The organism is Cronobacter malonaticus LMG 23826, from assembly GCF_001277215.2.
In the GTDB taxonomy this organism is placed as follows: domain Bacteria; phylum Pseudomonadota; class Gammaproteobacteria; order Enterobacterales; family Enterobacteriaceae; genus Cronobacter; species Cronobacter malonaticus.
The window spans coordinates 1935106-2164222 of the sequence record NZ_CP013940.1; the positions used below are offsets into that span (position 1 = coordinate 1935106).

Consider the following 229117-nt stretch of genomic DNA (forward strand, 5'->3'; position numbering starts at 1 on the left):
TTGTCTCCGGCGTCGTGACCACAATGGGCAATATCTCCAGCAGCTCGAAGAAAATCTCTGAAATCACGGCGGTGATTAACAGCATCGCCTTCCAGACCAACATTCTCGCGCTCAACGCTGCGGTAGAAGCGGCGCGTGCGGGCGAGCAGGGCCGTGGCTTCGCGGTCGTGGCCAGCGAAGTGCGCACGCTGGCGAGCCGCAGCGCCCAGGCGGCGAAAGAGATTGAAGGGCTTATCAGCGAATCGGTGGCGCTCATCGATCGCGGCTCCAGCGAAGTGGTTAACGCAGGCGATACCATGAAAGGCATCGTCGAGGCGGTGAAACGTCTCACCGACATCATGCTGGAAATCGCGGCGGCGTCGGATGAACAGCGCCAGGGCATTGAGCAGGTGGCGCAGGCCATCGCTGAAATGGACAACGTCACGCAGCAGAACGCCTCGCTGGTGGAAGAGGCGTCGGCCGCGGCGGTATCGCTCGAAGAACAGGCCGGACGCCTTACCCAGGCCGTGGGCGCGTTCCGCTTAAGTGGCGCTTCAGCCGCGCGTAAAAACGAGCCGCAACCGCCTGCCGCACAGCCGCTGGCGCCGGTTGTACCGCGCGCGGCGCTCGCCCAAAGCGAGCACTGGGAAACCTTCTGATCCATCAAGGGCGGCGCAGTCCGCCCGTCTTATACTCTTAGCCTGACCTTTGCCGCTCCCGTGAGCGGCTTTTTTTTGCGCATCGTTTTCGGATTATGCTGTATCACTTTTCGCGTTTGCCGCCTGGCTTATTTCCGCATTCCTTGTCCATGCTTAAAGGGCTTTACTTTTGACAACCCTTATGGAAGCAAGAGATGCAGATCAAAACCGCTCAGGATCTTTTTGTACATTTACTTTCAGACACCTATAGCGCCGAGAAACAGCTGACCCGCGCTCTGCCGAAGCTTGCACGCGCGGCTTCCGATGAAAAGCTGGCCGCGGCATTCCGCGCTCACCTCGAGGAAACCCGGGGCCAGATTGAACGCATCGATCAGGTGGTGGAAAGTGTGCCTGAGCTTAAACTGCGCCGCATCAAATGCGTGGCGATGGAAGGGCTGATTGAAGAAGGCCAGGAAGTAATCGACGAGATCGAACAAGGCCCGGTACGCGACGCTGGCCTTATCGCCGCCGCGCAGAAAGTGGAGCACTATGAAATCGCCGCCTACGGCACGCTCTGCACCCTGGCAGAACAGTTAGGCTACAAAGACGCCAAGAAACTGCTGGCAGCCACGCTTGAGGAGGAGAAATCCACCGATGGCAAGCTGACCACCATCGCGGAAACGGCGATTAACGCGAAAGCGTCCAAAGCAGCGTAATTTCGCTCACCTGCGCTTTACCCTCAAAGCGCGACGCGCCCAACCCCCGGCTTACCGGGGGTTTTTTTATGCCGGTACGAAAAGAAAAAGGGCGCCGTAGCGCCCTGAAGAAGTGGTTTGTTTTTTACTGCGCGCTGTCATCGAGGAACGGATAGTCGGTATAGCCCGTCGCGCCTTCGGCATAGATGGTCGCGTCGTTAAGCGGGTTGTAAGGCCCGTTTCTGCGAAACCGCTCCACCAGATCGGGGTTCGCGATATAGAGCTTGCCGAACGCCGCCGCGTCCGCTTCGCCGCTCGCAATCACTGCCTCAGCGCTCTCTTTGGTTAACCCCTCGTTGGCAATCCACGCGCCGGTGAATTTATGGCGGATCTGCGGACCGACGCGGTTGGGCGTATCCAGCGCCTCGCGCGAGAAGATAAACGCCAGGCGGCGCGCATTCAGTTGCTCCAGCACGTAGCCGAACATCGCCACCGGGTTGGAATCGTGCATTGAATAGGAGTTAGACATCAGGTTGAGATGCACCCCGACGCGGTCGGCGGGCCATTCAGTCAGCAGCGCGTCCACCGCTTCCAGTAGGAAGCGCGCGCGGTTTTCAATGCTGCCGCCGTATTGATCGGTGCGCTGGTTGGAGCCGTCATGCAGGAACTGGTCGAACAGATAGCCGTTCGCCGCATGAATTTCCACGCCGTCAAAGCCCGCGCGTTTGGCGTTGATCGCCGCCCGGCGGAAATCTTCCACGATGCCCGGAATTTCATGGGTTTCCAGCGCGCGCGGGGTTTCGTAAGGGCGTTTCGGGCGTACCGTCGTCACGTGGCCTTCCGGGGCGATAGCGCTCGGCGCGACAGGTTTTTCACCGTTCAGAAAGACCGGGTCGGAGACGCGGCCCACGTGCCAGAGTTGCAGCACCATTTTCCCGCCCGCCTGATGCACGGCATCAACGATTTCGCGCCACGCGCTGACCTGTTTTTCCGACCAGATCCCCGGCGTGTTCGGGTAGCCGACGCCCTGCGGCGTCACGGAGGTGGCTTCAGTGAAGATAAGCCCGGCGCTGGCGCGCTGTGTGTAATACGTTTTGACGATTTCGCCCGGCGTGCGGTCATTCACTGCGCGCATGCGCGTCAGCGGCGCCATCACGACGCGGTTTTTTAACTCCAGCGCGCCGATGTTTACCGGTTCTAACAGCGTTGACATAACAGAACTCCCGTCAGGATAAAGGCGTGTCTGTCATTTAAACGATATCGCGCGCCGGATGGCAAGCCTCGGGACTTATTACTTTTCACGCTAACGTATTCCCCGGGGCGTATTCAGCGTCAGTTGAGCATCGATTTGCGAATCGAGGAGAGCAGCGCCCGCGCGCCCTGGGAGAGCGGGGCGTCGACGCGGGTCAGAATGCCGATAGGCTCGCCGGGGCCAGGGATGGCGATGGGCAGCGCCGTCAGCGTTCCCTGGCGTAAATCCTCCTTGACCGCGCCTGAGGGCACAAACCAGACATAGTTGTAATCAACAGTAAGCTGACGCGAGAGCGACGCCGAGAGCGTTTCGATACAGGTGGAGGGAAGCTGGCAGCCCTGGCTTGCCAGCAGCGTTTCCGCGTTATCGCGCGGCACGGTGCCTTTCGGCGAGACCACCACCGGCCACTCCATCACGCGGCTCAGTGTAACGGTATCCTGTAACAGCGGATGTCCGGGACGTACTACGAGCTTCAGGGATTCCATAAACAGCAGTTCGTAATTCAGCCCGTTCATCAGTTCCGGATCGGACATCCGGCCCACGCCGATATCCAGCTCGCCCGATTTCAGGCCCGCCAGCAGCATGGTGTTATTCATAATCGCCACCTGCAGCGTGATATCGCTCTGCTGCTTGTGAAACGGGCCAATCACCGCGGGCAGCACGCCGAGCGCGGCGGTCGGCAGCGCGCCGACGCGCACCACGTCGCAGCCTTCGTCCGGCTTGCGGTTGAGCGCCTGGCCGGCGTGATTAAGGGCATCGAGGATTTTCAGCGCGTGCGTCAGAAACTGCTCGCCAGGCAGCGTGAGTTGCGCGCCGAGGCGACCACGCTCAAACAGCCGCGCGCCGGTGAGTTGCTCCAGCTCGTTGAGCGTTTTGGATAGCGCTGGCTGGCTAAGATTAAGGGTTTCTGCCGCACGCCCCAGGGTTCCCTGCTGAGCGACGGCGACGAAGGTGTGCAAGTGGCGCAAGCGAATGCGCTGGGAGAACAAACCGTTTTTTTCCATAGCTGATGTTAAAAACAGAGCGGGAGCCGTGACAAGGTAAGTTGTTTAATTTTGATAACTTGATAGCAAAATAATATTAACAAAACAGATAAATATGCAACATCATCATCCGGTGAAACGCCAAAACCGCAACGTGCGGATCGCCAGAGGATTTTCGTATGACGGCCGCTAAACCAGACGGCGCGAGGCGGTCGGGTTAAAACCGCTGTTCCCGTTTGTTTTGCCGCGCGTTTTACCTTCTGTGCAGTGCCGGATGTCTTGTTACGTTTTGGATCACAAATTGTGAATTCTTCACCGCTGAAACTGCCGCGATTCTCTACAATCTCAGCAATATTCACTGGAGGCACGACACCATGGCGAACAGCATCACGGCAGATGAGATTCGGGAACATTTTTCGCAGGCCATGTCGGCCATGTACCAGGAAGAGGTGCCGCAGTACGGCACGCTGCTGGAACTGGTGGCCGACGTGAATCTGGCGGTACTGGAAAGCCACCCGCAGCTGCATGAGCAGCTCGCCAACGCCGATGAGCTGGCGCGGCTGAACGTCGAGCGCCACGGGGCGATTCGCGTCGGCACTGCTGCGGAGCTGGCGACACTTCGACGCATTTTCGCCATTATGGGAATGTACCCGGTCAGTTATTACGATCTCTCGCAGGCGGGCGTGCCGGTGCACTCCACGGCGTTTCGCCCGGTGGATGATTTCTCGCTCGCGCGAAATCCGTTTCGTATTTTTACCTCACTGCTGCGCCTTGAGCTTATCGAAGACGAAAAGCTGCGCAAGCGCGCCGCCGCCGTGCTCGCCCGGCGCGATATCTTTACCCGCCGCTGCTATGAGCTGCTGAACATTTACGACGAACAGGGCGCGTTTAACGCCGACCAGGCGCAGGAGTTTGTGCGCGAGGCGCTGGAAACTTTTCGCTGGCACAGCCATGCGACGGTGGACGCCGCCACCTATCAGGCGCTCCACGATGAACACCGGCTGATTGCCGATGTGGTGTGCTTTCGCGGCTGCCACATTAACCACCTGACGCCGCGCACGCTGGATATCGACCGCGTGCAGGCGCTGATGCCGGAGTATGGCATTGAGCCAAAAGCCGTGATTGAAGGGCCGCCGCGCCGCGAGTTTCCCATTCTGCTGCGCCAGACCAGCTTTAAAGCGCTGGAGGAGCCGATTCGCTTTGGCGGCGACAGCCCCGGCACGCACACCGCGCGTTTTGGTGAAATCGAACAGCGTGGTATGGCATTGACGCCCAAAGGCCGCGCGCTCTATGACGAACTGCTGGCGGCGGCGGGCAGCGGTAAGGATAACCTTACGCATCAGTTACATTTGCAGGAGGCGTTCAGCCGCTTCCCGGACAGCGACACGTTGCTGCGCCGCCAGGGGCTGGCCTATTTCCGCTACCGCCTGACGCCGGTGGGTGAAACGCACCGCCAGGCTATCCGCCCCGGCGACGATCCGCAGACGCTTATCGAGCGCGGCTGGCTGGTGGCGCAGCCGATCATCTACGAAGATTTTCTGCCGGTCAGCGCGGCGGGGATTTTCCAGTCCAATCTCGGCGAGGATGCGCGGGCGCGCCGCCACGGCAACGCCAGCCGCGATACCTTCGAGGCGGCGCTCGGTTGCCCGGTGCTCGATGAGTTCGCGCTCTATCAGGAGGCGGAAGATCGCAGCAAACGACGTTGCGGTCTGCTCTGAAACGGCTACGCTCCCAGGATTGCCGTTTAAAAAAGGAAGAGGTATGTGCAACCTGGAATCGCCGACTGTCACCACCACGCACGGCGACGTGCGTGGGCTTACTGAAAATGATATCGCCGTGTGGCGGGGCATCCCGTATGCCGCGCCACCGGTGGGAGAGCGCCGCTGGCGCGCGCCGCAGCCGCTAACCGCCTGGCAGGGCGTGCGCGACGCGACCGCGTTTTCCGCCGCCAGCTGGCAGAACGCCGGGTTTTGCCGCGAGCTTGCCGGAGGCGATCCGGGCGCGTTCAGCGAAGATTGTCTTTATCTCAACGTCTGGGCGCCTGCGACGCGCGAGACGCCGCTGCCGGTGATGGTCTGGCTGCACGGCGGCGGGTTTACGCTCGGCGCGGGTAGCCTGCCGCCCTATGACGGCCAGGCGCTGGCGCGTCGCGGCGTGGTGCTGGTAACCATTAATTACCGGCTGGGTCATCTTGGGTTTTTTGCCCATCCGGCGCTGGAAGGTGAAGATCCTGCCGGGCCGGTTTATAATTTTGCGCTGCTCGATCAAATCGCTGCGCTGCGCTGGGTGCAGGACAATATCGCTGCTTTTGGCGGCGACCGTGACAACGTCACGTTATTCGGTGAATCCGCCGGCGCGCGCAGCGTGTTGTCGCTGATGGCCTCACCGCTCGCGAAAGGGCTGTTCCATAAAGCGATCGTCCAGAGCGGCTATACGCTGCCGGATATCCCGCGCCGTAAAGCGTTGCTTAATGGCGCGGCGCTTACCCGCCATCTCGGGCTTGATAACCCTACAGCCGCCGATTTGCGCGCGCTGCCCGCCGACACCTTCTGGCCGCTCACCGCGCCGTATGTCACCGGCCCTGCGCCGATTGCGGGCGATATCGTGCTGCCGGAGCCGATGCTGGAGACCTTCTTCGCGGCGCGCCAGCATCCGATGCCGGTGATGGTCGGCAGCAACAGCGATGAAGCCAGCGTGCTGGCCTATTTTGGCGTTAACCTGGAAGAGCAGATCCGCAAGCTGCGCCGCGAGCGGCGTTTCGGGCTGGGGCTTATCCGGATGCTGTACCCCGGCGTGCGCGGTGACCGCGAACTGGGGCGTCAGGTCTGCCGCGATATGGCGTTTACCACGCTCGGCTTTGTGGTAATGCAGGCGCAAAGCCGACGCGGGGTGCCGTGCTGGCGCTACTGGTTTGATTACGTGGCCGAAGGCGAGCGGGAGACGTTCGCCAACGGCGCGTGGCACGGCAATGAAGTGCCCTACGTGTTTGATAACCTGGATCAGGTAGAGCCGCTAAAAAACTACGCCACGGCGGCGGATCGCGCTTTCGCCGGGCAGGTGGCGGATTACTGGGTTAACTTCGCCAGACACGCCAGCGCGCAAAGCCAGGCGCTCGACGGCCCGGTGCGCTGGCTTGCCTGCGTACGCGGACGCGACCGGCTGCTGCGTATCGGGCTTCATAAAAAGGCGGGGTGGCGGCTGGAAAACCGCTTTATGCGCGCGCGTCTCGCGCTCTTTAAGCGGGTGATGCGCTACCACGTGACGCTGGATTAAGGGCTTAAAAAACAAAACCCCGCGCGGGGCGTGGGGTCATGGCGGTGTTTCCCGAAAGAGAACCCGGCGAAGCCGGGCCACCGTGAGCTATCATCATTAAAATTATGGTGTTGACCGACGGTTTTGTATCGTGCTGGTGTCGGCCCCTCCCACAGGGAGGAATATTATAGGCATATACAGGGGCCTGAACGGCGCGACGCCGCCAGTCTCTGCGTGGCAGAAACTATCCTGTCCCGGTGCGGCTGGCAAGATGGCGGGTCATCGTTTTTTGTGATGGTTCCCGCGAATCCCTCCGAAACCCGCCGCGCCGCGTGGCTTTAGCGGGTGCGCATAAAGTAACCCGTTGATTTTACGACCACCCGCACCGTCGCGCCTGACATAAATTTACCCAAATTTAGTCATCTATTAACTTGAAAAATAAGAAATTATTTAATTTTTCAGCGGCCTGTTGGCTTCATCCTGAATTTTGTCTAGAGTGAGCGGTCATATTGCTTGTAACATTTGCCGCCGCCAGGCTTCGGCCTCGCGAAATACCTCGACAAAAAAGGACGGTTTTCAGGCATGAACCGCAGACGTTTTATCAAGGCCTCGTTGGCCCTCGCCGCGGCATGCGGCACTCCAGGTCTCGCCACGCTTTTCTCCCGCAACGCCTGGGCGCAGGAGTCCGATATCGCGGACGGCCAGACGCGCGCCTTTGATTTCAGCGTGTTACAGGCTATGGCCTCTGAGCTTGCGCAAAAACCGTGGGGCGGCGCGCCGCGACCGCTGCCCGATACGCTCGCAAAGCTCACCCCACAGGCCTATAACAGTATTCAGTATGACGCCGGGCATTCGCTGTGGAATAACATCGACGGCCGCCAGCTCGACGTGCAGTTCTTCCACGTCGGCATGGGCTTTCGCCGCCGGGTGCGGATGTTCTCGCTCGATCCGGCGACCCGCCAGGCCCGCGAAGTGCATTTCCGTCCTGAACTCTTTAACTACCACGACGCGGGCGTCGATACCCGCCAGCTGGAAGGGCAAACCGACCTCGGCTTCGCCGGTTTTCGTGCGTTTAAAGCGCCGGAGCTGGCGCGTCGCGATATCGTCTCCTTCCTTGGCGCAAGCTATTTCCGCGCGGTAGACAGCACCTTCCAGTACGGGCTGTCGGCACGCGGGCTGGCGGTCGATACCTTTACCGACACGCCGGAAGAGTTCCCGGATTTCACCGCCTTCTGGTTTGAAACGCCGAAAGCGCAGGACACCACGTTTGTCGCTTACGCGCTGCTGGACAGCCCGAGCGTGACCGGCGCGTATAAGTTCATCATCCACTGCGAATCGAGCCAGGTGATTATGGAAGTGGAAAACTTCCTGTTCGCGCGCAAAGACATCAAACAGCTCGGTATCGCGCCGATGACCAGTATGTTCAGCTGCGGCACTAACGAACGCCGCATGTGCGACACCATTCACCCGCAAATCCACGACTCCGACCGCCTGGCGATGTGGCGCGGCAACGGCGAGTGGGTGTGCCGCCCGCTCAATAACCCGCAGCGCCTGCAATTCAACGCCTTCTCGGATGAAAACCCGAAAGGGTTTGGCCTGTTGCAGACCGACCATAAATTCGAGAGCTACCAGGATGTGATGGGCTGGTATAACAAGCGCCCGAGCCTGTGGGTGGAGCCGCGCAACCGCTGGGGCAAAGGCACCGTTGCGCTGATGGAGATCCCGACCACCGGCGAAACGCTCGATAATATTGTGTGCTTCTGGCAGCCGGAAAAACCGATCCGCGCCGGGGACAAGCTTAACTTCCAGTATCGCCTCTACTGGAGCGGCGACGCGCCGGTACGTACGCCGCTGGCGCGCGTTTACGCCACCCGCACCGGGATGGGCAGCTTCCCGGAAGGCTGGGCGCCGGGCGAGAATTTCCCGGCACAGTGGTCTCGCCGCGTCGCCGTAGATTTCGTGGGCGGCGATCTCAAAAGTGCCGCGCCGCGTGGCATTGAGCCTGTGATTACGCTCTCCAGCGGCGAGGCGAAACAGGTAGAGATCCTTTACGTCGAACCGTTCGATGGCTACCGCATCCAGTTCGACTGGTATCCGACGTCCGACTCCGTCGATCCGGTGGAAATGCGCATGTTCCTGCGCTGCCAGGGCGAGGCCATCAGCGAAACCTGGCTGTGGCAATATTTCCCGCCCGCGCCGGATAAACGCAAATATGTCGATGACCGACAGATGCGCTAAGCTACTTCCCATAAGCCCCGTTTCGACGGGGCTTTTTTTTGCGCTCTGCTACTGAAAACCACGGCAAATCGGTTAAGCCCGCCGATTCGGGCAGTGTTTTTACGCCGCGCGCTATGATAACTGTAGAGGTTCACTCATCAGAAGGAGACTCCCTTGCCAAACGCCACCTCTCAGGACGAGATACTTACCGTTAACGAACATCTTGCGCTGCATGCCGTTCATGAACGGTTCGCAGAGCCGCTGTTCTCCCTGGTGCAGCGCAATAAAGCCTGGCTGCAAAAAGCGATGAACTGGCCGCAGTACGTCACTAAAATCGAAGACACGCGCCAGACCATTCAGAGCAACATGATGCTGCACCAGCGCGGCTACGCGAAAATGTTTATGATTTTGCTGGATGGCGAGATGGTGGGCGTGCTGTCGTTTAACCAGATAGAGCCGACCAACAAAACGGCCTATATCGGCTACTGGCTGGATGAGCAGCATCAGGGGCAGGGGATTATCTCTGGCGCGCTGCAAACGATAATGGCGCATTACGCGCAGCGCGGCGAGGTGCGGCGGTTTGTTATTAAGTGCATCGTCACCAACGCGGCGAGCAACCGCGTGGCGCAGCGCAATGGCTTTACGCTGGAAGGCCGTTTAAAAGAGGCTGAATACCTGAACGGCGAGTTTCACGATCAGCATATCTACGCGCGTATTATCGAAACGGACGCTTAAACGAGCCCCGGCAGCGGCGTGCGCTGAATATGTTCGTCGCCGCCCAGCGTTTTAAAGCCGCACAGCCGGATGGTCTCGCCTGGCGGCGCGTCAATGACGACATCATCGCTTACCGTCACGCTGTCTTCGAGGATAACGTCGCCGCGGATACGCGCGCGTCCGGTGATGGTCACATGATTATCGAGCCGTACCGGGCCGCCGGTAATCACCGCGTGCTCACCCACGCGCACGTGATGCCCCAGCAGGCTGTTGCCTTCAATCACCGCGTGGCCGGAGACGTCCGAGCTGTAACGCACCGTTGGCGAGGCGTTCTCCTCCGTGCCCGCCACCAACCGGGCGTTGCCGTGGATTTTCGCGCAGTCGCAGACCCAGACGTCGTTCTCGTCGTTGCCTTCGAGAATCGCGTTTTCAAACACCTGCGCGCGATGCTCAATAAACGCGTGCGTCACCAGCGCGTGGCCGTAAATCTGGGCCTGATGCACCACCCGCGAGGCGCTGACCGTGGCGTTGCCGTAAATATGCAGCGCGCTGTCGCTGTCCGCCGTTAAGCCTTTCGCGCCGACCACCAGGCTGTTTTGCATCACCCGCGCATCACCGAAAATATGACACTCGCCGCGCACCACCGAGCACTGCACCATCGCGCGGCCGCTGACGTGCGCGCCGTCGCTGATTTCGGCGGCGTCAATCCAGGCATCGTCGCCAATGACCGCGTCATGATGAACCACGCAGGTCTGGCTTAAGCGCGCATTGCCGCGAATTTTCGCGCCCGCAAACACCGCGCTGTTGTGGTCATAGACCCAGCAGGTGCCCTGCTGGCTGAGGTTCTCCTCGCTTTCCACCCAGCCGCCGGGCGTTCCCGCGCTGACATCGGCGAAATCACGCAGCGCGATAAGCTGGCGCAGCGTCACGGTGCAGGGCTCGCCGTGGCGGGTATAGCGAAAGACGCGCGTGGCTTCGCTGAGCTGATATTTATTCATCAGAATTTCCTTGCGAGAGACGATAAATTAACCGTAGCAAATTTTTACGCGCCGGGAAGGCGATAGCGTTCGTGAGGGAAGTTTTATAAAATGCATGCAGAATATATCTTTGCCGTTTCGCCGGCAGAACGCTTTTAAGGAACCCTCATGACCGTTCGTGATGAAAACTATTTCACTGAAAAATATGGCCTGACGGCCACGCACTCTGATGTAGTAAACGCCGTGAATCATGTCGAACCGGGCCGCGCGCTGGATCTCGGCTGCGGCAACGGGCGCAACAGCCTTTTTCTCGCCGCCCGTGGGTTTGACGTCACCGCGTGGGATAAAAACCCGGCTAGCATCGCCAACCTTGAGCGTATCGCGGCGGCGGAAGGGCTTAATAACCTGCATATCGCGGTGAAAGATTTAAATGCGCTGCGTTTTGACGGGGAGTATGACTTTATTCTCTCCACCGTGGTGATGATGTTTCTTGAGCGCGACACCATTCCCGGGCTTATCGATAATATGCAGCGCTGCACCGCGCCGGGCGGGTATAACCTGATTGTCGCGGCGATGGATACTGACGATTATCCGTGTACCGTCGGCTTTCCATTCGCGTTCCGCGAAGGGGAACTGCGCCGTTATTACGAAGGCTGGGAGTTAATTAAATACAATGAAGATGTCGGTCAGCTTCATAAAACCGATGCCAGCGGCAACCGCATTCGCTTACGTTTTGCGACAATGCTCGCGAAAAAACGTTAATGTGATTGTCTTTTATGGAGCCGCCGTCAGCGCGGCTCTGAATTAATGCTATTAAATTTTTTATATATTTTCATAACTAGCATCAACTTTATTTATTGTTCTAATCCGATTTTATACCCCCGATCGCTTTTTTCTCTTATCCCGTCGTTTTTATTACTCTTTTCTCACCGCCGTTTGCTATAAATTCAGTGCTCACCCACTCACAGGTAACGTTCTATGCACAGCACATCGGTATTTAAAGCTTCCGGCGTGGCGGCGCTATTGCTGCTTGCCGGTTGTTCCTCCAGCACCACCAAACCCGAGCAATACTCCGGCTTCCTGAAAGACTATTCGGGCCTTGAAAAAACCACGTCATCGACCGGCAAACCGGTGATGCGCTGGGTCGCGCCGGGCTTTAACCTGAATAATTACGACTCTATCGTTTACAACCCGGTGGTCTATTACCCGGCCCCAAAACCGACCGGACAGATCTCTCAGAAAGTACTCGACGGTTTGTTGAATTACACCAACGACAAACTGAAAACCGCGGCGGCGAGCCGTAAGCCGCTGGTGGCGACGCCAGGGCCGCGCAGCGTGATTTTCCGCGGCGCGATTACCGCCGTCGACAGCAGCAAAGAAGGGCTGCAATTCTATGAAGTGTTGCCGATTGCGCTTGTCGTGGCCGGAACCCAGGTCGCGACGGGCCATCGCACCATGGACACCAGCCTGTTTTTTGAAGGCGAGCTGATTGACGCGGCGACGCAGAAAACGGTCGTGAAAGTGGTGCGTAAAGGCGAGGGGAAAGATCTCAGCAACGAGAAGACCCCGCTGACGGTCGATAACCTCAAGCAGGTGATCGACGATATGGCGACCGATGCGCGCATGTTCGATCCCGCGCCGAAATAATCCGTACAGAGGGAGCCTGGCTCCCTCTTTTTTATCCCGCCCGGCGCGCCAGCAGCGCGTAGCTTATCCCGCCAGCCATTAACCCCCAGAATGCCGACCCGACGCCGAGCAGCGTGACGCCGGATGCCGTCACCAGAAACGTTATCAGCGCCGCGTCGCGGGCGCGCTCATTCGCCAGCGCCTGGTGCAGGCTGCCGCCAATGGTGCCGAGCAGCGCCAGCCCGGCGAGGGTTTGCAGCCACGGCAGCGGCAGGGCGGTCATCAGCGCGCCGACGGAGCCGCCGCATACGCCCGCCAGCAGATAAAACACGCCCGCCATCGCCGCCGCTATCCAGCGTTTTTCGCGCTCCGGGTGCGCCTCCGGACTCTGGCAGATGGCGGCGGTAATGGCGGCAATGCAGATGGAAAAGACGCCAAATGGCGCAAGGAGTAGCGCCAGCAGGCCGGTCGAGACCATCAGCGGCGAGACCGGCACCCGGTAGCCGGACGCTTGCAATGTGGCGACGCCCGGCGCGTTCTGTGAGGCCATCGTCACCAGAAAGAAGGGCAGGCCGACGCCGAGCAGCGAGGAGAGGCTGAAGGCGGGGGAGACAAACTCCGGCGGCGCGAGGCGAAAATGCAGCGCCGCCGTATTCACCTCGCCCTGCAACAGACAGACCGCGACACCCGCCAGCAGCGCGGCCACCACGGCGTAGCGCGGCGCGAAGACTTTACAGAGCAGCCACGCCCCCGTCATGGCGGCACACAGTATAAAATGCCCTTCCAGCGTGCCGAACGCCTGTAGCCCGAAGCGCAGCAGAATGCCCGCCAGCATCGCGGCGGCAAGGCCCGGCGGGATGATATTCATCAGGCGGGCGAACAGACCCGTCGCGCCGCAAATCACAATTAGCGCCGAGGCGAAAATAAAAATGCCGACCGCTTCATGCAGATTGCTGCCCGCAAGACCCGTCGCCAGCAGCGCCGCGCCGGGCGTTGACCAGGCGGTCAGTACCGGCGCGCGATACCACAGGCTTAGTGCGAGCGTGCTGACGCCCATGCCGATGCCGAGCATGGTCATCCAGCCCGCCGTTTGCGCAGGCGTAGCGCCTGCCGCTGCGGCGGCCTGCCAGATAATAGCGGCAGAGCTGGCGTAGCCCACCAGCACCGCCACAAACCCTGCAATGACGGCAGATGCCGGGGGAAGAGAAAAGCGCATATTTGCTCCGCTGTGCGTTATAACGTCCATTGACTCTATCATCGTGCGCTATAACGCACAAGGCGCTATACTGGCCACGATTAAAGGAGATCGTATGGACATTACCGCCCATCTCGCGCAGACGCTGAAAGCGCTGCGCCAGCAGAAAAACTGGAGCCTGACCCAGGCGGCGCAGGAAACCGGCGTGTCGAAAGCGATGCTCGGCCAGATAGAGCGCAACGAATCGAGCCCTACGGTCGCCACGCTGTGGAAAATCGCCACCGGCTTTAACGTGCCGTTTTCGGCGTTTATCACACCGCCTGCGCCGGGCGCGCGCACGGTGTTTGATGCCCAGCAGACGATGCTGGTGGAACCGGTGTTTCCGTGGGATGAACAGCTGCGCTTCGATATGCTCGCCGTTACGCTCGCCCCCGGCGCGCAGAGCGACTCCACGCCGCATGAAAACGGCGTGACGGAGCATGTGGTGGTGATTGAGGGCGAGCTGGAGCTACAGACAGACGGCGTCTGGCGGCGGCTCGGCCCTGGCGAAGGGCTGAAGTTTGCCGGCGACCGGCCGCACGCCTACCGCAACGCGACGTCGCTGCCGGTGCGCTTTCATTCGCTTATTCACTACCCGGCGCCATAAAAAAAACCGCAAGCAAGCTTGCGGCCAACGACAATCTACAACGACACGATGAAACTGAGGTGATAAGTCAGGAATACCGCCCCAGCGTATCCCCTGCAGCGCGCCGCGTGAAATAAACCTTTGTGCAATACTTTGCCGTAAAATGGCAAACCCGCGGCAGCGCCGTGAAAGAGTTTCCGAACGCCCGGAATGTGACTACAATAGCCGCCTTTCAAATAACGGATAACGACGAATTATGCGCCTGCAATCGCATCACCTTGAACTGCTCAGTCCCGCCCGCGATACCGCCATCGCCCGCGAAGCCATTCTGCACGGCGCAGATGCAGTCTATATCGGCGGCCCCGGTTTCGGTGCCCGCCACAACGCCAGCAACAGCCTCCAGGACATCGCAGACCTGGTGCCGTTCGCCCATCGCTTCGGCGCGAAGGTGTTTATCACCCTTAACACCATTCTGCATGACGACGAGCTGGAGCCGGCCCGTAAACTTATCGGCCAGCTTTATGACGCGGGCGTCGACGCCCTGATCGTGCAGGACATGGGCATTATGGAGCTGGATATTCCGCCCATCGAGCTGCACGCCAGCACCCAGTGTGATATCCGCAGCGTCGAGAAAGCGAAATTCCTCTCCGACGCCGGTTTCTCGCAAATCGTGCTGGCGCGCGAGCTGAACCTCAACCAGATCCGCGCCATTCATGAGAACACCGACGCCACCATCGAATTCTTTATTCACGGCGCGCTGTGCGTGGCCTATTCAGGCCAGTGCAATATCTCCCATGCCCAGACCGGGCGCAGCGCCAACCGCGGCGACTGCTCGCAGGCCTGCCGCCTGCCGTATACCCTGAAAGACGATCAGGGCCGCGTGGTGGCGTATGAGAAACACCTGCTGTCGATGAAAGACAACGATCAAACCGCCAACCTGGCGGCGCTGATTGACGCAGGCGTGCGCTCCTTCAAGATTGAAGGGCGCTATAAAGATATGAGCTACGTGAAAAACATCACGGCGCATTACCGTCAGATGCTCGACGCGATTATTGAAGATCGCGGCGATCTGGCGCGTTCCTCCGCCGGTAATACGGCGCACTATTTCGTGCCGTCCACCGAGAAAACCTTCCACCGCGGCAGCACCGACTACTTCGTTAACGCCCGTAAGATAGATATTGGCGCGTTCGACACCCCGACGTTCGTCGGCCTGCCGGTCGGCGAAGTGCTGAGCGTCGGCAAAGAGCATCTGGATGTGGAAGTCACCGAGCCGCTCGCGAACGGCGACGGGCTGAACGTCATGATCAAACGCGAAGTGGTGGGCTTTCGCGTCAATGTGGCGGAAAAAACCGGTGAAAACCGCTACCGCGTCTTCCCGAACGAGATGCCAGCGGCGCTGAAAACGCTGCGCCCGCACCACAAGCTTAACCGCAACCTCGATCACAACTGGCAGCAGGCGCTGCTGAAAACCTCCAGCGAGCGCCGCATCGGTGTGGATATCGAACTCGGCGGCTGGCAGGAACAGCTGATTCTGACACTAACCAGCGAAGATGGCGTCAGCGTGACGCATACGCTTGACGGGCAGTTCGATGAAGCCAACAACCCGGAAAAAGCGCTGACCAGCCTGAAAGAGGGCCTGGCGAAACTGGGGCAGACTATCTATTTCGCCCGCGACGTGCAGATTACGCTGCCGGGCGCGCTGTTTGTGCCTAACAGCCAGCTCAACGCGTTCCGCCGTGAAGCTATCGAGGCGCTGGACGCCGCGCGTCTGGCGAATTACCAGCGCGGCGTGCGCAAGCCGGTTTCCGTGCCGCCACCGGTCTACCCGGAAACGCACCTGAGCTTCCTCGCGAATGTCTACAACCATAAGGCGCGTGAATTTTACCATCGCTATGGCGTGCAGCTTATTGACGCCGCGTATGAAGCGCACGAGGAAAAAGGCGACGTCCCGGTGATGATCACCAAACACTGCCTGCGCTTTGCCTTTAACCTCTGCCCGAAACAGGCGAAGGGCAACATCAAGAGCTGGAAGGCGACGCCGATGCAGCTGGTGCACGGCGACGAAGTGTTAACCCTGCGTTTTGACTGCAAACCCTGCGAAATGCACGTGGTCGGCAAAATCAAAAATCATATCCTGAAAATGCCGCAGCCGGGCAGCGTGGTCGCCTCCATCAGCCCGGAAGACCTGTTGAAAACCCTGCCAAAACGCAAAAACGCCTGATTATCCTTCCCCGAAAAGCCAGAGCCTGCGCTCTGGCTTTTTTTTTGTCTGCACGCCATACCGCTCAACAAACCCGCACAAACTGGCCGTTCTCCAGGCAATTGCGCCGCTTCGCTTAAAAATAGGGTTGTCAGAATAGTACAAATCAAACTACTGTATATAAACACAGTAAATAACAACATAATGAATGGATGGAGTACGCCATGTTAATGATGCGACTCTTGCCACAGCCTGATGCCGAGGGGTTGCCGCTGTTCCTTGAGACAGTGGCCTGCGGATTTCCGTCGCCCGCTCAGGATTACGTCGAAAAGCGTGTAAGCCTTGACGCGCACTGCATTGTGCATCCGAACGCCACCTATTTTTTGCGGGCGGCCGGGGAGTCGATGAACGGCGCCGGGATCGAGGATGGCGATCTGCTGGTGGTGGACAGCGCCCTGAAGCCGCAGGAGGGCGACATTGTCGTGGCCGCGCTGGAAGGGGAGTTCACCGTGAAAACCCTGCGTCTGCACCCGGTGGCGCAACTGGTGCCGATGAACCCGGATTTCGCGCCGATCCCGCTTGGCGGTGACGCCGAGGTGGTGATTTTCGGCGTGGTCACTTGGGTGCTGAAGAAGAGGCGCTGAAATGTACGCGCTGGTGGATGTGAACAGCTTTTACGCCTCCTGCGAGATGGTGTTTCGCCCGGATCTGCGGGATAAACCGGTCGTGGTATTGAGCAACAACGACGGTTGCGTCATTGCCCGCAGCCGCCAGGCAAAGGCGCTTGGCATCACTATGGCGGAACCCTATTTCAAACAGCGCGCGCTCTTTGAGCGTCATCGCGTGGCGGTCTTCAGCTCCAACTACGCGTTTTACGCCGACATGAGCAAGCGCGTGATGGATATTCTCGAAGAGATGGCGCCGCAGGTGGAGATCTACTCGATCGACGAGGCGTTTGTCGATCTGCGTGGCGTCAGTAACGTCATGTCGCTGACCACGTTTACTCATGAGATCCGCGACCGCCTCTGGCGCGAAACCCATCTGCCGGTCGGCGTGGGTATCGCGCCGACTAAAACGCTCGCCAAGCTCGCCAATCTCGCCACTAAAAAATGGCCGAAGTCGGGCGGGGTGGTCGATCTCTCCGATCCCGCCCGGCTGCGCAGGGCGCTGGCGCATTTTAACGTGGATGAAGTGTGGGGCGTCGGGCGCAGGCTCAGCAAAAAGCTGGCGGCGATGGGCATTGAGACCGCGTTTGATCTCGCCAACAGCCCGGCGTGGGTGATCCGCAAAAATTTTAACGTGGTGCTGGAGCGCACCGTGCGCGAGCTGCGCGGCGAGCCGTGTCTGGCGATGGATGAATTTGTCGCGCCGAAACAGCAGATCGTGTGCAGCCGTTCGTTTGGCTACCGGGTCACGGCTTACCAGGATATGCGTCAGGCGGTCTGCGCCTGGGCGGAGCGCGCCGCGGAGAAACTGCGTCAGGAGCATCAGTTCTGCCGCCAGGTGGCGGTGTTTATCCGCACCAGCCCGCATGACGAGCCGGACAACCGCTACAGCAATCAGGCGCTCTGCCAGGCGCTGACGCCCACCAACGACACCCGCGAAATCGTGCGGCTGGCGGTAAGCGCGCTGGACGCCATCTGGCGCGAAGGCTATCGCTATATCAAAGCGGGCGTCATGCTGGGGGATTTTTTCAGCCAGGGCGTGGCGCAGCTTAATCTCTTCGACGAACACCCGCCGCAGGCCAACAGCGCGCCACTAATGCATCTGCTGGATGAATATAATCGCTCAGGCAGGGGAAAGCTCTGGTTCGCAGGCCAGGGGATCGTAAAACCCTGGGCGATGAAGCGCGAATTCCTTTCGCCCGGTTACACCACCCGTTTCAGTGAATTACCGCGCGCGAGTTTGTGGTGAGGCGGGCGAAAACCTTTACGGCGTCTTTACGCCTTCGCCGCGCTGCCGGTTAAACCAGGCCATAAAGCGCTGCGCGCCGACAATAAAAGTCCGCCAGATAAGGCGTTTCTGATCTTGTCATAATCCCTCAACACCGCTCCACCAGGTCAAACTCTTCAAACATCAGCGGCATGTCGGGAGAGAAACAGCCGGCGCGGGTGAAAAACGCTTCATGCTCCTTGCGCCAGTAAGCGAGGCTTAAATCGCCTTCGCCTTCCAGCGCGGCGAGTTGTTCAGTGACGTCACAGAATTTCACCAGCCGCAGCGTGTGGGTGCGAATAACGCACAGCGGCTCGCCCGCGCCGTTGAGGATAATATGATAATCCCCCGGCAGTACCGGTTCGCCGTCCTGCCGCCAGGCGTGATAATCGCTGCAGCTGGCGCGTTTGGTGCCGTACGCCACCAGCGCGCCCAGTTCATCCGCCATGTGCGGTGAATCGCCAAAGCCCCAGGCCGGCGCGCCGGGATATTTCTGTTGCAGTTCGTCTACGGTCATTCTGATACTTCCTTGTTAAATTAATGTAAGGAAATAGCATATCGTGAAAAAAGAAAGCCAGCTAATGATTATTTACTCGCCTGGCATGATTAATTAATCGGGCCGTTAAAATAAGCCGCTGTTTTTACCCCAATAAAAAGTAAAACCTGCCGTAAAGTAGTGTAAATGGGTTGAGAAAAGTCTAACAGCATGGTTTAATTCAGGCGTGTTTGACTACCGAGGCCAATTTTGATCCGCAACGACGAGAAGCAAGACCGCGGATAAATTGAAAGATTATGGACAACCTGTTCAATTGTTTTATCTCCCTGTTTTACGTTTCTTCCACTCCTTTTCCTGCCACCTTTCTTTGCGGTGAACAGCACTGGCACACGGCGCTTTAGTCCGTCTCTCTCCTGAGTTTTTTCAGGCCGTCACTGTACGCCTGTCACTGTTTTAATCGTTTTTAATGACGCGTGTTTACGCGCCATCTGATATGCCTGTGTATTTTTTCAGGCAGGAGAGAGATTATGATTTACTGGATTTTATTAGCATTAGCGATTGTGTCGGAAATTACCGGGACGCTGGCATTAAAATGGGCAAGCGTTGGCGGTGGCCATGCCGGATTTATTTTAATGCTGGTGATGATTTCCCTTTCTTATATTTTTCTTTCTTTTTCTGTTAAGCGTATTGCGCTGGGTGTGGCTTATGCCCTGTGGGAAGGTGTCGGGATCGTTTTAATTACGCTCTTTAGCGTGTTGCTGTTTAACGAAACCCTGACGGTGCAAAAAGCGCTGGGCCTGCTGGTATTAATTGCCGGGATTTTACTGATCAAAACCGGCACCCGTACCGTGAGCCGTAAAGCGGAGGTGCGTCATGTCGCAGGTTGAGTTACAGCATATTCTCTGGCTGCTGCTGGCGATCGGCCTCGAAATTATCGCCAATATCTGGCTGAAATTCTCCGACGGCTTTCGCCGCCCGGTGTATGGCGTGGCGTCGCTCGCCGCCGTTCTCGCCGCCTTCAGCGCGCTGGGACAGGCGGTGGAAGGTATCGATCTGGCGGTGGCGTACGCGCTGTGGGGCGGTTTCGGGATCGCCGCGACGGTGGCGGCAGGCTGGATTATGTTCGGCCAGCGGCTTAACCGCAAAGGCTGGGCCGGGCTTGGGCTGCTGCTGGTGGGCATGGTGATTATCAAGCTGGCGTAAGCCGCAACGCAAAGAGAGAGGGGCGCTGAGCGCCCCTTTTTTTATTCGCTCGCCAGCGCTTCGAGGCGCTCGCGAAAACCGGTTACGGAAATCGCGCGGTTATCGGCGCGCCAGCGGTCTTTGGCGGCAGGCGCCGAACTCTGCACGCCAATCAACTGCCAGCCAGCGTCGGTACGCAGCATCAGCGGCGAGCCGCTGTCGCCCGGCAGCGTGTCGCACTGGTGCGCCAGCACGTTACGCTGCGCCCAGCCGGTAATCAGGCAATCCTGATGGCTGTAGAGCGCGTCGAGATGATCTTCCGGGTAACCGGACTGCGTCACGTGCCGCCCCGTGGCTTTCAGCGCGCGGTTCAGGGCCGCGCGATCGCCTTCAAACAGCGGCAGCGGCGTCAGGCCCGACGGCGGGTTACGCAGAATAATCAGCCCGAAATCTTCCGGCGCAGCGGACGACGGCACAATCCAGCCTTCGCCGTCGGCTTTCAGCTTATGCCCGAGCGACGGCGACACGCGCCCTTCGATGCTGTGAATTTCATAGCGCCACTTGCCCTTTTGCGACACAAAACGCAGCGCCACCGGGCGGTCTGGCGTGCCGTCCGGCGGAGAAAGCAAACAATGCCCGGCGGTCAGCGCCAGGTGCGGGGAGATAAGCGTGGCGGTGCACAGGTTGCCGCTCTCGGTTTCGAGCTGGCCGATAGCATCCCAGGGAGACGCGGCCGGGTCCGGTACGGGCGTGCGGTCATCATGATTGAAAAAGAGGGTCTGGACGTCGCTTGCGGTCTCCGACGCGTCATCGCCCTCGTCAGCGTGCGTAATAAAAACGGGTAATAGTAGCGATCCCAGTAACAAGAAAACGGTTTTGCGCATATCACTCTCTGGTGGGGCAATTATGATTATTAAAGTAACCCTGTGAGGTAACTATAGACGTGACGCGAGCAAAGTGAGAATAAAATCAGCGTGCTAGCGACGTTTACCAGTAAAAAAAGATCGACAGCGCGCCGCATAACAGCAGCAGCGTCAGGATTATCTCAAACTGATAGCGGCGGATCATGTCGGGCCTCCGGAAACGCAGCCCGCGCGTCCGGCGCAAACGGCGACGCGCGTGCCTGAGCGCGCAGGCCTGACAAAAGCGGCGAAGAAAAACGGCGGGGCGTAAAGAGACTATAACGGCGCGGCGGGGCGGGCGTCCGTAGGTGATTAGTATCGGCGTGTAACGGAATGTACACACCGGGCGCGCGGCCCGGCGTATACGACGGCGCTACAGATAGCGCGCCGTCAGGTGCTCGCGGAAATAGCGCGGGTTGAGATCGTCGCCGGTGGCGTTAATCATCAGCTGCGAGGTGGTAAAGCGGCTGCCGTGCTGCCACACCGACTGGCGCAGCCAGTCAAACAGCGCGCGCAGATCGCCTGCGGCAATTGAGGCGTCCAGGTTCGGCAGCGCCTGGCGCGCGGCCTGGAAAAGCTGGGCGGCATACATCGCGCCAAGCGTATATGACGGGAAGTAACCAAAGCCGCCATCCGTCCAGTGAATATCCTGCATACAGCCGTCGCGGTAGTTGCCGGTGGTGAAAATCCCGAGCCACTGCTGCATTTTCTCATCCCACAGGGCCGGAATGTCGTCCACTTCAATATCGCCGTCAATCAGCGCCCGCTCAATCTCGTAGCGCAGCACTACGTGGGCCGGGTAGCTCACTTCATCGGCATCGACGCGGATAAAACCTGGCTTCACGCGCTGGTTCCAGGCCAGATAGTTCTCCTCCTCAAACGCCGGTTGCTTGCCGAAACGCGAGACGACCTGCGGGAGCAGCAGCTTCAGGAACGGGCGGCTGCGCCCAAGCTGCATTTCGAAGAACAGGCTCTGGGATTCATGGATAGCGGTGGAGCGCGCCAGCGACACCGGCTGGCCCGGCCATTCGCGCGGCAGGTTTTGCTCATAACGGGCATGGCCGGTTTCGTGGATCACGCCAAACAGCGCGCTGAAGAGTTCGTTTTCGTCATAGCGCGTGGTGATGCGCACATCTTCCGGCACGCCGCCGCAGAACGGGTGCGCGCTGACGTCCAGCCTGCCGCCGTCGAAATCGAAGCCGAGCAGGCGCATGGCTTCAAGACCCAGCTCGCGCTGCTGCGCCACCGGGAACGGCCCCTGCGGCGTAATCAGCACGGTGCGCTCCTGTTTCTCTACCGCGCGGGCGAGGAGATCCGGCAGCCAGCTGCGCAGATCGCCAAACAGCGTATCGAGACGCGCGCTGGTCATATCCGGCTCGAAAATATCGAGCAGCGCATCGTAGCGCGAACAGCCTTTGGCTTCGGCGCGAATGGCGGCCTCTTCGCGGCTCAGCTTCACCACCTCTTTGAGATTTTCCGAGAAACCGTCCCAGTCGTTGGCCGGGCGCTGGCTACGCCAGGCGTGTTCGCAGCGGCTGCCCGCGAGCGATTTGGCCTCGACCAGCGCTTCCGGCAGCAGCGCCGCCTGCTGGTAATGGCGCTGCATTTCGCGCAGGTTCGCCTGTTCGAGATCGTTTAAATCTTCCTGTTCCGCGCCGCGCAGCCATTCGGCCATTTTTTTATCGGTCAGGATCTGATGCTGCAGCACGCTCAGCTCCGCCAGGGCTTCGCCGCGCGCACGGCTGCCGCCCGGCGGCATCATGGCGAACATATCCCAGCTGGCGATAGCCGAGAGATGAGAGAAGCGGGAAAGCCGCAGGAAGGTGCGGCTAAGCTGTTGATAGTTTTTGTTTTCCATAAGGCCTCGTGACGTTGTCTGCAAGCAGAAAAGGTAGCACTAACCCTGACGAAACACGAGGCCTGGCGGGCGATTAACGGACGCGGCGGTGCAGCCCGCCGCCGACCAGCAGCGCCAGCACCAGCAGCAGCGCGATAAACCCGCCGACGCCGTTCCAGCCGTAGCGGTGCCAGAACAGTCCACCGAGCGTGCCCGCGAAGCTTGAGCCCAGGTAATAGCTGAACAGATAGAGCGAAGAGGCCTGGCCTTTGGCGCGCCGCGCCCGCGGGCCTATCCAGCTACTCGCAACGGAGTGCGCCGCGAAGAACCCGGCGGAGAAGAGCAGCATGCCCGCGAAGATCAGCCACAGCGACGAAAACAGCGTGAGCAGGAGGCCGCACAGCATCACGGCGGTAAAGCCGAGCATCACCGGGCCGCGGCCGAAACGCGCGGTCATCGCGCCCGCTTTCGGCGAGCTCCAGGTGCCGGTGAGATACGCGACCGACAGCAGGCCCACCGCCGCCTGGCTTAAGTGCCAGGGCGACAGCATCAGCCGGTATCCAATGTAGTTAAACAGCGTCACAAACGCGCCCATTAGCAGAAAGCCTTCGGCGAACAGCAGCGGCAGGCCGTCGTCGCGCCAGTGCAGACGAAAGTTAATCAGCAGCGTGCGCGGGCGCAGCGACGAGGCGCGAAAATGGCGCGAAGCCGGAAGGATTTTCCAGAACATTAAGGCCGCCGCGAGCGCAAAGCAGCCGATACAGGCCATCGCCACGCGCCAGCTAAAGAAATCGGTAATAACCCCGGTGAGCAGACGGCCGCTCATCCCGCCAATCGAGTTACCGCTGATGTAGAGCCCCATCGAGAACGCCACCATGCTGGGGTGGATCTCCTCGGACAGATAGGTCATGCCGACGGCCGCCACGCCGCTCAGCGACAGCCCAATCAGCGCGCGCATCAGCAGAATGCCGTGCCAGCTGTGCATCATGGTGGCGAGCAGGGTGCAGATGGAGGCAAGCAGCAGGGCCGTGACCATCACGTTTTTGCGCCCGATAGCGTCGGACAGCGGCCCGGTGAACAGCAGCCCCACGGCCAGCATCCCCGTGGCGACCGAGAGCGAAATACTGCTGGCGGCGGGCGTGACGCCAAATTCCTGTGACAGCACCGGCAGAATGGGCTGTACGCAGTAAAGCAGGGCGAAGGTGGCGAGGCCCGCGGAGAAGAGCGCGAGCGTGACGCGCATAAAGGCGGGCGTGCCGCGTTTGATATAGGTTGCCGGCGCGGCAGTAACGGCATCGTCAGCGGCTTGCGCCGGTGGCGCGCTGACGGTAGTGGTACGACTCACAGCATATCCTTACGTAATATCCCCGCGATTGCTGGCTGCGGGTGAGGCACACACACGAAGAGTAGAAAGCGGCGAATCATCTGTCTAATATATTAATAATCTCAAATAATATTTATTAAATATGAATATCGAACTGCGTCATCTTCGCTATTTTGTGGCGGTGGCGGAAGAGCTGCATTTTGGCCGCGCCGCCGCCCGCCTGAACATTTCCCAGCCGCCGTTAAGCCAGCAGATCCAGGCGCTGGAAGCGCAGACCGGCGCGCGGCTGCTGGCCCGCACCAACCGCAGCGTCACGCTCACGGCGGCGGGCAGGCAGTTTCTCGCCGACAGCCGACAGATTTTAAGCGAGGTGGAAGCCGCGGCGGTGCGCGCCGCGCGCCTGCATAACGGCGAGACCGGCGAGCTGCGCATCGGGTTTACCTCATCAGCGCCGTTTATCCGCGCCATTTCCGACACGCTTTCCGTCTTTCGCCGTCGCTACCCGGATGTCCATTTGCAGACGCTTGAGATTAACACCCGCTCGCAGATAGCGCCGCTGACGGAAGGGCGGCTGGATGTCGGGCTGATGCGTAACACCCCGCTGCCGGAGACGCTTGCCTGGCAACTGGTGTTGCGCGAACCGCTGCTGGCGCTGATCCCCTGCGATCATCCGCTCGCCGTGCGCGAGGCGGTGTCGCTCAGTGAACTGGCGGGCGAGCCGTTCGTCTTTTTTGACCCGCACGTCGGCACCGGGCTGTATGACGATATTCTCGGGCTGTTGCATCGTTACGGCGTGCAGCCGCGCATTACGCAGGAGGTGGGCGAGGCGATGACGATTATCGGGCTGGTGGCGGCCGGGCTTGGCGTGTCGATACTTCCGGCGTCGTTTCAGCGCGTGCGGCTGGAGGAAATGCGCTGGGTAAAGCTGCGCGAGCCGGATGCAATTTCAGAAATGTGGCTGGTCTGGGCGCGGCATAGGGAGCAAAGCGCCGCGGCACAACGTTTCATTTCTCTGCTTAACGGGGCTGCGCAATGGCCGGAAATGGCCGCCGATCTGCATAAAAATGTGCGGTAAATCACAAGGCTAAGTAAAAATTTGACGCGCCCTGGCGAAGTGATTCACCATAGCTGAATGTTTATTTCGAAGCGCGAAAATAAGGGAGTGGGACGTGGTTGCTGACAGTCAACCGGGCCATATCGATCAGATAAAACAGACCAATGCGGGCGCTGTCTATCGCCTGATTGATCAGCTTGGCCCGGTATCACGTATCGATCTTTCCAGACTGGCGCAACTCGCCCCCGCCAGCATTACTAAAATCGTGCGCGAAATGCTGGAAGCGCATCTGGTTCAGGAGACGGAAATCCAGGAGCCAGGCAGCCGTGGCCGCCCGGCGGTGGGACTCGCGGTGGAAACCGACGCCTGGCACTATCTTTCCGTGCGCATCAACCGCGGCGAAATCAACCTCGCGCTGCGCGATCTCAGCAGCAAACTGGTGGTGGAAGAGCAGCTCGATCTCCCGTTGCAGGACGCCCGCCCCTTGCTCGATCGCATTATCGACCATATCGATCGCTTTTTTATCCGCCATCAGCGCCAGCTGGAGCGCCTCACCGCCATCGCCATAACGCTGCCTGGCGTGATTGATACCGAACACGGGCTGGTGCGCCAGATGCCGTTTTATGATGTCGTTGATATGCCGCTTGGCGCGGCGCTGGAGGCGCATACTGGCGTACCGGTGTTTGTGCAGCACGACATCAGCGCCTGGACGATGGCCGAAGGGCTGTTCGGCGCGTCACGCGGCGCGCGCGACGTGATTCAGGTGGTTATCGATCATAACGTCGGCGCGGGCGTCATTACCGATGGCCGCCTGCTGCACGCGGGCAGCAGCAGCCTGGTGGAGATTGGCCACACGCAGGTCGATCCTTACGGCAAGCGCTGCTACTGCGGCAACCACGGCTGCCTTGAGACTATCGCCAGCATCGACAGCGTGCTGGAGCTGGCCCAGCAGCGGATGAATCAGTCGATGGGCTCCATGCTGCACGGCCAGCCGCTCAGCGTGGAATCGCTGTGCGATGCGGCGCTGGCGGGCGATCTGCTGGCACGCGATATTATTCTCGGCGTTGGCGTTAACGTCGGGCGCATTCTCGCGATTATGGTCAATCTGTTTAACCCACAAAAAATTCTGATTGGTTCGCCGCTTAACCGGGCGTCCGATATTCTCTTTCCGGCGATCGCTGACGCGGTTCGCCAGCAGTCGCTGCCCGCCTACAGCCGGAACATCAGCGTGGAAAGCACCCAGTTCTCTAACCGCGGCACGATGGCGGGCGCAGCGCTGGTGAAAGACGCGATGTATAACGGTTCGTTGTTGATTCGCCTGTTGCAGGGGTGACAACTTTTCCCTGATCCACTAAAAATTGCGCTATCTCAAGCTGACCCTGAAAGTCTTCTTTTAGACTTTTGCCACTGGATCATTCTTTTTAACACAATGGCAGATGGAGTCAGCGATGCTTAAGCGCGTCTTTATTACCGGTACAGATACCGCCGTCGGGAAAACGGTGGTGTCCCGCGCCCTGTTACAGGCGCTGGCCGCCACCGGCAAACGCGTGGTGGGCTATAAGCCGGTGGCGAAAGGCAGCAAAATGATGCCGGAGGGGCTGCGCAACAAAGATGCCCTGGTGCTGCAAAGCGTGTCCTCCCTGACGCTGCCGTATGAGGCCATCAATCCCATCGCATTTAGCGAAGAAGAGAGCAGCGTGGCGCACAGCTGCGCCATTAACTATTCGCTGCTATCAAACGGCCTCGCGCAGCTGTGTGAACAGGCGGATCACGTCGTGGTGGAAGGCACAGGCGGGTGGCGCAGCCTGATGAACGATTTACGCCCGCTTTCTGACTGGGTAGTGCAGGAGCAGTTGCCGGTGCTGATGGTGGTCGGCATTCAGGAAGGGTGCCTGAACCATGCGCTGTTGACCGCGCAGGCCATAGCGAGCGACGGCCTGCCGCTGGTGGGCTGGGTGGCGAACCGTATCAATCCGGGGCTGGCGCATTACGCCGAAATCATTGAGGTGTTGAGCCAGAAGCTGCCTGCGCCGCTGATAGGCGAATTACCGTACCTGCCGCGCGCCTCGCGACGCTTCACAAACCCCAGCGGCTTCTCGTTCTCATCCACAACCGTCACGGAACGCATATCGTTGTCGTCCATCAGCGCGAACGCCTCTGCAAGCGGCGTCGAACTGCGCACCGTAATCGTCGGCTGTTTGTCCGTTACATCGCCCGCCTGGATCAGCAGCAGGCGTTTGAGCGTGCGATCCTGGCCCACGAAAGAGCCGACAAACTCGTTGGCCGGTTTCGCGAGCAGCTCGTCAGGGCTGGCGCACTGAATGATTTTCCCCTGGCGGAACACCGCGATGCGATCGCCAAGCTTCAGCGCTTCGTCGATATCGTGGCTCACCAGCATCACCGTTTTCTTCAGCTGGCGCTGCATCTCCAGGAACTGATTCTGGATAACCTCACGGTTAATTGGGTCGACCGCGCCGAACGGTTCATCCATCAGCAGCACCGGCGGATCCGCCGCCAGCGCGCGAATAACGCCGATACGCTGCTGCTGCCCTCCGGACATCTCTTTCGGGTAGCGGCTCAGGAAGCGTTTCGGATCCAGCGCCACCATCGCCATCAGCTCGGTCGCGCGTTCCTTGCAGCGCGCTTTATCCCAGCCCAGCATCCGCGGCACCACAGTGATGTTCTCTTCAATCGTCATATTCGGGAACAGACCAATCTGCTGAATGACATAACCGATATTGCGCCGCAGCGTGACGGTATCGAGATCGGTTGTGTCTTCGCGGTTAATAAAAATCTTGCCCCCGGATGGCGCTATCAGCCGGTTAATCATCTTCAGCGTGGTGGTCTTGCCGCAGCCCGACGGGCCGAGCAGCACGCACATTTCGCCTTCCGGCACGTTCAGGTTAACGTTATCGACAGCGTTAAACGTCTGGCCGTTCTTCTGCACAAACTGTTTGGTGAGGTTTTCAAGTTTAATCATTAGCGGATCCCCTTCGGCGTCAGCACAACCTGCAGGCGGTGCAGTAACCAGTCCAAAATAATGGCCAGTAAACAGATCATCAGCGCACCGGCGATAAGCATACGAATGTCGCTCCCGCCGATGCCGTTAAGCAGCAGTAACCCCAGACCGCCCGCGCCGATAACGGCGGCGATCGCCATCACGCCGATATTCATCACCACCGCAGTGCGGATGCCGCCGAAAATCACCGGCAGCGCCATGGGGATTTCCACCCAGCGCAGACGCTGCCAGAACGTCATGCCGATACCACGACCGGCTTCGCGAAGCCCCGGCGGCAGGCTGTCGAGCGCGGTGTGCGTGTTACGAACAATCGGCAGCAGCGAGTAAAGAAACACGGCGGTGATGGCGGGCAGGGCGCCGATACCCTGGCCTATCAGCGAAAAGAGCGGGATCATCAGCCCGAACAGGGCGATGGACGGAATGGTGAGCACCAGCGTCGCCAGCCCCAGCACCGGCGTGGCGAGCCATTTATGGCGCACAATCAGAATGCCGAGCGGCACGCCGATAACAATCGCGAAGCCCACCGCCAGCAGCACCAGCCACAGGTGCTGGATCGTGAGGCTCGCCAGAAAACCGGCGTTATCGATCATATAGTGAATGGTATCCATCATCTCTCCTTAAAGCAGACCTTTGTCGCGCAGGAAGTCGCGGGCGACCTGCTGCGGCGTCTGGTGATCGATATCCACCTTCGCGTTAAGCGTGGTGATGGTCTCGTTGTCCATCAGGCCGGAGATCGTATTCAGCGCCTCCTCAAGCCCCGGATTCGCCGCCAGCGTATCCTTACGCACGACCGGCGTAACGGCGTAACTCGGGAAAAAGCCTTTATCATCCTCCAGCACTTTTAAATCGAACCCTTTCACGCGCCCGTCGGTGGCGTAAACCAGGCCTGCGTCCACAAAGCCGTCGCGGATGGCGTTATAGACCAGCCCCGGGTCCATCTGGCGGATCTGCGGACGGTCGAGCGGCATGTTGTACGCCTGTTGCAGCGGCTTCATGCCATCGCTGCGCCCGTAAAACTCCAGATCGAGCGCCAGCATCCAGTTGTTATCCGGATCGGTTTTGCGCACCTGTTCGATTTTCTCCGCCAGCTGCGACATCGTCGAAATATGCTCCTCTTCGGCGCGTTTGCGCTGCATCGCGAACGCATAGGTGTTGTTCATGCTGGCGGGTTTCAGCCACACCAGCCCGAGCTTCGCGTCGAGCTTTTTCACCGTGTTATAGGTTTCCTCGGGCGTCATTCGCTTGTTGATATGGTTGAAGATAATCAGCGATGTGCCGGTGTACTCCCAGGTCATATCCACCTGTTTGTTGATCATGGCGTTGCGCGAAATCACCGTCGCGATATTGGTGCGCGGCTCCACCTGAAAGCCTTTCTTTTGCAGGTACAGCACCGTCATGGCGGAGAGAATATGTTGCTCGGTAAAGCTCTTGGTGGTCAGCACCAGCGGTGCTGCGCGAGCAGCGGTTGTGGCCAGCAGCAGACCTGCGGCTGCAATGGTCAGCCAGCGATTCAGCAAGGTCATCGGAAGCTCCTTATCATCAGGCGGTATGCGGGCTGAGCACGCGGCCAAGTGCTGCGAGCGCCATATCCAGAATCAGCGCGAACAACGCCGTGGCGGCGGCGCCAAGAATGAGCGTCGGGAAGTCGTTCAGGTAGATGCCCGGGAAAATCAGCTCGCCGAAGCTGCTCGCGCCGATAAGAAAGGCCAGCGGCGCGGTGCCGACGTTAATGGCGGTGGCGATGCGAATGCCGGAGAGCATCACCGGCCAGGCGTTCGGCAGCTCCACCTGCCACAGCCGCTGGCCTTTGGTCATGCCGATGCCGTTGGCAGCTTCAATTAGCGAGCCTGGCACCGAGCAGAGCCCGGCATAGGTGTTACGCACAATCGGCAACAGAGAGGCGAGGAACAGCGCCACGATAGCGGGTTTATCGCCAATGCCGACCACCACCATCGCGAGTGCCAGAACCGCCAGCGGCGGCAGGGTATTGCCGACATTAAAAATCTGCATTGCGTATTCCGCAAAGCGGCGCGCGGCCGGGCGGCTTAACAGAATGCCGCTCGGGATACCGACGGCGAGCGCCAGCGCCATAGAGCTGAACACCAGAATCAGGTGCTGTTTACCCAGATAAAGCAGATCTTCGCGGCGAGCGGCGAGGGTGTCAGGGCCGATGCCCCAGACCAGCAATCCGATGACGACCGCGAGCCCGGCCAGCGCCCCGATGGCGCGTAAAGTCAGTGAGGCTTTCTGCATGAGGCGTTGTCTCCCTGGTGCACGTTTTATGGCGATGAGGATCGCCTGTTGTTATGCCGTGTGTCGGCAGGGTGTATTGACCTATAGCAACCGGGAGGGAAGGATTCCACATTGCGTTACCTTTAACCGGCGAATGATTTACCCCGGCAATTAACGATTTTCCCTTACCCCGCCTCGTTTAATGGGGGTGACAGAGAATTATCTTAAAAGGGGCGGGCACTAAGTGACACCGTAACAATTAGCCGGGCTGCGACGAAAAAATCCCGGTATGGCGCGCAGTTATGATAGGGTCGGAAAAAACCGAAACCTGAAGACGGAACGTAAAACGATGGGGCTGTTGATAAAAGCGCTGCTCGGCGCGGCGGTCGTGGTGCTGATAGGGATGCTGTCGAAAACGAAAAACTATTACATCGCGGGGCTTATCCCGCTCTTCCCGACGTTTGCGCTGATCGCCCACTATATCGTCGTCACCGGGCGCGGCGTGGAGGCGCTGCGCACCACGGTGATTTTCGGTATGTGGGCCATTATTCCTTACTTTGTCTATCTGGCCTCGCTGTGGGTGCTAAGCGGCATGGTTAAAGTGCCGCTGGCGCTCGGCGGCGCGGTGGCCTGCTGGTGCCTGAGCGCCTGGCTGCTGATTGCGCTCTGGAGCCGCTTTCACTAACGGTAGAGCGGCTTTTGGGCCACGGGCATGAGAAGCCCGCTGCGCCAGTGGGCAAACGTCGCGCGGGTCAGCTCGCCCAGCGCCTCGTAAAACGGATGTTGCGCCTGCGCACAGAACACCTCCAGAAAGCGCGGCGCGAACGGCAGTAGATGCCAGGCCAGCAGTTCGTCCAGCTCGCGAGTTTTTCCCTGTTCCGCAAGCCAGGCGGCCAGCAGCAACAGCAGACCAATATGATCCGCGGGTTCATTTAGCGGCGTTTCAAAAGCGATGGCGTTGTCACGCAGCCAGCTCTGTAACGCAAGCGTGGAGTCGCCAAACAGCACCGACTCGCGATCGAGCCAGACCGATCCCCACGGCGGCGCGGGCAGCGCGTGCGGGCCGATAAAGAGCCGCTGCCACGCCTGCGCCAGCGTTTCATCCCCGCTGTTCAGCGTGACAAAGCCTGCCATACGCGTGGTATCAAGCGCGCAGGGCCATTCGCGTTCCCAGCCCGGTGTGCGCAGCGCGTCGATGATAGCGCGCGCTTCGGACGCATCGGGCGAGTAATAAAAGAGCGCGCCCAGAATGCGGGCGCAACAGGCGATATCCGTTAATTCTTGTTTCACTGCGTCACTGTCCTGAAAAAGCCGGGCGGCGTCGCCGCCCGGAGATTATCCCGCAACGGCCATACCGACCGTCATATGCAGCCCATAAAAGAGGCCGCGACCGATAAGCTCAGCCACCAGCACCAGCGCAAACCCCGCCGCCAGCCCCCATGGGCGCGGCGGAACGCGACGCGCCAGCGGGCAGAGCCAGCAGCCGATGCCAGGCGCCAGCAGCGCCATGCGCCACGCCTGCCAGAAGCCGTAATCCGGCAGCAGGGCGCTCGCCTGTTGGACGGAGCTGTGAATACCCGCAAGGCCCGCGCTCTGCATCAGCGCCGCCGCGGCGCTTATCACCAGTGCGAATACGCTCACTATCGCGAAGGCCCGCGGGCCAGTAACGCCCGCGACGGCGAGCAGGAGCGCGCCGAGCAGTGGCCCGCCAAGGAACGCCGTCAGGAAAAAGCCGAGCGTGGTATAGCCGTTATGCCAGGTCGGCACGGTGTTTATTTGATAAACGCGGGTCATCGCGAAGATAAACAGCACGCCGAGCGCCATCGCCACGATGAGCCAGATTTTGCCGAGCGTGTCTGGCATTTTCCCGAGCACCGCCACCAGCCACCACAGCCCGCCAACCGCGAAAAAGAGCGATCCGCTGGCGATTTCATTACTGAGCGGCGAGTGCCCGAGTCGGTTCAGTGAATTGAACGCGCGCAGCGGCGAGCCGAGATGCATCACCGAGGCGATAAACGCGATGCCCATTAATACCCAGAGAAAAAACATGGCGCGCACAATGCGCGGACGTTCATTCTCTGTGCCTGTCAACCACACCAGCCCGGTGATGATAAGCCCGCCCGCTACGCACTGGCCGAGTACGGTGAATAACACCAGCGGCCATTCATGCCATCCGCTTCCCATTTCAGACCTCCTTCGGATTCGCCAGTTTGCCGGTGGTATCACCGGTCGGGCGGCTGTTTGCGTTGGGTTTAATCACAATATTCGAGCGGGTGAAGTGCGCGGCGGGCAGCGGCGCGACCTGCGCCAGCGCGCCGTACTTTTTACGCAGTTCGTCAATCGGTGCCATATCCAGCGCGCGCAGCGGGCAGGATTCAACGCAAATCGGTTTTTTGCCCTCGGCGATGCGTTCATAGCAGCCGTCGCATTTAGTCATATGCCCTTTGGCGGCGTTGTACTGCGGCGCGCCGTACGGACAGGCCATATGGCAATAGCGACAGCCAATGCAGACATCTTCATTCACCACCACAAAGCCGTCCTCGCGCTTGTGCATTGCGCCGCTCGGGCACACTTTGGTGCAGGCGGGATCTTCACAGTGATTACAGGCTATGGAGAGGTAGTAAGCGAAGACGTTTTGCTGCCAGACGCCGTTATCTTCCTGCCAGTCGCCGCCCGCGTATTCATAGATGCGGCGAAAGCTGACGTCGGGGGTGAGATCTTTGTAATCCTTGCACGCCAGCTCGCAGGTTTTACACCCGGTGCAGCGGCTGGAATCGATATAGAAGCCATATTGTGTGGTCATCGGAACTCCTTACACCCTGGCAAGCTGGACTAAATTGCTGTGCGACGGATTGCCTTTCGCCAGCGGCGACGGCCGTTGCGTGGTCAGCACATTGATAGACCCGGCGTGATCGACGCCCTCGGCGTCAGGCTGGTACCACGCGCCTTCGCCCAGCGCCACGACGCCTGGCATGATGCGCGGCGTCACTTTCGCCTCGATGCGCGCTTCGCCCCGCGCGTTCCAGACCCTTACCAGGTCACCGTCGTTAATGCCGCGCGTCTGCGCATCCTGCGGGTTGATCCAGATCTGCTGGCGACACGCGGCCTGTAGCACATCCACGTTGCCGTAAGTCGAGTGGGTGCGGGATTTGTAGTGAAAACCGGTGAGCTGGAGCGGGTACTGCGCGCGCAGCGGGTCGCTTACTTGTTCAAAACCGGGGCTGTAGACCGGCAGCGGATGAATGACATCGCCTTCCGGCAGTTGCCAGTTAGCTGCGATATCGGCAAGCGCTGAAGAGTAGATCTCGATTTTGCCGGAGGGCGTGTCGAGCGGGTTCGCGGCCGGGTTTTCCCGGAAAGCCTGATAGGCAACGTGATGGCCCTGCGGATCGCGAAGCTTAAAAATGCCCTGTTTGCGGAAGGTGTCGAAATCCGGCAGTTCCGGGATAGCGCGTTGCGACTGCGCGTAAAGGTGGCGCAGCCAGCCTTCCTGCGTGCGGCCTTCGGTAAATTGCTCGCCGACGCCCATGCGCGCCGCGAGGGCGCTGGTGATGTCATAGATAGTGCGGCATTCAAAGCGCGGCGCAATCGCCTGGTCGGCGAAAATCACGTAGGCCATGTTCCCGCAGGAGGCGTCAAGCGCGAAATCCATCTGCTCAGACGCGGTGCAGTCCGGCAGCAGGATATCGGCGTAGCGCGCCGAGGCGGTCATATGGCAGTCGATCACCACAATCAGCTCGCACTTTTTGTCATCCTGCAAAATCTCATGGGTGCGGTTGATCTGCGAGTGCTGGTTGATAAGACAGTTACCGGCGTAGTTCCAGATCATCTTAATCGGCACGTCGAGCTTCTCTTTGCCGCGCACGCCGTCGGCGGTGGCGGTCATCGACGGGCCGCGCTCGATGGCGTCGGTCCAGGTGAACATCGAGATGCTGGTCTCAACCGGGTTTTGAAGCGTCGGCATCCGCTCGAAGGGGAGTGAGAATGAACCTTCGCGCGCGCCGCTGTTGCCGCCGTGAATGCCTACGTTCCCCGTGAGGATGGGGAGCATCGCTATCGCGCGGCAGGCCAGCTCGCCGTTGGAATGGCGCTGCGGCCCCCAGCCCTGCGCGATAAACGCCGGTTTCGCCTCACCGATTTCGCGGGCGAGTTTGATAATACGCGCCTCGGGAATGCCGGTGATGGGCGCGGCCCATGCAGGCGTTTTGGCGGTGCCATCCGGCCCGTCGCCGAGAATATACGCCTTATAGTGACCGTTCGCAGGCGCGCCGGGCGGCAGGGTTTTCTCGTCATAGCCGACGCAGTAGTTGTCCAGGAACGGTTGATCGACATAGTTTTCAGCGATCAACACCCAGGCGATCGCGGCGGCCAGCGCGGCGTCGGTGCCGGGGCGGATCGGGATCCACTCATCTTCGCGCCCGGCGGCAGTATCGGTATAGCGCGGATCGATGACTATCATCCGCGCCTGCGATTTCGCGCGCGCCTGCTCAAGGTAATACGTTACGCCGCCGCCGCTCATACGGGTTTCGCCGGGGTTATTGCCAAACAGCACCACCAGCTTGCTGTTTTCAATATCAGACGGGCTGTTGCCGTCGGCCCAGCCTCCATAGGTGTAACTAAGGCCGGCTGCGATCTGCGCGCTGGAGTAATCGCCGTAATGGTTAAGATAGCCGCCGCAGCAGTTCATCAGCCGGGCAAGCAGCGTTTTCCCCGGCGGCCAGGAGCGGGTCATGGTGCCGCCGAGCGTGCCGGTGCCGTAGTTCAGGTAAATCGCCTCGTTACCGTAGTCGCTGATGATGCGCTTCATGCCCCGGGCGATGGTGTCCAGCGCCTCATCCCAGCTGATGCGCACAAATTTGCCTTCGCCGCGTTTGCCGACGCGCTTCATCGGGTATTTCAGGCGGTCCGGGTTGTAGACGCGCCGCCGCATAGAGCGCCCGCGCAGGCAGGCGCGCACCTGGTGCAGCCCGTCGTAGTCATCGCCGCCCGTGTTATCCGTTTCGACATAGCGGATTTCGCCATTCACTACATGCATACGCAGCGGGCAGCGGCTGCCGCAGTTAACGGTACAGGCGCTCCAGACGACGCGCTCGTCCGGCGGGCTGATGGCGTGCTCGACGGCGGCGGCCACCTGTCTGACCCCGAAGGGCAGGGAGATGCCGCCTGCCGCGAGCGCCAGACCGCCAAGCGCGGTGGATTTCACCAGCGTGCGACGGCTGATCCCGACCGGATTATCGGTATTTGACATTACTCACTCCTTGTCTCCTGAGCGGAGACTCAATGTGTTTTCTGATTGTGATTTTGTAGTTATGGTCGGCCTGCTGGCGCGCGTTTCTGGCGACGCCAGAAGGGCGAGAGGCAGGTGGCGACAGGTGCGACGATGAAACCGGATTGCAGAAAAGTAGATGGCTAATGATTAGCGCAGGGAAGAGTTTTACTCATTACGGAGTAGAAAACGTTAACGAGGGTCAAACGAGGGTCAATAGATGTGGCATATGGAAGGCGGGAAATAAAAAAGGGGCCGAAGCCCCGTATGCGATTATTGCGGTTCGCTGGCTGCGCCCTGTGACGTTCCGCCGCCTGTGGCGTTGCCACTCTGGGTGCGGGTATAGAGAATTTTTTGCGTATCGTTCGCGCAATGCCCGACCACCTGCGCATCCGGCTGGTCAGCCTGGTCGTGAGGAACGATAGTTAACGTAAACCCGTTTTCCGGTACGCCGTTATTAATGATGCGCTGTTCAATATCGGCTTTAACCCGTTCACAGGAGTTTTGCGCGGCGCTGACCGGTAATGTCGCAGCCAGCAGGAGGGCACCTGCCCAGTAACGTTTTTTCATTAACGGCTCCTTATTGACGTAAAACAGATGTAGTAAGCATAGCAGTTGTTATATATATCACTGACTTTTCAGATATCATGCCGCTTTTGGCGAGGCCGCAGAAGGATAATAAAGACGTGAAAAACTACGTGACGGTAATGATGGTAACGCTTGTGCTGACCGGCTGCGATAAGCCGGACGCGCTCGCGCCGTTCAGCCCGGAGATGGCAAGTTTCTCAAGCGAGTTTAATTTCGATCCGCTACGCGGCCCGGTAAAAAACTTCACCCAGAAGCTGATTAACGACAGCGGCGAGGTGGAGACGGAAGTGAACGGTACGCTCTCGCAAGAGGGGTGCTTCGAGACGCTGAACTATTCCGACAAGCCGAGCAACAGCCATCTGGCGCTGGTGCTGGATGCCAATTATTACCTCGACGCGCTAAGCCGCGAAAAGCGTATCCGTCTACAGGGCAAATGCCAGCTGGCCGAACTGCCTTCTGTGGGTATGGTCTATGAAACCAACGATCGCGAATTTGTGGTGAAAGGGCACACGCCGGACGTATCAACCATCTACCGCTACGATGATGAAGGTTATCCGCTCGGCAAAACCAGCAAAGCGAAAGACGCCGAGCTTGCCACCGTCGCGACGCCGAGCGATAAGCGTAAAAAGCATGATTACACGTCGGTGACGACGCTTAACGATAAGGTTATCGATACGGCGAAGCAGAGCTGCGAATATGACCGCCATCTCAACCCGTCAAGCTGCGTACTGGAAATCACTGACGCCAGCGCGACGCCGCCCGTGGTGCATAAATTCACGATTCAGAACGAAATCAATTACTACTGACGGGCCGTTAACACGAGTACGAGAAAAGCGCAGGCAATCCTGCGCTTAAATATTATTGCGCGGTGGGTTTCAGCAGCGTCGTCCCGGCGGGTTTGAGGTTCGTCAGGTACTGATGCTGGAAAATACACATGCGAATGGTGTTGCGGTACTCGCCATTAATAAAGAATTCATGGATCAGCTCGCCTTCCACCATAAAGCCGAGCTTGCGGTAAATATGAATCGCTTTAGCGTTCTCTTTATCGACTATCAGATAGAGCTTATAAAGATTCAGCACCGTAAAGCCGTAATCCATCGCCAGTTTCGCGGCGCGGCTGGCGAGGCCTTTGCCCTGATGCTCCGGTGAAATAATTATCTGAAATTCGGCGCGGCGGTGGACGTGGTTAATTTCCACCAGCTCCACCAGGCCTGCTTTATCGCCGTCGCACTCCACCACAAAGCGGCGTTCGCTCTGGTCGTGGATATGTTTATCGTAGAGATCGGAGAGTTCGACGAACGCTTCATAAGGCTCTTCGAACCAGTAGCGCATGACGCTGGCGTTATTGTCGAGCTGGTGGACGAAACGCAAATCTTCACGTTCCAGCGGGCGCAGTTTGACATCAACGTAGTCTGACATCGTTCATCCTTTTATGCGCGGGAAATACCGGCCCCCGCTGTGCGGGAGCCGTGATACAAAGAGGGTTTACGGATTAATGACGCGGCCGGTGCGGCGGTCAAGGCAACGCAGGGTGTTAGGCTCCCAGTAGGCGTTGAGATTCGCGCTTTTCTCGCAGTTGTCTTTGGCGTCGAACGCGACATCTGCTTTATCCCACTCTTTCTCGGTGCGCTTGTTCACTTTCTGGCGTAAAGAACGGGTGTCATTCCATTGCTCTTTATCCATCGCGGCATCCTGGCGGGTCCGCGCGTTATCGCCGGACTCAATAATCAGTTTATCGGTTTGCGCGTGGGCGACGCCTGACAGCGCGCCGGTCAGCAACGCCAGCAGCAGTGAGTGGCGAAGGAATTTGTTCATAGCGATATCCTTAAGAAGCTGTTCTTGTCGTGAGGCCGACACGCTTTACTATATCATTGTGCGCGATTTACGCACAGCGGCAGCGGTTGCCGATATTATTCACACTGAGTCTCCCTATGATTAAAACCACTTTGCTGTTTTTCGCCACCGCGCTTGCGGAAATTATTGGCTGTTTTCTGCCGTGGCTGTGGCTGCGCAAGGGGGCGAGCGTGCTGTTACTGCTGCCGGCGGCGCTGTCGCTGATGCTGTTCGTCTGGTTGCTCACGCTGCACCCGGCGGCGAGCGGGCGGGTGTATGCCGCTTACGGCGGCGTCTATGTGATGACCGCGCTTATCTGGCTGCGCGTTGTCGACGGCGTGCGCCTGAGTCTTTATGACTGGGCAGGGGCGGCAGTCGCGCTATGCGGCATGTTGATTATCGTCGCAGGCTGGGGCCGCGCCTGAATTTCTTCTGAACTGACTTCAGCTTTCTCTGAGACATCGCTTCACGCTTTGTGAAGCGTCGCGCATTTTTCCGCTAAATCAACTTGTATGGTAGTTAAGTTAGTTGAGCGTAATGTGTACAAATTACGCATCGTAGTTACACAAAAGGAAAGATGCATGAAGATCAGTAAAGCGGAAGTGTTTGTCACCTGCCCGGGGCGCAACTTCGTGACGCTAAAAATCACCACCGACGACGGACTGACGGGGCTTGGCGACGCCACGCTGAACGGGCGCGAGCTATCCGTCGCCAGTTACCTGCGCGATCACCTCTGTCCGCAGCTGGTAGGGCGCGACGCGCAGCGCATCGAGGATATCTGGCAGTTTTTCTACAAAGGCGCGTACTGGCGGCGCGGCCCGGTAACGATGTCGGCGATTTCCGCCATCGACACGGCGCTATGGGATATCAAAGCCAAAGCCGCCGGAATGCCGCTGTATCAGTTGCTTGGCGGCGCGTCGCGCGACGGCGTGATGGTTTACTGCCACACCACCGGCCACACCATCGATGAGGTGCTGGAAGACTACGCCCGGCACAAAGAAATGGGCTTTAAGGCGATTCGCGTGCAGTGCGGCGTACCAGGCATGGAAACCACCTACGGCATGGCGAAGGGCAAAGGACTCGCGTATGAACCCGCCACCAAAGGCCACTGGCCGGAAGAGCAGCTCTGGTCCACCGAAAAGTATCTCGATTTCACGCCAAAACTTTTCGAGGCAGTGCGCGAGAAATTTGGCTTTCACGAACATCTGCTCCACGACATGCATCACCGCCTGACGCCCATCGAGGCGGCGCGTTTCGGTAAAAGCATTGAGGATTACCGTCTCTTCTGGATGGAAGATCCGACACCTGCCGAAAACCAGGCCTGCTTCCGGCTTATCCGCCAGCATACCGTGACGCCGGTTGCGGTAGGCGAAGTCTTTAACAGCATCTGGGACTGCAAACAGCTTATCGAAGAACAGCTTATCGATTACATCCGCACCACGGTAACCCACGCGGGGGGAATTACCGGCATGCGCCGCATCGCCGATTTCGCAGCACTTTATCAGGTGCGTACCGGTTCGCACGGACCGTCGGATCTCTCGCCCATTTGCCATGCCGCCGCGCTGCATTTCGATCTCTGGGTGCCGAATTTCGGCGTGCAGGAATATATGGGCTATTCAGATCAGATGCTGGAGGTCTTCCCGCACAGTTGGTCATTCGACAATGGCTATATGCATCCGGGCGAGAAGCCGGGGCTCGGCATTGAATTTGATGAAAAGCTGGCGGCGAAATACCCCTACGACCCGGCGTACCTGCCGGTAGCCCGCCTGGAAGACGGCACGCTGTGGAACTGGTAACCCTGCATCACCGCGGCGTACCGCGGTGACAATAATAAAAAACCTCCGGACCCTACCCATGAAAATTAAACACTTACGCTGGTATATGATAGGCCTGGTGTCACTGGGCACGATTATCAACGCGCTGGCGCGCAGTTCGCTCAGCGTCTCGGCCCCTACGCTTTTCACCGAACTGCATATCAATGAGCAACAATACGCCTGGATTTTAAGCGCCTTTCAGGTCGCCTATACGCTTGCGCAACCGCTCTGCGGATTCTTTATCGACGTCGTGGGCTTAAAGCTCGGCTTTTTCATTATGATCATCGCCTGGTCTGTGACCAATATGGCTCATGCCGCCTGCAATTCGTGGGGCGGGCTGGCTTTCCTGCGCGGGCTGATGGGGCTTAGCGAAGCCTCGGCGATCCCGGCGGGCGTGAAGTGCAACTCCGAATGGTTTCCGGCGAAAGAGCGCGGCATCGCAGGCGGTGTGGCGAATATCGGCACGTCGATTGGCGCGATGCTGGCGCCGCCGCTCGTGGTGTGGGCCATTATGGCCTACAACTGGGAAATGGCGTTTGTCATCACCGGCGCGCTCGGGCTTGTCTTTGCGGTAATCTGGTGGTTTGGCTATGAATCGCCCGCGCGCCATCGGGCGCTCAGCACGGAAGAGGCGCGGCTCATCGAAGCGGGGCAGGAGAAGCATCTGGAGGCTGACGGCAGCAAACCGTCGGTGATGCAGATCCTGCGCCAGCGCAACTTCTGGGGCATCGCGCTGCCGCGTTTTCTGGCTGACCCTGCCTGGGGCACGATTAACTTCTGGCTGCCGGTCTACCTGATGACGGTGCGGCATATGCCGCTTAAAGATATCGCGCTGTTTGCCTGGCTGCCGTTTCTGGCGGCGGATTTCGGCGGCATGGCGGGCGGCTTTCTGAATAACTTCATGATGAAGCGCTGGAATATCTCGACCATTAACGCGCGGCGTATCGGGTTCAGTACCGGCGCAGTGCTGATGCTGCCGCTCTCGCTGGTGGGGTTTGTGGAGAGCGCCTATGTGGCGATAGCGCTGGTTTCCGTCTGCGCCTTCGCCCATCAGATGCTCTCCACCCAGGTGATTACGATGGCAACCGATCTCTTCCGGCGCAATGAAACCTCTACCGTCAGCGGTTTCGCCGGTACCGCGGGCTGGACGGGCATTTTTATCTGCACGCTCATCATGGGCGGGCTGGTCAACACCGTCGGCTACAACCCGTTCTTTATCATTCTGAGCCTGATGGATATCGTCGGCGCGATTATCCTTTGGACGTTCGTCAAAGCGCGCGTGGCGGATAACCTGGCCGCGAAGCCTGTTACCGTCTGATCGATCCCCTGATTTTCTCCGGCAAAAGTAAAGCGTGATAAAAATCACGCTTTACTACCATTCTAGTTAATGTAGTCACCAAAAGCTGTCGTAAATCATAAAGCGTACCGGTGTGAAGCGTAAGCTTTATACAAATTTCTTTATTTATCAAATGAGTCACGACCATGGAAAATACGCTGCTTCACGCCCACGCCATTCTCCCTGCCTATCACCGCGACGCGCTGGTTGCCCGCATTGTGCATCTTGGTTTTGGCGCGTTTCACCGCGCGCACCAGGGCGTTTACGCCGATATTCTTGCCGCCGAGCACGGCAGCGACTGGGGCTACTGTGAAATTAACCTGATTGGCGGCGAGCAGCAGATCGCCGATATCCGCCGTCAGGATAATCTCTATACCGTGGCGGAGATGTCCGCCGACGCCTGGCGCGCCCGCGTGGTGGGCGTAGTGAAAAACGCGCTCCATGCGCAGGTGGATGGCCTGGAGGCGGTCTTCGCCGCGCTGTGTGAGCCGCAGGTGGCGATTGTCTCGCTCACCATTACTGAAAAAGGCTACTGCCATTCCCCCGCGACGGGCGAGCTGATGTTAGATCATCCGCTTATCGCCGCCGATCTCGCGCACCCTAAAGCGCCGTCATCCGCCGTTGGGGTGATTGTGGAGGCTCTGGCGCGCCGTAAAGCTGCCGGGCTTGCGGGTTTCAGCGTGATGTCCTGCGATAACATGCCGGAAAACGGGCATGTGACCCGCAACGTCGTGATGGCGTTCGCCTGCGCCGTAAATACCGAACTGGCGGCATGGATCGAGGAGAACGTGACGTTCCCGTCCACGATGGTGGACCGGATTGTGCCAGCGGTGACGCCGGAAACGCTCGATAAAATCGAACAGCTGACCGGCGTGCGCGACCCGGCGGGTGTGGCCTGCGAGCCGTTTCGCCAGTGGGTGATTGAGGATAATTTTGTGGCGGGCCGCCCGGCGTGGGAAAAGGCGGGCGCAGAGCTGGTATGCGATGTGGTGCCGTTTGAGGAGATGAAGCTGCGTATGCTGAATGGCAGCCACTCGTTTCTGGCGTATCTTGGCTATCTGGCGGGGTATCAGCACATAAACGATTGCATGGAAGATACGAATTATCGCCGTGCCGCGCAGGCGTTGATGCTAAACGAACAGGCACCGACGCTCCGCGTGCAGGGTGTGGACCTGGCGCGTTACGCGGATCGGCTGATTGAGCGCTACAGCAACCCGGCGCTGCGTCATCGCACCTGGCAAATCGCGATGGACGGCAGCCAGAAACTGCCGCAGCGCTGGCTCGATTCGTTACGCTGGCATCAGGCGCACGACAGCGCAGCGCCGCTGCTGACGCTCGGCGTGGCGGGCTGGATGCGCTACGTGAGCGGCGTGGATGAGCAGGGCAATGCGATTGAGGTGTGCGATCCGCTGTTAAACGTGATTCAGGAGGCAGTGCGCACCAGCGAAGAGGGTGACGCGCGGGTAAAAGCGCTGCTTAGCATTCGTGAAATTTTTGGCGACGATCTTCCGGCGCGTCCGGAGTTTGTGGCGCAGGTGACGGAGGCGTATAAGCTTCTTCTCGATAACGGTGCCAGAGCGACCGTGGCGCAGTATGTGAAAGCGGTGTGTTGATGGGGTATTAAAGGTGGTGGGTATTGGTGGGTGCGCTTCGCTTACCCACCCTACGAAAACCCATCGCGTTTGTTATTTGTAGGGCGGGTAAGCGGAGCGCACCCGCCGTTCACCAGCATCGGCACCCGCCGTCCAACAATACCCGCCCGACAACTATTAATGCAGGCCCAAACGAATCAACTCGACCGGCTCGAATTTCCCTTCGCAACCTTCCACTTCGACGGTACGGCCACGGCGAATTTGTTCCGGCGTCATGCCGTCGCCGTGAATCGCTTTAATCACGCCGGTCTGCCCGGTGGTGCTGATCATGACACGGCTGCCGGTGGTAATCGCGTTACGGTTGCGATCGTAGGTCATCATGGTGATATCTCCTCTGAATAGTTGGGAATGATCCAGACGAGCCCCATTTTAAAAATCACGACCTGAAAAACGTTAATCTCGATCAAAAACAGGGCATTTGTGTGATGAATGTCACTGTCCGTAACTATTCGCCCGCGGGCGCGTTACGTACGATCTTCCCGCTCGCGATATCAATATCGATATTCGCCACCACCGGTGCGACTTCAGGGTCGGCCGCGCCGCGACAACCCTCGCGGGTATGATCTTCACGCACCAGCAAACGGTAAATACCGCCGTCCTGCGCGTTCTCATAGAAAATACACTGGCCGTTGGGGTTGAGCTGCAACGAGACGGTGCGGGTCACGCGGGCAAGCGCGCTGGCGCTGATATCCTCGCGCCATGTCTCGCCCGCGTCGGTGGCGTGCAGGGCCGCCGATTCTAGCCAGCCTTTCACAATTCGCCCGTCCTTGCCGTACCATGTCGCCTCGCTGAACCCGCGCAGCGTGCGGTTCACGCTCACCGTATCGCCCGCCACCAGAAACACCTGCTGGCTGCGGCACTGCGCGTCGGGAGCGGTGTAAAAGAAATGTCGTCCGCTGCCGGTGACTTCGTAGCGGTTCGCGGTCTCCGGGGTATCCTGTACACCGTCCAGTTCCCGCAGGCGAGCGGCGCAGACGCCTTCCGGCTTAAGGATTTCCTGCTGCGCGTTAAGCGCCGCGGTTTCCATCCAGCCGGTCGCCACGCGGCCTTTGCTGTCGCGATAACTCACCCAGGCGAACGGGCGCGTTTTATCATCCGCGTTCTGGCTGTCGCTTTGGGAAAGACGAAACACCTGCACGGCGTCGCCCGGCAACAGAAACGCGTCAAGGCGGCATTCCGGCGAGGGCGCGGAATAAAAATGCGCGCGCGGCGTGGCGGTGACGGTACTCGCCGACCACGTAAAATCCGCGGCGGCCGTGGCGTTCGCCTCGCTCTGGAGACAATCGGCCAGCAGCGGTGAAGAGAAAAGGGTGCAGCCCATAAGCAGTAATGCGCGCATTACATATCCATCCCTGAGTCGGTTAACAACGCCGCGCGGTTACTCTTCGGTGAACCAGTCGCGGTTTTCCTGACGGATCAGCAATACCGATTCGCTGATCTCCTGCAAGTGCAGGCGCATGGCGTCGTCGGCGGCTTGCGGGTCGCGGCGCTCCAGCGCGTGAAAGATATCGTTATGCTGGCGCAGCAGCATTTCCGGCGGGGAGACGTGATCGAGGCTCATATAGCGCACCCGGTCGATGGTCGCTTTGATGTTTTCCACGGTGTCCCAGGCGAGCTGGCAGTCGGCGACCTGCGTCAGGCGGTGGTGAAATTCGTCGTCAAGCTGAAAAAAATCGCTTAGCTGCTTGCGGTCGATGGCCGTGCGCTGCTGATTAAGGTTTTGCTCAAGCTGATAGAGATCCGCGTCGGTCACCATGCCCGCCGCCCGTTGCACCACGGCCCGCTCAATGGCCTGGCGCACAAAGCAGCCGTTGCGCACCTGGCGCAGCGAAATCTTATTCACAAAACTGCCGCGCTGCGGGCGGATCTGAATCAACCCGTTTTCGGCAAGCTTGATAAACGCCTCACGCACCGGCTGGCGCGACACGTCAAAGCGCACCGAGACTTCCTTTTCAGAAAGCGGCGTGCCCGGCGGGATCAAACAGTGCACGATATCGCGGCGCAGGATGCGGTAAATCTGTTGGCTCACCGGCTGGGTCGGGTTGAGCGGAGTTTCAGCGGCCATTCTTTTGTCTTTATTTGCGGGTAACTGCGGCAATTTAACATTAATTGCCCACCCCGCCCAGCGTGGACGGGGTACGGGCAGAGGAGCATTACTGGCGATGCACGCTAAGCCCGGCGAAGCTCTGGCTGACCGGCATCATCTCGACGGTGTTGATATTGACATGCGGCGGGAGCGTCGCCACCCACCAGACCGCTTCGGTCACATCGTCCGGCGTCAGTGCGGTGGTATTTTCGTAGGTTTTGCCCGCTTTATCGTCGTCGCCTTTAAAACGCACGTTCGAGAATTCGGTGCCGCCCACGAGGCCCGGCTCGATATCCGTCACGCGCACGGCGGTGCCGTGTAGATCGGTGCGCAGGTTAAGGCTGAACTGGCGCACAAACGCTTTGGTCGCGCCATAGACGTTGCCGCCCGCGTAAGGCCAGCTGCCTGCCGTGGAGCCGATGTTAATGACGTGACCGCGGTTACGCTCAACCATGCCGGGCAGCACTGCGCGGGTCATATAGACCAGGCCTTTATTGTTGGTGTCTATCATGTTTTCCCAGTCTTCGACGCTCGCTTTATGCGCAGGCTCCAGCCCCAGCGCCAGCCCGGCGTTGTTGACCAGCACGTCGATATCGCGCCACTCCAGCGGCAGGCTGCTGATGGCCTCTTCGATCGCCGCGCGATTGCGCACGTCCAGTTGCAGCGTCAGGACGCTTTCGCCAAGTTCATCCTTCAGCGCGTCGAGGCGCGCCTGGCGGCGGCCTGTCGCGATGACTTTATGACCGTTCTTCACAAACCGGCGGGTAATGGCTTCGCCAAACCCGGCCGTCGCACCGGTAACCAGAATAATCATCTCGCTGTTCCTCAAGGCTTTTTCAGAGCAGTTACCTTAGCACGCCCGGCGCGCCCTGTGGAATATCACTTCCTGATGGGTTGCGGCGCGAAACCATTGCCGTTTGCGGCGAGGCTGCATAAGCTGTGATTTTACCATCACGCTTTTGCGGAGATCCTCATGCCGGTAACGACCCCTTTTTCATCAGCCAGTACGCTGCCTTACGAGGCGCCGCCGTTCGACGCGATAACCGATAACGACTACCGCCCGGCCTTTGACGAGGCGGTGCGCCAGAAGCGCGCCGAGGTGGAGGCGATCGCCTCCGACCCCGCCGCGCCGGCGTTTGAAAACACGTATCTGGCGCTTGAGCGCAGCGGTGCGATGCTCGCGCGCGTCACCAGCGTCTTTTTCGCGATGACCTCCGCGCACACCAATGATTATCTGCAGACGCTGGATGAAGAATTCTCCACGGAGCTTGCGGCGCTGTCCGATGATATTCACTTTAATGAAACCCTATTCGCGCGGCTCAACACCGTTTATGAGCAGCGCGACGCGCTGGGGCTGGATGAGGAATCGCGCCGTCTGGTGGAGGTCGTCTGGCAGCAGTTTATGCTTGCGGGCGCGACGCTTGGCGCGGAGCAAAAAGCACAGCTTAAAGCGCTTAACCGCGAGGCCGCGCAGCTCACAAGCCAGTTTAACCAGCGTCTGCTGGCGGCGGATAAAGCGGGCGGACTGCTGGTGTCATCCCGCGAGGCGCTGGCAGGGCTGAGTGAAGCCGAGGTTGCCGCCGCCGCGCAGGCCGCGCGTGAAAAAGGGCAGGAAGGACGCTGGCTTATCGCGCTGCTGAACACCACGCAGCAGCCCGCGTTACAGTCGCTGGAGTGTCGCGAGACACGCGAGGCCCTTTTTAAAGCGGGCTGGCACCGCACCGAAAAAGGCGACGCCAACGACACCCGCGCGCTGGTGTTGCGTCTGGCGCAACTGCGCGCGCAGCAGGCGGCGCTGCTCGGCTTTAAGGATTTCGCCTCCTGGACTATCGCCGATCAAATGGCCAAAACGCCGGAGGCGGCGCTGCGCTTTATGCGCGATATCGTGCCGGCGGCGACGGCGCGCGCCAATCGGGAGCTTGCCGATATTCAGCAGGTGATTGACCGCGAGAACGGCGGTTTTCAGGCCGAAGCCTGGGACTGGGCGTTTTATGCCGAACAGGTGCGGCGCGAGAAATACGCGCTCGACGACGCGCAGATCAAACCGTATTTCGAGCTGGATAATGTGCTTATTCACGGCGTCTTTTACGCCGCCAGCACGCTGTTCGGGCTTCGTTTCCAGGAACGTACCGACATTCCGGTTTATCACCCGGATGTCCGCGTCTGGGAAATTTTCGATAAAGACGGCAGCGGGCTTGCGCTGTTTTACGGCGATTTCTTCGCCCGCGACAGCAAGAGCGGCGGCGCATGGATGGGCAATTTCGTCGATCAGTCCACGCTCACCGGCCACAGGCCGGTTATCTACAATGTCTGTAACTACCTGAAGCCCGCCGCCGGGCAGCCTGCGCTCATCTCCTGGGATGACGTTATCACGCTGTTCCATGAGTTTGGCCATACGCTGCACGGTCTTTTCGCCAGCCAGCGCTACGCGACACTCTCCGGCACCAACACGCCGCGTGATTTCGTGGAGTTCCCGTCGCAAATCAACGAACACTGGGCGAGCCACCCGGACGTTTTCGCGAACTTTGCGCGCCATTACCAGACCGGCGAGCCGATGCCGGACGCGCTTCGCGAAAAACTCTTCCGCGCGGCGCGCTTTAACAAAGGCTACGACATGACCGAGCTGTTAGCCGCGGCGTTGCTCGATCAGCACTGGCACAGCCTGACGCCGCAATCCACCCCCGAGGATGTGACCGCGTTTGAAGCAGCGGCGCTTTCGCAGGAGCACATCGCGCTGCGTGCCGTCCCGCCGCGCTACCGGAGCAGCTATTTCGCCCACATCTTTGGCGGCGGCTACGCAGCGGGCTACTACGCCTATCTCTGGACACAAATGCTCGCGGACGACGGCTATCAGTGGTTTGTGGAGCAGGGCGGCTTGAGTGCGCAAAACGGCGCGCGCTTTCGCGACGCCATTCTTTCGCGCGGCAACAGTCGCGATCTCGAAGCGTTATGGCTCGCCTGGCGCGGCCACGCCCCACGCATCGAGCCGATGCTGGAAAACCGTGGCTTAACGGAATAAACCCACGTTTAGGTGACGTTGAACCTGCGCATGGCATGATGCAGAAATAAGCGTGATGTTGAGCGCAGGACAAAAACAATCCATGCAAGCCTTACCGTCAGTTCACGCTGGCGGTATTTTTTTGCCTTTCGTTCAGTCATCCCATTTATTGCTGCAATACGCGGCAAGAAACCCCACCAGCAAGACAATTCCCGGCATACAGATAAAGAGATCCGCAGCTCCCGGCATCACGACTCCCGCCTTTAGTCACACCCTTCTTTAACAAAGCCCTTAACGTATGACGTAAAGACGACAGCGGGATAATAGTTTGGCGACAGACGCGCTTAGCGGGCGTTTTCGCAGAGCGGCTCGTCGGGAAGGTTGGCGGCGTCAGGTAGCTCAGGCGGCGTTGCGAAACCGGGTCCGGCGCTGAACAGCGGCATACCGTCAAGCTGCCACTGCTGCCAGAGCGTGAGCTGGGCGGGTGTGAGCGGCACATCGCTGTAAATCAGATAGTGATCGGCGGCGAACTGCGTGAGATCGGGCAGCGATACGGGCTGTTGCATCACATCGATACGAAACCCTTCACCGGAAAAGCGGATCGCTTCCAGCCAGACGTTCAGCGGATCGTGGCTGTTCATCGCTATCACCACCAGCCCGGACGCCGGACGCTTGCGCAACGACTGCATCAGAAAGGTGGCGTATTCGATAATCAGCGTGTCGAAGCGCGCGCGGCGCGTTAACTGCGCGCTGGCGTGACCGTGGCTCAGCCACAGGCGCAGGGGCAGCACGACCTTATCCAGCAGCATCGCAGCGGGCAGTTCGCGGCCCATTTTGAGCAGGAACGCACGGCCCTTTTCGAGGCAGGGTTTCTCAAGCGTGGCGAGCAGTTGCTCCTGCCACACTTCCCACTGGCTGATCTGGGTCGTCTGTTCACCCTTCAGAATGCGGGCGACTTCATCCAGCGGCAGGCCGCGGTCGAGCCATTTCAGGATGGCGTGAATGCGCATCAGATGACTGTAGTCAAAATAGCGTCTGCCGCTGTCGTCGCGTACGGGCTGCAATAATCCTGACCGCTGCCACGCGCGTAAATTAGGCATGCTGACTCCGCACTGATCGGAGAGCATTTCGATCGTGAAATGAGACATGGCGATTCCTTAATGCCAGGCTGCAATACAAAACAGGAGAGGAATGGCCCTTTCATGAGAAACGAAAAGGAAGAAGAGAACAGGGTTTACGCTAACACACTTCGTCCACCCTGCTAATCATTAATGGTGCATTATTCAATATTCATTCTGAATATGAATATGCATTAGGTAAGCTGATAATGCCGGTTCGGCAATAATTTAGCCGGTTTTTGCGGCTCGTCGTTCATTTCACGTAAGTCTATTTCAATATTATTGCAAAGCGCGTCCAGCGGCAGATCGTTATCTTCGGTGCCGAACGGATCTTCCAGCTCCTCCGCCAGCGTATCAAGCGCAATAAAGGTGTATGAAATAAATACGGACACAAACGGCGTCATAAAGTGCAGGTCAGTCACCAGCGCGAACGGCAGCATAATACAGAAGCAATAAACCGTGCGGTGCAGCATTAGCGAATAGGCGAACGGCGGCGGCGTATTGGCGATGCGCTCGCAGCCCGCCAGAACTGCCGTAAGCTGATTAATATGCTGATCGAGCGTCTGAAAGAGAATATCGGACAGCCCGTTGCGCCGTGCGGCGAGCCACTCACCCATAATAAGTAAAATCGTATTACAGGGTGAATTGCTGTTCATTACGCGCGCCATTTCACTGCGGGTGAGATACCGGTCGAGCACATTGTCGAGCTTTCTGCGCCGTAGTGTCAGGCGCAGGCAGTGGCAAAACGCCACTTCCAGATTCACCAGATGATGCAACTCCTGCGTGTTATCCGGCAGCAATGTGCGGGCGGTGCGCAGCAGTGAGCGACAGTGGATAACCAGCTGTCCCCAAATCAGGCGCGCCTCATTAAACCGGGCGAAACAAGTGCTATTGCGAAAGCCGAGGAAAATCGCAATCGCCACGCCGAGAATACTGAACGGGGCGGTGGTCAGCTTAATTCCAAGCTCCTCGTACCACGGTAAAAAGAAAATAACCGTCACGGAGAGAAGGAAATTAAGGAGTAGTCGGGTGGAAATTTTGGCTAATACGGAACCATGCCAGACAAAAAGTCGGGCGAACCAGTGCTGAGGGGGACGAACAATCATGATACTCACAAGGGGTTAACAAAAGCGCTACTTATTAAACGAGATAGCGCTTTTGTCTGCAACCTGAAAACGCAGCGTCTTACCCTAAGGGAATGAAATTGGCCTTTTCACGAGCCAGCCAGTCGCGGGACTTTCTCAGCGAACCGCCTTTGCGGAACAGCAGAAACACGTCTTGTCCCATAATCAGCACCATAAAACGGTCTTTTAACTTCATGGAGGGGCAGCAGTACCATTTCTGTTTCATTAATCACTCCTCGGCGGAAATTAAATCAACGAACGACACTTCGCAGATAAATAATAGACCTGACAGCGACCCGGAAATAATTAACGCTTTCTTTTAAGAGTTTTCTTATTAAGCGAAAGCGCAAGACGATAAAACCCTTTGGTTTTCAGGAGATAAACACACCCTGTAAAATATATTGGTACAAGCGCAGCGTTAAAATAGTTGATTGCGGCTAATGTGACTTGCGAAACGGGGATCCCTGCCTATAGTTACTTCTGCGTTCGCACTGTGGGGACGCGGTTTAAATTATCTCTGCTTATCCGAGGAGAATATTATGGGTCAACATCGTGGTGGTTCAGGTAATTTTGCTGAAGATCGTGAACGCGCTTCTGAGGCCGGTCGAAAAGGCGGGCAGAATAGCGGCGGGAATTTTAAAAATGACCGCGAGCGTGCAGCGGAAGCGGGCCGCAAAGGCGGCAAAAGCAGCAGCCGTTCCTCTTCCTGACGGACCGGCGGGCCGCATGCGCCCGGTATAACGTCCCTCCGGTATGGGTTAATGCTCATACCGGAGGTCGTTTAGCGCATGACGTAAATACCTCTTATTTATTTAATGACCTCATGAAATTACAACGCGCAGTAAAAATAACGTTGCTTCCGCTTCTTTCCTTCGCTTTTTTTGCGCAGGCAGAAAACGCCACACCGCCGGGTGCCGATAAAAGCACGACGACCCATTTACTGGAAACCGGTGCGGCCGTATTGCAAAGTAACGCTCCGTTAAAAGGATTTGATATTTATCTGGTGGGCTTTCATCCGATGAAAGAGATCCCCGAAAAACAGATGGAAGCGCACCATTATTGCCATCAGGTGAATCAGGATTTCGCCCAGTGCGTCTTATTTGACGGTAATACTGAAGACGCCAGAATGAACGGCGTGGAATATATCATCTCCGAAAAACTCTTTAATCAACTACCAGCGCAGGAAAAACACTATTGGCATCCGCACAACGGTGAAATTCTTAGCGGCCAGCTTATCGCGCCGGGGATCCCGGCTCCTGCGGAGCATCGTCTGATGCAGGAAAAAATGAACAGCTACGGCAAAACCTGGCATGTCTGGCACACCGGCGGGCCGGGCGATAAAGGCGACGCGCTGCCGCTTGGGCCGCCGATGCTCGCCTGGTCCTTCAACCGCGACGGCGAGGCGAAGCCTGAGTTGGTCAGTGAGCGCGACAAAAAGCTTGGCGTGAATACTGACGAGATCCGCCGCTCTCGCGCAGACCTTGAAAAATTCGCGAAGCCGCAAAGCGGCGTCGATGCCCTGAAAGGGCAGTTTAAAGGCGATATCAAAGATATTCCCGGCGTCGTGGACAGCAGCGCCGCGTCTGAGAAAAAATAACCCCTGTTTGTGCCTTTCGTTTTCCCCACTTCGGTGGGGATTCTTTTATTTGCTACATGAATATTTTTCAACACCCATGAAATTTCCTCGTTTGCCTGACGCGCAGTGAAATGCCATTCTCTGGACATATAGACATCCAGACGGCTAAACATTCAATTATTGAACTATCACCTGACGTGACCATCGCGGCAGGCTACGAGGAGAACACCATGCAGCGTCAACACGCCCCGTTTCGCGCCGATATCGTCGGCAGCTTTTTACGCCCGGATGCCATCAAGCAGGCCCGCCAGCAGTTTGCGGCAGGGGAGATAGACGCCGCGCACCTGCGTAAAATCGAAGATGACGCCATTCGCCACGCGGTCGAGCAGCAGTGCGCCTGCGGGCTGCATGTGGTAACTGACGGCGAATTCCGCCGCGCCTGGTGGCATCTCGATTTCTTCGGCGCGCTGCAGGGCGTTGAACTGGTGGAAGTGAATCAGGGCATTCAGTTCAACGGCATCCAGACCAAAGCCCAGAGCGTGCGTGTGACCGGTAAAGTGGCGTTTGGCGACCACCCGATGCTGGAGGATTTCCGCTTCCTGAAAAGCGTCAGCGGCAATGCCGAGCCGAAAATGACCATTCCAAGCCCGAGCGTACTGCATTTCCGCGGCGGCGCGGCGGCCATTGACCGTAACGTCTACCCGGATCTGAAAGACTACTTCGACGATCTCGCCACCACCTGGCGCGACGCCATCCGCGCCTTTTACGACGCGGGCTGCCGCTACCTGCAACTGGATGACACCGTCTGGGCGTATCTGTGCTCTGATGAGCAGCGTCGTCAAATCCGCGAGCGCGGCGACGATCCGGACGAACTGGCGCGCATTTATGCCCGCGTGCTGAACCAGGCGCTGGAGGGCAAACCAGAGGATTTAACCATCGGGCTGCACGTCTGCCGTGGGAATTTCCGCTCAAGCTGGATTGCCGAAGGCGGCTATGAGCCGGTGGCCGAAGTGCTGTTTGGTACTGTGAATATCGATGCGTTTTTCCTGGAGTATGACAACGACCGCTCTGGCGATTTCGCGCCGCTGCGCTTTATCCGTCCGGGTAAACAGCAGGTGGTGCTGGGGCTTATCACCACCAAAAACGGCGAGCTGGAGAACCCGGAGCTGATTAAAGCGCGTCTGGAAGAGGCGGCGAAATATGTCGATATCAGCCAGATTTGCTTAAGCCCGCAGTGCGGTTTCGCCTCGACGGAAGAGGGCAACAGCATCACGCCCGCCGAGCAGTGGGAAAAAGTGCGACTGGTGACGAGTGTCGCCAGCGAAGTGTGGTAAGGCGGGCATGTAGAACGGCGGGTGCGCGATGCTTACCCGCCCTACAGAAACTCTACCCTCATCGTAGGGTGGATAAGCGCAGCGCACCCACCTTGCGATTGGCGCAGTGTAATTTGTAGGGTGGGTAAGCGTAGCGCACCCACCTTTGTTTTTTTACCCTCAGCCGGGGGAGGCGATATGCAAGACCTGTGAACAGGTTCCGTTCGCCAGAACGCCGCCTTTATAGGAGAACCTTCCTCACGCGAACGTGCAAAGGGGGCTCGCCGCCGCCCCCTTTGCAATCCCGGCTCCCGGCGGAAATCGGCCCTCAGGGGCCGATTTTTTTTAGCCGGAGTAAAACCAACCTCTTTACCCTCGGTTTATTTTGAAAGGCGGGTGCGCTTTGCTTACCCGCCCTACAAAACGCCACCTTTATCGCATGGTGGGTGCGCTTTACTTACCCGTGCTACAAAAGCCATCCTTATCGTAGGGTGGGTAAGCGCAGCGCACCCACCATTTATATTGATAGCCACCGGCACACAATCTCCCTGACCATCGCAAAAATTTATTCCTGCCCCTGTTAACCATCATCTTTATTTATTTTTTCAATGCATTGCACATTTATGTCGCATCGCTGCACCACAACGAGCCTGCTTATTACCGAAATTGGGAATTATTGAATGTAATTCACAGGGTGTTTTTGAATTTTATTTTTAATATGTTGAAATGTATGAATTTTTAAAATCTGGCACTCTCTTTGCTAAATAACTTCCATCTTGTATACCAGATGGGATGCCAGTTATGTCACAGAGTTCACCACTGTTTACCCCTCTGACGCTTGCTGAGTGGCGCAGGGAATATCAGGACGATCCAACGCGCATTACGGAAATTTATTCCGCGGCTTTTACCGATGAAGAGAATAACGATCCGGCATGGATCACCCGCGCCAGCTCGTCGTATCTGGAAGCCCAAATTGCGCCATTGCTGGCGGCCATCAAAGAAGGCAAAAGCCTCGCGGATTTTCCGCTCTTCGGCGTGCCGTTCGCGGTGAAAGACAATATCGATGTCGCCGGTTTGCCCACCACCGCCGCCTGTCCGGCGTTTGCGTACACGCCGCAGGAGGACGCCACCGTTGTGGCGAAACTCAAAGCCGCCGGGGCCATCGTGCTTGGCAAAACCAATCTGGATCAGTTCGCGACAGGCCTGGTCGGCACCCGCTCGCCCTACGGCGCGGTGCCGAACACCTTTAACCCAGCTTATGTCAGCGGCGGCTCCAGCGCCGGCTCGGCGTCCACGGTGGCGCGCGGGCTGGTCGCTTTCGCGCTCGGCACCGACACCGCAGGCTCCGGGCGCGTCCCGGCCGGGTTTAATAACATTGTCGGCCTCAAACCCACCAAAGGCTGGCTGTCAAACCGCGGCGTGGTGCCCGCGTGCCGCCTGAACGACTGCGTTTCCGTTTTCGCGTTAAGCGCCGCCGATGCCTTTCAGGTGGCGAGCCTCGCAGGCGGTTATGACGCCGCTGACGCGTACTCGCGTGCCAACCCGCGCACCGCGCCCGCCCGCCTGCCCGCACAACCTCGCTTTGCGGTGCCTGACGCCCCCGAATTTTATGGCGATACCCACAGCGAGGCGGCATACCGCCAGAGCCTGACGCGCCTCGAAGCGCTCGGCGCGACGCTGGTGCCGGTCGATTTCACGCCGTTTCGCACGCTTGCGGAGCAACTCTATCAGGGCGCCTGGGTCGCCGAGCGCACCGTCGCGGTGGGCGAGATGCTCAATGAGCCGCCGGAGGTGATGGACCCGACCGTACGCGGCATCGTGGAAGGCGGCCTGAAATACACGGCCTGCGACGCCTGGCAGGCGGAATATACCCGCGCCGCGCTCGCGCGCCAGATTGCGCAGGTGCTGGAGACCGTGGATGCGCTGGTTGTGCCTACATCGCCCACCATTCATACGCTTGATGAAATGAAAGCAGAGCCGGTGCGCTACAACTCGCACTTCGGCTACTACACCAATTTCACTAACCTCGCGGATCTCTGCGCCCTGGCGCTGCCGGGTGACTTCCGCAACGATGGCCTGCCGGCTGGCATTACGCTTATCGCGCCCGCGTGGCATGACGCGGCGCTGGCGCAATTCGGCGCGCTCTGGCAGCAGGCGGTGCCACTGCCGCTCGGCGCAACGGATAAAGCGCTGCCTGCGGCAGAACCGTTCGCGCCATCGCCGCACCACGTGCGCCTTGCGGTCGTCGGCGCGCACCTGCGCGGCATGCCGCTCAACCACCAGCTCACCACCCGCGACGCGGTGTTTATCGAAGAGACCACCACGGCGGCGGACTATCGCCTTTATGCGCTCGCCAACACCACGCCGCCGAAGCCCGGGCTTGCGCGTGCAGACAGCGGGCAGCCCATCGCGGTGGAGCTGTGGGATATCCCGCTCGCGCGCTTCGGGGAGTTTGTCGCGGAGATCCCGTCGCCGCTCGGTATCGGCACGCTGACGCTCGCCGATGGCCGCGCGGTAAAAGGCTTTATCTGCGAACCGCAGGCGCTCGTGAGCGCCACCGACATCACGGAATGGGGCGGCTGGAAAGCCTGGCTTGCCCGCCACCAGAGCGCCTGAGGAGAAAATCATGTTCAGTAAAGTGCTTATCGCCAACCGCGGCGAGATCGCCTGTCGCGCCATTCGTACCCTGAAGAAAATGGGCATCGCGAGCGTCGCGGTCTACTCAACGCCGGATCGTAACGCGCAGCATGTGCGCGATGCCGATATCGCCATCGCGCTCGACGGCGACGCGGCGCGCGACACCTACCTTAACGTCGATAAAATTCTCGCAGCGGCGAAAGCGAGCGGGGCGCAGGCGATTTTCCCCGGCTACGGCTTTCTTTCCGAGCGCGCCGAATTCGCGGCGGCGTGCGAAGCCGCGGGGCTGGTATTTATCGGCCCGACGCCGCAGCAGATTGGCGATTTTGGCCTGAAACACCGCGCCCGCGCGCTGGCGGCACAGGCGGGTGTGCCGATGACGCCGGGCAGCGGGCTGCTGCGCTCGCTTGAGGAGGCAACCCAGGCGGCCGAAGACATTGGCTACCCGGTGATGCTGAAAACCACGGCGGGCGGCGGCGGCATTGGGCTAACGCGCTGTGACGACGCACCTTCGCTGGCGCAAGCCTGGGAGAGCGTCAGACGCCAGGGCCTGCAGTTTTTCAGCGATGACGGCGTGTTTATTGAGAAATTCATCAGCCGCGCGCGTCACCTGGAAGTGCAGATCCTGGGCGATGGCAAAGGCTACGTGGCGGCGCTTGGCGAGCGTGACTGTTCGCTCCAGCGCCGCAACCAGAAAGTGGTGGAAGAGACGCCCGCGCCGGGTCTGCCGCAGGCGACCCGCGAGGCCCTGCATGCCGCCGCGGTGGCGCTTGGCGAATCGGTCAATTATCGCAGCGCAGGCACCGTAGAGTTTATCTACGACGCCGGGAGCGATCGCTTCTGGTTTCTGGAGGTCAACACCCGCCTTCAGGTGGAGCACCCGGTAACCGAGGCCGTGACGGGGCTCGATCTTATCGAGTGCATGATCAATGTGGCGGCGGGCGAGCCGCTGGACAGGGCGCGTCTCGCAAAAGCTCCCCAGGGCGCGTCAATAGAAGTGCGTCTCTATGCTGAAGATCCGCTGAAAAACTTCCAGCCGTCGCCGGGGCAGCTTACCGACGTGCACTTCCCTGACAGCGTGCGCGTCGATGGCTGGGTCAGCACCGGCGCGGAGGTCAGCGCGTTTTACGATCCGATGATCGCCAAAATCATCGTTCACGGCGACGACCGCCCGCAGGCGCTTTCGAAACTTCGTCAGGCACTTGACGCCACGCGTCTGCACGGTATCGCCACCAATCTTGATTATCTGCGCCAGATTATTCGTCTGGAGGCGTTTGAAAACGCCACCATGTGGACGCGCCTGCTGGATGAGGTGAGCTACCACGCGCACGCCATCGAAGTGCTGGAGCCGGGCACCTGGAGCAGCGTGCAGGATTATCCGGGGCGTCTGGGCTACTGGGATATCGGCGTACCGCCGTCCGGGCCGATGGACGATTACGCCTTCCGGCTGGCCAACCGTATCGTCGGTAACGCGCCGGAGGCCGCCGGACTTGAATTCACGCTTCAGGGGCCGACGCTGCGCTTTCACAGCGACGCCATCTTCGCGCTCACCGGCGCGGACTGCGACGCAAAGCTCGATGGCGAGCCGGTCACCTGCTGGCAGCCGGTCACGGCGCGCGCCGGACAGACGCTGACGCTGGGCCGCGCCCGTACAGGCTGTCGCGGTTATCTGGCGGTGCGTAACGGCATCGACGTGCCGCAGTATCTCGGCAGCCGGTCCACCTTCGCGCTCGGGCAGTTCGGCGGCCATGCCGGACGCACGCTGCGCCCCGGCGACGTGCTGGCGATATCGCGCCCGGCGCTCGCCGCCTGCACCACACCTGCGCCCATTTCGCCGCCCCAGATGCCGGAGCCGGGGGTTATCCCGCGTTATGGCGAGGTCTGGAATATCGGCGTGCTCTACGGGCCGCACGGCGCGCCCGATTTCTTCACGCCCGCGTCGATGGACGCCTTCTTCGCCGCCGAATGGCAGGTGCATTACAACTCCAACCGTCTCGGCGTGCGGCTGGTCGGCCCGAAGCCGGAATGGAGCCGCGCCGACGGCGGCGAGGCAGGCCTGCATCCGTCAAACGTTCACGACTGCGAATACGCTATCGGGGCGATTAACTTTACCGGCGACTTCCCGGTGATCCTCACCCGCGACGGCCCAAGCCTCGGCGGTTTTGTCTGCCCGGTCACCATTGCCCGCGCGGAGCTGTGGAAAGTCGGTCAGGTGAAGCCTGGCGACCGTATTCGTTTTCACCCGATTAGCATCGAACATGCGCAGTCGCTGGAGCTGGCGCAGGAAGTGGCCTGCAACCATCTGCGCGCGGTGACGGCCCGCCCGGATGAGACGCCAACGCTGCTGCCCGGCACGACCGGGAGTGCGGCGATTTTAGCCGAAGTGCCTGCGCAAAATGGGCTGCCCGCCGTGGTCTGGCGGCAGGCGGGCGACAGCTACATTCTCATCGAATATGGCGACAACGTGCTGGATCTGGCGCTGCGCCTGCGCGTGCATCTGCTGATGAAAGCGATTCGTTCGAGCGGCGTTGAGGGCGTGGAGGAGCTTTCGCCCGGCGTGCGCTCGTTGCAGGTGCGTTACGACAGCCAGCGTCTGGGGCAGCGCGCCTTGCTGACGTTGCTGATGAGCCTTGAAAAACAGCTTGGCGATGTGGAGTCGCTGACGCTCCCCTCGCGAATCGTCTGGCTGCCGATGGCGTTTGAAGACAGCGCGACGCTTGGCGCGGTCGAGCGATACCAGCAGACCGTGCGCGCCCAGGCACCGTGGCTGCCGAATAACGTCGATTTTATCTGCCGCGCAAACGGGCTGTCGCACCGCGACGATGTGAAAAAGGTAGTGTTTGACGCGAGTTATCTGATCCTTGGGCTTGGAGATGTCTACCTCGGCGCGCCGTGCGCGGTGCCGGTCGATCCGCGCCATCGCCTGCTCAGTTCGAAATATAACCCGGCACGCACGTGGACGGCCGAGGGCACTGTCGGCATCGGCGGGATGTATATGTGCATCTACGGTATGGATTCGCCCGGCGGCTACCAGCTGGTGGGGCGCACGCTGCCCATCTGGAACAAATTCCTCAAAAACCCGCAGTTCGGCGAGGAGCCGTGGCTGCTGAAGTTCTTCGATCAGGTGCGCTTCTACCCGGTGAGCGAAGCCGAGCTGAACGATTTCCGTGACGCCTTCCGCGAGGGCCGCGCGTCTGTCCGTATTGAAGAGAGCGAGTTTGATTTTGCGGCATACCGCGCCTTTTTAGCGGCCAACGAGCAGGATATCGCCGCGTTCCGCGAGCGTCAGCAGGCCGCGTTCAGCGCCGAGGTGGCGCACTGGCACACCCAGGAGCCGGAGGCCGATACGCAGGTGTTGAAGGCCGAAGACGAGGCCGAAAGCGAAGGGCAACTGGTGAGCGCCGATCTCAACGGCAACGTCTGGAAGATTCTGGTCGAGCCGGGCCAGCGGGTGAAGCAGGGCGAGCCGCTGATTGTAGTGGAAGCCATGAAGATGGAGCTGATGGTGCATGCGCCGGCGGATGGCGTGGTGGCGCGTATCCGTTGCCAGCAGGGGCTGCCTGTGGCACCGGGCGATGCCCTCCTGTGGCTGAGTTGACCTGGCTTACGTGTCGTGCGAGGTGGCGGGTGCGCTGACGCTTACCCGCCCTACAACGCAAGCCGCCCCCGTAGGGCGGGTAAGCGAAGCGCATCCGCCGCGTAAAACAAATAGCACGTAGGGCGTGTAAGCAACGCGCACCCGCCATATCAAACCAGACGCCAACAGGAGGCGCTATGCCACTCACTGCCCGACAACGCGCGGCGCCGGAGGCGCAGGGCGATCGCATCTACCGGCTGATGAAGCAGGCGATCTTCGATTTCCGGCTGCTGCCCGGCGATCGCTTCAGCGAAAACGACGTCGCCGCGCGCATGGGGGCGAGCCGCACGCCGGTGCGCCAGGCGCTGCACCGGCTTGAACAGGAAGGCTATCTCGACGTCCAGCCGCGCAGCGGCTGGCAGGTGCGGCCGATCGATTTCGACCATCTGGAGGCGCTCTACGATCTGCGCATTGTGCTGGAGACAGAAGCCGTCGCGCGCCTCTGCGCCCTGCCGGCGCACGTCACGCCGCTGCCGCTGCGTGAGCTGCGCGAATTCTGGATTGACGCACCGCCGCTCGCGGACGGCAGCGATGTCGCGCCGCACGATGAGGCCTTCCACATGACGCTCGTCGGCACCGCAGGCAACCCGGAAATGGCGCGCGTGCATCGCGAGGTCACGGAAAAAATCCGCATTGTGCGCCGCATGGATTTCACCCAGGCGTCGCGCGTCAGCGCGACCTACGCCGAGCACGGCCAGATCCTGCTCGCCATATTTGAACGCAACCTGAAGGAGGCCCGGACCCGACTGCACGACCATATCGCCCAAAGCCAGAAAGAGGTTCGCAAGATTACGCTGCACGCCCTGCAACAGGCGCGGCGTGGCGCGTCAGATTAACCGTACACACAGCATCCATTATCAGGAGTGACCTTTATGCATCGTCGTACTCTGTTAAAAGCTTTCGCCCTTTCCGCCTCGGTCATCAGCATGGGGTTCGCCTTCAGCGCCCAGGCCGCCGACACCATTAAAGTGGGCATCATGCACTCGCTCTCCGGCACGATGGCGATTTCTGAAACGCCGCTGAAAGATGTGGCGCTGATGACTATCGATGAGATCAACGCCAAAGGCGGCGTTCTCGGTAAAAAGCTGGAGCCGGTAGTGGTTGACCCGGCCTCCAACTGGCCGCTGTTCGCCGAGAAAGCCCGTCAGCTGCTGAGCAAGGATAAGGTCGCTGCCGTGTTCGGCTGCTGGACATCGGTGTCGCGTAAATCGGTGCTGCCGGTCTTTGAAGAACTCAACGGGCTGCTGTTCTACCCGGTGCAGTATGAGGGCGAAGAGATGTCGCCGAACGTCTTCTATACAGGTGCCGCGCCTAACCAGCAGGCGATCCCGGCGGTGGAGTACCTGATGAGCGAGGATGGCGGCGGCGCGAAGCGCTTCTTCCTGCTCGGCACCGATTACGTCTATCCACGCACCACCAATAAAATCCTGCGCGCGTTCCTGCACTCTAAAGGCGTGCAGGACAAAGACATTGAAGAGGTCTACACGCCGTTTGGCTACAGCGACTACCAGACGATTGTCGCCAACATCAAGAAATTCTCCGCGGGCGGTAAAACGGCGGTCGTTTCCACCATTAACGGCGATTCCAACGTGCCGTTCTATAAAGAGCTGGCGAACCAGGGGCTGAAGGCGACCGACGTGCCGGTGGTGGCGTTCTCGGTGGGCGAAGAAGAACTGCGCGGGATTGACGCCAAACCGCTGGTGGGCAATCTGGCCGCGTGGAACTACTTCGAGTCGGTGGATAACCCGGAAAACAAGAAATTTGTCGCCGATTACCGCGCTTACGCCAAAGCGCACAAGCTGCCGAACGCCGATACCGTGGTGACCAACGATCCGATGGAGGCGACGTATGTCGGCATTCATATGTGGGCGCAGGCGGTAGAGAAGGCGGGCACGACGGATGTCGACAAAGTGCGCGCGGCGATGGCGGGGCAATCGTTCAAGGCACCGTCCGGCTTTACGCTGACGATGGATAACACCAATCACCATCTGCATAAACCGGTGATGATTGGCGAGATCGAGGGCAACGGCCAGTTCAACGTGGTGTGGCAGACCGAAGCACCCGTGCGTGCGCAGCCGTGGAGCCCGTATATCGCCGGGAACGATAAGAAAGCCGATACGCCGGTGAAAACCGCCAGCAATTAAGGGGCGGTCACGGGCCAGGCAATTGTTCCGGTTAATGTGGCGGGTGCGCAAGCTTACCCGCCCTACACGGAATAAACGTGTTTTGTAGGGCGGGTAAGCTTGCGCACCCGCCATAAAAAACCTGTAACTGCCCACCCGCCATAACGGTTGCAAAGGAGATACCCATGACATTATTCCGCTGGCTGATGGTCGCCGCCTTGCTGGTGCCGTGGCTCGCCCGCGCCGGTGACGCCGATGATTTCGCGGCTGCGAGCCGAAGCACACAGGCTGCGCTGCTGCAAACCTGGGCGACCGCCCCGGACGCCGCGCGTCTGCCGCTGCTGGTCGCGCTTGGCCAGGAGAATCTGGTCGTTGATACGCAAAAGCATCCGTTCGCGCAGCGCCCGGAAGGGCTGACCGCGCTCGGGAACGCCGCCACGCCGGTGGGCGCGGTAAAACCGCTTCGGCTTACTAACCGCCTGCGCAATCTCGCCGCCGCAGCGCTGGCCACGCACCATCTGGTAAGTGACAACGTCACGCAGCGTCTTGATGCCGCCCGCACGCTTCAGCGCGACGGCGACACGCAAATGGCTCCCTTACTGACGCAGCGCCTGGCCGTCGAAAAAGACGACACCGTGCGTGAGGCGCTCGCCAGCGCGCTCGCCAGCCTGCAACTGGCAAGCCCGGATGCAACTGTGCGCCTGAATGCCGTCACGCGGCTTGGCGAATCCGGCGATCCGCAAACCCGCGCGCGGCTCCAGCCCTTTACCGACGCGGCCAGCGAGCCTGACGCCCGCGTGCGCGAAGCCGCGGCGGCAAGCGTTCGCGCGATTGACCATCGCCTGATGGTCGGCGATCTGCTCGGCCAGGCGTTTATGGGGCTGTCGCTCGGCTCGATTCTGCTGCTGGCCGCGCTTGGTCTTGCCATCACCTACGGCCTGCTCGGCGTTATCAATATGGCCCACGGTGAAATGCTGATGCTCGGCGCTTACACCACCTGGTGCGTGCAAAACGCGCTGGCGGAATTTGCGCCGCAGTGGCTGGCGTTCTATCCGCTGCTGGCGCTGCCGGTGGCGTTTCTGGTAACGGCCTGCGCGGGAATGGCGCTTGAGCGCACCATTATTCGCCACCTGTATGGCCGCCCGCTGGAGACGCTGCTCGCCACCTGGGGCATCAGCCTGATGCTTATTCAGCTGGTGCGCATGGCGTTTGGCGCGCAAAACGTCGAGGTGGCGAACCCGGCCTGGCTCTCCGGCGGCATTCAGGTGCTGCCGAACCTGATCCTGCCGTGGAACCGGCTGATGGTGATGGGTTTTGTGCTGCTGGTGCTGTTTTTCACCTGGCTTGTGCTGAATAAAACGCGGCTTGGCATGAACGTGCGGGCGGTAACGCAAAACCGCGCAATGGCCGCCTGCTGCGGCGTGCCGACCGGACGCGTCGATATGCTGGCCTTCGGGCTTGGCTCCGGTATCGCGGGCCTTGGCGGCGTGGCGCTCTCCCAGCTGGGCAATGTCGGGCCGGAACTCGGCCAGGGCTACATCATCGATTCCTTTTTAGTGGTGGTGCTGGGCGGCGTTGGCCAGCTGGCGGGCAGCGTGGCGGCGGCGTTCGGTCTAGGTATTTTCAATAAAATCCTCGAACCGCAGGTCGGCGCGGTGCTCGGCAAAATCGCCATCCTGGTGATGGTTATCCTGTTTATCCAGAAACGCCCGCAGGGGCTGTTCGCACTCAAAGGGAGGGCCGTGGAATGACGCAGCCGATTACCTTAACGCTGGTCCGAAAAGCGCCGCGCCTGAGCCTTATCGCAGGCGGGCTGGCGCTGGCGGCGCTCTTCGCGCTGCCGTTTCTCACGCTCTTACCCGCAAGCCATCCGCTCGCGGTCTCGACCTGGACGCTGACATTAATGGGCAAAATCCTCTGCTACGCGACTGTCGCCGTGGCGCTGGATCTGGTCTGGGGCTACGCCGGGCTTTTATCGCTCGGCCATGGGATTTTCTTCGCGCTCGGCGGCTACGCGATGGGCATGTACCTGATGCGCCAGGCGGCCGGCGACGGGCTGCCCGCGTTTATGTCGTTTCTCTCCTGGAGCGAGCTGCCGTGGTACTGGTGGGGCACGTCGAATTTTCTCTGGGCGCTGCTGCTGGTGGTGCTGGTGCCGGGGCTGCTGGCGCTGGTTTTCGGCTTTTTTGCCTTCCGTTCGAAAATCAAGGGCGTCTATTTTTCCATCATTACCCAGGCGCTGACGTTCGCCGGGATGCTGCTCTTTTTTCGCAATGAAACCGGCTTTGGCGGCAACAACGGCTTTACCGGCTTTACCACGCTGCTCGGGTTTTCGCTCACCGCGACCGGCACGCGCATCGCGCTTTTTATCGCTACGCTCGCTTTGCTGCTGGCCTGTCTTGCCGTCGGGCTGTGGCTCGCGCGCAGCAAATTTGGCCGGGTGCTGACGGCGGTGCGCGACGCTGAAAGCCGCCTGATGTTCTGCGGCTACGATCCGCGCGGCTTCAAGCTGCTGGTCTGGACGATTTCGGCCGTAATGTGCGGCCTTGCAGGCGCGCTCTATGTGCCGCAGGTGGGCATTATTAACCCTGGCGAAATGTCGCCGACCAACTCCATTGAAGCCGCGATCTGGGTGGCGCTCGGCGGGCGCGGCACGCTGGTAGGGCCGGTGTTCGGCGCGCTGCTGGTGAACGGAGCCAAAAGCCTCTTTACCGTGGTGATGCCGGAGTACTGGCAGCTCTTTTTAGGACTGATATTTATCCTGATCACCCTGTTTTTGCCGCGCGGCGTGGCGGGGCTTCTGCGCAGAGGAGAGAAATAATGCACCCCACGGATACGCTCTACACCCGGCAGTATGAGACCGACCGCTTTCGCGCCCAGACCGATCCGGTGCTGCAACTGGAGAAAATCAACGTCAGTTTTGACGGCTTCCAGGCGCTCACCGATCTGACGCTCTCCACCGGCGTCGGCGAACTGCGCTGCATTATCGGCCCCAACGGGGCGGGCAAAACCACGCTGATGGATGTGATCACCGGTAAAACCCGGCCTCAGAGCGGGCGTGCGATTTACGATCAGCGAACCGATCTGACGCGCCTTGAACCGGTGGAAATCGCCCGGCGCGGCATCGGGCGCAAGTTCCAGAAGCCGACAGTGTTTGAGGCGCTGACGGTGTTTGAAAATCTGGAACTAGCGCAAAAGGGCGATAAAACGGTGCGCGGGACGCTGCGCGCGCGGCTGAATGCCGAGCAGACCGACCGTATCGACGCGATGCTGGCGACGCTGCGGTTAGGGGCAGAGCGCCAGCGCCAGGCCGGCGCGCTCTCGCACGGCCAGAAGCAGTTTCTGGAGATCGGCATGCTGCTGATGCAGGAGCCGCACCTGTTGCTGCTCGACGAGCCCGCGGCGGGCATGACCGACGCGGAAACCGACTACGCCGCCGAGCTGTTTCGCGCGCTGGCGGGGAAACACTCCCTGATGGTGGTGGAGCACGATATGGGCTTCGTGGAGACCATCGCCGACAAAGTGACGGTGCTGCATCAGGGGCAGGTGCTGGCGGAAGGCTCGCTTGCAGAGGTACAGGCCAACGAACAGGTCATTGAGGTCTATCTCGGGCGTTAAGGAGCCGCGATGTTAAAAGTGGATGAACTGCATCAATACTATGGCGGCAGCCATATTCTTCGCGGCGTATCGCTTGAGGCGCGCCCCGGCGAAGTGACCTGTCTGCTCGGGCGCAACGGTGTGGGCAAAAGCACGCTGCTGAAATGCCTGATGGGGCTGATCCCGGCGAAAACCGGTTCCGTAACCTGGCAGGGCGACGTCATCACCCGTTATAAACCGCACCAGCGGGTGGCGGCAGGTATCGCGTATGTACCGCAGGGGCGCGAGATTTTCCCGCGGCTCACGGTGGAGGAAAACCTGCTGATGGGGCTGTCGCGCTTTCGCGGTGCCGACGCCCGCAGCGTGCCTGAGGAGATTTATACGCTCTTTCCGGTGCTGAAATCGATGCGCCAGCGGCGCGGCGGCGATCTCTCCGGCGGGCAACAGCAGCAGCTTGCCATCGGCCGGGCGCTCGCCAGCCGCCCGCAGTTACTGATCCTCGACGAGCCGACCGAGGGCATTCAGCCATCGGTCATCAAAGAGATTGGCGAGGTGATCCGGGCGCTGGCCGCCCGTGGCGATATGGCCATTTTGCTGGTAGAGCAGTTTTACGATTTCGCCGCCGGGCTTGCGGATAACTATCTGGTGATGTCCCGCGGCGCTATCGTACAGCGCGGCTCTGGCGCTGCGATGGAAGTCGACGGCGTGCGGGGGCTGGTGGCGATTTGATAGCGGTAAAAAGGCTGGCAGGAGGCTGGCTTTTTATTATCGACTTGATGAATTCTTATTTAACAGCGCTAAACGAGCGCGGGTTATCTGGCGGGCGGAAAGTTTATCTTTATCGTGATATTATCGCATGCGTATTATCAAAGGGATTTAACTGATGACCGCAACGGATAATGTTTAATGCAAAATATTGAGAAAGAAATCATCGAATTCATAGACCGGGATTATAACCCCAGAAAGTATTTTCTCTTTGGCCCCAAACGTCCCGTAACGCTCAACACCAGTATCAGAGACGACCTGAAACTTGTCTTCGAGGATAATGAAGAACTACTGCAAGCCTATTTTAGCCGCTGGCGTGTTGATCCGGGTAACTTTGAAATGCTCGATTATTTTCATCCCGGCTATTTAGGAAGCAAAGAGCCTGACCCGCATAAACCTCTCACCGTCGCAATGCTGGTGGAGAGCGCAAAGGCGGGGCGCTGGTTATATGAATAAATCTCGTTAAGCTTCTGATGAGTTTACTACATTTATCAACGAAACGGACTGAACGCATTCTGGCAGAAAAGGATAAAAGAGCATGGATAATGACTTCAGGCGTTTCTTTTGTGAGATAATTTTCCGGCCCTTAATGGTGCTCGTCTCCATGTCCTGCATATTCATATTACACGATGCGCTCTATTATTTTGTGTGGCGGGTATTTTATGGCGCTTATAGCGTTCGGGTGACAGTCTCGCTTAATTTAGCCTTGTGGTATGGCATATTTCCAGCATTCATCATGATGGCGTTATTACCGCTTCGCTTAATGAAAGAGCATTTGTTGCTGATACTTTTAATAACGGCGCTGCTCTTTGGCTTCGGTGGCTCAACACATCTCATACTCTGTATATTGTTAAGCTTTTACTGGCTACTCGGTTGTGGGCTGATGCTTTTTATGAAATATGTGGTCTATCGGCAGGTCGCCGTTTTACTAAAAATTTCTCCGCTATAAAACGTGCGGGCCAGGCGTTTACCGGCCCGCACTTGGCTCAGCCCGGCTGCATCACACCGACGACCTTCACGCGCATGCCTTTCACCATCATCAGATACGCCATAGCGGCGAAGACCATCAGTGACGCGAACAGCGACCATGACGGCAGCGTGGTCAGCACAAAGCCGCTGTACATCGGGTTAAACGCCGCGCCCAGCCAGCCGAGCGACTGGACTGAGAAATAACCGGCTTTCAGGCCCGGCGGGGCGATATTGTCGATCAGCATATATTCGCCCGGCGCGTAGATGATTTCACCAAGCGTAAAGACCGCGGCGGCCGCGCCCCACATCCAGAGGTTGGTGCCCGATATCAGGAAACCGCCGAGGCCGAGAATAAAGCAGACGGTGCCGAAGAGCATCAGGCGGCTTAAGTTCTCGGCGCGCAGTTTTCTGCCCACCAGATATTGCAGCGAAACCACAAGAACGGCGTTGACCGGCAGCACCACCGCGACAACCTGTTGCGCCAGCGCGCTGTCGGAAAAGGTTAAGACGTATTGCGAAATACAGACGGCAAAGGAGCCGGCCACCAGCGAGCCGAGAAACGCCGAGCCGGTAAACCACAGCAGACGCTGGTCGCGCCACAGCAGTGAGAGCGGCGGCGGGCCTGCGGGCGTATCCGCCTGCTCATGCGCCGGTGCCAGGCGCTCGACAAAAACGCTAATCACCATAAAGGTCATGCCGGACGTCACCGCCGAGAGCCAGAACGGCATATTGAGGCCATAGACCATCAGCAGCGTGCCGATGGGCGGGCCGACAGTCCAGCCGATATTCAGGAACGTATAGTTGAGCGAGAAAATACGCGCTTTGGCCGCCGCGCCCAGCGTGTCGGCGAAATAACTTTTCAGGACAGTAGAAAACACGGAGTACGCGCAGTTAATGATGGCGAAAAAGAGGATCACCAGCAGGGCGTTATGCATCAGCGGGATCGCCACAAAGCCCGCCACAAAGATGGCGATAGCGATGAGCATATAGCGCTTTTTATCGAAGCGGTCGGCGAATACGCTGAACGCCAGGCTGAAAAAAACGCCTGCGGTCATCGCGCTGGTTAGCGCGACGCCGATTTCATCAACCGACATCGCGAAGCGCTTCGCGAGATAAATCGCCATAAACGGCAGCGTGGCGCCGCGGCCGATGGTCAGCATTAACGATGAACCTAACAGCGCGACGGTGGAACGCGTTTTCTTTGATAACATTTTCTTATCTTTTTTATCAGGTGAGCGGGAGTGAGCGCCGGATTCAGGCCTCTTTTAAAGCAATAACATGCCATCCGGGCACTGTACACCCTGTGGGGTGTTCAGAAGTGCTTTACATTCCCCCCATAAATTAGTGATCTGTCTCTCACCGGAAGATTCCGGTATGGTGAAGTATTAACATAATTTTAATAAATAACAGGGGCAGGGGATGACGCGTAAAGACGGGCTGCTGGCGCTGCTGGTAGTGCTGGCCTGGGGGTTGAATTTCGTCGTAATCAAAGTCGGTTTACACGCCATGCCGCCGCTGCTGCTGGCGGGGCTGCGGTTTTTGCTGGTCGCCTTTCCCGCGCTGCTGTTTGTCGCCCGCCCGAAAGTGCCGTTTCGGCTGCTGCTTGGCTACGGGCTGACTATAAGCTTCGGGCAGTTCGCGTTTCTCTTTAGTGCCATTAAGTTCGGCATGCCCGCGGGGCTCGCCTCGCTGGTGCTCCAGGCACAGGCGTTTTTCACTATCGTGCTCGGCGTGTTTGCCTTTCGCGAACGTTTGCAGGCCAAACAGCTCACCGGCATCGCGCTCGCCGTCGGCGGGATGCTGGTACTGATTGAGGGCAGCCTTAACGGCCAGCATGTGGCGCTGACCGGTTTTATGCTGACGCTCGCCGCGGCGCTGAGCTGGGCGTGCGGCAATATTTTTAACAAAAAAATCATGCAGCTTCCGACGCCGCCCGCGGTGATGTCGCTGGTGGTGTGGAGCGCGCTGATCCCGGTGCTGCCGTTTTTTGCGGCGAGCCTGGTGTTCGATGGCGCTCAAGCGGTGGTGCAGAGCCTGGTAAATATCGACAGCGTGACGGTGCTGTCGCTGGTCTATCTGGCGTTTATCGCGACCATTCTCGGTTATGGGATCTGGGGGACGCTGCTCGGGCGTTATGAGACCTGGCGCGTGGCGCCGCTGTCGCTTCTGGTGCCGGTGGTGGGGCTTGCCAGCGCCGCGCTGCTGCTGGATGAGCGGCTCTCGGTGTTGCAGATTATCGGCGCGCTGCTGGTGATGGCGGGGCTTTACATCAACGTTTTTGGCTGGCGGGTACGGCGGGCGGTGCGCAGCGCATAAAAAACCGGGCCTGAGCCCGGTTTTTCTTAACGCGACTGGTTGTAGTACGGCACGCCCAGCTCGTCTGATTTATCGCTGCCTGCGCTGCGATGGCTGAGATCCAGCGATTCGTGATGCTCAATCGGCACCATCATTGTGCTGGTGTCTGTGGCGCACGCGTCGGTTTTGGGGCTGCCTGCCAGCGCATAGCCGGAGGTCAGCGCCAGCAACAGCGCCGCGGCGCACGTGACGGATTTCATAATATCCTCGGTTATCTCCCACAGGAGAAGTGTAACGGCGGGATGCCGCCGTCGGCGTTCTTTGACTACTCAGTGATTCAGCGGGTGGAGGTATTTACCTTCGCCCGGCATCCGCGTCACGCGATACTTATGCGGCGGCACGGAGAAATAGTTCTTAAACGTGCGGGTCAGCGTCTGCTGGGATTCAAACCCATAGCGCTCGGCCAGATAAAGAATCGGTTCATCACTCTCTTTAAGTTTGAGGGCAATCTCAGTCAGCTTCCGGTTGCGGATATACTGGCCCAGCGAGTGACCGGTCTCTTTTTTGAACATACGTTGCAGGTGCCATTTCGAGTAACCCGAACGCGCCGACACTTTCTCAAGGGAAAGGGGGGATTCCAGGTTATCTTCAATCCAGTCCAAAATGCTATGAATAGTAATGGCATCATTGTTGCGTCTGGACATCGTCTTACCTCTTTGCTGTTACGGCAGCACCCTTTTAAGCAGGTATTCGAGGGTCGCCACTTCGTCTGCCGTCAGGTTTTTTGTTAATTCTTGATGCAGGTTTTGTCCTACCAGCTGGTGGCACTGCTCGCACAGCGCCGCGCCTTCTTCCGTGAGCTCAACCAGTACGCCCCGTTTATCGTTCGGGTTAGGCAGCCGCGCCACCCAGCCCTTGCATACCAGACGATCCAGCATGCGCGTCAGAGCGCCTAAATCTACTGAGAGCACTTTTTTCAGCTCCCCCGGCGTGATGCGGCCAGGACAGCGAATGGAACAGAGCACCTTAAACTGCGCTGCCGTGATATCGAGCGGCGCGAGGTACTCATTGAGCAGGCGATCCTTTTTCTGATTCACCAGGTGAATCAGTCGTCCTAAAGGAATAATCTCGTTAAACAGATCGCTGTTATTTTCCAACATAGTTGCCCAGGCAAGTAGATTAGTCACGCGAGATATTATTGCCCAGGCAAACATAAGTCAACCGAATGATTTTTTCGATCACACGATCTGCTAAAAAACGTTAAAAACCCTTCAGAATCAAAGGAAAGACAAAGGCTATCAGTGCGATAGCCGCCGCCTTTTAAGGGCACGATGGCGTAACGCGAAGCGGGGAAAACAGAGAAAAAAGATAAAAAAACGCCGCCTGAAGCGGCGGCGTTGAGGTTAACCGTGGTGCGGTTGTTCCTCAGGAAGCTGAACCGGCCAGCGGCGGAAAATCACAATCGCCCAGACAAACGCGGCCAGCGCCGGGATAGCGCCCATATACCCGATGGACGACATCGAAAGTTGCAGGCTCACCTGATTGCCCACCAGCGCGCCCGCGCCGATACCGATATTAAAGATGCCGGAGAAGAGCGACATCGCCACATCGGTGGCATCCGGGGCCAGCGCCAGCACTTTCACCTGCATCCCGAGGCCAATCAGCATAATCGCGATGCCCCAGAACGCACCAAGGATGGTCAGGTTAACGGCGCTGTGTGAAGCAGGCAGCAACAGCAGCAGGCAGATAACCAGTACGCCGATGGCGCTGCTGATAAGCCCGGACGCGTGCAGGTTGCCGAGCTTGCCGAAAATCACGCTACCGATAATCCCCGCGGTGCCGAGCACCAGCAGCAGGAAGGTGGCGAAGTTTTCGCTCAGGCCCGCGACGTTCTGCACGAACGGCTCAATATAGCTGTAGGCGGTGAAGTGCGCGGTCACCACAACCGCGGTCAGCACGTAGATGCACAGCAACGCCGGGCGGCGGAACAGCGCCGGCAGGCTCGCGAGAGAGCCGGAGTGCTCGCTCGGGATTTTCGGCAGCAGTTTCACCAGGCAGGCGAGCGTAATCAGCGCGCCGATGCCGATGGCAAAAAAGGTGGTGCGCCAGCCGAAATATTGCCCGACGATGCGCCCGATAGGCAGGCCGAGTACCGACGCCAGCGCGGTGCCGGTCGCAATCAGGCTCAGCGCCTGGGCGCGTTTGCCCGGCGGGGCCAGGCGAATTGCCAGCGACGCGGTAATCGACCAGAAAATCGCATGGGCGAAGGCGATGCCGATGCGGCTAATCACCAGCACCTCGAAGCTCCAGGCCATAAACGACAGCATATGGCTCGCGACGAAGACCACAAACAGCGCAATCAGCAACTTGCGGCGCTCCACCTGGCTTGTCAGCAGCATAAACGGCAGCGACATCAGCGCCACCACCCAGGCGTAGATGGTGAGCATAATGCCCGCCTGCGCGGATTCCATATGGAAGCTCGCGGCGATATCGGAGAGCAGGCCCACCGGCACAAACTCGGTGGTATTAAAGATAAATGCCGCGACCGCAAGCGTAACCACCCGCAGCCACGCGGTTTTGCGAGAGACTGTATTCATCGTCATAAGAAAGATTCGCGCTGGTCAGAAGTGAATAAGAAGCAAGCGATCTTAAAACTTTCGCCCGTCGGGATACAACCATTTTGTGACGTAAATCTCACTTTTATACCCGGCGTGTAACAAACGAAGCGGCAGAAACGTAATTGTCGTCACGGATTGCAGACCGCGTGATAGTGTGTAAAAACAGCAACGACAAAAAACAGGGCGGGGGTAACAATGCAATCAATTGATTTCTATATGGTGGACGCGTTCGCCGATAAAACCTTCAGCGGCAATGCGGCGGCGGTCTGTCCGTTAAGCGAATGGCTGCCGGATGAAACGCTGCTCCTGATGGCGCAGCAGCATAACCAGTCAGAAACCGCGTTTTTTGTGCGCACCGACGACGGCTTCGAGCTGCGCTGGTTCACCACGCGCTATGAAATCAACCTCTGCGGCCACGCCACGATTGCCGCCGCGCACGTGATTTTCGAGCATCTCGATTACCCGCACAGTGAAATCCGCTTCTCGACGCGCTTTGTCGGCGAGGTGACCGTCACGCGCCGCGGTGACTGGCTGACGCTGAACTTTCCGGCGTGGCAGGCGCAGCCGGTGGAGGCGCCCGCGCTGCTGTTGAGCGCGCTGGGGATTGACGGCGCGGTGTCGGTGGCGGCTTATCGCGACTATCTGGTGGAGCTGCCAATCCAGGCGCAGGTAGAGGCGCTGACCCCGGATATTGACGCGCTGATACCGCTCGGCAAACAGGTCTGCGTGACGGCTCCCGGCACGCCCGGCGGCCCGTACGATTTCGTCAGCCGCTTTTTCTGCCCGGGAGAAGGCGTGCCGGAAGATCCGGTGACCGGCTCGGCGCACAGTATGCTGATCCCGTTCTGGGGCGAAAAGCTTGGCAAAACGTCGATGCTGGCGCGTCAGGTCTCGGCGCGGGGCGGGGATTTACGCTGTGAATGGCAGGGCGATCGCGTGCTGATTGGCGGCCAGGCGGTGACCTATCTTATCGGCCAGGTATTGCTGCGCTAATGTTCGGCGCCCGCAGCGGGCGCCGTTTTCATTTTCAGGGCAGGCGGGCGATATTCTCTTTGATAACCGCCACCGAATGCTGAAACTTCGCCCGCTCCTCGCCTTCCAGCTGCAGTTCGATAATCTGCTGCACGCCGTTCTGGGCCAGTACCGCCGGGACGCCGATCGCCACGTTGTCCACGCCATATTCGCCGTCAAGAATGCACGACACCGCCAGCGCCCGGTGGCTGCCGGTAAAGATATTGCGGCAGATCTCCGCAATAGTGCCCGCAATGCCATATTCCGTACAGCCTTTGCGGGCGTAAATCTCAAAGCCCAGCCTGCGCACGCGCTCGGCGAGCGCTGCGGTATCGAGCGGCGTACCCGTTTTACGCTCATACACCTGCGCGACCGGCGAGCCATACACGGAAGAATGCGACCAGACCGGGAACTGGGTGTCGCCATGTTCGCCCAGAATAAAGGCGTCGATGCTTTGCGGGCCGATTTCCAGGGCTTCGGCGAGCGAGCGGCGCAGGCGGGTGGTGTCGAGCCAGACGCCGGTGCCAATCACCTGGTTGCGCGGCAGGCCGGAGAGCTTCCACACCTGCCAGGTGATGATATCGCAGGGGTTGGTCGCCACGAGGAAAATCCCGTTAAAGCCGCCCGCCATCATCTGCGGCACAATCTGGCCGACGATGCGCGCGGTGTTGGTCAGCTCGTCAAGACGCGTCTGGCCGGGCTTCAGCGCGCCGCCGGAAACGGTGATGACCGCGATATCGACATCCGCGCACTCCTGTGCCTGGCGGGTGGAGATTTTAATCATCCCTGGCATATAGGCGGCGGCGTCGCGCAAATCCTGGCAGTGCCCCTCAACGCGCGCGGCGTCGAGATCCACCAGAATCAGCTCCTCGCCGATATTCTGGTTCAGTAAGGCCCAGGCGGCGGCGGTGCCCACGTTGCCCGCACCGATAATCATCACTTTTCGTGCTCTGTTATTCATGGCGTCATTCCTTGTTAACCCATTTCGCCGCACAGAGTACCTGTACAACCCGCTGCCGGGAAATCCCCTTTGCGTATTAAAACGCGCATCATAAGACAATCATCTGACCGGCGGGTTGTCGGCGGCGCGCGCAACCGGTAAAGCTAATAAAAACAAACAAGGAGCCGCTATGTACCCGATAACCGCCGAAGCGCCAGGCAGCGCAGACAGCCGGGCGCTGATTGCCGCCCTGGACGCGTACCAGAGCACGCTGTACCCGGCAGAGAGTAACCATCTGGTGGATCTCGCCGACATCCCGGAAGAGGAGATGATTTTTATGGTGATCCGCCATCACGGCGAGGCGGTGGGCTGCGGCGCGGTGATGCTGAATGCTGACGGCACTGGTGAAATCAAGCGGGTGTATATCGATGCGCGCCACCGCGGGCAGCGGCTCGGTGAGAAACTGATGGCGGCGCTGGAAGCCGCCGCACACGCACGCGGCTGCCACACGCTGCAACTGGAAACCGGCATTCACCAGCACGCGGCGGTGAAACTCTACGAGCGCTGCGGCTATACGCACACCACGGCGTTTGCGCCGTACCAGCCCGATCCGCTGAGCCTCTTTATGCGAAAGCGGGTGTCAGACACGGCAGCAGTTCTGTAAAGGCGTCGAGCTGGCGGGTTTTCGCCCCGCGCCGCCAGATAAGCCAGGTATTGATATAGCGCCATTTATCGGCCAGCGGCCACGCCTGCACCTGATGGCTGCCTGGCATACTCTCCAGCATACTGCGCGGGATCATCGCCACACCGGCACCCGCTACCACGCACGCCAGCATGCCGTGGTAAGACTCCATTTCGTGGATTTTGCCCGGCATCGCCTGATCTTCTTTAAACCAGCTCTCAAAATGCCGCCGGTAGGAGCAGTTCGCGCGAAAGGCGTAAATGCTCGCGCCGTTAATCTCCTGCGCGCGCGTAACCGGCGGGTGATTCGCATGCGCCACCAGCATCATCTCTTCCTGATAGACCGGCATACCTTCGAGATTCGGATGCAGAACCGGGCCGTCGACAAACGCCGCGCTCAGTTCGCCCGCCAGCACGCCGTCAATCATGGTGCCGGAAGGGCCGGTCGCCAGATCGAACTGAATTTTAGGATAGCGCTGGTTAAAGGCGGCCAGTACAGCGGGAATCCGCACCGCCGCGGTGCTCTCAAGCGATCCGAGCGAGAAGATCCCCTGCGGCTCGTCGCCGGAGACGACCTCGCGCGCCTCCTGCACCAGCGCCAGAATGCGTTTACTGTAGTCAAGAAAGCTGTGCCCGGCGGGGGCGAGCTTCAGGCGCTGGTTCTCGCGGATAAACAGATCCACGCCCAGATCTTCTTCAAGCTGGCGGATACGTGTGGTCAGGTTAGACGGCACCCGGTGAACGCGCTGGGCGGCGGCCGTGATGCTGCCGGTTTCGGCCACGGCGTTAAACATCTCAAGCTGGGTTAAATCCATTGCATTCTCTCTGGGTGAATGGAATCGTCAATATTATTCACTTTTCAGAAATACCAGAGCAGGCCAGGCTATGCCAGAAGTTTTGACGTGTTTTGTGTAAAAAAGCGTCACGGATAACAACACATAAGAGAGAGGCCATTGATGAGCATTTCCCCTGCCACCCACGCGATTTCCGTAAACCCGGCCACTGGCGAAACCCTGGCGGCGTACCCGCTGGCGAGCACCGAACAGGTTGAACTGGCTATTACCCGCGTAAGCGAAGGCTTTCGTCGCTGGCGCGCCAGCCGCATTGATGAGCGCGCGCAGACGCTGCGTCATATCGGCAACGCGCTGCGCGCACGCAGCGAAGAGCTGGCGCAGATGATCACCGCCGAGATGGGCAAACCGATCCTTCAGGCACGCGGCGAAGTGGCGAAATCCGCCGCGCTCTGCGACTGGTATGCCGAACACGGCCCGGCGATGCTCGCGACAGCGCCGACGCTGGTGGAAAACCAGCAGGCGGTGATTGAATACCGCCCGCTCGGGCCGATCCTCGCCGTGATGCCGTGGAACTTCCCCCTGTGGCAGGTCATGCGCGGCGCGGTGCCGATCCTGCTGGCGGGCAACACTTATCTGCTTAAGCATGCGCCGAACGTGATGGGCTGCGCGCTGCTGATTAATGAGATTTTTGAAGACGCGGGCGTGCCGGCCGGCGTGTTCGAAGTGATTAACGCTACCAACGACGGTGTGAGCCAGGCAATTAACGATCCGCGTATCGCCGCCGTTACCGTGACCGGCAGCGTGCGTGCGGGGGCCGCTATCGGCGCGCAGGCGGGCGCGGCGCTGAAAAAATGCGTGCTGGAGCTGGGCGGTTCCGATCCGTTTATCGTGCTGGCGGACGCCGATCTCGACGAGGCCGTAAAAGCGGCGGTGGCGGGGCGTTACCAGAACACCGGGCAGGTGTGCGCCGCCTCCAAGCGTTTTATCGTCGAAGCCAGCATCGCCGATGCCTTTACCGAAAAATTCGTGGCCGCCGCGCAGCAGCTTAAAATGGGCGCGCCGACCGACGAAACCACGTTCTTAGGCCCGATGGCGCGTTTTGATCTGCGTGACGAGTTGCATGCGCAGGTGACGGCGACGCTCAGCGAAGGCGCGACGCTGCTGCTCGGCGGCGAGAAGGTAGCCGGTGCGGCGAATTTCTACGCGCCGACGGTGCTGGGCAACGTGACGCGCGAGATGACGGCGTTTCGTCAGGAGCTGTTCGGGCCGGTGGCAGCCATTAGCGTGGCGCGCGACGCCGAACAGGCGCTGGAGCTGGCGAACGAGAGCGAATTTGGCCTGTGCGCGACCATCTGGACCGCCGATGACGCCCGCGCGGAGGATTTCGCGGCGCGTCTGGAGTGCGGCGGCGTCTTTATTAACGGCTACTGCGCGAGCGACGCCCGCGTGGCGTTCGGCGGCGTGAAAAAGAGCGGGTTTGGCCGCGAGCTGTCGCACTTTGGCCTGCATGAGTTCTGCAATATCCAGACCGTGTGGAAAAACCGCCGTTAAACGGTGCGGTGAATAAAAGCGTTATCCCGCCGGGCCGCGCACAGTTGTTTGGTTTTATCGGCGGGTGCGCTTCACTTACCCGCTCTGGGAGTAAGGGCCGCTAATGCGGCCCTTTGTCATATGCGTGACATGGTTCTGTCATTTTTGCTTTGTAGACTCGCGGAGGTTTTCGCTGTTTAACGAAGAAAAACATGAACCTAACTAAAATTTCCCGCGCCATCCGGCGCGTCGTGCCGCGCACTCGCTTCGGGCTGATGGCCGGCATTCTGTGTGTTATTACGCTTTTCTCCGCACTGCAAATTCTCTCGACACTCATGCTCTCATCACTGCTTGGCGACACGCAGCAGCAGGTCCAGCACCGCGAGGCGCAGCGCCAGCAGCAGGCGGCGATGGATGACGCCCGCGTCACGCTCCTGATGGCAAGCGATTTGCTGAACCGCGCAGGCATTTACTTTATGCAGGATAAAGAAACCGGCTCGGTGGGGAGCTGGAACAGCCTGATGGATGAGGCGCAGGCAGCGCTGAAACGTTCCTATGCGGCGTTTGAGCGCTACGGCAAACTCAACCCGGCGAAAGACGATCCGCTCAAGGCGAGTTACCAGAACTTCTACGGCGCGCTGAAAGAGCAGGCGGACGGCCTGGTCAGCACCAACAGCATTGACGCATTTTTCGCGGTGCCGGTGCAGGCGTTCCAGGCGGACTTCAACGACAATTTCGCCCGCTATCAGAGCGCGAATGCGCAGCGTGCGGACCGCGACAGCCGGGAACTGCTGGGCGGGCTTGAGCAGGCGCAGCGGATGTTTATCGTGGCGCTCGGCGTGCTGCTCGCCATCGCGCTGCTGGTGTGGCGCAGTATGGCGGTGTGGGTTATCCGCCCGCTGAGACGGCTTATCGATCATATCAACCAGCTGGCGGCAGGCGATCTGTGCGCGCCGCTGCCGGCAGGCAAGCTGGTTAACCGGGAAGTGGCCGAACTGAGCCAGAGCATCGGCCAGATGCAGGGCGGGCTACAGCAACTGGTCAACGATGTGCGCGAGGCGACGTCCGCGATTGTCGCCAATATCGGCGAACTGGCGGCGGGCAATGAGCAGCTTTTCAGCCACTCGGCACTGCAGGCGGAAGAGTTGCGTAAAGTCACCGCGCATATCGAAACGCTGGAAGCGCATGTGGAAGAGAACAGCGAATACGCCCGCGTGGCGAATGCCCGCGCCGATGAAGCCCGTGGTGTGGCCGCCGGTGGGGACGAAATGATGCAGACGGTGAACCACTCGATGCAGGACATCGTCTCGCGCTCCTCTGAGATGCGCGGGATCGTGGCGATGATCGACAGCGTCGCGTTCCAGACCAATATTCTCGCGCTTAATGCCGCCATTGAAGCCGCGCACGCCGGGAATCACGGCCGCGGTTTCGCCGTGGTGGCGAAAGAGGTCGGGCTGCTGGCGCGTAAGAGCAGCCATTCGACGCAGACCATCCAGGAGCTTATCCATCACTCGTTGCAGGGCATCGAGAAAGGCTCAGAGGCGGTGTCGAAGCTTGAAGAGAATCTCGGGCGGGTGATGGCACTGGTCAGCCATCTGACGGGGTTACTTGGCGAAATCGCCGTGGCGACGGTCAACCAGGGCGACAGCATTCACCAGGTAACACAGCGCATCGGCGCGCTCAACCAGGTGGCGGGTGAAACCGGAACGCTGGTGCAGCACACCACGCAGGCGTCGCTGCGTCTGCGCGATGAGTCGCGCAGGCTCACGGATGCCGTCTCGCGCTTTCGTCTTCCTGCCTGAGGTTGCTATACTCCCGGCCCGAACGATCTTCCTTCGCGCCGGGAGTCTCTGGTGATCCACACGCTTAATAACGATTTACTGGCTTCAATTCTCGAACAGGTGCGCCCGCTCGCCGCACAGGGCAAGGTGGCGGACTATATTCCGGCGCTGGCGGATGTACCCGCCGACCGGCTTGGCATCGCCGTCTGTACGGTCGGCGGCGAATGTTTTGCCGCAGGCGACGCCGATGAGCGCTTCTCCATTCAGTCCATTTCAAAAGTGCTGAGCCTGGTGCTGGCAATGGGGCGCTACGACGACGACGAGATCTGGCAGCGCGTCGGGAAAGATCCCTCCGGCCAGCCGTTCAACTCGCTGGTGCAGCTGGAGCTGGAGCAGGGCAAACCGCGTAACCCGTTTATCAACGCGGGCGCGCTGGTGGTCTGCGATATGCTGCAAAGCCGCCTGAGCGCCCCGAAACAGCGGATGCTGGAAGTGGTGCGTAATCTCTGCGGCGCGCCGGATATCATCTATGACACCGCCGTGGCGCGCTCTGAGTTTGAACACTCGGCCCGCAACGCCGCCATCGCGTATCTGATGAAATCCTTCGGCAATTTCCATAACGACGTCATCACCGTGTTGCAGAACTATTTCCATTACTGCGCGCTGAAGATGAGCTGCGCGGAGCTGGCGCGCGCCTTTCTGTTTCTGGCGAATCAGGGAAGGGCGCCGCATCTGGATACACCGGTAATCAGCCCGGTGCAGGCGCGTCAGGTTAACGCACTGATGGCGACAAGCGGCATGTATGAAAGCTCCGGCGAATTCGCCTGGCGCGTGGGGATGCCGGGGAAATCGGGCGTCGGCGGCGGTATAATCGCCGTAGTGCCGCATGAGATGTCTATCGCGGTCTGGAGCCCGGTGCTCGATCACGCCGGTAACTCGCTCGCCGGTATCGCGGCGCTGGAAATTCTCGCCCGTGAAATTGGCCGTTCCATTTTCTGAGGAGGCGTTATGGATGCGCTGTTCGCGCGCCTGAACCGTTCCGCCTTTCGACGCCGTTTTCATCTCGGCGCGAAAGAGCGGCAGTATTGCATGGATAAAGGCCCGGAGGTGATTGACCAGCACGCCGCGGACTTTATCGCCAGGCGGCTGGCACCCGCTGAGCCCGCCAATGACGGCAAGCAGACGCCGATGCGCGGGCACCCGGTGTTTATCGCTCAGCACGCCACCGCCACCTGTTGTCGCGGGTGTCTGGCGAAGTGGCATAACATTCCGGCGGGCGTAGCGCTCAGTGCCGCACAGCAGGCCTATGTCGTCACTGTCATCCACCGGTGGCTGGTGCAGGAGATGAACCGCTAAACGGCAGCGCGATTTTACGCTGACACGTGTAAACACCGGCAGATTTGTGTTTAAAACGTGTTAAGCTTATTGCCATTCCGTTATCCCGGCGCCGTCTCCCTGCCGCCGCCCGCAGCCGTAAGCGATACACTATGTTTAACCAGGCGAAGCTGACTGGTTTTCGTGAAGAAAAAACGTTGCTCAACGCAACCCTTCTTTTTCTTCTGACCACCCTGTTTTATTTCCTGGGCGCCATGATGCGTCTGGTGGAACCGTTGTCGCTGTTCTGGCCGCTGAATGCGGTCATGGCGGCGGTATTTGCGCGCTATCCGTTTCTCAATCGCCCTGGTTACTACGCTATCTGTTATGTGGCGATGCTCGCTTATGACGCGATGACCACCACGTGGGGCGCGGCCTCGCTGCTGATTAACTTTTCCAATATGGTGTTTATCGTGACCGTGGCGCTGCTGCTGGTGCGCGATAAACGTCGCGGGCCCGCGCTCGCACGCCCGGTTAATGCGCTGCGGCTCTTTAATTACTGTCTGATAGCGGCGCTGCTGTGCGCTTTTTTCGGCGCGACGGGCAGCCTCGGCATCAACGCGCAGGGTTTTCTGCCGCTCCTGTGCGACTGGTTCAGCGAGCAGTTTTCGACGGGCGTCCTTCTGATGCCGTGGATCCTAACGCTCACGCGCCCGTCCTGGCCTTCACGCGTGAAGCCGGAGGCGTTGTGGCCGTTTCTGGCGCTGGTGGCCTCGCTTGCGGCCTCGGTGGTGATTGGCGGCGCGGGCTGTCTGGCATTTCCCGTCGCGGCGCTGATCTGGTGTGCGGTGCGCTACCCGCTGAACGTGACCTGTTTCTTAACGCTCTGCACCGGCGTGCTGCAAATTATTCTGGTAAGCGCCGGGATCATTGAAATCAGCTCCGCGAAGCTCTCTGTTGGCAGCCAGATGTTTTCCACGCGCCTTGGTGTCGCGACAATCGCCATCTGCCCGGCGATTGTGGCGGTGAGCGTCAGCGCCATTAACTCGCTGCTGGCGCAGATCTCCCGGCGCGCCAATTACGACCACCTGACCGGCGTGTATTCACGCTCCGGGCTTTTCGAGGCGCTGGCGCGCGACGATAACAATCCGGCGCTCGCCGGGCGGCCGCTGTGCGTAATGCTGATGGATCTCGATCATTTCAAGAGCATTAACGATAACCACGGCCACGAGTGCGGCGATACGGTACTGGCGGTTTTCGGCGAGAAGCTTCGTACGCTTACGGGCGACGCCGGGCGCGTGGCGCGTATGGGGGGCGAAGAGTTTGTGGTCGTCTGCCCGAACGTCACACTTGATAGCGCGTGTCGCCTGGCCGAATCGATTCGCCAGCAGGTAGCCGGTGAACCGGTGATGTGTGAAGGGAAGGCCATCGCTTTCAGCGTCAGTATCGGGCTTGGCTATGACGCCGCGCCGCAGGAGCGGGTGAGTGATACATTCACCCGGCTGATGCGCGAAGCGGACAGCCTGCTGTATCAGTCCAAGCGGCAGGGGCGCAACCGGACATCGGTACACGATGAACATCAGCCAACGCTTCGCCTGGCGCAGCAGCTCTCGTAACGTTACGTTAATCTTTTCGTGACAACGTCACGTGAATAACTCACTGAACTGTCGTTTTTTTTCAGAATGTGAGCGATTGTTTCTGTCTACGCTTTAAAGTACTTGCCGCCAGGATCCGGGGTTACTAAGATGGCTGGGTTTCGTCACCGGATACTGGTATGAAGAGCGCATCTGAGCAGCTAAACCGTCATCAGCATTCCTCCGCGCTCAGGTTCGTCAGGCGCATGTTCTTTATGCGCCAGCTGGGTACTATCCTCTGCTTTATCCCGCTGTTGGTCTTATTACTTGAACTTCACCGCCCGTGGTGGGCGCAGGTGTTGCTGGCGGCAAACGCTTTTGTCTGGCCTTTTGCCGCGCAATACCGCGCGCGTCGCAGCCTTCATCCAGCCCGCGCCGAACTGCAAAACCTGCTGGCGGACGCGGCGGCGGGCGGCTTCTGGATAGCGCAGACGGCACTCTCGCCGCTAACCTCCGTCGTCATCGCCACCATTTTGCTCGCCGACCGGCTCGCCGCGGGCGGTTTTGCGCTGATGCGGCAGGCCGCGGGCATGATGGTGCTGGTGTTCGGCGCGACCTGGCTTGCGCTTGGATTACCTGTCACGCTTTCGGTCTCTTCCCGCACCCTCTACGCCACGTTGCCGCTCATCTCCGTCTATGTGCTGGTGCTCAGTATGGTAAGCCATGCGCTTTCAACGCGCCTGCGGGAGAAAACCCGCGAGCTTGAGCGTTACGCCAATACCGATCCGCTGCTCAATATCGCGAACCGGCGCAGGCTGGAGCATGATATTGAGGCGGCGCTGCAGCGCTTTCATCAAAGCGCACAGCCCGCGGCGTTAATGTTTATCGACATTGATGATTTTAAAGCCGCGAACGATCGCTACGGCCACGAGGCGGGAGACAGGCTGCTGGTTACGTTCTCTGAAATTTTGCGCGGGGCGACGCACGCGGGTGACACAGTAGCGCGCTTTGGCGGCGACGAGTTTGTGGTATTGCTGCCTGACACGTCGTTCGGGCGCGCCTGCGCGGTGGCCGATCGTATTATGGCGCAGACCGCGAAGATGGACGTTTTCCCGGACAGCGCGCTGCGCTGCACGCTCAGTATTGGTATCGCCCGCGCCACGACGGAGATGCGCGGTGCGGCGCAGTGGCTGAAAGCAGCGGACGACGCGCTTTACAGCGCCATGCGCGAAGGTAAAAATCGTATTTACGCGCTTTGACGGCGGCGGTCTCTTTGCCTGATGCCGGATACGCTATGCTTCAATTAAACAGTGCTTACAGGTTGCGCAATGAAAACACCCGATATCCCGGTTAATGAGCAGGCGCGTCTTCAGTCCCTGCATGATTCTGGCCTGCTTGATGCGGCGCCGACAGAGCGTTTTGACCGTCTTACCCGGCTTGCGAAGCGCCTTTTTAACGCGCCGGTGGCGTTGATAAGCCTCGTCGATCAGGAGCTGCTCCTGTTCGCCTCCTGCGATGGCGCCGAGCCTGTACCGATTCCGCGCCGCGTGTCGTTCTGCGGACATACGATTTTAAGCAATACGCCGCTGGTTATCTCCGATGCGTTAAGCGACGAACGCTTTCGCGATAATCCGCTGGTCAACGGCCCGCCGCATATTCGTTTCTATGCCGGTTGCCCGGTGCGGCTGCCCGATGGCGCAACCGCAGGCTCACTGTGCATTATCGATACGGAACCGCGTCAGTTCAGCGATACCGACGCGCAGGTTTTACGGGATCTGGCGGCGATCGTTGAAGATGAGTTTATGGTGCTGAGCGTGGCGACCAGCGACGAACTGACCGGGCTTTTGAACCGACGCGGCTTTACCTCGCTTGCCGGCTACGCCTTTTCCACCCACAAGCGTCGCAGCGAGCCGATGTCGCTCGGATTTATCGATCTTGACGATTTCAAAGAGATTAATGACACCTGGGGGCATGCCGCCGGGGACGAGGCGTTAAACGCCATGGCAATGGTGATGAAAAACGCGTTTCGCGACAGCGATCTGCTGGGGCGACTCGGCGGCGATGAGTTCGTCGTGCTCTTTAACGATACCGACGAAAAGGGTGCCTGGATTGCCCTGCAGTATCTGGTCGAGCAGACCGACGCCTTTAACCGTGACAGCGGTAAACCGTGGCGGCTTGGCTTCTCGTGGGGCGTCGTGCAGTTTGATGATAATAAACATCAGGATCTCGCCGGGCTGCTGAAAGCCGCCGATAACGAGATGTATCAGATGAAAACTACCCACAAGCGCGCCGCAGGATAAGATTTTCCTCTGACCCACTGCGGCGTTTCTCCGCCATGATAGCGTTTATCCTCTATTCCTTTGATAAATGCTCATGGCGGAGTGTCAATGTCCCGTTCTTATACCGTTCGTCGTCTCAGCGCGGCGGAAATCCCGACGTATCTTGATTCCCTGTGCGATGTGCTCACCGACTGCGTGGAAGGCGGCGCGTCGGTGAGTTTTATGCTGCCGTTCAGCGCGGAGAAAGCACGCGCCTTCTGGCTGGATGTGGCCCAAAGCGCGGCCCGTGACGAACGCGTCGTGCTCGCGGCGTTTGATGAGCAGGGGAAGGCCGTCGGCACCGCACAGCTTATTGTCAGCCAGCCGGAAAACCAGCCGCACCGCGCGGATGTCGCGAAACTGCTGGTGCACCGCCGCGCTCGCCGCGCCGGAATAGCTCAGGCGCTGATGCAGCAGCTTGAAAGCGAGGCCCGTAAAGCCGGTAAAACGGTGCTGGTGCTGGATACGTCCACCGGCAGCGATGCCGAACGCTTTTATTCACGCCATCAATGGGAAAGGGTCGGCGTGATCCCCCATTACGCCCTGATGCCAGACGGCAGTTCCTGTGGCACCACGCTTTTTTTTAAGCAGCTATAAAATTTTTTAATAAAACCGCTCAGTTTGATCGAAACGGGGTTTCATTAATGGTGGTTCTGATAGCGTTGACGTCAGTATCCGTCAGCGGTCTGCTGTTAATCCATCAAGGAACCCATTGTGAAAACATTGAATCGTCGTGATTTTCCCGGCGCGCTCTGGCCGGAGCGCATCATCCAGTTCGGTGAAGGGAACTTCCTGCGCGCTTTTATCGACTGGCAGGTTGATCTTCTCAATGAACATACCGATCTCAACGCCGGGGTGGTCGTGGTGCGTCCCATCGCCAGCGATTTCCCGCCGTCGCTCAGCACGCAGGACGGGCTGTATACCACGATTATTCGCGGTCTGAATGAGAAGGGCGAGGCGGTGAGCGAGTCACGACTCATTCGTTCCGTGAATCGTGAAATCAGTGTTTATGCGCAGTACGACGAATTCCTTAGGCTTGCGCATAATCCGGATATTCGCTTTGTGTTTTCTAATACGACCGAAGCGGGTATCAGCTATCACACCGGCGATAAATTCGATGACGCGCCAGCGGTGAGCTACCCGGCGAAACTCACGCGCCTGCTCTTTGAACGATTCAGCCATTTTAACGGCGCGCAGGTTAAAGGCTGGGTGATTATTCCGTGCGAGCTGATCGACTATAACGGCGAGGCGCTGCGCGAACTGGTGCTGCGCTATGCCCATGAGTGGGCGCTGCCGGCGGCCTTTACCGCCTGGCTTGAGAGTGCGAATACTTTTTGTTCGACGCTGGTTGATCGTATCGTCACGGGCTATCCGCGCGATGAAGTGGCGCAGCTTGAAGCGAGCCTTGGCTATCACGATGCGTTTCTGGATACCGCCGAACACTTTTATCTGTTCGTTATCCAGGGGCCGCAGTGGCTCGCAGAAGAGTTACGCCTCGATAAGCTGCCGCTCAATGTGCTGATTGTCGATGACATCAAGCCGTATAAGGCGCGCAAAGTGGCGATTCTGAACGGTGCGCATACCGCGCTGGTGCCGGTTGCTTTCCTGGCCGGGCTGGATACGGTGGGCGAGGCGATGGATGACGCGCAGATTTCTGCTTTCGTTGAGAAGGCCATCCATGAGGAAATCATCCCGGTGCTGGCTCTCCCGCGCGAAGAGCTGGAATCTTTCGCCGCGGCGGTGGTGAGCCGTTTTCGCAACCCGTATATCAAACATCAGCTCCTTTCCATCGCCCTTAACGGCATGACCAAATTCCGCACACGTATTCTGCCGCAGCTGCTGGCGGGGCAGGCGCAGACGGGCGTGCTGCCGCCACGGCTGACCTTCGCGCTGGCCGCACTCATTGCGTTTTATCGCGGCGAGCGAAACGGAGAGGGCTATCCGCTTCAGGATGACGCGCACTGGCTGGCACGTTTTGAGCAGCTCTGGACGAAACTTGGCGATAACACCATTACGGTGCGTGAGCTGGTGGACGCGGTATTGGCCGATGGCGAGCACTGGGAGCAGGATCTGACCGCGGTGCCGGGGCTCGCGGAGCAGGTGACGCGCGATCTCGACGCCATCCTTAATCAGGGTATGCGTCACGCCGTCGCGCCGCTGTGCTGACAGGCGTATACGATTCAAAGCGAACCCGGCGGCTGCCGGGTTTTTCATAAAGACCTGATTTTAGTTACAACATACTTTGAATCAAGCTTAAAAACACTCACTTAAACGGCAGCATTGTCTGCTTTCTGGCAGTGAACATCAGGCAAACCGTCACATTTCTCGCGCAGACTCTCAATTCCAGGCGTTAACCGGGTGCGCTTGCAGAAACGCTCTACACTCTATAACGCATGGCTTTCTTTCGATTTTTACCTCTGAAACGCAGGAGCGCGTATGTCTTTTTCACTCTCTGGCCTTTCCCTGCGGGTAGGGCTGGCGCTGGGCTTAGCTTGTGGCGTTGCCGCGCCCGCGGCCGCCTGGGATAACCTCTATGTCTTTGGCGACAGCCTGAGCGATACCGGCAACAATGGCCGTTACACGTTCGACAGCAACCGCTATCCGCTGTATGACGAAATCCTCGCGCAAAAATATGGCCTGACGCTTGCGCCCTCTGATAAAGGCGGTAATAACTACGCCGCAGGCGGCGGCATAGCGGTGCCCGCGCTGGGTTCTGACAACACTCAGGATCAGGTACAGCGTTATCTGAGCCAGACGAATGGCCGGGCAGACCGCGACGGGCTGTATATCCACTATGTGGGCGGCAACGATCTGGGTGCCGCGGTGCTGCAACCGCTACAGGCGCAATCCATTGTTACCGGCAGCGCCACGGCGGCGGCCTCGCAGGTGCGCACGCTTTTAAACGCGGGCTCAGGGACGGTGATTGTGCCGACGGTGCCGGATGTCTCCGCGACGCCAACGTTAATAGAAACCGTTATACAACTGGGAACGGCCGGTAACAGCGCCGCGCTACAGGCCGCGTTCACGTCCCTTGGCAATGCGCAAACCCCGACGCTTGCCGCGCGCCAGGAGGCGATTCGCAACGCTTTCTACGCGGCGGCGGGCGAAGTCAGCCCGATTCCGGCGTTGCAACAGGCGCTTGGCGATGCGCTTTATTCCGCGTATGAAACAGCCGCCGGGCAGGTTTCGGCGTTAAGTCAGCTCTATAACGCGACCGAAGAGCAGGCGCTGGTCGCAAACGGCGGCGGCAATATCGTGCGTGCCGATATCAACGCCATTTTCAACGAAATCCTCGCGAATCCGGCGCAGTTCGGCATTACCAATACCGCTGGCATGGCGTGCCCGCCGGGGCTTTCCGCGGCAGACTGTACGTCGTCGAGCGCCGGGTTTAATGCAAACCAGGCGTGGCTCTTTGCCGATCATCTGCATCCCAGTCCGCAGGTGCACCGCCTGATGGCGGATTATATCCAGTCGATTCTCGCTGCACCGGCACAGGTGGCGCTGCTGAATAAAGCGACGGCGGCGCAGGTGCAGAACAGCCGCGCCACGCTCGACAGCCGTTATCAGCAACGCCGTACCGAGCAGGCGGAACAGGGCAGCGCAGGTGTGTTCGGCGGCTACAGCGGCGAATATGCGCGCTACACGAAAAACGAGACCGGCGACGGCAGCGCCAACACGAATAATCTGACGATCGGTGCGGATTACCGGGTGACGGAAAACTGGCTGGTCGGCGCGCTGATTGCCGGGTCGCTCGATGACCAGCGCCCGACCGATAACCTGAGCTATGACGCGCGCGGTTATCAGGCGGCGCTCTTTACCGCGGTTGATTTCGGGCCGGGCTGGGTCAACGCCGATGTCCACTGGCTGAAAGGCGAGTACCGCAATATCCAGCGCCGCGTGGTGTTAGGGCCGCTGACGCGCGTCGAGACAGGCGAAACCGATGCCAAACTCTGGGGGGCGCGTCTGACCGCCGGGCTGGATCTGCCGGTGACCCGCGCGCTCACGACCGGACCGGTGGTGCAGTACGCGTGGGATTACAGCCACGTGGATGGTTACAGTGAAGCGGGCGACGACAGCACCGCGATGCGCTTTCGCGATCAGAATTTCCATTCGCAAATCGGCAGCATCGGCTGGCGTCTTGATGCCGATATCGGCCCGGTAAAACCGTATGCGCAGGTCGATTATAAGCATCAGTTTGGCGATTCGGTCTGGCGCGGTCAGGGCGGGTTGAAATCAACGTCGCTCACCTTCAGCCGCGACGGGGCGCAGGATGACAAAAACTGGATGGATATCACCGCCGGTGCCAGCGTCGCGCTGAGCAGCAATGTGTCGGCGTTCGCGGCGCTGTCGCAAACCGCAGGGCTTAGCAGCGGCGAGCAGACGCGCTATAACGTCGGCCTCAGCGCCTCGTTCTGAGTCAATTCACGCCATAAAAAAGGGCAGCCATCGGGCTGCCCTCTGTTTTTGCGATAAACCAGTTACGGCTCGCCATACAGCGCAATCAGACGGCGCGTGACGCCGTTGGTCCAGCCGAAGCCGTCCTGCAACGGGTATTCACCCCCACCACCAGGACGCGGCGAATAGTCGGCGATATGGTACTTCTCAATGAGCTTATGGTTCTCATTGTAGAATCGTTTCACCGTACGCAACCAGTTATTGGCAATGATGTCTGCCAGCGCGTCGTCGCCATAGTTTTTCAGGCCCTGAATAGCCATCCACTGAAGCGGTGCCCAGCCGTTCGGTTTATCCCACTGCTGTTCCGTTTCCACTTCGGTGGTCAGGATACCGCCAGGGCAGAGCAGACGTTCACGCAGATTCGTCGCGATGCGATCCGCTTGTGCGTAGCTCGCAAGCCCGACATACAGCGGCACCACGCAGGCGGCGGAGAACGACGCGAGCTGGCCGCGACGCCAGTCGTAATCGCGAAATGCGCCCATATCGTTATCCCACAGGTAGCGGTTAATCGCCTCGCGGCGATCGATCGCCTTTTTGCGGAACACCGTCGCGGTGGCCGGAATACCTTTTAACTGCGCAATGTTGGCGATAGCGGTTTCCAGCTTGTAGAGAAACGCGTTGAGATCCACCGGCAAAAAGTGCGTGGTACGGATGCTCGCCAGACGGTCAGGATCGCGCAGCCAGCGGGAGGAGTAGTCCCAGCCGGAGGCCGCGCCCGCGCGCAGATCGCGATAGACCTCGCTCGCCGGACGACCGGAGAGCTTCGCGGTTTCCACATCCTCGCGCCAGGATTCGTCACGCGGCGTATCGCGGTCGTCCCAGTAACGGTTAAGCACCGTCCCGTCGGCCATTTTCACCACATGGCGAAAGGCCTGGCCTGGCTCCAGCGTGTCGGCACCGTCCATCCAGAAAGCGTATTCCATCAGCAGATGATCCAGATAGCGCCGCGCGCCGCGCACGCCATCTTCTTCGAACAGCTCGACCATCAGCGCAAACACCGGCGGCTGCGAGCGGCTCAGATAATACGTGCGGTTGCCGTTCGGGATATGCCCGTAGTTTTCAATCATCCAGGCGAAGTTATCCGCCATGCAGCGCAGCATATCGTGACGGCCGCTTTCGGCAAGGCCAAGCATGGTGAAATAGGAGTCCCAGTAATAGGTCTCCGTAAAGCGCCCGCCTGGCACGATATACGCCTGCGGCAGCGGCAGCAGCGAGGAGTTTTCCAGATGCTCATGCGGCTGGCGCGTCAGTATCGGCCATAAATTGTCGATGTGCTCGGTCAGCGTCCGGTTCGGGTCCGAGACATACGGATTGGTGTTGATCACCGGAAAGTAAAAGTGTTCTTCGACAAAACGGCGCAGGTCGAAGTTCGGCAGGCGTTTGGCCTGACGATAGTTCATCAGAATAGTCAGCGGCGACACTTTCGGCGCGCAGTCCGGGAACGTCTTACTGTCCGCAAAAATACGGGAGGCCTGAACATGCTCAAACAGCTCTAAATAGCGGTCTGCCGGCGTCAGCGCGTCGGGGGATGGCATGCCTTCGATCGATTCAGGCTGCGGCTCGACGTCGCGGGTATCCGGAATAATTTCACCCGATTCAGGGTCCATACGCGCCTTCTCAGCTAATTCCTCTGTGAAAGGTAAGCGTGTTGTCTGTTGAAACATGCTAATACGTACCTCCAGAGCGGCTTTCGTTTCAGATTCTGTAAGTTTAGCAAATCGTTATCGCTCTTTAACCGGGCGGCAAAGAGTTTAAGAAGAGACTGAACGCCGCGGGGCGTTCAGTTATCCGTACAGTGTGCTTAACGCCTCAGGGTGCGACGGTGGTCTCATAGAAGTTACGACCAACCGTTTTGCCTTGCGCATCAAGGATTTCATACTCGATGCGCAGCGCGCCTGGGGCTGCGGGAGTGAACGTCAACTGCGCCACCTGGCGGCCAGAGTCAGGCGGGAGGGTCATCGGTTTGCTCTCTTGCTGCCCGGCAATGCCGGGCGTTTTCACGCGCCAGCGCAGTGTACACCCGTCGCAGGGCGAAAAACTATCGTTTATCGCCCATAATTTGACCACTCCGGGCGTACCGGCGCGCCAGTTAAGCGTGACCGGCTCGATGGATGGCAACAGCGGCTGATACGCGCGTTGCAGCGCGTAATAACCGGCTTTCGGCTGACGCAGATAATCCACCACGCCCCAGTTAATCGACGGCCAGGTTTCGACAAACATAAAGTGGAAAAGGGCGGTTACGGGTTGATACCGCTGGCGTCGGTAGCTCTCTGCCGCCATGCCTACTAAATCAGCCTGGTATTTCTGCGTGTTATGGATAAATTCGTCCATATTTTTACCGCGCGGGATTTTGGCGAAGCCAAACGTCTGGAACGGCTGGAAGTTATGGTATTTCCAGATTTCCCAGTCGGGATCGTCCGCTTTTGTCGAGGCGGGCCAGCGTTTGTCGGCAGGGATAATCGTTTTCAGCGTCGAGAGTTTCGGCAGCGCCTGTGCGCCAAATTCCGTAATAATGCCGGTTTTCGCCGGTTGCAGCACATCCGTCATCACGCCGAAATACCAGCCCTGCCAGTAGTGCTCTTCCACCGCCGAGAAACGGTGCACAATGCGGCTGTCGTCTTTAGCGAGGGCGTCTGCGACGCGTTCCGTCAGAACGCGGTTAAGATCCTTATGCCAGTCCGGGAAGCGCTTTTCCATCCACGGCGAATTCCACGGCGGCTCGTTGTGGCCGCCCCAGGCGATAATGGCCGGTGAGTTACCGATCTGTTCGGTCATCTCCAGACTTTGCCGCGCGGCGTTATCGGCAAATTCAGGCGTGTCCTTATAGCCCCACTGGAGCGGCACGTCCTGCCAGATCATCAGCCCCATCTCGTCGGCCATGCGATAAAGCGGACGGCCCGCCACGTGGCCGTGGACGCGAATGGCGTTGGCGTTCATTTTCAGCGCGAGAGAGATATCGCGACGATATTTTTTCTCATCCATCTCGCTGAGCCACGGCGAGCCGATATAGTTGCTGCCCTTAATGAAAATGCGTTTACCGTTCAGCACCCAGCCTTTGTTATCCGGCTGTTCGACAATCTGGCGCAGGCCAGTGCGGCTCGTAATGCGCTCCATTTCACCTTTGTCGTCGCTGAAGGTCGCGCTAACGCGGTAGAGGTGCGGAAAGCCATAGCCTTTCGGCCACCAGAGCTGCGCGCGCTCCATGGGTAGCGTCAATGTCAGACGCTGCGGCGTGGTGCCGGTCGCCTCGAGACGTACTTTCTGTTTTTGCGTGAAGTGGTCGCCGTTAAAATTTGCCGGCCGGGCGCGCAGGGTCAGTTCCACCTCGCGCGCCTGCGTGGCGCGATAAACTACTTCGACGCGAAGCTGCGGTTTATCAAGCCCGTGCTGGAAATCGGGGCGCAGGATCAGGTTATCGACCGTCACGCCGCGGCTCAGATGCAGCCGCACCGGCGCCCAAATGCCGCCCGAGTTGGCGTCCTGGCCGCGCGGCGACCAGGCACCGCCGGGGCGGGTATCATGCTGATTCAAGACGCCTTTTACCATCGTTTTATGCAGTGGCCAGATGGTTTTGGGGTCTTCAAAGGGGCTGTCGACACGCACCGCCAGCTTGTTGTGACGTTGTAACTTTTCGGTGATGTCATATGCGAAACGCTGGAAATAGCCCTCGTGCCTGCCGAGCGGCTGTTGGTTCAGCCAGGCGTCGGCGTAGTAATCCACACCGTCAAACACCAGCGTCGCCATCGTATCTTCCGGTAACGGCGGCAGGGTAAACTCATGGCGATACCAGAGCACGCCCTGATGATCCCAGCCCGCCGTGTACCAGTTCGCGGGCACCCGCAATGTGCGCCAGTCGCGCACCGGGCCTTGCTGGCCCATAAACGCCGCGTCATTGCCGTCGTGGGCGCGCCAGTCGCCCGCGAGCGACCAGCTGGCGGGCACCGGCACCGATGGCGCTTCTCTGGCGGCAACTGCGCCGCTTGTGAGCACGAATAACGCACAGGCCAGACGTTTCATCATCCCTCCAGCAGTTGAATCAGGAATTCACGCACGCGACGCTGCTGCGTCCCGAGCGCCTGACGCCATGCCTCGCGCTGCGCCGATGGCGCGCCAGGCTCCTGGCTTTCTATCTCCTGCAGCAGCGCGGTCAGCCCGTCAAAGCCGAACGTCGCCGCTTCGCCGCGAAGCTTATGCGCCAGCCGGTGCGCCTGCTCGCCGTCGCCTGCGGCAAGCGCGGCATCGAGCAGCCCGGCCAGTTCGTCAAAGCCTTCGGAAAACAGCCCGAGCAGCTCTTTTAACAGCCCCATATCGCCGTCGAACGCGGCCAGCAGCTGCGCGCTGTCCGGGAGGCCATCGGGCGGCGGCGGGGCGCTTTGTGGAGCGAAGCGCGAAAGCTCTTCGGCGAGCGCGACCAGCGCCACCGGTTTTGAGAGATAGCCGTCAAAGCCCATCGCGAGGCAGCGTTCGCGGTCGCCCTGCATGGCATGAGCCGTCATTACAATCGCAATCTGATGCCCGCCGCGCAGCGCCTCTTCCTGGCGTAGCGCGCGGATTGCCGCTTCGCCGTCCATGACCGGCATCTGCAAATCCATCAGAAGAATATCCCAGCCGCCGTGACGCCATTGCTCAAGCGCCAGCAGGCCGTTATCCACCGTCACGCACTCATGGCCGAGTTTTTCCAGCAGGCGCACCGCCAGCAGTTGGTTCACAGGGTTATCCTCCGCCAGCAAAATGCGCATCGGCGTGCTGTATGCCAGTTCAGGCACCGTGGGTGCTACGGGTGCGGCCTGCTCAGTTCTGGCGGGTTCCGGGCGCAGCGCCTCGCCAAGCGCGCGTGCCAGCTCCTGCTGATCGACTGGCTTATTGAGATACCAGGCAATGCCGGTACGCCGCAGTGTGGAGAGATCGAGATCGCGGCTCATGGAACTGAGCATAATAATTTTGCTGCGCGACGCCTGCGGGAGCACAGAGATCTCAAGCGCCAGCGAGATGCCGTCCATTTCCGGCATCTGGGCGTCGAGGACGATCACCGGGAAATCGCTGTCATTTTCAAGCAGCGCCAGCGCGCCCGTGGCACCGGAAACGCATACCGGGTTCAGGCCGAGCTGATTCAGCATCGCCTGCATCAGACGGCGGTTAGTGGCGTTGTCATCCACCACCAGCACGCGCTCGCCGCTGAAGTGGGTCAGCGGCTGAACTTCTGGCGTCGCCTGCGCCGCGCTTTGCAGCGGCAGGGTAAAGCTGAATTCACTGCCCTGATTCGCTTCACTGGCGACGGTCAGCAGCCCGCCCATCATCGCCACCAGCCTGGCGGATATGGTCAACCCCAGCCCGGTACCGCCGTAACGGCGGGTGGTAGAGGTATCCGCCTGGCTAAAGGCTTCAAAAATTACCTGCTGTTTTTCCGGCGGGATGCCGATGCCGCTGTCGCGCACCCGAAAGCGCCATTCGCCGGGCTGCGGGCCAGGCGCTACCGCCAGCAATATTTCGCCCTGATGCGTAAATTTCAGCGCGTTACTGAGCAGGTTGGTCAGCACCTGGCGCAGACGCACCACATCAACACGCAGCGTCTCGGGTACGCGCTCATCCACCTCGACCAGCAGCTCTATCTGCTTTTCGCTCGCAAGCGGCATCAGCGGGCGCACCAGCGACTGTATAAACGGCCGCAGCGCCACATACTCTTCATGCAGGACGATTTTGCCCGCCTCGATTTTCGAGAAATCGAGAATGTCGTCGATGATGTGCAGCAGCGACTGCGCCGAACTCATCACCAGCGTCAGGTATTCCCGCTGTTCGCTGTCTAAATCGGTATCAAGACAGAGCTGCGTCATGCCGAGAATGCCGTTCATGGGCGTGCGGATCTCATGGCTCATGTTGGCGAGAAACGCGCTTTTGGCTTCATTCGCGGCGCGCGCGGCGTTGGCCGCCTCGCGGGAGAGCAGCTCGGCCTCTTTGCGCCGGGTGATATCCTGAAGCGTGCCAATGAGCCGCTCAATCTGGCCGGTGACGGTGAGCGCGATGATCTGCCCGGAGAGCAGCATCCACAGCCACTGGCCACTGCGATGCTGAACACGGATCTCGCATTCAAAAACGGGCATCTGGTGTTCACTGGCGCGCTGCATGGCGTTTTTCAGCAGATCCCGGTCGTCCGGGTGGATCAGCGAGAGCAGAAAATGGCTGGTATGCTGTAACTGGCCGCGCGGCTCGCCGAGCAGATTCAAAAAGGCGTCGTTGAGATGCAGTGCGTCAGTCGTGACCTGCCAGTCCCAGATGCCGATATGAATCGATTCGGCGGCCAGCAGGAAGTCGTCATGCAGAAGCTGGCGCGTATTCTGTACGTTATCGAGCGCGCTGATATCGGTATGCAGGCTGATGATGCCGCCGTCGGCGGTGCGCTGATGCTGAATAAACAGCCGCCACGCATGTAACTGACGCACTTCGCAGTGGCCATCGTGACGACAATTCGCAAGCAGGGAGGCGATAAGCGTATCGCGGCTGCGGCTGTCGGTCTGATAGCCCGCGTTGATAAACACCTCCGCCAGCGCGCTTAACGCTGCGCCCTCAACCAGATGCGCTTCAATGCCAGGATAAAAGCGGCTTACCTGCGCGTTCCAGGCGACCAGCCGCTCGTCTTTATCATAAAACAGCAGGGCGGCGGGCAGCGCGTCGAGCGCCGTTGCAAAGGCGTCATTATTCATAATACCGCCCCAGGCTGATAATGCAGTTCCGCCTGGCGGCGCATATATTCAAGCCCCGGCGCGATGGTCATCGCCCAGGCGGTTAGCACCTCTTCATCACACGCCGGGTCGCGTTCCGCCACGGTGTCGAGGATTGCCCGCCGCCAGTGGGCGAAGAAGTTTGGCGGCAGACGCACGCCGTTGCTCTCCTGCTGGCGCGCCAGACGCTCCAGAAAATCGGGTACCATCAGCACGCCATCCACCATCAGCATCGCGAAAAAGCTTTTATAGACGAACCGGCGCAGCGTCACCGGCTCCACCGCCGCGAAATGCTGCTCGGTTTCCGGCGTCATATGAATAAAACGGTTAAAAAAGGCGTCAAAAAACGGCTGCTTATTGTCGTCAGGAAACAGGCGGCTGTAGCTTTCGTCAAAAAGATCCCGATAGAGCATCATCGGCGAACCTCCGGGCGGCTTTCGCCAGGCAGACACTGGCGCAGGGGGTTGAATACGTCGCTCAGGCGGCGGCTGAAATAGCTGCCCGCCGCAGGGGTGTCGCTTGCCAGCAGCGGGCCACCGTTGGCTTTATAGAACAGTGCTTCCAGAACGGTGGCGTTGGTGGAGAGCGTCAGCGAGCGGTTGTAGTCGCCGGTCGCCTCGACGCGGCCCTCGTACCAGCCGCGTTTTTCGTCATACATCAGGTGTGTTGCCTGCATCAGCGCGTCGGTATACGGGGTGTCCCACAGAACCCACAGCGAGAAAACCGCCTTGGTGGAGACCTGCGCCAGACGCGGGTACTCTTTGCCGTCGTCGCCGAGCGTGTTCCAGGCGTAACCGTTGGCCCAGATAGTGTCTGAAGCGTGCCACGGTGCCACGCTGGTACTGAAATCGGCGCGGGCGGTGAGGATATTCTCCTGCTGCCAGCGGCTCTCTTGAGAGAGATAGACAAGCTTTGCGCGCTCGCGCAGATCGTCGATTTTCTCGCGATCGACGCCCGGCACTTCCCAGCCGAACTCCAGCCCTGGCAGCGTATAGGGCAGCGTGGTAATGAGTGACGGCTGCCAGGTGGTGCGGGGATCGCGGGCATCCACCGGCAGCGCGCGGTCATACAGAATCACGTTCTGCGAGGGTGGTCCCCAGGCTTTCGCGGGCTGAAACCCCCACAGGCTGAAGCCTGCGGCGGCGTATTCGCTTTCGCCAAGACGAATTTCGTCGCGCGGCGCCAGCAACCCGTTTTGCATTTGCGCGGCGTAGAGCGTGCCGCCTTTATCGATGACCGGGCAGAAATTCCAGCGCATCACCACGCGCTCCAGATATTCGCTGTATTGCGGGTGATACTGCGCCACCAGACGCAGCGCCAGCATCAGCCGCGCCATATCGCGCGCCGACCAGCCCATCACGCCCGGTTTGCCGGTGAAATCCACCATCGCGGGTGTCCAGGTGGAGTAGAGACGGTTCGGCGTCTGGCGGTTGGTCAGCGGCAGGCGATTGAGCGTGCCGAGCATCCGGGTCAGCCTGTCGTCGAAAGTTTTCTCATCCACCAGATTCAGCTCGCGTGCGGCGGTCAGCGCAATCAGCGAGTCGCCTATCTGCCAGAGTGACGCGACGGGGCGTTTATCGCTGCCGTTAACGAGGCCGGTGGCCTCCTGGGTGTTGTTTTCAAAATAGCGCCAGGCGATGGCGGCCCATTGGCGCTCCTGCGGCGTGAGCTTACTGATGCGCGCGGTGGTGTGCCAGCCCCCGTGCGAGAGCCAGCGCCAGCCCGCGCGGTCGTCACGCAGCAAAAGCCAGGCGAGCGCCACGCCCAGCACGGCGAGGATAAGCAGCAGGCGGCTTACTGTTTTAAGCATGTCGCGGTGACCGGTGGCAGTTTCACAGGTTCGTCCTCTTTACAGGTCGCGCACTGGCAGGCCTGACAGGTCGGCTTACTGCGTATCGCGGTGCCGCTCTGCTGACACCAGTTCTGGATGCCCGGCGTCATATTGAGGAACGGGCGGTTACGGCGGGTATTGTTCTCCTCGAAGAGATCGACCAGTTTTTTCTCCCACAGCGACGGGGCGTAGTTTTTATTCTTCGGATCGTCGGTGTTAAAGCGCAGCAGTTTGCCCTCTTTTTTGTAGAGCAGCGCTTCCAGCATGATGCCGTTATTGTTGCCGGTGAAGGCATTGATCGGCCCGTCGCCGTTCTCATAGATACCTTCGTAATAGCCCTGTTTGGGATCGTTGGCGTTCTCAATTGTGGTGAAAAGCCGGTCGGTGTAGGGCGAATCCCACAGCACCCACATGCCGAGCGCCGCCTTGAGCGATACCGCCGCCACCTGCGGCACATACTGGCCCTTGTCGGTAATGGTGTTCCAGTTGAAGCCGTCGCTAAACACAGTGTCGTAAACGAAGTATGGCGATTTATCGAGCTGATGCTCAGAGCGCGCGGTCAGCACGCCGGTGATGGTGTAGCGGTTTTCCTGCGCCTGATAGACGCGGTCGGCGAAGTTCTTCATCCATGGATGGGAGAAATTATTGGGACTGTCGTCGCGGTCTTTGGCGGTATCCCAGCCCATCTCCAGCCCGTAAAGCAGGTAGGATTCGGTCACCACATAGTTATGCTGGCTGGTACGGCGCGGATCGCGGGAGTCATACGGCACCAGCACGCAGTAGATATCTGCCAGCGCGTAGGGCTCCGGGCGGCTCGCCTGGCAAGTGTTGAAGCCCCAGAGCTGATAGCCCACCGCACCATACTCTTCATACCCGAGACGGCCTTCCTGAACATATTTCGGCTGGTTGTTATCCAGATAGGCGCCATACATGGTGCCGCACGGATCAATAACGTTGGTGAAATCCCAGCCCAGCACGATGTTATCGACGCTATTGCCATATTCGGGGTAGCGCTCTTTAACGATTTTCAGCCACAACAGCATGCGGCCGATATCCAGCGCCGAGAAGCCGATCTCGCCCGGTTTGTTCAGGTAGTTCACCTTCTGCGCGGTGATGGTGTTATAGGCTTTGTTCGGTACCTGGCTGCGAAACAGATCGAGCTTATGGAGCGTGCCAAGCATCTTCAGCATCCGGCGGTCAAACTCCGCCTTATCGATAATGCCCAGTTCGCGGGCGGCCACCAGTGCGCCGATATAAGAGCCGGTATCCCACATGGTGGTGGAGGGGTACTGGTTTACGGCGTTCACCAGCCCCGTTGTCGGCTGGTAGTTGACCACGAAATATTGCCAGGCGTTTTTCGCCATTTTCATTTCGCGCTCGGTCAGCTCGCCGTGACGCGCCGGATAATCGTTAGCGGGCAGTTCGCCCCGGGCATGCGCCGTCATACATCCAGGCAGCATAACCAGGCAGGCTATGAGGCGAAAAAAGAGGGGCAAAGATTTAAGGCTCATGGCGTAACTCCCGCAGAAGCAGTGGCGGTGGAAGGCGTGTGCTGGCATCCCAGACAGAGCAGTTGCCCGCCTTTGATATAGGCAAGGCTCTCCAGCACCACCGCGTTGGTGTCGGCATCAATCACGTTATTCACGCTGTTATTCAAATTCAGACCGCGCTGCCAGCCTTTACCCGGCACCAGCAGCGGCTGCACCTGCTGGCGCAGGGCTTCGCTCCAGCCATTGCGAAAGAGCGCATACCAGGCGAAGGCGGAGCGGGTGGAGGTAATCGCCGTTCGTTCGGGCGCGGTTTTGTCATACGCCGTTTCGCCGGGCGTACGCTGCGGCTGACGTTCAGGAATAGCGGCAGCGAAATCGGGCGCCTGTTCGGCGTAGTCGGTGCTGATGGGCGGTTTGCGCACCCGCAGGCTGTGGCGACGCTGCTGGATCTGCATGATACGCCACGCCACTTCGCCGCTCTGGGCGTCAAAGCCAAGCTCAAGACCGGTTAACAGCCACGGGAGACTCACCAGCGAGGGCTGTTTGCCCCACGGTGTACGCAGCCCTTCATCCGGCACCATGATCCCGTCGATATCGATCATGCTCTGGCCCTCCGGCGGCTGCGTGACCGCAAGCCCGGCCGTGGTGTTGATAAGCCGCAGCGTATGGCTTGCGTAGGTGCGATAGCCAAAGCTGTCGCGCGGCTCGTCGGTCGGGATCACCCAGTGGCGTACCGCCAGCGCCGCGTTAGTGTTTTTCGCCTGGACGAAGAGCGCGTTAAGATTCCAGCGCGCCAGTAGCGCATCTACCGCGGCCGCGTGTTGCGGGTAGTGCCACAGCAAAACCTGTAGCGCCATCAGCAACCGCCCGAGGCCTATCGCGCTGCTTTCAGGCTTGCCTAAAATCTCCTGCGGCTGACCGCGGTAATACGCGGCGGGCAGGCCGTCCGGCGTCAGCGGCAGCTCGCCCAGCGTAAATAACGCCTGGGTAATACGCTCGTCGAATTCGTCGCGGGTGATCACCTCCAGCCGGTAGGCTGACACTGCCGCCAGCAGATAACTGCCGGTGCTCCACAGGCTGAACCAGGGCGCGCCGTCCTGGGCGTTAACCAGTCCGTCGGGGCGGCTGTTATTAACGAAATATTGCCAGGCGACGCGCGCCCAGACCGCTTCATCAAAGGTGAGCTGCCGGGCGTCGGGCAGCGGCGGGAAATCGTCGCTTAACGTCATGCCGCTGCTGCTCTCCACGCGTGTCGGCATCTGGCGTTCCACCCAGACCACCACGGCGAACCCAATCAGAAAGCCCACCAGGATGGTGATATAGCTGCGCGCACTCAGCAGGGCACTGGAGACTTTCATGCGCCGCTCTCCTCATCCGCAGGCTGCCACATGGCGGCCATGATCATAGGGAGCATGGCGGCGATATTCACCGCGCCCCAGAAGATGTTAATCACGTAGCCGGAAGGGTCATCCACCGCGCCGCGCGCCACCTGAATACCGCCCCAGATAAGCCCGATAAGCGTCAGCACCACAATGGCGATTTGCGGTTTCACGAGATAGAGAAACCGCCCGGTCTGGCGCTCTTTCGGCGTCACGTGAAATTTAATCTGCTCACCGCGCAGCACCGTATCGAGCGCTTTTAAGTTCATCGAGAAAAACGCCAGATACGAGGCGCGGCCATCCCACGCGGAAATCCCCCAGGTACCGAACATAAACGCCAGCTCCGAGACAATAAAAAAGGGCAGAAAGTGCAGATAGAAGGGCGTTGACCACGCTGAAACGGGCGGAATGCCGGTGAAGAGATAAATCAGCGGCGAGATAAGAAACACCGTATTCCAGATACAGGCCAGATAGGACCAGAAGGTGGTGGCGTACATCAGCGTCTGCGGCAGCGAAAGCTTAAAACGGCGGCGGCTGAAGATATTGTCGTGAAACAGAATGTCCAGCGAGCCTGCGGCATATTTAAAGCGCTGGATAATCCAGGTGAGCATATCCTGCGGCGAGAGCATTTTGGATTCGATACGCGGATGCATCACCGAGCGCCAGCGGCGTGCGCTGTCGCCATGCAGCACAATGGAAGTGTAGATATCTTCCGAGACGTGGAATTTATAGGGCGTCAGCTCGGTGTCATAGAGCACGTGCGGGCGCATGGCGTCCTGAAGCGCTTCGCGCATCGACGGGTCGCGGATATCGCGCGTGTGGCGGTCGATTTCTTCTTCCACGGTCCAGACATAGCTGCGTAGCGCCGCCTGCATAATCGCCTCACGGCGATGCACCGACGCCGCGCCACAGCAGAACGCCGCGTTAGCCCAGTTGCGACGACGCAGGATCACGTCATAAAACATGCGCGGATCGTTAAAAAACGGATCGCGCCCGATAGTCACCGGGCCGACGATTTTCTCCGAGAGCCAGCCGAGTGCGTAACCCGGTTTGCCCGCTTTGCGCGACAGCAAGCGCGGCAGGCGTTCACCTTCAGGGAGATCGAAAAACCACTGCGGCGTCTGTACCCAGGCGACGTCCGGGTCGCGGAAATAGCCGAGCGTATGCTCAAGCAGCGTCGGGAAGACGCGGGTGTCGGCGTCGCAAATCACGATAAAATCGCCGTCGGTCTGCTCAAGGCCGTTGCGCAGGTTGCCCGCCTTAAAACCGATATTTGTTTCGCGGGTAATGTAGTTAACGCCTTCTTCCTCGCAGACTGCGCGCATTGCAGGGCGGCGGCCATCGTCCAGCACGTGAATGCGGTAATCGAGCGGGCCGGGGTAGCGTATTTTAAGCGCGTCCTGAATAGAGAGCCGCACCAGCTCCACATCTTCGGAATAGGTGGCGATAAAGAGATCGACGCGCACCGGGCGCGGCTCGGTCTGGTCTTCCACATTCAGGCAGTCGTTGATATCCAGCGGCGCGGGCTGTTGCGGCGGGTCGTCTTCACGCCACAGGTTGATGGTAAAAAGCACCGTACCAATCCAGGCGCAGGTTTCGGCAATCACCAGCGGCAGCGCGTACCACAGCGCGTCCATATTGAGCGATTCCATCCAGCGCCAGCGAATATAATTCGCTCCCAGCACTAATGCCGCGACCGACATTATCTGCCAGAGAATTCTCACCACGCGGGGCGTTTTTAACGGCTCCGGCGGTTTACGGTCTTCAAAACGGGAGAAATAAAAACCCATAGCGGCATCATCATCCAGACACAACCCAGACAGTGGCGGCAAATAATTGTCAAAGGTAACTATTCACCGTCAGAGAAATATCTCTGGTTCAGTTTTAGATTCGTTTTAAGTTTATGAAGTGATTGTAGATGCCCGTGCTGAACTTTCCAGAAAGATAAATTTATGGCGCACTTTGCACCGTTTCGCTTTTTCGTTTACCACTGCGGGAAAATATATTTTTCGCGAAACGCTGACAGCCGCTTATTGCCGTATACACTTTCCTGATAATACTCAGAATATATTGCGCCGCCGGAAACAGGCGGCCCCAGCCGATAAGAAACCGTGCCGATGACCGATACTGCAAGCGTAGCCTCCACCCGCGATATGCCGCGCGCGCGCGTCTCATGGCGCTATGTCGCGGCCGACCGGCGCGATCTGCGTATCGACCTGATGCGCGGCATTGCGCTTGTGATGATGGTGGTCGCGCATACAGAAGTGATGTCGATATTTAATATATTGACGTGGGAGCGTTTCGGATTAACTACAGGCGCTGAAGGCTTTGTGATCCTGGCCGGGTTTATGCTCGGCATGCTTAACCGGCAGCGGTTGCAAAAGGCGGTATTACTGACGGTAGGCTGGACGCTCTGGCGGCGTGCCTGGAAGATCTATCTGGTTAATATCATTATTATCCTGAGCGTACTGCTGATATCGAAAATACCTTTTATTAATACCTTTGAAATAACCCACTTCGTCGATCGTTACTCCGGGAATAGCTGGTCGCTGTTTCCTACCACACCGCAAATTAAAGAAACCTGGTTCAACATTATTTTATTTTTGCAGATAGGCCCGCACCAGACACAAATTCTGGGTCTGTATGTGTTTTTGCTGCTGTTAAGCCCGCTGTTTCTCGCTTTACTGCACTATCGTAAAACCGCCTGGCTGATTGCCGGTTCGGCAGGGGTGTATGGCCTGTATCAGGTGACCTCATTTCGTCTGACCGCCAGCGAGTTTGAGTTCGCGTTTCCGCTGATGGCCTGGCAGTTCATTTATATTCTGGGGATGTGCTGCGGCTGGTACAAAGAGGAACTGTTATCGCTGGCGCGCACCGGCCCCGGCAAAGTAACCGTCGCGTTTATGGTTATCTGCGCACTGATCATGATGTTTATCGCCCAGAACCATACTAACCCCTTTATGCCGCCGGGTCTGCTGCTGCATATCATCCCGCCTGCGGATTTCAACGCGCTCTACCATACCTGGGCTGCCAAAAACGGCCTCGGACCACTGCGTGTGCTGAACGACTTCTGCCTGATGGTGACGGTTTATCTGCTGCTGACCTTTTGCTGGACACCCATTAACAGACTGGTCGGCTGGTTTCTTATTCCGCTTGGCCAGCACTCGCTCTATACCTTTATTTTGCATGTGTATGTAGTGCTGCTGGTAAGCCAGGTGGTGCATTTCGATTTATGGCATCAGGCCTGGTTTGTGAACACACTGGTTCATAGCGTGGCGCTGGGCATTCTCTGGCTGATGGCGAAATATGACGTCGCCGGACGCTGGATCCCCAATTAAGGAACGACAAGGGTATGACGAGGATATATCACTGCGTTGGTCTGGCGACGCTCGCGCTGGCGTCCTGGCCATGTCTTGCTGACCCTTCGCCTGCGACGACGCAGAGCGGGGCGAGCGTGGATAACGAATCTGAGCCGATTCAGGCGGGCGTATTCACGAGCCGCTGGGGACGGCTGTTTTCGGGCAACGACAAAAAATTCTCCGGCGCGCTGAGTTTTAACAGCGGGCTGAAAGAGCAGTACGTCACGATCCCGAACAGTAGCGATACGGCGACGCAAACCAATAAAATTAATCAGACCGTCAACCTGAGCCTGCAATATTCGCCGTGGAGTTATCTCTTCGCCAACGTCACGCTGCGCGCGCCGGTGCGTGATTTAACTCGTTATTCCAGCGATTTTCGCTACAGCTTTGGCTACGACGACTGGCACGCCAATACCTTCAGCCTTGTCTACAGCAACTATGGCGATAACCATATCTGGCCGTCGGGCAACAAGCGTCACACCTATTTTGAACAGGGCGGCGTGACGGCAGCCTATAAATTCTCGCTGCCGAAACCTCTGGAGAAACATCTGCTGATCAATAAAGGCGATTCGATCATCTGCCAGGTGGGCTACACGTGGGTGCCGCGCTATTACGATCTCAACAGTAACGATATTCGCAGCAATAAGAATGTGCTGCTGGGCGGCTGCGGCTATACGCTGAAGCAGCATTTTTTCCTGCGCGCCACCGCATTCTGGTTCCCCGACAGCAGCCAGCAGCAGCCGTGGAACGGCGATTACAGCTACAGCTTTGGCTACGCGGGCTATACGCCGGGCACGTTCTCGATTCAGTACGCCAACTACAGCGGCACGCGGTATCCCGGCCATGCCAGCGGCAACGGCAAGTTCCGCGAGGGCACCGTCAGCCTTATCTGGTATTTACCGCTTTAAGGAGCTTTGATGCCGGACAGACAGCGGGTTTTAATTGTTGATGACTCCACCGTTTACCGGCGGCTGCTCGGCAGCATGCTGGGGAAATGGGGCTATGACGTGCTGGAAGCCGTCAACGGCGTCGCGGCGCTCGACGTGCTGGCCACCCAGCCGGTCAACATGGTGCTGAGCGACTGGGAGATGCCGGTGATGGACGGCCTGACGCTGTGCCAGGAGATCCGCGCGCGCTTCCAGGAACACTACATCTACCTGATTTTGTTAACGGCGCGGGAGAGCGTGGACGACCTGGCGTTAGGGTTCGAGGCGGGCGCGGACGATTTTCTCAGCAAGCCGGTCAATCAGAGCGAACTGCGCGCCAGGCTGCACGCGGGCGAGCGCATACTGGAGCTGGAAGCGACGCTCGCGGCGCGTAACGCGCGGCTTCGCGAGGCGCTCTCGCAAATCGAAAGCGATCTCCAGGCGGCGGCGCAGCTACAGCGCTCGGTACTCCCGGCCCGGCGCATGCAGTATGACAGGTTCTTCGCCGACTGGCTGTTTGTGCCGTCAGCGTATGTCTCCGGCGACATCTTTAATATTTTCCCGCTAGACCGCCACCTCGGTTTTTACTGCGTGGACGTGGCGGGGCACGGCGTGGGCGCGGCGATGATGTCGCTTGCCGTGGCACGCCAGTTTCTGCATGGCCGCGCGGTGGAGCGTTTTCTGTTCGACGGCGACGGCATCACCGCGCCGCATGAGGTTATCCGCATTCTGAACGAACGCTTCTGCCATGACGACACCGAAATCGTCAGCTATTTCACGATGATTTACGGCGTGATCGACACCGAAACCGGAGAGGGCAAGCTCTGCCAGGCCGGACACCCAACGCCGTTTATTACGCACCCGGACGGCTCCATGACCCGTATCGGCAGCGGCGGGGCGCCGGTGGGCTTACTGGAAAGTCTGAGCTGGGAAGATGCCACGTTTACGCTTAAGCCCGGCGACCGTCTGTGCCTCTACAGCGACGGCATTACAGAGTGCGAAAACCCCCAGCAGGAGCAGTTTGGCCATGAGCGGCTGGAGCAGTGGTTACAACGTCACGTTTTCAGCCCGCTTGAAGATATTTTCCCGGCGCTTCATGACAAGCTCGTTGACTGGCGCGCCAGAAAGCAGGGCGATCAGGTGGCAATGGCCGATGACGTTTCACTGTTAATTATTGAAAGAAGCCACGAGGGAGTGCGCGATGAATCTTGAGACTGAACATCTGGACGGCGTGAGCGTGATAACGCCGGTGGCAAGACGGCTTGACGCCTCGGTCGCCGCCGCGTTTCGCCAGGGCGTAAGCGAAGAGATAAACCGCACCACGGGCGGACTGGTTATCGATTTTTCGCGCGTCGATTTTATCGACAGTAGCTGCCTCGGCACGCTGATCGCACTCTTTAAGCAGATGAACGGCAAGGGAGAGATGGCGCTCTGTTCGCTGAACAGCAACATCATGAATATGTTTAAGCTGACCCGCATGGACCGCGTGTTTATCCTCTGCCCGGACCGCGCCGCCGCGCTGGCCCGGCTGCAAAAAGGATAAGCCGGTGAGCGTTATTCTGACGCTTCCCGCGCGCCTCGATGCGCTAGGCCCGCTCGCCGACGCGCTGGCGCAGTTTATGGCGCCGCTACCGGTGGATGACAGCTGGCGTTTCGAATTCGATCTGGCAGTGTGCGAGGCGGCGGCGAACGTGATTCGCCATGCGCTGCAAGAGACGCCTGAGCGCACGTTTACCGTTGAATTTCAGCAGGGTGAAGCCTTTGCGCGAGCTGTTTTCACCGATGACGGCCACGCGATCCCCGACGGCAAACTGGAGGCCGCCCGCGATTGCGCGCAGGACGACGAAGCGGCGCTAATGCGCGAAGGCGGGAGAGGGCTGATGCTGATCGTTGCCTGTGTTGATAACGTGGATTATCGGGCGGGGCAGATAAACCACCTGACGCTCAGCAAGCGGTTTAAAGGTGACGTTGTCACGAATCAGTGCGGTTCATGAACCGTCATGGTAAAGATCAGCGTATCTTGCTGTTCATTGGCGTAACGGTGCGGGGCATCGGTGCGCGCCACGGCGGAGGCACCCGCGCTGACCTGCAACACTTCATCATTGACGCCAAGCGTGAGTACGCCCTGCTCAACGTGTAATAGCTCAGACGTTCCCTGTGGATGGCCCGGCGAGGTGAAGACATCGCCGGGGTGCATCTCCCAGCGCCACAGCTCCACCATATTCGGCCCGCTGGTTCCGGCAAGCAAACGCGCCGTACCGCCATTTTCACCTGTCCACAAAACCGGGATTTGCGTGGCTTCGATCAACCGCGCGGCAGGCTGGCTCGCCACATCCAGCAGATCCGCCACTGATAACCCCAGCGCGGCCGCTACCTTACATAAGATGGCGATACTCGGGTTGGCAGCGGCTTTTTCAAGCTCTACCAGCATGCCCTTACTGACGCCCGCGCGCTGCGAGAGCGCATCCAGCGTCACTTTATGTTCCTTACGCCAGCTTTTCAGCTTTTGCGCCAGGGCGACGCTGAGCGAGTCAACATCGGCACCGGGTTCAGTCATTATATTGACTTTATGGGTCACTGGTCATTACCATGAAATAAAATAGTCATTACGAGATTATCCAATGAAACCATTAACACCGTCAATTGCCCCGGAAATCGCTCGTCTCGCGCCGGGGTTCCGGGCCATCAGCATCAACGTTATTGCCGCGCCGCTGGCTGATGAAAGCGTGGGAAGAAGCGCGCTGGAAGATGCCTGCCGCCACGTGCAGGAGAACGATTTTCCGTGGGCGCAGGCGCATCTTGCCGCCTGGGACGCCGTTTTTCAGGCGTTTGGCGCAAAGCCAAAACGCACGCCGTGTTCCGCCCAGGCGCTGCGTAAACGGGTCGCGCGTGACGGCACGATGGCGTCGCTCGATCCGGTGGTCGATCTCTATAACGCCGTGAGCATTAAATACGCGGTGCCCATTGGCGGGGAAAACCGCGCGGCGTATCAGGGCGAGCCGCGTCTGGTCATCGCCGACGGCAGCGAAGCGTTCGATACCTTTAAAGACGGCGAGCCGGTGAATGAATCCCCGGAGCCTGGCGAACCGGTCTGGCGTGACGACGCGGGCGTGACGTGCCGCCGCTGGAACTGGCGTCAGGGCGTGCGCACGCGGCTCGATTCGCAGGCGCAGGAGATGTGGTTTATTCTGGAGTGCTTACCGGCCATGCCGGACGAGGCCGCCGCCGCCGCCGCGCTTGAACTTGCTGAAGGCCTGGCCGCGATGATGCCGGGCGCGCAAATCACTACAGAAACGGTTCAGCCGGGCTGACCATATAAAGGAAAAAGATGGCCGGAAGACAGATAATGCTGGAACCTTACAATCCGGCCTGGACAGCGCAATTTGCTGAAGAAGAGAAAAGGGTGCGTAAAGCGCTCGGCGACGTTGCGCTGGCCGTTCATCATATTGGCAGTACGTCGGTGCCGGGGCTTGCAGCCAAACCGGTTATCGATATGCTGGTTGAGGTTTTAAGCCTTGATGCGCTTGACGCCTGCAACGCCGCGATGCAAGCGCTGGGCTACACACCGCGCGGCGAGTACGGCATTCCGGGCAGGCGTTACTTTATTAAAGGCGAGGCCGTGCGCACGCATCATCTCCATGCGTTCGTGGCCGCAAGCGACCACGTGACGCGTCACCTGGCGTTTTGTGATTATCTACGCCGCCATGATGATGTCATGCAGGAATATGCGCAGATAAAATTCGCGGCCGCGCGCGACAGCGGTTTTCAGTCGGACGTCTACAGCGAACTGAAAAACGATTTTATCGCGCGGGTTGAACAGCAAGCGCTGGCGCGGAGACAGCAATGACAAACGACAGCCTGGAAGCGCGGGTTTACGCGCATGTTCGCAAGCATGACGGCTTTTATCTGTTCGGCAAACCTGAACTGACCGAACAGACGGATCTTGATTTTGACCTGCAGCTGGACGATGACGAAGCGCTGGCGCTGATGGAGGATTTCTTTACAACGTTTAACGTGGCGCGGGGCAATTTCTCCATTACGACTTACTATCCGCCCGATCCACCGCTGAGCGTTATGTTCAATCCATTTCGTAAACGCGAGATCCCCATTGTGCCGTTTTTTACCATCGGCATGCTTATTGAATCGGCCCGGGCTGGCCGCTGGCTTTATGACTGACGAAGCGTTTAGCCAGTTTCTTTTTCATGATGACCACCATGACGGGAAATCCCGCCGCGCTCAGCGCACTTATGACCAGTAGTCTGTTCAGTTTTTGCGGATTTATTGCGTGCTCAGGAAGTAATAAAGAAGAGAGAAAGAACGCGAGGGTGGTTATCAGATACATCATTGCTGTCTGTAGTGACGAAAAACTGGCTCTTTGATCATTTGCAGGGTAGTGAACCGACACTGCCGAGGCGCAAACCAGTCGGCTATAGGAGGCGCCAAGAAACAGGGTGATAAAGAGAAAAACATTCTTAAACCCCATCGCAGGAATGAGCAAGCTTACCATAAATAACAGCGTTGAAAGGACAGACAGAGCCAGAAAAGATATTCGCGATGTAAGAATCCCTGTTATTTTTGTAAACGCATAACCTGCAATGCCTCCGCTTAAAAATAATAGCGGCAGGAGCGTTTCTTGTGTGTTCATAAATTGAATCAGTAAAGGCGTTAAAATGGGGATAATAAGCATGGGGCTAAATTGCACCAGTGCAGTTGATGATGCAAAAAGTAAGGTTTGACCATCAAAAGAGAGTTTAGGTTTTATGCCTGATGAAACCGCATCGCGGGGAAGAGTAAACGCAATTAGCGGCAAACAAACCAGACATAACACACTGATTAACCATAGCGAAGCCTGCCATCCATAATGGGTACATAAAAACATGACCGCTGGCATACCGACGATGCTTACCATCGAAAATGAGGCAATCACCGTGGCCAGCATTTTCCCGCGTAATGGTGCTGGGGCCGAATTTATTAAAATACTCATGCCCACACCCATTGTTGTGCCACCCACCAGGCCTGCGCAGAATCGTATTACCAGAAGCGTGCCAATATGCGTGCTCACTGTGCATAAACAAGTAAACACTCCAAGCAGCAGCATATTGCGGAATAAAAATCGCTTTTTATTAAATCTCTCCACCCAATAAAACGCCGCTACGCCAGAAATAACGGCCCCCAATGTATAAATACCCGATACATAACCAGAAAACGATACAGGCACCGCAAATTCGTCCGCCATAAAAGTAAAAACGGGCGTGAACGCCATATATTCCAGCGCATTGGCGAACTGTATAAAAGCGATAACAAGAGCTATCCGCATAACGGATTTATCATTAACGATCTGTGTTTCCAGTGGCATAACAAACAACCTGTTGATAAACGAAAACTGAGTTTATCTGATACCAATAGTGATTTTTATATGGTAAAAAAGGCATTCTTTGTTATCAGAATTGGGATAGTTGATGCGTCCGGCGCTGGATTTTAATAGCCTGAAAGTGTTCGTTGCAGTGGTTGAAAAAGAAAGTTTTGTCGGGGCATCGAAAGCCCTTGCAATGCCGACCTCCAATGTCAGCCGCTGTATTGCGCAGTTAGAAGAAAAACTGAATCTGCAACTTATTGAGCGCAGCACACGGCATATGAAACTCACCCAGGCAGGGCATCTGCTTTACAGCCGGGCGAAGCCATTACTGGAGGCGCTTGAGCAAACGGAGACGGAATTAACGTTGCGGCAAATGCAGCTTAAGGGGCCGCTGCGTATCTGTATTCCCAGTGAATCAGGTCCTGCGTTGCTGGGTTCGGCTATTGCCGATTTCGCCTGCCAAAACCCTGATCTTGAAATCAGCTGCATCACCAATTTGTCAGGTTTCGAATCCCTGCGAGACGATCTCGATGTCGCAATCATTATTACCCGTGGGCAACTGGATGACAGTGACTACATTGCCCGTCATCTGATGACCATTCCGTGCACCATCGTCGCCGCACCCTCGGTCATTCAGCGTTACGGAATACCAACTCATATACGGCAATTTGAAGAATTGCCTTGTATTACCACGGTCAGCGCGCTGAAAGGAGCGCCCTGGCAGTTTGTAAATACAAAAGGGGAATTCGAGACGATAAAGGTGAAAGGACATTATCGCGTCAATAGCGGAGAGATGGCGGGAGGCGCCGCAGTCGCCGGCGTCGGTTTTGCCATTCTGTCAAAACAAGCCTGTCAGCCTTACATTAACGATGGACGGCTCATCGAGGTTGAGTTTGAACAAGCCGCAGCACCGTTGCAGTTATTCGCGGTGTATTCGAACCGGCGTTTTTTGCCGGCGAAAACAAGAGCGTTCATTGATTTCGTACATCAGCGATTGAGCGCTATGCCTTGCGCAACATAAGGTGGCAGCGTCACCAGGTAGCGTGGGTAAGCGAAGCGCACCCGCGGAGCGCAATGAATTCAACGTAACAGATGAAGCTGGTAGCGCGGGTAAGCAGAGCGCACCCGCGGTGGCAAAGTAGCATGCCGATTCTCAGTCGTTATGTGTTCCCGCAACATCTTATCGGCGTGAGGAATCCGGCCCGAACTTACTGAACATCTCCTGGATTCCGCCTTGGTACGCATAATGTATATTATGTTAAATAACATCTGGCATCGGAATCACGCTGATTGACCCGGTCCGCCGGACGCCGGCCGTTATTGCCTGCCCTGCGTGCCTTAACAGCGCGAACAGCAAAGCGTCTGTTTTCCACCCGCGCGCTACGCGAAATCTGCTGGCCTGAGCCTCGCAATTTTTCTCAGATTTCACGTAGCGCACATTTTTTTACATCGCCTTCTGCGGGTGCGTTCTGCTTACCCGCGCTACGGCGTCATCAGCAAACTCTTCCAGTTGCGCATTAAACCGCGCGGCGTCTTCCATAAATGGCGCATGTCCGGCGTTCGCATAAATGTCAGAACGTATGCGCGGATTGATCGCTTTCGCTCTTTCCAGCGAGGCGTCCGCGTTAACCAGCGCGTCGTGCTGGCCGTAGATAAACAGCAACGGCACGCGCGCACTGCTCAGCGCTTTTTCGGCGGGAACCTGTATCTGCGGCACGTTACGCTGCATGGTCCAGGATGCCATCGCCGCGTTAGCCAGCAGACGCTCAAAGGTGTCGCTGTCCGGCTGCTGGTAAAAACAGAGCCGCAAAAATTCGCGCTCGCCATCGAGATGCGTTTGTAAATCCGCCGCCGTCATGTCGCGATAAATAGCCGGATGCGCGGTTATCAGCGCGGGCGTTAATTCCACCACGCCGCCCACATATAACGCGCCGCCGATCCGGCTGTCGCCATACGCCGCCAGATACGCTGAAATCACCGCGCCGCCGAGTGACCAGCCGACCAGCACCGGCCGCTTCGCCTGGCTCTTGTTGATAACCGCTGCCAGATCGTCTGCCCATCGCCTGCCCTCCCGATACGCCGCGTCGGTGTCCGGTTTCCCGGAAAGCCCGTGACCGCGCAAATCAAAGGTTATTAGCCGGAAACGTTGCAACTGCGGGTCGGCGATTTGCCGGCGCCAGTTGAGATGGCTGCCCAGCAGCCCGTGAATGAAAATTATCGCCGGGCCGTCCGGGTTGCCGCTCTCCTGCACGGCAATCGGAACGCCATCCGGCGCGGTGACGGTATAGCGCCGCTCTGCTCCATTCGCGGCGGCAGTCATCAGGAACAGCAGCATTATTAAAGTACGGGATATCAATGCAGGCATTTTCGCTTCCTCATTAATGGGTTCCTGGCTAGCCTGAACGTTGACATTAATGTCAGAGTCAAGCGTCTGATGAGGAAAAACCATGCAACTGACCATTGGCGAACTGGCCAAAGCCACCGGCGTGAGCGCTCGCGCCATCCGGCACTATCACAACAACGGCTTACTGGCGGCCGTTCGCGCCTGCAACGGCTACCGCTATTTCGATAAGCAGGCCATCATTCAGGTGCGCCAGATCCAGCGGCTCATCGCCACCGGTTTTAGCGTGGCCGAGATCCGCAGCTTTCCCGATTGCATGTTGCTGGTAGAAGGCGCAAGGTTCTGCCCGGAAACCCAGGCCGTACAGTATCAGCGCCTGAAAGATATTGAAGAACAGATAGAGGAACTTGAACAGCGCAAAGCGCGCCTGCTGGAAACGCTGCGCCAGAATGGTCACAGCGATGCGGTAACGTTACATGAATAATCGCCTTCCGCGGGTGCGCTCTGCTTACCCGCGCTACGCGCTTGCGCCACTATCCCGGGCAAACCCGTAGGTGCGCTTTGCTTAACCGCGCTACGTACTACGCATGTTATTTCCGTAGGGTGGGTAAGCGGAGCGCACCCACCATTGGCTATCAATAATGACATTAATTCTGCCCAGGGATAATTACGGCACGTTATAGCATTGAGCCGTAAATAATACTTCTGACCCCGATGTAAAGCCTTTTATGCACAACGAGTTGTTTCTGTTCATTAATATCTTCGCCAGAATGCGTCTGAGGCAGAATAATATTTCTTCTGAGTGTCAGTAATTGTAAAGGATGAGAAAGCGCTGGAGATGAGACGCATTTTTAGTAAGAATTCCGGCACCTAACCTAAATTACCGCGTGTCAGTGAGTCGATATGGATTTCCCCGCCAAACCCTTATTTGCCCTTTTGTTCTGTGCTTATCTGACGGGATGCGCCACCAAAGCCCCAAAACCCAAAACGGTCGCCCCGCTGCCTGACGCCACCGCCAGTAGCCGCCAGCCAGACCTGATCCCCGTTATCGCCGCCCTTCACGACCAGATGAACACCTGGCAGGACACGCCCTATCAATGGGGCGGCACAAAGCGCGATGGCATCGACTGCTCCGGTTTTGTCTGGCGCACGCTGCACGACCGGTTTAATTTGCCGATGGCGCGCGTCACCACGCGGGAATTAATTCACATGGGCAAAGGCGTTGATAAAAATAAACTGCGTCCAGGCGATCTGGTGTTCTTCCGTATTAAAGGCGGGCTGCATGTTGGTTTTTATGACTCGAACGGCGAATTTATTCACGCCTCAACCAGTAAAGGCGTCACCCGCTCCTCTTTAGATAATCCTTACTGGCAGACCGTTTATTTAGAGGCGCGTCGCCTGCCGGATAATATCAGTTCGGTCGTGACGCTAAATCATAATACGCCGCCCGATCTCGCCAGTAATCGTGGGTAAGCCTGGGGGCCACAGATCTTCTGTGGCCTCGCGGGGTTTACACCACCGGCGGGTTATCGTCACCGCCCTTGTCGCTCAGTTCACTGAGCACAATCTCTTTCGCGGGGGCGTCATCGAGCTTTCCTGCGTAGTCGTCAGAGACATCAGGCAGGCTGGTAAACTGCCCGTCGATAAACAAAAACGTCAGATGTTCAGCGATATCATCGAGCACCGCCCCGGCATTTTTCAACCCTTCGCCATGCTCATCATTGCCATCAAGTCGCCAGGCGAAAGTGCCGTGCTCTTGCGTGGCTTCGCCGAGATCGATAATCCGGCCGTCAATGTTTTGCGCCAGCACACGGCCTTCGCAGAGAAACAGAAAATAAGGCATCCCGTCGCGTTGGGTGGATTCCGGCATCGTTAACTCCTTGCTGATGAATGAAAGAAAAGTATAGCAGGCGCTTTCACGCCCTTTTGGAAAGGAAAAAGGCCGCGTACGGCGGCCTTGGTTTTATTGCGCTGCGCTCACGCGCCAGATGGCGTTACCGGCGTCGTCGGCAATCAGCAGCGCGCCGGATTTGTCCTGCGTCACACCAACCGGCAGCCCGCGCACCTTTTTTTGATCGTCGGTCAGGAAACCTGTGACGACCGGCTGCGGCATCCCGACCGGCTTGCCGTTTTCAAATTTCACCCATACCACCTGATACCCGTTAAGCGGCGAGCGGTTCCAGCTGCCGTGTTCGCTCACGAACGCCCCGCCGCGATACTGCGGCATGTTATCGCCGGTATAAAAATGCAGGCCAAGCGGCGCGACGTGCGAGCCGAGGGCGTAGTCAGGCTTAATAGCTTTCGCCACCAAATCCGGGCGCTGCGGCTCGGCGCGTTTATCGACGTGATTGCCGAAATAGCTGTACGGCCAGCCGTAAAAGCCCTTCTCCTGTACTGACGTCATATAATCCGGCACCAGATCGGAGCCGATTTCGTCGCGCTCGTTAACAATCGCCCAGAGCTTGCCGCTCTCAGGCTCCCACTGGAGGCCGGTCGGGTTGCGCAGGCCGCTCGCGTAGATACGGCTGGCGCCGGTAGCGGCGTCCACTTCCAGCACCGCCGCGCGGCGATACTCCGCGCCGATGCCGTTTTCCGTGATGTTGCTGTTGGAGCCGACGCCCACGTAGAGCTTGCTGCCATCCGGGCTTGCCAGCAGCGCTTTGGTCCAGTGGTGGTTGATCGGCCCGCCCGGCAGTTCGGTGACCTCTTCGCCCGGCGTGCGGATCGCCGTTTGCCCTTCCTGATACGGCAACTTCACCAGGCTGTCGGCGTTCGCCACCCACAGCGTATTGCCGGTGAGCTGAATGCCGAACGGCGCGTTAAGGTTTTCAATAAAGTTATGCTTTTCCCATTTGCCGTTCACGTTACGCAAAAGCGTAATGCGGTTGCCGCCCGGCCCGCCCTTGCCCGACGCCTTTTGCACCACGCCCATAATGAGCTGTTTCGGGCGCGTGGTCGGTTTTGGCGTGCCGTTGGATTCCGCCACCAGAATATCGTTATTGGGCAGTACATAGACCTGGCGCGGATGCATCAGCCCGTCGGCGATTTTTTCAATCTTCAGCCCCTGCGCCACCTTCGGCTTTTCGCCCTCTTTCCAGGCCACGCCTTCCGGCACCTGCATCGGCGGCAGCAGGAAGTTTTTCGCTTCCGGGAGTTCCGGGTTTGGCCCGACCTGTTTTTGCGGATCGAGCGTGGCGCTGTTATCACAGCCGCTAAGCAGAACGCCCAGCGACACGGCCAGCGCGAGACGATGAATGTTGTTCATACGGGCTTCTCCTTAAGCAGCGCGTTGGCGTAACGCGAGTTGAACATTCGCCAGCAGCATCAGCACCACGACCAGCGTTGAAAGAATGACGCCCGCAGGCACCACGGCGTAAGCATCTCGGCTGTGAATAAAGGCGTTGAAAATGGCCAGCACAATAGCCACCAGATTCAGCCAGAAGTGCAGCCGCTGCGCCGGGCCATGCAGATGGCGACGCCCGGGCCAGATCTGCCCGAGGCTAATCAGGCGCGGAATGATGGCGATAACAAGACCGATGGCGATTAGCCAGCTGGCGGCATCGGTCCACATCTGCACGTAGCTTTTCATGTAGAGGATGTCGAAAATCCAGGCGGCCGTGAAGAAGCCTAAAGGAATGGGGTTGAGCAGTTCATAAAGCGCCACGGCGGCAGCCGGGGATCGTGCGGTCGTGTGGGGGTGCATATCCGTCTCCTGAAGTCATCCAGAACCAGCGACGGCAGCGCCCAGGCGCCGCACGTCAGCGTGCCTGTAAAAGCGTAGTCAAGATGCGCGAGAATGACGGAAATATCGAAACCGCGTTTTAGCCCGAGCGCGCGAAGGCGGCGTCAGACGGGCCGCCCGGCGTGAAAAAATCAGATAATCGTATCGCCCCATTTCACCGCTTCATGCGTCATATCGATGATATCCCGTTCCGTAAGATCCAGCTCCTGCGCGACGCTCACCACCTGCGGCCAGTCGGCGCATTCAAACGCCTCGCACAACCGAACCAGCGCGCCCGGCACCCCTTCCCGATTAAGCAGCGCTTTTTTGACTTCCTTCGAGACGTAAATCTGCTCCAGCAGCGCATCCATCGGGATATCCATAATCGCGTCGAGGCGCGAGAACAGCCCGGCGATAAACGCATCGTCCTCGCTCACGCCGCCAATGCGGTGCGCCGCCAGTTCGCAAAATCGCCCGTATACCAGACTGACGTTATAAAGCTCGCTCACCGACGTATCGCTGATGTGCGTGACCGCGAGGATAGTAATAAATCTTTTCAGCTCGTAGAGCCCAAGAAACGCGAAAATGCTGCGAAACGGCAGCGATTCGGCGTTAGCGTGATAGTTATGCTGATATTTTATGTTATTGACGTAGCGCATCAGCTTATAGGTGATCGCCACGTCGCGGCTGATCAGCTTTTCTATCTTCGCCATATCCGGGCGCGCCGCGTTCACCTCGCGGATAAGCTCAAGAATAAAAACTTTTTGCTCAGGCAATTTTTTGGTTTTGATGAGTTCCGGCTTACTGTAGAAATAGCCCTGGAAAAGATGAAAACCGAGCTGCAGATACTGATCAAATTCCTCACGACGCTCGACTTTTTCAGCCAGCAGTTTGCAGCGCAGGTTCGGATGCGCTTTCAGGAACGCTTTGATTTGCTCAACGCTTGTGGACTGAATATCAAACTTAATGACGCTGATGTAAGGCAGAAAGCGGCTCCATTCGCTCTCCAGCGTGAAATCATCCAGTGCGAAGCAGTAGCCCTCCTCATACATATCGCGCACGGTGGTAAACAGCGCGTTATCCGGCACGCTATTCTCAAGGATTTCTATCACAACATTCTGGCGCGGCAGCGATTGCGCCAGCCCGTTGACGATCATCTCATACGGGAAGTTGATAAAAGACGTATGTTTTCCTGACAGACGCTGTAACGGCGTTACCAGAAAATGATCGGCGAGCAACTGGCTGGTCGCGAACTCAGGCGTAACGGCCGGAAAGGCATTGGTCAGCCCATCCCGGTAGAGTAGCTCGTAAGCCACCGTGTTCAGCGACGCATCAAAGATAGGCTGTCGCGCTATGAAGGAATACATTTCAACCTCCGGTTTCGTTTTTCGACGTCCATTACAGCGGTGCGCTGCTTGTTCGACCGGCACCAAAACATTCCTGGATACACTCTTCCGGCACTCCGCCGGCAGAACCGCAAGCCAGGCGTAAGCTCCCGAGGTATTACGCTTACGCCTGTCACGCCCCTTAAGGCGAGGCTTTATAAGATGCTTATCGGCGTGCGGCAGGCTTTCTTGAGCATATATCCGGGGGCGCATTTTCTGTTCGCTCAGCCGGTAAAGAGAGCGCGAGCAGCGTCAGTAGCCCGAAAATCCCGAGCGCAGGCACGGCGCTTAAGGTATCCAGCAGCCAGCCAAAGAGCGCCGAACCGGCCATCTGGCCAATCGCGAGCAGTAAAAACACCGCGCCGAGGCCCGCCGCCGGAAATGCGCCCGCGGCAGCCACACCGCTGATCAGCAAAACACCGGAGAGCGTGATATACGCAAAGCCATACAATGCCGCCACGCCCCAGCAGAGCCAGGGGTATGCCGAAGAGAGCGCCAGCAGTCCGAACGCAGCGAGCGTCAGCAGCTGCATCAGGCGGTGTGCGGCATTAATGCCAGTGCGCCCAATCAGTACCCCTGTCAGCACCCCGAAGCAGCCCGATATACCTGTTACAAGCCAGAGCAGCGTGACGTCGCTCCCTTTCATACCCGCCTGCGACTGAAACATCAGCGGTCCGAAAGACCAGTAGGCCGCGCTCACCACACCGCTTAACAGGGCGACAATAAGCGGCGGACGCAGCGCGGGCCGCCGAAGCGCTGCAAGCTGAGTTTTAAGCGAAGCACGATCACCCGCCGCGCCGGACGGCATGGCGCGCCACGCCATAAACGTCGGAACGAGTGCGAGCCCGGCGAAAAGCAGCCAGATCTCACGCCAGTGGCCCGGCATCAGCAGTACGGCGAGCGCGGATAAAATAATGCCCCCACCCGTTCCGGCGTTAATGACCGTATTGACGCCAGGGCGCTTCGGTGGTGTGACATCGCGGTTCACCGCTTCCGCCATTGGCGGCGAGACCAGCCCGGAGCTTATCCCGGCGAAGATGACCCCCACGGCGAGCCAGAGCGGACCGGACGCCTGTGAAAGCACAACCAGACCGAGAATCGCAAACAGCCCGGCAAGAAGCGCAGGCAGCCGCGGGCCGGTGCGCGCGGTGCAGAGTGACGATGCCACGCTCGCGAGACCATAGGCCGCAAAGGACAGCGCCGAAAGCGCGCCGACCAGCGTCGAAGACATTGGAATATCCCGGATAACTTCGGGTAGCTGTAATCCCCACGAGAAACGCGCCAGCCCGTAGGCGGCGGCAATAAGCGAGAACCCGCTCAGGGCGAGAAATTGATGTCCTGACAGCAAGGCGACCTCAGCGAAGTAAATAACCTCCACTGAGTGTAGCCGCCGTCAGCGCATCAGGTGGGCGAGTTGTTGGCCGCAGGTTTGCGGGGCGCTCGCGAGCCCGTCGCGCGTTGTGTTATCCAGCCCCTGCCAGGTGCGGATGACTTTTTGGGCAAGCGCAGCGGAGTAGTGCTGGCGTTGCAGCGCGTAGTCGTTATTGCTGCCTTCAATCACATTTTCCATGCTCGCAGCCCAGTTATCGGGCTTTTCTGTCTGGATTGTGCAGAACACCGAGGCGTAATACGCCTTATCTTCATCGCTGAAATGTGGCGTCAGCCACCAGTACGCCAGCGCCGCGCAGGCGATGACAGGAAGAAAAATGCGCCAGGAGAGTAATTTCATAAGTTGATTCTGATACGTCAGTGAAAGCGCGGCGTGGCCGCAGCAAACGGAAAGTATAACCGTTTTGCTTAAACTTAAGCTCTACAGCCCACCGAAACGCCCGGTTAGCGACCTGCTACACTGGAACTACTGACAACCGGAGGGTGCATGAAATTAGGTTTCGCGTGTAAATTTTTAGATTCAGGGCTCAAACAGGAATTTCCGTTTAAATCGACGACTCGCACCCGTTTTTTAAGTCTCGGCCATGAGGCGCGTCTGACGCTGTTATCGCAGCTTGCACAGACCAATCTGAACAACCTTTATCTCACCCTGCAACAACTCGCGGAGTTACCGGCGGCGTTAAGGATGATGCGTATTGGCAGCGATTTATTGCCGCTTTATACCGTGCCGGAGGCGGGTCCGGTCTATCAGGCGTTTTTACCCGATCTGGCGCCATTATTTACCCGCTGCGGCGAGTTTGCCCGCACCCACGATATTCGTCTCTCTTTTCACCCCGGCCAGTATTCGGTACTTGCGTCAGATAACCCTGATGTTGTGGAAAGAGCCATTGAGGATGTGGAATATCATGCGCTCTGCGCCGTGATGATGGGGTATGGTCAACGGTTTCAGGATTTCAAAATCAATATCCATATGAACGGCAAGCGCGGTTTCGAAGGCTTTCGCGAGGCGTTTAGCCGCTTAAGCCCGCAGGCGCAGCGGATGCTGACCGTGGAAAATGACGAAATCTCCTGTTCGCTGGACGATGTATTACAGGCGCAGGCACTCTGCCCGATTGTGCTGGATATTCACCACCACTGGGTAAAAGAGAATGCATTTATTACGCCGGACGATCCGCGTATTGAACAGATAAAAGCATCATGGCGCGGCGTGCGCCCGGTCATGCATTATTCCATCTCTCAGGAAGGGCTGATCCCGGAACAGGGTTTTCCTGAACAGTCACAGCTCGGCATTCCCAAAACCAAACTGCGCGCGCATTCCGATTATTATTTCAACAGTACGCTGAACGACTGGGCGCTCTCCTTCACCGATTTCGATATTATGTGCGAAGTGAAAATGAAAAATATCGCCCGCGACCGGTTATATGATTACGCGTTATTGAAAGGCGTGGTGAAGGCGGCGTGAGTAAATACGGCATGGGATATTAAATCTGGATGTGTATTTGTATCGCGGATAAGCAAAGCGCACCCGCGGATTTAACCCAATGGTGGATGCGCAGGCTTACCCACCCTACGGAAATAATACGCCGCAAAGAGTGCGTAGCGCGGGTAAGCGAAGCGCACCCGCGGAGGGAAATACTCGAATTTCACGAGACTTAATCACCCTTCAAAAAACATCATGAAAAATCTATATCAAGAACGTCGTAGTCTGAAGGGTTAACCTCGCCCTTAGACTTTTTGAAAGGGTTTCCACAATTCACCACCACGATTTTTTTAATGTTTCGGTTAGCTAACAGCGCAGCGGGATTAGTTATTTTCTTGCTATTGATAATTTCCACTTCTTTGATTTTTGGGATTTTATCAAAAACACCACAATCAATTTCGCATTTTGCGCCATTGATGAAAATAGCTTCCAGATTGCTCAGGCCTTCAAGAGAATGAAGATCTATGGATTTATCAACGCCGATCAAACTTAGTCCGGAGGCATTTCTTACAGCCTCTGAATTTATTTCATCTTTGGTTATGTTATCGATACTGATTGACTCGAAAATTTTTTGATTATCAATCAGCGTGGCAAGCTTACCATTTTTTGAAGAATCATAGGACAGAAATGTTAAATTCAACATCCGGAAGTCACTAACGTAAGTAAAAGCAGCGCAACTTACTGACCCGAAATCATTCTGTAATATTAACGCCTCTAATGCAGTCGATTCGGCAAGCGCTTTCCATGCAATGGGCGCGGAATAAACACTTGTTTCAGAATGAACTAACATTAAACTTTTAAGTCCGACGGGAAGATCACCCGGCTCCATGTTCACCATTAATTCAAGCGGCATTTGCAGAAACGTTAGATTAGATAAGCCTTGCAGCCATTGCGGTGGCCGGCCCTTTAGCGATTTCACATTTTTGTCGGTAAGCACCAGACGAAGCGAGACGACACCATCATCAAATTCAGGATCTTTAGACCAGGGAATAATTTTTGCGCCATCCGCAGCAAATGGCTGGCAGGCAGATTTACTCCCCATGCAATAATAACCCTTGTTCTTATCTGGCAAATAATCATGCGTGATAGCGCTAAGTTTACTCTGTTGCATTTTACTCCCTCGTCCTAACTCTTTTTACAAGTGGTACGTCTGCCTGAAGCGCGAACTTTATTTTTCGAAATTAATGACAGCGCATAATTTCTTTTTCCTTCAGCCTGAATCCTCGCATGCGGATCATTAAGCATATTGTTTATACCTACCCGCTTGACTTCTTTATCAAACTCACGCTGTTCAAAATATCGTAAAATATTATTTCTTTCACTTTCAGTGAGAGAATCATTGAGGTGAACACGGACATACTGAATCTTAACATCAGGTTGAGAAAGTAACCTTTGCGCGTGAGCGTGTTCAGGGCTTGATACACGTGAAAGCATGCCTTGCTGCTTAATGCCTGCCGAACCTACATAAGATTTTCCGCCTGCATGAATGATATAAATACCGGGTTCGTCGGGTAAGGAAACCGGGCCGCGAATCAAACCCAACGGATCAATCCATATCAGCGCATTAGGTGCGTAGCGATAAGGATTTCCCCCGCCCAGCATCCCTATCGGGTCCTGGCTGATATAGGCCGCGATGGCCGGATCATAGTAGCGATAGCGGTTGTAATGTAAACCCGTTTCGGGGTCGAAATACTGGCCCTGGAAGCGCAGCGGGTTTTCAATGCGGCTGGCGTAAACCGGGCCTTTTTCACCCCATACCCCGGTGCGTTCTGACCAGACTATCTCCCCTTCAACCGACGTGATGCGCACCGGTGCGCCGTTCGGATCGCAGTGATAGTGCCAGCTTTCGCGCACGCCTGCCTCCTGCGTCAGGAAGGCCAGCGGGCGGAACGTGCCGGGGTAGTAGATGTATTCACGCATCCGATGAAAAAGTGTTGCCTGCGCCTGCTCGCGTTTGATGCGCCCGCCGATGTCGAAAAGGCTTAAGGGAGCGAGCGGCGCGGCCGTGCGCGTAACCGTTTCGCCAGCCAGCGCGTCGCCCTGCCAGTAAAACCAGCGCGTCTCTTCCGGCGTCTCTTTGAACACGCGCCGCCCGAGCGCGTCATAGCCGTAGCGCACCTGATGCTCACCCTTGCGCACCGCGATAAGCTGGCGGTTCTCATCCCACAGGAAATCTTCTTTCGCCTCGCCGATTTGCAGGTTACGGCGCTGGCGCAGTTCGCCTGCGCGGTCAAAGACGTAGCGCACGCCCTCGTGAACGCCTTCACGAAACCAGCCGCCCGGGGAGTCATCCACCGCCTGAATGCGTGTGTGCAGATGATTGCCTGCGGCATCCTGCACAAACTGGCGTAGCCGGTTGTCGGGTTCAGTATGTGCGATAAGACGGCCGACCGGATCGTAGTGGTAACGGTCATCGCCCCACTGGCTGTCCTGGCGCAGCGTCATATTACCGGTGCGATCGTAGGCAAAGCCGCTCGCGAACAGCGGTTGATCGCTCCGGGTCACTTCCTGCGCCGCCAGCCTTCCCTGCGCGTCATACTGCATCGCGCGCCGGATGGCCGGGGAAAGCTGCTCGCTCGCGAGCCTGCCCGTCTCGTCATAACGCAGCACAACGGGCGCGTCGTCGTTTAGCTGCACACCGATCAACTGGTCGTTTTCATTCCAGTCATAACCCACACGATGCCCGGCGTCGCTCTCGCGATACGCCGGCAGGCCGCGGGCGGTGTAGCCATAGCGGAGCTGAAAGCCGTCCTGATCCTCACATAACACGCGGCCTGCGCGATCATAGCGCCAGGCGAGCCGCCGCCACGGGTTTTCGCACAGCGTCAGGCGGCCGGCGTCGTCATAATGGTAGCGGGCGGTCAAGGTGTCGCCTGTGCGCTGTTCACGCACGCGGCCCGCGGCGTCGTAACCGTAGCGCACCTCGCGCCCCAGCGGATCGAGGCGGCTTATCAGCCGGTCGCCTTTATCCCACAGGTAGCGCGTCGCCTGTCCCCAGTAGTCGTTTTCCGTCTCCACGCGGCCCAGCGCGTCACGCGACAGCGCCCAGCGTTCGCCGTTCTGGTTGATAACGGCGAGCAGGCGGTCTTCAGGATCGTATTCATAGCCCGTCTGCGCGCCGTCCGGCGTGTGGCAGGCCGTGACCATCCCCGTGGCGTTGTAGTCAAATCGCGTTTCCTGGCCTGATTCATCGGTGTAGCGCACCGGCTCATCTTCACGGTTGTATTCGACGCGGATCTCCTGCCCGCCTGACGTCTGCATCGCGACAAGCCGGTCTTTCCTGTCCCAGAAATAGCGGGTCACGCCGCCGCTGGCGTCACGTTTGTCGAGAAGATTGCCGCGCGGCGAATGGCGCAACCGGGTCACTCCCGCACCGGCTTCCTGAATGACCGCAAGAAACCCGTAATGGTCATAGTCGTAGCGCGTAAGCCCGCGCCCTGGCACGTCGGCTTCGCGCAGCTGCCCGAGCGCATCGTAAACGTAATGCGCAGAAACGCCTGTCGGGTCGCGCCCTTCGGTGAGGTTGCCCGCCGCGTCATACGAAGAGACCCACTGCGCCCCGCTTTCATCGGTTACGCACAGGGGCTGGCCATCGTCGTTAAAGGTGGCGCGCACCACGCCGCCGCCCGGCAAATGCTCCGCCGTCATGCGCCCCTGCTCGTCATACTCCCAGCGGTACTGGCTGCCGTCCGGCTCTGTCACCTCCACCGTGCGGCCCACATCGTCATAGCGGAACACGGTGTTGCCGCCGAGAGGGTCGATCTCCGACACAGGCAGGCCGTTCTCATCAAAGGTAATACGCGACACATGGCCGAGCGAATCGGTGACCGCCACTTCATTTAATAGCGTGTGATACTCGAAATGATAATCCCAGACGCCGCCGTCGCCCCACGCGTGCACCACTCGCCAGGCGTCGTCATAGGCGTAATGAAACCCCTGACCGTTGCGGTCAATGTGGCTGACCATTCGCCGTTGCCGGTAATGAAAACGCCGGGGATGAGACAGCGCGTCTATCTCCGCGCAGAGCTGGCCCGCGTCGTCATACTCATAGCGGGTGAGCGGCGTGACCTCGCCGTCCTGCGCGATGCGCAGCTGCATCGCCTGAAGCCTGCCGTGCTGACAGGTCACGAGGATCTCGCGGCCCGTGACGCCTTCAGCGCTGTATTCGCACAGGTGCGTGAGCTGCCCGCCGTCGCGCTCAAACTGCCAGCGATTGTGGTTGCGATCGGCAATGGCTGTCACCTTGAGCAGGCCGTCGCGCCCGGCGAAACGCCAGATAAACGCGCCCTCCTGTTCGACGTGCCAGCCGCGATCGCCGCCCTGCTCCTCATACCAGAGTCGGCTGCCGTCCGGCAGGCCAAAAACGGCGTGTTCACGCCCTGGCATCTCAGGCAGACCGGCGAACAGCGTGACGCCCTCCGGCTGGGTCAGCAGTGCCACGCCTTCCTCGCGCAGCACCTCAAGCGTGGTATCGGCGGGCGTCAGCCAGCCGAAGCCGCACAGCCCTTGCTGGTCGATATCCGCCGAGGAGTAAAAGCGCCCCCAGTCAAGCGGCAGCCGCCCCGGCAGAAGGAAATCGCGATGTTCCAGATGCACGCTGCCGTCGCGGATATCCACCGGCTCGGCGCGGAGTACACGGCATTTAAGAAAACCCGGCTCCATATTGCGAAAGAGTTTCTGTCGAAACTTCGCGAAGCGACGCATAAAGAGCCGCCACTGTGGCGTGGCCTTCAGCTTTTTAAGCCCTTTGCCGAGCCCGCTTAAGCCCGCGCGCATCAGCAGCGCCATCAGGTTAACGGTCGGCGGCCCGCCGACGATGACATTATTCGGCAGCGCCAGGTTGAACGTGAGCGGCAGCGTCAGCGACGGCAGCTTAGGTTTGGCGGCGCGCTTTGGCCGGAACGGCGGCATCATGCCGACAATATTGCAGCTCAGTACCGGCATTCCGATGCGTGAGAATGGCTCGCCGTCCACCGCCACGGTTTTACTGCCCATAAAAAGCTCGTCATCAAGCTGCGGGCCGCCCGGCATACGCAGCGGCGGCACCCACGCCCCGCCGGTCGGAATATGAATCACGATGCCGCCCGTTCCGGCGCTGGCGCGGCGGATGCCATTCACATGCACCGTCGTGCCGATAAACGGCAGATAGTCGAACACGTCGAACACCAGGCCGATATGCGGCGTCGGCAGCGGCCACGGATACAGATGAATATCCAGGCCAAGCTGTGGGTCGAAGTGGGCGCCGGAGTGCATCGGATGCTCGTCAGAACAGGGCGCGAAGCAGCGCGCGCAGGAAAGTGCGGATCTCTGTCGCAAGTTCGCTGTCAGAGAGGCTTATAAACAGTATCGCGAGCAGCGTCACGACGACGATGATGCCCGCTTTAGTGGCGAAATGGCTGTTGTTTTTTGAACGATCGTGGCGTTGTCTCATGCGTTGGCGCTTCCTGCAGGTTCAGATAACGGGGCCGCGGGCGCGCTGGCGCTCCAGGCGGGAAGGGATTGCCATTCGCCCGGCGGGGCGTCGAACGGGTGCGCGACATCCGGAAGGCCGTTCCAGTGAGGGTGAAGCATGTCGCGGGCGAGGCGAACCGTCTGGCGCACGCTGTCGTCGCCCTGTTCTATCAGCGCTTCGCGCTGCTGGCGCAGTGTCAGAAACGCGGCTTCGAGGCGCAATTGCAGGCGGCGGTCCGCCGCTTTTACCACCTCCGCGCCAGGTGCTGCGTGAAGCGCTACGGCCGCTTCCGCCTCAAGAATCAGCCGCTGACACGCCTCATGGTAGCGCGTCGCGGCGGTTTCCAGCGCCTCGCTGCGACGTTTATCGTGCATACGCAGCAGATCGCCGAAAACCAGCGGCAGCGTGGTCTGTGCGCGCTCTTCTTGCGCGATGTTTTTTGCGGCGCGCAGAGCCGCGGCGTAATCGTCCATCGCGACGGTCCTGTGCCCCGCCTGCCAGAGCGCAAACCCGGCCATCCGGCAGCCTTCCAGCTCAAAGAGCGGGTGCGGGATCTCGCGCGCCAGCGTGGCGGCGCGGCGATAGTGCTTCGCCGCCTCGGTATAGTGTTTACCGGCAAACCACGCGCCCGCCTCGCCAAACGCGCTTTGTACAACAAGCTGGCCGCGCACCGGGCTATCGGTAACGCGGGTTGCGGCGCTTTGCGCCTGCTGATAATGGGCAACGGCCTGCGGGATGTTTTTCTCTTTAAGCCAGGCACCCGCCATCAGGTGATGTAGCACGGCTTCCTGATCGGCCCAGCCGCGACGCTGCGCGATGGGCATAGCAAGGGATGCCCGGCTCGCCACCTGCGCGGCGCTGCTTCTTTCGAGTAACAGCATGGCGTCGGCAAGGTAGCGCCGGAACAGTAATCGATCGCTGTCCGGATCGGTCTGCTGGCGGGCAGTCTGCTGCATCACCTGCATGGCGTCCGGTTCATCGGTCAGTAGCCGCACCTGCTGCGCGTGCGCGTTAACGAGAGTCTGCCAGAGCGGCTGTTCAGTGGTGTCGGTAAGCAGCAGGCGTACGCGCTGCGCCGGCGCGGCAAGCCACTGCGTCAGCCAGCGGTTGAACGCGGCGATATCGCTCATTGCGGAGGGTTTAAGGATCACGATCGCGTGGCGCAGATCGTCCTGATGGACGCGCGCGAAATCTTCCAGCAGCGCGCAGAGCGCCGCGGCGTGATAACAGGGCAGAAAGCGCTCGCCTTCCCACGGACGCGCGTCGGGCGTCGCTTCCACGCTTTCGAGAAAATCGCGCGCCAGCGCCTGGCTGTAGCCATAGCCAGTATCAAAAGGGGTGTCGAGCGTCACAAAGAGATCCGGCACGCTTCGCCCTTCCGGGTGCTGTTGCAGCGCGAAAAACGCGTTCAGCAGGCTTTCACCGCTCGCCGGCACTCGCCAGACGATCAGTTTAATCGCGGGATCGTCCGTTTGATCGAGCCAGCTAAGCTCCAGTTTACTGATGGCGTGTTCGGTCGGGTTTTTTGCGCTCATCGTGGCACCTGTCAGGCGTTAAGCTCGATTTTCTTGCCGTTGACCATGACGCCTGCGGCATTAATGGTGATGCTGGCGCCGCCTGCGGTTATCTCTATGCTGCCGTTGCTGATAAGAATGCCGCTCTCGCCGACGTTTATCTGGAACGTGGTGGTGGCGCTGTCTGCGACGCTGCCTTCGGTAAAACGCGTATCACCGCCGGTGATGGTCAGTGTGCGCCCGGCGCCGATCGACACCACCTGTTTCTGGCTTACCACGCGGTTTTCATTAGCGCTCACCGTGACATCGCGGTTGCCGGTGACGTTCAGCGTCTGGTTGCCCGTGACCGAGACGGTGCGGTTCTGCTGCACTTGCACCTTTTCATTGCCGTTGACGGTGCGCGTGCGATCCTGATTCACCGTCAGCGTCTGGTTGCCGTCGACGATGCCGGTCTGGTTGCTTTTTACCGTCGCCGTGTGGTTGCCGGTGATGGTTTCATCGCGGTTCTGTTCGACGCTCAGGGTTTCATTGCCTTTGACGGTTTCGGTACGGTGCTGGTTAACCGTGGTGGTTTCGCTGCCCTGAATGGTTTTGGTGCGGTTCTGGCCTACCGTCACCGTTTCGTTGCCGTCCACGGTGCGGGTGCGGTTTTGCTTAATGTGGCTGGTTTCGTCTTTACCAACCGTTTTGGTGCGGTTGCTGCCGACCGAGTGCGTTTCATCCTGCTCCACTTCGGTATCCATATTGCGCTCGGCATGCAGCCAGAACTGCTCCTGGCCCGGTTTATCCTCAAAGCGCAGGGCGTTGGCGTTATCGGGCGATCCGTCTTTGGAGCGGCTCATAAAGCCCATCTGCGTGGCGGCGGCGGGCAACTCCCACGGCGGCATTCGCGCCTCGTTATAGACGCGCCCGATAATAATCGGCCGATCCGGTTCGCCGTTGATGAAATCGACCACCACTTCATCGCCCACGCGCGGGATCTGGATGCCGCCAAAGCCCTGACCCGCCCAGGCGCTGGAGACGCGCACCCAGCAGGAGCTGTTTTCATCGCCCTGGCTGAACCGATCCCAGTGAAATTTCACCTTTACGCGGCCATAGCGATCGGTCCAGATGGATTCGCCCTTCGGCCCCACAACACGGGCGGTTTGCGGCCCGTAGGTGCGCGGCCACGGCGTAACGAGCGCCGGGCGAAACGGTGTTTGCGCCGGGATCACCGTAAAATCGATCCGCTGGCGGCCTTCGCCCAGCCCGCCGGAGGTATATGGGTTTTCTTCAAATTCATACTCTGCGCCGACAACCAGCCAGTCAGTGTTATCTGCCACGTGCGGCGCTTTGATAAGCCGGAAGGTGTGCCCGGGCGCGATGCCGCTGGCGGTGCCGGAGCCGCGCGTTTGCTGCTGCTGCGCCTGCCACGCCTGCTGGCGGATGCGGGCGTAGGCTTCGCCGTCGCCATGCTCCACAAAGCGGCCCGGCCAGTCGTACACATCGATTTTGCCGGGGCTTGGCGACACCGGGTTTTGCATCGTCTGCAACATCCAGGCATGCGGCTTGCGAAAATCGTAGTCGTCGGTGCTGTAGAGGCCGGGCGTCACCACATGGCTTGCGGTGAGCTGGCTCACGCCCTCTTCTTTCACCACGCCGCCGCCGCTGGTGGCGTGCCAGGCGATAACCTCATAACCGGGAAACGGTATAGCGCGGGTGTAGTCGTCCATCAGCACCAGTGTGTGGCCGTCTTTATCATGGCGAAACAGATAGCTGATGCCCTCAAGCTCCAGCAGGCGGCTGATGAAATCGAAGCTGCTTTCGGCGTACTGCACGCAGTAATCCCACTGCCGGTAGCTGCGGGTAAGCTGGTCTTCGAATTTAACGTTGTGCTCCGAAAAGAGCGTTTTGACGATATCCGGCACGCGCTGCTGCTGGAAAATACGAAAATTGCGATCGCGCGTCATCGCCCAGAAATCAGGCTCCAGGGTCAGCTGGTAAACGGCGTAACGCTTGCTGTCGATCTCCTCGCTGCGTACCGCGACGGCGGTGATGTTGCCGGTCAGGTAGCGCGGGTTCAGCGTCTGGGTCGGGATCGTGACGGTCATCGGCTGACCGAGCAATTGCTGGCGGTTGAGCGTGAAATCGTCGCTCAGCAGATCGACTTCAAAGCGAAACGGCGCTGACAGTTTTTCCTCGCCCCTCAGCGCCCAGAATAACAGCGAGCCGGGCGCGCCCGGTGATGTCGCGGTAATACGGTTAACCATGACGACGCCCCTTGACGTTATCCATCAGAATGTCCGCATGACAAAATCCGGTTAATCGCATGGTGATATTCCCGTAATGGCGCGCCGTCACGTCTCCGGTTTTTCAAAAGAAAAACCGGAAAGTACACGCGAGAAATATTCGGTATCGGGTGGTTAAGATATCATCATATTATCGGCAAGCGCGCGGACGCCAAGTGGGAATATTCCCATTCGGCGCGGCCTGCGCGCAAAGCGAGAGGCGCGTCACAGGGCGTTGGGAAATAAACGAAAGCAAAAAGAATGAAACCAGTAACGCGGGTAATTAATGCATTTCGCGCCTTTTAAAATGGCGCGAATAATATATTTTCTGCCTGCGATGGGCCTTAAATAAAATATCGGCGTCTGAAAACCACAGCTGGAAAATAGTCGCGAAAATAATCCGCGGGCCGTTAATGATTCGCCGTCATCGCCTCAAACTGCGTGGGCGGCAGCAGCGCGAACGATTGTTTCATTTCACGGGTTTCCGCCCCCGGCGTGCGGCCAAACAGACGGCGAAACTCCCGGTTAAACTGCGACGGGCTTTCATAGCCGACGCGCAGCGCGGCGGTGGCAGCGCTGAGATTGTCGCGGATCATCAATAACCGTGCCTGATGCAGACGCACCGCTTTGATGTATTGCACCGGCGAGTTGCTGGTCACCGCTTTGAAGTGCGCGTGAAAGGCGGGCGCGCTCATGCCGGCTTCGGCGGCGAGCGTCGCGACATCGAGCCGCCCGGCGTAGTCGGCGTGAATGCGTTGCAGCACGCGCGAGATGCGGCTGAACTTGCCGAAGCTTGCCAGCGCCGCGCGGATGGCACCGCCCTGCTCGCCGATCAATACCCGGTAATACAGCTCTTTGACAATCGCCGGACCGAGAATATGCGCCTCCTGCGGGTGGCTCAGGGCGCGCAGGAGCCGCAGCGTGGTATCGGCAAGCGGCGCGTCGAGCGGCGTCGAGAGAATGCCTTCCGGCGGTGCGGCATCTGCGCCCCGCTCGCCGTCGAGCGCCAGCACCAGTTCGGCAATCACGGTCATTTCCAGCCGCACCGCCACGGCAAGCAACGGCTCCTGCGGCGTGGCGTCGGTTTCCGTTGAGAACGGCAGCGGCACCGAGAGCACAAGATAATGACTGGCGTTATAGGTGTAGATCTTATCGGCAAGATAACCGCGCTTGCAGCCCTGGCAGACAATCACGATACACGGCTCATACAGCACCGGTGTGCGTGGCAGCGCGCGGTTGGAGCGCATAAAGCGCACCGCATCAAGCTGTGAGCGGGTGTAACCCTCCTGCGGGGCCAGTTGCTCCAGCAGTTGAATGGTTTCACGCTGTACTGGCGGCATCGGCATGGTCATCGCGGCGTCTCCGTTATATTTTCCTGCAATGATTGTGGCACGTTGCGCGTAAAGCTTCACCAGGGCTAATAGGATCAGGCAATACAGCAAGAGTAATGGCGCTATTGAGACGAGTGCTGCGGGCGTAGGCTTCATGCATACGGCACCGGCAGCCCGCCGGGCCTTCTCGTGAAGGAGTAAGCACCATGACGATGACCGAAGAACGCAAAGTTATCCTGCTCACCGGCGCCAGCAGCGGTATCGGCGAAGCGACGGCGCGCCTGCTGGCCGCCCAGGGCTACCGTTTACTGATTGGCGCGCGCCGCACCGACCGTCTCGCGGCGCTGTGCGAGGAACTGCGCTTTAACGGCGCGCAGATAGATTACGCGGCGCTGGACGTAACAAAACTCGACAGCATGGAAGCCTTTGTGCAGACGGCGCTGGATAAATATGGCCAGGTTGACGCCTTCATTAATAACGCGGGCGTGATGCCGCTCTCACCGCTGGCCTCGCTGAAAGTGGACGAGTGGAACCAGATGCTCGATGTGAACGTGCGCGGCGTGCTGCACGGCATCGCCGCCGTGTTGCCGGTGATGCAGGCGCGCAATCGCGGGCAGATCATTAATATCGCGTCCATTGGCGCGTATCGAGTTTCCCCAACCGCCGCTGTTTACTGCGCCACCAAATATGCGGTACGCGCGATAACCGACGGGCTGCGCCAGGAAAATGAAACGATCCGCGTGACGTTAATCAGCCCCGGCGTGGTGGAATCTGAACTGGCGACGCATATCACGGATGAAACCGCCCGCGTGGCGATGGACGATTTCCGCCGTATCGCGCTGCCTGCCGACGCTATTGCCCGCGCCATCGCCTACGCCATCGAGCAGCCGGATAACGTGGACGTGAGCGAAATCGTGGTGCGTCCGACGGCAAGCCCGCATTAATACGCTTTATCCTGCCGGGGCGCGCCCCGGCTTTGCGCTTTTTTACAGGCCGTTTACTCCGCTCGACACGCGCGCCGCTCCCGTTGGCTATAGTCAAACACGTTTGCTGTTGAACCGTAAGGAGAACCGCCTGTGTCATTACGCTTATCCAGCGCGGCGCTGCTCTGCGCCCTGGCCGCACCTGCGCTTGCCGAAACGCCTGCTTACGGCCCCGAACTCGAAGGCTTCGATTACGGCTGGCCGGTGGCGCGCTTTAATTTTGAATCCCAGCGCCAGCGGATGCAAATGGCGTATATCGATGTGCAACCCGATAAACCCAACGGCCGCACCGTGGTGCTGTTGCATGGCAAAAATTTCTGCGCCGGCACCTGGGATACGACGCTTCGTACGCTGCGCGACGCCGGATATCGCGTCATCGCGCCGGATCAGATTGGCTTTTGCAAATCCACCAAACCCGAGCGCTACCAGTACAGCTTTCAGCAGCTGGCGCAGAATACCCACGCGCTATTGGAAAAACTCGGCGTAAAAAAGGCGACTGTTATAGGCCACTCCACGGGCGGGATGCTGGCGACGCGTTACGCGCTGATGTACCCGGATGAAACAGAACAACTGGTGATGATTAACCCGATTGGCCTGGAAGACTGGAAAGCGAAAGGCGTACCGGCGCAGTCGGTGGATGCGTGGTATCAGCGCGAGCTAAAAACCAGCGCGCAGAGCATCCGCAAGTATGAACAGAACACCTATTACGCCGGACAGTGGAAACCGGAATATGACCGCTGGGTCACGATGCTTGCCGGAATGTATCAGGGCGCGGGCAAAGAGAAGGTGGCGTGGAACTCCGCGCTGCTCTACGACATGATCTACACCCAGCCGGTGGTGTATGAATTCGGCCAGCTGAAAATGCCGACGCTGCTGCTGATTGGCAATAAAGACACAACCGCGCCCGGCAAAGACGCCGCGCCGCCAGAGGTGCAAAAGACGCTCGGCGACTACCCGGCGCTTGGCAAGGCGGCGGCGAGCGCCATTCCCCACGCGACGCTCGTCACCTTTGAAGATCTCGGCCACGCGCCGCAAATCCAGGCGCCCGAGCGGCTCCATAAGGCGCTGCTGGACGGCCTGAACGCGCTGAAATAATACACAGCCCGCCCGCAGGCGGGCTTTATTCATCAGATAAACCCGTAAAAGCCCTTTCTTTCTCTCTGCCTTCACCAGGCTTTCTATACTGTTGGCCGGGAGGTTTTACATGCTAAGAATATTTCGCTCGCTTTTTACCAGCCCGGAAAAGCTGGTTCATGCCGTTCATCCGGCGCATATCCAGGATGCGATTGACGAAGGAGAACGCATTATCATCGATGAGGATGGCAACGCTTCGGTTAATGTGGAGTGTCTTGCCGTTCAGGAAGATTTCGCCCGTCACGTTGAAATGCTGAAGAGGGCTTAAGATGGGAACGGCGATATTTATGGTGCTGATGGTCTGCGGCTACTGGTATACCAGCCGCGATCTCTCCACCCGATTTAAGTTTATGCGCACCTCGGGGTGGGACGTCTATTTCCTGGTGGCGCTCTACGGCTGTATTTTCGTGTTGCAGGGCATTATCGCCACCGGCCTGCTATGGCTGGCGCTGCTTTGCGTCTCAAGCGTGCTGAACGCGTTTCCCGCGTGGTCCGGCAGCGATGACTATCACTACCAGATGGCGTTTATGAACTGGAGCTTTCTCGGCATCCAGGCGCCGGTCGTGCTGATGCTGGGTTTTGCCATTCTGTTTTGTCTCTACCGCGCGAACTGGTCGCCGACGGCGAAGCTCGATAACACTGGCCGACGCACGCTCTACCGCACGCTCTCACGCGCCAACGGCATCGAAGGACTGCTGTATGAGTGCATGGAAGAGGGCGAGCTTATCTGGATAACCATGAAATCCCAGCGCGTATACATTGGGATGATCCACAGCGCCACCTTCGACAGCACCCGCAGCGATATCAGCAACCTGGTGCTCATTCCGATGCTGAGCGGCTACCGCGACCACGAAACGCTGGATTTGCGCGTCGAGCACAACTACAGCGCCTGGTATGACAGTCACGACATCACGCTGCAGGCCGGAGAGAAATCGGCGCTCGCCTATCGCAAGGTCATTCTACTCAATCAGATTGAAAGTCTGTCGCTGTTCGACCCGGCGCAGTCGCTGGCGCTCGGCATGCGCGACACGTAGCGCAAAATGGTTCGCGGGCGGCTTGTGTTACCCTGCCCGCTTACGTCAATACAGGGTTATGCGAATGAACGACAGTCACTCTTTTATGGCGCCGGTACCGCTGGAGAAAGCGTACCGGTTAATTAACCACGGGCCAACGGTGCTGGTTTCCGCCCGTCACGACGGCGTGGAAAACGTAATGGCCGCCGCGTGGGCCTGCGGGCTGGATTTCTTGCCACCGAAGGTGACGGTGGTGATTGATAAAATCGCCCGCACCCGCGAACTGCTGGAGCGCAGTGGGTCATTTGTGTTGCAGGTGCCGACCGTCGCACAGCGGGAAATGACGTATCAGGCGGGCACGCTGAGCCTGCATAACGAGCCTGAAAAACTGAAGCTCGCCGGCGTGGAGCTGTTCCATATGGACGGCGTTGATGCGCCGCTGGTTGCGGGCTGCTCGGCATGGCTTGCCTGCGAGCTGATTCCCGAGCCGCATAATCAGCAGCAATACGATCTGTTTATCGGTCAGGTGACCGCCGCCTGGGCCGACACGCGCGTGTTTCACGACGGACGCTGGCATTTTGAGGATGCGCCGCCGGAGTTGCGCAGCCTGCACCACGTCGCAGGCGGGCATTTCTACGCCATCGGTGAGGCGTTCCCGCGTACGGACAGCGAAATTTAAACGCCCTCTTCTGATTTTCTTCCAAAGCCAGCGCGTCTGGCTTTTTTTATACCTGTACCGGGCCGTTTCACGCGGTTCGCTCTGCCATTTCTTCCCTGTCTAGCTAAACAACCAGCGCTGACGTGACAGCAGATTCGTTGGATCGTATAAAGTATGTTGTAACTAAAACAGTTAAATGTCGTTCGCTTTAGCCATTCGGCCCTTTTTCCGGGAGGTTTTACGCGGTTTTGGCTCCGGCGCGCGCATGGCAGCGGCCACTCCCTCACGCGCCCAGCGCAATAATTCCTGATTATCCTCCACCAGCTCCTCCGCGATGCGGTAATAACCCAGCGCGACTTCCTGCTGGCCGCCGCTGCGTCGGGTAGTGACATAGGTAAAAGGCGGGAAGCCTTCAGCGATAAACCGTTCGCGGTTCTTATCGTCCGCTTTGATATAAAGCTGCGCGTCGCCATCCACCAGCGCAAACATCCGCCCTGCCTGAAACAGCGCCACGCAGCCAAACATACGGCGGGTTTCCACCGCACCGAGAGAGGCCAGTTGATCTAACAGAAAGGTAATGTATTCACGGGAAACGCTCATTGCTCTCCTCCACACGAGATTACGAGACAGGAATTAACGGCAGCCTAAAAAAGGATCGGAACAGGGATCTTTTCATTTTCACAGGATCGTCAAAAGTGACAGGGTTGGTAGCCCTGCATCGACAGAGATCGCATGGGATCATCAATCAGGATATTTTTTGTTCACTTTGCACATGTTATCCACAGGCAAGCGGAGCCGCACAACAATATCTTTATGATAAATGACTAAGCCTTTGATAAGCAAAGTTAAAACTCCCTGCTCCCTGCTCTGCTTTATTTGCAGCGCGAAAATTTGGGTTCCGTCACATTTTTTAATGACTTTTTATTTGAGTTAAAACAGGCAGTTACCAGGATTCAACCGCCTGCGACTTGCGAAGCCCGCAATGAATGCCAGAGTTAACAAGGACTTGATGATTAAGCACAGCATTGTGCCAGACACTGGAAAGGAGGATGTATGAACCGTTTTCAAGAAAAAGTCGTGGTCGTGACGGGTGCAGGATCAGGCATTGGAGCCGCCGCGGCGCGTCGTTTTGCGCATGAAGGCGCAAGCGTTGTGCTGGTCGGGCGTACCAAAGAGAAGCTGGATAAAGTGGCCGCGACGCTCGCGCAGGGTAAACATCTGGTCGCGCCCTGTGACGTTTCTGACGCGCAACAAGTACAGTCGCTCGCGCAGCGTGTGGCCGATGAGTTTGGACGCGTTGACGTAGTAGTGAATAACGCCGGCGTGATTGTGCAGGGCAAGATCCATGAAATTACGCTTGAGGACTGGGAAACGCTGATGGGTACCGATCTCAACGGCGTTTTCTATTGCCTGCACGCGTTCATGCCAGGCCTCCTGAAAACCAAAGGCAACGTAATTAATATTTCATCGGTTTCCGGGCTTGGCGGCGACTGGGGCATGAGCGTTTATAACGCGGCGAAAGGCGCGGTCACGAACTTTACCCGATCGCTTGCAATGGATTACGGTGCCGACGGCGTGCGCGTGAATGCTATCTGCCCGGGCTTTACGTTTACCGAACTCACAGAAGATATGAAGCAGGATGAGGCGCTGCTGCAAAAATTCTATGAGCGTATCCCGCTGCAACGTGCGGGCGAGCCGGAAGATATCGCTGATGCGATTGCGTTTCTCGCAAGCGACGACGCCCGTTATATCACTGGCGTGAATCTGCCAGTGGATGGCGGCCTGACAGCCTCCAACGGCCAGCCGAAACAGGCGTAATAAAAGCGGGCCTGTTGGCCCGCTTTCACTTTCTGCGTTTGTGCACGTCGCGTTAAGCGGCCGTCACGGGTTCGAGACGCGCGCCCTGTTGCAAAGATGCCATATCTATCACAAAGCGATATTTCACGTCGCTTTTCAGCATCCTCTCCCACGCTTCATTGATTTCCTGAATGTTGATCACCTCCACATCGGCAGCGATATTGTGCTTCGCACAGAAGTCGAGCATCTCTTGCGTCTCGGCGATCCCGCCAATGCAGGAGCCTGCCACACTACGCCGCCCCATAATCATCGGTACCGTATTGACGGCAGGCTGTACCTCTCCGAGCAGGCCGACAAATACCAGCGTGCCGTCGATTTTGAGCGTTGAGAGATACGGATTGATGTCATGCGCGTAAGGCACGGTGTCAATAATCAAATCGAAATGTCCGGCGACCTGCTGCATCTGGCTGGCATCCTCGGAAATGACCACGTGATGCGCGCCAAGGCGGCGGGCGTCTTCTTCTTTGCCGGGCGAGCGGGTAAACAGCGTGACCTCGGCAACCAGCGCATGGGCCAGTTTCAGCGCCATATGCCCAAGCCCTCCGAGGCCGACGACCGCGACACGGCTGCCTTTGCCGACATTCCAGTGGCGCAGCGGCGACCAGGTGGTGATCCCGGCGCAGAGCAGCGGCGCGGCACCTTTGAGATCTAACCCTTCAGGGATGCGCAGCACGAAGTCCTGCGAGGCGAGAATGATCTGCGAATAGCCGCCGAACGTCAGTTCGCCGTCGTGACGGTCAATACCGTTGTAGGTCTGGATACAGCCTTCAAGACAGTATTGTTCAAGCCCCTCGCGGCACGGAGGACAACTGCGACACGAATCGACCATACAGCCGATGCCCGCGAGATCGCCGGGTTTGAATTTTTTTACGTCGCTACCCACCGCCGTGACGCGGCCAATGATTTCATGGCCCGGCACAATCGGATACTGGCTAAAGCCCCAGTCGTCACGCGCCTGATGAAGATCGGAATGGCAGACGCCACAGTAGAGAATTTCGAGTACGACATCGTCGGGGCGCGGGGTACGGCGGGTAAACTCAAAGGGAGCCAGCGGCGCTTCGGGGCTTTGCGCGGCATAGCCCAGCACTTTCATAGTCATTATCATCTCCGGTTACGCGTATCAGCGGTGTTTACTTCTTATACTGCGCATCGGTGACTTTTGCCAGGCGCCGGACGGTGCTGGTGACGATCGTTTTGAAGGAGCGGAGCGCTAACATGCTGAAATCGTTATTGCCGCTCCCCTCCCCCGCCGCCTGCGGATTATTCTGCTTTAGGAAAATCCACCACGGTGTCGTTCACCCGGTTCACCATATTGGTAAACAGAATGGCGCTGGTGGCGCTTAAAATCTCAATGACCTGACGGTCGTCGAAACCGGCGGCGCGCAGCGCGGTCACGTCGCTTTCCGGCAGCGTGCCGCGCGTCGTTATCACGGTTTTCACAAAGCGCAGCAGCGCGTCAATATGAGCATCCTGTGGAAACTGCCCGGCACGCAGCGCACGGGTATCGTCGGCGCTGTAACCCGCCTTTTTTGCCATCAGGGTATGCGCGGCAAGGCAGTAATCACAGCCGGTCGTCTCGCTCACGACCAGGTTAATGGCTTCCAGCTCGCGGGCGCTCAGCGCGCCCTTTTTCAGCGCCATATTATGTTGCAACGCCTGGGAGAGAATATCCGGCGCGTTGCTGCCGATCGTGACATACGCATTAGGGACTTTACCCATCGCGCTTTTCAGCGTATCAAACAGCTGGGCGGTTTTACCGGTGGCGGTTTCTGTCGCGATAGTCTGTAAACGGCTCATGATGCACTCCTTCGTGAATGAATGCCCGTCTGCGGGCGTTGTGTGCATACTACGCGTGACGCTTTATGCCATCTGCCGCCGGGCGTCGCGGATTTTTGTCTTATCGTCTCAGGAGCTTTATGGACAGCCTCAGCCAGCTCATCGCCCTCCTCGCGCCGGAAAGTTCTGTCGATTTACATTGCCGTTTCGCCGGACGCTGGCAGTCGGAGCATGCGCAAAGCCCGGTCGGGCATATTCCCTGGCACGCCATTCTCTCCGGCAGCGCCAGGCTGGTGCTCAATGGTGAAGTTATACAGGCGCAGGCGGGGGATATTTTTCTGCTGCCCCACGGCGCGCCGCACCGTCTGGAAAGCCATCGGCAGGACGGCACCGCCGCCCGCGTGCAGCGGCACGACAATGCGGTGGTCACGGAAGTGGTGACGGAAGGCGACGATACGCCACTGGTGATGCTGTGCGGTGAGTTTCGCACCGGCGTCAGCGGCGCACTGCTTTTTAGCGGTCAGCCTGCGTTGCAGCGTATCGCGACTGGCATGCGTGATGACTGCCGCTCGCTGGCGGCGCTTCTGACGATGCTGTCGGATGAGAGCCTGAGTGGTCGCCCGGGGGCCGCGGCGATTGTGCGCGAGCTTTCTTCTACACTCCTCACGCTGGTCTTGCGCGCCCTGCTCGCCGATGAGAACGACGCGCCAGGCATGTTGCCATTGCTGGCGGATAAACGGCTGGCACCCGCCGTCAACGCGGTGCTGGCGAACCCGGAACAGCCGTGGACGCTGGAAAGTATGGCGGCGCGCTGTTTTCTCTCCCGCGCTACCTTTGCAAGACACTTTGCCAGCCGTTACCCGCTCACCCCACAGGCCTGGCTGAATCAGGTGCGGATGGCGCGCGCCGCAAGGCTCCTTGAGCGAGAGCAGGACGCTATCGGCCGTGTCGCCGAGGCGTGCGGCTATCTGACCCAGGCGGCATTCAGCAAAGCGTTTAAAAGCGCCTGGGGCGTCACGCCGGGCCAGTTTCGCCAGCGTCATTCCCGCATTTAAGGGTTATCGCGGCGAAGCTGCGCCATCATCGCGCAAAACACCTCGCGGGTGACGCCGTGTATCGGATGATCAAAGCGCATCCCGAAATCCTTTTGCAGGCAGTCATAGACCGCGCCGTCATCGGCAAGCGTCCGGCGCTCGCCATTGATGGTCAGATGCCGGTTCAGCAGTTTCAAAGGCGTTTGCCCGGGAGGGTGCAGCGCCGCCAGCAGGTGATGGCGGAAATGCGAATCAGGCCAGTGGGCAATAAAGTGGTTGGCCATCAGGTAATCCGCCGGATACTGGCGCGCCTGGTCAAAGCGGTAGAGCGCATGCCAGTCGTCGCCCTCTTCTTTTAAAAGCAAAAACTCGCTCTGCCGGCTCTCGATACGAAAGCGCCCTTCGGGGCCGGTTATCTCTGCGCCATGCGCAAGGGGGATTGGCGCGCACAGCGTCGCGCCGCCAAAACCGACATCGGCTATCCACGGCGCATCATCAATCATCACCTGCACCAGCCGGTGCGTGCGCGGCGGCATATCGTCAGGGTCAGCAATTAATACCCGCGCGGCCAGCGCTTCCACGGCGAAGCCGCACTCCGCCAGCGCCCGTGAGAACAGCGCGTTTTGCTCAAAACAGTAACCACCGCGGCCCGCCTCTACCAGTTTGATGAAAATCGCGTCGTCATCAAGCAGGATCTCGCGCCCTAACAGGACATCGAGATTTTCAAAAGGGATGGCGGCGGTGTGGCACTTATGCAGCGCGGTCAGCGTCTCAAGCGTCGGGCGTGGCTCGCCGCTGTAGCCAATTCGGGAGAAGTAGTCCTGTCGTCTGAATGCCATGGGGTTCCTTAATCTGCGTCCTTAGCCTGATTGATAATAGCTGCTTTCCCGTAAAGCGGTGTGGCGTGGCGTGGCGTGGCGTGGCGTGGCGTGTTCAGGCTGTTGAATGACAATGGTATCGGTGAAAGTCAGGCGCGCGCCTGTACAAAAATAAAAGTGTAATGAGGAAAGCCCGACGACTTTTTTACCGCTTCGCTTAATGCACAAAGTCTCTGTTATTTCCATTTATGTAAACCGAATGTAAAAATAAAATTCAAATGCAATTATTTATTCGTTGAAGTTATACAGCAATCAGGTTTTCGTACATATTTACGCCGCAAGTGAATAATTATTATCCAGTTAATTTGACTTAAGATTACTCTCAAAAAACAGAATATCCCGGATTACCGCTCCCGTTTAAAAATATCTGCTACGCTTTTTAGTGCGTATCAAATTTATAAATTCTGTAGAGGACGCATAAATATTTCTTTACAGGTAACTGTATATTTCGGAAGAGGTGATTTATGACGACATATGAAGAAAATTATCATGACTGGCTGCGTGACGCTCATGCGATGGAGAAACAAGCGGAACAGATGCTGGAGTCAATGGCCTCCCGTATTGAGCACTACCCTGACCTAAAATCACGTCTTGAGCAGCATCTGGAAGAGACGCGCCACCAGCAGCAGCTGATTAATTCTGTTATTGAAAGAAATAACGTTTCGACCTCTGTTGTAAAAGACACCATGAGCAAAATGACGGCGATGGGCCAGGCCGTGGGCGGTATGTTCGCCTCTGATGAAGTCGTAAAGGGCGCTATTAGCGGCTACGTCTTCGAGCAGTTTGAAATTGCCTGTTATACCTCGCTGATCGCTGCGGCAAAAGCCGTCGGTGACGAACAAGGTGTCGTGGTATTTAAACAGATCCTTGAACAGGAAATTGCGATGGCGGAATGGTGCCTGAACCATTTACCGGATGTCACTCAGCAGTTCCTCAATCGCGCTGCCGCGCCCGGCGTTGAAGCGAAAAAATAAATTCTGATTAATTGGCCTGTCATTTTGATGGCAGGCATAAATTGAGTGTTGTCGTGTAAACAGGAGAACCTGATGTTCCGACATGTAAAACATGCAATATACGGTCCGCGTCGCGGAACCGAACCCGGGTCTGGCAAATTTACTGCTGGAACAATTCGGCGGCCCGCAGGGCGAACTCGCCGCGGCTACCCGCTATTTCACCCAGGGCCTGGGTGATGAAGATCCGGCGCGTAAAGAGATGCTGATGGACATCGCCACAGAAGAACTGAGCCATCTGGAAATTATCGGTTCCCTTGTGGGGATGCTCAACAAAGGCGCTAAAGGTGACCTGGCGGAAGCCACCGAAACCGAAGGCGAAATTTACCGCTCTATTACAGGGGCCGGTAACGACAGCCATCTGACCCAGGTACTTTACGGGGGCGGGCCGCCGCTGACCAACTCTGCAGGTGTGCCGTGGACGGCCGCTTATATCGATACGATCGGCGAAATCACGGCGGATCTGCGCTCGAACATCGCCGCGGAAGCCCGCGCCAAGATCATCTATGAGCGACTGATCAATCTGACGGACGATCCGGGCGTTAAAGATGCCCTTGGCTTCCTGATGACCCGTGAAGTCGCGCATATGCTCTCGTTTGAGAAAGCGCTCTACTCTATTCGTAATAACTTCCCGCCGGGCAAACTGCCTCCGGTGGAACAGTACACGAATGTTTACTACAACATGTCCAAAGGTGACGACCTGCGCGGCAGCTGGAACAGCGACGAAAACTTCGAGTACGTCGCCGATCCGCAGCCGGCAGTAAATGGAGGCGACGGTATGATTGATATCCAGCTTTCGCCGGAACAGCAGGCGAGCGTACTGACCATGGCACAGCGTCTGCAGTCCGATCCGGGCATCAACCCGGTGACCGGCGCGGAAATGGGCGCTTCTGTGCCCCCGGTAGAGCGTCAGTCGAAAAAGCCGGTTGAGAAAAAATAATCGGCCTTAAAAGAAAACCCTGCTCCGGCAGGGTTTTTTTATGCTTACATCTCGTAGCCAGGTTTGCGCGCCAGCGTGTCGAGCTGTGGCGCTATCTCCGTATCCCATACGTCGCTTTTCCACTGCTCCGGCTGCACTTCCTTAAGCGCTACCGAAACGGAACTCTCTTTGCTTTGCAGATGTTTCACGATTACCTGGGTGAGTTCGTCGGCCAGCGCCTGCTGTTGCGCGTCGCTGAGATCGCGTGGGAAGAATTTAACATCGATATGCGGCATAACGTTTCCTTAACGTGAACGGCTTTTCATCATGCCCGAAACCCGCCGCGGAATTCATCCTTTTTTAAAGACAAGGCGATGGTGCCTTCGTGACAACGTCACGGATTTTTGCATTTTTTGCCGTCAAGCGGGCTTACCCGTGGCGACAGGTGTTTCTGCCGTCAGGTTTAGGCTACTATCGTTTCCCTTAACGAAGATAACAATGGTGTAACCTGCTCGCGCCCTCCATGAAGGCGCGGCATTCAACCGGGAAACGTTTTATGAATCTTAATGAGATCATTCGCACTCGCCATACCAGCAAAGCCTACGACAACAGCCGTAAACTGACTGCCGAACAGCAGCAGGAATTGCTGGATCTGCTGCGTTTTAGCCCCTCTTCCGTTAACTCCCAGCCGTGGCACTTCTTTGCCGTGACCACCGAAGAAGGCAAAGCGCAGATCCTGCCAGCGCTGATGGACGCCAACCAGGTAAAAGCGAAAAACGCCGCCATGACGGTGGTGTTCACCATTAAAGAAGAGCTGAACGAAGCGCACCTGCTGCAGCTGCTGGAAAAAGAGCAGCAGGATGGCCGTTACGACAGCGAAGAAGCGCGCGCCGGTAACGATAAAGGCCGCCGCTTTTTTGTTGGCCTGAACAGCGAAACGCCGGAGCAACAGCGCGAGTGGATGACCCGCCAGGCCTATCTGGCGCTCGGTTTCCTTCTGCTGGGCGCGGCCGCGATGGGTCTTGACGCGACGCCTATCGAAGGTTTCCACCCGGAGAAAATGGACGAAGTACTGGGCCTGAAAGAAAAAGGCCTGCGCAGCGTGGTGGTGGCGACCATCGGTTATCGCAGCGATGCCGACTTCAACGCCAAACTGCCGAAATCCCGTCTGGATCAGGATGTGGTGATCACGCAGCTCTGAGCGCGTTGATTCACAACAAGGCCGCCCACGGGCGGCCTTTTTTATGGCGCGTTACTTATCAAGCTCCTGAATAATCGCATACGCCGCCTTCACGCGGTCGTCATTCGGGAACCACTTGTTGGCGAGCATAATCAGCGCGATACGCTTTTCAGGGATAAACACCGCGTAAGTGGAAAACCCGTTGGTCGAACCGGTTTTGTTATACCACGCGGCCTCTGGTGCGGGCTGCGGCGGCACAATAGTGGTGGCCGCAAGCCCTTTCATGATGCGCTGGCTGCTGTTGCCTTCCAGAAGACGCGAGAGCGGCGATGGCCACGGATAATATTCCCACATCATTCCCTGTGTGAACTCACCGCTGCGGTAGTAGCCGTTATGCGTGGCGTTAATCGCCTGACGCCAGCGAGGGGCCACCTCCTGCTCGCCAAGCTGGATTTGCAGATAACGCAGCAGGTCGGCGCTGCCGGATTTCAGCCCATAGGATTCAGCATCCAGCGGGCCGGGCGTCACCCGCACCGGTTTGTCGTCTTTGTTATAGCCCTGGGCGTAGTCGTCCATCGCGGCATCCGGCACGTTGATAAAGGTGTGCGTCATGCCGAAATCCTTAAGCAGCCCCTGCTCCATCGCCTCGCTGAACGGTTTATCGAGCGCCTTCGCGGTAATCATCCCGAGCAGCCCGATCCCGAGATTCGAGTATACGCGCTCGGTGCCGACCGGCTTTTCAGGCTGCCAGGCGCGATACCAGGCCATCAGCTGCGCGGTGTTTTTCACCGCATCCGGCACAAAGAGCGGCGTTCCCGCGGTGTGCGTGGCGAGGTTCAGCAGCGTCACGTGGTCGAACGCGCTGCCTTTCAGTGCAGGAAGATACTGGCTGGCGGGCGCGCTGAAATCCAGTTTCCCCTCATGCTGCGCCTCACTTGCGAGCGTCGCGGTAAAGGTTTTACTGAGCGAGCCGATTTCGAAAAGCGTTTTTTCATCCACCGGCTTGCGCGTCGCTTTTGACGCCACGCCGTAGTGCCAGAAATGCGTTTCGCCATTGACCGACACCGCCACCGCCATGCCCGGGATCTGGTAACGCGCCATCAACGGCTTAACGACCGCATCCGGTGGCGCAACGGGCGCGGCCTGCGCATGGCTCGCAAGAACTATCATCATTAACAGCGCACTGACTTTGCTTTTCATCGGCTCTCCTCGCCTCATTCACCGCACACAAACCGCCATTATCCCGGTTTGCTGTGACAAATCGCCATAATTTTCCATAACAAAGGACGTTTTCTCGTCGAATTTGGGTTATCGCGCATACAACAACCCTGACACTTTTGCGGGCTAATCCGTTCTGGTTCACACCCTTACTGGTAGGCTTTGCGAAGCCCCCGGTTTGCGGTTAGGATGCTGCGCCATGTTTTGTCTTATCCGCACAACATAATCACAGGAAAGACGAACATTTGCCGTACAAAAAACCAGCGCAGGCAAACGTTTGGTTGGTATACGGCGGTCGGTTATTTTGGCTCGTTCAGGTTCAGACAGGACTACAGGAAAACCAATGAAAACAACGAAGCAAAACGCGGCTGAGCATCGCGCCGCGAAACGACGCTGGTTGAACTCTCATGAAGAGGGTTATCACAAAGCGATGGGCAACCGTCAGGTGCAGATGATAGCCATTGGCGGCGCTATCGGCACCGGTCTGTTTTTAGGTGCGGGCGCGCGTCTCCAGGCGGCCGGGCCGTCGCTGGCGCTGGTCTATCTGGTGTGCGGCATCTTCTCTTTCTTCATTCTTCGCGCGCTCGGCGAATTAGTGCTCCACCGCCCGTCGAGCGGCAGTTTTGTCTCTTACGCCCGTGAGTTTCTCGGCGAGAAAGCCTCCTACGTGGCGGGCTGGATGTATTTCGTCAACTGGGCGATGACCGGTATCGTCGATATCACCGCCGTGGCGCTCTATATGCACTACTGGGGCGCGTTCGGCGATGTGCCGCAGTGGGTGTTTGCGCTCGGCGCGCTGGCGATTGTCGGCACCATGAACCTGATTGGCGTGAAATGGTTCGCCGAAATGGAGTTCTGGTTCGCGCTCATTAAAGTGCTGGCTATCGTCGTGTTCCTGATTGTCGGCGTGGTATTTCTCGGCACCGGCAAACCGCTCGACGGCAACGCAACCGGCTTCCATCTGATAACCGATAACGGCGGCCTGTTCCCGCACGGCCTGCTGCCGGCGCTGGTGCTGATTCAGGGCGTGGTCTTCGCCTTTGCGTCTATCGAGCTGGTGGGTACCGCCGCGGGCGAATGTAAAGATCCGCAGACCATGGTGCCGAAGGCGATTAACAGCGTTATCTGGCGTATCGGCCTGTTCTACGTCGGCTCCGTGGTGCTGCTGGTGCTGCTGCTACCGTGGAACGCCTACCAGGCGGGTCAAAGCCCGTTCGTGACCTTCTTCTCTAAGCTTGGCGTGCCCTATATCGGCGACATCATGAATATGGTGGTGCTGACCGCGGCGCTCTCCAGCCTTAACTCGGGCCTCTATTCCACCGGGCGTATTCTGCGCTCGATGTCGATGGGCGGCTCCGCGCCGAAGTTTATGTCGAAGATGAGCAAATCCCAGGTGCCGTTCGCGGGCATCCTGGTGACGGTTTGCGTCTATATTGTCGGCGTCTTCCTGAACTATCTCGTGCCGTCGCAGGTGTTTGAGATTGTCCTGAATGTTGCATCTATCGGCATTATCTCTTCCTGGGCGTTTATCATGGTCTGCCAGATGCGCCTGCGCAAAGCCATCAAAGAAGGCAAAGCGGACGATGTCTCCTTCAAGCTGCCGGGCGCGCCGTTCACCTCCTGGCTGACGCTGCTGTTCCTGGCCGCGGTTGTCGTACTGATGGCGTTCGACTACCCGAACGGCACCTTTACCGTGGCCTCCATTCCGGTGCTCGCTATTCTGCTCATTGTGGGCTGGTTTGGCGTGCGTAAGCGCGTGGCAGAGATCCACAGCACCGCGCCGCAACCGCATCAGGATTAAATAGCGTGTTGTGAAAAGGAGCCGTAAGGCTCCTTTTTTTATGCGTACTATTACTGGTAGCTTGTCCGAAACGCCGCAGCGCTTCACGCTATGGCGCTGCATTACGTCTACAAGGAACCGTTATGAAACCTGCAATCCGCCGCGTGCTGGCCCTGGCGCCGCTCTGTGTGGCGCTCAGCGCCGCCGCCGTCACGCCGAAGCCGCCTTACTTTAATCATAAAGACTGGAGCATGGTCTGCGATAACACCGGCACCTGCCGCGTCGATGCCTACGAGGCCGGTGCCAGCGCCGTACTGCTGAAAATGGATGACGTGCAGGGACGCATCGGCACGCCCGGTGCCCTCATGAAAAAGGGCAATAAGCCGGAAAGCGCGGTGCCTGCGCCGATCGCCGCCCCGGTGATTAACGCCGCCGCCGTTAGCGACGCAAAGCCCACTACGCTTACCGGCGCGGCGCTCGCCACGCTGCTACCGCGTCTTGAAGCCACCAAACTCGACGGCGACAGCTGCGACGGGCTGACGGATGAAACGCTGCGTAACGAGCCGGTGACCGTCACGCCATTAAGCAATGACAAAGCGCTGATCTCGGCGACCTGCTGGCGCGCGGCCTATAACGAAGGCGAAGGCTACTGGGTGATTGACGAGGCGCTGAAAGGCAAGCCAACGCTGATAACGCTTATCGGCAACGATTACCACAATGGCGTTATCACTTCCGTACAGCGCGGGCGCGGCATTGGCGACTGCATGGGCGGCGCAAACTGGACGTGGAATGGTGAAACATTCATTCAGAGTGAAGACTACACCACCGGCGAATGCCGCCTTATCCGCGCTGGCGGCACCTGGGAGATGCCGACGCTGGTCACGCAGGTCATTCCGGCAAAATAATCACAGCGGGCGACGGCCCGCTTTTTTTATTTCCGGCAAAGCTTCGCTAAAAAAAGCATTTATTTATTCGCGCTAAGTTATTCCAATAAACACTTTTCATTTTTAATCCCGCCCCTGCACGATAAAAGCCAGAACGATATATCACCCTTCACTTTTATTATTAGCGGGATAGCCATGAAAAAAATCACGGGGCGCGCCTGGCTCGGGCTGGCGTTAATGTCGGCTGCCGGACTGTCGCAGGCGGAAGGCAATATCAGTATCGCGCAGCAGTTCGGCATTGGTTATTTACTGCTGGATGTGGTGCGCGACCAGCAGCTTATCGAAAAAGAAGGCAAAAAAGAGGGGCTCGATATTAAGGTGGAGTGGCGCACGCTCTCCGGCGCTACCGCCATGAACGAAGCGCTGCTCTCGGGCGCGCTGGACGTCGCCTCGGCGGGCGTGCCGCCGCTCCTCACGCTTTGGGATCGCACCAAAGGCCGCCAGAACGTCAAAGCCATCGCGTCCCTCGGCTCGATGCCCAATTACCTGCTGAGTAATAACCCGGCGGTCAAAAGCGTTCGCGATCTCACCGATAAAGACCGCATCGCCGTACCCGCGGCGGGCGTGGGCTTTCAGTCCCGCACGCTGCAAATCGAAACCGCCCGGCTTTATGGCAACGACGACTATAAGCGCTTTGATAAACTCAGCGTGAGCCTGCCGCACCCGGACGCCAGCGCGGCGCTTGTCGCCGGGAAGTCTGAAATCACCGCGCATTTCTCCAGCCCGCCGTTTCAGTATCAGGCGCTGGAGCACAGCAACGTGCATAAGATCCTGAGCTCCTACGATGTGCTGGGCGGCCCGGCCACCTTCAACGTGCTCTACGCCACCCAGAAATTCCACGATGACAACCCGAAAACGTACCGCGCGTTTTACCGGGCGTTAAGCGAGGCGGCAAAAATTATCAACGCCGATAAAAAGGCGGCGGCCGTGGCCTATATCCGCACCGAAAAATCGCGTCTGCCGCAAGCGTTAGTCGAAAAAATTGTGAATGACCCGGAAATTGATTTTACCGTCTCACCGCAACGCACTTTTATTTATGCCGAAAAGCTGCATGAGCTTGGCGTATTAAAAAATAAAGCCGACAGCTGGAAAGAGTATTTCTTTAACGAAGCCTGGGAAAACCCCGGCAGTTAATTCACCTGCGACGATAAAGGAAAAACAGATGACCACAACGCTCAACGCCACGCCGGTTGCCGCGCAGCCATTTACCATTACGCCTTTCGCACGCCTCGGCGCGGAAATTACCGGGCTGGATCTGCGCCTGCCGGTTAATAACGCCGACTTTGCGCGCATTCATCAGGCGCATCTCGACCATCACGTGGTGGTGTTCCGCGACCAGAAGATCACGCCGCGTCAGCAGATCGATTTCAGCCGCCGCTTCGGGCCGCTGCAAATCCATGTGCTGAAGCAGTTCCTGTTGCCTGACCACCCGGAAATCCTCATCGTCTCGAACATTATTGAGAACGGCCAGCCGATTGGTCTTGGCGATGCCGGTAAATTCTGGCACTCGGATCTTTCGTATAAAACGCTGCCAAGCCTCGGCTCCATGCTCTATGCGCAGGAGCTCCCGGAGGAAGGCGGCGACACGCTGTTTGCCGATATGGAGCTGGCGTATGAAACGCTGCCCGCCGAACTGAAGCGCGCGATAGAGGGCAAAAAGGCGGTGCACTCCTACACCGCGACCTACAGCCGCCCGAAATTTGGCAGCCACTGGCGACCGCAACTGACGGAACAGCAGCTTGCCGAGGTGCAGGCGGTGTCGCATCCGGTGGTACGTACCCACCCGGAAACCGGGCGCAAAGCGCTGTTTGTCAGCGAAGGGTTCACCACGCATATCGAAGGGCTGCCGGAGGCAGAGAGCCGCGACATTCTGGAGGCGTTATGGGCCCACAGCGTGCGCCCGGAGCATATCTACCGCCACCAGTGGCAAACGGGCGACATGGTGTTCTGGGATAACCGTTCGCTGATCCATCTCGCGACCGGCTGCCCGGCGCACCTGCGCCGCAAACTCTATCGCACCACCATCGAAGGCGACGCGCCATTTTAACGGAGGCAGCCATGCAGAATGCACAGACCAATGGCCCGCTGCTGCGTCTCGACGCGCTGAGCCTGGAGTACCGCACCCGGGAAAGCCGCGTTCGCGCGGCGCATGAGGTCTCTTTTGACGTCTGGCCCGGCGACCGGTTCATCCTGCTCGGCCCGTCCGGCTGCGGCAAGTCGAGCCTGCTGAAAGCCATCGGCGGGTTCCTGGCACCCGTGAGCGGCACCATTCGCCTTGAAGGTGACGTTGTCACTAAACCAGGACCTGAGCGCATGATGGTGTTTCAGGAATTTGACCAGCTACCGCCCTGGAAAACTGTGCTGGAAAACGTCATGTTCCCGCTCGTGGCGAGCCGTCAGGCCAGCAAAGCCGAAGCGCGCGAGCGCGCGATGCACTTTTTGAATAAAGTGGGGCTTGCTGCCTTTGCCGACGCGCTGCCGCATATGCTCTCCGGCGGCATGAAGCAGCGCGTGGCCATCGCCCGCGCGCTGGCGATGAAGCCGAAAATTCTGCTGATGGATGAGCCGTTCGCGGCGCTGGATGCCCTGACGCGCCGCCATATGCAGGAAGAGTTGCTGGAACTCTGGGAGGACGCCGGCTTTACGCTGCTCTTCGTAACCCACTCTATTGAAGAAGCGCTGATGGTCGGCAGCCGTATTCTGGTGCTCTCGCCGCATCCGGGCCAGGTGCGCGCGGAGATCAACTGCCACCAGTTTGGCATGAATGACGCTGCAAGCCCGGCGTTTGCGCAGGCTGCCCGCCACATTCATGACCTGTTGTTTCCTGTTAATACCACCCAACCGGCGAAGGAGACCCGCTATGGCGCGACTGCCCCCCGTCCGTCCCGAGTATCAGCGTGAAACCGCGCTCCCCGGCGCGCTGCCGCTGGACACGCCGCTGCCGCTCACCACCCGGCTGTGGAACCAGACCTGGGTACGCAAAACGCTGCTGGTCATTTTGCTGCTCGCCCTCTGGGAAGGCGTGGCGCGTATTCAGAATAACGATCTGATGCTGCCGGGGTTCTGGCAAACGCTGCGCGCCTTCAGCGAAGATATGCACAGCGGCGAGCTGCCAGAGAAAATCATCAACTCGCTCGGCACGCTGTTAAAAGGCTATGCCATTGGCAGCGTGCTGGCGCTGGTGTTCAGCGCACTGGCAATTTCCACACGGCTGGGGCGAGACTTGCTCAGTACGCTGACCGCCATGTTTAACCCGCTGCCCGCGATCGCCCTGCTGCCGCTGGCGCTGCTCTGGTTCGGGCTTGGTCAGGGGAGCCTGATTTTTGTGCTGGTGCACTCGGTGATGTGGCCGATTGCGCTCAATACGTGGTCGGGGTTTCAGAGCGTGCCGGAAACCTTACGGATGGCCGGGCGAAACTACGGGCTGAACGGCCCGCGGCTGGTGCTCAATATTCTGATTCCGGCGGCGCTGCCGTCGATTATCTCCGGGCTGAAAATTGGCTGGGCGTTCGCCTGGCGCACGCTTATCGCCGCCGAACTGGTGTTTGGCGCCTCAAGCGGCGACGGCGGGCTGGGCTGGTATATTTTCCAGAACCGTAACGAGCTGTTTACCGACCGGGTTTTCGCCGGGCTGGCGACAGTGATCATCATCGGGCTGCTGGTGGAAGGTCTGGTGTTCGCCACGCTGGAAAAAGCCACGGTGCGCCGCTGGGGAATGCAACGTTAAAAAAGCCCCGCCAGCGCGGGGCCATTTTTTACAGCGCGATGCGGATAACATCATCCGGGCTGCTGGCTTCCTGCTGACGGCTGGAGGCCTGCTTCACCGTAACAAACAGCGTTTTACCATCTGGCGAAAGCGCCAGGCTGTTCGGGTGTACCGGCGTCTTAACGGTTTTGGTGACAGTGTAACCTTTAGCGTCAATCACGCTGATGCTGCCCGCCTCGCGGTGCGTCAGATAGACCTCGTTACGTACCGGGTTGAACAGCACCGCAAGCGCGTTCGGTGTCTCGATGGTTTTGATAACGTTACCGGTGCGGGTATCCACCACGAGCAGCTGCGGCTGTTTTGAATCCGCCACAAACGCGCGATGGTTAGCGGTATCCAGACTCAGGTTAATAAAGAAGTGCTCTTTACCGTCGTCAGCGAGCTTTTTGCGCGACAGAATTTTATTGGTCGCAGTGTCGATAGTAATAAATTCGCCATCGGCATTGGTGGTGTACAGACGCTTCGCAGCCGCGTCGAGCGCCAGCCCGGCGCTGAACTTACCAAGGCCGCTAATGCTCGCGCGGTGTTTCACCGTCTCGCCATCCACCACCCAGATCTCGCTCTCATTACCGATACCGCCGATATAAACGGTATTGGTGTTTTCATCGACCACCAGCTCGCGCGGCTGCAATGGCTTCACGCTTTCTGAACGCACGCGCCCATCAAGCACCAGACGCCCTTTCACATCGCCGGTTTTCGCATCCACCGCCGTTACCGCGCCATTCACCGTATTACCGAACCACAGTGTGTTGGTTTTGGTGTTAATCGCGGCACCGAACGGTTTGAGATCGTTATGAATGGTCTGGGTAACATCCAGCGTCGTCGGGTCGAGACGGTAAATCACGCCGCCTTTATCCAGCTTGCGGCTCTGGGACGTGGCGACGAACAGCGCCTGCTCCGCCGGGCTGTAGGCCATTTCATACGCGCCTTTGCCGACCGGCTTGCGCAGCAACTCATCGGCCGCCTGCGTGGTGAACGTCGCAAACGTACCGGCGATAAACAGCGCGCCAAGCAGCGCGCGCGGCGTGGAAAGGTGACGTAACTGCATAAGAACTCCCTTTTAACCAAAACAAAATGGGTTGCATCACACTGGAACCAAAAGCAAAACGTTGCCCGATCGAGCCGTGGCGTTTTATTATGGATGAGAATAATAATCATTATTTTCAGGATGGGAAGCCTTTTTACGGCTCGCTAAATACCAAGAGGCGGCTACACTTGCCAGAGTTAACGCAACGTGCCGTTAAGTTTTTCAAAAATTTACACAACGTTTAATATTACCTCACAGATTTTATTGATTTTGTTACTTCCGGGACTTTGTAAACCGCATGAAAATCTCCCGCGCTGTCTATGCGCCCTTCGCTTTTCTGCTGCCTGTCGCCTTCTCGCATGCGCAGGCCGCCGGCACTGATGAACAAACCCTGATCGTGACCGCCGCGCCCGGCGGGATCTCCGAGCTTGATACGCCCGCGTCCGTGAGCGTCGTCAACGGCGACGATCTGCGTCACGCCGCGCCGCAGGTGAATCTCTCTGAAAACCTGGGCAGCGTGCCTGGCCTGCAAATTCAGAACCGACAAAATTTCGCCCAGGATTTGCAGCTCTCTATGCGCGGTTTCGGTTCCCGCTCCACCTACGGCGTGCGCGGTATCCGCATGTATGTGGACGGTATTCCGGCGACGATGCCGGACGGCCAGGGCTACACCTCGAATTTCGATCTCAACAGCATTGAGAGCGTGGACGTACTGCGCGGGCCGTTTTCGGCGCTTTACGGCAACGCCTCCGCCGGCGTGATCAATGTCAAAACCGAAACCGGCGCGCAGCCGCCGAAGATTGAAGCGGGCACGTATTACGGCAGCTACGGCAGCGTGCGCTACGGCCTGAAAGCGTCCGGCGCGACCGGCGACGGCACCCAGGCGGGCGATGTCGATTACACGGTTTCAACGACCCGTTTCACCACCCACGGCTATCGCGACCACAGCGGCGCGCGTAAAAACCTCGCTAACGCGAAGCTCGGCGTGCGGCTTGACGAGGCCAGCAAGCTGACGCTGCTCTTTAACAGCGTGGATATCAAAGCCAACGATCCGGGCGGCCTGACCCGCGACGAGTGGCGTGAAAACCCGCGCCAGTCGCCGCGCGGCGATGAATTCAACACCCGTAAAACCACGAAACAGACCCAGGCGGGCCTGCGCTACGAGCGCGCGCTGACAGAGAATGACGATATCAGCGTGATGGCGTACGCGGGTGAGCGCGAAACCACGCAGTTTCAGTCGTTCAAACAGGGCTTCCAGGCGGCTCCCACCAACCCCGGCGGCGTTATCGACCTCACCCGCCATTATCAGGGCATCGACAGCCGATGGACGCACCGCGACGCGCTGCTCAGCCTGCCGGTGAGCTTCACGCTCGGTCTTGATTACGAAAATATGAGCGAAGACCGCAAAGGCTTTGAAAACTACCGCCTGGTCAACGGCGCGCCGCAGTATGGCGAGAAAGGCAACCTGCGCCGCAACGAGCGCAACCTGATGTGGAACGTCGATCCGTATCTGCAAACCACCTGGCAGTTGACCGACAAACTGAGCCTCGACGCGGGCGTGCGCTATAGCAATATCTGGTTCGACTCGAACGATTTCTACGTCGTGCCGGGCAACGGCGACGACAGCGGCGAGGCCAATTATCACAAGTGGCTGCCGGCAGGCTCACTGAAATATGCCCTGACCGACGCCTGGAACGTCTATGCCTCTTATGGCCGCGGCTTTGAAACGCCGACCATCAACGAACTTTCTTATCGTTCCGGCAACCAGAGCGGCCTGAACTTCGCGCTTAAGCCATCCACCAGCGATACGGTGGAGATCGGCAGCAAAACGCGCATCGGCAATGGCCTGCTGACCGCCGCGCTGTTCCGGACCGATACGGACAATGAAATCGTCGTGGATCAGAGTGTGGGCAGCGGGCGCAGCAGCTATAAAAACGCCGGGAAAACCCGCCGTCAGGGTGTTGAACTGGCGCTTGACCAGCAGTTCGGCGACGCGTGGAAGCTGAAAGCGGCATGGACCTACCTTGACGCCACCTACCGCACCAACGTCTGTCGCACTGGCGACTGTAACGGCAACCGGATGCCGGGCATCGCGCGCAATATGCTCTATACCTCGTTCGGTTACGAGCCGGAAACCGGCTGGTACGCGGGCGGCGACGTGCGCTATATGAGCAGCATCATGGCTAATGACGCCAATACCGCCAAAGCGCCGTCTTACACGACGGTTGGCCTCAACACCGGCTATAAATTCCAGCGCGGCAACTGGCTGCTGGATGTGTTTGGCCGCGTCGATAACCTGTTTGATAAATCGTATGTCGGATCGGTCATCGTTAACGAATCCAACGGCCGCTACTACGAGCCTGCGCCGGGCCGCAATTATGGTGTTGGCGCAAGCGTCAGCTATCGCTTCGAGTAACGCTGGCGAGTGTTTTCAGCGGCAACGCAACAAAAAAACGGGCCTCACAGCCCGTTTTTTTATGCCCTCTGCAACCGTTGCAGATGCGAGAAATCAACAGACTGGCGCGCATGAAAGAGATCGTATTCATTCTGCATACCCAGCCAGACATGCGGCGAGCTGCCAAGGACTGCCGAGAGACGCAGCGCCATTTCCGGGGAGACGTCAGATTTGCCGACCAGCAGCCGCTGCACTGTTGACGGCGCGACGTCCAGCGCTTTGGCCAGCGCGCGGGCGCTGAGGCCGAGCGCTTCCATTGATTCCTGCACCAGCCTGCCTGGGTGTGGTGGGTTAAACATCGTTGCCATCAGTGGTAATCCTCATCGTTGACGATGAAGACATCGCCATCCCGAAACTCAAACGTGATGCGCCAGTTTCCGCTGACGGTCACAGCCCATATACCTTTACGATCCCCCGTCAGGGGATGCAGGAAAAAGCCCGGTAAGTCGACGTCAGCGGGTCTTATCGCCTGATTCAGCACCGCCAGCCGCAGAGAAATCTTTCTGGCATGGCGGGCATGAATGCCTGCGGTGGAACCCGTTTCGAAATAGCGTTGCAGGCCTTTATGCCTGAAGCTTCTGATCATCCCTGCCACCTCGCTCCTGATGAAGATTTTAAATCAGTGTTGCGCTATGCGCAACACTTTTATAAGCGTTAAGTTACGGCTTATGCTTTCCGCTGCGCAGCACCTTATCAGCGTTGCGCGTAAGTCAGAAGCCGGATGCTGAATGACGGTTAAACCCTTCGGTGCGGCTCGCATTTGTGATGCAACCTCTCTGCCCGATTTACAACACACAGACACGTCGTTCGCCATGCAGGCCGTGCCGTCGCGCCTATACTTAACATTCGTCGAATTCCGTTTAACCGCCAAAAGGAATCCGCTTATGAGCCGTCTGTGGCACCAGAACGCCGTCATTTACCAGATAGATCCCACCCGCTTTTTTGACAGCAACGCCGACGGCTGGGGAGACCTGCGCGGCATTGTCGAAAAGCTCGACTATGTTGAATCGCTTGGCGCAACCGCCATCTGGCTGACCCCGTTTTATCTCTCGCCGCGTCGGGATAACGGCTATGACGTGGAAAACCACACCGAGCCGGACCCGCGTATCGGCTCGCTGGAAGACGTTGAGTGGCTGATAGCCGAGGCGGAAAAGCGCGGAATTCGTGTGATTATCGAACTGGTGGCGCAGCACACTTCAGATGCCCACGACTGGTTTCAGGAGGCGCGCAAAGGCCGCGACAACCCGTTTCACGACTACTATCTGTGGCGCGACACGCCAGGCCCGGATGAGCCCGCGCCGATGTTTCCGACCATCGAACCGCACATCTGGCGCCGGGATGAGCAGGCGCAGCGCTACTACCGCCACCTCTTTTATCATCATGAGCCGGATCTCAACCTGCGCCACCCGGACGTGATTCTGGCTGTCGATCACGTGCTGCGCTTCTGGGCGGATAAAGGCGTGGCGGGCTTTCGTGTTGACGCCGCTTCGCACATGGTGGAACAGGCCACCCTGCCTGGCGATAAAGAGAGCGGCTACCGGTTGTTTAACCACTTCTACGACCTGCTGACGGAAGATCACCCGGATATGATCCTGCTCGGCGAAGTGGACGTGAACGTCTCGGAATTTGAAGATTTCTTCGGCGGCGGCGAACGTCTGACCACGCTGCTTAACTTCTGGATCAACAAAAACACCATTCTGGCGCTGGCGCGCGAAGAGGCCGCGCCGCTGGTGAAAGCGCTTAACGAATTGCCGATGCCGCCCGCCAACGGCGGTTACTGCTTCTGGCTGCGTAACCATGACGAGCTGGACCTTGAAGATCTGGAGCCGGAAGATTACGACTTCGTAATGGAAAAATACGCGCCCGATCCCGACATGCGCATTTACGGGCGCGGCATTCGCCGCCGTCTGGCCCCGATGCTCGACGGCAACGAACGCCAGCAGGCAATGGCGCATGCCCTGCTCTTTTCGCTACCCGGCACGCCGGTGGTGCGCTATGGCGCGGAAATCGGCATGGGCGATCTGCTTTCACAGCCGGAGCGTGAATCGGTGCGCACGCCGATGCAGTGGAGTGCGGCGCCCGGTGCCGGGTTTTCCGCCTGCGATCCGGCGCGCTTTGTGGAGCCTTTAATTACCGACGGCCCGTTTCGCTATCAGGCGATAAACGTCGAAGAACAGGAGGCGCGCGACGGCTCACTGCTGCACCGTATCCGGCAGATTATCGCGGTCTGGCGCACGCTGCCGGAGATCTGCTATCAGCATTTCCACCCGTTCACGGTGCGGGAAAAGAGCGTGTTTGCGGTGCGCTATCAGAACTATAACGTCGCCACGCTGATGCTGACGAACCTGAGCCATGAGGCGGTGACGGTGGATTTGGGCGAGTTAGATCTGCAAGGTGCCTGCGAGATACTGGCGGATGATGATTATCCGCCAGTCGCCTGCTCGCTTCGCATCAACGGCTATGGCTACCGCTGGCTGCGGGTAAAGTAAATTAACGGCGGCGGAACAGGGCTTTAACCAGCAGCCCTGCCACCGCTACTGCTGCCACGCCCATCACGCGGGAATCCACGGCAATCGCCTTGTTCTTCGCGTGGCTGTCAAAGCGTCCGTGCGCCTGATGGCCGTTCTCCAGCGGCTGAAACAGGTAATCGGGGCGCTGCGTCGGTTCGACTTCATCGGTCAGTTGTCCTTCCCAGGTTTTCGTCACATAACGGTCGAGTAATCCCGGGAAGAACATATTGCCGACAATCGACATCACCGTGTTTTTGCCAAGCCATACCTCGCGCGGCGGACGGCGCGCCACGGCGGCGTCGTAAATTGCTTTGGCGGCCACTTCCGGCTGGTAAATGGGTTCAACAGGCTGCATCCGGTGATGAAACTTATTGCGCGCCCAGTTGAACTGCGTGGTGTTAATGGCGGGTAATTGCACCATTGAGACCCGCACGCCGCTTTTCTGATGCAGCAGTTCGCAGCGCAGGGAATCGGTAAACGCGCGGATCGCCGCTTTCGCGCCGCAATAGGCGGACTGCAACGGAATCGAGCGCCACGCGAGCGCCGAGCCGACCTGAACGATGGTGCCGCTGTCGCGCAGTTGCATATAGCGCAGTGCGCTGCGGGTGCCGTTCACCGCGCCGAGATAGGTCACTTCCGTGACGCGCCGGAACTCGTCAAAGCTGATATCTTCCACCGGCGCGAGCACGGTTGTCATCGCGCAGTTCACCCACACCGCCATTGGCCCCAGTTCTTCTTCGACACGCTGTGCCGCGTTATTCACCTGCTGCGGGTCCGCCACGTCAGCGCAGATGCCAAGCACCCGTCCGCCGTAGCGCTGTAAGTCTTCTGTGGCCTCCGCCACGCCCTGCTCTCCACGGGCAATGATCGCCACATCATAGCCAGAGGCCGCAAAGTAACTGGCTGTCGCGCGCCCGACTCCTGAACTGCCGCCGGTCACGACAGCAACAAAGGCGTTTTTTGTCATGTCGTTATCCTGATTTGCGTTAAGGGTAACGAAAGCTTAGTACAGCGCGGGAAAAGTGGGCGCCCGGCAAGCCGGGCGCGAGAAGAAAGTGCGAAAGGTGAAGGCGAAACGTCAGAACGTGGCCCAGCCCTCTTCGGTGACGGGTTTGCGCGCGGTCACGGTGACAGGCGCTGCCGGGCGAAGCGCGGTGGATTGCGGGCGCGGCGTGGCGGATGGCGCGTTCAGGCGAAACGCACCTGCAAGCTGGCGCAGGCGCGCCGCCTCGGTGCCAAGCTCGCCTGCGGCCGCGGAGGACGCGCTGACAAGCGTTGCGTTCTGCTGCGTGGTGGCGTCCAGCTCACTGACCGCGCGGGCGATCTGCTCAATGCCGCGGCTCTGCTCCTGCGAGGCTGACGAAATCTCTTCCATAATATCGTTCACCCGGGTGACGGAACTTACCACCTCATCCATCGTCTCACCGGCACGGCTCGCCAGCGTGCTGCCGGTTTTGATGCGGCTGACCGACTCATCAATCAGCACCGCTATATCTTTCGCCGCCTGCGCGCTGCGCTGGGAGAGACTGCGCACTTCAGACGCCACCACCGCGAAACCGCGGCCATGTTCGCCCGCACGCGCGGCTTCCACCGCGGCGTTGAGCGCCAGAATATTGGTCTGGAAAGAAATGCTGTTAATGACCTCGGTAATGTCGGCGATTTTGCGCGAACTGGCGGAGATATCCTGCATGGTCTGTACCACATCGCGCACCGCTTCGCCGCCGCGCCCGGCGGTCTGAGAGGCCTGTGCCGCAATCTGGCTGGCGTGACGGGCGTTGTCGGCGTTGTTTTTCACGGTGGCGGTGAGCTGCTCCATGCTGGCTGCCGTCTCCACCACCGCCGTGGTCTGCTGTTCGGTACGCGCCGAGAGCGCGCTGTTACCGGACGCAATTTCCCCCGCCGTATGGGTGAGACGCCCGACGCTTGCGCGCAGCTCGCCGGTCATGCTGCGGAGTCTTTCGTTCACGCGCGCCATCGCGCCCGTGAGCTTGCCGAACTCGTCATGGCGATCGCTTTCAATCTGCGCGGTCAAATCGCCGGCGGCGATACGTTCGGCCAGCGCCAGGTTGAGCCTCAGCGGGCGGATTATCTGGCGGCTGATGGCCCACGCGACGATAACGCCGAGCAGAATCGCAAACGCGCCCAGGATGAGGGCAAGCATTGAGGAGCCGGACGCCAGTTCGTCATTCTCTGCTTTAGTGAACGCCACCATCTGTTTAATCGTGCCGCTACTCTGATCGCCTGCCGTTTTCACCGCGCTTTCCGCGCCTTTCAGCGATTCACGGGCGGCGTAGTAGTCGCGACTCAGCGTCTGATAGCGCACCGTGTCCTGCCATAGCGCTGCAAACGGCGGCAGGAGTTCCGGCGAGAGACGGCTCACGAGCGCCTGATACTGGCTTTCTACCGCGCTGAAACGGCTCTGAAGCGCCTCGCTTGCCTGCGCTGTGCCGGTAAAGCGCAGCGCGTAAGCGTAATCCCGCAGGTTACTGATGGCGAACAGAAGATCGTAAATCGCATAGGAGAGCTCAGGGTCGGCCACCGGCGTGCGGATAAGCTGGGTATACCGCGCGGTTTCATCCTGGCCTGCCAGCGCGTCAAGCGCGCTGCGGATCTGGCTGAGCTTCGCCGTGGCGTCGCTCATGGTGGTGACGCTGCCCTGGAAGCTTTCCAGATAACGCCTGATATCGGCGACGATGGCGCGCTCGTTTGCGGGCCAGTCGAGGTCGCTGGCCTCCGCGGTTTTCGCGAGCGCCTCGTCAACATAGCGGCTCATCAGCGCGCGGGCGTCGTCATCGCCGGTATAGAAATAGTTAAGCCGGTTAATTTTGGCCTGTAAGACATCGATATTAATGTCGTCGATAAGATGACTTTTGAGGTTAGCGTCGCGGATGGCCATAAAACGCGCCACCGGGAGCGCCGTCGCCAGCGCCACCAGCAGCAGCACCACGCCAAATCCGGCGGCGAGCTTGCGGGTTATGCGAACGTTGCGTAATCGAGTTACCAGTACAGCCATCCTGCCTCCTGTTTTACGATAATCGGGCCTCGTCAGAGCGCCACAGGAGGTTATCGGCTAAACCGCCAATTTTTTTAGCAAAATGTGGAAAAAAGCGGCAATAAAAATGGCCTTTTACCCCACAGCCTCGCGGGAAGCTGTCGTGACAAAGGCCATCTGAAGCGTGCATAATTCATTCCAGTAACGCAGCCGGATACCGCGGCGATACCGGTTAGCGCGGGCGGCGCAGGCCCGGATCGATATTGCCGAAATCAAGACCATAGAGATGTCCGTAAGGGATAAAGGATTCCAGCATCAGCGCGCGCGTCTCGGGCGGGTGCGGCGTGAGCCAGGAGCGGAGTATGCGGCGAATACGTGAGCGCGACGCATGACGACGTACGGAGATGTGCATGATGATCGCCTCCTCGGCGGTGCGCAGGCGTTGTGCTGCCCTGTCAGTAAAGCGCCGGGGAGACGAAAAGGGAAATACGCATTCCGGCAATGTTTTGCCGGTGTGCGGATTAGCCGAAATACTGTTTTTTCAGGATAAGCGCGCCGTCGTTAATCGCTTTATGCACCGCGCGTGCGGCCGCTTCGCCATCGCCCGCCTCAAGCGCTTCCAGCAAATCATCATAATTGTGATGACCGCGCACAAAATCGTCAGACTGCGGGTAGAGATAGTTGAAGCACGGGCCGATGCGCATCCAGAGCTGCTCGATGAGCGACACCAGCGTCGGCATCTCTGCCCAGTTGTAGAGCTGAAAACGAAACGCGCGGTTGGCCTGCAACGCCTGCTCGACCGTGCCGGACATTTTGGCTTCACGGAAGGCGTCGCAAAGCTCGCGCAGGTGGGCCATACGCGCGGGCGTAATATTCTGCGCCGCCGCTTCCGCCGCCATTCCTTCGAGATTTTTGCGGATCTTCGTCACTTCGTCGTAGCGCGCCTCGCTGATTTCCGGCACCAGAAACGCCTGCGCAGGGGTGGCGTTGAGCGCGCCGGAAGAGACCAGACGCAGCAGCGCTTCGCGTACCGGCGTGATGCTGATCCCCAGTTGATCGGCGATCTCCTTCGTGACCAGACGAGCGCCCGGGCGCAGGCTGCCAACGATAAGGGCGTTTTTCAATCTCACTTCCACTTGCATGGTTAAACTCAGGCGTTGCGCTTTTTCCAGATCCAACATGTTTATTTCCTGTCGTAAAAAATTTACTTTGTATTAGCAGGCGCTTAACTGACGTCTCGTCATCCTGACCAGAGGATATATTCTATATCTTTGATAACATGGTTTTTATGGTCAGGAAAACCAAAAATAACCAAAACGTTCACTGACCAGTACGACAACCATTAAGGTATTGACCTAATGAAACGACTGTCCCGTAAGCTTCTCTCACTTTCTGTGGCGCTTTCTTTACTCGCTCCGCTCAGTCAGGCCAGTTCGCTGACGATTGCGCAGCCCACTTCCGCTACTGCCATGGACCCAGGCTTCCTGAAAGAAGCCGCGACCCTGGTGGATAACGTTTTCGATACTCTGGTGCTGCGCGACGCGCAGATGCAACTGAAACCCGGCCTCGCCACCCACTGGGAAGCCATTAACGACACCACATGGCAGTTCGATTTACGTAAGGATGTCAAATTTACCAACGGCGAGCCAGTCAATGCCGCGGCGGTGAAATTTTCCATCGACCGTATTCTCGACCCGGCCAACCACGCCCCCACCATTTCTTATATTCGTACGATTAAATCGGTAGAGGTCACCGGCGACTATCAGGTGCGTATTCACACTAACGGCCCCGATCCGCTCCTGCCCACGCGCATGAGTCGTTATCCGGCCTATATCGTGCCGCCTGGTTATGTAAGTAAAGTCGGTGCTGCGGAATTTGCACGAAAACCTGTCGGAAGTGGCGCTTATATCGTCAAAACTTTCATCCCCGACGAACGCGTTGTGATGGAGGCCAACCCGAACTACTGGCGCGGCAAGCCGTCAATCGATGAAGTGACCTGGCGACCAATCCCGGAAGCGACCGCGCGCATTACGGCGCTGCTGACCGGCGAGGCGCAGCTGGTGGAAGGCGTTCCGGCGGATCTCGCACCGCTGGTGAAAAGCAAACCCGGCGTGAAGCTTGAGCAGGTGAAAGGCGGCGGGCTGACGATTTATCTCGGCATTAAAAACAGCGAGCCGCCGCTGAACGACGTGCGGGTGCGCGCTGTCGCTGGCGCTGAACCGCGACGCCTATACGCAGTCGCTGCTGCACGGCTTCGGCACGCCGACCGGCACGCTGGCAGGCCCGAAAGACTACGGTTATAAAGCCATCGCCGCACCGAAACAGGACCGCGAAAAAGCCAAAGCGTTGCTGAAAGAAGCAGGCTTCCCTCAGGGATTTACCGTGAAACTTCAGGCGCCGCGCCGTTATATCGCCAGCGCTGACGTGGGCCAGGCGATTGTGGCCGATCTCGCCGCCATCGGCGTGAAGGCGCAGCTCGAAGTGCCGGAGTGGTCGGTCTATACCCAACAGGTGGCGTCCGGCAAACAGGCCCCGCTCTATATGCTGGGCTGGGGCTCCACCCAGACGCTGGACGCCGACGCCGCGCTCTACCCGGTACTGCACGGCGGCGAGCCATACTCAACAGTGAGCGACCCGGCGCTGGATAAGCTCTTAAACGAGAGCCGCGCCACGGTGGATGCCGCGAAGCGTAAAGCACTGCTGGAGCAGATCCAGGAGCGCGTCGCCACGGAACAGCCGCTGATCCCGCTCTACCGCGAAGATGCCATTTACGCCTCCAGTGACAACGTCACGTTTAAAGGCCGTGAAGACGCCCGTGTGTCGTTGTTCGATATGAGGGTGAAATGATCTTCCCTGGCCGTTACGCATCCCGTTCACGTCGCCGTCCCCTGCCGGGGGACGGCCTTCTCGGCGGCGCGCTGCTGGCTGTCCTTATTCTGGCAGCGCTCCTCTCTCCCTGGCTCCCGTTACCCGATCCGCTGCAAAGCGATCTCGCCGCGGTCTTTCAGGCTCCCGGCCCGCAGCACTGGCTGGGCGCCGATCAGCTGGGCCGCGACGTGCTCGCGCGTATTCTCGCGGGGGCCCGTCTTTCACTGTTCGTGGTGATTATCGCCGCGCTCATCGCCGCCACGATGGGCACCCTGATGGGCATGGTGGCCGGTTACTTCGGCGGCTGGGTTGATGCGCTCATCATGCGGCTTATCGACATTCAGCTGGCGGTGCCGTTTATCCTGCTGATCCTGCTGGTGATGGCGCTGTTCGGCACATCGCTTACCAACATCATTGTGATTATGGGCGTGACCAGCTGGGCGATTTACGCCCGCGTGGCGCGCGCCAGAACGCTGGAAATCCGCGAGCTGGAGTATATTGAAGCCGCGCGAACCATGGGCTTTTCGCACCTGCGCATTATGCTGCGCCATATTTTACCGGCACTCGCGACGCCGCTGCTGGTGCTGCTGACGCTCGATATTCCGCGTCTGATTGTGCTGGAGGCCTCCGTCGGCTTTCTCGGCATGGGCATCCAGCCGCCAACGCCGACGCTTGGCAATCTCATTGGCGAAGGCCGCGCCTATATGCTGCTCGCGCCGTGGCTGGTGGTCTGGCCCGGCTGCGCCATCGCGATGCTGGTGGTGGGCTGTAATCTGCTCGGCGACTACTGGCTGCGCACCACGCAGGCGAGGGTCGAATAATGGCGCGCTATCTGATTTCCCGCTTTTTCCAGGCGCTGCTGGTGATGTTCGGCGTCTCGCTGTTGATTTTCTTCAGCCTGCATCTGACGGGCGATCCGGCGGCCGTCATGATGCCGCCGGGGGCGACCACGCAGGAGATTGCCGATTTTCGTCACGCGATGGGCTTTGACAGGCCGCTCCTGACCCAGTACGCCGACTACGCGGGACACCTGCTGCGCGGCGATCTGGGGGATTCCCTGCGCTTTGGCCAGCCTGTCACAACGCTGATTGCCGAACGACTACCCGCCACCGCGCTGCTGGCGCTGACGGCGCTCGCCTGGAGCACGCTCGCGGGGCTGGCGCTCGGGCTGGTGAGCGCGCTGTGGCGCGACACCATCTGGGACCTGCTGGCGCGTCTGGTGGCCTTCAGCGGCCAGGCGGTGCCGGTGTTCTGGCTGGGGCTGCTGATGATTTTATTCTTCAGCCTCCAGCTGCGCCTGCTGCCCTCCGGCGGCTACGGTGAGCCGTTACAGCTCATCATGCCCGCTGTCTGTCTTGGCGCATACTACATGAGCGCGATGGCGCGTCTGGTGCGCGCCAGCCTGATTGACGTGCTGGATCAGGATTACATCCGCACCGCGCGCGCCAAAGGGCTTAGTGCATGGCGGGTGCTGGTGCGTCACGGGCTTCGCAACGCGCTGATCCCTGTCGTGACCGTACAGGGCATTTCGCTCGCCGCGCTGCTTGGCGGCGCGCTGGTGACAGAGATTATTTTCGCCTGGCCGGGCATTGGCCGCCTGGCGGTGCAGGCTATTCAGAACCGCGATTTTCCGCTGGTGCAGGGCGTGGTATTGCTCGCCGCACTGACGTTCGTGGTGGTGAACCTGCTGATTGATTTGCTTTACCTGGTACTGAATCCAAGGATACGTTTATGACCGTTCAGCCGCATGCCAGCCTGGATGCGACCCTGGAGCTGCTCTCTTCTCTTACCGCCTGGCAAAGCGTGGCGGACCAGCCGGATGAGCAGCGATCTCTCGCCGCCTGGCTCGAAGCCTGGCTTATCGACGCACTTGACGCCGAGGTGATATTGCCAGTGGCGCAACAGCCTGGCGACAGCCCACCGCTGGTGCATGTCCGCGTGGACATCGGCGCGCCCGACACGCTGGTGCTCTACAACATGTATGACGTCATGCCCGCCGATGCTGAGGGCTGGCAGGTTGACCCGTTCACCGGCGGCATTCGCCGCTGGGCCGATAAGGGCGATGTGTTTATTTCGCGCGGCGCGGAGAACAACAAAGGCCCGCTCGCCGGCATGCTCACCGTGGTGCGCGATCTGTGGGAGAGCGGCAGGCTCACCACCAATCTTGAGATCCTGCTGGAGGGTGAAGAAGAGTGCGGCAGCGGCACGCTCCGGCGCTATCTCGCCCGCACGCCGTGCCCGGTCTCGCCCGCGCTCGCCGTGCTGTTCCCGTCGCTGTGCGAATATGGCGGCGGCGCGCCGCGGCTTTATCTTGGCTTTACCGGCATGACCGCAGGGCGTCTGCGCGTCGCGGGCGGCGACTGGGGCGGCCCGCAGGCCGCCATTCATGCGAGCAACGCGGCGTGGATAGCCAACCCCGCGTGGCGGCTCGTGCAGGCGCTCGCCGCCATCGCGCCCGCCGGGCGCAACGGCGTGCTGGAAACGCTGCCGCTGGATGACGCCGCGCTGAGTATCCTTGACGAGCTGGCTCCGCAGTTCAGCATTGCCGATGAACTGACGATGCGCAAAAGCCAGCGGCTGACGATTTCAGGCGACACCCGCGAGGCGCTGGCGTTTTTACTCGGCAGCGCGGTGCTGAACTTAAGTGAGATCCGCACCACGCCGCTGCCGGGCCGCGGCATTATTCCTCCGCTCGCCTGCGCCGAATTCGCGCTGCGCACGCCGCCGGATAGTTCACCGGAGATTTTGCTGGACGCCATGCGCGCGTCGCTCTCTCATCAGGAGATAACAGGCGTGCAGCTGATTGTTGATGACAGCTACCCCGGCAGGCGCTTTTCGGCTGACGATGCGGGCGTAATGGAGCTGCTTAACTGCTACCACCAGCAGCAGGCGCGCCCGCAGATCTGGCCCTGGGCGCCCGGCTGCGCGCCAGCTTACGCCTTCGCGCCGGTGGCGCCCGCGTTTCTTATCGGCGGGCTGGGGTATGGCGGCAACGCGCACGGCGTGAACGAGTTTGTCACCCTGCGCGGGCTTACGCGCTATACCCGGTCGCTGCGCGACTGGCTGCTCTCATTCTGACGGATTCAGGAGATAACCATGCGATTTCTCACCGGCCAGCAGGTGGCGGCACTCGGCGGGCTTGACCCGCACGCGGCGCTGCAGGATGTCACCGACGCGACGCTGCTGATGGCGGCAGGCGATGCCGTGATGCCCGCCGAAACGCACGTGCCGCTCGATACCGCGCCCGGTAAGGTTTACGCCCTGCCCGCGCGCGTTGGCGGGCGGTTCAACGCCACCGGCGTGAAGTGGACGGCGCACCGCCCGCAGCCGCAGGACAATCTTCCGATGGCGCTTACGGTGACGCTCATCAATCGCGCCGACAGCGGCGTGCCGGTGGGCCTGGTGGAAAGCGGCGGCCTGACGGCGGTGCGCACCGCCGCGGTGTCGGCGCTCGCCCTGCGCCACGCCGCGCCGCGCGAGGTGAAACGCGTCCTGTTGCTCGGCGCGGGCGTACAGGCGCGCGCGCACTTGGAGATGTTACGCGCGCACTTTCCGGCGCTCTCGTGTTTAGGGTTGTGGAACCGCACGCCCGCGCGGCTTGAGGAAATATCCGCCGCGACGCTGCCGTTTCCGTGTGAAATCTACCGCGATCTTCGTGAGGCGCAGAAACAGCCGTGGGATGCCGTCATCACCTGCACCGGCGCGCAGCAGCCGTTTCTCGGCCCGGAATGGTGCCAGCCGGGGCGGCTTATCATGCAGATTGGCTATCACGAAGTGAGTTTTGCGGCGATTAAACTCGCTACCCGGGTGGTGGTGGACGCCTGGGGAGAATTTCGCCACACCAGCGCCAAAAGCCTGTTTCAGATGTATCGCGCGGGCGAATTTGCCGATGACGGCTGGGCGGCGGATCTCGCCGCGCTCTTAACCGGCGCGTGGCACCCGATGCCGGACGACTGCGTTTACTTTTCGTCGTTCGGGCTGAACGTGTTTGATATCGCGCTCGCCGCCCGCGTGTTGCAGCGCGCGGAGCAGGAGAACACCGGCACCGCGCTGCCGCTCTTTGGCGTTTCTTAAGCGCTTTCGCGCAGGCGCAGCGCCTGATGAATATCCGGCGCGCTGTCGATAAGCCGCCGGGTATACGCATGGGCAGGCGTTTGCAGCACCTGGCGCGTCGGCCCCTCTTCCACCACGTTCCCGAGATAGAGCACCAGCACGCGGTCGCAGAGCTGGCGCACCGCCTGGAGATCGTGGCTGATAAACAGCACCGACAGCCCAAGCTTGTCGCGAAGCTCCGCCAGCAGGCGCAGGATCTGGCCTCTCACCGGCAAATCGAGCGCCGCCACCGCTTCATCCGCCACCAGCAGTTCCGGCTCCAGCGCCAGCGCGCGGGCGATGGCGATTCGCTGGCGCTGGCCGCCGGAGAACGCCGCCGGACGCCGCTGCGCCCATTCAGGCTTTAGCCCCACCAGCGTCATCAGTTCGCTCACCCGTTCGGCAATCGCCGCGCCGTGGCGCAGGCCGTGCACCCGCAGCGGCTCGGCAAGCTGATCGCCGACACTCATGCGCGGATCGAGACTCGCATAAGGATCCTGAAAAATCATCTGCGCGCGGCGGCGCACGCGTTTTTGCTCTGCGCGGCTCGCCTGCGCCATCTCGATGCCATCAAAGAAGATAGCCCCGCTGTCTGCCTCGATAAGCCCGATAGCGGCGCGCCCGAGCGTCGTTTTGCCGGAGCCGGAATCGCCGATAAGCCCGACGATTTCGCCGCGCGCCACGCTAAAGGTAGTCGGGTGCAATACACGCTGACGCTCCGGGGGCATAAACGGCAGCCGCGCGCGGCGCGCAAAGCTTTTTACGATGTCCGTCACCTGTAACAGCGGCGTTTCATCGCGCGCCACCACACGCGCCGGCGGCTCCTGCGGCGTGGAGGCCGCAATCAGCCGTCGCGTCCAGTCGGCCTGAGGCGAGGTAAAGAGCGGCTCCACCGGCCCCTGTTCGACGATTTCGCCGCCGTTCATTACGCAGGCGCGGTCGGCATAGCGCGCCACCACGCTGAGATCGTGCGTCACCAGCAGCACGCCCATGCCCATCTCCTGCTGGAGTTCTTTCAGCAGGCCGAGGATTTGCGCCTGGAGCGTAACGTCCAGCGCCGTGGTGGGTTCATCGGCAATCAGCAGATCCGGTTTGCCGCTGATAGCGCTCGCTATCATCACGCGCTGGCGCATCCCGCCGGAGAGCTGGTGAATATACTGCCGCGCACGCTTCTCCGGCTCGCCGATGCCGACATGGCCCAGCAGCGCCACCGCCTCCCGCGAGGCCGCTTTCCAGCCCAGCCCGCGATGACGCACCAGCACTTCAGCTATCTGCTCGCCCACTTTCAGCACCGGGTTCATGCTGCTCATTGGCTCCTGGAAAATCATGGCGATGTGGCGACCGCGCAGGCCCGCCGGGTATGGCGCATCGGGGAGAATGGGCGTGGTATCGTCAAAGCAGATCTCGCCGCCGCTCTGCCATACGCCGCGCGGCAAAAGGCCGGTGACGGCAAGGGAAGTGAGCGTTTTACCGCAGCCGGATTCTCCAACCAGCGCGACCATTTCGCGGCGTTCGACAGTCAGGCTGACATCACGCAACAGGGTCGCCTGGCGACTTTGCAGGCTGAGATGAGAGAGGGTTAACAGCGGCACAGGCGGCTCCCGACAACAGGCTTTGGTCGAGCATATCGGCAGCCGCCGTGGTTAACAAGTTGTTATTTAGCTGGTTTATGCATCGTCCTGGCCGACGCGGATGACCAGCTTGCCAAAGTTTTTCCCTTCCAGCAGGCCGATAAACGCCTCCGGCGCGTTCTCAAGGCCCTCCACGATGTGCTCGCGGTAGTGGATCCGCCCTTCGGAAACCCACTGGCCCATTTCGCGCTGGAACTCTTCGATGCGGTGACCATAATCCTGGTTGATGATAAAGCCCTGCATACGGATGCGTTTTTTCAGAAGCGTGCCCATCAGCAGCGACAGGCGATCCGGGCCAGGCGGCAGGTCGGTGGCGTTATAGCCGGAGACCAGACCGCAAAGCGGTACACGCGCGCCGGTATTGAGCAGCGGCATGACGGCATCGAAAACTTTACCGCCGACGTTTTCGTAGTACACATCAATGCCCTGCGGGCAGGCGGCGGCGAGTTTCTCAGCGAAATCCGGCGCGCGATGATCGATACACTCGTCAAAACCCAGGTGTTCCACCGCGTAACGGCACTTCTCTTCGCCGCCCGCCACGCCGACCACGCGACAGCCTTTGATTTTGCCTATCTGCCCGACGCTTGCGCCGACCGGGCCGGTCGCGGCGGCGACCACCAGCGTTTCACCCGCTTTCGGCGCGCCGATATCCAGCAGGCCCATATAGGCGGTAAATCCTGGCATGCCCAGCACGCCGAGGAACCACGACGGATGCTCGGGCGATTTTCCAAGCGGCGTCAGCTGTTTCGGATCGCAGATCGCGTAATCCTGCCAGCCGCTGTAGCCGACCACCCAGTCGCCGGGGTGGAAATCCGGATGACTCGATTTTTCCACCACGCCAACGGTGCCGCCGACCATGACTTCACCGATTTGCACAGGGGGCGAATAGGACGGCTCATCGCTCATGCGCCCGCGCATATACGGGTCGAGCGAGAGATAAACTGTGCGCACCAGCACCTGGCCTTCGCCCGGCTCGGCGACGGTATCTTCTTCAAGGCGAAAATTCTCCGCCACCGGTTTGCCATGCGGACGGGAGGCCAGCACCCAGCGGCGATTACGGGACGATGATTGAGTCATGATGTTCTCCTTGTTTTCAGGGCGTCCAGAAAGCGTAGTGCATTCACGTCAACTGGCGACGTTATTCAGACGCACAATCAGATAGATGCACGGCGCGTCGCTCTGGTTGATAAAATGGCATTCGTTCGGCGGGCCGAGTTCGAGGCAGTCGCCCTCACGCATCTGGTGGCGGATATTGCCTTCCTGAAACACCAGTTCGCCCTGCTGCACCCAGATAAGCTGGCGGGCAAAGGCGTAAGCCGAGGCTGGCATCGGGATGTCGCTGCCGGCGGGCAGTTCCACCTGAACCATATCCAGCGGCAGATCAGATTTCGGCGAGACATGGCGGCGCAGATAGTGGCTCTGCGGATCGCGCCACACTGGCTGATCGGCGAAGCGCAGCAACCGCCCTTCGTTCATCTCCGCGCGGGCGATAAGCGTGGACATGCTCAGACCCAGCGCGCCGGAGAGCCGCCCTAACAGCGTCGCCGTCGGGCTACTTTCGCCGCGCTCAATTTTGTGGATCATGGCGCGGGAAACCCCGGCGCGCTCGGCGAGTTCGCTCAGCGACCAGCCGCGGGTTTCGCGCTCGACGCGAATGCGCTCACCAATCCGTTGATTTAATGTGTCGATTATATTATTCATAACGTAACATTATAGTGAACGACTGCCGGGGTTCAACCATGCTGATTCGCCATGCCACTGCGGACGACTGCGCCGCTATCGCTGAGATTTATAACTATGCGGTGTTGCATACCGCCGCCATCTGGAATGACGCCACGGTCGATACCGAAAACCGCCTCGCCTGGTTTTATCAGCGTGGCAACGCGGGCTACCCGGTGCTGGTGGCGGTTGAAGGCGATGTGGTCGTCGGCTACGCCTCGTTCGGGGACTGGCGCGCGTTTGACGGCTTTCGCCATACCGTTGAGCACTCGGTCTATGTGCACCCGGAGCACCACGGCAAAGGCATCGGCAAGGCGCTGATGACGCGGCTGATTGTCGAGGCGCGGGCTATCGGCAAGCATGTGATGGTGGCGGGCATCGAATCGCGCAACGCCGCCTCTATCGCGCTGCATGAAAAGCTCGGCTTTACCATCACCGCGCAGATGCCGCAGGTAGGCACCAAATTTGGTCGCTGGCTGGATCTGACGTTTATGCAATTGCAGCTTGATAATCGCACTGAACCGGACGCCATCGGATGAATTCGTCATTAAGCCTGCTGTTTCTGGCCGTCGCCGGTGTTGGCCTGGTGGTACAGAATATGCTGATGGTGCGCATCACGCAGTCGGCTTCCACCATTCTTATTGCGATGCTGCTCAATTCGCTGGTGGGGATTGTGCTGTTCTGCGCCATTCTGCTGCTGCGTAACGGCACGGCGGGCTTCAGCGAGCTTATCGCTACCGTGCGCTGGTGGACGCTGCTGCCTGGGCTGCTCGGGTCTTTTTTTGTCTTCGCGAGCATTAACGGCTATCAGTATCTTGGCGCGGCCACGACCATAGCCGTGCTGGTCGCAAGCCAGCTGATTGGCGGGTTGCTGTTTGATATCGCGCGCACCAGCGGCCTGACGCTGCGTATGCTGGCCGGGCCGGTGGCGGGCGCGGTGCTGCTGGTAATTGGCGCCTGGCTCGTCGCCAGGCGCACGTTCTGAAGGTTACGCTTTCGGTTTCTGCCCGCTGCGGCGCGCGCTGACGGTCGCCAGCGCCGCCCAGTCAAGCTGCTCATCGCCGTGGGCCAGCGCGTCAAGATAGTTATCGCGCAGCACGCCTGCGATCCCCATCGGTACGTTTTTGCTCTCGGCCGCCTGCTGCGCGAGACGCACATCCTTTAGCCCCAGCTTCATGGTGAAACCGGCAGGTGAATAGCGGTCTTCGGCAATCATCGCGCCATAGTTTTTATACGCGGGCGCGGCAAACAGCGTGCTGGTCAGCATACCGAGAAAATCACCTTTGCAAACGTCATAGGCCTCGACCAGCGCCGACGCCTCGCCCATGGTCTCAATGGCGCTCGCCAGCATAAAGTTCGCCGCCAGTTTCACCGCCGCGGCCTGCGCCGGGCTGTCGCCGAAAGTCCAGGTTTTCTGGCCCAGCACATCGAAAACCGGCTGCGCTTTCGTAAGCCACTGCGGCTCGCCCGCCGCGAGAATATTCAGATTGCCGGCAGCGGCGACATCCACGCGCCCGAGCACCGGGGCGGCGAGATAGCCGATGTTCCGCTGACGCGTCAGTGCGTCCATCGCCTCAGTAAACGCCACGGAAACCGTCGCCATGTTGATCCACAGCGCCCCCGGCGCGAGCGACGCCAGCGCGCCCTGCTCCACCACCACGCTTTCGGTGACCGCGTCGTCGGCAAGAATAGTGATTAAGACATCAGCGCCATGAATCTCTTTCGGGCTTGCCGCCACCTGCGCGCCGGACGCGCGCAGCGCCTCTGCAGACGCAGGCGAGCGGTTCCAGACCGTGACCGTAAAGCCCGCTTTAACCAGATTTTCCGCCATCGGCTGGCCCATGCCGCCAAGACCGAGAAAAGCAATATGCATGAGTATTCCTTATAAATTATAAAATCGTGCCGCCGCGGGTCAGTTCTGCGAGACGTTCCGCCGCCTCGCGCTCGCGGTCTTCTTTATGCTGACGCCCGTGATGGGCAATCGCGCTGCGCAACTGCTGTTGTAGATCGTAACGCTCTTCACGGCTCAGTTGCGCGTCATCGCTGAGTGCAATCAGCAGTTCATTCATCGGCGCTATCACGTGTTGTTCAATCACCGCGTCAACGCGGCGCTGCATGTCATCACGATGTGACATAAAACCTCCTTAAACGCGTCGCCGCGGCAGGTGCCGCGGCGCAGTGCTTAGTTGATTTTCGCTTTCGAGAAGTCGCTGCCCATCAGGCTTACGCTATACCCCGTCACGTTGCTGCGGGTAGCGTAGAAGGTGCGCCCGTTGGCGAGCGGCACCCACGGCGCCTGCTGGTAGAAAATCTCCTGCGCCTGTACATACAGTTTAGCGCGTTCCTCCGGCGCGCTGACGCGCTTCGCCTGATCGATAAGCGCGGTGTATTTCTTATCGCACCAGCGCGCGGCGTTAGAGCCGCTCTGGATGCTGTCGCAGCTCAGCAGCACATCGGCAAAGTTATCCGGGTCGCCGTTGTCCGACATCCAGCCATACAGCGCGGTGTCGTGCTCGCCTTTACGAATGCCGGAGAGGTATTCACCCCACTCATAGCTGACGATTTTCGCCTTCACGCCCACTTTCGCCCAGTCGCTCTGGATCATCTCGGCGATGCGGCGCGAGTTCGGGTTATACGGACGCTGAACCGGCATCGACCACAGCGTGGCTTCAAAGCCCTTCTCAAGTCCCGCCTGCTTCAGCAGCGCTTTCGCTTTTTCTGGATCGTAATCGTAGGTTTTCAGGTCTTTATCGTAACCGAGCATATTCGGCGGAATGGGTGATTTCGCCACCGTGCCGCTGCCCATAAAGACCGCGTTGATGATCGATTTTTTATCAACAGCGTAGTTCAGCGCCTGGCGCACCAGCACGTTATCAAACGGCTTTTTCTCAGTGTTGAACGCGAGATAACCGACGTTCAGCGCCTCAACGCCGTGCAGCGTCAGGTTTTTATCGGCTTTAATGGCGTCAAACTGCACCGGGCTGGGTGCCGGAATAATCTGGCACTCGTTCGTTTTGAGCTTAGCGAGGCGCGTCTCGACGTTTGGAGTAATCGAGAAGATCAGGTGTTTGGTCGGCACTTCGCCATCCCAGTAGTTCGGGTTGGCGATGTAGCGGATAAGCGAATCGACTTTGTACTGTTGCAGCGCGTACGGACCGGTGCCGATGGGCCAGTTATCGACGTTTTCCGGCGTGCCTTTTTTCATCATCGCATCAGCGTATTCCGCTGAAAGAATAGACGCGAAATCCATTCCCCAGTCGGCCAGGAACGCGGCGTTCGGCTCGCTCAGGGTGAACTGGACGTGGTAATCGTCGAGCTTTTTCACATCCGTGATGAGCTTATCGAGACCCACATCCTGGAAATATTCGTAGTTGCCCTGCGACACCTTATGGTACGGGTGATTCGGGTCTTTCTGGCGCATCACCGAGAAGATAACGTCGTCGGCGTTAAAATCGCGCGTCGGTTTGAAAAATTTATTGCTGTTGAACTTTACGCCCTGACGCAGCGTGAACGTCCAGGTTTTACCGTCCGGGCTGACCTTCCACTCGGTCGCCAGCGACGGCACCGGCGTATTGGTTTTCGGATCGAAATTCACCAGGCGGTTATAGAGCACCTGGGAACTTGCCACAAAGCTCGGCCCGGAACTCGCGATCTGCGGGTTGAAAGACTCGGGCGACGCCTCGGAGCAGTAAATCAGGGTATCGCTGTTCGCCGCGATCGCGCTTGCCGGTAACAGGGCGCTTAACAGCAGCCCGATCAATGTTTTTCCTGTCTTCATCTTGCGCCTTTTATTTTACTTTTCAGGAGGAAAGCCATCTCATCACAGCCTGCACTGAGTGGCAAATAACAAAAAACTGTAGCTTTATGCCTTTCCGGCATTTTTCGCCTGAATATCAGCCAATTTCAGATAAAAATGATTTACGCTCCGGTTAAGTCGCGTCATCACAGCGAATTTTTGCTTAAGTCAAGAAAATTCCTAAGATTCAATGACCCGAGAATTTACGCTTTTTCGCGTTTCTTTCACCCTTTGCTTGACCCGTCTATCGTTCAAAGTAGAGCCGTGAAAAAGTTTTTCCAGCAGAGAGAATGACGTGGCAAAAATTCTATTGCGCAGTGGCGACCTTGACGACTTCAAGTCGGTAGGCGAAAACGGTCAGGCGGTTTTCGAGTCGGCACTGCAAATCCGTGAAACGCTTCGCCTGCGCAAACAGCCGCTGGTGGAGTCGCTTGCTATCCCCCAGCTTAACGAAGAGGGCGACCGCGTGGACTGGTATTCGCCGGTCAGCGGTAAGGTAATGGGCTGGGCATCCGCCAGCAGCGAAGAGCGCGAGCGCGCCCTGCGCTTTCTGGAAAGCGCGCTCTCCAGCGCCCGTGCGCTGAGCAAACGCTGCCTGGAATCGGAAAAGACCGCCCAGCAGCTTTTTGGCGCGCTGCTCGCCAAAGCCGTGCAGTTCCCCGGCGCGAATTTCCTTTATCTGGTGGACGGCAAGCCGGTCATTACCTTCTGGGGCTTCGTGAATTTAAACCAGGGCGCGCGCGATGACGTGCTGGAATGTCTGCGCGAAGCCGAGCCCATCGAGCCGGAAATCATCATGACCCCGCAGGAAGAGCCGGGGCCGGAACCCGCGCCGGTGATGATGACCGAGCCGGACGCACCGCTGCTGGCCACACCGCCTGTTGCGCATGCGCCTGTAGCGCCCGTCCCTGCCGCGCCTGTACATGCGTCTGCCGCCGCGCTGGCGGCCTATGCCGCCGAAGCTGAAGCCACAACATCGCCGGACGACGCCGAACCAGCCCCGGTAAACGCGCCAACGTCTGCCCGCCGCTCGCGCGTGCCGCTCTGGACATGGCCGCTCGCCGCGGCCGTCGTCATCGGCGCCGTAGCCGCCCCTGTCACCTGGTATATGTTGCAGCAGAAAGAAACCGCCGCGCCGACCGTTTCGGTCGCGCAGATCAAAGCGCAGGAAATTGCGCCCGCGCCGGTGAAATCGGTCGATGCGCCTGCTGCTCCGGCAGCGCCTGTCGTCCCGGTGGCACCGACAACCTCCCTGCCGCTGGCCGAAGCGAAGGTGACTCCGCCTGCGCCGGTCGTCGAAGAGAAGCCTGTCGTCGCGCCCGCGCCGGTCGATAAAAACGCGCTGGTCATGGACGCTAACCAGGTAAAAGCCGGGACCACCCGCTTCCTGAACGGCACCTGGCGGCTCAGCATCGGCAGCCCGGACCCGATCACCGGTAAAGCCACCTCGATGCGCATTGAGATGAAAAACAACAAAGGCATCGCCCGCGTGACGCTTGGCGATAATGTGGTCTGTAAAGCCGAGCTGTTCTCGGGTCTGCACCAGACCGGCGAGCTGATGATCAAGACGCGCGGCAAAGCCCGCTGCAGCGACGGCTCCCGCTACCCGATGCCGGAAGTGGCCTGTAAAGCCGGCCCGAACGATGTTGCCGAATGTACCGGTCGTTATGATGAAAAGACCGTGCTGCCTCTGACCATGAAGAAAGTGAGCGCCTGATTTATGCTGGCAAACCTGTGTGATTACAAACAGAGCGTCACCCTGATTGAAAACAGCGGGGTGCAATTTCTTGATTTCGGCCTGACGCCGATTGAAGCGCCTCATGACGGGCGTTTTGTGCGTAAAACCGCCAACGGGCCGCTGCTGCGTCTCGATTACGATATAGCCTCCGGTAAATTCACCCTGCCCGCCCGCCACGGCGGTCAACCTGAAGTGGTGAAACCGGAAAGCAGCGTCGCGCTGAGCCAGTCGCTCGCTATCCTGGATGGCGTCTGGCTGCCGCTGCCGGTACTGCGCTTTAACCCACCGCGTACCTTTGTGCAGGGCCCGGACAACTGGGCGCGCGTGCAAATCCGCAAACTCAGCGAGCCAGACGGCGCGGGCAACACGCACCGCGTGACGCTGGCGTTCGACACGCAAATCCAGGCCGATGAAGGCGCCGCCTCCCAGCTCGCGCCTGTCGAGAATGACGTGCGCAACGGCACGCGTTTCGCCCTTGCCTGGCGCGATGACGAAGTGGCCGATTTTCTCGACCAGACCTGGGTTGACGGCTGGCTGCGTGAAGCCTTCACTCAGTTTGTCGGCGCGAATGAAGGCCGCAGCGAGCAGGAGATCCAGCGCGCGCTGAAAGTGTTTGAATATCAGGCCCACTGGCTCAATCTGATGTCGCTCCTCGGCAACCAGCTGAGTGTACCGGAGCTGAAAATCGTCACCGGCACGCTGAGCTCGCAGCCGGTGGCGGTGGATCTGATTCTCGATGTTGGCAACACCCACACCTGCGGCGTGATTATTGAAGATCACGGTGAAGCGAATGACGGCCTGCGCCAGACGATGGAGTTGCAGGTACGATCGCTTAGCGAGCCGCAGTTTATGAATGCGCTGATGTTCACCAGCCGTCTGGCCTTCGCCGAGGCGCGCTTTGGCAAACAGCATTTTTCGGTGGAGAGCGGACGCGACGAAGCGTTCGTCTGGCCTTCCATCGTGCGTGTCGGCGACGAAGCGCGCAAACTCGCGATGCAGCGTCTTGGCACCGAGGGCAACAGCGGTATTTCCAGCCCGCGCCGCTATCTGTGGGATGAAACCCCGGCGGCTCAGGAGTGGCGCTTTAACCTGATGACGCCGAAAACCCAGCGCGAGCCACTGGCGACCGCGGGCCCGCTGATGAACCTGATGAACGACGACGGTGAACCGCTTTGGCAACTGCCGCCGGAAGAGCGTCTTCCGGTCTTTTCGCCGCAATACAGCCGCAGCTCCCTGATGACCCATATGCTGTGCGAGCTGCTCGCCCAGGCAGTCTGCCAGATCAACAGCGTCGCCAGCCGCCTGCGCATGGGCAACGCCAGTTCGCCGCGCCAGTTGCGCCAGCTGATCCTGACGCTCCCGTCGGCCATGCCGAAACAGGAGCGCGAGATTTTCCGCCGCCGTATGCAGGAGGCCATCGCGCTGGTCTGGAAAGCGCTGGGCTGGCACCCGCACGACGACGATTTCAGCGCCGAAAAAGGCCAGCGCAAGAGCCGCGTACCGGTGCCTGAGATCCAGATGGAGTGGGATGAAGCGAGCTGCGGCCAACTTGTGTGGCTCTATAACGAAGCGATGGTGCATTTCGCCGGGCAGACCGAGCGCTTTTTCGCAAGCCTCGCCCGCCCCGATCGTGAAACCCCGGCGGGCGCCACGCCGGGCCGTCAGCTTCGCGTCGCCTCGATTGATATCGGCGGCGGTACGACGGATATGGCGATCGCCGAATATCAGCTTGATGACGGCGTTGGCAGCAATGTGAAAATCAGCCCGACGCTGCTGTTCCGCGAAGGGTTTAAAGTGGCGGGCGATGACATTCTGCTGGATGTTATTCAGCGCTGCGTGCTGCCTGCGCTTCAGGAACATCTGCAAAAAGCAGGCGTGGCCGATGCCGCGACGCTGATGTCCACGCTGTTCGGCGATTCCGGGCGTATGGACACCCAGGCGATTCTGCGCCAGCAGACCGCGCTGCAGCTCTTTATGCCGCTGGGCCACGCCATTCTCTCGGCGTGGGAAAACAGCGATCCGACTGACACGCAAAGCGGCCTCTACACCACGTTCGGCGAACTGCTGAAACAGCCGCCGACCCGCAACGTGCACAATTATCTCCACCAGGCGATTGAACATGCGCTGCCCGCCGGCAGCCCGGCGTTTAACGTGCTGGACGTGCCGCTGCAGGTGAGTTTCAGCGAGCTTGAAGAGGCGTTGCATAGCGGGAAGTTCAGCATCTGCGCGCCCATTCAGGCGCTGTGCGAAGCTATCTCCTATTACTGCTGTGACGTGCTGCTTATCACGGGTCGTCCGGGCTGCCTGCCGGGCCTACAGTCGCTGATCCGTCTGCTGCAACCGGTGCCGGTCAGCCGTATGGTCTGGCTCGATAACTATGAAGTGCATGAATGGTATCCTTTCAGCCAACACCGCCGCGTGGGCAACCCGAAATCCACCGCCGCCGTAGGCGCGATGCTCTGCAGTCTGGCCCTCGACCTGCGCCTGCCGCGCTTTAACTTCAAAGCAGCGGATATTGGCGCGTACTCCACCGTGCGCTATCTGGGCGTGCTGGATAACGTCGTTAACACGCTGCGCGACGAGAACGTCTGGTATCGCGATATCGATCTCGACGCGCCGGGCGCGAAGCTCGACGCCCGCCTGCACTTCCCGCTGCGCGGTAATGTAACGCTCGGCTTCCGCCAGCTCGATAACGCCCGCTGGCCCGCCACGCCGCTCTACACGCTCTCGGTCAACTCGCCGGAGCTCGCGAAAGCCATTGCCGGCGACGGCGTGCTTAATGTGCGTCTGCAACTGACCGGCGGCGGCAAACATGACGCGCCGGAAGGCTTCACGCTTAGCGAAGCCTGGCTTTCTGACGGCACGCGCGTGCCGCCGGAGCAGGTCACTTTTAAACTGAATACGCTGGCTGACCGTCGCAGTTCCGGCAGCCATTACTGGATCGACAGCGGGAGCGTTTATCTGAAATGACAGTCTCTACCCTCATTAACCAGACACTCACTACGCCTGTCGCCCTGACCCGGTGGGTCGAAACCACCCGCATCCATGCGCCGCTGCTGGATGAAGAAGCAGGCCCGCTGCTGGCGCGCCTGAACGCGCTGCGTGCCGGGGCGCAGACGCTCAGTACGCTCGCCAGTGAACCGCGCACGCTCGGCTTGTATGGCCATTCCCAGGCGGGCAAAGCGCACCTGCTGGCGACGCTTGCCAACGGCTCACAGGGTCAGGTGTCCGTGGCACCGGGTGATAAGCACCTCGACTGGCTGACCCATATCAACCCGGGCCACAGCGCGACGGCGATGGCGGTGCGCTTTACCCGTACGCCACCAACGCTTCCGGAAGAATTTCCGCTGCGCCTGCGCCTTTTCAGCGAAGCGGAACTGATACAGATTTTCCTCGCACACTACCAGACCAGCGGCCAGGCGCGCGCCGTTAGCGAAGAAGAGCTGCGCCAGCGTTTAGCTCAGCTGCAAAGCCTCGGCCAGCCGCAGAGCCACCCGGCCATCAGCGCGCCGGATGTGATGACGCTTGCCGCCCGCTGGCGTGAACTGACACCCGCGCGCCAGCGCACGCTGAGCGACGACGCCTGGTATCAGCTCGCAGAGCTGCTGCCCGCGCTGAATCTCCCTGAACGCGTGCGGCTCTACGCGCTGCTGTGGGGTGATATCGCAGAGCTGACGCAGCAGTTTATGACGCTTGCCGAAGGCCTGTTGCTGCTCGGTCATGCCCGCGAAGTGGCCGCGCCGCTAAGCCTGCTCGTCGATAACTTCTCCCTGCCGGTGGAAGGCTTTTTGCTCCCGGCAGGCTCCGGCGAAGAAACGCTGCCGGACGAAGTACTGGTGCGCGCACTCGAACAGCAGCAGTTGCAGGGCATGGTCAGCCTGCCGCTCACGACGCTGACGCTGTTGTGCGCCGAGCTGACGCTGCCGCTCGCAACACCTTCTGTACCAGAAGGTGTCGATCTGCTGGATATTCCTGGCGCGACGTTTCACCAGAACGACAGTCTGAATGCCAGTAAAATCGCCTTTCTGCTCGATTATTATCGTCAGCACCAGCAGCCGGACGTTCTGATGGTGTGTAACGCCGTACAACGCCGTGCTGACATCGCGCCGGTGGCGCGCGCGCTGCTGCGCTGGGTGAACGCCACGCAACCGGCCTCCCCTGACGCGCTGCCGGGTCTCGTGTGGGCGATTACGCCGCACGATGCCCGCTTCCTTGACGGCCAGCATCTGGATGAAGGCGTTCAGCGCCTTCTTGGCAAGCCGGGCCACACCTGGGGCACGTTGCAGGCGCTCGACGGGCGCAACCTGCAACGTCTGACCGAATGGCTGTCGCAGGCGCTGAGCCAGAGCAGCCGCGAGCGCCGTCTGGCACTGCTGACCGAACAGGCCCAGGCGCAGCCCGCGCTGCTGTTCAGTCGTTATCTGGCCCCGCTGACCGCCAATGCGGCGACGCTGCGGGCCACGGCGGAAAACGGTGTGCGCACATTGCAGCGCCAGGCCGCGCGCCACGGCGATCTGCTCCAGGCGCTGCTGCCCGATCCAGCGGCATTGCAGGCGCTGTGCGAAACCGAAGAGCGCCGCGAAGAGACGCCGCAGGGGCTGTTCAGCGCCGAAATCGATCTTTTCGGTGAATCCACCTCTACGCGTACGGTTGATACCGCCTCCGGCGCGTCGCTCGCCCGTCGCGCGCACCGTCTGTGGGTGAATCATGTTCGCCAGTGGATGCAGAGCGAGGAACATGCCGCGCAGCTCGGCATTGACCCCGCCACGCTGCACTGGCTCGGCGATACGCTGATTATCGCGAGCTACCGGCTGGATCTCGCGGCCCGTCTGGAGACGCTGGCGGCGCACGAAGGGCTTTCCGGCGCGCAGCTGCGCGCGGAGCTTGGCAATTTCGTAAGCTGGCTGGGCTTCGAGCGCGTGCCGCAGGCCGAGCGCCCGGCGAGCCGCGTCAATCCGAACGAGCGTCTGTTCGCCTCTGCCGTCGCGCACGATAAGCGTCTGACGCGGCTTGGCGAAAAACCGGTTCATGCCGCCACCCGTTATGTCTACGACTGGCTGGTCGCGCTTTACACCCGTGCGATTGAAAATATCGGCTACGAACATCCGCTCGATATTAAACCCGCCGATCGTCAGGCACTGGCGAAAATCATCGGCCTGCGTTAACTCCTTCCGCCGGCGCATCCGCGCCGGCGTTTTTAACCTGCGATTCTCTTATGCGCTGTGCTAAACGCGTTGCCCACTTTTAATAAGTTGTTCCCGAAACGCTGTTCGTTTCTGCGGCGCTTTCGCGCACTGTTTTACTGTTTATTTGTACAGCTATATTGCCGTTTCAAACAGGCGCAGGCAAACCGACGTTACGATTTTGCGAGACGCGTTCCGAAGTCTGAAATCCAGGAATAAGCGCCATCGATTTTTGTTGCCGTTGTGCTGAAATAACGCTGCATCGCCTGAATGAGGAAGGGTTATGAAAACTAAACGTCTTAATGCGCTGGCGCTTCTGCTGGCAGCCTTTACGGTGTGCGCCACACCTGCGCTGGCAAATCCCGGCAACGGGAATGGCAATGGTAACGGCCACGGCAACAGCGGCAATCATGGTAACGGTAATGGGCACGGTAACAGCGGTAAACACGCCGCCCATAATGAGAATGACAAGGGCAAGGCACCGGGACGTAAAAACTACGGCAAACCCGACCACGTTGAGACGGATATCAGCTACAGCCGCGCGCGCAGCCTCGCTGTGAATTACGGCCTGACCGGCTATGAATCACTGCCACCCGGCATCGCGAAGAATCTCGCGCGCGGTAAGCCCCTGCCGCCGGGTATCGCGAAAAAATCGGTACCGGCCAGCATGCTGAACGAACTGCCGTATTACCCAGGTTATGAATGGAAAATGGTCGGCGACGACCTGGTGCTGATTGCGCTGAGTACGGCGCTGGTGACGGCCGTCATTAATAACGTGTTTGACTGATAAATGCTTTCTCAGAGAGCAACGCCGGGCGCAACGCCCGGCTTTTTTATTGAGGCTCCAAACCGAGCATCGCGCGCGCCGCGCCGCGCTCATGGCTTCCGGACGCGTAATTCTCAAAGTTCTGCTCAGAGACATGAATAATATGTTCGGCGATAAATTTCGCCCCTTCCCGCGCGCCGGTTTCACCGTTTTTCAGGCAACACTCCCACTCAAGCGTCGCCCAGCCGGGGTAATCGTAGCGCGCGAGCTTACTGAAGATGCCTTTGAAATCGATTTGCCCGTCGCCCGGCGAGCGGAAACGGCCGGGCCGGTCAATCCAGGGCTGATAACCGCCGTAAACGCCGCTGTCGGCTGAAGGCCTGAACTCGGCGTCTTTGACGTGAAACGCCCGGATGCGAGAATGCCAGCGGTCGATAAACCCCAGGTAATCCATGTGCTGAAGCAGCATATGGCTCGGATCGTAGAGAATATGGCAGCGCGGGTGGTGGCCTGTGAGTTCCAGAAAACGCCCGAACGTTACGCCATCATGCAGATCTTCACCGGGGTGCAACTCAAAGCAGAGGTCCACGCCTGCCTCGTCAAAACTGTTAAGAATCGGCAGCCAGCGGCTTGCCAACTCGTTAAATGCCTCTTCCACCAGCAGCGGATTGTGCGGTGGCCACGGGTAGAAAAACGGCCAGGCGAGCGAGCCGGAAAAGGTGGCGTGCGCCGTGAGATTGAGGTTTTGCGAGGCGCGCGCCGCAAGCTTCAGCGTGCTGACCGCCCACTGCTGGCGCGCAACCGGATCGTGGCGCACCGCCTCGGGTGCGAAACCGGCAAACGCCTGGTCATAGGCCGGGTGTACCGCGACCAGCTGTCCCTGAAAATGCGTCGACAGCTCGCTGATTTGCAGCCCCATATTACCGAGCGTTTCACGCACCTGCGCGCAGTAATCCAGGCTTTCCGCCGCTTTGGCGAGATCGAAAATATGTGGCAGATGCGTCGGCAGTTGTACCGCTTTATAGCCAAGCCCGGCAGCCCAGGCCGCCAGCGTATCGAGCTGGTTAAACGGCGGACGGTCGCTGATAAATTGCGAAAGAAAAAGAGATGGCCCCTTTAGCGTTTTCAATCTCACTCCTATGGCGCACGTGCGCAAATCGCTGATGCCAGCGTTAAGCATAGCCTGGTGAAACATAAGCCTCGCTTATTGTACCTGCTATAGATATAACCCTTTGTTTCGTTGGGAAAAACCCATTTAACCTAAATTTTTTGGCTGACATTCCGATAACCGTCTGGTGGCACTCCTCTTTTTGAGTGGCCGGGTCGCTGTGTTACAACCTCACGCAAGGGAACAACATGTCAGTAAGGCGTTTTTCATTTCTCGTTTTCAGTCTGTTACTTTTTATCTTTCTCGTCAGTACCGTCTCTAACCTCTGGTCGCTCACGCGCAGCAACCAGTCGCTGGATAACGTGAATAAAGAAATTCGCGTGGTGCTTTCGGTGATTGACCCCATTAACCATAGCCGTACGCTGCGCGTGCGCCTGATGGAGGCGATGATTAACGCCTCTCTTGGCGATACCCAGAAAACGCAGGCGTCGCTTGAATCCGCTAACGAGGTGATGCAAAAAGCCATCGCGGCGTTCAATAACTACAAAGCAGCCCCTGCGGTTGAAGGCGAAGAAGCGCTGGCGGCCCCGTACCGTCAGGCCTGGCAGGCCTATGTCGATGACGGCCTGCGTCCGCTGATGGATGCGGCGAGCCGCAACGATACCGCGCGGTTTAACCAGCTCGTAAGCACCACAATTCCACAACTGGATCGCCAGTTTGAGATCACGCTCGATCAGTTGCTGGCGTTTCGTGAGAAATATGCCCAGCGTCTGAACCAGGAAGCACAGGCGCGTTTTGTGAACAGCATCGTCACCATCGCAGTGTTCGCCCTGCTGTTTACGCTGCTGATTGGCGCGATGTTTATTCTGCTGAAGCGCCGCGTACTGTCGCCGCTGGATGCCGCGCGTCGTCACTGCCAGCAGATGGCGGAAGGCGAGCTGCACACGCCGGTGCTCTCCGGCTCGAAAGATGAGATTGGCGAGATGCTCGGCTCGCTTGAGCAGATGCGTCTGTCGCTGGTCAATATCATCGCCCAGGTACGCGACTCCAGCCAGAGCGTGGCCCACGCCGCAGAAGAGATCGCCGCCGGTAACGTCGATCTCTCGGCGCGTACCGAAGAGCAGGCCGCATCGCTTGGCGAAACCGCCGCCAGCATGGAACAGCTGACCTCCACCGTGAAGCACACCTCGGAGAACACCGCCGAGGCCAATAAACTCGCGGGCAATATGCGCAGCGCCGCGCAGGAAGGCAACGCAATTGTCGAAGAAGTCGTCGTCTCCATGCAGGAGATCGAATCCAGTTCCAGTAAGATCGACAACATTATCGGCATTATCGAAGATATCGCCTTCCAGACTAACATTCTGGCGCTCAACGCCGCGGTGGAAGCCGCCCGTGCGGGTGAGCAGGGTCGAGGTTTTGCGGTGGTGGCAAGCGAAGTGCGTAACCTGGCGCAGCGCTCGTCGGTGGCCGCGAAGGAGATCAAAGAGCTTATCGAGCAGTCCGGCGAACAGGTGGTGCTGGGCAGTGACCGTGTGGCGCGCGCGGGCGAGAGCATGAAGCGCATTATCGGCTCGATTAAACAGGTCTCTGAGCTGATGTCAGAAATCGCGCTCTCCACTGGCGAGCAGAGCCGTGGGATTGAGCAGATTAACCAGGCCGTCGCGCAGATGGATTCCGTCACCCAGCAGAACGCCGCGCTGGTGGAAGAAGCCTCTGCCGCCGCCCACTCGCTGAAAGAGCAGTCACAGCTGCTCAATCAGGCGGTCGCGGTGTTTAAACTGAGCTAACGGTTGTAAAACGAGTCAGGGCAGGTGCCAGCCTGCCCTTTTTTATTGCGCTTAAAGCGGTTTATCGAGCTTTATAACCCACAGTTCATTCTGCGAGGCGGGTTTTTCCAGCGGCTTAATGCCGATTTTGCTGGCAACCGGCTTGCCGTCCAGGGTCAAATGCCCCTTTCCGTCGACGTTGTAGTCATCCATCGCTTTTTTATCGCCCTGCGGCTCCAGCAGCTCTGACTGTAAACCAAAGTCGTTATCGTTAATGACCGCGAGGGTTTGCGAGTCGATAAGCGCCAGCCCTTCGGCCTTTTCCTGCTGCCAGCCCAGTTCACGCAAATCAACCGCCAGCTGTTTTGTGGCGAGCTTCACGCCGCGCGCGTTGAGTTTTTCCGCATCGTCAAATTCCGGCGGCTGGGTGTTATCCAGCGTGCTCAGATCGGTGGCGTTGCTGAGATCGACCACATAGATACGGTTGCGCATGGTTTTGTTTTTATCGCCGCCCTGCTCGATAAGCAGAATACGATGGTCATCGAGCGCCACGATATCGCCGATTTTAGCGTCTTTGGCTTTTTTATAGACGTCGATGTCGATCGGATAACCGTACATCGCGGTTTTACCGGTCGCCGGGTCAAAACTCACCAGACGCGTAAAGCGCGCGGTGTTTTTGGTTTTGCCGTCGATATCCAGCGTGCTCTGCACCGCCGCGATAATGCGCCCGTCCGGCATCCGGGTCAGCCCTTCAAAGCCGCGGTTAGGCTGACGCCATTTAATGATATTTGGCAGTCCGCCCGCCACGCCCTCTTCACCCTTACCGGCCTGCGGGCCATGTTTAGCAAGGATCGCGCCGCTGGCGTCCACATGAATAATAAACGGACCATATTCGTCACACAGCCAGTAGCCGCCCTTGCCGTCTGGCGTGATGCCTTCGGTATCCAGCCCGCGCTTATCGCCAGTGAGCGTTTGCAGCGCGTCGTTGAGCGCCAGCTCATTCGTCGCGCCGATAAGCCCGGCAGGCAGCGGCAGACCGCTGATATTGCCCTGATCGTCATGCAATGGCATCGGGTCGCTCGCCTGCGCCTGATCTTTGCTGACGCGAATGGTCATCATCAGCGGCGTGTACTCCGGGCTTGCGAAGATTTTCGACTCCTGCTTACCCATTTTCGGCGAGTCGGCGTTCGGGCCGCGGTCGGTGACGGTCGCGAAAATCAGGTCATCGCCCTCTTTGCGTAAAAACAGCAGGCCGGAGCCAACGCCTACCGGCAGGCCATTCGGAAACGCGCTGGCGTAGTTGCCGGAATAGACCACATGGTCTTCCTGCGGAAACGTCACGACATAGCGTTCAACCTGCGGCGCGGCGGCCAGTGAACAGAGCGGAAAAAGCGCGGCGAAAGCGAGCGTAAGCGGTTTAATTTTCATTGTTCACAGATCCAGAGTCGGGGTGAGACTGTTATAAGACGCAGGCGTGACAGATTAATGACAGCGCCCTTTTCCCCTGTGGATTCAGCGAGTCACAGCGTTAACCGCCGCGCATGTTGAAGCCATGACGCCGACAAACCGGGCACAGCTTCTCGCCCTGCCGCCATGCACGCCACGGCTCGCCGCAGCGCTCGCAGCGGGCGTGATGCAACGCCCGGTGAATCAGCGGCCCGGCGTCGCCCTCCGTTATGGTTATAGCCTTAACCGGGCACACCGCCGCGCAGTCGCCGCAACCATCGCAACGTGCGGTATTGAGTGTGAAATCCTCTTCATCAAAGCGAATCGCGCCGCCTGCGCACACCCGGTCACAGGCGCCGCATACCAGACAGCGCGTGGTGTCCAGAACGGCGACACAGGTTGTGGAAAACGCCCCCGCCGCGCGCCGTGTGGCGGCGTCATAGCGTACGCGTGCGAGTTCACCGTCAGGCCTCAGCAGACGGCGCTTCGCCTCCCCGGGCGTTGATGAAACCGCAACACACTGCCAGGGCGGCTCGCCGCGCTTTTTCAGCCACAGGTTAAGTTCTGCCAGCGGACGCAGCCACAGCGGGTCACGCATGAGATCCACCGCAACCGCGCGTATGCGGTACTGCGTATGCCAGAGCATCAGCTCCTCTGCCGCGACCGGCAGCGTGTACGGCCCGAGCAGTACGCCATCGCGATGGGTACGCGCCAGCGGCACGAGACTCTCAAACGCGTCCGCCGGGCAGACAAACAGGCAGATCCCGCAGCCGGTGCATCGCTCCGGGGCGAGAATAACCTCATGATTGTGGATGGCCAGCGCGCCGGTCGGGCAGCGTGTTACGCAATAATCGCAGCGGCTGCGGGCCAGCCGTTTCCTGGCGCAGCGCGCGCCCACACAGGGTTGTGCGGGCGCGAAGGTGTCAAAGAGATCCATCAGCCATCAATGGAGAAAAATGCCAGACGCAGCAGCAGTTCGCCGATGAGTATCAGCGTGCTGCCGGTCATTTGCGACGAGCGCGAGCCATGCGGGCGCGTCAGCCCGGTCATCAGCAGCATCGCGCCCGCCGCTGAGCAGCACCAGCCGGTGAGGCGCAGCCCGGCGCAGGCGTTGAAGGCCGACAGCGGTTGCAGCGGAAACGTCACCGGTACGATAGCCTGCGCTAAAAAGTGATAGTACGCAGGCTGAATGAGAAGCCGGATCAATACCACCGCCAGTGCCAGCAGCGAGAGACGCCGGCTGGCGGCGAGCTCTGCCTGCGCGTTGAAGGCCGGACGCAACGCGAGGCGCAACTGTAACAACGACGCGCCGATGAGCACGACCGAACCCAGGAACATGGCCCAGGTGTTGACGTGCTGCCAGGTGACGACAGACGCGTGGCAGTAAATGGACGCCATGGCCACCATATCCGCAAGCCCCGCCAGCACCGTCAGCCACAGCAGCGGCCACGGCACGGTGCGTTTCATTATCAGCAGCAAAATACTGATAGCCAGCAACGCCATAAACACGCCCGCGAGCGCAATCTCCCGGCTGAGCCAGGAGCTGGACAGATGGCGCAGCGCATTAAAGGCGTTGAGGGGATAGCCCAGATGCAGCGTAGAGGCGAGCAAACCGAGCGCCGCCGCAACGCCCACACAAACCAGCGCAGGCAGTGTGGCGAGCGTATGCCGCCCCGCGCGGGGCATCAGCCCGGCGGTCAGGCAAAGCATCAGCGTAAAGCCCACCGCGCCCTGCATCAGCAGCGTAAAAATCACTAACGGAAACTCATGCATCATGCTGTTCCTCCTGCTGAGCGCCCTGATGCGGCTTAATAACCAGATTGGGTCTGGTGACGGATGACGGCGGCAGGCCGTTGACGTCTGAGAGTGTGCCGAAGCGTTCACGCAGCGCACTAATCGGCCCGAACTGGATAGCCCCGAGCGGGCACGTGGCGACGCACACCGGCGGCTCGCCCTTCGCCAGCCGATCGATGCAGAAATCGCATTTCGACATCTGCCCGGTCTGCGTATTGCGCTGCGGCGCGCCGTAAGGGCACGACCAGGCGCAGTAGCCGCAACCGACGCATTTATCGGTGTTCACCCGCACGATGCCGTCGCCGTCGCGCTTGTGCATGGCGGTGGTTGGACAGTTGCGCGTGCAGATGGGGTCTGCGCAGTGGTTGCACGAAATCGACAAGGTATAAGCAAAGACATTTTGCATAAGCCCGCCTGCGCCGGTGGGCGTGAAGCCGCCGCCGTGAACCTCATAGACGCGCCGAAAGCGCCGCCCCGGTTCGAGATTATTTTTGTCTTTGCACGCCACCTGGCAGGCTTTGCAGCCTGAACAGCGCGACGAATCGATGAAAAATCCCAGTTGCTCGCCGCTGACCGGGGGATAGTCTTTAAACTGACTCATGTCTGGTTACCTCAACGAGCAGGGTTTGATGGGCGTTGCCTTTGGCAAGCGGAGTGATGCGCGCGCTGGTGAGCACATTCGGACAGCCGCCGTTATCGACGCCGTCAGCATCCGGCTGCCACCAGGCACCCGCCTGCATCGCCACCACGCCGGGAATAATGCGCGGCGTCACTTCGGCGGGAATGCGCACCACGCCGCGATCGTTATAAATACGCACCAGATCGCCCTGCTGAATGCCGCGCGCGCGGGCGTCCTGCGGGTTAATCCAGAGCTGCTGGCGCTGCACCTCCTGCAGCCACGGGTTGGCGTATTGCGTCGAGTTGGCGAGGTTTTTCCCCTTCCACGTAATGAGCTGTAGCGGATATTTGTCGCGCAGCGCGTCTTCTGGCCCTTCTTTCGCGGGCACATAGTGCGAAAGCGCCGGGATCTCCGGGTGTTTCATCTCCCAGAGTCGCTTAGAGAAAATTTCAATTTTGCCGGAGGGTGTCGGGAACGGATGGTTGTCCGGGTCGCGGATATTCTCTTCAAACGCGACATACGGCGGCGATTTCAGGTAGACGTGCGGATTGGCGCACAGCCCGGCGAAATCGGGCAGCTTGCGATCCGCCAGCGCCTCGCGGGTTTTCTCCCAGATATGCTCCACCCACTGTTTTTCGCTGCGCCCTTCGCTAAAACGCGCCTCGATACCGAGCTTACGCGCGACCTCGCGCAGCCAGTCGTAGTCCGAGCGGCGCTCAAACTCCGGCTCCACCAGCTTTTGCGACAGCAGCAGATAGTTGCCGGTGCCCCAGGTTTCGCCGATGTTCCAGCGCTCCATAAAGCTCGTTTCGGGCAGCAGCAAATCGGCGTAGCGGGCGCTGGGCGTGAGGAAGAGATCGCTTACCACGATAAACTCAACCTTGCTTTCATCTTCCAGCACTTTCACGGTCTGGTTGATGTCCGGGTTCTGGTTCGCCAGATAGTTGCCCGCAAGATTAAAGATGAATTTGATGTTGCTGGAGAGTGTTTCAGCGCCTTTTAAACCATTTTCTGGTGTGACCTTCGCCGCGTCGTCGCACGCCTGCACCCAGTTCATGATGGAGATTTTTTCCGCCACCGGGTTCGGTACGCTGTACGGATCGGCACAGAACAGCCGGTTGCCGATGCCGCCGTAGCCGGCCGCCCAGCCGCCCTTAACGCCGACATTGCCGGTGATGGTGGCGAGCAGTGTGGAGCCGCGCGCGGTGCGCTCGCCGCAGATATGGCGCTGCGGCCCCCAGCCCTGGATTAGCGCCGCTGGTCTGGTGGTGGCGTAGTCACGGGCGAGCTGGCGGATGGTCTGCGCAGGCACATGGGTGATGCGCTCCGCCCACTCCGGCGTTTTTTTCACGCCATCTTTTTCGCCAAAGAGATACGCCATCAGCGATTCTTCCGCCGGTACGCCTTCCGGCAGGGTGTTTTCATCAAAGCCAATGGCGTGACGCGCGATAAACGCGCTGTCATGTAGGTTTTCGCTGATGATGACGTACATCATCGCGTCCATCAGCGCGTTGTCGGTGGTGGGCAGCAGCGGCACCCACTGGTCGGCGAGCGATGCCACGGTGTCGGAGTAGCGCGGATCGACCACGATAAACCGGGTGCCGCTGCGCTTCATCTGCTGGAAGTAGTGGTTAGTGTGACCAAAAACGGTTTCGTTCGGGTTATGACCCCAGAGGATCACAAGCTTTGTGTCTTTGAGCGTATCGAGCGAGCTGCCGCTGGCGGCGGTGCCGTAGGTGTAGGGCGTGGCCGCCGCGGTGTTGCCCATACTCACTGAGTGATAGGACTCAAGATAGCCCCCGGTCAGGTTCAGTAAACGCCGCGCCATTTTATCGCCGGAGAACGCGCCGCCGGAAACGGCCGTGTCGGTGTGCATAAAGCGCGACGCCGGGCCATATTTGGCGGTAATTCGGCGCAGGTTATCGGCGATAAGCGTGGTCGCCTCATCCCAGCTGATGCGCTCGAACTTCCCTTCTCCGCGTTTGCCGACGCGCTTCATCGGGTATTTCAGCCGGTCCGGGTGGTAGACAAACTGACGATACCCTCGTCCGCGCACGCAGGGGCGCATCAGCGGCATCTCAGGATCCACCTCGTTATCCGGGCAGGTGGAGATGCGCGTTACCACGCCTTCTTTAACGTGCGCGCGGATATCGCATTTGCCGCCGCAGTCAAAGGTGCTGCATGTCGGCACGATTTTTTCAGCGGCCTCTGCCACAGGCGTATCAGCGTTAGCCTTGCCTGCCTTCACAAAAAGCGGCGCGGCCGCCAGCGCCGAGGTGGCGCGCAGAAAGTCGCGGCGCGACAGCCCGCCCTCGCCCGGCCCATCCTTTTGGGTTAGTGGTTTCATTCAGTTCCCTCATCAAAAGGGCGTATTCTGCAAAGCCCTGAAACGGGAAAGCTTGATGGTTATAAATGGGAAAAAATTGAACGGCGCGTAGCGGAAAGTTTCAGAAAAACGGGCGGGAAGAAAGACGAAAAGGAGAAAAATGGCACCGCCTGAGCCAGCGGCGCCGTGTGACTTACTCGTTGTGCTGTTGCTCGCGGGCCTCTTTCACCTGCGCGGGCGTGACGGGTGCGGCATGGTTGCCGAAACTGCCGCGAATGTAGTTGGTGACATCCGCCGCATCCTGGTCGCTGAGCGTCCAGCCGTAACCCGGCATACTGTACGGCAGATGGCCCTGCGTCACCGCCGTTTTACCGCCCTCCAGCACCACGCGCAGCAGCGTCAGCGGGTTCCCGGCGTTCACGGTGAGATTGTCTTTCAGCGCCGGAACGGCGTACTCCGCGCCCTCGCCGTTGCTGGCGTGACAGGTGGCGCAGTAGCGGGCATAGAGCTGATGACCGTTCTCCATTTCGGCTTTCGCCACCTTCGGCGCGTCGCCTTTCGCCGGCTCGCTGCCCGGCAGGCTTAACAGATAATTCGCGATGGCGCGGTTGTCGTCATCGGTCAGGTATTGCGTGCTGTTAGTGACAACCTCATCCATTGGCCCACTCAGCGCCGCGTGTTTACTGCGCCCTTCGCGCAGCAGCACGGCGAGATCCTCTTCGGACATTTTCAGCCCGCGCAGCGACGGCGCGTACCAGCCGTTAAGCGCCTCGCCCGCGAGGAACTGCTCATCACGCTCGTCGAAAGCTTTTTCCTGCATCCCCACGCCGCGCGGCGTATGGCATGCGCCGCAGTGGCCCGGCCCCTGCACCAGATACGCGCCGCGGTTCCAGGCCGCGCTTTTATCCGCGCGCGGCGTAAACGGTTTATGGTCCACAAACAGGCTGTTCCAGATGCCAAGCGGCCAGCGTATCGAGAGCGGCCACGGAATGTCGCTTTCGCGGTTCGCGGTGGCCTGCGGTTTAACCTCGTTAATCAGATAGTCATAGAGCGCGCGCAGATCGTCATCGCTCATCTTCGCATAGGACGGATACGGCATCGCCGGGTAGAGATGGTGGCCGTCCTTCGCAATACCTTCGCGCATGGCGCGGGCGAATTCGTCATAGCTGTAGCTGCCGATACCGTGGGTTTTATCCGGCGTGATGTTGGTGGAGTAAATATCGCCAAGCGGCGTGGCGAATTTCAGCCCGCCCGCCAGCGGCGCGCCGTCCGCGGCCGTATGGCAGGCCATGCAGTCGCCCGCGCGCGCCACATATTCGCCGCGCGACATCTCCTGCGCGCCCGTGTGCGCCGCCCACAGGCTTAACGCCAGTAACGTAATACGTTTCATGCGCCCTCCTTCGCCATCTCGTGCAGCTCTTTCACCGCGCGGTAGCCCTGATCGATGGCCGAGTTGGCATACGGGCTCCAGTCGGCGTCCGAGTTGGCGATGGTGATGCGTCCGACCGGCTGCCGGGCTTTTTCGATGATTTTTTGCGAACCTTCTTCATCGTCAAACAGGCCGCTGAAGAAGTAAGAGTAGCCGTGTGACCAACGGTTAACCGTAATGGCCGCGATATCGCGCTCGTGATCAAACCCGGCCGCGCCAAACATGCCCTGAAGCTGGTCGCGGATCATCTTCTCATGCACTTCGAACGGCGTGCCGAGCAGGAACGCGCGCCCCTTGCGGAACTGCTCGCGGGCGCTAAGCCCGCTGCCGGGGAATGTCGGCACGTAAACCATATGCAGGCCGATGGGCGCGTTCGGATCGCGTGGGTGCTGGTAGCCGCCCATATCCACCGGGTAGTCGAGCTTGACCCGGCTGTAGGGTGCTGCGGGCGAGTAGATCTCATGTACGCCGAGCTTCATAAACGGCTGCCAGTTGCGAATAACCACTTTGCTGTAGACCAGCGGTGCTTTGACGTTCTGCTTCAGCGCCTCCTGCTGCTCGTGCGGAATTTCCGGCACCAGATACGGGATCATCATGTTGTAGCCCGCCATCACGGTCTGCCCGGCTTTCACCTTGTGCAGTTTACCGTCGCGCAGGTAGGTCACTTCCACCCCGCCCGCCACATTGGCGGCATGTACGCCGGTGCTGTTGAGACGCAGGCGCACCGGATGCGCCGGTTTATCCAGCTGGCTGTAGTCGAAGGTCGCCAGCACGATATCTTCCATGCTGTTACCCGGCGCCACGGCCGGAATAAGATGCCGCACCATCAGGCGCGCCAGCCCGGCGTTGCCGTCCGGGAAGTGGTAAATATACGGCTCTTCGAGATCCGCCAGCGATTCAGCGTCAAGCGGCGGCAGATCCATGCCATCAAGCCCCGGCAGCGCGCAGATACGCGCGTCGCTCGCTGACGTGCCGTCGATGCCAATCGCCTGGAAATCGTTGGTGCGCTGCTGGAAATAGCGGATGGCGCTGTCGCTTAACCCCACCTTTTCGCGCAGGAACTGGCTGTAGCTGTGGGAATCAAGCCAGGCGACTTTATCCTCGACGCTCAGCCCGGCGAGATAATCTTTTTTCTCAGTGTGCAGCGCGATTAGCGCATCGCGGTCCGCCTGCGGCAGCGGGAAATCGTTAATGAAGTCGCGAATGTTGCGGGCGTTCATACGATCAGGCGGAATATCGTCCGCCACCGCGCGCCCCGGATCGCCGCTGACGATTTTATCGACGCCAAAGTTGGTTTTATCGAAATAGACGCCGCGGCTTAAGTGGTGATCCGGGTAGAAGGTTTGATCGAAGCTTTTCGCCATGCGCTCAATGCTGACGTTCAGCGTTTTCAGCAGCCCCATTGCGATTTCGCTGAAATTACTGGCCGGCGACTGGAAAGATTCGCTGCCGCCGTAGCCGAGCACGGTTTTCCCGTCGACGTGAAATTCGTTGCGCTTGGCGTGACCGCCAAAATCGTCATGGTTATCGAGCAGCAGAATGCGCTGCTGCTTTCCGCGCAGCTCCTGCCAGAAACAGGCGGCGGCAAGGCCGCTGATGCCCGCGCCGACAATCACCAGATCATACTCCTCCTCCACCGGAACGCTGGCCGGGTCGAACCGCTTATCTTCACGCCCCAGCGCGTGCGCCTGCTCGAACGAGCCGGGATGGTTACCGCGAAGGCCCGTCAACGTCGGCGGATAATAGAGCGACTGCGCTGCCGTCTGCGGCGAGGCGCGCAGAATTTGCCACGGCGTCATTCCGGCGGCCACGGTGATGGCGACGCCATTGAGAAAATCACGTCGGGTGATTGCCATAGAACTTCCTTAAAGGACAAAAATTATTGTTTTCAGTTTGTTATATAATGGTACAGAATTTTTGCCTGCCAGACACCCCGGCAGGCGTGGATTGCGGAAGGATTAAGCAGAAAGTTTACCGGTTTGCGCGACTTCATCGAGCCGCTGCTGCATCTCTTTCAGGTTATCAAGCAGATTAGTATCGGCCTCGGTCGCCGTTTCGCCTTTGCCGGTAATGACAAAGTGGTAATTTTCCTCGCGACAGGTGGCGGTATATTCATACGCCCCGCCCGGCTGCTGTTTTTTGTCGATAGACAGTGACATACATCCTCCTTTCAGTCGTTATCTCTTAAAAGGTAGAGTATTTTCGCGCACTGCGTCAGGGGATCGCCGAAAGCTCAGCCAGCCGGAAGTGATCGGGTTTGAATATGCGCGTGGGGCATGGCGCTTCAAAATGCCAGGTATCATCCGGCGCGAGGTTAAAGGTTATCGCGGTGGTATAGCCCACCACCATGCCGTTGCGCAGAAGATTAAACGCCACATAGACCTGCCGTAAGGATCGGTCGGTGAGGTTTTTGACCATACCGTCAAGGCGCAGCTTATCCGCCTCGGTTTTCACAAAATGGACGTCTGTAAGCGCCACCGGCGCGATATCCGCCCGCGCGCACTGCATAAACAGCGTGCACGCGAGCACGAACATGGTGAATAGTCGTTTCATGCGTTCTCTGGGTTATGCGGGTGTAATGCTTGTTCAGAATGTTAACCGATTCATAACGCTGCTTTAACCAGTAAAACCGCTAAAGGGTAAAGAGATGTGAATGTTCGCGCCGGGCTACAGGTATACTGGCGGCATTCACTGCCATGATTTCCTAAGGAATATAGACACATGAAAAAATGGACGATGCTGGCTGGCGTGCTGATAACGGGTTGCGGCGCCAGTGACGATCTCAGCACGCGTTATACCCATGAAGTCTCCGTCCCGGTAGCGTATCAGGGGCAGAACGTCTGTTTACGGCTCCCGCTGCAAACCGGAGAGAAAATCGTCTCGGCCATTGTCTATAACACCCGGAACCCTGCAAAACAGACGATATTCCCGGCCACAAAACCAGTCACCTCTGGCGCGTTTTGCATGACGCCCGCTGAGTTTACCTTCGTGGCAGGCAACGATTACCTGGCGGTGATTGAGGCAAATAGTGCCAGTACAAATGCGAAATCGACCCGCCGCGCCTTTAGCGCGGCGTTTCATATACCCCAATAAAAGGCGTGATTCACAACGCGTCAGCGCGCAGAAATGTACTCCTGGAACACATAGCGAATCATCCCTGTTCGTCTCCATTGGCCAGCGATTTGCACAGATACTTCGGCGATTCGGTATAGCCCTGGCGGTAATAAAAGCGGTGCGCGTCGCTGCGACGGCTGTGGCAGTGAACCTCAATACGATCGCAACCACGCGCGCGGGCGAGCGTCTCACCTTCACTTTCCAGCAGCCTGCCGATCCCTTTGCTGCGGGCGTTGCTGCTCACACAGAAATAACTGATGCGGCAGAAATCGCCTTCAAGCGCCAGCTGGGGAATAAAATTTTTCGAACCAACTAATTTCCAATAACTTATTACCTTGTTATAGTTTTGTGGGCCTTTTTGGAAAAGATAAAACGCCTCAATTTTTCAGTGTTTGTCTCAACTAATAAATACATTGTTATACCTACGGCTATAACTGACAACCACATAACAATGGATGAAACTGGATTATAATTCACAGCAGGCTTGATAGACATATAAATATAATTATACAAATAAATTGAATATGAAGCAGAACCGATAAAAGAAAGAATTCTAACGACGCCACCATCCCAATTCATTGATGTCATTTTTACCATTATCAAGCCAAATATAATGGAAACAAAAATTTCATATGGCCTGACGTTATTATCATATCCCTTTCCTTTATATAACAGGAGAGCTAGCAGGATAAGCGTAACGCAAGGTGCAATCTTGAATCTATCCATAAAATTAACTATTGGAGCACCATTGATTTTAAGTATATAACCAAAGATAAATAAAGGCAAATATACAGGAAGCCCCCAATTATACAACGGGTTAAAATTGAAATAGAATATTAAAAGAGCCAAGGATAGGGTTAGCAAAAAGAAAAGCCATGCATTAAAAGGCTTTCTGATGGAATAAAGTAAAAAAGGCAAGAGCACATAAAACTGCATTTCAACCGCTATTGTCCAAAACACGCCAGAAATACTAAACAAAGTCGATCCAAAAAAATTATGAACAAAAGTTAAATGCGTCAATATGTCAAAATAAGTGGTGTTTTTGGTTGTTATACCATATGTATCTATAATATAAACCCATACAGCCACAGCAATATAATATGGTGGGGCTATTCTGAGGAATCTTTTTGAAATATATCTACAGTAGCCTTTTAGGTTAATAGCAGCAGCAAATTCACGTTGTGTGGAAATCCCCATGCAATACCCTGAAATAACAAAAAAAAATGCCTACCCCCACCCATCCGTTACCCATAAAGCCCAGGAGATCAAATTTATCGCCAAGAAGGAAAGCAGGACGCCCGGTATCACGCCAAATATGAAAAGTTAAGACAAGCATCACAGCTATTGCTCTTGACACATCAAGAAGAGCATTCCTATTCACTCTCAATCTCCAACATAAGTTATAAAACACCGTCTGCTATCATAATAGCAAGCAGAGTTTGCATTGTATAATGCAAATGCATTTCTGGTTCAAAGTAAACGAATTAATTACCTAAGTAAATTCACAAATGGTATGACTTTAACTTCCGGAAGGCGTTACTGCTCCAGTTCTAATGAGATAAGGTAAACAGTGCCCCAGTTGCTGTCATATGGAAAGAAAAGTTATGTTTTTTCATACAAACGTTATATTTCTGAAACGCCCCTATAAGTTTAACAACTTCATCAAAAAGCCAAGCCCCAGTTCACCTTGCAATACACATGGATATTATATTGTTAATGCTATAGCCGAGCTGCCCAAACAGCTGGCAAAGCGCAGGCACAACCTTAAGCGTGGCATGACGAAGATTCACTGTTTGTCTCCTTCGCGCCTGGCATCAACCAACGATTTGCACAGATACTTCGGCGATTCGGTATAGCCCTGGCGGTAATAAAAGCGGTGCGCGTCGCTGCGACGGCTGTGGCAGTGAACCTCAATACGATCGCAACCACGCGCGCGGGCGAGCGTCTCACCTTCACTTTCCAGCAGCCTGCCGATCCCTTTGCTGCGGGCGTTGCTGCTTACGCAGAAATAGCTGATGCGGCAGAAATCTCCTTTAAGCGCCAGCTGGGGAATAAAATGCAGCGACAGTACGCCAAGCAGCACGCCGTCTTCTTCCGCCACCAGCACCCTTTCGTCCGGGTGCGCCAGCAGTTCCGCGAGGCGTTGGTCGATAAAGTGCGACGTATCCGGGTAATCCAGCTCGGTTAATAAGGCGCTGATGGCCGGGGCATCAGCAGGCGTCGCGGTTCGGGTCGTTATCATGGTTATCTGTCTCTTTACGCTGGCGAGGTACGAGTGGTGATGGAGTGACATTAGCCTTGGCCGCGATAAGTGGCTGTGTCAACTGCGGTTTCTGGGGGGCAGTGGTTTGCTTTAAGCTAATGAAAACGGCTTTCTGGCTCTTAAATATTTCCTGTTTGGCCCCTGTTATTATGATAACCCTGTTATTTCACGTAGGTGAAAAATAACAAAAAAAGCTTATTATCTCTCTTTTACTAGCCCCTACAAAGGAAGAGACATGCCGGACCCAGCAACGTATTCAGCGATAGCAGCGACCTGTGCAGCGATTGCCGCAGGAATTAATGCTTACATTGGTTATAAAAACAGAATGGACGCTCTCGATAAGCCCGTTCTGGACAGGCTTATAAAAAAAGCAGAAGAGTGTAATGCCCTGATTCTTAAGAACCACCATTCAATAATTTATGAAGATGGTAAAATGGGTGATACCTCCCGCATATATACATTGCTTTATCTTTCTATGAAAGATTGTGAAAGCGTCGCCAAAGGCATGCCGCTTATAAACAGAATTGGTTATTTTAAAAACAAAAGAAATTCAAAAGTTGAAGATCTTAAAGACTATTTTTTTGATACATTGCACTCAACTATCTGGATTGATCTGAAAGATAAAAACGCAATAAACAAGTCGAGAAACCAAACTTTAGTATCGCAGGCTAAAAGTGTTAGCAAATTTTATGAAAAGCAAATAAAAAGCAAATAATGCCAATATTATTTTTCAGGTAACACCATTATTTAACCGAAATTCTAAATTCGCACTCACTGCCCGCCATGACAAAAAGCTGATTTGCCTGTTTACGGCAAATCAGCCCTGACTTTATTTATCCGTGCTTAATCATCACATGCCGCACGACGGTGTAATCCTCAAGCCCGTACATCGACATATCCTTGCCGTAGCCGGAGAGTTTCTGACCGCCGTGGGGCATTTCGCTTACCAGCATAAAATGCGTGTTCACCCAGGTGCAGCCATATTGCAGGCGGGCGCTGAGGCGGTGCGCGCGGCCAACGTCGCGGGTCCAGACGGATGACGCCAGCCCATATTGCGAATCGTTGGCGTAGGTGAGCGCCTGCGCTTCATCATCAAACGGCGTCACGCTGATTACCGGGCCGAACACTTCGCGCTGCACGATAGCGTCCTCCTGCTTCGCGCCGGCGAGAACGGTCGGCTGGAAGTAGTAGCCCGGCCCGTCGACTTTCGCGCCGCCGGTCACTACGCGAATATGCGGCAGCGCTTTCGCCGCCTCCACTGCCTGGCTCACGCGATCCAGATGCGCTTGTGAACTGAGCGGGCCGAGTTCGGTGGTTTCATCCTCCGGCGCGCCTGTTTTCAGGCTGCCCACCGCCGCGCCGAGCTTTTCAACGAGCGTGTCGTAAATCCCTTTTTGGGCGTAAATGCGACACGCCGCCGTACAATCCTGGCCCGCGTTATAGAACCCGAACGTGCGGATGCCTTCGACGACGGCGTCGAGATCGGCGTCGTCAAACACCAGCACCGGCGCTTTACCGCCAAGCTCCATATGGGTGCGCTTGATGGATGACGCGGTACGGCTGATGATGTGTTCTCCGGTGGCGATAGAGCCGGTGAGCGACACCATGCGCACTTTCTCATGGCTGGTGAGCGGGTCGCCCACCGTCTGCCCGCGGCCAAACAGCACGTTCAGCACGCCCGCCGGGAAGATATCTTTCGCCAGTTCCGCGAGTTTGAACGCGGTAAGCGGCGTAATTTCAGAGGGTTTGAGCACTACGCAGTTGCCCGCCGCCAGCGCCGGGGCAAGCTTCCAGGCGGCCATCATCAGCGGGTAGTTCCAGGGCGCGATAGAGGCCACGACGCCCACCGGGTCACGGCGGATCATCGAGGTGTGATCCGCCAGATATTCCCCGGCGGCAAGCCCGTTTAAGCAGCGCGCGGCACCGGCAAAGAAGCGGAACACATCCGCCACCGCCGGGATTTCGTCACCCGCCACGCAGTGCAGCGGCTTGCCGCAGTTTTTAGATTCGAGCTGCGCGAACGTCTGCGCGTTCGCTTCAATCACTTCCGCGAGCTTCAGCAGCGCCTCGGCGCGCTCCTTCGGCGTGGTAAGACGCCACTGTTCGAACGCCGCGTCGGCGCTCTTTACCGCCGCATCCACCTGTTCAGGGCTGGCTTCGGCAATCTCCAGCAGCACCTCGCCCGTCGCGGGGTTATAGACCGGCAGGCGCTCGCCCTTGCCTTCCACCAGCGCGCCGTTAATCAGTAATTGACTCTGCATAGCGTGTTCCTTTGAGGTTATTTGCCGCTACCGGCGACAGTTTCATCATCGCGCGTCAGCCACCACGCGCCCAGAATGGGGATCATGGTGAGGAGCATGACGCACAGCGCCACCACGTTCGTCACCGGCACGTCGCGCGGGCGGCCAAGCTGGTTCAGCAGCCACAGCGGTAGCGTGCGCTCGTGGCCTGCGGTAAACGTGGTGACAATAATTTCATCAAACGAGAGTGCGAAGGCGAGCATGCCGCCCGCCAACAGCGCGGTGCCGAGATTGGGCATCACGATATAGCGAAAGGTCTGCCAGCCGTCGGCACCGAGATCCATCGACGCCTCAATCTGGCTGTATGCCGTACGTCGTAATCGGGCAATCACATTATTAAAGACCACCACCACGCAAAAGGTGGCATGGCCCACTACCATCGTGAGAAAGCCCGGTTCGATGTCGAGCTGTTTAAACGCGGTGAGCAGCGCAATACCGGTGATGATGCCCGGCAGCGCGATGGGCAGCAGCAATAGCAGCGACACCGCGCTTTTGCCGAAAAACTCGCGCCGCCAGAGCGCGGCGGCGGCCAGCGTGCCGAGCACGAGCGCCAGAAGCGTCGCAAGCGTCGCGACTTTAAGTGACAACGTCACCGATTCGAGAATATCCGCACGCTGCGCCGCCACCTCAAACCAGCGCAGCGTAAAGCCCTGCGGCGGAAAGCTAAAGGCGGATTCTTCAGTGTTAAACGCGTAAAGCGCGATAATCGCCAGCGGGAAGTGCAGGAAAATCACGCCGCCCCAGGCGGCGATTTTGAGCGGCCACGGCGCGCGGTCAGAGTGCATCGAACGCTCCCAGGCGCTTCACGAACGCCAGATAAACGGCAATCAGGACAATCGGCACCAGCGTAAACGCCGCCGCCATCGGCATATTGCCAATCGCCCCCTGCTGGGAATAGACCATATTGCCGATGAAAAAGCCCGGCGGGCCGACGAGCTGCGGCACGATGAAATCGCCGAGCGTTAATGAGAAGGTGAAAATCGAACCGGCGGCGATGCCCGGCACCGCCAGCGGCAGCACCACGTGGCGAAACGTCTGAGAGGGCTTTGCGCCGAGATCGGCGGACGCCTGCAGCAGCGACGGCGGCAGACGCTCCAGCGCCGCCTGCACCGGCAGGATCATAAACGGCAGCCAGATATAGACGAACACCAGAAACCGTCCAAGTCCGGAGGTGGAAAGCGTGTTGCCGCCAATGCCCGGCAGCGTCAGCAGCGCGTTAAGCGTCCCTTCCAGCCCCAGATGTTGCAGGAACCACTGCGCCACCCCGTCGCGCGCCAGCAGAAGCGTCCAGGCGTAGGCTTTGACGATATAGCTCGCCCACATCGGCAGCATGACGGCGATATAAAAAAACGCCTTCAGCGAGCCGCGCGTGTAGCGCGCCATATACCAGGCCATTGGAAACGCCAGAATGGCGCAGGCGATGGAAACAGCAACCGCCATGACCAGCGTGCGCACGATGATGTCGTAGTTGGCCGGATTAAACAGCGCGCTCAGGTTGGCGAGCGTGAAATCCGGCGTTACCGACATCGTAAAGTCATCGAAGGTGTAAAAGCCCTGCCAGAGCAGCGTCAGCAGCGAGCCGAGATAGATAATCCCGAACCATATCAGCGGCGGCAGCAACAGCAGGAACAGCCAGAGAGTCGGACGCCGCCACAGCAGCGCCGCCGCGCGTCGCAGCGGGCCACTGGCGCGCGCAGGGGGCGAAAGCGTCATATCCATCTACCCCTCTCCCTGCAGCCGAATCATGGCGGCGCGCGCCCAGGAGGCGGTAACGCTCTGCCCCGAGCGCGGCAGTGACGCATCGGCCACCGGCGACGGGTTCGCCTGGCTTACCAGCAATTTTTCGCCCCCCTCAAGCGTCAGCTCCACGCGCGTGGCCGCGCCCTGGAACTGCACCGTCTGCACCGTACCGCGCACCTGGATGTCGCCAGGCTCGTTAAGCCGGATATGCTCAGGACGCAGCGAAAAGGTGCCCGGCTCGCCGCCGAGGTCACGCATCATGGATTCACTCAGCACGTTCGCGGTGCCGACAAAACCCGCAACAAACGGCGTGCGCGGGCGCATGTAGAGTTCGCGCGGCGCGTCTATCTGCTCGATGCGCCCGTTGTTAAACACCGCCACCCGGTCGGACATCGACAGCGCTTCGCCCTGATCGTGCGTAACGAACACAAACGTAATGCCGAGCGAGCGTTGCAGGTTTTTCAGCTCCACCTGCATCTGCTCGCGCAGTTTGAGATCGAGCGCGCCGAGCGGTTCGTCAAGCAGCAGCACGCGAGGCTGGTTGACCAGCGCCCGGGCGATAGCGACGCGCTGGCGCTGCCCGCCGGAGAGCTGCGACGGTTTGCGCGCATGGGTAAAACCGAGCGCCACCCGCTCCAGCGCCTCGCGGGCGCGGGTAAGCCGCGTTTTTTTATCGACGCCTTTAACCATCAGCCCGTAAGCGACATTCTCCAGCACCGACATATGCGGAAACAGCGCGTAATCCTGAAAGACCGTGTTAACGTCGCGCTCCCACGGCGGCAACTCGCTGGCTTCGCGCCCGAACAGGCGAATAGCGCCGTCGCTCAGTTGCTCAAAGCCCGCGATCATCCGCAGACAGGTGGTTTTGCCGGAGCCGGACGGCCCCAGCATCGAGAAAAACTCCCCGTCTTCAATCGTCATGCTGACGTTATCGACCGCGCACACGTCGCCGTAGCGCCGCGAGACCTGCTGAAACTCCACTGCGTAAGCCATACGTCCCCCGCGCTTAGCGCCCGCCCATGATGGCGATGTAATCCTGGGTCCAGCGGCTGTAGGGCACATATTTCCCGCCCTGCGACACCGGCGTTTTCCAGAAGGCGATTTTGTCGAAGAAGGTAAAGCCGTTGGTTTCGCAGCCCTTCTCACCCAGCAGCGTGCTGGCCTTACAGCCTTCCGGTACTGCCGGGAGCGAGCCGAACCAGGCGGCGACATCGCCCTGCACTTTCGGCGTCAGCGACCAGTTCATCCACTGGTAAGCACAGTTAGGGTGTTTCGCGTCGGCGTGCAACATGGTGGTGTCGGCCCAGCCGGTCACGCCCTCTTTCGGAAAGACTGTGGCGATGGGCTGGCCTTCGTTTTTCAGCGCGTTGGCCTGATACGGCCAGGCGCTGGCAGCCACGACGCCTTCGTTTTTGAAATCGCTCATCTGTACCGTGGTGTCATGCCAGTAGCGGTGGATCAGCTGATGCTGGTCGCGCAGCACTTTCAGCACCGCGCCATACTGCGCCTCGGTCAGTTGATAAGGATCGGTAATGCCAAGCTCCGGCTGAGTGGCTTTAACGTAGAGCGCCGCATCGGCGATATAAATTGGCCCGTCGTAAGCCTGCACGCGCCCCTGGTTGGATTTGCCGTCCGCCAGCGTCTGCTTCACAAACAGCACCGCCCAGCTGTCCGGCGGCGTCGGGAACGCTTTGGTGTTGTACATCAGCAGGTTTGGCCCCCACTGGTACGGCGTGCCGTAGACTTTACCGTCGAGATTAAACCATTCGCCTTTAACGAGGCGTGGGTCGATATTTTTCCAGTTCGGGATGAGCGCGGTGTTAATTGGCTGCACGCGTTTGCCCATAATAAGGCGCAGCGAGGCGTCGCCGGAGGCCGTGACCAGATCGTAACCGCCCTTCGCCATCAGGCTGACCATTTCATCCGACGTGGCGGCGGTTTTCACATTCACGGCGCAGCCGGTCGATTTTTCAAATTCGGTCACCCAGTCATAGGCTTTGTCGGTCTGGCCGCGTTCGATATAGCCCGGCCACGCGATGATATCGAGGCGGCCTTCACCCTGGCCGAGTTGGGAAGGCGGCTCGGCGGCGCTGGCGATGCTGGTCGTCAGGCACAGCGCGGCGGCCGCGCTAAGCGCGAAAGATTTGGTCATGGTCGTTGCTCCTGTCTGAATGATAAGTCGGCCGCCGTGCCGTAAAAATATCTCCCAAAATAACCATATACAGGCCCGGATAAACGCGCCTGCGGGCGCTGACGGAATTTATTCAGGTTGTGACAAACCGCGCACTCTTTATTGTTTCAGTGCTGTCGTTACATAAATCATGGGGTGGTTTTTCACAGTGTAGACAGGCGCTTAGCGATGTGAAGCGTTTTCCGTTAACTATTATGATTTCATATGCCCGAACGGAAAGACGATTAACAGAAATAATCGCTGTGGAATAAGCCTGAATCAAGCGTGGTTTTTTATTTCGGCAATAACCTTTTCTTTATTTGAGAATATAAACGCGCATCAAAGGGGATTATTTTGCGCGTTTATCGCCTCATTGCGGCGCTTTTGCCATTGCCTCGCGGATAAGCCGTGCGAGGGTCCTGACCGCCTGCTCTTCGCGTTCGCCCCACGCCCAGGAGGCGTTAAAGCGAAAATAGTTATGCCAGCGCGCGCTGGTGGTGAACATTTTGCCAGGCGCAATGCTTATCTGGTGCGCCAGCGCTTGCTCGTGAAGCTTTCCCGCATCAAGCGCCGCGGGTAGTTCTATCCAGAGGAAATAGCCGCTCTCGCTGCGGTGAATTTTAACCGCCTGTGGAAAGTGGCGGCGCAGCGACTGCCACGCCGCCTGTTTGCGCTCCGCCAGCACGCGGCGCAAACGCCGCAGGTGGGTGTCGTAGCGCCGCGTGGCGAGATAATCCACCAGCGCCATCTGCATCGGCGAGCTGGTGGAGAGCGTGCTCATCAACTGGAGCTGCTGGATGCGCTGCGCATGGCGCCCCGCCGCCACCCAGCCGATGCGAAACCCCGCCACCAGGCATTTGGAAAACGACGAACAGTGCAGCGTCAGTCCCTGGTCATCCCAGGCTTTCACTGGCAGCGGTTTCTCGCGCCCGTAATAAAGCTCGCTGTAGACATCATCTTCAATCAGCACCACGTTGTAGCGCGAAAGCAGCGCCATCAGCTGCTGCTTTTTCTGCGCGCTCAGCGTAAAGCCCAGTGGGTTCTGGGCGTTGCTCATCAGCCAGCAGGCTTTCACCGGATACTCCTGAAGCGCTTTTTCCAGCGCCGCGAGATCGATGCCGTTGACCGCGTCAGTGGCGACAGAGAGCGCCTTCAGCCGTAAGCGCTCCAGCGCCTGGAGCGCGCCGTAAAAACACGGGTTTTCAACAATCACCCAGTCGCCGGGCTCGGTCACCGCCTGGAGGCTCAGGTTTAATGCTTCGAGCGCGCCTGCGGTAATGACAATTTCATCCGGCGAGACGTTCATGCCCTGCATCGCGTATCGCCGGGCGATGGCGTGGCGCAGCGCCTCATTGCCCGGCGGCAGGTTTTCTATCACGCTCATGGCGTTGGCCGAGCGGCTGACGCTTGAGAGCGAGCGGTTAAGCTGCGCCAGCGGAAAGAGGCGCGGATCGGGAAACGCGGAGCCGAACGGCACCACGGCGGCGTCGGTGCTCGCCTGGAGCACGTCGAAAATATAGGTGTTGATGTCGACCTGCTCATCGCGCGTCACCTGTTCGAGCGCCTGCGGCGCGCGCGGCGTTGGCTTCGGGGCGACGTAGTAGCCGGATTGCGGGCGCGCCACGATAATCCCCTGGCTTTCCAGCGTCTGATAGGCGTGGCTCACGGTCATAAAGCTCATGCCGCTGCTGACCACCTGCTCGCGCAGCGATGGCAGCCGGTCGCCGGGGTGCCACACCCCGAGGGCAATCTGATCGGTTATCTGCTGAGCCAGCCGCTGGTATTTTTTCATCGCACCTCGCGGCATCCGGCCGCATTCACAAGGGGTTAACGCAGAGCGCGTATCATCGTGCCGTCTGGTTAGATCAGGCAAGCAAAATCGCAACTTTTTATTTAACTGTTATAGTCAAATAACGTTTTTCTGTTTCTGCACGTTCGTGCTGCCCCGGATTACCATGATCGCGGACAACGATATGTCATGAGGTTTGCATGTTTGGTTTAGATGCGTTTCATCTGGCAAGGATTCAGTTCGCCTTTACTGTCTCTTTCCACATTATTTTCCCCGCTATCACTATCGGTCTCGCCAGCTATCTGGCGGTGCTGGAAGGGCTGTGGGTGAAAACGAAAAATCCGGTATGGCGCTCGCTGTACCATTTCTGGTCGAAAATTTTCGCCGTTAACTTCGGGATGGGCGTGGTCTCAGGCCTGGTGATGGCCTATCAGTTCGGTACAAACTGGAGCGGCTTTTCACAGTTTGCGGGCAGTATTACCGGCCCGCTGCTGACCTACGAAGTGCTGACCGCCTTCTTCCTGGAAGCCGGTTTCCTCGGCGTAATGCTGTTTGGCTGGAACAAAGTCGGCCCCGGCCTGCACTTTTTCTCCACCTGCATGGTGGCGCTCGGCACGCTGATTTCGACCTTCTGGATCCTGGCCTCTAACAGCTGGATGCACACGCCGCAGGGCTTTGAGATCCACAACGGCCAGGTGGTGCCGGTGGACTGGGTGGCGGTGATATTTAACCCCTCTTTCCCGTACCGCCTGCTGCATATGTCGATAGCGGCGTTCCTGAGCAGCGCGTTTTTTGTCGGCGCGTCTGCCGCCTGGCATCTGCTGCGGGGTAACGATACGCCCGCGATTCGCCGCATGTTCTCCATGGCGCTGTGGATGGCGCTGATTGTCGCCCCCATTCAGGCGATGATTGGCGATATGCACGGGCTGAATACGCTTAAGCATCAGCCCGCCAAAATCGCGGCCATCGAAGGCCACTGGGAGAACCCGCCGGGCGAGGCGACGCCGCTGACGCTCTTCGGCATCCCTGATATGGACGAAGAACGCACCAAATACGCGCTGGAAGTGCCAAAACTCGGCAGCATTATCCTGACCCACAGCCTCGATAAACAGGTGCCGGCGCTTAAGGAGTTCCCGAAAGAAGATCGGCCGAACTCCACCATCGTGTTCTGGTCGTTCCGTATTATGGTGGCGATGGGGCTTTTGATGATTCTGCTTGGCGTGATTAGCGTCTGGCTGCGTTACAAGAACCGCCTCTACACCTCTCGCCCCTTCCACCACTTCGCGCTCTGGATGGGGCCTGCCGGGCTGATTGCCATTCTCGCGGGCTGGGTGACAACCGAAGTGGGCCGCCAGCCGTGGGTTGTGTACGGGCTGCAACGCACCCGCGACGCGGTCTCCGGCCACGGCGACCTGCAGATGAGCCTGAGCCTTATCGCCTTTATCGTGGTTTATACCTCGGTCTTCGGCGTCGGCTACAGCTATATGGTACGACTGATTAAAAAAGGGCCGCAGCCGCTGGATGATATGCCTTCCAGCACCGACGGCAGACCCGCGCGTCCGCTGTCGGCGGCTGGCGAATCTCTGGATAGCACAGAGGAGAAAGCGTAATGGGCATCGATCTCTCCATTATCTGGTTCGTGATTATCGTCTTCGCCACGCTGATGTATATCGTGATGGACGGCTTTGATCTCGGCATCGGCATTCTGTTTCCGTTTGTGCGTGACGGCCACGACCGCGATGTGATGGTTAACAGCGTGGCCCCGGTGTGGGACGGCAACGAAACCTGGCTGGTGCTGGGCGGTGCGGGCCTGTTCGGCGCGTTTCCGCTGGCCTATGCCGTTATCATCGACGCGCTGACCATTCCGCTGACGCTGATGCTGATTGGCCTTATCTTTCGCGGCGTGGCGTTTGAGTTCCGCTTTAAAGCGACGCCCGCCCACCGGCCCTTCTGGGATAAAGCGTTTCTGAGCGGCTCGATCCTGGCGACCTTCTGCCAGGGCGTGGTAGTGGGTGCCGTGATCAACGGCTTTAAAGTCACAGGCCGCACCTTCAGCGGTTCGGCGCTCGACTGGCTGACGCCGTTCAACCTTTTCTGCGGTGTTGGGCTGGTGGTGGCCTATGCGCTGCTCGGCGCAAGCTGGATTGTCATGAAAAGCGAAAACCAGCTGCACCACAATATGCGTCGCCTCGCGCGCTCGCTGCTGCTGGCGCTGTTGGCGGTGATCGTCATCATCAGCGCCTGGACACCGCTTGCGCATCAGGCCGTTTCCGATCGCTGGTTCACGCTGCCAAATCTCTGGTTCCTGCTGCCGGTGCCGGTACTGGTGGCGCTGTTCAGCCTCTGGCTGTGGCGTAAGCTTGCGGACACAGAGAGCCACACGCTGCCGTTCGTGCTGACGCTGGGGCTGATTTTCTTAGGGTTCAGCGGGCTTGGCATCAGCATCTGGCCTCACATCATTCCGCCTGATATCACGCTCTGGGAGGCCGCCGCGCCGCCCGCAAGCCAGGGCTTTATGCTGGTGGGCGCGCTGCTGATTATCCCGATCATTCTGGTCTACACCTTCTGGAGCTACTACGTGTTCCGCGGCAAAGTTCAGCATGGGGAGGGCTATCACTGATGGAACATCACGATTCGCCGCGCTGGAAAAAGCTGCTGTGGCTGGTGGTAATCTGGTCCGCGAGCGTTCTGGCGCTCGGCGCGGTCAGCATGGTGTTGCGCCTGCTGATGAGCGCCGCCGGGTTAAAAACCCACTAATCTTCTTTCAGGCCAGCCTTCGCGTTGGCCTTTTTCTTCCCCCACCGCGTTTAACTCCCATTTATTGAAAGTTGTCTGCACAGGCGATAGCATTAAACAATCCATCCAGACGGATTGTTAACTATGAGCAAAGCACATCATCGTTCAAAATCACCCGAGGCGCTGCGCCAGACGCTGCTGGAATGCGCCGCCGGGGTTATCGCCGAGCAAGGCCTGACGGGGCTGACGCAAGAGAAGGTCATTCGCCGCGCCGGGATCAGCAAAGGCGGTTTACAGCACCACTTCCCGACCCGCCAGGCACTGGTGGACGGCGTGATGGATCACCTTGAACAGGCGCTGCTGGAAGAGATCCAGACGCTGATGGCGCAGGATCCGAACCCGAACGGCCGCGCCACTCGCGCTTATATTCATGCGTGTGTCAGAAAAATGCCGGACAGTGAACAGGCAATGCACCGCGCGCTGATGACGGCGATTTTCGCCGACCCGGCGCTTCAGCAGCGCTGGGGCGTCTTTCTGCGGGACGCCCTGCCGCGCGACGACGACGAGCATGCCTCGCCGGACGTCGCTCGGCGTCGGCTGCTCTGCCGCATGACGGCAGATGGATTCTGGTTTGCCGCGCTCTGCGGCGACCATACGGTACCGCCTGACGATCGGGCGGCATTAATCGAAACTCTACTGGCAATGACGGAGTAACATCATGACCTGGCTGCTGCTCTCTGTGGCGATTGTGTGTGAAGTGATTGGCACGACATTTTTAAAGCTTTCTGAAGGCTTTACCCGTCTGCTGCCGACGCTGGTAACGGCGGTCTGTTACGGCATGGCGTTCTGGTGCTTAAGCGTCACCATGCGCACCATTCCGACCGGCATTATTTACGCCATCTGGTCTGGCGTTGGCGTCGTGCTGATTGGCGTGGTGGGCTGGATTTTTCTCGGCCAGAAGCTCGATCTGCCCGCCATGCTCGGCATGGGGCTGATTATCGCAGGCGTGCTCGTGATTAACCTCTTCTCTCACGCGGTCTCGCATTGATTTTCCGCCGGGCACACTTGCCCGGCCATCGTGTTTTCTTATTATTACCCCTTGCCAGTCCTGCTTTGTTGCTTTCTCGACCTAAGGATAATCCTAAGTCAGAAAATATATTTATATCACGCATAAAAATAAAGGCACAGTATTATTAAGACTATAAGCGCAGCGGCAAATAATAACTTTTTAAATTGCGCGCGACTATTTCCTGAAATGATAATCACCACAAGAAACAATTATCACGCCGCGCTTATTTTCATTCGAAATAGCGGTATGTATTTTTTTGTCATTTATATGGATGGGAAGCGGCATTTATAAAATATAAAAAGCGCGGCACATCGCACCGTGTATTCCTCCGCTACCTTATGCTCACCCTGGCTTTCAGGTATTTCATTCAACGAGGTTTATCATGGTGCAGCAATCAGCAGTGCTGGATAAAGTGACGCCTGCCCGGGACCGCCTGACGGTCCGGGAGAAATTAGGTTTCGGATTTGGTGATGCGGCCTGCAATATGAGCTGGGGGCCGGTAACCATGTTTTTAACCTGGTTTTATACCGATATATTTGGCTTAAACGCCGCCCTTATCGCCACAATGTTTTTAGTGGTGCGGCTGCTCGATGCGTTTATTGATCCGGTCATCGGCGCGCTGGCGGACCGCTACCCGACCCGCCACGGCCGTTTTCGCCCGTGGATCCTCTACGGCTGCGTGCCCTTTTGCGCCATCTGTATTTTCGCGTTTTATACGCCGGATTTAAGCACCGGCGCGAAAGAGATTTACGCCTTCGTCACCTATTTGCTGCTCTCGGTACTTTACAGCACCGTGAATATTCCTTACTGCTCGCTTGGCAGCGTGATCACCGCAAACCCGGTAGACCGCGTGGCTTGCCAGTCCTACCGCTTCACCATGGCCAACAGCGCCGTGCTGCTCTGCTCTCTGACGCTGCTGCCGCTGGTCGATTATCTGGGCGGCGGCAACCAGCAGAAAGGCTTTTTTATTACTAACGCGATGTTCTCGGTTATCGGCCTGTGCCTGTTTTTACTCTGCTTTTTTAATACCCGCGAGCGCATTATGCCGCAGCGCGAAAAGCAGGAAAATATCGTGCGTAATTTCCGCTCGGCCTTTAAAAATGACCAGTGGCTGATGGTCGTCGCCGGGATGTTTATTGGCTGTATTCCGGCGTTCGTTTGCGGCGGCGCGACTATCTATTTCACCAAATATTTAATGCATCTCGATAACACCATGACGACGCTGTTTATCAGTATTGGCGTGGTCGCCTGCGTGCTCGGTAATCTCGCGACGAGTTTCGTCACCCGTTATATTTGCAAAGTGAAACTGTATATCGCCGTGGGCTTTATTACGGCCGCTATTTCCGTCGGGATTTATTTTGTCGACCCGCAAAATGTGATGCTGATCTTTATTCTCAATACGCTGCGCGCGTGGATTGGCGCGATTACCGTTCCGGTATTCTGGTCGTTTATCGCCGATGCCGACGATTATGGCGAATGGAAACTTAAAAAACGCATGTCCGGTATTTACGCCTCCGGCAACCTGTTTGCGCTGAAAGTGAGCCTCGCCATCGGCGGTGCCATTACCGCGCTGGTGCTTTCCGCCACGCATTATGTTCCTGAAGCCACCGTGCAGGCACCCGCAACACAGCAGGCCATTATGATGCTGATTACCTTTATTCCGGCCATCGGCGGCGTACTGACCTCCACCATTTTCCTGTTTTATAAGCTCGACAAAAAGACGATGCAGAAAATTCAGGATGACCTGAGCGTCGGCAAATATGCCAGCGATACCGCCCTTCGTTAATAAGGAGACGTTATGACCACGCTTTCATTCACGCTCGATCCGCAGAACGTGATTTCCGCCATCGACCCGCGCCTGTTTGGCTCGTTCATTGAACATCTGGGCCGCGCGGTCTACACCGGCGTCTATGAGCCGGAGCACCCGCTCGCGGATGAGGACGGGTTTCGTAAGGATGTGATCGATCTCGTCAAAGGGCTGCACGTCACCACGGTGCGCTACCCCGGCGGCAATTATGTCTCCGGTTTTAACTGGCGCGACAGCATCGGCCCAAAAGCAGATCGCCCGGTGCGCCTCGACTATGCCTGGATAAGTAAAGAGACCAACCAGTTTGGCATTGATGAGTTTGCGCGCTGGTGCGAAAAAACCGGCGTCGAGCCGATGATCGCCGTGAACCTCGGTACCGGCACGCCGCAGGAGGCAGGTTATTTCGCCGAGTACTGCAACCACCCCGGCGGCACGACACTCAGCGATTTGCGCATTCAGCACGGACGCCGCGAGCCGTATAACTTCCGCCTGTGGTGTCTTGGCAATGAGATGGACGGGCCGTGGCAGACCGGGCAAATGAACGCCCGCGAGTATGCGCATAAGGCGCGTGAAACCGCGAAAATCCTGCGCTGTATCGACCCTCAGGCGCAGCTGGTGGCGTGCGGCAGCTCCAGCTCGGCGATGACCACATTCCCGGAGTGGGACCGCATCGTGCTGGAAGAGCTGTACGATTACGTCGATTTCATCTCCTGTCATCAGTATTACGAGAACGAAGGCAGCGAGACCGATTTTCTCGCCTCGTTCGTCAATATGGATAATTTCATCGAAACCATCGTCAGCACCGCCAATTACGCCAAAGCGGTGCGGCGCAGCAATAAAGAGATGATGATCTCCTTTGATGAGTGGAACGTCTGGTATCTGCGCGGCGATCCGTGGGACGCGCCGATGAAAGATCCGGCGAACCGCTTCCGTGAGGCACCGCCGCTGCTGGAAGACCGCTATTCGTTTCTCGACGCGCTGGTGATGGGCGGGCTGCTCTGCTCGCTGCTGAACCACGCCGACCGGGTGAAAATGGCGAGCCTGGCGCAGCTGGTGAATGTCATCGCGCCGATTTTCACGGAGCCTGGCAAAGGCGCGCTCTGCCAGACGCTTTACTGGCCGTTCGAGATGGTCGCGAGCGTCAGCGACGGCGTGGTGCTGCGCCACCAGCTGCCGGTGCCGACGTTTGCGAGCAAATATGGCGACGCCCGCAACGTTCAGTCGTCGGTGGTGTATAACGAGGCGCGCGGCGAAATTTATCTATTCGCCGTGAACTGCGATTTCACCACCGCTTATGAGCTTGATATCAACCTGCCCGCCTTCAGCGACTGCCGTCTGAAGGAACACAAAATACTGCGCAGCGACGACCTCTATGCGAAAAACACCTTCGACGATCCGAACCGCGTGCGCCCGGAGATTATCGATTACCCGCACGGCAGCCTGCGTGAAAACACACTCACGCTCGCGCCGCTGACCTGGAACCGTATCACGCTCTCGGTCGCCCGCGCGTAAAGGAGAACGCCCCGCGCCTCGCGCGTACGGAATAAAACCTCTGACAGGCCCGCACCGCCGTTTTTGGACGGCGGTAAGGCCGCCTTATGCCCAAAAACTGACAACAATAAGAGAGACACGATGAAAAAGATGATGGTACTGCCCTGTGTGTTCAGCCTGCTTGCGCCCTGCGCGATGGCGGAAATGAAAGTGACTACGCCGCAGGGCGATCTAAAATTCTACGGCGATGTGGAATTTAACGTCGACGCGGCGAGCCGCACCGGGCAGCTTACGTCGCTGCGCACCTCTGACGATAAAGACTGGAAACCGGGCGACCATGAAAAGTGGGACGTCAACGGCCGTATTCTGCTGGGCGTGGATGGCTACCGTGAGAAGAACGGCAATTTCGCCGGCTTCACGGTGCAGCCGCTCGCGGATCTGTCAGGGCATACCAATCTTGATGACGCGGCGTTTTACTTCGGCCAGCCGCAGGCCTGGAAAATCAAGGTCGGCCGTTTTGAAGCTTACGACATGTTCCCGCTCAATCAGGACACCTTTATTCAGTACTCCGGCAACACCGCGAACGATATTTACGGCGACGGCTTCGGCTACGTCTACATGATGAAAGAGGGCCGCGGGCGCAGCAGCAACGGCGGCGCGGTGCAGTTCAGCGGCGAATACGGCAACTGGTATTTCGAGCTGAACAATATGGTGAAAGACGGCACCACGCTGTTTGCCGACGATACCTATCACGGCAACGCGCTGGAGAATAAAAAGAACGTCATTTATATGCGCCCGGTGGTTGCGTGGCGCGACGACCACTTCTCCGCCGCCGTGGCGATGGAAACCAACGTGGTGAGCAACGCTTACGGCTATAACGACGCCCAGGGGCGGTTTCAGGATCAGTCAGACCGCACCGGCTATGGCGCGACCTTCACCTGGAACAGCCTGAAGAACGATCCGGACGACGGCACGGTGATTAACCTTAATACCGCCTATATGAACGCCGATGACGAAACCGACTTCAGCGCCGGGGCCAACGTGCTGTGGCGTCATCTGGAGCTTGGCTATATCTACGCCCATAACAATATTGATGACTTCAATATGTCGAGCGTTGGTGAAGAGGACGGCCAGCTGAAATATCCAGGCAAATATGACATTCACACCGTACATCTCTCTTACGGCTTCACTAACGTGATGGATATGGACAACTTTAATATCTACCTCGGTGCCTACTGGTCGCAGCTCTCGCTTAAAGAGAGCGACTACGATAACGAAGGCGATAAAGACCGCTACGGCGCCCGCGTGCGCTTTAAATATTTCTTCTGACGCCCTCGCCCCTTCGCGCCTGCGGAGGGGCCAAATATATTTTCCGCATTTAGATAGCGATTTTTGTTGGTTCTCATCCCCGACGGCCTGCGTTTTTATAACGTCGACAGACAGTTAATAACAACGGACGATAAGGGACATTCACCATGCATTTTTCCATTACCGCGCGCGGCGTGGCGCTCGGCCTCGCGTTTGGGCTGATAAATACGGCCAGCGCCGCGCCGGTGAAAGGCGGCACGCTGATTTATCTGGAGCAGCAGGCGCACACGACGCTCTACCCGCCCGCAGGCGGCTTTTACCCCAACGGCGGCATCCTGAACCAGATAACCGATAAGCTCACCTGGCAGAACCCAAAAACGCTGGAAATAGAGCCGTGGATAGCGCAGTCCTGGAGCAGCAACGCGGATAAAACCGAATACACCTTTAAAATCCGCCCCGGCGTAACGTTCTCTGACGGCACGCCGCTTGACGCCAGTGCGGTGGCGAAAAACTTCGACACCTACGGACTTGGCAATAAGGCGCAGCGCCTGCCGGTTTCCGAGGTCATCAATAACTATCAGCGCAGCGAAGTCGTCGATCCGCTGACGGTGAAGTTTTACTTCAGCAAACCCTCGCCCGGCTTTTTACAGGGCACCTCGGCGATTGGCTCCGGGCTGGTGTCGCTCAGTACGCTCGCGCGCAATCTTGATGAGCTTGGCGACGCGCGGCATATCATCGGCTCCGGCCCGTTTGTGGTACAGAGCGAGACGCTGGGCCGCGAGGTGAATCTTACCGCGCGCAAGGATTATCAGTGGGGGCCGCAGAACAGCGCGCAGCAGGGCCCGGCGAATCTCGACGGCATTAAAATCGTGGTGACGCCGGAGGACAGCGTGCGCATCGGCGCGCTGCTGGCAGGCCAGGCGGACGCCATTCGCCAGGTGCAGGCGTATGATGAAAAACAGGCGGCGGATCAGCAGTTTCCTGTCTATGCCGCGCCGACCCGCGGCGTCAATGACAGCATCGCCTTTCGCCCCGCCAACCCGCTGGTGGCCGATGTAAAAGTGCGCCAGGCGCTGCTTCACGCGACCAACGCGCGCCAGATTGTCGATACCCTCTTTTCACCGAACTATCCGGTCGCTACTTCTGTGGTGGCGAAAAGCGCGCCCGCCTATCGCGATTTAAGCGCCAGACTGACCTTTGACCCCGCGCTTGCGAACCGTTTGCTGGATGAAGCCGGCTGGCAAAAAGGCGCGAACGGGATTCGAACCAAAGCGGGACAGCCGCTGAGCCTGACGGTTTATGAATCGCTGCCGCAGCCGCAGAATAAAGAGGTGCTGCAACTGGTGGCGCAGCAGTGGAAACAGGTGGGCGTGCAGCTCAACGTGCGCGCGGGCGACGCGGGCACCAAAGCGCAGGACAGCCTGGACCCGGCCAAAACGCCGGTGAACGTGGTGGAGGTGGGCCGCGCCGATCCGGACGTCATCAAAAGCCAGTTCCACCCGTTAAACCGCGACGCGCTGCTGCAAAAAGGCGGCCTGAGCCAGAAAACCGATTTTATCGACGACAAGCTTAATGCGCTGCTCACCACCATCGCCTCGGAGGTCGACCCGCAAAAACGTCTCGCAGCGGCGGGCGACGCGCAGGCGTATCTCATCGATAACGCCTACATCATTCCGATTTTCGAAGAGCCGCAGGTCTACGCCGCCGCGCCGTGGGTGAAAAACCTCACGTTTGAAGCGGTAGGCCGTCCGAGCTTTTACGGCGTCTGGCTGGAGAAACACTGATGGACGGGCGTTATCTCGCCGCGCGGGTTGGTCAGGCGCTGCTGGTGTTGTGGGCGAGCTTTACGGTTTCGTTTGTGCTGCTGCAACTGCTGCCGGGCGATGCGATCGCCATTAAGTTTCAGAACCCGGAGCTTGGGTTAAACGCCGCCCAGATAGCGCAGATGCGCACCGCCTACGGTGCCGACGCGCCGCTGTGGCGGCAATACCTGGAAAGCCTCGGCGGCGCGCTGCGCGGCGATTTCGGCTTTTCTCTCCAGGCGGGCGTACCGGTGAGCGCCCTGCTCGCGGCAGGCCTCCCCGCCACGCTGCGCCTCGCCGCGCTCGGGTTTACGCTGGCGCTGGTTATCGCCGTCCTGCTCGCCGCGCTCTCCACGCTGAGTTACGGGCGCGTGCTGCGTCGGGCGTTCGCGGCGCTGCCGTCGCTGTTTGTCGCGGTGCCGACGTTCTGGCTCGGCATCACGCTTATTCAGCTTTTTTCTTTCCAGTGGCGGCTCATCCCGGTGATTAATCCGGGCTTCTGGGAGGGGCTGATACTGCCGGTGATGACGCTTGCGGTGCCCATCAGCGCCCCGCTGGCGCAACTGCTGATTCGCAATATTGACGTGGTGATGCACCAGCCCTTTGTTACCGTCGCGCGCGCCAAAGGCGCCAGCCACCGCGGCGTGTTGTGGCGTCACGTGGCGCGCAACGCCCTGCTGCCGGTGCTGACCGTCGCGGGCCTGCTGCTGGGTGAACTCATCGCCGGCGCGCTGGTGACCGAAACCGTGTTTGGCTTAAACGGGCTTGGGCAACTGACCCGCGACGCGGTGAACAATCAGGATCTGGCCGTGTTACAGGCCATCGTACTGGTGGCGGCGCTCGGGTTTGTACTCATCAATCTGCTGGTGGATCTGCTCTATCCGCTGCTCGATCCCCGGCTGTCACTGTCGCGGAGGGCCGCCTGATGACCACACTTGACCTCTCACACGTCCGGGCGCGCCGCGGGCGTTTTTTGCGCCGCCCGCATCTGCCGCCAGGGCTGGCGCTCGCCTGGCTTACGCTGTTGCTGGCCGCGCTGTGGGCGCTCTTTCCGTCCCTCTTCACCGCGTTTGATCCGCTCACCGGCACGCCGGGCGCGCAGCGCCTGCCGCCGGGAGCCGAACACTGGCTCGGCACCGATCAGCTGGGGCGCGATCTTTACGCCCGGCTGGTCTGGGGCGCGTCGCATACGCTCAGCGGCGCGCTGGTAGCCGTCGCGCTGGGGCTTGGCGCAGGCACGCTGTATGGCGTCGTCGCGGGTGCCGCGGGCGGTCGCACCGAGCAATGGCTGATGCGGCTGGTGGATGTGCTGCTCGCGATCCCCGGCCTGCTGCTGGCGCTGTGCGTCATCATTCTGCTTGGTTTTGGCACGGTGAACGCCGCGCTGGCGGTGGGCGTCACCTCGGTGGCGAGCTTCGCGCGTCTTGCCCGCGCCGAAGTCGTCCGCGTGCGGCATACCGATTATGTCGAGGCGGCGATCGCCTGCGGCGGCACGTTCTTCAGCACGCTGTGGCGCCATATTCTACCCAACTCGCTGACCTCGGTGCTGGCCTACGCCGCGCTCCAGTTCGGCAACGCCATTCTTGCGCTCTCCACGCTGAGCTTTCTCGGTTACGGCACGCCGCCGCCCACGCCGGAATGGGGGCTGCTCATTGCCGAAGGGCGCAACTATCTCTCGACCGCCTGGTGGCTCACCACCTTCCCCGGCGTTGCGGCGATCGCCGTGGTGCTGGCCGCCAATACCCTCAGCCACCACTACACCCGGAGAGCATGATGAGCGAACCTGTACTGAATGTGCGCAATCTGAGCCTCGGCTGGCGTCACGGGCGCGACGTGCGCCGTGTGGTTCATAACGTCTCTTTTTCCGTCGCTCCCGGCGAAGTGCTGGCGATTGTCGGCGAATCCGGCTCCGGCAAGACCACGCTCGCGCAGACGATTATCGGGCTTGCGGGCGAAAACGGCGTATGGCTGGGCGGGGATATCCGCCTGAACGGCGAAACGATAACCCACGCGAGCGAGCGGCGGATGAACGCGCTGCGCGGCAAAGTCATCAGCCTGGTGCCGCAGGACCCCGGCAGTTCGCTGAACCCGGTGAAAACCATCGGCGATCAGGTCGCAGAGGTGTTAGCGCTTCACACCGGGCTTAGCCGCCGCGCGCGTGACGCAGAAGTGGTGGCGCTGCTTGCGCGCGTCGGGCTGAGCGAACCGGCGCTGCGGGCGAAACAGTATCCGCACCAGCTCTCCGGCGGCATGAAACAGCGGGTGCTGATCGCCATTGCGCTGGCGCTGAAGCCCGCGCTTATCATCGCCGATGAGCCCACCAGCGCGCTGGATGTGACGGTGCAGGCGCGCATTCTCGATCTGCTGGATGAACTGCGCCGCGACGCCGGCACCGCCGTGCTGTTTATCACGCACGATCTGGCGCTCGCCGCCTCGCGCGCCGACCGGCTGCTGGTGTTTCGTCACGGCGAGATCCAGGAGCTGGGGAGTGCAGCGCAAATCACCCACGCGCCGCGCGCGGCCTATACCCGGCAACTGTTTGCCGACGCCCCGGCGTTCGCCGACGGCTTTCGTCCCCGCCCGGCGCGAAATGGCCCGCCGGCTGCGGAGATCCGGGCGCTAACGCAGCGTTTTACGCTCGGCGGCGGCCATACGTTGACCGCGCTGGATGCGGTAAACCTGACGCTGGAACGCGGCATGACCCATGCGCTGGTGGGCGAATCCGGCAGCGGCAAAACCACGCTGGCGCGCATTTTGCTCGGCTTTCAGACGCCGGTCAGCGGCACGGTGACGGTGAATGGCAACGAGTACGCCACGCTTACGCGTGAAGCACAACGCCCGCTGCGCCAGACGATTCAGATGGTGTGGCAGAACCCGTTCTCGTCGCTCGATCCGCGCCAGAGTCTGTTCTCGATTATCGAAGAGCCGCTTCGCAACTTTACCCGCCTCTCCCGCGCCGAGCGGCGCGAGAAGGTCTGTGACATGGCCGCGCGCGTGGCGCTGCCCCCTGCGCTGCTCGCGCACAGGCCGCATCAGCTCTCCGGCGGCCAGCGTCAGCGTGTGGCGATCGCGCGGGCGCTCATCCCCGGCCCGCAAATCGTCATTCTTGATGAGGCGACGTCAGCGCTGGATGTCACCGTACAGGCGCAGATCCTGACGCTCCTTGAAACCCTGCAGGATGAGCTTTGCCTCACCTACCTGTTTATCTCTCACGATCTGGCGACCGTGCGCCGCTTCGCGCACCAGGTCTCGGTGCTGCGTGCCGGAAAGCTTGTGGAGCATGGCGATGTCGCCACGGTCTTCCGCGCGCCGCAAAACGACTACACGCGCCAGTTGCTTAACGCCATTCCGGCGCCCCGCCCGTTTAATAAGGATGTCGCATGACCAAAAAACGCTTAGGTTTTTTCACCCGCCTGCTGGACCGCGTCAGCGCGGCCGAGCGCTACCGCCTCGCCACCGAGCAGATCCTGCACGCCGAACGCAGCGGTTTCGACACCGCCTGGGTGGCGCAGCATCACTTTCATGAAGCGGAAGGCGGGCTGCCCTCGCCGCTGCTGTTTTTAGCGCACGTGGCGGCGCAGACCCGGCGCATCCGGCTCGGTACGGGGATCATTACGCTGCCGATGGAATCGCCGCTGCGCGTGGCGGAAGACGCCGCCGTGCTGGATCTGCTCAGCGACGGGCGCGTGGAGCTGGGGCTGGGCTCCGGCGGTACGCCCTCATCGTTCCCGCCGTTCGGGCTGCAAAGCGAGGAACGCGGCGAAGCCTATGGGCGTCATCTGGCGCTGCTGCGCGCGGCGCTGAACGATGAGCCGCTGGCGGGCACCGATAATCACCTCTACCCGGCGGCGCGCGGGTTGCGCCTGCGGCTCTGGCAGGCGACTTTCTCGGTGGACGGCGGCGCGCGCGCCGGCCGCGACGGCGACGGCCTGATGCTGTCACGCACCCAGCCGCGTCCGCCAGGCGAGCCGGATATGCCGCTGGACGCGTTGCAAAACCCGATTATCGACGCCTATCTCGACGCGCTGCCCGTCGGCGTCGCGCCGCGCATTATGGCCTCGCGCACCGCGTTTGTGACGGATAACGGCGACGACGCCCGCCGCTTCGCGCAAACCGGGCTTGCGGCCCAGGCGACGCAGTTCCGCGCCCAGGGCCACCGGCTCGCGGGCGAGACGCTGGAGGATTATATCGCCGCGTTCGATGTCCATCTCGGCACGCCGCAGGAAACGCTCGCCACGCTGTCGCGCGATACGGCGCTGGCGCGCGCCACCGTTCTGTCGTTCCAGGTGCACTCTATCGATCCGCCGCACCCGTTTATTTTGCGCTCCATCTCACTGCTGGCGCAGCAGGTGGCCCCCGCGCTTGGCTGGAAACCGGCAGCGCCGTTCGCTGATGTCGCCTCCCTTAACCCGATCAAGGAAACCTTATGACCCGCTCGCCCGATCTTCTCGATATCCTGGCGGATATCGCCCCCGGCTCTCCGCTGGCGCTGGCGCGCGCCACCCGCGATGCCGCCACGCAGAACACTGCCCGTAGCCGCGAGGCCCTGTTTAACGGCATAAGCGATCTCACCCGCGCGGAGCGCCTGCAGCTCGCCCGCGAGGTGGCGCGCTGGCATGAGGATGAGGCGCTGTACGCACACTATTCGGCGGCGCTGAAAGACGAACAGGCGCCGCCCGCGCGTCTCTCCGCCGCGCTCGGCCATGCGGAGATCCTGGCGTTTCGCCCGGTACAGGCGACCGCGCAGGCGATAACGGCGCTGACGGACGCCGGGTTTAGCGAAGAAGCCATTGTGACGCTCGCGCAGGTGGTGGCGTTTGTCAGTTTTGAGAGCCGACTGCTGCGCGGTTACCGGCTGATTAACGGCGGGCGCGTGGCGGGCGAAACGGCCATTCCGCCCGCCGGCCGCTGGCATACCACGCCCACCACGCACAGTGGACAGCCTGCCCCGACCGCCTTCACGCAGGATGAGCTGGGCTGGGAGCCGTGGCTTGCGCCGAAAGCGCTCGCCGCCTTCAGCCCGGACGAGCAGGAGACGCTGCGCCGTTTCGGACATCAGGATTCCGGGTATTTCCGCCTGCTGGCGCGTAACCTGCCCGTGCTGGAAGCCCGGACGCTGACGGACAAAGGGATTTTCTACACTCCAGGCGGGCTGGCGCGGGCGGAGCGTGAGCTGGCGGCGACGGTCGCGAGCAAAGTGAATGGCTGCATTTACTGCGCCTCGGTGCATGCGCGCAAGGCGAGTCAGCTGTCCAAAGATAACGACGCGGTGCAGCTGCTGCTGGAGGTGGCGCCGGGCGGGAGCCTGAGCGCCGGACAGTCGGCGCGCTGGCAGGCGATTATCGATTTCAGCGCGGCGCTGTCGGCCACCCCCGCCACGGCTGGCGCGGCGCATGTGGCAGCACTCCGTGAGCTGGGGTTGACCGATCTCGAGCTGCTGGATCTGGTGCAGGCCACGGCGTTTTTCGCCTGGGCCAACCGCCTGATGCTGACGCTCGGCGAGCCTTTTATTCCGGCCTGACCTGCCGCCGGGCGCGTGAGTGCCCGGCTACTGCGCGTTAAACGGGCTGTGGTGATTCAGAACGGCGTCAATCACCTGCAGCGCGCCGCTCTGGTTGTTAGAGCTGGTTGTATAACGCGCGGTCTCTTTCACTTCCGCCGCCGCGTTATCCATCGCAAACGAGTATTTCACCAGACGCAGCATTTCGAGGTCATTGGCGCTGTCGCCCACCGCCACGCAGGCGTCCGGCGTGATGTTCCAGCGCGCCATCAGACGCTCAAGGCCGCTCGCTTTGTGCGAGCCGGGAATAATCAGATCGACAAAACCGTAGCCGCTGGTCACGGGCTTAACGACGCCTTCCAGCTCGTTATGCAGGTTTTCAATCAGCGCGGGAATCTGGTCATCCGGCAGGTTAAGCGAGAATTTGAAAATGACGTCGTCGATATCGAGCAGGTTCTCCACCGGCTTCAGGCGGTGATAATGCTTCGCCATCAGGCTGATGAACGCCTCCGGCGCGCCCGCCTGGTAGTACGCGCTCGCAAGCCCGCACACCACATAGTTGAAATCGCCCTGCGCCTGGAGCGTATTCACCACCTGGTGATACTGCTCGCGGGTCAGCTCGCCGTGATGAATGCGCTCGCCGTGGTCATAGACCAGCGCGCCGTTTTCGGCGACAAAGGCTATTTCGTCTTTGATCTCCGGAAAAAACGAGATGAGCTGGTAATACTGGTTACCGCTCGCCACCACGAATTTAATGCCTTGCTGCTTCAGCGCCGCATACTGCGTGGTAAACCTTTCTTTATCGTACTGTTTGTTATCGTTAAGAAAGGTGCCGTCCATATCTACTGCGATGAGCTGAATTTTCATACTGCCTCATTGAGTCATTACCACATAAGCGGCTCATGCTATCACTGTTTCATGCAGATTCCATATGAGTAAAGGTGGAATCATTTTCATATGAAACCTTCAGGTTTGCGCGAAGCGTCTCTGTTTAAAGATAGCGGAAACCGCAGCGCGGCTGACAGGAAGTATGATGCAGAAAAACCGGGCGCAGACGCCCGGTATGGATTAGCGGCTGCGCTTGGCGTGGCGCTCCCAGTTCTCCTGCTTCGCCTCGGCGGATTTTTTCAGCGCCACATAGCAGGCCCCGCTGCCGCCGTGGTGGGCGAGCGCGGTGCAAAACGCCTGTACGTCATCAAGCTCGGTCAGCCAGCGCGCCAGATAGCTGCGCACGACATTGGCATGGGAGTTATCCTCGCGCCCTTTGCCGTGAATGATCAGCAGATTGCGCAGTCCGTCGCGTTTCGCCTGGTGAATGAAGGCAAAGAGCATCTGGCGACACTGCTCCACGGGCTGGCGCAGCAGATTTAGACTCGCCTGCTGGGTATATTTACCGAGCCGCAGTTTATCCAGCACGCCCTGCTGTAACCCCTCGCGGCGGAATTCCAGCGGCTGTTCGCGCGGAATGAGATCCAGAAAACCGGTGGTCAGCGGGTTGTCGAGTTGTAACGTGTCGATACGCGGCGCAAGGCGCGGGGCTTTCGGTTTCAGGCACGGCGCGACGTTGGCGTTTTTCAGGGGTTTGACATCTTCCATGGCGTCAAGAAAGAGTGATTTGTCGTCAGGGTTCACGGTCAATCCTCCGGGACTTCGTCAAGGCGCACACTATAGCCTCCCTTTCAGAATGGCTCAATGTGCAGCGCTGTGCGCACTATTTTCTGCCGGGATTTCTCATGACGGGTAGAGGCGATGTGATTAATGTCAAAAAAAGCGGATACATTTTTCGGGTTGCCGTTTCATATTCATTGTCAGGCGGGATCACATTATTCAGTTTCGTTAATGCTTTGTGTTAAATATATGTGAATGAAATCACCCCTTCGCTGTGACAATATGCATTTGTGTTGCTATATATTCTTTATCCGCATGTTAAGGAATAATAACCGCGGTAACAAAGCCTGGACGCATTGCTGTGTGTACTATGGGGCCTGAATATGATGTCTTCAGGCTCTGTTTTTTTATTTCCAGAAAAAAGAGAGGCTGATCTGTTTTTTCCGGAAATGCAGGCGGCAAGCGTGAAGGTTACCTTTATCCTGCCCTTTGCAGCGCTTTTGGTGCGCCGTTTGACGGCCGCTTCGGGCAATGGAATGCCCGCCGTTCTCCCTCTCCGCTCCTCCTGTGGCGGTATGGCGAGCCACCCGCCGCCATGCTATGTTGACGCCTCAAAAAAGGAGACCGCGAATGCTGACGTTACTGGAAGATAAAATCGACACGCCGTTAGGACCGCTGTGGGTTATCGCCGATGAACAGTCGCGCCTGCGCGCCGTTGAGTGGGAAGAACACAGCGATCGTATGGAGCAATTGCTTGCCATTCATTACCGTCAGGAAGGCTTTCGCCGCGTGGGATGTAACAACCCCGGCGGGCTTTCAGACGCGCTTCGCGCATGGTTTGCAGGCGATCTGGCCGTTATCGATAATCTGCCCACCGCCACGGCGGGAACCCCGTTTCAGCGCGAAGTCTGGCAGATGCTGCGCACTATTCCCTGCGGACAGGTGATGCATTATGGCGAGATGGCGGAGCGTTTAGGGCGTCCGGGCGCGGCTCGCGCCGTGGGTGCGGCGAACGGCTCGAACCCCATCAGCATTGTGGTGCCGTGTCATCGCGTTATAGGGCGTAACGGCACCTTAACCGGTTATGCGGGCGGCGTGGCGCGTAAAGAGTGGTTATTGCGCCATGAAGGTTATTTACTGATTTAATTCACACTGTAAAATAATATTTTCTGGAACTTATTAAATACGCTTTAATTCAGATGGATGGCAGTAAACGTCAGATTTAAACCAGGATCTTTTCCCTGTTTGCGCATTAGCCGGATTTACCTGTACGGTCAAAATATGTTAAAATTGACCAATATCAATTAAGGCTTGAGCGAACTTATGATCCCGGAAAAGCGAATTATACGACGCATTCAGTCTGGCGGTTGTGCCATCCATTGCCAGGATTGCAGTATCAGCCAGTTGTGTATCCCTTTTACCCTGAATGAGCATGAGCTTGATCAGCTCGATAATATTATCGAGCGCAAAAAGCCCATCCAGAAAGGGCAGACGCTCTTTAAAGCGGGCGATGAATTAAAATCGCTGTACGCTATCCGTTCCGGCACGATTAAGAGCTACACCATTACCGAACAGGGCGACGAGCAGATCACCGGCTTCCACCTGGCAGGCGATCTGGTGGGTTTTGATGCTATCGGCACCGCGCATCACCCAAGCTTTGCTCAGGCGCTGGAAACCTCCATGGTCTGTGAAATCCCGTTCGAGACGTTAGACGACCTCTCCGGCAAAATGCCGAGCCTGCGCCAGCAGATGATGCGTCTGATGAGCGGCGAGATCAAAGGCGACCAGGATATGATCCTGTTGCTGTCGAAAAAGAACGCCGAGGAGCGCCTCGCGGCCTTTATCTACAATCTCTCGCGCCGTTTCGCCGAACGCGGCTTCTCTCCGCGCGAGTTCCGTCTGACCATGACCCGCGGCGATATCGGCAACTATCTGGGCCTGACCGTGGAAACCATCAGCCGTCTGCTCGGCCGTTTCCAGAAGAGCGGCATGCTGGCGGTGAAAGGCAAATATATCACTATCGAAAACCATGAAATCCTGGCAGAACTGGCCGGACAATCCCGCAACGTGGCATAAGTTTTTCCTCTCCCGCCGGATCGTTAAATTTTCGTGATTTATTGATCCGGCTGGGAATTCTCTCCTGTTTCATTCACACCATATGGGTTACTCTTAAATGACAAACTGTGGGTAAGCAGTTGTAAGGAGACCCTGTATGGCAAGGTATCAAAACATGCTGGTGGCCATCGACCCCAATCAGGATGACCAACCGGCTTTACGGCGAGCAGTTTATCTACATCAGCGAATCGGCGGGCGCATTAAAGCCTTTCTGCCGATTTATGACTTTTCCTACGAAATGACCACCCTGCTCTCCCCGGATGAGCGCACCGCCATGCGCCAGGGCGTCATCAGCCAGCGCACCGCGTGGATACGCGAGCAGGCAAAATATTATTTAGAAGCGGGCGTGCCCATTGATATCAAAGTGGTCTGGCATAACCGCCCCTTCGAAGCCATCATTCAGGAAGTCATCAGCGGCGGTCACGATCTGCTGCTGAAAATGGCGCACCAGCACGACCGTCTGGAATCCGTGATTTTCACGCCGACCGACTGGCACCTGCTGCGTAAATGCCCCTGCCCGGTCTGGATGGTGAAAGACCAGCCGTGGCCGGAAGGCGGTAAAGCCGTGGTGGCGGTGAATCTCGCGAGCGAAGAACCTTACCACACGGGCCTGAACGAAAAACTGGTGCGTGAAACGCTGCACCTGGCCGAACAGGTTAACCATACCGAAGTGCATCTGGTGGGCGCTTATCCGGCAACGCCGATTAACATCGCCATCGAACTTCCCGACTTTGACCCGAGCGTTTACAACGACGCCATTCGCGGCCAGCATCTGCTGGCGATGAAAGCCCTGCGCCAGAAATTCGGCATCGGCGAGCGCGTCACGCATGTTGAAAAAGGGCTGCCGGAAGAAGTCATCCCGGATCTCGCGGAGCATTTACAGGCCGGGATTGTGGTGCTGGGCACCATCGGGCGCACCGGGATTTCCGCGGCGTTTCTCGGCAACACCGCCGAGCAGGTGATTGATCATCTGCGCTGCGACCTGCTGGTGATTAAGCCGGACGATTTCCAGAGCACCGTTGAGCTGGATGATGAAGAGGACGATGAGGACTAAGGTCTCATCTGTCTCAAGAAAACCCGCCGCCCGGCGGGTTTTTTATTGCCGCAACGCAGGCGACAGACGAAAAAAAACCGCCAGCGGGCTGGCGGTTCTGGTTATACAAGCGAATTACAGCGCTTTCAGAATGGCGTCAACGCTCGCTTTGGCATCGCCAAACAGCATCTGCGTGTTCTCTTTAAAGAACAGCGGGTTCTGCACGCCGGCATAGCCGGTATTCATGGAGCGTTTGAAGACCACCACGTTCTGCGCCTTCCACACTTCCAGCACCGGCATCCCGGCGATGGGGCTTTTCGGATCGTCCTGGGCGGCCGGGTTGACGGTGTCGTTCGCGCCAATCACCAGCACCGTGTCGGTATCGCTGAAATCGTCGTTGATCTCATCCATCTCCAGCACGATGTCATAAGGCACTTTCGCCTCCGCCAGCAGCACGTTCATATGGCCTGGCAGACGCCCCGCCACCGGGTGAATACCAAAACGCACCTTGATGCCGCGCGCGCGCAGCTTCTCGGTGATTTCCGCCACCGGGTACTGCGCCTGCGCCACTGCCATGCCATAGCCCGGCGTGATGATGACGGAAGTCGAGTTTTTCAGCATCTCTGCCGTCTCTTCCGCCGTGATTTCGCGGTGCTCGCCCACTTCGTCGCTCTCGCCGGTGGAAGATCCGTCGGTGCCGAACCCGCCCGCGATCACGCTGATAAATGAGCGGTTCATCGCCTTACACATGATGTACGAGAGGATAGCACCCGAAGACCCCACCAGCGCGCCGGTGACGATCAGCAGATCGTTGCTCAGCATAAAGCCTGCCGCCGCGGCCGCCCAGCCGGAGTAGGAGTTCAGCATGGAGACGACCACCGGCATATCCGCGCCGCCAATGGACGCCACCAGATGCCAGCCGAACGCCAGCGCGATAACCGTCATCACGAAAAGCGCAAAGCCCTGCATGCCGGCGCTCTCCGTCTGCACGAAAATCAGCAGCAGAATGAAAGAGACGACCAGCGCCGCGAGGTTCAGCTTGTGACGATTCGGCAGCATCAGCGGTTTAGAGGAGATCTTGCCGCGCAGCTTGCCAAACGCCACCACCGAGCCGGTGAACGTCACCGCGCCGATGAAAATGCCGAGGAACACCTCAGTCAGGTGAATATTGACCAATACCGGCGCGAGGCCCGGCTCGTGGTGCAGGTAGCTGTTAAAGCCCACCAGCACCGCCGCGAGACCCACAAAGCTGTGCAGAATAGCCACCAGCTCCGGCATTTCCGTCATTTCGACACGTTTAGCAAGGCGAATACCGATAGCTCCGCCGATCGCCATCGCGATGATTATCCAGCCCACGTTGCTGGCGTATGGCCCAAAAATGGTGGCAATCAGCGCAATCGCCATCCCCGCGATGCCGAACAGGTTGCCCTGCCGTGAGGTTTCGTGCTTCGAAAGCCCCGCCAGGCTGAAAATAAAGAGAATTGCGGCGACGATGTACGCAGCCGTAACTAATCCTCCAGACATAACTTACCCCTTAGTTCTTCCGGAACATTTTCAGCATGCGCTGAGTGACGGTGAAACCACCAAAAATATTAATGCTGGCGATGAGGATCGCGATAAAGCTAAAGAAGCTTATCCAGCCGCCATCGCCAATCTGCAACAGCGCGCCGACGACGATAATCCCGGAGATGGCGTTGGTGACTGACATCAGCGGCGTATGCAGCGCATGTGAGACGTTCCAGACGACGTAATAGCCAACCACGCAGGCGAGCGCGAACACGGTGAAGTGGCCGAGGAACTCTTTCGGGGCGACATTCGCCAGCCAGCCGAACAGAATAATGGCGAGCGCAATCAGCGCGTATTTACGCCACGGTGACGAAGGCGCAGGCGGCTCGACCGGCGCGGCTTGCGGTTTTGCGCTGGCAGCCGCTTGCGGCTGCGCGGAAACCTGAATCGGCGGCGCAGGCCAGGTGACTTCGCCGTCGCGAATCACCGTCACGCCGCGCACCACGACATCGTCAAAATCAACGACCACCGCGCCGTCTTTCTCCTTGCACAGCAGTTTCAGGAGGTTAACCAGGTTGGTGCCGTAGAGCTGTGACGACTGCGTCGGCAGGCGGCCCGGCAGATCGGTATAACCAATCACCTTCACGCCGTTGGCGGTGACGAAAATTTCATTCGGCACGGTGTATTCGCAGTTGCCGCCGTTTTGCGCCGCCAGATCGACAATCACGCTGCCCGGCTGCATGGAATCGACCATTTCACGGGTAATGAGCTTCGGTGCCGGTTTGCCCGGAATCAGCGCCGTAGTGACGATAATGTCCACTTCTTTCGCCTGCGCGGCGAACAGCGCCATTTCGGCTTTGATAAAGGCGTCGGACATCACTTTGGCGTAGCCGTCGCCGCTGCCCGCTTCTTCTTTAAAATCCAGCTCCAGGAATTCGGCGCCCATGCTCTGCACCTGCTCTTTCACCTCCGGGCGGGTGTCGAACGCGCGCACGATAGCGCCGAGACTGTTGGCGGCACCGATAGCGGCGAGGCCCGCGACGCCTGCGCCAATCACCATGACTTTGGCAGGCGGCACTTTACCGGCGGCGGTGATCTGCCCGGTAAAGAAGCGGCCAAACTCATGGGCGGCTTCTACAATCGCGCGATAACCGGCAATGTTTGCCATCGAGCTTAAGGCATCCAGAGACTGCGCGCGGGAGATGCGCGGTACGGAATCCATCGCCATCACGGTAACGTTTTTCGCGGCCAGTTTTTCCAGCAGTTGCGGGTTCTGGGCAGGCCAGATAAAGCTAATCAACGTCGTGCCGGGACGCAGCCGCTCGATTTCATCGTCCTGCGGCGCGTTGACCTTGAGGATGACATCCGATTCCCAGACGTCGGCGGTATCCACCACGCTTGCGCCTGCGGCGATAAACGCCTCGTCATCGAAACTCGCCAGTTTACCGGCGTCACGCTCCACTGCGACGCTGAAACCGAGCTTCAGCAGCTGCTCCACCGTTTTTGGGGTCGCCGCGACGCGGGTTTCCAGCGCGACCCGCTCTTTTGGTACACCAATACGCATAGTATTCCCTTCCATCGATTTTTAAGATGGTCTGTCACTCGCTTAGCAGACGAAAACGCCCGGCGAAAAAGCGCAGCGCCGTGGTGTTCGCCATCCATATCGTTGTCACAAACTTTCTATAACCTACTGAATTACACGCCTTCGATCCACCGTCCGGGACAACTATTTAACGGTTAATGAGCGAAAGTGTAGCGTCGTTACCGTCTGACAGGGATTTTTGCTTAAAAAGCACGTTCAGCCGCTACGTTTACGCCCTTTCAGACCAGAAAAAAACGATTCTGCGCCGCAGAAGCCAGCTGGTTTAACAATGATTTAACTTAAAAAGTCATAAGCTTTATCAATTTTAGTGGTCAGAAGAGGATTTTCATCATTCATAACCTGAAGTTATTTATAAACGACAAGCGACAGCATTCGCTGTGAAAAATGCCGCAGACATCCGGCACCTTTCAATGCAATAATCAACGACTAACCATTTCACACAGGCTGTATCAGTACCTGTTTTGCGCAAGGCGAAGGACTATTTTTATGAAGCTCAAGCATACCCTTCTGGCGACCGCTCTGTTTTCCGCGGCCTCGCTGTCAGCTCAGGCGGCGACAGAGTTAACGCCGGAACAAGCCGCGGCGCTGAAACCGTTTGACCGTATCGTCATTACGGGCCGTTTCAACGCCATTAACGAAGCGGCCACCGCCGTTTCCCGTCGCGCAGATGCTATGGGCGCGGCGTCTTACTATATTCAGGACACCAGCGACACCGGCAACAGCGGCAACTGGCGCGT

Annotated in this window: 209 protein-coding genes and 5 pseudogenes (2 of these 214 running past the window's edge); 114 read left to right on the forward strand and 100 right to left on the reverse strand. The window is 58.9% G+C overall.

The genetic code is table 11. From position 1 onward, the window contains the following. Positions 1-638, forward strand: partial view of a methyl-accepting chemotaxis protein gene (locus AFK66_RS09225; RefSeq protein ID WP_032983328.1) — the final stretch only. It extends 1060 nt beyond the left edge of the window; only the last 638 of its 1698 coding nucleotides appear in the window; the start codon falls outside the window, past its left edge; the stop codon is at positions 636-638. A 194-nt stretch (positions 639-832) separates the two neighbouring features. Continuing rightward, positions 833-1333, forward strand: a complete 501-nt coding sequence (locus tag AFK66_RS09230; RefSeq protein ID WP_004385277.1) for a YciE/YciF ferroxidase family protein — start codon at positions 833-835, stop codon at positions 1331-1333. A gap of 124 nt (positions 1334-1457) precedes the next feature. Here AFK66_RS09230 and AFK66_RS09235 read toward each other — a convergent pair whose 3' ends face one another. The 3 genes from AFK66_RS09235 to AFK66_RS21400 form a co-directional block, all read right to left on the reverse strand. After that, positions 1458-2525: an alkene reductase gene (locus tag AFK66_RS09235; protein WP_007775348.1), complete on the reverse strand. Its 1068-nt coding sequence runs from the start codon at positions 2523-2525 to the stop codon at positions 1458-1460. A 119-nt stretch (positions 2526-2644) separates the two neighbouring features. Then, positions 2645-3568: a LysR substrate-binding domain-containing protein gene (locus AFK66_RS09240; RefSeq protein ID WP_023898656.1), complete on the reverse strand. Its 924-nt coding sequence runs from the start codon at positions 3566-3568 to the stop codon at positions 2645-2647. A gap of 8 nt (positions 3569-3576) precedes the next feature. Further along, entirely contained in the window at positions 3577-3906 is a 330-nt protein-coding gene (locus tag AFK66_RS21400) for a hypothetical protein (protein WP_007793685.1), read from the reverse strand. A gap of 15 nt (positions 3907-3921) precedes the next feature. Here AFK66_RS21400 and hglS point away from each other — a divergent pair, with 15 nt between their 5' ends. The 4 genes from hglS to rimL all read left to right on the forward strand — a co-directional run bounded on the left by hglS (position 3922) and on the right by rimL (position 9751). Beyond that, positions 3922-5265 carry a 2-oxoadipate dioxygenase/decarboxylase HglS gene (gene hglS, locus AFK66_RS09245; RefSeq protein ID WP_007775346.1) on the forward strand — a complete coding sequence of 448 codons (1344 nt, stop codon included), beginning with the start codon at positions 3922-3924 and terminating at the stop codon, positions 5263-5265. Positions 5266-5308: 43 nt separating this feature from the next. Beyond that, positions 5309-6820: a carboxylesterase/lipase family protein gene (locus AFK66_RS09250; RefSeq protein WP_023898659.1), complete on the forward strand. Its 1512-nt coding sequence runs from the start codon at positions 5309-5311 to the stop codon at positions 6818-6820. Between the two features lie 561 nt (positions 6821-7381). Continuing rightward, a complete protein-coding gene (locus AFK66_RS09255) occupies positions 7382-9037 on the forward strand; it encodes a glucan biosynthesis protein D (protein ID WP_032970163.1) in 1656 nt (551 codons plus the stop codon). A gap of 153 nt (positions 9038-9190) precedes the next feature. After that, the gene (rimL, locus tag AFK66_RS09260) at positions 9191-9751 is read left to right on the forward strand and encodes a 50S ribosomal protein L7/L12-serine acetyltransferase (protein ID WP_007775341.1); all 561 of its coding nucleotides are present in this window, start codon (positions 9191-9193) and stop codon (positions 9749-9751) included. Here rimL and ydcK read toward each other — a convergent pair. Continuing rightward, the gene (ydcK, locus tag AFK66_RS09265) at positions 9748-10728 is read right to left on the reverse strand and encodes a YdcK family protein (RefSeq protein ID WP_007775339.1); all 981 of its coding nucleotides are present in this window, start codon (positions 10726-10728) and stop codon (positions 9748-9750) included. The two genes, rimL and ydcK, sit on opposite strands and share 4 nt — an antisense overlap. A 147-nt stretch (positions 10729-10875) precedes the next feature. On the opposite strand from ydcK, the gene tehB reads away from it, so the two are divergent. After that, the gene (gene tehB / locus AFK66_RS09270; RefSeq protein WP_023898661.1) at positions 10876-11469 is read left to right on the forward strand and encodes a tellurite resistance methyltransferase TehB; all 594 of its coding nucleotides are present in this window, start codon (positions 10876-10878) and stop codon (positions 11467-11469) included. A gap of 216 nt (positions 11470-11685) precedes the next feature. Continuing rightward, positions 11686-12354: a DUF3313 domain-containing protein gene (locus AFK66_RS09275; RefSeq protein ID WP_007775336.1), complete on the forward strand. Its 669-nt coding sequence runs from the start codon at positions 11686-11688 to the stop codon at positions 12352-12354. A 31-nt stretch (positions 12355-12385) separates the two neighbouring features. Here the strand turns inward: AFK66_RS09275 and AFK66_RS09280 are convergent, their stop codons facing one another. Next, positions 12386-13549 carry a benzoate/H(+) symporter BenE family transporter gene (locus AFK66_RS09280; RefSeq protein WP_041461121.1) on the reverse strand — a complete coding sequence of 388 codons (1164 nt, stop codon included), beginning with the start codon at positions 13547-13549 and terminating at the stop codon, positions 12386-12388. Positions 13550-13643: 94 nt separating this feature from the next. On the opposite strand from AFK66_RS09280, the gene AFK66_RS09285 reads away from it, so the two are divergent. From AFK66_RS09285 to umuC, 4 genes are all read left to right on the forward strand, one after another. Beyond that, positions 13644-14174 (forward strand): helix-turn-helix domain-containing protein, encoded by a 531-nt coding sequence (locus AFK66_RS09285; protein WP_032983691.1) that lies wholly within the window; start codon positions 13644-13646, stop codon positions 14172-14174. A 235-nt stretch (positions 14175-14409) separates the two neighbouring features. Beyond that, positions 14410-16374, forward strand: coding sequence for a peptidase U32 family protein (locus AFK66_RS09290; RefSeq protein ID WP_023898717.1), 1965 nt, complete (start codon positions 14410-14412; stop codon positions 16372-16374). A gap of 203 nt (positions 16375-16577) precedes the next feature. Next, complete coding sequence (umuD, locus tag AFK66_RS09295; RefSeq protein WP_007775328.1) at positions 16578-16997, forward strand: translesion error-prone DNA polymerase V autoproteolytic subunit; 420 nt, start codon at positions 16578-16580, stop codon at positions 16995-16997. A 1-nt stretch (position 16998) separates the two neighbouring features. Next, the gene (gene umuC / locus AFK66_RS09300; RefSeq protein WP_023898719.1) at positions 16999-18267 is read left to right on the forward strand and encodes a translesion error-prone DNA polymerase V subunit UmuC; all 1269 of its coding nucleotides are present in this window, start codon (positions 16999-17001) and stop codon (positions 18265-18267) included. 127 nt (positions 18268-18394) lie between these two features. On the opposite strand, the gene AFK66_RS09305 is transcribed toward umuC, so the two are convergent. Further along, positions 18395-18802: an ASCH domain-containing protein gene (locus AFK66_RS09305; protein ID WP_023898720.1), complete on the reverse strand. Its 408-nt coding sequence runs from the start codon at positions 18800-18802 to the stop codon at positions 18395-18397. Positions 18803-19077: 275 nt separating this feature from the next. Between AFK66_RS09305 and AFK66_RS23280 the strand changes: the two genes are divergently transcribed. The 3 genes from AFK66_RS23280 to mdtI all read left to right on the forward strand — a co-directional run bounded on the left by AFK66_RS23280 (position 19078) and on the right by mdtI (position 19984). After that, positions 19078-19182 (forward strand): protein YdgV, encoded by a 105-nt coding sequence (locus AFK66_RS23280; RefSeq protein WP_470290478.1) that lies wholly within the window; start codon positions 19078-19080, stop codon positions 19180-19182. A gap of 126 nt (positions 19183-19308) precedes the next feature. Next, the gene (mdtJ, locus tag AFK66_RS09310) at positions 19309-19668 is read left to right on the forward strand and encodes a multidrug/spermidine efflux SMR transporter subunit MdtJ (RefSeq protein ID WP_007775324.1); all 360 of its coding nucleotides are present in this window, start codon (positions 19309-19311) and stop codon (positions 19666-19668) included. After that, positions 19655-19984, forward strand: coding sequence for a multidrug/spermidine efflux SMR transporter subunit MdtI (mdtI, locus tag AFK66_RS09315; RefSeq protein ID WP_007775321.1), 330 nt, complete (start codon positions 19655-19657; stop codon positions 19982-19984). Before mdtJ ends, mdtI begins: the two co-directional genes overlap by 14 nt. Positions 19985-20025: 41 nt before the next feature. Here mdtI and AFK66_RS09320 read toward each other — a convergent pair whose 3' ends face one another. The 3 genes from AFK66_RS09320 to AFK66_RS09330 all read right to left on the reverse strand — a co-directional run bounded on the left by AFK66_RS09320 (position 20026) and on the right by AFK66_RS09330 (position 24047). Continuing rightward, the gene (locus AFK66_RS09320) at positions 20026-20847 is read right to left on the reverse strand and encodes a trypsin-like serine peptidase (RefSeq protein WP_007775309.1); all 822 of its coding nucleotides are present in this window, start codon (positions 20845-20847) and stop codon (positions 20026-20028) included. Positions 20848-21238: 391 nt separating this feature from the next. Further along, positions 21239-22723: a carboxypeptidase M32 gene (locus AFK66_RS09325; RefSeq protein ID WP_007775299.1), complete on the reverse strand. Its 1485-nt coding sequence runs from the start codon at positions 22721-22723 to the stop codon at positions 21239-21241. 73 nt (positions 22724-22796) lie between these two features. Beyond that, a complete protein-coding gene (locus AFK66_RS09330) occupies positions 22797-24047 on the reverse strand; it encodes an MFS transporter (RefSeq protein WP_007775296.1) in 1251 nt (416 codons plus the stop codon). 121 nt (positions 24048-24168) lie between these two features. On the opposite strand from AFK66_RS09330, the gene AFK66_RS09335 reads away from it, so the two are divergent. From AFK66_RS09335 to bioD, 3 genes and pseudogenes are all read left to right on the forward strand, one after another. Then, the gene (locus AFK66_RS09335; protein WP_023898725.1) at positions 24169-25101 is read left to right on the forward strand and encodes a LysR family transcriptional regulator; all 933 of its coding nucleotides are present in this window, start codon (positions 24169-24171) and stop codon (positions 25099-25101) included. Between the two features lie 94 nt (positions 25102-25195). Next, positions 25196-26413 (forward strand): sugar metabolism global transcriptional regulator Mlc, encoded by a 1218-nt coding sequence (gene mlc / locus AFK66_RS09340; protein ID WP_007775291.1) that lies wholly within the window; start codon positions 25196-25198, stop codon positions 26411-26413. 115 nt (positions 26414-26528) lie between these two features. Further along, positions 26529-27155, forward strand: a pseudogene (bioD, locus tag AFK66_RS21405) (dethiobiotin synthase); the annotation flags it as partial. On the opposite strand, the pseudogene osmV reads toward bioD, so the two are convergent. From osmV to osmY, 4 genes and pseudogenes are all read right to left on the reverse strand, one after another. After that, positions 27128-28060 (reverse strand): annotated as a pseudogene (gene osmV, locus AFK66_RS09350) (osmoprotectant ABC transporter ATP-binding protein OsmV); the annotation flags it as partial. The pseudogenes bioD and osmV sit on opposite strands and share 28 nt — an antisense overlap. Continuing rightward, positions 28060-28707 carry an osmoprotectant ABC transporter permease OsmW gene (gene osmW / locus AFK66_RS09355; RefSeq protein ID WP_032983491.1) on the reverse strand — a complete coding sequence of 216 codons (648 nt, stop codon included), beginning with the start codon at positions 28705-28707 and terminating at the stop codon, positions 28060-28062. The pseudogene osmV and the gene osmW, both read right to left, overlap by 1 nt. Positions 28708-28716: 9 nt before the next feature. Further along, a complete protein-coding gene (gene osmX, locus AFK66_RS09360; protein WP_007697231.1) occupies positions 28717-29622 on the reverse strand; it encodes an osmoprotectant ABC transporter substrate-binding protein OsmX in 906 nt (301 codons plus the stop codon). A gap of 16 nt (positions 29623-29638) precedes the next feature. Continuing rightward, positions 29639-30352, reverse strand: coding sequence for an osmoprotectant ABC transporter permease OsmY (osmY, locus tag AFK66_RS09365; protein WP_007775269.1), 714 nt, complete (start codon positions 30350-30352; stop codon positions 29639-29641). Positions 30353-30680: 328 nt separating this feature from the next. Between osmY and AFK66_RS09370 the strand changes: the two genes are divergently transcribed. Next, a complete protein-coding gene (locus tag AFK66_RS09370; protein WP_004387237.1) occupies positions 30681-31016 on the forward strand; it encodes a GlpM family protein in 336 nt (111 codons plus the stop codon). Here AFK66_RS09370 and dmsD read toward each other — a convergent pair. The 5 genes from dmsD to AFK66_RS09395 all read right to left on the reverse strand — a co-directional run bounded on the left by dmsD (position 31013) and on the right by AFK66_RS09395 (position 36167). After that, a complete protein-coding gene (gene dmsD / locus AFK66_RS09375; RefSeq protein ID WP_007775266.1) occupies positions 31013-31621 on the reverse strand; it encodes a Tat proofreading chaperone DmsD in 609 nt (202 codons plus the stop codon). The genes AFK66_RS09370 and dmsD overlap by 4 nt on opposite strands. Positions 31622-31666: 45 nt before the next feature. Continuing rightward, complete coding sequence (locus AFK66_RS09380; RefSeq protein WP_023898729.1) at positions 31667-32515, reverse strand: DmsC/YnfH family molybdoenzyme membrane anchor subunit; 849 nt, start codon at positions 32513-32515, stop codon at positions 31667-31669. 1 nt (position 32516) lies between these two features. Further along, positions 32517-33134 carry a DMSO/selenate family reductase complex B subunit gene (locus tag AFK66_RS09385; protein ID WP_007775264.1) on the reverse strand — a complete coding sequence of 206 codons (618 nt, stop codon included), beginning with the start codon at positions 33132-33134 and terminating at the stop codon, positions 32517-32519. A gap of 9 nt (positions 33135-33143) precedes the next feature. Continuing rightward, on the reverse strand, positions 33144-35579 hold the full coding sequence (gene dmsA, locus AFK66_RS09390; RefSeq protein WP_007775263.1) for a dimethylsulfoxide reductase subunit A: 2436 nt from the start codon (positions 35577-35579) through the stop codon (positions 33144-33146). 291 nt (positions 35580-35870) lie between these two features. Beyond that, on the reverse strand, positions 35871-36167 hold the full coding sequence (locus AFK66_RS09395) for a DUF1161 domain-containing protein (RefSeq protein WP_007775262.1): 297 nt from the start codon (positions 36165-36167) through the stop codon (positions 35871-35873). A 116-nt stretch (positions 36168-36283) separates the two neighbouring features. On the opposite strand from AFK66_RS09395, the gene AFK66_RS09400 reads away from it, so the two are divergent. Further along, positions 36284-36991 (forward strand): YnfC family lipoprotein, encoded by a 708-nt coding sequence (locus AFK66_RS09400; protein WP_007775258.1) that lies wholly within the window; start codon positions 36284-36286, stop codon positions 36989-36991. 52 nt (positions 36992-37043) lie between these two features. Here AFK66_RS09400 and speG read toward each other — a convergent pair whose 3' ends face one another. Continuing rightward, positions 37044-37604, reverse strand: coding sequence for a spermidine N1-acetyltransferase (speG, locus tag AFK66_RS09405; RefSeq protein WP_004387243.1), 561 nt, complete (start codon positions 37602-37604; stop codon positions 37044-37046). 66 nt (positions 37605-37670) lie between these two features. Further along, a complete protein-coding gene (locus AFK66_RS09410; protein ID WP_007697265.1) occupies positions 37671-38000 on the reverse strand; it encodes a DUF1283 family protein in 330 nt (109 codons plus the stop codon). Positions 38001-38116: 116 nt separating this feature from the next. On the opposite strand from AFK66_RS09410, the gene AFK66_RS09415 reads away from it, so the two are divergent. The 4 genes from AFK66_RS09415 to AFK66_RS09430 all read left to right on the forward strand — a co-directional run bounded on the left by AFK66_RS09415 (position 38117) and on the right by AFK66_RS09430 (position 42781). After that, positions 38117-38443 carry a YnfA family protein gene (locus AFK66_RS09415; RefSeq protein WP_004387245.1) on the forward strand — a complete coding sequence of 109 codons (327 nt, stop codon included), beginning with the start codon at positions 38117-38119 and terminating at the stop codon, positions 38441-38443. A 156-nt stretch (positions 38444-38599) separates the two neighbouring features. Beyond that, positions 38600-39814: a D-mannonate dehydratase ManD gene (gene manD / locus AFK66_RS09420; RefSeq protein WP_023898730.1), complete on the forward strand. Its 1215-nt coding sequence runs from the start codon at positions 38600-38602 to the stop codon at positions 39812-39814. Between the two features lie 58 nt (positions 39815-39872). After that, on the forward strand, positions 39873-41150 hold the full coding sequence (locus tag AFK66_RS09425) for an MFS transporter (RefSeq protein ID WP_023898731.1): 1278 nt from the start codon (positions 39873-39875) through the stop codon (positions 41148-41150). Between the two features lie 164 nt (positions 41151-41314). After that, the gene (locus AFK66_RS09430) at positions 41315-42781 is read left to right on the forward strand and encodes a mannitol dehydrogenase family protein (RefSeq protein WP_007775253.1); all 1467 of its coding nucleotides are present in this window, start codon (positions 41315-41317) and stop codon (positions 42779-42781) included. Positions 42782-42937: 156 nt separating this feature from the next. On the opposite strand, the gene ydfZ is transcribed toward AFK66_RS09430, so the two are convergent. The 4 genes from ydfZ to ydfG all read right to left on the reverse strand — a co-directional run bounded on the left by ydfZ (position 42938) and on the right by ydfG (position 45720). After that, on the reverse strand, positions 42938-43141 hold the full coding sequence (gene ydfZ / locus AFK66_RS09435; RefSeq protein ID WP_007775252.1) for a putative selenium delivery protein YdfZ: 204 nt from the start codon (positions 43139-43141) through the stop codon (positions 42938-42940). A gap of 124 nt (positions 43142-43265) precedes the next feature. After that, the gene (locus tag AFK66_RS09440; RefSeq protein WP_023898733.1) at positions 43266-44159 is read right to left on the reverse strand and encodes a hypothetical protein; all 894 of its coding nucleotides are present in this window, start codon (positions 44157-44159) and stop codon (positions 43266-43268) included. A 39-nt stretch (positions 44160-44198) separates the two neighbouring features. After that, positions 44199-44885, reverse strand: a complete 687-nt coding sequence (locus tag AFK66_RS09445) for a GntR family transcriptional regulator (RefSeq protein ID WP_007901433.1) — start codon at positions 44883-44885, stop codon at positions 44199-44201. 88 nt (positions 44886-44973) lie between these two features. Continuing rightward, the gene (gene ydfG / locus AFK66_RS09450) at positions 44974-45720 is read right to left on the reverse strand and encodes a bifunctional NADP-dependent 3-hydroxy acid dehydrogenase/3-hydroxypropionate dehydrogenase YdfG (protein ID WP_007775248.1); all 747 of its coding nucleotides are present in this window, start codon (positions 45718-45720) and stop codon (positions 44974-44976) included. A gap of 159 nt (positions 45721-45879) precedes the next feature. Between ydfG and dcp the strand changes: the two genes are divergently transcribed. Next, positions 45880-47925, forward strand: a complete 2046-nt coding sequence (dcp, locus tag AFK66_RS09455; RefSeq protein WP_023898734.1) for a peptidyl-dipeptidase Dcp — start codon at positions 45880-45882, stop codon at positions 47923-47925. Between the two features lie 132 nt (positions 47926-48057). Here dcp and mgtS read toward each other — a convergent pair whose 3' ends face one another. The 4 genes from mgtS to AFK66_RS22735 form a co-directional block, all read right to left on the reverse strand. Beyond that, positions 48058-48153, reverse strand: coding sequence for a protein MgtS (gene mgtS, locus AFK66_RS22365; protein WP_032982055.1), 96 nt, complete (start codon positions 48151-48153; stop codon positions 48058-48060). Positions 48154-48248: 95 nt separating this feature from the next. Continuing rightward, a complete protein-coding gene (locus tag AFK66_RS09460; protein ID WP_007775245.1) occupies positions 48249-49052 on the reverse strand; it encodes a MerR family transcriptional regulator in 804 nt (267 codons plus the stop codon). Positions 49053-49216: 164 nt separating this feature from the next. Beyond that, positions 49217-50128 (reverse strand): bestrophin family protein, encoded by a 912-nt coding sequence (locus tag AFK66_RS09465; RefSeq protein WP_032982056.1) that lies wholly within the window; start codon positions 50126-50128, stop codon positions 49217-49219. A gap of 79 nt (positions 50129-50207) precedes the next feature. Beyond that, entirely contained in the window at positions 50208-50372 is a 165-nt protein-coding gene (locus AFK66_RS22735; RefSeq protein ID WP_007775243.1) for a hypothetical protein, read from the reverse strand. A gap of 313 nt (positions 50373-50685) precedes the next feature. On the opposite strand from AFK66_RS22735, the gene AFK66_RS09470 reads away from it, so the two are divergent. The 13 genes from AFK66_RS09470 to AFK66_RS09530 all read left to right on the forward strand — a co-directional run bounded on the left by AFK66_RS09470 (position 50686) and on the right by AFK66_RS09530 (position 66743). After that, positions 50686-50856: a con-10 family general stress protein gene (locus AFK66_RS09470; RefSeq protein ID WP_007775238.1), complete on the forward strand. Its 171-nt coding sequence runs from the start codon at positions 50686-50688 to the stop codon at positions 50854-50856. 113 nt (positions 50857-50969) lie between these two features. Further along, positions 50970-51743, forward strand: coding sequence for an OBAP family protein (locus AFK66_RS09475; RefSeq protein WP_007775236.1), 774 nt, complete (start codon positions 50970-50972; stop codon positions 51741-51743). Positions 51744-51952: 209 nt separating this feature from the next. Continuing rightward, entirely contained in the window at positions 51953-53056 is a 1104-nt protein-coding gene (locus AFK66_RS09480) for a cobalamin-independent methionine synthase II family protein (RefSeq protein WP_007793551.1), read from the forward strand. A gap of 780 nt (positions 53057-53836) precedes the next feature. Next, a complete protein-coding gene (gene atzF, locus AFK66_RS09485; RefSeq protein ID WP_023898739.1) occupies positions 53837-55651 on the forward strand; it encodes an allophanate hydrolase in 1815 nt (604 codons plus the stop codon). Positions 55652-55661: 10 nt separating this feature from the next. Then, positions 55662-59270 (forward strand): urea carboxylase, encoded by a 3609-nt coding sequence (gene uca / locus AFK66_RS09490; RefSeq protein ID WP_032986859.1) that lies wholly within the window; start codon positions 55662-55664, stop codon positions 59268-59270. Between the two features lie 176 nt (positions 59271-59446). Further along, entirely contained in the window at positions 59447-60145 is a 699-nt protein-coding gene (locus tag AFK66_RS09495) for a GntR family transcriptional regulator (RefSeq protein ID WP_023898741.1), read from the forward strand. Positions 60146-60181: 36 nt separating this feature from the next. Then, on the forward strand, positions 60182-61453 hold the full coding sequence (urtA, locus tag AFK66_RS09500) for an urea ABC transporter substrate-binding protein (protein ID WP_007775225.1): 1272 nt from the start codon (positions 60182-60184) through the stop codon (positions 61451-61453). A gap of 164 nt (positions 61454-61617) precedes the next feature. Continuing rightward, a complete protein-coding gene (gene urtB / locus AFK66_RS09505) occupies positions 61618-63183 on the forward strand; it encodes an urea ABC transporter permease subunit UrtB (protein ID WP_023898744.1) in 1566 nt (521 codons plus the stop codon). Next, positions 63180-64253, forward strand: coding sequence for an urea ABC transporter permease subunit UrtC (urtC, locus tag AFK66_RS09510; RefSeq protein WP_023898745.1), 1074 nt, complete (start codon positions 63180-63182; stop codon positions 64251-64253). The genes urtB and urtC overlap by 4 nt, the downstream gene beginning before the upstream one ends. Next, complete coding sequence (gene urtD / locus AFK66_RS09515; RefSeq protein ID WP_007775221.1) at positions 64253-65050, forward strand: urea ABC transporter ATP-binding protein UrtD; 798 nt, start codon at positions 64253-64255, stop codon at positions 65048-65050. The genes urtC and urtD overlap by 1 nt, the downstream gene beginning before the upstream one ends. A gap of 9 nt (positions 65051-65059) precedes the next feature. Then, the gene (urtE, locus tag AFK66_RS09520; protein WP_007775220.1) at positions 65060-65758 is read left to right on the forward strand and encodes an urea ABC transporter ATP-binding subunit UrtE; all 699 of its coding nucleotides are present in this window, start codon (positions 65060-65062) and stop codon (positions 65756-65758) included. A gap of 177 nt (positions 65759-65935) precedes the next feature. Then, positions 65936-66250, forward strand: coding sequence for a DUF1493 family protein (locus tag AFK66_RS09525; RefSeq protein ID WP_007775217.1), 315 nt, complete (start codon positions 65936-65938; stop codon positions 66248-66250). A gap of 82 nt (positions 66251-66332) precedes the next feature. Continuing rightward, entirely contained in the window at positions 66333-66743 is a 411-nt protein-coding gene (locus AFK66_RS09530) for a hypothetical protein (protein WP_080629939.1), read from the forward strand. 37 nt (positions 66744-66780) lie between these two features. On the opposite strand, the gene ydeE is transcribed toward AFK66_RS09530, so the two are convergent. After that, positions 66781-67974, reverse strand: coding sequence for an efflux MFS transporter YdeE (gene ydeE / locus AFK66_RS09535; protein ID WP_023898747.1), 1194 nt, complete (start codon positions 67972-67974; stop codon positions 66781-66783). Between the two features lie 208 nt (positions 67975-68182). Here ydeE and eamA point away from each other — a divergent pair, with 208 nt between their 5' ends. Continuing rightward, the gene (eamA, locus tag AFK66_RS09540; protein ID WP_007775200.1) at positions 68183-69079 is read left to right on the forward strand and encodes an O-acetylserine/cysteine exporter; all 897 of its coding nucleotides are present in this window, start codon (positions 68183-68185) and stop codon (positions 69077-69079) included. A 26-nt stretch (positions 69080-69105) separates the two neighbouring features. Here the strand turns inward: eamA and marB are convergent, their stop codons facing one another. The 4 genes from marB to AFK66_RS09560 form a co-directional block, all read right to left on the reverse strand. Then, positions 69106-69318, reverse strand: a complete 213-nt coding sequence (marB, locus tag AFK66_RS09545) for a multiple antibiotic resistance protein MarB (protein WP_023898748.1) — start codon at positions 69316-69318, stop codon at positions 69106-69108. Between the two features lie 69 nt (positions 69319-69387). Further along, on the reverse strand, positions 69388-69762 hold the full coding sequence (gene marA / locus AFK66_RS22370) for an MDR efflux pump AcrAB transcriptional activator MarA (RefSeq protein WP_004384918.1): 375 nt from the start codon (positions 69760-69762) through the stop codon (positions 69388-69390). Positions 69763-69780: 18 nt separating this feature from the next. Next, positions 69781-70215, reverse strand: coding sequence for a multiple antibiotic resistance transcriptional regulator MarR (marR, locus tag AFK66_RS22375; protein ID WP_007697341.1), 435 nt, complete (start codon positions 70213-70215; stop codon positions 69781-69783). A gap of 246 nt (positions 70216-70461) precedes the next feature. Continuing rightward, positions 70462-71661, reverse strand: coding sequence for a sugar transporter (locus tag AFK66_RS09560; protein ID WP_007775191.1), 1200 nt, complete (start codon positions 71659-71661; stop codon positions 70462-70464). Between the two features lie 210 nt (positions 71662-71871). On the opposite strand from AFK66_RS09560, the gene AFK66_RS09565 reads away from it, so the two are divergent. Further along, complete coding sequence (locus AFK66_RS09565) at positions 71872-72669, forward strand: PhzF family phenazine biosynthesis protein (RefSeq protein WP_007775188.1); 798 nt, start codon at positions 71872-71874, stop codon at positions 72667-72669. A gap of 34 nt (positions 72670-72703) precedes the next feature. On the opposite strand, the gene AFK66_RS09570 is transcribed toward AFK66_RS09565, so the two are convergent. Further along, the gene (locus tag AFK66_RS09570) at positions 72704-73648 is read right to left on the reverse strand and encodes an L-lactate dehydrogenase (RefSeq protein ID WP_032983224.1); all 945 of its coding nucleotides are present in this window, start codon (positions 73646-73648) and stop codon (positions 72704-72706) included. Positions 73649-73817: 169 nt separating this feature from the next. On the opposite strand from AFK66_RS09570, the gene AFK66_RS09575 reads away from it, so the two are divergent. Then, positions 73818-74291, forward strand: coding sequence for a GNAT family N-acetyltransferase (locus AFK66_RS09575; protein ID WP_007775182.1), 474 nt, complete (start codon positions 73818-73820; stop codon positions 74289-74291). Here the strand turns inward: AFK66_RS09575 and ptrR are convergent. Next, positions 74251-75123, reverse strand: coding sequence for a putrescine utilization regulator PtrR (ptrR, locus tag AFK66_RS09580; protein ID WP_007775180.1), 873 nt, complete (start codon positions 75121-75123; stop codon positions 74251-74253). The two genes, AFK66_RS09575 and ptrR, sit on opposite strands and share 41 nt — an antisense overlap. A gap of 141 nt (positions 75124-75264) precedes the next feature. Here ptrR and sad point away from each other — a divergent pair, with 141 nt between their 5' ends. The 10 genes from sad to AFK66_RS09630 all read left to right on the forward strand — a co-directional run bounded on the left by sad (position 75265) and on the right by AFK66_RS09630 (position 88035). Next, positions 75265-76653 (forward strand): succinate-semialdehyde dehydrogenase, encoded by a 1389-nt coding sequence (gene sad / locus AFK66_RS09585; protein ID WP_023898753.1) that lies wholly within the window; start codon positions 75265-75267, stop codon positions 76651-76653. A gap of 191 nt (positions 76654-76844) precedes the next feature. After that, on the forward strand, positions 76845-78434 hold the full coding sequence (locus AFK66_RS09590) for a methyl-accepting chemotaxis protein (RefSeq protein ID WP_007775176.1): 1590 nt from the start codon (positions 76845-76847) through the stop codon (positions 78432-78434). Positions 78435-78485: 51 nt separating this feature from the next. Continuing rightward, the gene (gene glsB / locus AFK66_RS09595; RefSeq protein WP_007775175.1) at positions 78486-79412 is read left to right on the forward strand and encodes a glutaminase B; all 927 of its coding nucleotides are present in this window, start codon (positions 78486-78488) and stop codon (positions 79410-79412) included. Positions 79413-79421: 9 nt separating this feature from the next. Then, on the forward strand, positions 79422-79769 hold the full coding sequence (locus tag AFK66_RS09600) for a DUF4186 domain-containing protein (RefSeq protein ID WP_007775174.1): 348 nt from the start codon (positions 79422-79424) through the stop codon (positions 79767-79769). 131 nt (positions 79770-79900) lie between these two features. Next, positions 79901-81343 carry a GGDEF domain-containing protein gene (locus AFK66_RS09605; RefSeq protein WP_023898755.1) on the forward strand — a complete coding sequence of 481 codons (1443 nt, stop codon included), beginning with the start codon at positions 79901-79903 and terminating at the stop codon, positions 81341-81343. Between the two features lie 224 nt (positions 81344-81567). Beyond that, entirely contained in the window at positions 81568-82560 is a 993-nt protein-coding gene (locus tag AFK66_RS09610) for a sensor domain-containing diguanylate cyclase (protein ID WP_023898756.1), read from the forward strand. A 69-nt stretch (positions 82561-82629) separates the two neighbouring features. Further along, positions 82630-83601 (forward strand): sensor domain-containing diguanylate cyclase, encoded by a 972-nt coding sequence (locus AFK66_RS09615; protein WP_007775169.1) that lies wholly within the window; start codon positions 82630-82632, stop codon positions 83599-83601. An 87-nt stretch (positions 83602-83688) separates the two neighbouring features. Continuing rightward, positions 83689-84216 (forward strand): GNAT family N-acetyltransferase, encoded by a 528-nt coding sequence (locus AFK66_RS09620; RefSeq protein ID WP_007775167.1) that lies wholly within the window; start codon positions 83689-83691, stop codon positions 84214-84216. Between the two features lie 117 nt (positions 84217-84333). After that, positions 84334-85785 (forward strand): tagaturonate reductase, encoded by a 1452-nt coding sequence (locus AFK66_RS09625; RefSeq protein WP_007775164.1) that lies wholly within the window; start codon positions 84334-84336, stop codon positions 85783-85785. Positions 85786-86055: 270 nt separating this feature from the next. After that, positions 86056-88035, forward strand: coding sequence for an autotransporter domain-containing esterase (locus AFK66_RS09630; RefSeq protein WP_007775161.1), 1980 nt, complete (start codon positions 86056-86058; stop codon positions 88033-88035). 62 nt (positions 88036-88097) lie between these two features. On the opposite strand, the gene AFK66_RS09635 is transcribed toward AFK66_RS09630, so the two are convergent. The 8 genes from AFK66_RS09635 to AFK66_RS09670 all read right to left on the reverse strand — a co-directional run bounded on the left by AFK66_RS09635 (position 88098) and on the right by AFK66_RS09670 (position 101280). Then, entirely contained in the window at positions 88098-89681 is a 1584-nt protein-coding gene (locus tag AFK66_RS09635; protein WP_023898761.1) for an alpha,alpha-trehalase, read from the reverse strand. Positions 89682-89883: 202 nt separating this feature from the next. Next, a complete protein-coding gene (locus AFK66_RS09640) occupies positions 89884-92091 on the reverse strand; it encodes a glycoside hydrolase family 2 protein (protein WP_032983225.1) in 2208 nt (735 codons plus the stop codon). Continuing rightward, positions 92091-94772 (reverse strand): hybrid sensor histidine kinase/response regulator, encoded by a 2682-nt coding sequence (locus AFK66_RS09645; RefSeq protein ID WP_007775151.1) that lies wholly within the window; start codon positions 94770-94772, stop codon positions 92091-92093. Before AFK66_RS09645 ends, AFK66_RS09640 begins: the two co-directional genes overlap by 1 nt. Further along, on the reverse strand, positions 94769-95206 hold the full coding sequence (locus AFK66_RS09650; protein WP_007775150.1) for a globin: 438 nt from the start codon (positions 95204-95206) through the stop codon (positions 94769-94771). The genes AFK66_RS09645 and AFK66_RS09650 overlap by 4 nt, the downstream gene beginning before the upstream one ends. Next, complete coding sequence (locus AFK66_RS09655) at positions 95203-96600, reverse strand: DUF3131 domain-containing protein (protein WP_007775149.1); 1398 nt, start codon at positions 96598-96600, stop codon at positions 95203-95205. The genes AFK66_RS09650 and AFK66_RS09655 overlap by 4 nt, the downstream gene beginning before the upstream one ends. Next, entirely contained in the window at positions 96585-98132 is a 1548-nt protein-coding gene (locus AFK66_RS09660; protein ID WP_032968194.1) for a DUF3131 domain-containing protein, read from the reverse strand. Before AFK66_RS09660 ends, AFK66_RS09655 begins: the two co-directional genes overlap by 16 nt. Next, complete coding sequence (locus AFK66_RS09665; RefSeq protein ID WP_007775146.1) at positions 98129-99469, reverse strand: DUF3131 domain-containing protein; 1341 nt, start codon at positions 99467-99469, stop codon at positions 98129-98131. The genes AFK66_RS09660 and AFK66_RS09665 overlap by 4 nt, the downstream gene beginning before the upstream one ends. Continuing rightward, complete coding sequence (locus AFK66_RS09670) at positions 99466-101280, reverse strand: glycosyltransferase family 2 protein (protein WP_007775144.1); 1815 nt, start codon at positions 101278-101280, stop codon at positions 99466-99468. The genes AFK66_RS09665 and AFK66_RS09670 overlap by 4 nt, the downstream gene beginning before the upstream one ends. Before the next feature lie 327 nt (positions 101281-101607). Between AFK66_RS09670 and opgC the strand changes: the two genes are divergently transcribed. From opgC to AFK66_RS09695, 5 genes are read left to right on the forward strand one after another with little or no spacing between them, the layout of a single operon-like run. Further along, complete coding sequence (gene opgC, locus AFK66_RS09675; protein WP_023898764.1) at positions 101608-102828, forward strand: OpgC domain-containing protein; 1221 nt, start codon at positions 101608-101610, stop codon at positions 102826-102828. A gap of 14 nt (positions 102829-102842) precedes the next feature. After that, positions 102843-103757, forward strand: a complete 915-nt coding sequence (locus AFK66_RS09680) for a hypothetical protein (protein ID WP_007775129.1) — start codon at positions 102843-102845, stop codon at positions 103755-103757. Positions 103758-103766: 9 nt separating this feature from the next. Beyond that, positions 103767-104987, forward strand: a complete 1221-nt coding sequence (locus AFK66_RS09685; protein WP_023898765.1) for a PP2C family protein-serine/threonine phosphatase — start codon at positions 103767-103769, stop codon at positions 104985-104987. Further along, complete coding sequence (locus AFK66_RS09690) at positions 104977-105318, forward strand: STAS domain-containing protein (protein ID WP_007775124.1); 342 nt, start codon at positions 104977-104979, stop codon at positions 105316-105318. Before AFK66_RS09685 ends, AFK66_RS09690 begins: the two co-directional genes overlap by 11 nt. A gap of 4 nt (positions 105319-105322) precedes the next feature. Beyond that, on the forward strand, positions 105323-105769 hold the full coding sequence (locus AFK66_RS09695; RefSeq protein WP_007775121.1) for an ATP-binding protein: 447 nt from the start codon (positions 105323-105325) through the stop codon (positions 105767-105769). Here AFK66_RS09695 and AFK66_RS09700 read toward each other — a convergent pair. Next, positions 105754-106353, reverse strand: a complete 600-nt coding sequence (locus AFK66_RS09700; RefSeq protein ID WP_023898766.1) for a helix-turn-helix domain-containing protein — start codon at positions 106351-106353, stop codon at positions 105754-105756. The two genes, AFK66_RS09695 and AFK66_RS09700, sit on opposite strands and share 16 nt — an antisense overlap. A 43-nt stretch (positions 106354-106396) precedes the next feature. On the opposite strand from AFK66_RS09700, the gene AFK66_RS09705 reads away from it, so the two are divergent. From AFK66_RS09705 to AFK66_RS09715, 3 genes are read left to right on the forward strand one after another with little or no spacing between them, the layout of a single operon-like run. Then, on the forward strand, positions 106397-107086 hold the full coding sequence (locus tag AFK66_RS09705) for a B3/B4 domain-containing protein (protein WP_007775115.1): 690 nt from the start codon (positions 106397-106399) through the stop codon (positions 107084-107086). Between the two features lie 17 nt (positions 107087-107103). Next, positions 107104-107622 carry a GrpB family protein gene (locus tag AFK66_RS09710; RefSeq protein ID WP_023898769.1) on the forward strand — a complete coding sequence of 173 codons (519 nt, stop codon included), beginning with the start codon at positions 107104-107106 and terminating at the stop codon, positions 107620-107622. Continuing rightward, entirely contained in the window at positions 107619-107951 is a 333-nt protein-coding gene (locus AFK66_RS09715) for a DUF1493 family protein (RefSeq protein WP_007775111.1), read from the forward strand. Before AFK66_RS09710 ends, AFK66_RS09715 begins: the two co-directional genes overlap by 4 nt. Here the strand turns inward: AFK66_RS09715 and AFK66_RS09720 are convergent. Beyond that, the gene (locus AFK66_RS09720) at positions 107911-109131 is read right to left on the reverse strand and encodes an MFS transporter (protein WP_007775108.1); all 1221 of its coding nucleotides are present in this window, start codon (positions 109129-109131) and stop codon (positions 107911-107913) included. The genes AFK66_RS09715 and AFK66_RS09720 overlap by 41 nt on opposite strands. Positions 109132-109234: 103 nt before the next feature. On the opposite strand from AFK66_RS09720, the gene AFK66_RS09725 reads away from it, so the two are divergent. Continuing rightward, entirely contained in the window at positions 109235-110152 is a 918-nt protein-coding gene (locus AFK66_RS09725; RefSeq protein ID WP_007775093.1) for a LysR family transcriptional regulator, read from the forward strand. Between the two features lie 423 nt (positions 110153-110575). Here the strand turns inward: AFK66_RS09725 and AFK66_RS09730 are convergent, their stop codons facing one another. Continuing rightward, positions 110576-111496 carry an alpha/beta fold hydrolase gene (locus AFK66_RS09730; RefSeq protein WP_007775091.1) on the reverse strand — a complete coding sequence of 307 codons (921 nt, stop codon included), beginning with the start codon at positions 111494-111496 and terminating at the stop codon, positions 110576-110578. An 82-nt stretch (positions 111497-111578) separates the two neighbouring features. On the opposite strand from AFK66_RS09730, the gene AFK66_RS09735 reads away from it, so the two are divergent. Next, a complete protein-coding gene (locus AFK66_RS09735) occupies positions 111579-111956 on the forward strand; it encodes a MerR family transcriptional regulator (RefSeq protein ID WP_007775088.1) in 378 nt (125 codons plus the stop codon). Positions 111957-112375: 419 nt separating this feature from the next. Next, on the forward strand, positions 112376-112945 hold the full coding sequence (locus tag AFK66_RS09740; protein ID WP_007778759.1) for a C40 family peptidase: 570 nt from the start codon (positions 112376-112378) through the stop codon (positions 112943-112945). 37 nt (positions 112946-112982) lie between these two features. On the opposite strand, the gene AFK66_RS09745 is transcribed toward AFK66_RS09740, so the two are convergent. From AFK66_RS09745 to AFK66_RS09770, 6 genes are all read right to left on the reverse strand, one after another. Further along, positions 112983-113342, reverse strand: a complete 360-nt coding sequence (locus tag AFK66_RS09745) for a hypothetical protein (RefSeq protein WP_007778762.1) — start codon at positions 113340-113342, stop codon at positions 112983-112985. Positions 113343-113435: 93 nt separating this feature from the next. Continuing rightward, positions 113436-114737: a PQQ-dependent sugar dehydrogenase gene (locus AFK66_RS09750; protein ID WP_023898771.1), complete on the reverse strand. Its 1302-nt coding sequence runs from the start codon at positions 114735-114737 to the stop codon at positions 113436-113438. Between the two features lie 12 nt (positions 114738-114749). Beyond that, positions 114750-115175, reverse strand: coding sequence for a DUF2231 domain-containing protein (locus AFK66_RS09755; RefSeq protein ID WP_004384940.1), 426 nt, complete (start codon positions 115173-115175; stop codon positions 114750-114752). Between the two features lie 170 nt (positions 115176-115345). Further along, entirely contained in the window at positions 115346-116560 is a 1215-nt protein-coding gene (locus AFK66_RS09760) for an EAL and HDOD domain-containing protein (protein WP_007775085.1), read from the reverse strand. A gap of 184 nt (positions 116561-116744) precedes the next feature. After that, positions 116745-117926 (reverse strand): MFS transporter, encoded by a 1182-nt coding sequence (locus AFK66_RS09765; protein ID WP_202628960.1) that lies wholly within the window; start codon positions 117924-117926, stop codon positions 116745-116747. 45 nt (positions 117927-117971) lie between these two features. Next, a complete protein-coding gene (locus AFK66_RS09770; protein WP_007775079.1) occupies positions 117972-118307 on the reverse strand; it encodes a hypothetical protein in 336 nt (111 codons plus the stop codon). Between the two features lie 147 nt (positions 118308-118454). On the opposite strand from AFK66_RS09770, the gene uvsE reads away from it, so the two are divergent. Next, positions 118455-119429, forward strand: coding sequence for a UV DNA damage repair endonuclease UvsE (uvsE, locus tag AFK66_RS09775; protein ID WP_007775077.1), 975 nt, complete (start codon positions 118455-118457; stop codon positions 119427-119429). A gap of 211 nt (positions 119430-119640) precedes the next feature. On the opposite strand, the gene AFK66_RS09780 is transcribed toward uvsE, so the two are convergent. From AFK66_RS09780 to AFK66_RS09800, 6 genes are all read right to left on the reverse strand, one after another. Beyond that, positions 119641-120558 carry a hypothetical protein gene (locus tag AFK66_RS09780; RefSeq protein WP_007775075.1) on the reverse strand — a complete coding sequence of 306 codons (918 nt, stop codon included), beginning with the start codon at positions 120556-120558 and terminating at the stop codon, positions 119641-119643. Positions 120559-120572: 14 nt separating this feature from the next. Further along, positions 120573-124700 (reverse strand): RHS repeat-associated core domain-containing protein, encoded by a 4128-nt coding sequence (locus AFK66_RS09785; protein WP_038882483.1) that lies wholly within the window; start codon positions 124698-124700, stop codon positions 120573-120575. A 10-nt stretch (positions 124701-124710) separates the two neighbouring features. After that, positions 124711-124878 carry a hypothetical protein gene (locus AFK66_RS22740; RefSeq protein ID WP_007775069.1) on the reverse strand — a complete coding sequence of 56 codons (168 nt, stop codon included), beginning with the start codon at positions 124876-124878 and terminating at the stop codon, positions 124711-124713. Next, positions 124875-126434: a hypothetical protein gene (locus tag AFK66_RS09790; RefSeq protein ID WP_023898777.1), complete on the reverse strand. Its 1560-nt coding sequence runs from the start codon at positions 126432-126434 to the stop codon at positions 124875-124877. Before AFK66_RS09790 ends, AFK66_RS22740 begins: the two co-directional genes overlap by 4 nt. A gap of 11 nt (positions 126435-126445) precedes the next feature. Then, positions 126446-128662 carry a type VI secretion system Vgr family protein gene (locus tag AFK66_RS09795; protein ID WP_023898778.1) on the reverse strand — a complete coding sequence of 739 codons (2217 nt, stop codon included), beginning with the start codon at positions 128660-128662 and terminating at the stop codon, positions 126446-126448. Positions 128663-129090: 428 nt separating this feature from the next. Beyond that, on the reverse strand, positions 129091-130026 hold the full coding sequence (locus tag AFK66_RS09800; protein WP_032970314.1) for an AraC family transcriptional regulator: 936 nt from the start codon (positions 130024-130026) through the stop codon (positions 129091-129093). Between the two features lie 191 nt (positions 130027-130217). Here AFK66_RS09800 and AFK66_RS09805 point away from each other — a divergent pair, with 191 nt between their 5' ends. From AFK66_RS09805 to AFK66_RS09825, 5 genes are all read left to right on the forward strand, one after another. Further along, positions 130218-130955 (forward strand): SDR family oxidoreductase, encoded by a 738-nt coding sequence (locus AFK66_RS09805; RefSeq protein ID WP_007697843.1) that lies wholly within the window; start codon positions 130218-130220, stop codon positions 130953-130955. A 132-nt stretch (positions 130956-131087) separates the two neighbouring features. Continuing rightward, positions 131088-132089, forward strand: a complete 1002-nt coding sequence (locus AFK66_RS09810) for an alpha/beta fold hydrolase (protein ID WP_007774962.1) — start codon at positions 131088-131090, stop codon at positions 132087-132089. A gap of 109 nt (positions 132090-132198) precedes the next feature. Continuing rightward, complete coding sequence (locus tag AFK66_RS09815; RefSeq protein WP_004384946.1) at positions 132199-132396, forward strand: hypothetical protein; 198 nt, start codon at positions 132199-132201, stop codon at positions 132394-132396. Position 132397: 1 nt separating this feature from the next. Next, positions 132398-133162 (forward strand): hypothetical protein, encoded by a 765-nt coding sequence (locus AFK66_RS09820; protein ID WP_007774960.1) that lies wholly within the window; start codon positions 132398-132400, stop codon positions 133160-133162. 64 nt (positions 133163-133226) lie between these two features. Beyond that, positions 133227-133820: a flavin reductase family protein gene (locus tag AFK66_RS09825; RefSeq protein ID WP_032983568.1), complete on the forward strand. Its 594-nt coding sequence runs from the start codon at positions 133227-133229 to the stop codon at positions 133818-133820. Positions 133821-133991: 171 nt separating this feature from the next. Here the strand turns inward: AFK66_RS09825 and AFK66_RS09830 are convergent, their stop codons facing one another. Then, positions 133992-134399, reverse strand: a complete 408-nt coding sequence (locus AFK66_RS09830; protein WP_007774957.1) for a TfoX/Sxy family protein — start codon at positions 134397-134399, stop codon at positions 133992-133994. A gap of 453 nt (positions 134400-134852) precedes the next feature. On the opposite strand from AFK66_RS09830, the gene budC reads away from it, so the two are divergent. Beyond that, on the forward strand, positions 134853-135617 hold the full coding sequence (budC, locus tag AFK66_RS09835; RefSeq protein WP_007774955.1) for a meso-2,3-butanediol dehydrogenase: 765 nt from the start codon (positions 134853-134855) through the stop codon (positions 135615-135617). A 52-nt stretch (positions 135618-135669) separates the two neighbouring features. Here budC and AFK66_RS09840 read toward each other — a convergent pair whose 3' ends face one another. Next, positions 135670-136755 carry an NAD(P)-dependent alcohol dehydrogenase gene (locus AFK66_RS09840; RefSeq protein WP_007774953.1) on the reverse strand — a complete coding sequence of 362 codons (1086 nt, stop codon included), beginning with the start codon at positions 136753-136755 and terminating at the stop codon, positions 135670-135672. 161 nt (positions 136756-136916) lie between these two features. Further along, positions 136917-137453: a carboxymuconolactone decarboxylase family protein gene (locus AFK66_RS09845; RefSeq protein ID WP_007774950.1), complete on the reverse strand. Its 537-nt coding sequence runs from the start codon at positions 137451-137453 to the stop codon at positions 136917-136919. A 119-nt stretch (positions 137454-137572) separates the two neighbouring features. Between AFK66_RS09845 and AFK66_RS09850 the strand changes: the two genes are divergently transcribed. Further along, entirely contained in the window at positions 137573-138487 is a 915-nt protein-coding gene (locus AFK66_RS09850; protein ID WP_007774949.1) for an AraC family transcriptional regulator, read from the forward strand. Here AFK66_RS09850 and AFK66_RS09855 read toward each other — a convergent pair. After that, entirely contained in the window at positions 138484-139305 is an 822-nt protein-coding gene (locus AFK66_RS09855; RefSeq protein ID WP_007774947.1) for an arylamine N-acetyltransferase family protein, read from the reverse strand. The genes AFK66_RS09850 and AFK66_RS09855 overlap by 4 nt on opposite strands. A 503-nt stretch (positions 139306-139808) precedes the next feature. Here AFK66_RS09855 and AFK66_RS09860 point away from each other — a divergent pair. Beyond that, positions 139809-140318 carry a ferritin-like domain-containing protein gene (locus AFK66_RS09860; RefSeq protein WP_007774945.1) on the forward strand — a complete coding sequence of 170 codons (510 nt, stop codon included), beginning with the start codon at positions 139809-139811 and terminating at the stop codon, positions 140316-140318. A 72-nt stretch (positions 140319-140390) separates the two neighbouring features. Then, positions 140391-141294 (forward strand): annotated as a pseudogene (locus AFK66_RS09865) (manganese catalase family protein). A gap of 44 nt (positions 141295-141338) precedes the next feature. On the opposite strand, the gene pptA reads toward AFK66_RS09865, so the two are convergent. Beyond that, a complete protein-coding gene (gene pptA, locus AFK66_RS09870) occupies positions 141339-141569 on the reverse strand; it encodes a tautomerase PptA (RefSeq protein WP_007774943.1) in 231 nt (76 codons plus the stop codon). Positions 141570-141829: 260 nt separating this feature from the next. Here pptA and nfsB point away from each other — a divergent pair, with 260 nt between their 5' ends. Then, complete coding sequence (gene nfsB, locus AFK66_RS09875; protein WP_007774942.1) at positions 141830-142474, forward strand: oxygen-insensitive NAD(P)H nitroreductase; 645 nt, start codon at positions 141830-141832, stop codon at positions 142472-142474. 51 nt (positions 142475-142525) lie between these two features. On the opposite strand, the gene blaCMA is transcribed toward nfsB, so the two are convergent. Beyond that, on the reverse strand, positions 142526-143653 hold the full coding sequence (gene blaCMA, locus AFK66_RS09880; protein WP_007774930.1) for a CMA family class C beta-lactamase: 1128 nt from the start codon (positions 143651-143653) through the stop codon (positions 142526-142528). A 361-nt stretch (positions 143654-144014) separates the two neighbouring features. On the opposite strand from blaCMA, the gene ansP reads away from it, so the two are divergent. From ansP to AFK66_RS09910, 6 genes are all read left to right on the forward strand, one after another. Next, entirely contained in the window at positions 144015-145472 is a 1458-nt protein-coding gene (gene ansP / locus AFK66_RS09885) for an L-asparagine permease (RefSeq protein ID WP_007774927.1), read from the forward strand. Positions 145473-145594: 122 nt separating this feature from the next. Further along, positions 145595-146356 carry a DUF1176 domain-containing protein gene (locus AFK66_RS09890; RefSeq protein WP_007774923.1) on the forward strand — a complete coding sequence of 254 codons (762 nt, stop codon included), beginning with the start codon at positions 145595-145597 and terminating at the stop codon, positions 146354-146356. Positions 146357-146530: 174 nt separating this feature from the next. Beyond that, a complete protein-coding gene (locus AFK66_RS09895) occupies positions 146531-147529 on the forward strand; it encodes an ABC transporter substrate-binding protein (protein ID WP_007774921.1) in 999 nt (332 codons plus the stop codon). Between the two features lie 28 nt (positions 147530-147557). After that, entirely contained in the window at positions 147558-148442 is an 885-nt protein-coding gene (locus AFK66_RS09900; protein ID WP_007774918.1) for a TauD/TfdA dioxygenase family protein, read from the forward strand. 11 nt (positions 148443-148453) lie between these two features. Continuing rightward, entirely contained in the window at positions 148454-149296 is an 843-nt protein-coding gene (locus AFK66_RS09905; RefSeq protein ID WP_023898789.1) for an ABC transporter ATP-binding protein, read from the forward strand. Further along, a complete protein-coding gene (locus AFK66_RS09910) occupies positions 149256-150122 on the forward strand; it encodes an ABC transporter permease (protein ID WP_007774909.1) in 867 nt (288 codons plus the stop codon). Before AFK66_RS09905 ends, AFK66_RS09910 begins: the two co-directional genes overlap by 41 nt. 28 nt (positions 150123-150150) lie before the next feature. Here AFK66_RS09910 and yncE read toward each other — a convergent pair whose 3' ends face one another. Beyond that, positions 150151-151209 carry a 7-bladed beta-propeller protein YncE gene (gene yncE / locus AFK66_RS09915; protein ID WP_007774908.1) on the reverse strand — a complete coding sequence of 353 codons (1059 nt, stop codon included), beginning with the start codon at positions 151207-151209 and terminating at the stop codon, positions 150151-150153. 277 nt (positions 151210-151486) lie between these two features. On the opposite strand from yncE, the gene pqqU reads away from it, so the two are divergent. Continuing rightward, positions 151487-153604 (forward strand): TonB-dependent receptor PqqU, encoded by a 2118-nt coding sequence (gene pqqU / locus AFK66_RS09920; RefSeq protein ID WP_023898790.1) that lies wholly within the window; start codon positions 151487-151489, stop codon positions 153602-153604. A gap of 59 nt (positions 153605-153663) precedes the next feature. Here the strand turns inward: pqqU and AFK66_RS09925 are convergent, their stop codons facing one another. After that, positions 153664-153951 carry a HigA family addiction module antitoxin gene (locus tag AFK66_RS09925; RefSeq protein WP_032968184.1) on the reverse strand — a complete coding sequence of 96 codons (288 nt, stop codon included), beginning with the start codon at positions 153949-153951 and terminating at the stop codon, positions 153664-153666. Continuing rightward, positions 153951-154229, reverse strand: a complete 279-nt coding sequence (locus AFK66_RS09930; RefSeq protein WP_023898792.1) for a type II toxin-antitoxin system RelE/ParE family toxin — start codon at positions 154227-154229, stop codon at positions 153951-153953. The genes AFK66_RS09925 and AFK66_RS09930 overlap by 1 nt, the downstream gene beginning before the upstream one ends. A 298-nt stretch (positions 154230-154527) precedes the next feature. Between AFK66_RS09930 and AFK66_RS09935 the strand changes: the two genes are divergently transcribed. Then, positions 154528-156132 (forward strand): alpha-amylase family protein, encoded by a 1605-nt coding sequence (locus AFK66_RS09935; protein WP_007774898.1) that lies wholly within the window; start codon positions 154528-154530, stop codon positions 156130-156132. 1 nt (position 156133) lies between these two features. On the opposite strand, the gene AFK66_RS09940 is transcribed toward AFK66_RS09935, so the two are convergent. The 4 genes from AFK66_RS09940 to AFK66_RS09955 form a co-directional block, all read right to left on the reverse strand. Further along, positions 156134-157120, reverse strand: a complete 987-nt coding sequence (locus AFK66_RS09940; protein WP_007774884.1) for an SDR family oxidoreductase — start codon at positions 157118-157120, stop codon at positions 156134-156136. A 111-nt stretch (positions 157121-157231) separates the two neighbouring features. Next, a complete protein-coding gene (locus AFK66_RS09945) occupies positions 157232-159166 on the reverse strand; it encodes a methyl-accepting chemotaxis protein (RefSeq protein WP_007774882.1) in 1935 nt (644 codons plus the stop codon). A gap of 211 nt (positions 159167-159377) precedes the next feature. Next, positions 159378-159557 (reverse strand): hypothetical protein, encoded by a 180-nt coding sequence (locus AFK66_RS09950; RefSeq protein ID WP_007774881.1) that lies wholly within the window; start codon positions 159555-159557, stop codon positions 159378-159380. 109 nt (positions 159558-159666) lie between these two features. Further along, positions 159667-160326 (reverse strand): GntR family transcriptional regulator, encoded by a 660-nt coding sequence (locus AFK66_RS09955; protein WP_023898793.1) that lies wholly within the window; start codon positions 160324-160326, stop codon positions 159667-159669. A gap of 177 nt (positions 160327-160503) precedes the next feature. Here AFK66_RS09955 and AFK66_RS09960 point away from each other — a divergent pair. From AFK66_RS09960 to AFK66_RS09980, 5 genes and pseudogenes are all read left to right on the forward strand, one after another. Then, positions 160504-161992 (forward strand): annotated as a pseudogene (locus tag AFK66_RS09960) (ABC transporter substrate-binding protein). After that, positions 161989-162834: an ABC transporter permease gene (locus AFK66_RS09965; protein WP_007774865.1), complete on the forward strand. Its 846-nt coding sequence runs from the start codon at positions 161989-161991 to the stop codon at positions 162832-162834. The pseudogene AFK66_RS09960 and the gene AFK66_RS09965 overlap by 4 nt, the downstream one beginning before the upstream one ends. Next, positions 162834-163748 (forward strand): ABC transporter permease, encoded by a 915-nt coding sequence (locus AFK66_RS09970; protein WP_032974193.1) that lies wholly within the window; start codon positions 162834-162836, stop codon positions 163746-163748. The genes AFK66_RS09965 and AFK66_RS09970 overlap by 1 nt, the downstream gene beginning before the upstream one ends. Then, entirely contained in the window at positions 163745-165091 is a 1347-nt protein-coding gene (locus AFK66_RS09975; RefSeq protein WP_023898797.1) for a M20 family metallopeptidase, read from the forward strand. The genes AFK66_RS09970 and AFK66_RS09975 overlap by 4 nt, the downstream gene beginning before the upstream one ends. Positions 165092-165109: 18 nt before the next feature. Next, a complete protein-coding gene (locus AFK66_RS09980; RefSeq protein ID WP_023898799.1) occupies positions 165110-166087 on the forward strand; it encodes an ornithine cyclodeaminase family protein in 978 nt (325 codons plus the stop codon). Here the strand turns inward: AFK66_RS09980 and AFK66_RS22035 are convergent. The 3 genes from AFK66_RS22035 to AFK66_RS09995 all read right to left on the reverse strand — a co-directional run bounded on the left by AFK66_RS22035 (position 166084) and on the right by AFK66_RS09995 (position 169437). Further along, entirely contained in the window at positions 166084-167697 is a 1614-nt protein-coding gene (locus tag AFK66_RS22035) for a dipeptide ABC transporter ATP-binding protein (protein ID WP_080645146.1), read from the reverse strand. The two genes, AFK66_RS09980 and AFK66_RS22035, sit on opposite strands and share 4 nt — an antisense overlap. 75 nt (positions 167698-167772) lie before the next feature. Further along, complete coding sequence (locus AFK66_RS09990; protein ID WP_023898801.1) at positions 167773-168813, reverse strand: NADP-dependent oxidoreductase; 1041 nt, start codon at positions 168811-168813, stop codon at positions 167773-167775. A gap of 48 nt (positions 168814-168861) precedes the next feature. After that, complete coding sequence (locus AFK66_RS09995) at positions 168862-169437, reverse strand: helix-turn-helix domain-containing protein (protein WP_007774843.1); 576 nt, start codon at positions 169435-169437, stop codon at positions 168862-168864. Positions 169438-169475: 38 nt separating this feature from the next. Here AFK66_RS09995 and AFK66_RS10000 point away from each other — a divergent pair, with 38 nt between their 5' ends. Both AFK66_RS10000 and AFK66_RS10005 read left to right on the forward strand, forming a co-directional pair. Next, entirely contained in the window at positions 169476-169994 is a 519-nt protein-coding gene (locus AFK66_RS10000) for a GNAT family N-acetyltransferase (protein ID WP_007774841.1), read from the forward strand. Then, a complete protein-coding gene (locus AFK66_RS10005) occupies positions 169991-170440 on the forward strand; it encodes a DMT family transporter (protein ID WP_007774835.1) in 450 nt (149 codons plus the stop codon). The genes AFK66_RS10000 and AFK66_RS10005 overlap by 4 nt, the downstream gene beginning before the upstream one ends. Positions 170441-170443: 3 nt before the next feature. On the opposite strand, the gene AFK66_RS10010 is transcribed toward AFK66_RS10005, so the two are convergent. Genes AFK66_RS10010 through AFK66_RS10020 form a run of 3 tightly spaced genes read right to left on the reverse strand, consistent with a single transcriptional unit; the run spans position 170444 to position 173233 of the window. After that, positions 170444-171328: an NAD(P)-dependent oxidoreductase gene (locus AFK66_RS10010; RefSeq protein ID WP_007774833.1), complete on the reverse strand. Its 885-nt coding sequence runs from the start codon at positions 171326-171328 to the stop codon at positions 170444-170446. Positions 171329-171344: 16 nt separating this feature from the next. Further along, on the reverse strand, positions 171345-171590 hold the full coding sequence (locus AFK66_RS10015) for a DUF2526 family protein (protein ID WP_007774831.1): 246 nt from the start codon (positions 171588-171590) through the stop codon (positions 171345-171347). Positions 171591-171637: 47 nt separating this feature from the next. Then, positions 171638-173233 carry an ABC transporter substrate-binding protein gene (locus tag AFK66_RS10020; RefSeq protein WP_032968177.1) on the reverse strand — a complete coding sequence of 532 codons (1596 nt, stop codon included), beginning with the start codon at positions 173231-173233 and terminating at the stop codon, positions 171638-171640. Positions 173234-173546: 313 nt separating this feature from the next. Here AFK66_RS10020 and AFK66_RS10025 point away from each other — a divergent pair, with 313 nt between their 5' ends. The 4 genes from AFK66_RS10025 (at position 173547) to AFK66_RS10040 (ending at position 180959) form a co-directional block, all read left to right on the forward strand. Further along, the gene (locus tag AFK66_RS10025; RefSeq protein ID WP_007774825.1) at positions 173547-174968 is read left to right on the forward strand and encodes an SrfA family protein; all 1422 of its coding nucleotides are present in this window, start codon (positions 173547-173549) and stop codon (positions 174966-174968) included. A 3-nt stretch (positions 174969-174971) separates the two neighbouring features. Beyond that, positions 174972-177959: a virulence factor SrfB gene (locus AFK66_RS10030; protein ID WP_023898803.1), complete on the forward strand. Its 2988-nt coding sequence runs from the start codon at positions 174972-174974 to the stop codon at positions 177957-177959. After that, positions 177956-180154, forward strand: a complete 2199-nt coding sequence (locus AFK66_RS10035) for a virulence factor SrfC family protein (RefSeq protein WP_023898804.1) — start codon at positions 177956-177958, stop codon at positions 180152-180154. The genes AFK66_RS10030 and AFK66_RS10035 overlap by 4 nt, the downstream gene beginning before the upstream one ends. Positions 180155-180455: 301 nt before the next feature. Beyond that, a complete protein-coding gene (locus tag AFK66_RS10040) occupies positions 180456-180959 on the forward strand; it encodes an anti-virulence regulator CigR family protein (RefSeq protein WP_023898806.1) in 504 nt (167 codons plus the stop codon). 46 nt (positions 180960-181005) lie between these two features. On the opposite strand, the gene AFK66_RS10045 is transcribed toward AFK66_RS10040, so the two are convergent. Further along, positions 181006-182067, reverse strand: coding sequence for a sugar phosphate isomerase/epimerase family protein (locus tag AFK66_RS10045; RefSeq protein WP_023898807.1), 1062 nt, complete (start codon positions 182065-182067; stop codon positions 181006-181008). Between the two features lie 227 nt (positions 182068-182294). Between AFK66_RS10045 and AFK66_RS10050 the strand changes: the two genes are divergently transcribed. Beyond that, positions 182295-183833: a methyl-accepting chemotaxis protein gene (locus AFK66_RS10050; RefSeq protein ID WP_007774806.1), complete on the forward strand. Its 1539-nt coding sequence runs from the start codon at positions 182295-182297 to the stop codon at positions 183831-183833. Positions 183834-183884: 51 nt separating this feature from the next. Here AFK66_RS10050 and AFK66_RS10055 read toward each other — a convergent pair whose 3' ends face one another. The 9 genes from AFK66_RS10055 to AFK66_RS10095 all read right to left on the reverse strand — a co-directional run bounded on the left by AFK66_RS10055 (position 183885) and on the right by AFK66_RS10095 (position 193979). After that, entirely contained in the window at positions 183885-185240 is a 1356-nt protein-coding gene (locus AFK66_RS10055) for an esterase-like activity of phytase family protein (RefSeq protein WP_007793242.1), read from the reverse strand. 100 nt (positions 185241-185340) lie between these two features. Next, positions 185341-186195: a 4Fe-4S binding protein gene (locus AFK66_RS10060; protein WP_007774800.1), complete on the reverse strand. Its 855-nt coding sequence runs from the start codon at positions 186193-186195 to the stop codon at positions 185341-185343. Further along, the gene (locus AFK66_RS10065; protein WP_032983383.1) at positions 186195-187031 is read right to left on the reverse strand and encodes a dimethyl sulfoxide reductase anchor subunit family protein; all 837 of its coding nucleotides are present in this window, start codon (positions 187029-187031) and stop codon (positions 186195-186197) included. The genes AFK66_RS10060 and AFK66_RS10065 overlap by 1 nt, the downstream gene beginning before the upstream one ends. Next, positions 187024-187653, reverse strand: coding sequence for a DMSO/selenate family reductase complex B subunit (locus tag AFK66_RS10070; protein ID WP_007774794.1), 630 nt, complete (start codon positions 187651-187653; stop codon positions 187024-187026). The genes AFK66_RS10065 and AFK66_RS10070 overlap by 8 nt, the downstream gene beginning before the upstream one ends. Then, positions 187640-190018, reverse strand: coding sequence for a DMSO/selenate family reductase complex A subunit (locus AFK66_RS10075; protein ID WP_032983382.1), 2379 nt, complete (start codon positions 190016-190018; stop codon positions 187640-187642). The genes AFK66_RS10070 and AFK66_RS10075 overlap by 14 nt, the downstream gene beginning before the upstream one ends. 172 nt (positions 190019-190190) lie before the next feature. Next, positions 190191-191387: a c-type cytochrome gene (locus AFK66_RS10080; RefSeq protein WP_023898810.1), complete on the reverse strand. Its 1197-nt coding sequence runs from the start codon at positions 191385-191387 to the stop codon at positions 190191-190193. Next, positions 191384-193282, reverse strand: a complete 1899-nt coding sequence (locus AFK66_RS10085; protein WP_007774788.1) for an NAD(P)-binding protein — start codon at positions 193280-193282, stop codon at positions 191384-191386. Before AFK66_RS10085 ends, AFK66_RS10080 begins: the two co-directional genes overlap by 4 nt. Positions 193283-193384: 102 nt before the next feature. Further along, positions 193385-193585 carry a hypothetical protein gene (locus AFK66_RS10090; protein ID WP_004388074.1) on the reverse strand — a complete coding sequence of 67 codons (201 nt, stop codon included), beginning with the start codon at positions 193583-193585 and terminating at the stop codon, positions 193385-193387. Positions 193586-193640: 55 nt separating this feature from the next. Beyond that, entirely contained in the window at positions 193641-193979 is a 339-nt protein-coding gene (locus AFK66_RS10095; RefSeq protein WP_032968171.1) for an FxLYD domain-containing protein, read from the reverse strand. A 168-nt stretch (positions 193980-194147) separates the two neighbouring features. Here AFK66_RS10095 and AFK66_RS10100 point away from each other — a divergent pair, with 168 nt between their 5' ends. After that, positions 194148-194519, forward strand: a complete 372-nt coding sequence (locus AFK66_RS10100) for a putative T6SS immunity periplasmic lipoprotein (RefSeq protein WP_007774786.1) — start codon at positions 194148-194150, stop codon at positions 194517-194519. 58 nt (positions 194520-194577) lie between these two features. Here the strand turns inward: AFK66_RS10100 and AFK66_RS10105 are convergent. The 3 genes and pseudogenes from AFK66_RS10105 to AFK66_RS10115 all read right to left on the reverse strand — a co-directional run. Further along, positions 194578-194847: pseudogene (locus AFK66_RS10105) on the reverse strand (GNAT family N-acetyltransferase); the annotation flags it as partial. Positions 194848-194870: 23 nt separating this feature from the next. Then, positions 194871-195737, reverse strand: a complete 867-nt coding sequence (locus AFK66_RS10110) for an acyltransferase family protein (RefSeq protein ID WP_032968169.1) — start codon at positions 195735-195737, stop codon at positions 194871-194873. 589 nt (positions 195738-196326) lie between these two features. After that, positions 196327-196782, reverse strand: coding sequence for a GNAT family N-acetyltransferase (locus AFK66_RS10115; RefSeq protein ID WP_007774783.1), 456 nt, complete (start codon positions 196780-196782; stop codon positions 196327-196329). Between the two features lie 256 nt (positions 196783-197038). On the opposite strand from AFK66_RS10115, the gene AFK66_RS10120 reads away from it, so the two are divergent. Continuing rightward, positions 197039-197518, forward strand: coding sequence for a hypothetical protein (locus AFK66_RS10120; protein WP_007774782.1), 480 nt, complete (start codon positions 197039-197041; stop codon positions 197516-197518). A gap of 118 nt (positions 197519-197636) precedes the next feature. On the opposite strand, the gene patD is transcribed toward AFK66_RS10120, so the two are convergent. The 6 genes from patD to AFK66_RS10150 all read right to left on the reverse strand — a co-directional run bounded on the left by patD (position 197637) and on the right by AFK66_RS10150 (position 204805). Further along, a complete protein-coding gene (gene patD, locus AFK66_RS10125) occupies positions 197637-199064 on the reverse strand; it encodes an aminobutyraldehyde dehydrogenase (RefSeq protein ID WP_007774781.1) in 1428 nt (475 codons plus the stop codon). A gap of 17 nt (positions 199065-199081) precedes the next feature. Further along, on the reverse strand, positions 199082-199888 hold the full coding sequence (locus AFK66_RS10130; protein ID WP_007774780.1) for an ABC transporter permease: 807 nt from the start codon (positions 199886-199888) through the stop codon (positions 199082-199084). After that, complete coding sequence (locus AFK66_RS10135) at positions 199878-200822, reverse strand: ABC transporter permease (RefSeq protein ID WP_023898814.1); 945 nt, start codon at positions 200820-200822, stop codon at positions 199878-199880. Before AFK66_RS10135 ends, AFK66_RS10130 begins: the two co-directional genes overlap by 11 nt. Then, entirely contained in the window at positions 200823-201836 is a 1014-nt protein-coding gene (locus AFK66_RS10140; RefSeq protein ID WP_023898815.1) for an ABC transporter ATP-binding protein, read from the reverse strand. A 13-nt stretch (positions 201837-201849) separates the two neighbouring features. After that, on the reverse strand, positions 201850-202995 hold the full coding sequence (gene ydcS / locus AFK66_RS10145; RefSeq protein ID WP_007774762.1) for a putative ABC transporter substrate-binding protein YdcS: 1146 nt from the start codon (positions 202993-202995) through the stop codon (positions 201850-201852). Between the two features lie 388 nt (positions 202996-203383). Beyond that, complete coding sequence (locus AFK66_RS10150) at positions 203384-204805, reverse strand: aminotransferase-like domain-containing protein (RefSeq protein WP_023898816.1); 1422 nt, start codon at positions 204803-204805, stop codon at positions 203384-203386. A 197-nt stretch (positions 204806-205002) separates the two neighbouring features. Between AFK66_RS10150 and AFK66_RS10155 the strand changes: the two genes are divergently transcribed. The 14 genes from AFK66_RS10155 (at position 205003) to AFK66_RS10215 (ending at position 220536) form a co-directional block, all read left to right on the forward strand. Continuing rightward, the gene (locus AFK66_RS10155; protein ID WP_023898817.1) at positions 205003-206412 is read left to right on the forward strand and encodes a cytochrome ubiquinol oxidase subunit I; all 1410 of its coding nucleotides are present in this window, start codon (positions 205003-205005) and stop codon (positions 206410-206412) included. Further along, positions 206412-207422, forward strand: a complete 1011-nt coding sequence (gene cydB / locus AFK66_RS10160) for a cytochrome d ubiquinol oxidase subunit II (protein ID WP_007774757.1) — start codon at positions 206412-206414, stop codon at positions 207420-207422. Before AFK66_RS10155 ends, cydB begins: the two co-directional genes overlap by 1 nt. Further along, complete coding sequence (locus AFK66_RS21440; RefSeq protein ID WP_004387121.1) at positions 207422-207559, forward strand: DUF2474 domain-containing protein; 138 nt, start codon at positions 207422-207424, stop codon at positions 207557-207559. The genes cydB and AFK66_RS21440 overlap by 1 nt, the downstream gene beginning before the upstream one ends. Positions 207560-207682: 123 nt before the next feature. Continuing rightward, entirely contained in the window at positions 207683-208252 is a 570-nt protein-coding gene (locus AFK66_RS10165; RefSeq protein ID WP_007774755.1) for a TetR/AcrR family transcriptional regulator, read from the forward strand. A 4-nt stretch (positions 208253-208256) separates the two neighbouring features. Beyond that, positions 208257-208586, forward strand: a complete 330-nt coding sequence (locus tag AFK66_RS10170; RefSeq protein ID WP_007774754.1) for an SMR family transporter — start codon at positions 208257-208259, stop codon at positions 208584-208586. A gap of 403 nt (positions 208587-208989) precedes the next feature. Next, positions 208990-210393: a glycoside-pentoside-hexuronide (GPH):cation symporter gene (locus AFK66_RS10175; protein WP_007774753.1), complete on the forward strand. Its 1404-nt coding sequence runs from the start codon at positions 208990-208992 to the stop codon at positions 210391-210393. 12 nt (positions 210394-210405) lie between these two features. After that, the gene (arfA, locus tag AFK66_RS10180; RefSeq protein WP_007774752.1) at positions 210406-211926 is read left to right on the forward strand and encodes an arabinosylfuranosidase ArfA; all 1521 of its coding nucleotides are present in this window, start codon (positions 210406-210408) and stop codon (positions 211924-211926) included. 120 nt (positions 211927-212046) lie between these two features. Next, entirely contained in the window at positions 212047-213234 is a 1188-nt protein-coding gene (locus AFK66_RS10185) for a carbohydrate porin (protein ID WP_007774751.1), read from the forward strand. Positions 213235-213380: 146 nt separating this feature from the next. Then, entirely contained in the window at positions 213381-214997 is a 1617-nt protein-coding gene (locus AFK66_RS10190) for a TIGR04028 family ABC transporter substrate-binding protein (RefSeq protein WP_007774747.1), read from the forward strand. Then, entirely contained in the window at positions 214997-215941 is a 945-nt protein-coding gene (locus AFK66_RS10195) for an ABC transporter permease (protein WP_007774745.1), read from the forward strand. The genes AFK66_RS10190 and AFK66_RS10195 overlap by 1 nt, the downstream gene beginning before the upstream one ends. Continuing rightward, positions 215941-216789, forward strand: a complete 849-nt coding sequence (locus AFK66_RS10200) for an ABC transporter permease (protein ID WP_023898820.1) — start codon at positions 215941-215943, stop codon at positions 216787-216789. The genes AFK66_RS10195 and AFK66_RS10200 overlap by 1 nt, the downstream gene beginning before the upstream one ends. Beyond that, entirely contained in the window at positions 216789-218399 is a 1611-nt protein-coding gene (locus tag AFK66_RS10205) for a dipeptide ABC transporter ATP-binding protein (protein WP_032986412.1), read from the forward strand. Before AFK66_RS10200 ends, AFK66_RS10205 begins: the two co-directional genes overlap by 1 nt. Next, on the forward strand, positions 218396-219445 hold the full coding sequence (locus tag AFK66_RS10210; RefSeq protein WP_023898823.1) for a putative FMN-dependent luciferase-like monooxygenase: 1050 nt from the start codon (positions 218396-218398) through the stop codon (positions 219443-219445). The genes AFK66_RS10205 and AFK66_RS10210 overlap by 4 nt, the downstream gene beginning before the upstream one ends. Next, a complete protein-coding gene (locus AFK66_RS10215) occupies positions 219442-220536 on the forward strand; it encodes an alkylhydroperoxidase domain protein (protein ID WP_007774720.1) in 1095 nt (364 codons plus the stop codon). The genes AFK66_RS10210 and AFK66_RS10215 overlap by 4 nt, the downstream gene beginning before the upstream one ends. Positions 220537-220563: 27 nt before the next feature. On the opposite strand, the gene AFK66_RS10220 is transcribed toward AFK66_RS10215, so the two are convergent. Next, positions 220564-221382 (reverse strand): Cof-type HAD-IIB family hydrolase, encoded by an 819-nt coding sequence (locus AFK66_RS10220; RefSeq protein WP_007774718.1) that lies wholly within the window; start codon positions 221380-221382, stop codon positions 220564-220566. A gap of 201 nt (positions 221383-221583) precedes the next feature. Further along, the gene (gene smrA, locus AFK66_RS10225) at positions 221584-222147 is read right to left on the reverse strand and encodes a DNA endonuclease SmrA (protein ID WP_007774717.1); all 564 of its coding nucleotides are present in this window, start codon (positions 222145-222147) and stop codon (positions 221584-221586) included. A gap of 359 nt (positions 222148-222506) precedes the next feature. On the opposite strand from smrA, the gene AFK66_RS22385 reads away from it, so the two are divergent. The 4 genes from AFK66_RS22385 (at position 222507) to uspE (ending at position 225292) form a co-directional block, all read left to right on the forward strand. Continuing rightward, positions 222507-222776 carry a hypothetical protein gene (locus tag AFK66_RS22385; RefSeq protein ID WP_131824106.1) on the forward strand — a complete coding sequence of 90 codons (270 nt, stop codon included), beginning with the start codon at positions 222507-222509 and terminating at the stop codon, positions 222774-222776. Beyond that, positions 222754-223269: a methylated-DNA--[protein]-cysteine S-methyltransferase gene (gene ogt / locus AFK66_RS10230; protein WP_007774715.1), complete on the forward strand. Its 516-nt coding sequence runs from the start codon at positions 222754-222756 to the stop codon at positions 223267-223269. Before AFK66_RS22385 ends, ogt begins: the two co-directional genes overlap by 23 nt. Before the next feature lie 177 nt (positions 223270-223446). Then, positions 223447-224199, forward strand: coding sequence for a fumarate/nitrate reduction transcriptional regulator Fnr (fnr, locus tag AFK66_RS10235; RefSeq protein ID WP_004385865.1), 753 nt, complete (start codon positions 223447-223449; stop codon positions 224197-224199). Positions 224200-224335: 136 nt separating this feature from the next. Further along, positions 224336-225292 carry a universal stress protein UspE gene (gene uspE / locus AFK66_RS10240; RefSeq protein ID WP_007774711.1) on the forward strand — a complete coding sequence of 319 codons (957 nt, stop codon included), beginning with the start codon at positions 224336-224338 and terminating at the stop codon, positions 225290-225292. 114 nt (positions 225293-225406) lie between these two features. Here uspE and pntB read toward each other — a convergent pair whose 3' ends face one another. Together pntB and pntA are read right to left on the reverse strand one after the other, a co-directional pair. Further along, complete coding sequence (gene pntB / locus AFK66_RS10245) at positions 225407-226795, reverse strand: Re/Si-specific NAD(P)(+) transhydrogenase subunit beta (protein WP_023898826.1); 1389 nt, start codon at positions 226793-226795, stop codon at positions 225407-225409. Positions 226796-226805: 10 nt separating this feature from the next. After that, positions 226806-228341 carry a Re/Si-specific NAD(P)(+) transhydrogenase subunit alpha gene (pntA, locus tag AFK66_RS10250; protein ID WP_032981701.1) on the reverse strand — a complete coding sequence of 512 codons (1536 nt, stop codon included), beginning with the start codon at positions 228339-228341 and terminating at the stop codon, positions 226806-226808. 525 nt (positions 228342-228866) lie between these two features. Here pntA and ydgH point away from each other — a divergent pair. Continuing rightward, positions 228867-229117, forward strand: the beginning of a protein-coding gene (gene ydgH, locus AFK66_RS10255) for a DUF1471 family protein YdgH (RefSeq protein WP_007774700.1). 694 nt of this gene lie beyond the right edge of the window; only the first 251 of its 945 coding nucleotides appear in the window; it begins with the start codon at positions 228867-228869; its stop codon lies beyond the right edge, outside the window.

Coding starts and splice junctions, on each gene's coding strand:
- AFK66_RS09230 (WP_004385277.1), top strand. CDS start 833: ATGCAGATCAAAACCGCTCAGGATCTTTTTGTACATTTACTTTCAGAC.
- AFK66_RS09235 (WP_007775348.1), bottom strand. CDS start 2,525: ATGTCAACGCTGTTAGAACCGGTAAACATCGGCGCGCTGGAGTTAAAA.
- AFK66_RS09240 (WP_023898656.1), bottom strand. CDS start 3,568: ATGGAAAAAAACGGTTTGTTCTCCCAGCGCATTCGCTTGCGCCACTTG.
- hglS (WP_007775346.1), top strand. CDS start 3,922: ATGGCGAACAGCATCACGGCAGATGAGATTCGGGAACATTTTTCGCAG.
- AFK66_RS09250 (WP_023898659.1), top strand. CDS start 5,309: ATGTGCAACCTGGAATCGCCGACTGTCACCACCACGCACGGCGACGTG.
- AFK66_RS09255 (WP_032970163.1), top strand. CDS start 7,382: ATGAACCGCAGACGTTTTATCAAGGCCTCGTTGGCCCTCGCCGCGGCA.
- ydcK (WP_007775339.1), bottom strand. CDS start 10,728: ATGAATAAATATCAGCTCAGCGAAGCCACGCGCGTCTTTCGCTATACC.
- tehB (WP_023898661.1), top strand. CDS start 10,876: ATGACCGTTCGTGATGAAAACTATTTCACTGAAAAATATGGCCTGACG.
- AFK66_RS09275 (WP_007775336.1), top strand. CDS start 11,686: ATGCACAGCACATCGGTATTTAAAGCTTCCGGCGTGGCGGCGCTATTG.
- AFK66_RS09280 (WP_041461121.1), bottom strand. CDS start 13,549: ATGCGCTTTTCTCTTCCCCCGGCATCTGCCGTCATTGCAGGGTTTGTG.
- AFK66_RS09285 (WP_032983691.1), top strand. CDS start 13,644: ATGGACATTACCGCCCATCTCGCGCAGACGCTGAAAGCGCTGCGCCAG.
- AFK66_RS09290 (WP_023898717.1), top strand. CDS start 14,410: ATGCGCCTGCAATCGCATCACCTTGAACTGCTCAGTCCCGCCCGCGAT.
- umuD (WP_007775328.1), top strand. CDS start 16,578: ATGTTAATGATGCGACTCTTGCCACAGCCTGATGCCGAGGGGTTGCCG.
- umuC (WP_023898719.1), top strand. CDS start 16,999: ATGTACGCGCTGGTGGATGTGAACAGCTTTTACGCCTCCTGCGAGATG.
- AFK66_RS09305 (WP_023898720.1), bottom strand. CDS start 18,802: ATGACCGTAGACGAACTGCAACAGAAATATCCCGGCGCGCCGGCCTGG.
- AFK66_RS23280 (WP_470290478.1), top strand. CDS start 19,078: ATGGACAACCTGTTCAATTGTTTTATCTCCCTGTTTTACGTTTCTTCC.
- mdtJ (WP_007775324.1), top strand. CDS start 19,309: ATGATTTACTGGATTTTATTAGCATTAGCGATTGTGTCGGAAATTACC.
- mdtI (WP_007775321.1), top strand. CDS start 19,655: ATGTCGCAGGTTGAGTTACAGCATATTCTCTGGCTGCTGCTGGCGATC.
- AFK66_RS09320 (WP_007775309.1), bottom strand. CDS start 20,847: ATGCGCAAAACCGTTTTCTTGTTACTGGGATCGCTACTATTACCCGTT.
- AFK66_RS09325 (WP_007775299.1), bottom strand. CDS start 22,723: ATGGAAAACAAAAACTATCAACAGCTTAGCCGCACCTTCCTGCGGCTT.
- AFK66_RS09335 (WP_023898725.1), top strand. CDS start 24,169: ATGAATATCGAACTGCGTCATCTTCGCTATTTTGTGGCGGTGGCGGAA.
- osmW (WP_032983491.1), bottom strand. CDS start 28,707: ATGGATACCATTCACTATATGATCGATAACGCCGGTTTTCTGGCGAGC.
- osmX (WP_007697231.1), bottom strand. CDS start 29,622: ATGACCTTGCTGAATCGCTGGCTGACCATTGCAGCCGCAGGTCTGCTG.
- osmY (WP_007775269.1), bottom strand. CDS start 30,352: ATGCAGAAAGCCTCACTGACTTTACGCGCCATCGGGGCGCTGGCCGGG.
- AFK66_RS09370 (WP_004387237.1), top strand. CDS start 30,681: ATGGGGCTGTTGATAAAAGCGCTGCTCGGCGCGGCGGTCGTGGTGCTG.
- AFK66_RS09380 (WP_023898729.1), bottom strand. CDS start 32,515: ATGGGAAGCGGATGGCATGAATGGCCGCTGGTGTTATTCACCGTACTC.
- AFK66_RS09385 (WP_007775264.1), bottom strand. CDS start 33,134: ATGACCACACAATATGGCTTCTATATCGATTCCAGCCGCTGCACCGGG.
- dmsA (WP_007775263.1), bottom strand. CDS start 35,579: ATGTCAAATACCGATAATCCGGTCGGGATCAGCCGTCGCACGCTGGTG.
- AFK66_RS09395 (WP_007775262.1), bottom strand. CDS start 36,167: ATGAAAAAACGTTACTGGGCAGGTGCCCTCCTGCTGGCTGCGACATTA.
- speG (WP_004387243.1), bottom strand. CDS start 37,604: ATGTCAGACTACGTTGATGTCAAACTGCGCCCGCTGGAACGTGAAGAT.
- AFK66_RS09410 (WP_007697265.1), bottom strand. CDS start 38,000: ATGAACAAATTCCTTCGCCACTCACTGCTGCTGGCGTTGCTGACCGGC.
- AFK66_RS09415 (WP_004387245.1), top strand. CDS start 38,117: ATGATTAAAACCACTTTGCTGTTTTTCGCCACCGCGCTTGCGGAAATT.
- manD (WP_023898730.1), top strand. CDS start 38,600: ATGAAGATCAGTAAAGCGGAAGTGTTTGTCACCTGCCCGGGGCGCAAC.
- AFK66_RS09425 (WP_023898731.1), top strand. CDS start 39,873: ATGAAAATTAAACACTTACGCTGGTATATGATAGGCCTGGTGTCACTG.
- AFK66_RS09430 (WP_007775253.1), top strand. CDS start 41,315: ATGGAAAATACGCTGCTTCACGCCCACGCCATTCTCCCTGCCTATCAC.
- ydfZ (WP_007775252.1), bottom strand. CDS start 43,141: ATGATGACCTACGATCGCAACCGTAACGCGATTACCACCGGCAGCCGT.
- AFK66_RS09440 (WP_023898733.1), bottom strand. CDS start 44,159: ATGCGCGCATTACTGCTTATGGGCTGCACCCTTTTCTCTTCACCGCTG.
- AFK66_RS09445 (WP_007901433.1), bottom strand. CDS start 44,885: ATGGCCGCTGAAACTCCGCTCAACCCGACCCAGCCGGTGAGCCAACAG.
- ydfG (WP_007775248.1), bottom strand. CDS start 45,720: ATGATTATTCTGGTTACCGGTGCGACGGCCGGGTTTGGCGAAGCCATT.
- dcp (WP_023898734.1), top strand. CDS start 45,880: ATGCCGGTAACGACCCCTTTTTCATCAGCCAGTACGCTGCCTTACGAG.
- mgtS (WP_032982055.1), bottom strand. CDS start 48,153: ATGCCGGGAGCTGCGGATCTCTTTATCTGTATGCCGGGAATTGTCTTG.
- AFK66_RS09460 (WP_007775245.1), bottom strand. CDS start 49,052: ATGTCTCATTTCACGATCGAAATGCTCTCCGATCAGTGCGGAGTCAGC.
- AFK66_RS09465 (WP_032982056.1), bottom strand. CDS start 50,128: ATGATTGTTCGTCCCCCTCAGCACTGGTTCGCCCGACTTTTTGTCTGG.
- AFK66_RS22735 (WP_007775243.1), bottom strand. CDS start 50,372: ATGAAACAGAAATGGTACTGCTGCCCCTCCATGAAGTTAAAAGACCGT.
- AFK66_RS09470 (WP_007775238.1), top strand. CDS start 50,686: ATGGGTCAACATCGTGGTGGTTCAGGTAATTTTGCTGAAGATCGTGAA.
- AFK66_RS09475 (WP_007775236.1), top strand. CDS start 50,970: ATGAAATTACAACGCGCAGTAAAAATAACGTTGCTTCCGCTTCTTTCC.
- AFK66_RS09480 (WP_007793551.1), top strand. CDS start 51,953: ATGCAGCGTCAACACGCCCCGTTTCGCGCCGATATCGTCGGCAGCTTT.
- atzF (WP_023898739.1), top strand. CDS start 53,837: ATGTCACAGAGTTCACCACTGTTTACCCCTCTGACGCTTGCTGAGTGG.
- uca (WP_032986859.1), top strand. CDS start 55,662: ATGTTCAGTAAAGTGCTTATCGCCAACCGCGGCGAGATCGCCTGTCGC.
- AFK66_RS09495 (WP_023898741.1), top strand. CDS start 59,447: ATGCCACTCACTGCCCGACAACGCGCGGCGCCGGAGGCGCAGGGCGAT.
- urtA (WP_007775225.1), top strand. CDS start 60,182: ATGCATCGTCGTACTCTGTTAAAAGCTTTCGCCCTTTCCGCCTCGGTC.
- urtB (WP_023898744.1), top strand. CDS start 61,618: ATGACATTATTCCGCTGGCTGATGGTCGCCGCCTTGCTGGTGCCGTGG.
- urtC (WP_023898745.1), top strand. CDS start 63,180: ATGACGCAGCCGATTACCTTAACGCTGGTCCGAAAAGCGCCGCGCCTG.
- urtD (WP_007775221.1), top strand. CDS start 64,253: ATGCACCCCACGGATACGCTCTACACCCGGCAGTATGAGACCGACCGC.
- urtE (WP_007775220.1), top strand. CDS start 65,060: ATGTTAAAAGTGGATGAACTGCATCAATACTATGGCGGCAGCCATATT.
- AFK66_RS09525 (WP_007775217.1), top strand. CDS start 65,936: ATGCAAAATATTGAGAAAGAAATCATCGAATTCATAGACCGGGATTAT.
- AFK66_RS09530 (WP_080629939.1), top strand. CDS start 66,333: ATGGATAATGACTTCAGGCGTTTCTTTTGTGAGATAATTTTCCGGCCC.
- ydeE (WP_023898747.1), bottom strand. CDS start 67,974: ATGTTATCAAAGAAAACGCGTTCCACCGTCGCGCTGTTAGGTTCATCG.
- eamA (WP_007775200.1), top strand. CDS start 68,183: ATGACGCGTAAAGACGGGCTGCTGGCGCTGCTGGTAGTGCTGGCCTGG.
- marB (WP_023898748.1), bottom strand. CDS start 69,318: ATGAAATCCGTCACGTGCGCCGCGGCGCTGTTGCTGGCGCTGACCTCC.
- marA (WP_004384918.1), bottom strand. CDS start 69,762: ATGTCCAGACGCAACAATGATGCCATTACTATTCATAGCATTTTGGAC.
- AFK66_RS09560 (WP_007775191.1), bottom strand. CDS start 71,661: ATGACGATGAATACAGTCTCTCGCAAAACCGCGTGGCTGCGGGTGGTT.
- AFK66_RS09565 (WP_007775188.1), top strand. CDS start 71,872: ATGCAATCAATTGATTTCTATATGGTGGACGCGTTCGCCGATAAAACC.
- AFK66_RS09570 (WP_032983224.1), bottom strand. CDS start 73,648: ATGAATAACAGAGCACGAAAAGTGATGATTATCGGTGCGGGCAACGTG.
- AFK66_RS09575 (WP_007775182.1), top strand. CDS start 73,818: ATGTACCCGATAACCGCCGAAGCGCCAGGCAGCGCAGACAGCCGGGCG.
- ptrR (WP_007775180.1), bottom strand. CDS start 75,123: ATGGATTTAACCCAGCTTGAGATGTTTAACGCCGTGGCCGAAACCGGC.
- sad (WP_023898753.1), top strand. CDS start 75,265: ATGAGCATTTCCCCTGCCACCCACGCGATTTCCGTAAACCCGGCCACT.
- AFK66_RS09590 (WP_007775176.1), top strand. CDS start 76,845: ATGAACCTAACTAAAATTTCCCGCGCCATCCGGCGCGTCGTGCCGCGC.
- AFK66_RS09600 (WP_007775174.1), top strand. CDS start 79,422: ATGGATGCGCTGTTCGCGCGCCTGAACCGTTCCGCCTTTCGACGCCGT.
- AFK66_RS09605 (WP_023898755.1), top strand. CDS start 79,901: ATGTTTAACCAGGCGAAGCTGACTGGTTTTCGTGAAGAAAAAACGTTG.
- AFK66_RS09610 (WP_023898756.1), top strand. CDS start 81,568: ATGTTCTTTATGCGCCAGCTGGGTACTATCCTCTGCTTTATCCCGCTG.
- AFK66_RS09615 (WP_007775169.1), top strand. CDS start 82,630: ATGAAAACACCCGATATCCCGGTTAATGAGCAGGCGCGTCTTCAGTCC.
- AFK66_RS09620 (WP_007775167.1), top strand. CDS start 83,689: ATGTCCCGTTCTTATACCGTTCGTCGTCTCAGCGCGGCGGAAATCCCG.
- AFK66_RS09630 (WP_007775161.1), top strand. CDS start 86,056: ATGTCTTTTTCACTCTCTGGCCTTTCCCTGCGGGTAGGGCTGGCGCTG.
- AFK66_RS09635 (WP_023898761.1), bottom strand. CDS start 89,681: ATGGACCCTGAATCGGGTGAAATTATTCCGGATACCCGCGACGTCGAG.
- AFK66_RS09640 (WP_032983225.1), bottom strand. CDS start 92,091: ATGAAACGTCTGGCCTGTGCGTTATTCGTGCTCACAAGCGGCGCAGTT.
- AFK66_RS09645 (WP_007775151.1), bottom strand. CDS start 94,772: ATGAATAATGACGCCTTTGCAACGGCGCTCGACGCGCTGCCCGCCGCC.
- AFK66_RS09650 (WP_007775150.1), bottom strand. CDS start 95,206: ATGATGCTCTATCGGGATCTTTTTGACGAAAGCTACAGCCGCCTGTTT.
- AFK66_RS09655 (WP_007775149.1), bottom strand. CDS start 96,600: ATGCTTAAAACAGTAAGCCGCCTGCTGCTTATCCTCGCCGTGCTGGGC.
- AFK66_RS09660 (WP_032968194.1), bottom strand. CDS start 98,132: ATGAGCCTTAAATCTTTGCCCCTCTTTTTTCGCCTCATAGCCTGCCTG.
- AFK66_RS09665 (WP_007775146.1), bottom strand. CDS start 99,469: ATGAAAGTCTCCAGTGCCCTGCTGAGTGCGCGCAGCTATATCACCATC.
- AFK66_RS09670 (WP_007775144.1), bottom strand. CDS start 101,280: ATGGGTTTTTATTTCTCCCGTTTTGAAGACCGTAAACCGCCGGAGCCG.
- opgC (WP_023898764.1), top strand. CDS start 101,608: ATGACCGATACTGCAAGCGTAGCCTCCACCCGCGATATGCCGCGCGCG.
- AFK66_RS09680 (WP_007775129.1), top strand. CDS start 102,843: ATGACGAGGATATATCACTGCGTTGGTCTGGCGACGCTCGCGCTGGCG.
- AFK66_RS09685 (WP_023898765.1), top strand. CDS start 103,767: ATGCCGGACAGACAGCGGGTTTTAATTGTTGATGACTCCACCGTTTAC.
- AFK66_RS09690 (WP_007775124.1), top strand. CDS start 104,977: ATGAATCTTGAGACTGAACATCTGGACGGCGTGAGCGTGATAACGCCG.
- AFK66_RS09705 (WP_007775115.1), top strand. CDS start 106,397: ATGAAACCATTAACACCGTCAATTGCCCCGGAAATCGCTCGTCTCGCG.
- AFK66_RS09710 (WP_023898769.1), top strand. CDS start 107,104: ATGGCCGGAAGACAGATAATGCTGGAACCTTACAATCCGGCCTGGACA.
- AFK66_RS09715 (WP_007775111.1), top strand. CDS start 107,619: ATGACAAACGACAGCCTGGAAGCGCGGGTTTACGCGCATGTTCGCAAG.
- AFK66_RS09720 (WP_007775108.1), bottom strand. CDS start 109,131: ATGCCACTGGAAACACAGATCGTTAATGATAAATCCGTTATGCGGATA.
- AFK66_RS09725 (WP_007775093.1), top strand. CDS start 109,235: ATGCGTCCGGCGCTGGATTTTAATAGCCTGAAAGTGTTCGTTGCAGTG.
- AFK66_RS09730 (WP_007775091.1), bottom strand. CDS start 111,496: ATGCCTGCATTGATATCCCGTACTTTAATAATGCTGCTGTTCCTGATG.
- AFK66_RS09735 (WP_007775088.1), top strand. CDS start 111,579: ATGCAACTGACCATTGGCGAACTGGCCAAAGCCACCGGCGTGAGCGCT.
- AFK66_RS09740 (WP_007778759.1), top strand. CDS start 112,376: ATGGATTTCCCCGCCAAACCCTTATTTGCCCTTTTGTTCTGTGCTTAT.
- AFK66_RS09745 (WP_007778762.1), bottom strand. CDS start 113,342: ATGCCGGAATCCACCCAACGCGACGGGATGCCTTATTTTCTGTTTCTC.
- AFK66_RS09750 (WP_023898771.1), bottom strand. CDS start 114,737: ATGAACAACATTCATCGTCTCGCGCTGGCCGTGTCGCTGGGCGTTCTG.
- AFK66_RS09755 (WP_004384940.1), bottom strand. CDS start 115,175: ATGCACCCCCACACGACCGCACGATCCCCGGCTGCCGCCGTGGCGCTT.
- AFK66_RS09760 (WP_007775085.1), bottom strand. CDS start 116,560: ATGTATTCCTTCATAGCGCGACAGCCTATCTTTGATGCGTCGCTGAAC.
- AFK66_RS09770 (WP_007775079.1), bottom strand. CDS start 118,307: ATGAAATTACTCTCCTGGCGCATTTTTCTTCCTGTCATCGCCTGCGCG.
- uvsE (WP_007775077.1), top strand. CDS start 118,455: ATGAAATTAGGTTTCGCGTGTAAATTTTTAGATTCAGGGCTCAAACAG.
- AFK66_RS09780 (WP_007775075.1), bottom strand. CDS start 120,558: ATGCAACAGAGTAAACTTAGCGCTATCACGCATGATTATTTGCCAGAT.
- AFK66_RS09785 (WP_038882483.1), bottom strand. CDS start 124,700: ATGCACTCCGGCGCCCACTTCGACCCACAGCTTGGCCTGGATATTCAT.
- AFK66_RS22740 (WP_007775069.1), bottom strand. CDS start 124,878: ATGAGACAACGCCACGATCGTTCAAAAAACAACAGCCATTTCGCCACT.
- AFK66_RS09790 (WP_023898777.1), bottom strand. CDS start 126,434: ATGAGCGCAAAAAACCCGACCGAACACGCCATCAGTAAACTGGAGCTT.
- AFK66_RS09795 (WP_023898778.1), bottom strand. CDS start 128,662: ATGGTTAACCGTATTACCGCGACATCACCGGGCGCGCCCGGCTCGCTG.
- AFK66_RS09800 (WP_032970314.1), bottom strand. CDS start 130,026: ATGCCGATGCCGCCAGTACAGCGTGAAACCATTCAACTGCTGGAGCAA.
- AFK66_RS09805 (WP_007697843.1), top strand. CDS start 130,218: ATGACGATGACCGAAGAACGCAAAGTTATCCTGCTCACCGGCGCCAGC.
- AFK66_RS09815 (WP_004384946.1), top strand. CDS start 132,199: ATGCTAAGAATATTTCGCTCGCTTTTTACCAGCCCGGAAAAGCTGGTT.
- AFK66_RS09820 (WP_007774960.1), top strand. CDS start 132,398: ATGGGAACGGCGATATTTATGGTGCTGATGGTCTGCGGCTACTGGTAT.
- AFK66_RS09825 (WP_032983568.1), top strand. CDS start 133,227: ATGAACGACAGTCACTCTTTTATGGCGCCGGTACCGCTGGAGAAAGCG.
- AFK66_RS09830 (WP_007774957.1), bottom strand. CDS start 134,399: ATGAGCGTTTCCCGTGAATACATTACCTTTCTGTTAGATCAACTGGCC.
- budC (WP_007774955.1), top strand. CDS start 134,853: ATGAACCGTTTTCAAGAAAAAGTCGTGGTCGTGACGGGTGCAGGATCA.
- AFK66_RS09840 (WP_007774953.1), bottom strand. CDS start 136,755: ATGACTATGAAAGTGCTGGGCTATGCCGCGCAAAGCCCCGAAGCGCCG.
- AFK66_RS09845 (WP_007774950.1), bottom strand. CDS start 137,453: ATGAGCCGTTTACAGACTATCGCGACAGAAACCGCCACCGGTAAAACC.
- AFK66_RS09850 (WP_007774949.1), top strand. CDS start 137,573: ATGGACAGCCTCAGCCAGCTCATCGCCCTCCTCGCGCCGGAAAGTTCT.
- AFK66_RS09855 (WP_007774947.1), bottom strand. CDS start 139,305: ATGGCATTCAGACGACAGGACTACTTCTCCCGAATTGGCTACAGCGGC.
- AFK66_RS09860 (WP_007774945.1), top strand. CDS start 139,809: ATGACGACATATGAAGAAAATTATCATGACTGGCTGCGTGACGCTCAT.
- pptA (WP_007774943.1), bottom strand. CDS start 141,569: ATGCCGCATATCGATGTTAAATTCTTCCCACGCGATCTCAGCGACGCG.
- nfsB (WP_007774942.1), top strand. CDS start 141,830: ATGAATCTTAATGAGATCATTCGCACTCGCCATACCAGCAAAGCCTAC.
- blaCMA (WP_007774930.1), bottom strand. CDS start 143,653: ATGAAAAGCAAAGTCAGTGCGCTGTTAATGATGATAGTTCTTGCGAGC.
- ansP (WP_007774927.1), top strand. CDS start 144,015: ATGAAAACAACGAAGCAAAACGCGGCTGAGCATCGCGCCGCGAAACGA.
- AFK66_RS09890 (WP_007774923.1), top strand. CDS start 145,595: ATGAAACCTGCAATCCGCCGCGTGCTGGCCCTGGCGCCGCTCTGTGTG.
- AFK66_RS09895 (WP_007774921.1), top strand. CDS start 146,531: ATGAAAAAAATCACGGGGCGCGCCTGGCTCGGGCTGGCGTTAATGTCG.
- AFK66_RS09900 (WP_007774918.1), top strand. CDS start 147,558: ATGACCACAACGCTCAACGCCACGCCGGTTGCCGCGCAGCCATTTACC.
- AFK66_RS09905 (WP_023898789.1), top strand. CDS start 148,454: ATGCAGAATGCACAGACCAATGGCCCGCTGCTGCGTCTCGACGCGCTG.
- AFK66_RS09910 (WP_007774909.1), top strand. CDS start 149,256: ATGGCGCGACTGCCCCCCGTCCGTCCCGAGTATCAGCGTGAAACCGCG.
- yncE (WP_007774908.1), bottom strand. CDS start 151,209: ATGCAGTTACGTCACCTTTCCACGCCGCGCGCGCTGCTTGGCGCGCTG.
- pqqU (WP_023898790.1), top strand. CDS start 151,487: ATGAAAATCTCCCGCGCTGTCTATGCGCCCTTCGCTTTTCTGCTGCCT.
- AFK66_RS09925 (WP_032968184.1), bottom strand. CDS start 153,951: ATGGCAACGATGTTTAACCCACCACACCCAGGCAGGCTGGTGCAGGAA.
- AFK66_RS09930 (WP_023898792.1), bottom strand. CDS start 154,229: ATGATCAGAAGCTTCAGGCATAAAGGCCTGCAACGCTATTTCGAAACG.
- AFK66_RS09935 (WP_007774898.1), top strand. CDS start 154,528: ATGAGCCGTCTGTGGCACCAGAACGCCGTCATTTACCAGATAGATCCC.
- AFK66_RS09940 (WP_007774884.1), bottom strand. CDS start 157,120: ATGACAAAAAACGCCTTTGTTGCTGTCGTGACCGGCGGCAGTTCAGGA.
- AFK66_RS09945 (WP_007774882.1), bottom strand. CDS start 159,166: ATGGCTGTACTGGTAACTCGATTACGCAACGTTCGCATAACCCGCAAG.
- AFK66_RS09950 (WP_007774881.1), bottom strand. CDS start 159,557: ATGCACATCTCCGTACGTCGTCATGCGTCGCGCTCACGTATTCGCCGC.
- AFK66_RS09955 (WP_023898793.1), bottom strand. CDS start 160,326: ATGTTGGATCTGGAAAAAGCGCAACGCCTGAGTTTAACCATGCAAGTG.
- AFK66_RS09965 (WP_007774865.1), top strand. CDS start 161,989: ATGATCTTCCCTGGCCGTTACGCATCCCGTTCACGTCGCCGTCCCCTG.
- AFK66_RS09970 (WP_032974193.1), top strand. CDS start 162,834: ATGGCGCGCTATCTGATTTCCCGCTTTTTCCAGGCGCTGCTGGTGATG.
- AFK66_RS09975 (WP_023898797.1), top strand. CDS start 163,745: ATGACCGTTCAGCCGCATGCCAGCCTGGATGCGACCCTGGAGCTGCTC.
- AFK66_RS09980 (WP_023898799.1), top strand. CDS start 165,110: ATGCGATTTCTCACCGGCCAGCAGGTGGCGGCACTCGGCGGGCTTGAC.
- AFK66_RS09990 (WP_023898801.1), bottom strand. CDS start 168,813: ATGACTCAATCATCGTCCCGTAATCGCCGCTGGGTGCTGGCCTCCCGT.
- AFK66_RS09995 (WP_007774843.1), bottom strand. CDS start 169,437: ATGAATAATATAATCGACACATTAAATCAACGGATTGGTGAGCGCATT.
- AFK66_RS10000 (WP_007774841.1), top strand. CDS start 169,476: ATGCTGATTCGCCATGCCACTGCGGACGACTGCGCCGCTATCGCTGAG.
- AFK66_RS10005 (WP_007774835.1), top strand. CDS start 169,991: ATGAATTCGTCATTAAGCCTGCTGTTTCTGGCCGTCGCCGGTGTTGGC.
- AFK66_RS10010 (WP_007774833.1), bottom strand. CDS start 171,328: ATGCATATTGCTTTTCTCGGTCTTGGCGGCATGGGCCAGCCGATGGCG.
- AFK66_RS10015 (WP_007774831.1), bottom strand. CDS start 171,590: ATGTCACATCGTGATGACATGCAGCGCCGCGTTGACGCGGTGATTGAA.
- AFK66_RS10020 (WP_032968177.1), bottom strand. CDS start 173,233: ATGAAGACAGGAAAAACATTGATCGGGCTGCTGTTAAGCGCCCTGTTA.
- AFK66_RS10030 (WP_023898803.1), top strand. CDS start 174,972: ATGCTGGCAAACCTGTGTGATTACAAACAGAGCGTCACCCTGATTGAA.
- AFK66_RS10035 (WP_023898804.1), top strand. CDS start 177,956: ATGACAGTCTCTACCCTCATTAACCAGACACTCACTACGCCTGTCGCC.
- AFK66_RS10040 (WP_023898806.1), top strand. CDS start 180,456: ATGAAAACTAAACGTCTTAATGCGCTGGCGCTTCTGCTGGCAGCCTTT.
- AFK66_RS10050 (WP_007774806.1), top strand. CDS start 182,295: ATGTCAGTAAGGCGTTTTTCATTTCTCGTTTTCAGTCTGTTACTTTTT.
- AFK66_RS10055 (WP_007793242.1), bottom strand. CDS start 185,240: ATGAAAATTAAACCGCTTACGCTCGCTTTCGCCGCGCTTTTTCCGCTC.
- AFK66_RS10060 (WP_007774800.1), bottom strand. CDS start 186,195: ATGGATCTCTTTGACACCTTCGCGCCCGCACAACCCTGTGTGGGCGCG.
- AFK66_RS10065 (WP_032983383.1), bottom strand. CDS start 187,031: ATGCATGAGTTTCCGTTAGTGATTTTTACGCTGCTGATGCAGGGCGCG.
- AFK66_RS10070 (WP_007774794.1), bottom strand. CDS start 187,653: ATGAGTCAGTTTAAAGACTATCCCCCGGTCAGCGGCGAGCAACTGGGA.
- AFK66_RS10075 (WP_032983382.1), bottom strand. CDS start 190,018: ATGAAACCACTAACCCAAAAGGATGGGCCGGGCGAGGGCGGGCTGTCG.
- AFK66_RS10080 (WP_023898810.1), bottom strand. CDS start 191,387: ATGAAACGTATTACGTTACTGGCGTTAAGCCTGTGGGCGGCGCACACG.
- AFK66_RS10085 (WP_007774788.1), bottom strand. CDS start 193,282: ATGGCAATCACCCGACGTGATTTTCTCAATGGCGTCGCCATCACCGTG.
- AFK66_RS10090 (WP_004388074.1), bottom strand. CDS start 193,585: ATGTCACTGTCTATCGACAAAAAACAGCAGCCGGGCGGGGCGTATGAA.
- AFK66_RS10095 (WP_032968171.1), bottom strand. CDS start 193,979: ATGAAACGACTATTCACCATGTTCGTGCTCGCGTGCACGCTGTTTATG.
- AFK66_RS10100 (WP_007774786.1), top strand. CDS start 194,148: ATGAAAAAATGGACGATGCTGGCTGGCGTGCTGATAACGGGTTGCGGC.
- AFK66_RS10110 (WP_032968169.1), bottom strand. CDS start 195,737: ATGGGGATTTCCACACAACGTGAATTTGCTGCTGCTATTAACCTAAAA.
- AFK66_RS10115 (WP_007774783.1), bottom strand. CDS start 196,782: ATGATAACGACCCGAACCGCGACGCCTGCTGATGCCCCGGCCATCAGC.
- AFK66_RS10120 (WP_007774782.1), top strand. CDS start 197,039: ATGCCGGACCCAGCAACGTATTCAGCGATAGCAGCGACCTGTGCAGCG.
- patD (WP_007774781.1), bottom strand. CDS start 199,064: ATGCAGAGTCAATTACTGATTAACGGCGCGCTGGTGGAAGGCAAGGGC.
- AFK66_RS10130 (WP_007774780.1), bottom strand. CDS start 199,888: ATGCACTCTGACCGCGCGCCGTGGCCGCTCAAAATCGCCGCCTGGGGC.
- AFK66_RS10135 (WP_023898814.1), bottom strand. CDS start 200,822: ATGGATATGACGCTTTCGCCCCCTGCGCGCGCCAGTGGCCCGCTGCGA.
- AFK66_RS10140 (WP_023898815.1), bottom strand. CDS start 201,836: ATGGCTTACGCAGTGGAGTTTCAGCAGGTCTCGCGGCGCTACGGCGAC.
- ydcS (WP_007774762.1), bottom strand. CDS start 202,995: ATGACCAAATCTTTCGCGCTTAGCGCGGCCGCCGCGCTGTGCCTGACG.
- AFK66_RS10150 (WP_023898816.1), bottom strand. CDS start 204,805: ATGAAAAAATACCAGCGGCTGGCTCAGCAGATAACCGATCAGATTGCC.
- AFK66_RS10155 (WP_023898817.1), top strand. CDS start 205,003: ATGTTTGGTTTAGATGCGTTTCATCTGGCAAGGATTCAGTTCGCCTTT.
- cydB (WP_007774757.1), top strand. CDS start 206,412: ATGGGCATCGATCTCTCCATTATCTGGTTCGTGATTATCGTCTTCGCC.
- AFK66_RS21440 (WP_004387121.1), top strand. CDS start 207,422: ATGGAACATCACGATTCGCCGCGCTGGAAAAAGCTGCTGTGGCTGGTG.
- AFK66_RS10165 (WP_007774755.1), top strand. CDS start 207,683: ATGAGCAAAGCACATCATCGTTCAAAATCACCCGAGGCGCTGCGCCAG.
- AFK66_RS10170 (WP_007774754.1), top strand. CDS start 208,257: ATGACCTGGCTGCTGCTCTCTGTGGCGATTGTGTGTGAAGTGATTGGC.
- AFK66_RS10175 (WP_007774753.1), top strand. CDS start 208,990: ATGGTGCAGCAATCAGCAGTGCTGGATAAAGTGACGCCTGCCCGGGAC.
- arfA (WP_007774752.1), top strand. CDS start 210,406: ATGACCACGCTTTCATTCACGCTCGATCCGCAGAACGTGATTTCCGCC.
- AFK66_RS10185 (WP_007774751.1), top strand. CDS start 212,047: ATGAAAAAGATGATGGTACTGCCCTGTGTGTTCAGCCTGCTTGCGCCC.
- AFK66_RS10190 (WP_007774747.1), top strand. CDS start 213,381: ATGCATTTTTCCATTACCGCGCGCGGCGTGGCGCTCGGCCTCGCGTTT.
- AFK66_RS10195 (WP_007774745.1), top strand. CDS start 214,997: ATGGACGGGCGTTATCTCGCCGCGCGGGTTGGTCAGGCGCTGCTGGTG.
- AFK66_RS10200 (WP_023898820.1), top strand. CDS start 215,941: ATGACCACACTTGACCTCTCACACGTCCGGGCGCGCCGCGGGCGTTTT.
- AFK66_RS10205 (WP_032986412.1), top strand. CDS start 216,789: ATGAGCGAACCTGTACTGAATGTGCGCAATCTGAGCCTCGGCTGGCGT.
- AFK66_RS10210 (WP_023898823.1), top strand. CDS start 218,396: ATGACCAAAAAACGCTTAGGTTTTTTCACCCGCCTGCTGGACCGCGTC.
- AFK66_RS10215 (WP_007774720.1), top strand. CDS start 219,442: ATGACCCGCTCGCCCGATCTTCTCGATATCCTGGCGGATATCGCCCCC.
- AFK66_RS10220 (WP_007774718.1), bottom strand. CDS start 221,382: ATGAAAATTCAGCTCATCGCAGTAGATATGGACGGCACCTTTCTTAAC.
- AFK66_RS22385 (WP_131824106.1), top strand. CDS start 222,507: ATGATGTCTTCAGGCTCTGTTTTTTTATTTCCAGAAAAAAGAGAGGCT.
- ogt (WP_007774715.1), top strand. CDS start 222,754: ATGCTGACGTTACTGGAAGATAAAATCGACACGCCGTTAGGACCGCTG.
- fnr (WP_004385865.1), top strand. CDS start 223,447: ATGATCCCGGAAAAGCGAATTATACGACGCATTCAGTCTGGCGGTTGT.
- uspE (WP_007774711.1), top strand. CDS start 224,336: ATGGCAAGGTATCAAAACATGCTGGTGGCCATCGACCCCAATCAGGAT.
- pntB (WP_023898826.1), bottom strand. CDS start 226,795: ATGTCTGGAGGATTAGTTACGGCTGCGTACATCGTCGCCGCAATTCTC.
- pntA (WP_032981701.1), bottom strand. CDS start 228,341: ATGCGTATTGGTGTACCAAAAGAGCGGGTCGCGCTGGAAACCCGCGTC.